The organism is Photobacterium sp. CCB-ST2H9 (genome assembly GCF_023151555.2).
In the GTDB taxonomy this organism is placed as follows: domain Bacteria; phylum Pseudomonadota; class Gammaproteobacteria; order Enterobacterales; family Vibrionaceae; genus Photobacterium.
In genome coordinates, this window is record NZ_CP100425.1 from 1,210,080 (window position 1) to 1,440,765 (window position 230,686).

187 protein-coding genes and 2 tRNA genes (2 of these 189 only partly in view) are annotated in these 230,686 nt (G+C 49.9%); 138 read left to right on the forward strand and 51 right to left on the reverse strand.

The features are described 5' to 3' along the window. A protein-coding gene (locus tag L4174_RS05875) for a type 1 glutamine amidotransferase domain-containing protein (RefSeq protein WP_248139491.1) crosses the window boundary here: on the reverse strand, positions 1-533 show its 5' portion. Its footprint begins 190 nt before the window's first position; the window shows 533 of its 723 coding nt (coding positions 1-533); its start codon is at positions 531-533; its stop codon lies off the left edge, out of view. A gap of 224 nt (positions 534-757) precedes the next feature. Between L4174_RS05875 and L4174_RS05880 the strand changes: the two genes are divergently transcribed. After that, positions 758-1,723, forward strand: a complete 966-nt coding sequence (locus L4174_RS05880) for an NAD-dependent epimerase/dehydratase family protein (RefSeq protein ID WP_248139493.1) — start codon at positions 758-760, stop codon at positions 1,721-1,723. Positions 1,724-1,848: 125 nt separating this feature from the next. Here L4174_RS05880 and L4174_RS05885 read toward each other — a convergent pair whose 3' ends face one another. Continuing rightward, positions 1,849-2,781 (reverse strand): LysR family transcriptional regulator, encoded by a 933-nt coding sequence (locus tag L4174_RS05885; protein WP_248139494.1) that lies wholly within the window; start codon positions 2,779-2,781, stop codon positions 1,849-1,851. A gap of 93 nt (positions 2,782-2,874) precedes the next feature. Between L4174_RS05885 and L4174_RS05890 the strand changes: the two genes are divergently transcribed. Next, on the forward strand, positions 2,875-3,795 hold the full coding sequence (locus L4174_RS05890; protein ID WP_248139496.1) for a DMT family transporter: 921 nt from the start codon (positions 2,875-2,877) through the stop codon (positions 3,793-3,795). 79 nt (positions 3,796-3,874) lie between these two features. On the opposite strand, the gene L4174_RS05895 is transcribed toward L4174_RS05890, so the two are convergent. Continuing rightward, positions 3,875-4,858, reverse strand: a complete 984-nt coding sequence (locus L4174_RS05895; RefSeq protein WP_248139498.1) for an LLM class flavin-dependent oxidoreductase — start codon at positions 4,856-4,858, stop codon at positions 3,875-3,877. A 402-nt stretch (positions 4,859-5,260) separates the two neighbouring features. On the opposite strand from L4174_RS05895, the gene L4174_RS05900 reads away from it, so the two are divergent. Continuing rightward, entirely contained in the window at positions 5,261-6,073 is an 813-nt protein-coding gene (locus L4174_RS05900) for an alpha/beta fold hydrolase (protein ID WP_248139500.1), read from the forward strand. Positions 6,074-6,165: 92 nt separating this feature from the next. On the opposite strand, the gene L4174_RS05905 is transcribed toward L4174_RS05900, so the two are convergent. Beyond that, on the reverse strand, positions 6,166-8,040 hold the full coding sequence (locus L4174_RS05905; RefSeq protein ID WP_248139502.1) for a monovalent cation:proton antiporter-2 (CPA2) family protein: 1,875 nt from the start codon (positions 8,038-8,040) through the stop codon (positions 6,166-6,168). A gap of 548 nt (positions 8,041-8,588) precedes the next feature. Between L4174_RS05905 and L4174_RS05910 the strand changes: the two genes are divergently transcribed. The 6 genes from L4174_RS05910 (at position 8,589) to L4174_RS05935 (ending at position 13,928) form a co-directional block, all read left to right on the forward strand. After that, positions 8,589-8,774, forward strand: a complete 186-nt coding sequence (locus L4174_RS05910) for a DUF2474 domain-containing protein (protein WP_248139503.1) — start codon at positions 8,589-8,591, stop codon at positions 8,772-8,774. A gap of 181 nt (positions 8,775-8,955) precedes the next feature. Then, complete coding sequence (gene moaA, locus L4174_RS05915) at positions 8,956-9,960, forward strand: GTP 3',8-cyclase MoaA (RefSeq protein WP_371929396.1); 1,005 nt, start codon at positions 8,956-8,958, stop codon at positions 9,958-9,960. 12 nt (positions 9,961-9,972) lie between these two features. Next, entirely contained in the window at positions 9,973-10,491 is a 519-nt protein-coding gene (moaB, locus tag L4174_RS05920; RefSeq protein WP_248139505.1) for a molybdenum cofactor biosynthesis protein B, read from the forward strand. Positions 10,492-10,535: 44 nt separating this feature from the next. Further along, positions 10,536-10,781 (forward strand): molybdopterin synthase sulfur carrier subunit, encoded by a 246-nt coding sequence (moaD, locus tag L4174_RS05925; protein ID WP_248141602.1) that lies wholly within the window; start codon positions 10,536-10,538, stop codon positions 10,779-10,781. A 1-nt stretch (position 10,782) separates the two neighbouring features. Further along, a complete protein-coding gene (gene moaE / locus L4174_RS05930) occupies positions 10,783-11,253 on the forward strand; it encodes a molybdopterin synthase catalytic subunit MoaE (protein ID WP_248139507.1) in 471 nt (156 codons plus the stop codon). Positions 11,254-11,612: 359 nt separating this feature from the next. Beyond that, on the forward strand, positions 11,613-13,928 hold the full coding sequence (locus L4174_RS05935) for an FdhF/YdeP family oxidoreductase (protein ID WP_248139509.1): 2,316 nt from the start codon (positions 11,613-11,615) through the stop codon (positions 13,926-13,928). Between the two features lie 27 nt (positions 13,929-13,955). Here L4174_RS05935 and L4174_RS05940 read toward each other — a convergent pair whose 3' ends face one another. Next, entirely contained in the window at positions 13,956-15,692 is a 1,737-nt protein-coding gene (locus tag L4174_RS05940; RefSeq protein ID WP_248139510.1) for a DUF4105 domain-containing protein, read from the reverse strand. 104 nt (positions 15,693-15,796) lie between these two features. Further along, the gene (locus L4174_RS05945) at positions 15,797-16,159 is read right to left on the reverse strand and encodes an adenosine deaminase (protein ID WP_248139512.1); all 363 of its coding nucleotides are present in this window, start codon (positions 16,157-16,159) and stop codon (positions 15,797-15,799) included. A 746-nt stretch (positions 16,160-16,905) separates the two neighbouring features. Between L4174_RS05945 and L4174_RS05950 the strand changes: the two genes are divergently transcribed. Together L4174_RS05950 and L4174_RS05955 are read left to right on the forward strand one after the other, a co-directional pair. Beyond that, the gene (locus L4174_RS05950) at positions 16,906-17,436 is read left to right on the forward strand and encodes a hypothetical protein (protein WP_248139513.1); all 531 of its coding nucleotides are present in this window, start codon (positions 16,906-16,908) and stop codon (positions 17,434-17,436) included. 65 nt (positions 17,437-17,501) lie between these two features. Next, the gene (locus tag L4174_RS05955; RefSeq protein ID WP_248139515.1) at positions 17,502-17,921 is read left to right on the forward strand and encodes a hypothetical protein; all 420 of its coding nucleotides are present in this window, start codon (positions 17,502-17,504) and stop codon (positions 17,919-17,921) included. A 20-nt stretch (positions 17,922-17,941) separates the two neighbouring features. Here L4174_RS05955 and fdhD read toward each other — a convergent pair whose 3' ends face one another. From fdhD to L4174_RS05975, 4 genes are all read right to left on the reverse strand, one after another. Further along, on the reverse strand, positions 17,942-18,784 hold the full coding sequence (gene fdhD, locus L4174_RS05960; protein ID WP_248139516.1) for a formate dehydrogenase accessory sulfurtransferase FdhD: 843 nt from the start codon (positions 18,782-18,784) through the stop codon (positions 17,942-17,944). Positions 18,785-18,892: 108 nt separating this feature from the next. Then, positions 18,893-19,789, reverse strand: a complete 897-nt coding sequence (locus L4174_RS05965; protein ID WP_248139518.1) for a LysR family transcriptional regulator — start codon at positions 19,787-19,789, stop codon at positions 18,893-18,895. A gap of 105 nt (positions 19,790-19,894) precedes the next feature. Beyond that, positions 19,895-20,500, reverse strand: coding sequence for a molybdenum cofactor guanylyltransferase MobA (gene mobA, locus L4174_RS05970; RefSeq protein ID WP_248139520.1), 606 nt, complete (start codon positions 20,498-20,500; stop codon positions 19,895-19,897). A 159-nt stretch (positions 20,501-20,659) separates the two neighbouring features. After that, on the reverse strand, positions 20,660-21,559 hold the full coding sequence (locus L4174_RS05975) for a bestrophin family protein (RefSeq protein WP_248139521.1): 900 nt from the start codon (positions 21,557-21,559) through the stop codon (positions 20,660-20,662). Between the two features lie 579 nt (positions 21,560-22,138). On the opposite strand from L4174_RS05975, the gene L4174_RS05980 reads away from it, so the two are divergent. From L4174_RS05980 to cydB (L4174_RS05990), 3 genes are all read left to right on the forward strand, one after another. Then, complete coding sequence (locus tag L4174_RS05980; RefSeq protein WP_248139523.1) at positions 22,139-24,463, forward strand: FdhF/YdeP family oxidoreductase; 2,325 nt, start codon at positions 22,139-22,141, stop codon at positions 24,461-24,463. An 86-nt stretch (positions 24,464-24,549) separates the two neighbouring features. Continuing rightward, positions 24,550-25,929, forward strand: a complete 1,380-nt coding sequence (locus L4174_RS05985; RefSeq protein WP_248139525.1) for a cytochrome ubiquinol oxidase subunit I — start codon at positions 24,550-24,552, stop codon at positions 25,927-25,929. A 12-nt stretch (positions 25,930-25,941) separates the two neighbouring features. Further along, positions 25,942-26,958 (forward strand): cytochrome d ubiquinol oxidase subunit II, encoded by a 1,017-nt coding sequence (gene cydB, locus L4174_RS05990; protein ID WP_248139526.1) that lies wholly within the window; start codon positions 25,942-25,944, stop codon positions 26,956-26,958. Positions 26,959-27,638: 680 nt separating this feature from the next. Here cydB (L4174_RS05990) and katG read toward each other — a convergent pair. Beyond that, positions 27,639-29,849 carry a catalase/peroxidase HPI gene (gene katG / locus L4174_RS05995; RefSeq protein ID WP_248139528.1) on the reverse strand — a complete coding sequence of 737 codons (2,211 nt, stop codon included), beginning with the start codon at positions 29,847-29,849 and terminating at the stop codon, positions 27,639-27,641. Between the two features lie 1,399 nt (positions 29,850-31,248). Here katG and L4174_RS06000 point away from each other — a divergent pair. Then, positions 31,249-31,839 (forward strand): hypothetical protein, encoded by a 591-nt coding sequence (locus L4174_RS06000; protein WP_248139529.1) that lies wholly within the window; start codon positions 31,249-31,251, stop codon positions 31,837-31,839. Positions 31,840-31,949: 110 nt separating this feature from the next. On the opposite strand, the gene L4174_RS06005 is transcribed toward L4174_RS06000, so the two are convergent. Beyond that, positions 31,950-33,368, reverse strand: coding sequence for a PLP-dependent aminotransferase family protein (locus L4174_RS06005; protein WP_248139531.1), 1,419 nt, complete (start codon positions 33,366-33,368; stop codon positions 31,950-31,952). Between the two features lie 149 nt (positions 33,369-33,517). Here L4174_RS06005 and L4174_RS06010 point away from each other — a divergent pair, with 149 nt between their 5' ends. The 3 genes from L4174_RS06010 (at position 33,518) to L4174_RS06020 (ending at position 36,185) form a co-directional block, all read left to right on the forward strand. Further along, positions 33,518-34,885 carry a cytochrome ubiquinol oxidase subunit I gene (locus L4174_RS06010; protein WP_248139533.1) on the forward strand — a complete coding sequence of 456 codons (1,368 nt, stop codon included), beginning with the start codon at positions 33,518-33,520 and terminating at the stop codon, positions 34,883-34,885. 44 nt (positions 34,886-34,929) lie between these two features. Continuing rightward, entirely contained in the window at positions 34,930-35,937 is a 1,008-nt protein-coding gene (gene cydB, locus L4174_RS06015) for a cytochrome d ubiquinol oxidase subunit II (protein WP_248139534.1), read from the forward strand. 122 nt (positions 35,938-36,059) lie between these two features. Beyond that, complete coding sequence (locus tag L4174_RS06020; protein WP_248139536.1) at positions 36,060-36,185, forward strand: DUF2474 domain-containing protein; 126 nt, start codon at positions 36,060-36,062, stop codon at positions 36,183-36,185. Between the two features lie 301 nt (positions 36,186-36,486). Here L4174_RS06020 and L4174_RS06025 read toward each other — a convergent pair whose 3' ends face one another. Then, the gene (locus tag L4174_RS06025) at positions 36,487-36,663 is read right to left on the reverse strand and encodes a hypothetical protein (RefSeq protein WP_248139537.1); all 177 of its coding nucleotides are present in this window, start codon (positions 36,661-36,663) and stop codon (positions 36,487-36,489) included. Positions 36,664-36,868: 205 nt separating this feature from the next. Between L4174_RS06025 and L4174_RS06030 the strand changes: the two genes are divergently transcribed. From L4174_RS06030 to L4174_RS06070, 9 genes are all read left to right on the forward strand, one after another. Next, positions 36,869-37,225: a hypothetical protein gene (locus tag L4174_RS06030; protein ID WP_248139539.1), complete on the forward strand. Its 357-nt coding sequence runs from the start codon at positions 36,869-36,871 to the stop codon at positions 37,223-37,225. Positions 37,226-37,313: 88 nt separating this feature from the next. Then, a complete protein-coding gene (locus L4174_RS06035) occupies positions 37,314-37,631 on the forward strand; it encodes a hypothetical protein (RefSeq protein ID WP_248139541.1) in 318 nt (105 codons plus the stop codon). A 225-nt stretch (positions 37,632-37,856) separates the two neighbouring features. Continuing rightward, entirely contained in the window at positions 37,857-38,387 is a 531-nt protein-coding gene (locus L4174_RS06040) for a cytochrome b (protein ID WP_248139542.1), read from the forward strand. Positions 38,388-38,663: 276 nt separating this feature from the next. Then, the gene (locus L4174_RS06045) at positions 38,664-38,996 is read left to right on the forward strand and encodes a hypothetical protein (RefSeq protein WP_248139544.1); all 333 of its coding nucleotides are present in this window, start codon (positions 38,664-38,666) and stop codon (positions 38,994-38,996) included. Between the two features lie 10 nt (positions 38,997-39,006). Beyond that, the gene (locus L4174_RS06050; RefSeq protein WP_248139546.1) at positions 39,007-39,219 is read left to right on the forward strand and encodes a hypothetical protein; all 213 of its coding nucleotides are present in this window, start codon (positions 39,007-39,009) and stop codon (positions 39,217-39,219) included. Positions 39,220-39,328: 109 nt separating this feature from the next. Further along, positions 39,329-40,090, forward strand: coding sequence for a metallophosphoesterase (locus L4174_RS06055; RefSeq protein ID WP_248139547.1), 762 nt, complete (start codon positions 39,329-39,331; stop codon positions 40,088-40,090). Between the two features lie 61 nt (positions 40,091-40,151). Beyond that, positions 40,152-40,316, forward strand: a complete 165-nt coding sequence (locus L4174_RS06060) for a DUF2256 domain-containing protein (protein WP_248139549.1) — start codon at positions 40,152-40,154, stop codon at positions 40,314-40,316. A gap of 198 nt (positions 40,317-40,514) precedes the next feature. Beyond that, complete coding sequence (locus L4174_RS06065; protein ID WP_248139551.1) at positions 40,515-42,062, forward strand: PAS domain-containing methyl-accepting chemotaxis protein; 1,548 nt, start codon at positions 40,515-40,517, stop codon at positions 42,060-42,062. 89 nt (positions 42,063-42,151) lie between these two features. Further along, positions 42,152-43,084: an isoaspartyl peptidase/L-asparaginase family protein gene (locus L4174_RS06070; protein WP_248139552.1), complete on the forward strand. Its 933-nt coding sequence runs from the start codon at positions 42,152-42,154 to the stop codon at positions 43,082-43,084. Here L4174_RS06070 and L4174_RS06075 read toward each other — a convergent pair. Both L4174_RS06075 and L4174_RS06080 read right to left on the reverse strand, forming a co-directional pair. Continuing rightward, positions 43,011-44,423 (reverse strand): DUF2252 family protein, encoded by a 1,413-nt coding sequence (locus L4174_RS06075; protein ID WP_248139554.1) that lies wholly within the window; start codon positions 44,421-44,423, stop codon positions 43,011-43,013. The two genes, L4174_RS06070 and L4174_RS06075, sit on opposite strands and share 74 nt — an antisense overlap. A gap of 120 nt (positions 44,424-44,543) precedes the next feature. After that, entirely contained in the window at positions 44,544-45,479 is a 936-nt protein-coding gene (locus L4174_RS06080) for a DMT family transporter (protein ID WP_248139556.1), read from the reverse strand. A 307-nt stretch (positions 45,480-45,786) separates the two neighbouring features. On the opposite strand from L4174_RS06080, the gene L4174_RS06085 reads away from it, so the two are divergent. Further along, entirely contained in the window at positions 45,787-47,997 is a 2,211-nt protein-coding gene (locus tag L4174_RS06085) for an esterase-like activity of phytase family protein (protein ID WP_248139557.1), read from the forward strand. A 199-nt stretch (positions 47,998-48,196) separates the two neighbouring features. Continuing rightward, positions 48,197-49,045, forward strand: a complete 849-nt coding sequence (locus L4174_RS06090; RefSeq protein ID WP_248139559.1) for a hypothetical protein — start codon at positions 48,197-48,199, stop codon at positions 49,043-49,045. 76 nt (positions 49,046-49,121) lie between these two features. On the opposite strand, the gene xapA is transcribed toward L4174_RS06090, so the two are convergent. Further along, positions 49,122-49,967: a xanthosine phosphorylase gene (gene xapA / locus L4174_RS06095; RefSeq protein ID WP_248139561.1), complete on the reverse strand. Its 846-nt coding sequence runs from the start codon at positions 49,965-49,967 to the stop codon at positions 49,122-49,124. Positions 49,968-50,104: 137 nt separating this feature from the next. Here xapA and L4174_RS06100 point away from each other — a divergent pair, with 137 nt between their 5' ends. From L4174_RS06100 to L4174_RS06150, 11 genes are all read left to right on the forward strand, one after another. Beyond that, complete coding sequence (locus tag L4174_RS06100; protein WP_248139562.1) at positions 50,105-51,025, forward strand: LysR family transcriptional regulator; 921 nt, start codon at positions 50,105-50,107, stop codon at positions 51,023-51,025. Positions 51,026-51,154: 129 nt separating this feature from the next. Continuing rightward, positions 51,155-52,009 carry a hypothetical protein gene (locus tag L4174_RS06105; RefSeq protein WP_248139564.1) on the forward strand — a complete coding sequence of 285 codons (855 nt, stop codon included), beginning with the start codon at positions 51,155-51,157 and terminating at the stop codon, positions 52,007-52,009. Positions 52,010-52,208: 199 nt separating this feature from the next. Then, positions 52,209-53,225 (forward strand): alcohol dehydrogenase AdhP, encoded by a 1,017-nt coding sequence (gene adhP, locus L4174_RS06110; RefSeq protein WP_248139565.1) that lies wholly within the window; start codon positions 52,209-52,211, stop codon positions 53,223-53,225. A gap of 340 nt (positions 53,226-53,565) precedes the next feature. Then, positions 53,566-55,755, forward strand: a complete 2,190-nt coding sequence (locus tag L4174_RS06115) for a VWA domain-containing protein (RefSeq protein WP_248139566.1) — start codon at positions 53,566-53,568, stop codon at positions 55,753-55,755. A 168-nt stretch (positions 55,756-55,923) separates the two neighbouring features. Then, the gene (gene yeiP / locus L4174_RS06120; RefSeq protein ID WP_248139568.1) at positions 55,924-56,496 is read left to right on the forward strand and encodes an elongation factor P-like protein YeiP; all 573 of its coding nucleotides are present in this window, start codon (positions 55,924-55,926) and stop codon (positions 56,494-56,496) included. Between the two features lie 151 nt (positions 56,497-56,647). Beyond that, positions 56,648-57,142: a hypothetical protein gene (locus tag L4174_RS06125; RefSeq protein ID WP_248139570.1), complete on the forward strand. Its 495-nt coding sequence runs from the start codon at positions 56,648-56,650 to the stop codon at positions 57,140-57,142. Between the two features lie 154 nt (positions 57,143-57,296). Further along, positions 57,297-58,037, forward strand: a complete 741-nt coding sequence (locus L4174_RS06130) for a 5-oxoprolinase subunit PxpA (RefSeq protein ID WP_248139572.1) — start codon at positions 57,297-57,299, stop codon at positions 58,035-58,037. Next, a complete protein-coding gene (gene pxpB, locus L4174_RS06135; RefSeq protein WP_248139574.1) occupies positions 58,034-58,732 on the forward strand; it encodes a 5-oxoprolinase subunit PxpB in 699 nt (232 codons plus the stop codon). The genes L4174_RS06130 and pxpB overlap by 4 nt, the downstream gene beginning before the upstream one ends. Further along, entirely contained in the window at positions 58,714-59,640 is a 927-nt protein-coding gene (locus tag L4174_RS06140) for a biotin-dependent carboxyltransferase family protein (RefSeq protein WP_248139575.1), read from the forward strand. The genes pxpB and L4174_RS06140 overlap by 19 nt, the downstream gene beginning before the upstream one ends. 28 nt (positions 59,641-59,668) lie before the next feature. After that, complete coding sequence (locus tag L4174_RS06145) at positions 59,669-60,229, forward strand: gamma-glutamylcyclotransferase family protein (protein WP_248139577.1); 561 nt, start codon at positions 59,669-59,671, stop codon at positions 60,227-60,229. Next, a complete protein-coding gene (locus L4174_RS06150) occupies positions 60,222-60,473 on the forward strand; it encodes a hypothetical protein (protein ID WP_248139579.1) in 252 nt (83 codons plus the stop codon). Before L4174_RS06145 ends, L4174_RS06150 begins: the two co-directional genes overlap by 8 nt. A 3-nt stretch (positions 60,474-60,476) precedes the next feature. Here the strand turns inward: L4174_RS06150 and L4174_RS06155 are convergent, their stop codons facing one another. After that, the gene (locus tag L4174_RS06155) at positions 60,477-61,259 is read right to left on the reverse strand and encodes a DUF3108 domain-containing protein (protein WP_248139581.1); all 783 of its coding nucleotides are present in this window, start codon (positions 61,257-61,259) and stop codon (positions 60,477-60,479) included. 453 nt (positions 61,260-61,712) lie between these two features. Here L4174_RS06155 and L4174_RS06160 point away from each other — a divergent pair, with 453 nt between their 5' ends. Together L4174_RS06160 and L4174_RS06165 are read left to right on the forward strand one after the other, a co-directional pair. Next, on the forward strand, positions 61,713-61,931 hold the full coding sequence (locus L4174_RS06160) for a hypothetical protein (protein ID WP_248139582.1): 219 nt from the start codon (positions 61,713-61,715) through the stop codon (positions 61,929-61,931). Positions 61,932-62,226: 295 nt separating this feature from the next. After that, positions 62,227-62,700 carry a DUF2947 domain-containing protein gene (locus tag L4174_RS06165; protein WP_248139583.1) on the forward strand — a complete coding sequence of 158 codons (474 nt, stop codon included), beginning with the start codon at positions 62,227-62,229 and terminating at the stop codon, positions 62,698-62,700. Between the two features lie 17 nt (positions 62,701-62,717). Here L4174_RS06165 and L4174_RS06170 read toward each other — a convergent pair whose 3' ends face one another. After that, entirely contained in the window at positions 62,718-63,560 is an 843-nt protein-coding gene (locus tag L4174_RS06170; RefSeq protein WP_248139585.1) for a pirin family protein, read from the reverse strand. A gap of 121 nt (positions 63,561-63,681) precedes the next feature. Beyond that, on the reverse strand, positions 63,682-65,346 hold the full coding sequence (locus tag L4174_RS06175; RefSeq protein WP_248139587.1) for a VRR-NUC domain-containing protein: 1,665 nt from the start codon (positions 65,344-65,346) through the stop codon (positions 63,682-63,684). Positions 65,347-65,531: 185 nt separating this feature from the next. Between L4174_RS06175 and L4174_RS06180 the strand changes: the two genes are divergently transcribed. Both L4174_RS06180 and L4174_RS06185 read left to right on the forward strand, forming a co-directional pair. Continuing rightward, on the forward strand, positions 65,532-67,058 hold the full coding sequence (locus tag L4174_RS06180) for a phosphatase PAP2 family protein (RefSeq protein WP_248139589.1): 1,527 nt from the start codon (positions 65,532-65,534) through the stop codon (positions 67,056-67,058). Positions 67,059-67,229: 171 nt separating this feature from the next. Beyond that, a complete protein-coding gene (locus L4174_RS06185; RefSeq protein WP_248139591.1) occupies positions 67,230-70,289 on the forward strand; it encodes an FAD-binding and (Fe-S)-binding domain-containing protein in 3,060 nt (1,019 codons plus the stop codon). A 56-nt stretch (positions 70,290-70,345) separates the two neighbouring features. Here the strand turns inward: L4174_RS06185 and L4174_RS06190 are convergent, their stop codons facing one another. Further along, on the reverse strand, positions 70,346-71,176 hold the full coding sequence (locus L4174_RS06190) for a UDP-2,3-diacylglucosamine diphosphatase (protein ID WP_248139593.1): 831 nt from the start codon (positions 71,174-71,176) through the stop codon (positions 70,346-70,348). A gap of 214 nt (positions 71,177-71,390) precedes the next feature. On the opposite strand from L4174_RS06190, the gene L4174_RS06195 reads away from it, so the two are divergent. From L4174_RS06195 to L4174_RS06220, 6 genes are all read left to right on the forward strand, one after another. Beyond that, positions 71,391-73,325, forward strand: a complete 1,935-nt coding sequence (locus L4174_RS06195; RefSeq protein WP_248139595.1) for a sensor domain-containing diguanylate cyclase — start codon at positions 71,391-71,393, stop codon at positions 73,323-73,325. 13 nt (positions 73,326-73,338) lie between these two features. After that, positions 73,339-73,494, forward strand: coding sequence for a hypothetical protein (locus L4174_RS06200; protein WP_248139597.1), 156 nt, complete (start codon positions 73,339-73,341; stop codon positions 73,492-73,494). Positions 73,495-73,846: 352 nt separating this feature from the next. Further along, entirely contained in the window at positions 73,847-74,383 is a 537-nt protein-coding gene (ectA, locus tag L4174_RS06205; RefSeq protein ID WP_248139598.1) for a diaminobutyrate acetyltransferase, read from the forward strand. A gap of 23 nt (positions 74,384-74,406) precedes the next feature. Beyond that, entirely contained in the window at positions 74,407-75,672 is a 1,266-nt protein-coding gene (ectB, locus tag L4174_RS06210; RefSeq protein WP_248139600.1) for a diaminobutyrate--2-oxoglutarate transaminase, read from the forward strand. Positions 75,673-75,683: 11 nt separating this feature from the next. Further along, the gene (locus L4174_RS06215) at positions 75,684-76,079 is read left to right on the forward strand and encodes an ectoine synthase (RefSeq protein ID WP_248139602.1); all 396 of its coding nucleotides are present in this window, start codon (positions 75,684-75,686) and stop codon (positions 76,077-76,079) included. 149 nt (positions 76,080-76,228) lie between these two features. Next, complete coding sequence (locus L4174_RS06220; protein ID WP_248139604.1) at positions 76,229-77,662, forward strand: aspartate kinase; 1,434 nt, start codon at positions 76,229-76,231, stop codon at positions 77,660-77,662. Positions 77,663-77,765: 103 nt separating this feature from the next. Here the strand turns inward: L4174_RS06220 and L4174_RS06225 are convergent, their stop codons facing one another. The 5 genes from L4174_RS06225 to queE all read right to left on the reverse strand — a co-directional run bounded on the left by L4174_RS06225 (position 77,766) and on the right by queE (position 87,735). Next, on the reverse strand, positions 77,766-80,087 hold the full coding sequence (locus tag L4174_RS06225; protein WP_248139606.1) for a YgiQ family radical SAM protein: 2,322 nt from the start codon (positions 80,085-80,087) through the stop codon (positions 77,766-77,768). A 312-nt stretch (positions 80,088-80,399) separates the two neighbouring features. Then, complete coding sequence (locus tag L4174_RS06230; protein WP_248139608.1) at positions 80,400-81,944, reverse strand: PAS domain-containing methyl-accepting chemotaxis protein; 1,545 nt, start codon at positions 81,942-81,944, stop codon at positions 80,400-80,402. Between the two features lie 458 nt (positions 81,945-82,402). Then, complete coding sequence (gene asnS, locus L4174_RS06235; RefSeq protein ID WP_248139609.1) at positions 82,403-83,803, reverse strand: asparagine--tRNA ligase; 1,401 nt, start codon at positions 83,801-83,803, stop codon at positions 82,403-82,405. 212 nt (positions 83,804-84,015) lie between these two features. After that, positions 84,016-86,877 (reverse strand): hypothetical protein, encoded by a 2,862-nt coding sequence (locus L4174_RS06240; RefSeq protein ID WP_248139611.1) that lies wholly within the window; start codon positions 86,875-86,877, stop codon positions 84,016-84,018. A 189-nt stretch (positions 86,878-87,066) separates the two neighbouring features. After that, complete coding sequence (queE, locus tag L4174_RS06245) at positions 87,067-87,735, reverse strand: 7-carboxy-7-deazaguanine synthase QueE (protein ID WP_248139613.1); 669 nt, start codon at positions 87,733-87,735, stop codon at positions 87,067-87,069. 275 nt (positions 87,736-88,010) lie between these two features. Between queE and L4174_RS06250 the strand changes: the two genes are divergently transcribed. Then, positions 88,011-89,228 carry an ROK family protein gene (locus L4174_RS06250; RefSeq protein ID WP_248139614.1) on the forward strand — a complete coding sequence of 406 codons (1,218 nt, stop codon included), beginning with the start codon at positions 88,011-88,013 and terminating at the stop codon, positions 89,226-89,228. Positions 89,229-89,344: 116 nt separating this feature from the next. Then, positions 89,345-89,704 (forward strand): thiol-disulfide oxidoreductase DCC family protein, encoded by a 360-nt coding sequence (locus L4174_RS06255; protein ID WP_248139616.1) that lies wholly within the window; start codon positions 89,345-89,347, stop codon positions 89,702-89,704. A 5-nt stretch (positions 89,705-89,709) separates the two neighbouring features. Here L4174_RS06255 and L4174_RS06260 read toward each other — a convergent pair whose 3' ends face one another. Both L4174_RS06260 and bioA read right to left on the reverse strand, forming a co-directional pair. Next, positions 89,710-90,279 (reverse strand): LON peptidase substrate-binding domain-containing protein, encoded by a 570-nt coding sequence (locus tag L4174_RS06260; protein WP_248139617.1) that lies wholly within the window; start codon positions 90,277-90,279, stop codon positions 89,710-89,712. 145 nt (positions 90,280-90,424) lie between these two features. Continuing rightward, positions 90,425-91,729 carry an adenosylmethionine--8-amino-7-oxononanoate transaminase gene (gene bioA / locus L4174_RS06265; protein WP_371929397.1) on the reverse strand — a complete coding sequence of 435 codons (1,305 nt, stop codon included), beginning with the start codon at positions 91,727-91,729 and terminating at the stop codon, positions 90,425-90,427. Between the two features lie 146 nt (positions 91,730-91,875). Here bioA and bioB point away from each other — a divergent pair, with 146 nt between their 5' ends. From bioB to bioD, 4 genes are read left to right on the forward strand one after another with little or no spacing between them, the layout of a single operon-like run. Beyond that, positions 91,876-92,925, forward strand: a complete 1,050-nt coding sequence (bioB, locus tag L4174_RS06270; RefSeq protein WP_248139620.1) for a biotin synthase BioB — start codon at positions 91,876-91,878, stop codon at positions 92,923-92,925. Continuing rightward, positions 92,915-94,111: an 8-amino-7-oxononanoate synthase gene (gene bioF / locus L4174_RS06275; protein WP_248139622.1), complete on the forward strand. Its 1,197-nt coding sequence runs from the start codon at positions 92,915-92,917 to the stop codon at positions 94,109-94,111. The genes bioB and bioF overlap by 11 nt, the downstream gene beginning before the upstream one ends. Continuing rightward, complete coding sequence (gene bioC / locus L4174_RS06280; RefSeq protein ID WP_248139624.1) at positions 94,080-94,907, forward strand: malonyl-ACP O-methyltransferase BioC; 828 nt, start codon at positions 94,080-94,082, stop codon at positions 94,905-94,907. The genes bioF and bioC overlap by 32 nt, the downstream gene beginning before the upstream one ends. Further along, positions 94,900-95,598, forward strand: a complete 699-nt coding sequence (gene bioD, locus L4174_RS06285; protein ID WP_248139626.1) for a dethiobiotin synthase — start codon at positions 94,900-94,902, stop codon at positions 95,596-95,598. Before bioC ends, bioD begins: the two co-directional genes overlap by 8 nt. 58 nt (positions 95,599-95,656) lie before the next feature. Here the strand turns inward: bioD and L4174_RS06290 are convergent, their stop codons facing one another. Both L4174_RS06290 and L4174_RS06295 read right to left on the reverse strand, forming a co-directional pair. Next, the gene (locus tag L4174_RS06290; protein WP_248139628.1) at positions 95,657-96,316 is read right to left on the reverse strand and encodes a hypothetical protein; all 660 of its coding nucleotides are present in this window, start codon (positions 96,314-96,316) and stop codon (positions 95,657-95,659) included. Between the two features lie 144 nt (positions 96,317-96,460). Beyond that, positions 96,461-96,616 carry a hypothetical protein gene (locus L4174_RS06295; protein ID WP_248139630.1) on the reverse strand — a complete coding sequence of 52 codons (156 nt, stop codon included), beginning with the start codon at positions 96,614-96,616 and terminating at the stop codon, positions 96,461-96,463. Between the two features lie 298 nt (positions 96,617-96,914). Here L4174_RS06295 and htpX point away from each other — a divergent pair, with 298 nt between their 5' ends. Then, positions 96,915-97,793, forward strand: a complete 879-nt coding sequence (gene htpX / locus L4174_RS06300; protein WP_248139632.1) for a protease HtpX — start codon at positions 96,915-96,917, stop codon at positions 97,791-97,793. A 36-nt stretch (positions 97,794-97,829) separates the two neighbouring features. Here htpX and L4174_RS06305 read toward each other — a convergent pair whose 3' ends face one another. Both L4174_RS06305 and L4174_RS06310 read right to left on the reverse strand, forming a co-directional pair. Beyond that, positions 97,830-98,966, reverse strand: a complete 1,137-nt coding sequence (locus tag L4174_RS06305) for a PQQ-dependent sugar dehydrogenase (RefSeq protein ID WP_248139633.1) — start codon at positions 98,964-98,966, stop codon at positions 97,830-97,832. After that, positions 98,963-100,438, reverse strand: coding sequence for a PLP-dependent aminotransferase family protein (locus tag L4174_RS06310; RefSeq protein ID WP_248139635.1), 1,476 nt, complete (start codon positions 100,436-100,438; stop codon positions 98,963-98,965). The genes L4174_RS06305 and L4174_RS06310 overlap by 4 nt, the downstream gene beginning before the upstream one ends. 105 nt (positions 100,439-100,543) lie before the next feature. Here L4174_RS06310 and L4174_RS06315 point away from each other — a divergent pair, with 105 nt between their 5' ends. Together L4174_RS06315 and L4174_RS06320 are read left to right on the forward strand one after the other, a co-directional pair. Beyond that, complete coding sequence (locus L4174_RS06315) at positions 100,544-101,443, forward strand: DMT family transporter (protein WP_248139637.1); 900 nt, start codon at positions 100,544-100,546, stop codon at positions 101,441-101,443. Positions 101,444-101,593: 150 nt separating this feature from the next. Continuing rightward, positions 101,594-101,684 (forward strand) — tRNA-Ser (locus tag L4174_RS06320). Between the two features lie 468 nt (positions 101,685-102,152). Here the strand turns inward: L4174_RS06320 and L4174_RS06325 are convergent. Continuing rightward, the gene (locus L4174_RS06325; protein WP_248139639.1) at positions 102,153-102,797 is read right to left on the reverse strand and encodes a hypothetical protein; all 645 of its coding nucleotides are present in this window, start codon (positions 102,795-102,797) and stop codon (positions 102,153-102,155) included. Next, the gene (locus tag L4174_RS06330; RefSeq protein ID WP_248139641.1) at positions 102,794-103,642 is read right to left on the reverse strand and encodes an iron-containing redox enzyme family protein; all 849 of its coding nucleotides are present in this window, start codon (positions 103,640-103,642) and stop codon (positions 102,794-102,796) included. Before L4174_RS06330 ends, L4174_RS06325 begins: the two co-directional genes overlap by 4 nt. 483 nt (positions 103,643-104,125) lie before the next feature. On the opposite strand from L4174_RS06330, the gene L4174_RS06335 reads away from it, so the two are divergent. The 37 genes from L4174_RS06335 (at position 104,126) to L4174_RS06515 (ending at position 154,159) form a co-directional block, all read left to right on the forward strand. Continuing rightward, positions 104,126-120,715 carry an interleukin-like EMT inducer domain-containing protein gene (locus L4174_RS06335; protein ID WP_248139643.1) on the forward strand — a complete coding sequence of 5,530 codons (16,590 nt, stop codon included), beginning with the start codon at positions 104,126-104,128 and terminating at the stop codon, positions 120,713-120,715. Beyond that, complete coding sequence (locus tag L4174_RS06340) at positions 120,688-121,176, forward strand: hypothetical protein (protein WP_248139645.1); 489 nt, start codon at positions 120,688-120,690, stop codon at positions 121,174-121,176. Before L4174_RS06335 ends, L4174_RS06340 begins: the two co-directional genes overlap by 28 nt. 225 nt (positions 121,177-121,401) lie before the next feature. Next, positions 121,402-122,532: an SPASM domain-containing protein gene (locus L4174_RS06345; protein WP_248139647.1), complete on the forward strand. Its 1,131-nt coding sequence runs from the start codon at positions 121,402-121,404 to the stop codon at positions 122,530-122,532. A gap of 502 nt (positions 122,533-123,034) precedes the next feature. After that, on the forward strand, positions 123,035-124,726 hold the full coding sequence (locus L4174_RS06350; RefSeq protein WP_254589126.1) for a radical SAM protein: 1,692 nt from the start codon (positions 123,035-123,037) through the stop codon (positions 124,724-124,726). A 214-nt stretch (positions 124,727-124,940) separates the two neighbouring features. Further along, entirely contained in the window at positions 124,941-125,471 is a 531-nt protein-coding gene (locus tag L4174_RS06355) for a lipopolysaccharide assembly protein LapB (protein ID WP_248139650.1), read from the forward strand. 48 nt (positions 125,472-125,519) lie between these two features. Beyond that, entirely contained in the window at positions 125,520-126,608 is a 1,089-nt protein-coding gene (locus tag L4174_RS06360) for a tetratricopeptide repeat protein (RefSeq protein ID WP_248139652.1), read from the forward strand. A gap of 1 nt (position 126,609) precedes the next feature. Further along, entirely contained in the window at positions 126,610-126,873 is a 264-nt protein-coding gene (gene fliQ / locus L4174_RS06365) for a flagellar biosynthesis protein FliQ (RefSeq protein WP_248139653.1), read from the forward strand. Beyond that, on the forward strand, positions 126,870-127,652 hold the full coding sequence (locus L4174_RS06370) for a flagellar biosynthetic protein FliR (protein ID WP_248139655.1): 783 nt from the start codon (positions 126,870-126,872) through the stop codon (positions 127,650-127,652). The genes fliQ and L4174_RS06370 overlap by 4 nt, the downstream gene beginning before the upstream one ends. A 10-nt stretch (positions 127,653-127,662) precedes the next feature. After that, positions 127,663-128,712, forward strand: coding sequence for a flagellar biosynthesis protein FlhB (gene flhB / locus L4174_RS06375; RefSeq protein WP_248139657.1), 1,050 nt, complete (start codon positions 127,663-127,665; stop codon positions 128,710-128,712). 23 nt (positions 128,713-128,735) lie between these two features. Next, complete coding sequence (locus L4174_RS06380; protein ID WP_248139659.1) at positions 128,736-130,769, forward strand: flagellar biosynthesis protein FlhA; 2,034 nt, start codon at positions 128,736-128,738, stop codon at positions 130,767-130,769. Then, positions 130,770-131,450: a flagellar hook-basal body protein gene (locus tag L4174_RS06385; RefSeq protein WP_248139661.1), complete on the forward strand. Its 681-nt coding sequence runs from the start codon at positions 130,770-130,772 to the stop codon at positions 131,448-131,450. Position 131,451: 1 nt separating this feature from the next. Continuing rightward, complete coding sequence (locus tag L4174_RS06390) at positions 131,452-132,216, forward strand: flagellar hook-basal body protein (protein ID WP_248139663.1); 765 nt, start codon at positions 131,452-131,454, stop codon at positions 132,214-132,216. Between the two features lie 11 nt (positions 132,217-132,227). After that, entirely contained in the window at positions 132,228-132,896 is a 669-nt protein-coding gene (flgA, locus tag L4174_RS06395; protein ID WP_248139665.1) for a flagellar basal body P-ring formation chaperone FlgA, read from the forward strand. After that, positions 132,893-133,471 (forward strand): flagellar basal body L-ring protein FlgH, encoded by a 579-nt coding sequence (locus L4174_RS06400; RefSeq protein ID WP_248139667.1) that lies wholly within the window; start codon positions 132,893-132,895, stop codon positions 133,469-133,471. Before flgA ends, L4174_RS06400 begins: the two co-directional genes overlap by 4 nt. Before the next feature lie 14 nt (positions 133,472-133,485). Next, a complete protein-coding gene (gene flgI / locus L4174_RS06405) occupies positions 133,486-134,604 on the forward strand; it encodes a flagellar basal body P-ring protein FlgI (protein WP_248139669.1) in 1,119 nt (372 codons plus the stop codon). A gap of 82 nt (positions 134,605-134,686) precedes the next feature. After that, a complete protein-coding gene (locus L4174_RS06410; RefSeq protein WP_248139671.1) occupies positions 134,687-135,019 on the forward strand; it encodes a hypothetical protein in 333 nt (110 codons plus the stop codon). Next, positions 135,019-135,432, forward strand: coding sequence for a flagellar basal body rod C-terminal domain-containing protein (locus L4174_RS06415; RefSeq protein WP_248139673.1), 414 nt, complete (start codon positions 135,019-135,021; stop codon positions 135,430-135,432). The genes L4174_RS06410 and L4174_RS06415 overlap by 1 nt, the downstream gene beginning before the upstream one ends. After that, positions 135,432-135,707 carry a flagellar hook-basal body complex protein FliE gene (locus tag L4174_RS06420; RefSeq protein WP_248139675.1) on the forward strand — a complete coding sequence of 92 codons (276 nt, stop codon included), beginning with the start codon at positions 135,432-135,434 and terminating at the stop codon, positions 135,705-135,707. The genes L4174_RS06415 and L4174_RS06420 overlap by 1 nt, the downstream gene beginning before the upstream one ends. Before the next feature lie 3 nt (positions 135,708-135,710). Next, positions 135,711-137,087, forward strand: a complete 1,377-nt coding sequence (locus tag L4174_RS06425) for a flagellar M-ring protein FliF C-terminal domain-containing protein (protein WP_248139676.1) — start codon at positions 135,711-135,713, stop codon at positions 137,085-137,087. Beyond that, a complete protein-coding gene (locus L4174_RS06430) occupies positions 137,065-137,478 on the forward strand; it encodes a hypothetical protein (RefSeq protein ID WP_248139678.1) in 414 nt (137 codons plus the stop codon). Before L4174_RS06425 ends, L4174_RS06430 begins: the two co-directional genes overlap by 23 nt. Further along, positions 137,471-138,133 (forward strand): hypothetical protein, encoded by a 663-nt coding sequence (locus L4174_RS06435; protein WP_248139680.1) that lies wholly within the window; start codon positions 137,471-137,473, stop codon positions 138,131-138,133. Before L4174_RS06430 ends, L4174_RS06435 begins: the two co-directional genes overlap by 8 nt. Continuing rightward, positions 138,120-139,439: a FliI/YscN family ATPase gene (locus L4174_RS06440; RefSeq protein WP_248139682.1), complete on the forward strand. Its 1,320-nt coding sequence runs from the start codon at positions 138,120-138,122 to the stop codon at positions 139,437-139,439. The genes L4174_RS06435 and L4174_RS06440 overlap by 14 nt, the downstream gene beginning before the upstream one ends. Further along, positions 139,432-139,863, forward strand: coding sequence for a hypothetical protein (locus L4174_RS06445; RefSeq protein WP_248139684.1), 432 nt, complete (start codon positions 139,432-139,434; stop codon positions 139,861-139,863). The genes L4174_RS06440 and L4174_RS06445 overlap by 8 nt, the downstream gene beginning before the upstream one ends. Beyond that, positions 139,844-140,797: a hypothetical protein gene (locus L4174_RS06450; RefSeq protein ID WP_248139686.1), complete on the forward strand. Its 954-nt coding sequence runs from the start codon at positions 139,844-139,846 to the stop codon at positions 140,795-140,797. Before L4174_RS06445 ends, L4174_RS06450 begins: the two co-directional genes overlap by 20 nt. Next, a complete protein-coding gene (locus L4174_RS06455; RefSeq protein ID WP_248139687.1) occupies positions 140,775-141,206 on the forward strand; it encodes a flagellar hook assembly protein FlgD in 432 nt (143 codons plus the stop codon). Before L4174_RS06450 ends, L4174_RS06455 begins: the two co-directional genes overlap by 23 nt. A 16-nt stretch (positions 141,207-141,222) precedes the next feature. Then, on the forward strand, positions 141,223-142,365 hold the full coding sequence (locus L4174_RS06460; protein ID WP_248139689.1) for a flagellar hook-basal body complex protein: 1,143 nt from the start codon (positions 141,223-141,225) through the stop codon (positions 142,363-142,365). Then, entirely contained in the window at positions 142,365-143,081 is a 717-nt protein-coding gene (locus L4174_RS06465) for a FliM/FliN family flagellar motor switch protein (protein ID WP_248139691.1), read from the forward strand. Before L4174_RS06460 ends, L4174_RS06465 begins: the two co-directional genes overlap by 1 nt. Then, complete coding sequence (locus tag L4174_RS06470; protein ID WP_248139693.1) at positions 143,071-143,346, forward strand: FliM/FliN family flagellar motor C-terminal domain-containing protein; 276 nt, start codon at positions 143,071-143,073, stop codon at positions 143,344-143,346. The genes L4174_RS06465 and L4174_RS06470 overlap by 11 nt, the downstream gene beginning before the upstream one ends. Before the next feature lie 289 nt (positions 143,347-143,635). Further along, entirely contained in the window at positions 143,636-144,268 is a 633-nt protein-coding gene (gene fliP / locus L4174_RS06475; protein WP_248139695.1) for a flagellar type III secretion system pore protein FliP, read from the forward strand. A 135-nt stretch (positions 144,269-144,403) separates the two neighbouring features. After that, positions 144,404-144,895 (forward strand): sigma-70 family RNA polymerase sigma factor, encoded by a 492-nt coding sequence (locus L4174_RS06480; RefSeq protein WP_248139697.1) that lies wholly within the window; start codon positions 144,404-144,406, stop codon positions 144,893-144,895. Between the two features lie 8 nt (positions 144,896-144,903). Further along, a complete protein-coding gene (locus L4174_RS06485; RefSeq protein ID WP_248139698.1) occupies positions 144,904-145,542 on the forward strand; it encodes a lipopolysaccharide assembly protein LapB in 639 nt (212 codons plus the stop codon). A 23-nt stretch (positions 145,543-145,565) separates the two neighbouring features. Beyond that, positions 145,566-146,900, forward strand: a complete 1,335-nt coding sequence (locus tag L4174_RS06490; RefSeq protein ID WP_248139700.1) for a hypothetical protein — start codon at positions 145,566-145,568, stop codon at positions 146,898-146,900. A gap of 62 nt (positions 146,901-146,962) precedes the next feature. Continuing rightward, positions 146,963-148,141 carry a glycosyltransferase family 2 protein gene (locus tag L4174_RS06495; protein WP_248139702.1) on the forward strand — a complete coding sequence of 393 codons (1,179 nt, stop codon included), beginning with the start codon at positions 146,963-146,965 and terminating at the stop codon, positions 148,139-148,141. Positions 148,142-148,616: 475 nt separating this feature from the next. Next, positions 148,617-149,384: a DUF1266 domain-containing protein gene (locus L4174_RS06500; protein WP_248139704.1), complete on the forward strand. Its 768-nt coding sequence runs from the start codon at positions 148,617-148,619 to the stop codon at positions 149,382-149,384. A 2-nt stretch (positions 149,385-149,386) separates the two neighbouring features. Continuing rightward, positions 149,387-152,245 carry a J domain-containing protein gene (locus tag L4174_RS06505; RefSeq protein WP_248139705.1) on the forward strand — a complete coding sequence of 953 codons (2,859 nt, stop codon included), beginning with the start codon at positions 149,387-149,389 and terminating at the stop codon, positions 152,243-152,245. A gap of 331 nt (positions 152,246-152,576) precedes the next feature. Continuing rightward, positions 152,577-153,275, forward strand: a complete 699-nt coding sequence (locus L4174_RS06510) for a hypothetical protein (RefSeq protein WP_248139707.1) — start codon at positions 152,577-152,579, stop codon at positions 153,273-153,275. A gap of 17 nt (positions 153,276-153,292) precedes the next feature. Beyond that, on the forward strand, positions 153,293-154,159 hold the full coding sequence (locus L4174_RS06515) for a hypothetical protein (RefSeq protein WP_248139708.1): 867 nt from the start codon (positions 153,293-153,295) through the stop codon (positions 154,157-154,159). Between the two features lie 56 nt (positions 154,160-154,215). Here L4174_RS06515 and L4174_RS06520 read toward each other — a convergent pair whose 3' ends face one another. Continuing rightward, positions 154,216-155,919: an Hsp70 family protein gene (locus L4174_RS06520; RefSeq protein ID WP_248139710.1), complete on the reverse strand. Its 1,704-nt coding sequence runs from the start codon at positions 155,917-155,919 to the stop codon at positions 154,216-154,218. A gap of 246 nt (positions 155,920-156,165) precedes the next feature. Here L4174_RS06520 and L4174_RS06525 point away from each other — a divergent pair, with 246 nt between their 5' ends. The 6 genes from L4174_RS06525 (at position 156,166) to L4174_RS06550 (ending at position 161,971) form a co-directional block, all read left to right on the forward strand. Then, positions 156,166-156,648 (forward strand): MarR family transcriptional regulator, encoded by a 483-nt coding sequence (locus tag L4174_RS06525; RefSeq protein WP_248141603.1) that lies wholly within the window; start codon positions 156,166-156,168, stop codon positions 156,646-156,648. A gap of 6 nt (positions 156,649-156,654) precedes the next feature. Further along, positions 156,655-157,713 (forward strand): HlyD family secretion protein, encoded by a 1,059-nt coding sequence (locus tag L4174_RS06530; RefSeq protein WP_248139711.1) that lies wholly within the window; start codon positions 156,655-156,657, stop codon positions 157,711-157,713. Between the two features lie 11 nt (positions 157,714-157,724). Further along, positions 157,725-158,762 carry a DUF2955 domain-containing protein gene (locus L4174_RS06535; protein WP_248139713.1) on the forward strand — a complete coding sequence of 346 codons (1,038 nt, stop codon included), beginning with the start codon at positions 157,725-157,727 and terminating at the stop codon, positions 158,760-158,762. A 142-nt stretch (positions 158,763-158,904) separates the two neighbouring features. Next, the gene (locus L4174_RS06540) at positions 158,905-159,600 is read left to right on the forward strand and encodes a DUF4336 domain-containing protein (protein ID WP_248139715.1); all 696 of its coding nucleotides are present in this window, start codon (positions 158,905-158,907) and stop codon (positions 159,598-159,600) included. Between the two features lie 25 nt (positions 159,601-159,625). Next, positions 159,626-160,195, forward strand: a complete 570-nt coding sequence (locus L4174_RS06545) for a pyridoxamine 5'-phosphate oxidase family protein (protein WP_248139717.1) — start codon at positions 159,626-159,628, stop codon at positions 160,193-160,195. A 159-nt stretch (positions 160,196-160,354) separates the two neighbouring features. Then, entirely contained in the window at positions 160,355-161,971 is a 1,617-nt protein-coding gene (locus L4174_RS06550) for a methyl-accepting chemotaxis protein (protein ID WP_248139719.1), read from the forward strand. A gap of 39 nt (positions 161,972-162,010) precedes the next feature. Here L4174_RS06550 and L4174_RS06555 read toward each other — a convergent pair whose 3' ends face one another. Continuing rightward, the gene (locus tag L4174_RS06555; RefSeq protein ID WP_248139721.1) at positions 162,011-163,414 is read right to left on the reverse strand and encodes an EAL domain-containing protein; all 1,404 of its coding nucleotides are present in this window, start codon (positions 163,412-163,414) and stop codon (positions 162,011-162,013) included. 447 nt (positions 163,415-163,861) lie between these two features. Here L4174_RS06555 and L4174_RS06560 point away from each other — a divergent pair, with 447 nt between their 5' ends. From L4174_RS06560 to L4174_RS06575, 4 genes are all read left to right on the forward strand, one after another. Further along, positions 163,862-165,892: an alpha-amylase family glycosyl hydrolase gene (locus L4174_RS06560; protein WP_371929381.1), complete on the forward strand. Its 2,031-nt coding sequence runs from the start codon at positions 163,862-163,864 to the stop codon at positions 165,890-165,892. Between the two features lie 241 nt (positions 165,893-166,133). Beyond that, complete coding sequence (locus L4174_RS06565) at positions 166,134-166,640, forward strand: GNAT family N-acetyltransferase (protein WP_248139723.1); 507 nt, start codon at positions 166,134-166,136, stop codon at positions 166,638-166,640. A gap of 55 nt (positions 166,641-166,695) precedes the next feature. After that, a complete protein-coding gene (locus tag L4174_RS06570) occupies positions 166,696-167,250 on the forward strand; it encodes a GNAT family N-acetyltransferase (protein WP_371929382.1) in 555 nt (184 codons plus the stop codon). Positions 167,251-167,349: 99 nt separating this feature from the next. Beyond that, positions 167,350-167,832, forward strand: coding sequence for an SRPBCC family protein (locus tag L4174_RS06575; protein WP_248139724.1), 483 nt, complete (start codon positions 167,350-167,352; stop codon positions 167,830-167,832). A gap of 75 nt (positions 167,833-167,907) precedes the next feature. Here L4174_RS06575 and L4174_RS06580 read toward each other — a convergent pair whose 3' ends face one another. After that, the gene (locus L4174_RS06580; RefSeq protein WP_248139726.1) at positions 167,908-168,924 is read right to left on the reverse strand and encodes an NADH:flavin oxidoreductase; all 1,017 of its coding nucleotides are present in this window, start codon (positions 168,922-168,924) and stop codon (positions 167,908-167,910) included. 117 nt (positions 168,925-169,041) lie between these two features. On the opposite strand from L4174_RS06580, the gene L4174_RS06585 reads away from it, so the two are divergent. The 3 genes from L4174_RS06585 to L4174_RS06595 all read left to right on the forward strand — a co-directional run bounded on the left by L4174_RS06585 (position 169,042) and on the right by L4174_RS06595 (position 172,920). Continuing rightward, positions 169,042-169,917 (forward strand): LysR family transcriptional regulator, encoded by an 876-nt coding sequence (locus L4174_RS06585; protein WP_248139728.1) that lies wholly within the window; start codon positions 169,042-169,044, stop codon positions 169,915-169,917. Positions 169,918-170,109: 192 nt separating this feature from the next. Continuing rightward, positions 170,110-172,446 carry a membrane-bound PQQ-dependent dehydrogenase, glucose/quinate/shikimate family gene (locus L4174_RS06590; RefSeq protein WP_248139730.1) on the forward strand — a complete coding sequence of 779 codons (2,337 nt, stop codon included), beginning with the start codon at positions 170,110-170,112 and terminating at the stop codon, positions 172,444-172,446. Between the two features lie 6 nt (positions 172,447-172,452). Next, positions 172,453-172,920 (forward strand): DUF1772 domain-containing protein, encoded by a 468-nt coding sequence (locus tag L4174_RS06595; protein ID WP_248139732.1) that lies wholly within the window; start codon positions 172,453-172,455, stop codon positions 172,918-172,920. Between the two features lie 55 nt (positions 172,921-172,975). Here L4174_RS06595 and L4174_RS06600 read toward each other — a convergent pair whose 3' ends face one another. Beyond that, on the reverse strand, positions 172,976-173,785 hold the full coding sequence (locus L4174_RS06600) for a hypothetical protein (RefSeq protein ID WP_248139735.1): 810 nt from the start codon (positions 173,783-173,785) through the stop codon (positions 172,976-172,978). Between the two features lie 385 nt (positions 173,786-174,170). Between L4174_RS06600 and L4174_RS06605 the strand changes: the two genes are divergently transcribed. The 5 genes from L4174_RS06605 (at position 174,171) to L4174_RS06625 (ending at position 179,802) form a co-directional block, all read left to right on the forward strand. After that, positions 174,171-175,271 carry a sensor domain-containing diguanylate cyclase gene (locus L4174_RS06605; protein WP_248139737.1) on the forward strand — a complete coding sequence of 367 codons (1,101 nt, stop codon included), beginning with the start codon at positions 174,171-174,173 and terminating at the stop codon, positions 175,269-175,271. A gap of 85 nt (positions 175,272-175,356) precedes the next feature. Then, the gene (locus tag L4174_RS06610) at positions 175,357-176,298 is read left to right on the forward strand and encodes an alpha/beta hydrolase (protein WP_248139738.1); all 942 of its coding nucleotides are present in this window, start codon (positions 175,357-175,359) and stop codon (positions 176,296-176,298) included. Between the two features lie 23 nt (positions 176,299-176,321). Further along, complete coding sequence (locus L4174_RS06615; RefSeq protein ID WP_248139740.1) at positions 176,322-176,756, forward strand: DUF2214 family protein; 435 nt, start codon at positions 176,322-176,324, stop codon at positions 176,754-176,756. Positions 176,757-176,843: 87 nt separating this feature from the next. Then, positions 176,844-178,277: an NAD-dependent succinate-semialdehyde dehydrogenase gene (locus tag L4174_RS06620; protein ID WP_248139742.1), complete on the forward strand. Its 1,434-nt coding sequence runs from the start codon at positions 176,844-176,846 to the stop codon at positions 178,275-178,277. Positions 178,278-178,431: 154 nt separating this feature from the next. After that, the gene (locus L4174_RS06625; RefSeq protein WP_248139744.1) at positions 178,432-179,802 is read left to right on the forward strand and encodes a glutamine synthetase family protein; all 1,371 of its coding nucleotides are present in this window, start codon (positions 178,432-178,434) and stop codon (positions 179,800-179,802) included. Positions 179,803-179,866: 64 nt separating this feature from the next. Here the strand turns inward: L4174_RS06625 and L4174_RS06630 are convergent, their stop codons facing one another. Next, positions 179,867-181,069: an MFS transporter gene (locus tag L4174_RS06630; RefSeq protein ID WP_248139745.1), complete on the reverse strand. Its 1,203-nt coding sequence runs from the start codon at positions 181,067-181,069 to the stop codon at positions 179,867-179,869. 137 nt (positions 181,070-181,206) lie between these two features. Between L4174_RS06630 and L4174_RS06635 the strand changes: the two genes are divergently transcribed. Next, positions 181,207-181,800: a TetR/AcrR family transcriptional regulator gene (locus tag L4174_RS06635; RefSeq protein ID WP_248139747.1), complete on the forward strand. Its 594-nt coding sequence runs from the start codon at positions 181,207-181,209 to the stop codon at positions 181,798-181,800. Positions 181,801-182,061: 261 nt separating this feature from the next. Continuing rightward, complete coding sequence (locus L4174_RS06640; protein WP_248139749.1) at positions 182,062-182,673, forward strand: TetR/AcrR family transcriptional regulator; 612 nt, start codon at positions 182,062-182,064, stop codon at positions 182,671-182,673. A gap of 112 nt (positions 182,674-182,785) precedes the next feature. Here L4174_RS06640 and L4174_RS06645 read toward each other — a convergent pair whose 3' ends face one another. From L4174_RS06645 to uraH, 4 genes are all read right to left on the reverse strand, one after another. Beyond that, positions 182,786-184,156, reverse strand: a complete 1,371-nt coding sequence (locus tag L4174_RS06645; protein ID WP_248139751.1) for an 8-oxoguanine deaminase — start codon at positions 184,154-184,156, stop codon at positions 182,786-182,788. 108 nt (positions 184,157-184,264) lie between these two features. Continuing rightward, positions 184,265-185,659, reverse strand: a complete 1,395-nt coding sequence (locus tag L4174_RS06650; RefSeq protein ID WP_248139753.1) for a nucleobase:cation symporter-2 family protein — start codon at positions 185,657-185,659, stop codon at positions 184,265-184,267. A 151-nt stretch (positions 185,660-185,810) separates the two neighbouring features. Beyond that, positions 185,811-187,157: an NCS2 family permease gene (locus L4174_RS06655; protein WP_248139756.1), complete on the reverse strand. Its 1,347-nt coding sequence runs from the start codon at positions 187,155-187,157 to the stop codon at positions 185,811-185,813. Positions 187,158-187,433: 276 nt separating this feature from the next. Beyond that, complete coding sequence (gene uraH / locus L4174_RS06660) at positions 187,434-187,787, reverse strand: hydroxyisourate hydrolase (protein ID WP_248139758.1); 354 nt, start codon at positions 187,785-187,787, stop codon at positions 187,434-187,436. 394 nt (positions 187,788-188,181) lie between these two features. Between uraH and puuE the strand changes: the two genes are divergently transcribed. The 5 genes from puuE (at position 188,182) to L4174_RS06685 (ending at position 192,927) form a co-directional block, all read left to right on the forward strand. After that, entirely contained in the window at positions 188,182-189,105 is a 924-nt protein-coding gene (puuE, locus tag L4174_RS06665) for an allantoinase PuuE (protein WP_248139760.1), read from the forward strand. Between the two features lie 2 nt (positions 189,106-189,107). Next, complete coding sequence (gene uraD / locus L4174_RS06670) at positions 189,108-189,623, forward strand: 2-oxo-4-hydroxy-4-carboxy-5-ureidoimidazoline decarboxylase (protein ID WP_248141611.1); 516 nt, start codon at positions 189,108-189,110, stop codon at positions 189,621-189,623. A gap of 20 nt (positions 189,624-189,643) precedes the next feature. Next, positions 189,644-190,189 (forward strand): ureidoglycolate lyase, encoded by a 546-nt coding sequence (locus tag L4174_RS06675; protein ID WP_248139762.1) that lies wholly within the window; start codon positions 189,644-189,646, stop codon positions 190,187-190,189. 46 nt (positions 190,190-190,235) lie between these two features. Next, positions 190,236-191,489, forward strand: coding sequence for a urate hydroxylase PuuD (locus tag L4174_RS06680; protein WP_248139764.1), 1,254 nt, complete (start codon positions 190,236-190,238; stop codon positions 191,487-191,489). A gap of 340 nt (positions 191,490-191,829) precedes the next feature. Beyond that, a complete protein-coding gene (locus L4174_RS06685) occupies positions 191,830-192,927 on the forward strand; it encodes a type I restriction endonuclease (protein ID WP_248139766.1) in 1,098 nt (365 codons plus the stop codon). Between the two features lie 46 nt (positions 192,928-192,973). On the opposite strand, the gene nsrR is transcribed toward L4174_RS06685, so the two are convergent. Beyond that, positions 192,974-193,405, reverse strand: coding sequence for a nitric oxide-sensing transcriptional repressor NsrR (gene nsrR / locus L4174_RS06690; RefSeq protein ID WP_248139768.1), 432 nt, complete (start codon positions 193,403-193,405; stop codon positions 192,974-192,976). A 114-nt stretch (positions 193,406-193,519) separates the two neighbouring features. On the opposite strand from nsrR, the gene hmpA reads away from it, so the two are divergent. Continuing rightward, positions 193,520-194,692 carry an NO-inducible flavohemoprotein gene (gene hmpA, locus L4174_RS06695; protein ID WP_248139769.1) on the forward strand — a complete coding sequence of 391 codons (1,173 nt, stop codon included), beginning with the start codon at positions 193,520-193,522 and terminating at the stop codon, positions 194,690-194,692. 98 nt (positions 194,693-194,790) lie between these two features. Here hmpA and guaD read toward each other — a convergent pair whose 3' ends face one another. From guaD to xdhA, 4 genes are read right to left on the reverse strand one after another with little or no spacing between them, the layout of a single operon-like run. Next, positions 194,791-196,140, reverse strand: coding sequence for a guanine deaminase (guaD, locus tag L4174_RS06700; protein WP_248139770.1), 1,350 nt, complete (start codon positions 196,138-196,140; stop codon positions 194,791-194,793). 24 nt (positions 196,141-196,164) lie between these two features. Next, a complete protein-coding gene (gene xdhC, locus L4174_RS06705) occupies positions 196,165-197,019 on the reverse strand; it encodes a xanthine dehydrogenase accessory protein XdhC (RefSeq protein WP_248141617.1) in 855 nt (284 codons plus the stop codon). Positions 197,020-197,076: 57 nt separating this feature from the next. Then, positions 197,077-199,497 (reverse strand): xanthine dehydrogenase molybdopterin binding subunit, encoded by a 2,421-nt coding sequence (xdhB, locus tag L4174_RS06710; RefSeq protein WP_248139771.1) that lies wholly within the window; start codon positions 199,495-199,497, stop codon positions 197,077-197,079. Continuing rightward, positions 199,490-200,938, reverse strand: coding sequence for a xanthine dehydrogenase small subunit (gene xdhA / locus L4174_RS06715; protein ID WP_256549374.1), 1,449 nt, complete (start codon positions 200,936-200,938; stop codon positions 199,490-199,492). Before xdhA ends, xdhB begins: the two co-directional genes overlap by 8 nt. Before the next feature lie 917 nt (positions 200,939-201,855). Here xdhA and uvrY point away from each other — a divergent pair. The 7 genes from uvrY (at position 201,856) to L4174_RS06750 (ending at position 211,216) form a co-directional block, all read left to right on the forward strand. Then, positions 201,856-202,500: a UvrY/SirA/GacA family response regulator transcription factor gene (gene uvrY / locus L4174_RS06720; RefSeq protein WP_036750689.1), complete on the forward strand. Its 645-nt coding sequence runs from the start codon at positions 201,856-201,858 to the stop codon at positions 202,498-202,500. After that, positions 202,500-204,335: an excinuclease ABC subunit UvrC gene (gene uvrC, locus L4174_RS06725; protein ID WP_248139772.1), complete on the forward strand. Its 1,836-nt coding sequence runs from the start codon at positions 202,500-202,502 to the stop codon at positions 204,333-204,335. The genes uvrY and uvrC overlap by 1 nt, the downstream gene beginning before the upstream one ends. Before the next feature lie 86 nt (positions 204,336-204,421). Continuing rightward, positions 204,422-204,979, forward strand: a complete 558-nt coding sequence (gene pgsA, locus L4174_RS06730; protein ID WP_248139773.1) for a CDP-diacylglycerol--glycerol-3-phosphate 3-phosphatidyltransferase — start codon at positions 204,422-204,424, stop codon at positions 204,977-204,979. Between the two features lie 550 nt (positions 204,980-205,529). Continuing rightward, the gene (locus tag L4174_RS06735; RefSeq protein ID WP_248139774.1) at positions 205,530-208,415 is read left to right on the forward strand and encodes a pyridoxal phosphate-dependent class III aminotransferase; all 2,886 of its coding nucleotides are present in this window, start codon (positions 205,530-205,532) and stop codon (positions 208,413-208,415) included. Positions 208,416-208,484: 69 nt separating this feature from the next. After that, positions 208,485-209,729, forward strand: coding sequence for a carboxynorspermidine synthase (locus L4174_RS06740; protein ID WP_248139775.1), 1,245 nt, complete (start codon positions 208,485-208,487; stop codon positions 209,727-209,729). Positions 209,730-209,809: 80 nt separating this feature from the next. Beyond that, on the forward strand, positions 209,810-210,943 hold the full coding sequence (gene nspC, locus L4174_RS06745) for a carboxynorspermidine decarboxylase (RefSeq protein ID WP_248139776.1): 1,134 nt from the start codon (positions 209,810-209,812) through the stop codon (positions 210,941-210,943). Positions 210,944-211,142: 199 nt separating this feature from the next. Further along, positions 211,143-211,216: transfer RNA gene (locus L4174_RS06750), tRNA-Cys, on the forward strand. An 85-nt stretch (positions 211,217-211,301) separates the two neighbouring features. On the opposite strand, the gene L4174_RS06755 is transcribed toward L4174_RS06750, so the two are convergent. Both L4174_RS06755 and L4174_RS06760 read right to left on the reverse strand, forming a co-directional pair. Then, complete coding sequence (locus tag L4174_RS06755; protein ID WP_248139777.1) at positions 211,302-211,919, reverse strand: DsbA family protein; 618 nt, start codon at positions 211,917-211,919, stop codon at positions 211,302-211,304. Between the two features lie 5 nt (positions 211,920-211,924). After that, on the reverse strand, positions 211,925-212,791 hold the full coding sequence (locus L4174_RS06760) for an MBL fold metallo-hydrolase (protein WP_248139778.1): 867 nt from the start codon (positions 212,789-212,791) through the stop codon (positions 211,925-211,927). A gap of 108 nt (positions 212,792-212,899) precedes the next feature. Here L4174_RS06760 and L4174_RS06765 point away from each other — a divergent pair, with 108 nt between their 5' ends. From L4174_RS06765 to L4174_RS06795, 7 genes are all read left to right on the forward strand, one after another. Then, the gene (locus L4174_RS06765) at positions 212,900-213,787 is read left to right on the forward strand and encodes a LysR family transcriptional regulator (RefSeq protein ID WP_248139779.1); all 888 of its coding nucleotides are present in this window, start codon (positions 212,900-212,902) and stop codon (positions 213,785-213,787) included. Between the two features lie 273 nt (positions 213,788-214,060). Continuing rightward, on the forward strand, positions 214,061-215,755 hold the full coding sequence (locus tag L4174_RS06770) for a GGDEF domain-containing phosphodiesterase (protein WP_248139780.1): 1,695 nt from the start codon (positions 214,061-214,063) through the stop codon (positions 215,753-215,755). A 425-nt stretch (positions 215,756-216,180) separates the two neighbouring features. Beyond that, a complete protein-coding gene (locus L4174_RS06775; protein WP_248139781.1) occupies positions 216,181-216,513 on the forward strand; it encodes a hypothetical protein in 333 nt (110 codons plus the stop codon). After that, positions 216,513-223,913, forward strand: a complete 7,401-nt coding sequence (locus L4174_RS06780) for an RHS repeat-associated core domain-containing protein (protein WP_248139782.1) — start codon at positions 216,513-216,515, stop codon at positions 223,911-223,913. Before L4174_RS06775 ends, L4174_RS06780 begins: the two co-directional genes overlap by 1 nt. 6 nt (positions 223,914-223,919) lie before the next feature. Further along, positions 223,920-224,174, forward strand: coding sequence for a hypothetical protein (locus L4174_RS06785; RefSeq protein ID WP_254589127.1), 255 nt, complete (start codon positions 223,920-223,922; stop codon positions 224,172-224,174). Between the two features lie 770 nt (positions 224,175-224,944). Then, positions 224,945-225,271, forward strand: a complete 327-nt coding sequence (locus L4174_RS06790) for a hypothetical protein (RefSeq protein WP_248139784.1) — start codon at positions 224,945-224,947, stop codon at positions 225,269-225,271. A gap of 382 nt (positions 225,272-225,653) precedes the next feature. Continuing rightward, positions 225,654-225,983: a hypothetical protein gene (locus L4174_RS06795; RefSeq protein WP_248139785.1), complete on the forward strand. Its 330-nt coding sequence runs from the start codon at positions 225,654-225,656 to the stop codon at positions 225,981-225,983. A gap of 46 nt (positions 225,984-226,029) precedes the next feature. On the opposite strand, the gene L4174_RS06800 is transcribed toward L4174_RS06795, so the two are convergent. After that, complete coding sequence (locus L4174_RS06800) at positions 226,030-226,470, reverse strand: heme-binding protein (protein ID WP_248139786.1); 441 nt, start codon at positions 226,468-226,470, stop codon at positions 226,030-226,032. Between the two features lie 188 nt (positions 226,471-226,658). Continuing rightward, the gene (gene aceB / locus L4174_RS06805) at positions 226,659-228,218 is read right to left on the reverse strand and encodes a malate synthase A (RefSeq protein ID WP_371929398.1); all 1,560 of its coding nucleotides are present in this window, start codon (positions 228,216-228,218) and stop codon (positions 226,659-226,661) included. 351 nt (positions 228,219-228,569) lie between these two features. Between aceB and gcl the strand changes: the two genes are divergently transcribed. Together gcl and hyi are read left to right on the forward strand one after the other, a co-directional pair. After that, positions 228,570-230,345 (forward strand): glyoxylate carboligase, encoded by a 1,776-nt coding sequence (gcl, locus tag L4174_RS06810; RefSeq protein WP_248139787.1) that lies wholly within the window; start codon positions 228,570-228,572, stop codon positions 230,343-230,345. A 29-nt stretch (positions 230,346-230,374) separates the two neighbouring features. Continuing rightward, positions 230,375-230,686, forward strand: the start of a protein-coding gene (gene hyi, locus L4174_RS06815) for a hydroxypyruvate isomerase (RefSeq protein ID WP_248139788.1). Its footprint extends 471 nt past the window's final position; only the first 312 of its 783 coding nucleotides appear in the window; its start codon is at positions 230,375-230,377; its stop codon lies beyond the right edge, outside the window.

Sequence of the window (230,686 nt, forward strand, 5' to 3'; positions counted from 1 at the left end):
TTGTAGGGCATTTTTTTCGCAACGCCCGCGAGAATCTCTTCCCGCCAGGAAAAGCCTGAGATGCGCCGTGCTTCGACCAGCAGCGTACCGTCTGACAGCTTTGTATTGAGCAGCCCGCAGTACCCATGACAGACGGAGGCAACAACACCGCCGTGGTCGTAAATGTCACGCGTGATCTTCTGCAATCCGTCGTGATCTGGAAAGTCCCACATGGCGCCATGGCCGCCCGTAAAGTAGATGGCATCAAAAAGCGCCGGATCGATGTCTTCGGGTGTGGCGGTGTTTTCAAGCAGTGCCATCCGATGATGATCGGCCAGCCAGGCTTTGGCTGTCGCGTCCAGATTCGGCCACTTGAGGGAACGAGGGTCCAGTGGTGCGTGCCCGCCCATGGGGCTCACAATGGCCTGTTCGAATCCATATTCTGCAAAAACCTGCCATGCGTGGGTGAGTTCTGACAGCCAGAGGCCGGTTGGCGTTGATGGGTCTGCATAGTGTGTGGTGTTGGTGACCACGTGAAGAATTCGCCGGGCCATCTCTGATGCTCCTGTTCTGGCGGGTTAACATTGATGAAAGGCATCATCACTTGCTGAGTATCGGGATATTTGCAGCTTAAGGTTAAAGCTCACTTGAAGGTCAAGTCTTTCATCCGGTTGTGTGCTGCGCCGAAAAGGGTTCAGCATAACCATTGACATTCAAGTGAACTTTAACCTTAGGATTCCTTCATTGCAGACATCGACAGTTGAAGGAGTACGAAGGTATGCAAACGATATTAGGGGCAAACGGCCAGATCGGCCGAGAACTGGCCGTGAGTCTGAAGCAGGATTTCACCCCGGATATCCGGCTGGTCAGCCGGAACCCGCAACCGGTGAATCAGACCGATCAGTTGCTGAGTGCCGACTTGCTTGATCCGAAAGCTGCACAACGGGCGGTTGAAGGTTCAGACATTGTGTATCTGACTGCCGGGTTGCCGATGGATACACAGCGCTGGATCACGCAATGGCCGGTTCTGATGCGGAACGTTATTGAGGCGTGTGCGCAGCAGGGAGCGAAACTGGTATTTTTTGATAATACCTATATGTACCCGCAGAGCAGTGCAACGCAAACAGAAGCGACCGAATTTCAGCCGGATGGTCAAAAAGGTCAGGTACGGGCATTAATAGCCACGGAACTGAATGACGCCATTGCGCAAGGCCGGGTGGAAGCCATGATTTGCAGGGCGCCTGAATTTTACGGTCCGGGTAAGACGCAGAGCATTACCAATTCGACAATCCTCAGTCCGCTGAAGCAGGGGCAAAAGGCTCGGGTGTTCCTGCGCGACGATACGCTGCGCAGCCTGATTTACACGCCAGATGCCAGTCGTGCAATGGCGCTGCTCGGCAATACGCCGGATGCTTTCCAGCAGACCTGGCACTTACCCTGTGACGACAACCGTCTGACTTACCGTCAGTTCATTGCGCTTGCTGCGGACATCATGGGTGTGGAAGGACGTTACAACGTGGTGAAACACTGGCAGCTCAGGCTGGCGGGATTGTTCAACCGTACCGTGCGGGATGCGGCCGAGCTTTTGCCCCGCTATGGCGAGGACAACATCTTTATTTCAGACAAATTCAAGGCTCGTTTTCCTGAGTTTCAGGTCACGACTTTCCGCGAAGGACTGACGACTATTCTGCAGGAAGGTACGCTTCAGAAAGACACGCAGCAGAAAGGCACGGGCCATGCGTGAACCGTGCGCGACTGGTGATTGCCTCCATAAAGGGGATACGGAGGAAAAATGCACGAAGCATCGTCTTGTGCTGAATCCGGAATGGGTGGAAGTTGCACAGGACAATGCATCCGAGCTGATTGGGTTCACTCGTGTATGGCCTGCTTATCCGGCTGATGCGCCTTGCCCGTTTGCCCGAACCGTGCCATCACGAAAGCGACAAATAACCGCACCCGCATCGGCAGATGATCCCGGTCTCGGTACAGCATAAATAAAGTCCGGGGTTTGCTGCGCCAGTCGGGCAGTACACGGCTGAGTTCGCCCTGTTCAATCATGGGCAGGGCGTAATAATCGGGAATGTAGCCAATCCCCAGACCCGCCTGAATGGCGTGGGTCAGCATCCGAATTTCATCAACTTCCATACGAATGGCTTTGGCAGGCTGGTGGTCAAACGTCTGCCCGTTTTTCAGGTGCGCCAGCTGCCAGATGTTCATCGGATGGCAGAGAATGGAAGGATGTTCGCCGAGCATGTCAGGGTGCGTGATGGTCTGTACCGGATAATTCGGGTGCGCACAGACAATAAAATGGATATCTTTCAGAGGCCGGGCAATCCAGTTTTCGACCACTGGGGTGCCAACCCGGAACACAACGTCCATGGCCTGCGCTTCAATGTCGATCAGGGTATTTGAAAACTGCAGATCAAGCTGGATCTCCGGATACTGCTGTAAAAATTCTAAAAAGATGTCGCGCAGAAACTGTGACCCGGCATTAATGGGAGCACTGATGCGAATTTTCCCTTTGGGTTCATGCTTATCCCGGTGCAGATCTTCCCCGATATCACTCAGCTCATCAAATAAGGTGCTTGAGCGTTCAAAATACTGCTGGCCGGTGTGGGTCAGTGAGACACGGTGGGCATCCCGGTTCAACAGCCGCAACTGAAGATCGGTCTCCAGCTGACGGATACGCCGGCTGAGGGTAGACAAGGGCATGCCGAGGTTTTCTGCGGCCAGTTTGAAACTGCCCAGTCTGGCAACTGAACAAAAACAGCGCAGATCGTCGAGAGAGTAGTTAGATTTCATTTTTGAGATTTACTGTCTTAATTTTGCCTGTTTATCCATATACTGAAACTAATAGACTATCGATTATCTTCTGACAAGTCATCTGGAGAAACGATGAACTCATCTTCAACAATGAAAGCGGTTGTCCTGCTCATTATCTGCAGCTTTTTTTGGGGCAGCTGCTTTCCGATTGGTAAACACGCTCTGAATGAAGTGCATGCGCTGACCCTGGTTTTCTGGCGATTCACCATCGCGGCGGCCTGTCTGGCGCTTTATATTCTGGTCATGGGTTCTGAACGGTTTAAATTAACCGCAAAACAATGGGTCTGGGTGATTGCCGTGAGTGCAGTCGGGGTGGGGGGCCTAAATCTCGGCCTGTTTACCGGTCTTGAACATACGGCGGCAACCAACGGTTCGCTGATTATGGCGCTGAGCCCGCTGATGACGGCACTCATTGCCTGTGTGGCGATGCGCACGTTGCCAACTCTTCTGCAATGTCTCAGCCTTGTGGTGAGTTTGTCCGGCGTCCTGGTGGTGATCACCAATGGTCATCTGGATGCGCTGTTCAATATGCAATTCAATCAGGGCGATAAGATGATTTTCTGCGGCATGTTTGCGTGGAGTTTTTACACCTACTGCAGTCAGGGAATCAGCCGCTGGATGCCTGTCATCCCCTACACATTCGTCGGGATGATCAGTGGTGCCACTGTGATTGGGCTGATGTGTCTGGCGACCCCGGAAGTCCGTCCGTTTGCAGAGTTTTTCAGCAGTACTTCTGTAGGTATGACGGAAGTCGTTTATATTGGTGTCTTCGGTACAGTGGCCGGATATTTGTTGTGGCTGAATGGTGTCCGGGTCCTGGGTTCCCCAACGGCAGCGCTGTTCTTCAACTTTGTGCCTGTCTTTGCGGTCTTTACAGCTTTTCTGATGGGGCAGCCGGTGACACCACTGCAACTGATCGGGATTGCCGTCGTGATTCTTGGCCTGCTGCTGCCAAGGCTGCTGACGTTCCGGAAAGCCGCTCGCGTGGCCTGAGTCCGATCGTTTCTGTCTTCATTTCTTTCAACAAGTGCTCCCGCGATTGCGGGAGCACTGGATCAGGTGGGGGGAAAATTCAAAGCTCCGCCAGCAACTCATACGATCGCAGCTTTTTCTCCTGATCAAAGATCAGGGCATTCGCCATAATCTCATCAGCTTGTGTGCGCTCGACCAGATCCATCAGACGACTGCGAACGGTTTCGGGATCACCGTGGATCGACTCCCGCAACTGGTTTTCAATCTGCAGTTTCTCATGGGGCAGCCACAGGGATTCCATGCTCCAGACCGGCGGCGGGATCTTGCCCTGAACGCCGCGGATCATATTGAGGAATTTTTGCTTCTCGGTGGTCCCCAGATACTGTGCTTCCTCATCGGTGTCTGCCACAATCACGTTCACTCCAATCATCACATAAGGTTGCGACAGCTGTTCGGAGGGCTGGAAATGATCGCGATAGATTTGGATCGCGCTCATCATTGCATCCGGCGCAAAGTGTGAGGCGAAAGCAAATGGCAGCCCTTTGATGCCGGCCAGACGGGCGCTGTAAGTGCTGGAGCCCAGCAGCCAGATCGGTACTTCGGCATTGGAGCCGGGACAAGCTTTTACCGGTTGGTTGGGCGAGACCGGACCCATGAAAAATTGCAGTTCTTCTAACAGTTCATCAAAGTTCGGATCCATGTGTTCCGGGTCACGTCTCAGAGCATGCATGGTGGGATAGTCAGTACCCGGCGCACGGCCCAGCCCCAGATCAATCCGGCCCGGATACAGGGCTTCCAGCGTACCGAATTGTTCGGCAATCACCAGTGGCGCATGGTTGGGCAACATGATCCCACCGGAACCCAGCCGAATTGACGAAGTTTTGGCACCAATATGGCTGATCAACACCGATGTTGCAGCACTGGCGATGTCTGGCATGTTGTGATGTTCAGCCAGCCAGAACCGTTTGTAGCCCCACTTTTCGGCATGCTGCGCTAAAGAGACGGAACGCGCATAAGTTGTTGAGAAATCGGCGCCTTCAACAACAGGCGCTAAATCCAGGATTGAGCGTGGCGGTAGTGTCATGGACCCTTCTTTCAGATTAATGATGCATGAATGTCAGACTATGCCCGTTTATTTGAACCGGGTAAACGGACAGAAAAATGCTTGGTTTGAAATAGGGGATGCACTTACAGGCGGAATGTTTTCCGTGCAACAAGAAATCTGTTATTGATATTTAACCTATTGTTTTTAAAAGGTTGATTGCGAGAAGGAATGTTTCTATAGTGCTGGCCAATTCAATCAGGTTATTCCATTCAGCGATGTAGCCGATAATTTTGAATCCAATGGAAATTCATGGCTTATCCATGTGTTTCATTTCAATCACCACTGTTGATTGGATGTGGTAAATCGCGTGAATGACTGAAATGAATGCTCATATTGAACCAGTGGAGACAGGCAAATGACAAAGTATGATCAGGAAGGTTCATGAAGAGAACAGTCAAGTTATCTCATTCAAGAGTTTCGTATACAGTCTATTTGCCTGAGGAAAAGAAAGAAGATGTGCTGACCCCGCTGGTTTTCTTGCATGGCACAAACAGCGACGGTGAGTCCAGCTTTGGCCAGATTCATCCCCGGTTCAGTCTGAACCGGAAAGTCATTATTCCGGATTATGCTGGCTGTGGTGACTCCACACTTCCTTGTGGCGGCATCACGGTAGAAACATTAGTCGATCAGGTCGTTGCGATTTTAGATGATTACGGCGTCAGTCAGGTTGATCTCGTTGGGCACTCTCTGGGTGCGGTGGTTGCAGCGGCACTCGCTGGCCGACACCCGGCATATGTGAACCGACTGATTCTCAGCTCACCATGGTGTGATTCAGATGATCCCCGGCATCAGCTGATTTTTGGTACGTGGAAGGCGTTAGAGGAATCCAACACCAGGCTGTCGATGTCTTTTGCGCTGAGCCATGTCCTGAGTCCGGCATTTCTTTCCCAACTGGGGAAAGAGATGATTGAGAAGATATGTCATCGTGAAAGTGCAATGAATACCAATCTCAGAATTGAACTGGGAATGAATATTGATATTCGTCATTATCTGGAAAATATTCATGCAAGAACGCTGGTGATGGGGATGTCTCACGATACGCTGATTCCTGCAAAGATGGTTCAGGATGTTGTGAGCCGAATTAAAGATTGTGAACACGGTGAAGTAGAGAGTGGTCATGCGGTTCAGCTTGAAAATCCATCAGCTTGGTCGCATGAAATTTCAAGTTTTTTAAATCGAAACATAGCCGACTGATTCAACATGAAAGGGTAACTTCTGCATATACTGGATATGCAGAAGTTTGGTTTTAAAATGGGTTATTCAGGCCAAAATAAGCATCAGTGTAATTAAGACTCATGATTTGATTCATGATTCGAACGCTCAAACGCCATCTCTTCTTTGATTCGATCTTCAAATTGCAGGAAGAGTTTGAGGTAGTTATTGTCGAACCGCTCACCGCCGCCCGATTCGCCCAGCCATGCTTCATACAGGCTGGCAGACAGCTCTTCCGTTACCCGTTTATAAGCCAGCTTCTGTTGTTGTGCCAGCCGGGGCGGATAACCCAGTTCCCTCAGGGCTGCACCGCCGATTTCCAGTGCGGAATGATACGTTTCGGCTTCAATCACATCGGCACCGGCCTGACGGAGACGATACATGTGTCCCCGGTCATAGGCCCGGGCCAGCACTTTGACTCTGGGGTAACTGTGTTTGATGTATTTCACCAGATTGATGCTGCTTTCCGGATTGTCCATCGCAATGACTACCATGGCGGCCTGCTCGATCCCAGCGGTGTGAAGCAGGTCGTGACGGGTGGCATCGCCGAAATAGGCTTTGGTATTGATTCTTCGCATGGTGTCGATAATGGATGACTGGTGATCCAGCACCACAGTTTTGACCCCATTGGCAATCAGCAGGCGGTTGATAATTTGGCCGAAACGGCCAATCCCTGCGATGATGACGGTGCCTTGTTCATCGATGTTGTCCGCTTCCCGTTCATTCGAGGACTGTTCAAAGCGGGGCAGAATCACTTTGTCGAACAGAATAAACAGTCCCGGTGTCAGCATCATTGACAGGGCGACTACCAGCGACAGAATCTGAGCCAGTCCGGGGGGCAGTACATGGTTCTGCACGGTAAAACTGATCAGCACAAAACCGAATTCACCGGCCTGCGCCAGACTCAGGGTAAACAGCCAGCGGTTGCTGTTCCGGATGCGGAAGATGAAAGCCAGCATATACAGCACAAAGGCTTTTAAAGCGATAACCCCCAGCGTCAGTCCAATGACTGTGAAGAATTTACTGAACAGGATGTCAAAGTTGATCCCGGCGCCGACTGTAATGAAAAACAAACCCAGCAGCAGACCTTTGAACGGGTCAATATTGGATTCGAGCTCATGCCGGAATTCACTGTTGGCCAGGACCACGCCCGCCAGAAAGGTGCCCAGTGCCGGAGAGAGTCCCACAAGACTCATCAAAATTGCGACACCTAAAACCAGCATCAGAGCTGTGGCCGTGAAAATCTCACGTAAGCCTGAACTTGCCACAAACCGGAACAAGGGTCTGCTGAGATAATGACCGCCGATCACCACAAAGGCGATAGAAGCGGTAATCACCAGACCATAAGCCCAGCCGGGCAAGCCCGCGACAAGACTCAGTTCTTCATGATGCTCTGCGGCGGCAGCGGTTGCAGCCTGCGCCTGTTCAATTAGTTCCGGCAATGCCAGTAAGGGCAGCAGCGCCAGTAGCGGGATGACGGCAATATCCTGGAACAGCAGGACAGAAAAGGCATTTTTACCGCCTTCCGTTTTACCGAGTCCTTTTTCATTGAAGGTTTGCAGGACGATAGCGGTGGATGACATCGCAAGGATTAGCCCGATCGCCAGCGCCAGTGTCCAGGGCAAGTGAATCAGGATACCAAAGCTGGTAAAGGCGAGGGCAGTCAGACCGATTTGCAATCCGCCGAGTCCGACTAATCGGTGGCGCATGGCCCAGAGCGATCTGGGCTCCAGCTCCAGACCGACCAGAAACAGCATGATCACGACCCCGAACTCGGCAAAATGCTGAATGGTTGTGGTTTCTTCGCCGACAAGACCAACCACGGGGCCAATCACGATACCGGCGATCAGGTAGCCGAGCACAGAACCTAACCCAAAACGCTGTGCAAGCGGCACAGCAATGACGGCAGCAATCAGATAAATAAAGGCATAGATAAGGTATTCCGTCATGTTTTTTCCTTGAACAGCAGCGGTGTCAGCAATTCAGTGTACGAGTCGAAAGCTATGCTTGCCCGATGATTCAGCGGCGTCACAGACAAGCACGTCTTTTGAGTGTAGAGCAGATAATTTAAGCCTTTTTTTCTCAAGGGGCTACGGGTTCCGGGGGCTTTTTCGCAACTGATTTCATCTGCCCGGTGTTGAGCGCAGAAAATCAATTTCAGGCAAAACTGGCGGCTTGGTTTGGGAAGTCGGGTTCGGGGAGTTGGGCTCGGAGTGTAGCGTTCGGGGTTTGAGCTTCGGTGAGGATTACCTGCAAGCGGGGAGGAGGCGCAAAATCATTTCTCTGGAAATAATTTTCTGGGCAATGGCTGCTGTTCACCGAAGAAACAGAAATGAATTCAGGGATATTCATTGCTTCATCAATGCGGTCTATGAACCCATTTATAACAGTGATTTGACGCGATAATCCGGGTCTCTAAAATGATAAATAAATCGATAATATCTGATCTTGTTTTCAATCAATATTTCATCAGTTTTTGATGAAAGGAGTAACTGAGATGAAACTATCAGTGGTTCATACCGAACATTCTGAAGAGATAAAAAATACCCCCCATTCAACAGAACATGGCTGGAAACGCTGGTTCTGGATGGCTTACCTGTGGGCGGGCAGTGTGCTGGCTCTGGCCTTAATTGCCAGTTTGATCCGGATATTCATGATGGCTGCCGGCATGAAAATGCATTGATGACTCTGTGCTGAATTCAGCCCTGATTTGCAACCCGCCGGAATCAGGATATCGATAGTGTTTTCGATGGAAAGGATATTATCCATATCTTGATTTCTTCCATTCCGCCTGTTCACTCTTTTCAGCATCACAGAAAAGGGAAAAGGAGGGGGCCGTGACTGCGCCTCATTTATTTCAGACACTGGATCAAATCGTGCCGGTGGCACAGTTTGAAGATACATGGCAGCGCCAATTTTATTATCTGCGCTTGTCCGTGACGGATGTGTGTAATTTTCGGTGCACTTATTGTTTGCCGGAGGGTTACCGGCCCGGTCACGTCAAGAATAAAAGCTTTCTGACACTGGATGAAATCCGCCGGGTGACCCGGGCGTTTGCCATGGCCGGGACAGATAAAGTTCGTCTGACCGGCGGCGAACCGTCGTTGCGCCGCGATTTTATCGACATTATCGCCGCGGTCCGTGAAAACGAATCTGTCCGGCAACTGGCGATGACGACCAATGGTTACCGGATGGCCCGGGATGTTGCGGCCTGGCGAAAAGCGGGTCTGACATCCGTCAACGTCAGCCTCGACAGTCTCGATGCCCGTCAGTTTTATGCGATCACCGGACAGGACAAATTTCATCAGGTCATGGCCGGAATTGATGCAGCCTTTGATGCCGGGTTTGAAAAGGTCAAAGTGAATACTGTGCTGATGCGGGATATCAATCACCATCAGCTAAAGACATTTTTAGAGTGGATTCGTCTCCGCCCGATTCAGTTACGCTTTATTGAGCTGATGGAAACCGGGGATGGCGGCGATCTGTTTCGCAGGCACCATATTTCCGGGGACGTCATTCGCCGCCAGCTCACCGAGATGGGATGGCAGTTGCAGCCGCGTGGCCGCAGCGATGGCCCGGCACAGGTTTTCTCACATCCGGATTATGCCGGAGAGATCGGCCTGATCATGCCTTATGACACTAATTTTTGCGCCAACTGCAACCGTCTTCGGGTTTCGGCCGTTGGTCAGCTGCACTTGTGTCTGTTTGGCGATCACGGCGTCCCGCTTCGCGATTTACTGGCGTCTGATGATCAGTTGCCTGAGTTACAGGCACGTATCGCCGATAGTCTCGGACAGAAAAAACAAACGCACTTTTTACATCAGGGGAATACAGGGATCACGCAGAACTTATCGTTTATCGGTGGCTGACAGGAGGCAACCATGGGCAAAACTGATTCTTCATTCATGCCGGTCAGTGTGGCTGTACTGACGGTGTCCGATCACCGGGATGCCCGCAATGACACGTCCGGCGATTATTTCCGGTTGGTCAGTCGTGAAGCCGGACATCAGGTGGTTGAATCGCACATCGTCCCGGATAACAAATATGCGATTCGTGAAATCGTGTCGCGTTGGATTGCAGGCAATTCGGTGCAAGTGGTGCTGGTGAATGGCGGCACAGGATTCAACGCAAAAAATTCGACGCCGGAAGCGCTGCAACCATTGTTTGACCGGGACATTGCGGGGTTCGGGGAAGCGTTTCGTCGCCTGTCCTGGGACGACATCGGTACCAGTACGTTACAGTCCCGCGCGCTGGCTGGCCTGGCGAACGGGACACTGATTTTTGCCGTGCCGGGCTCAACCGGTGCCTGTCGTCTGGCATGGGAACAGCTGATTGCCCCGCAATTGGATGCCCGGACGCGTCCCTGCCAGTTTGTCCCGCATCTGAAGCCGGTGGAATGATGAAACCGCGGATACTTCAGGCTATTGTGTGATTTGGAGAGATGATGATTCACGTTTTATTTTTTGCGCAGGTCCGGGAACTGACCGGATGTGATGCGCTGCAGTTGGATGCTCACTACGACAGCGTCGAACAACTGAGGGCTGCGCTGGCTGAACGGGGCGATCGCTGGGCGCTGGCGCTGGAGAAAGGCAAGCTGCTGGCGGCAGTAAACCAGACGATGGTACCGTTCGATCACCCGCTGAAATCCGGGGATGAAGTGGCTTTATTTCCGCCGGTGACCGGAGGCTGAGATGTTAAACCGAATTCGGGTCTGTCCAGAAGCTTTTGATATCCGGACAGAACATGACTGGCTGGCCGCTGATGATCAGGATGGTGCCGTTGTCACTTTCCTTGGCAAAGTCCGACATCTGAATCTGGGCGATTCAGTCAGTTCGCTGACGCTGGAACATTACCCCGGCATGACGGAAAAAGCATTGCAGCAGATTGCCGGGCAAGCCCGGCAGCGTTGGGCACTGAACCGTATCACTATCGCCCATCGCATTGGAAAGCTCGGCGCAGGCGAAAACATCGTCCTGGTTGGTGTAAGCAGTGCGCATCGCGGGAACGCCTTTGCCGCTGCAGAATTCATCATGGATTATCTGAAAACCCGGGCTCCTTTCTGGAAACGGGAATCGACGCCGGCTGGCGATCGCTGGGTTGATGCCCGCGACAGTGATCATCAGGCAGCCGCACGCTGGACAACGGCCAGCGAATCGCACTGAAAAAGAAACTGACTCAGTTACCTTCCGCTCTCTCACTTTTTGGAAAATACGCACATCATTTTCCCGGCGCCTTGTCTGAACTGACAGGCGCCGATTTTTTTCGTTCTCCTTTTTTCATTCGCCCTTATTTTATTCACCCTTTTTTATTTACCTATGCCGGACTCACCCATCTGGCCCAGCCGTGTATGCTTGATTTCTGCGTTAGAGTGTATGTCCGGCCGGGCGCACAGCCTTGACGTCAGACAGCACCGTACCTATACCCAATAAACATCTTCATCGTGAGGTTCGTCTTCTGGCGAGCCGGTTTCTTATTCACCCGTCGTTTTTTGAAGTATTCGCTGGCGGGTTAAGGAGAAGACATGGTCAAACAACGGAAAGTCCCGGGTGTGAAAAACTATAAAGCACCGGCTGGCGGATGGGGGGCACTGAAAGCCACGGCGATAGCTGTGAGACAGCAGATGGATACCGTGAAAGCGCCCATCACGCTGCTGCGCACGAATCAGCCGGATGGCTTTGACTGTCCGGGATGCGCATGGCCGGACAAGGAACACAAATCCACCTTTCAGTTTTGTGAAAACGGCGCCAAAGCCGTGACCTGGGAAGCCACCAACAAACGGGTCACCCCTGAGTATTTCGCCAGTCATACGGTGTCGACCTTACTGACCTACAGCGATTTTGAACTGGAAGATCTGGGACGGCTGACCCATCCGCTTGCTTATGATCCCTCGACGGATACGTATCAGCCGGTGGCATGGGAAACCGCTTTTGAACGCATCGGTGAGATTTTGCGCCAACTGTCGCCACAGCAAGTTGAGTTTTACACCTCTGGCCGGGCCTCGAATGAGGCAGCATATCTCTATCAGCTGTTTGCCCGGGAATACGGGACCAATAATTTCCCGGACTGTTCCAATATGTGCCATGAACCGACGAGTGTCGGTCTGCCGCGCTCTATCGGTATCGGGAAGGGCACGGTGTCACTGGCTGATTTCGATGATTGTGAGCTGATTATTGCCATCGGACATAATCCCGGGACCAATCACCCGAGAATGATGGGAACCCTGCATGAGGCTTCGCGCCGGGGGGTACCGATCATTGTTTTCAACCCGCTCAGAGAACGGGCGCTGGAGCGTTTTGCCGACCCCCAGAATATGGTGGAAATGGCAACGTACCGTTCAACGCGGATTGCATCGTCTTACTTTCAGGTGCGGGCCGGAGGCGATGCGGCTGCGCTGAAAGGTATCATGAAAGCCTTGCTGGAGATGGAAGCCGATTCTGGGGATGTGCTGGATAAAGACTTTATTCAGCAGCACACCAATGGGTTTGATGCGCTGGCTGAGGATCTGAAGACGACAGCATGGACAGAAATAGAAACGATCAGCGGACTTGCCCGTGACGATTTAGAAATGGTTGCAGCGACTTACGCCAAATCCAATGCGACCATTGTCAGTTACGGCATGGGAGTGACACAACATAATACGGGGACTGCCAATGTCCGGCTGATTTGTGATCTGCTGATGCTTCGGGGCAATTTTGGCAAACCGGGCGCTGGGATTTGCCCGCTGCGCGGACACTCCAATGTGCAGGGGAACCGGACGGTGGGGATTACGGAAAAGCCTTCTGCTGAATTCTTACAACGCCTTGAACACACCTTTGGATTTAAGCCGCCAACGGCACAGGGTCATGACGCAGTACAGGCCATGCAGGCTATCGTGGCGCAATCTTCGAAAGCTTTGATTTGTCTGGGAGGAAACCTGATCGTTGCCTTACCGGATCCGGCGCAATGTTTTCCCGCCATGGGCAACATGGAACTCTGTGTGTATATCGGGACCAAACTGAACCGGACCCACTTGCTGGTGGGGAAAGAAACTTTTCTGTTTCCCTGTCTGGGCCGGACTGAGCTGGATGAACAGGAAAGCGGCCCGCAGTCTGTCACGGTGGAAGATTCGATGTCGATGGTTCATGCATCTGCGGGCAAGCTGAAGCCAGCCTCGGAACAGCTTCGCTCTGAAATCGCGATTGTTGCGGGGATGGCTCAGGCAACGCTGCCGGACAGCAAAGTCCCGTGGCAGTCGCTGACTGCGGACTATAACCAGATCCGTGATCTCATTGAACAAACCGTGCCGGGGTTTGAGAACTTCAATGAACGAATCCGTCAACCGGGCGGTTTCAGGCTGCCATTGCCGCCGACCGAGCGCATCTGGAACACAGCGTCAGGCAAAGCAGAATTTTATGTCTTTGCGGGATTGCTGGAAGACAAACAGGTCAAAACAAGCGATGTCCTGCGGCTCATCACCATCCGAAGCCATGATCAGTACAACACTACAATTTACTCACTGGATGACCGGTACCGTGGGGTATTCGGCCGCCGCGATGTACTTTTCATGCACCCGGACGATCTGGCCAGTCGCGGGCTGTCACATGGCGATACCGTTGATCTTGAAACCATCACACAGGGTGAACCGATGGTTTATCAGGGGCTGACTGCCATCGAATATCAAATTGCTGTCGGATCGGTTGCTGCGTATTACCCGGAAGCCAACAGACTGGTGCCATTGGACTATATCGACGAAGAGTGCGGCACGCCGTCGTACAAGTCTGTGCCGGTCAGAGTGCGGAAAGCTGAGTCCTCATCATCGAGCACGTGCCAGCGGAGCGGAGGCAAAGCTGGCACGTGAATCCTTGTCATGGTCAGTATGCGATGGTCAGTAATACCGGCGGAACATGACATTGAACTGAGTTTCGTGCAGTTCCGCCATATCGGCATACTGGGCACCCAGATCGATAGCGGTGTCTTCAAGACCCAGATAAGTCAGGGTCGCCGAGGCCTTATGCTTAAAATTGCTGTCTGCGTACTGGTTCCAGACGGTATTGGCTGAAAGCGAGATTTTCACATCTTGCCTGAAATAGCTGAACAGACCGGTGTCTATGGCAAAGGCACCCCAGACTTTGTCTGAACTGGCCGAAAGCTCCGTATCAACCGTGGCATAGACCTGAACGGCGTTATTGACCGTATGGCTCAGGCCGAGACCGCCGGACACAAACAATCGCTTGTTATCCCGTTCGGCAAAGTCGGTTCCTCTGTCCCACTGTACGGAGAATTTGCCGGACCATCCGCCGAACAAGGGGTCATAAGGGATATAGCTGTTGATGGCGTATAAGGTGAAATTATCCAGACGGAGCGCATCCCGGCTGGCGCTGACGGAGATTTTCATCAGTTCCAGCGAGGATTCACTGAAAGCATTCCGGTTGTCATCTTTGAGCGTGTGTGATGCCGGTAACCAGATGGCCGTCAGTTCCGGATCATTCTGTTGATCCCAGCGGGTTCCGATTTGCCACTGAGCATCTTTTTGACGCTTGAGTGGGTTTTTAAAGTCACTCAGGTCAACGGCCAGGGATTCGAACTGGTCATCATAGCGGGCCAGCGCTCGGGCATTGTCGGTATAAGATGCCTCAGAAATTTCTTCGGTTTCCAGCAGATACTGATTCAGCGCGCTGGAGAATTCCCAGGTCAGAAATTGCTGCTCGACCGGGCTGTCTTCGTCGATGGCGTTTTTTTCCAGCGCACCGGCGCTTAATTGTTTCACGAGCGATTGCTTTACCGCATCGGTCTGAGAGGCACCATAGGCGCGCAGCCGCCAGTTCAGGGAAGGGGTAATGCTGGCTTGTTCGATCATCTGGCTCTGGTTCGCGAGCTGAATTAAATCCAGCGGGCTCAGCCAGTCCCGGCGATGTGCCATCAAATCAGGATTGCTGATAGCAATCAGATTCAGCGTGATCGACGCACAATTCTGGTCGTGGAAGTAGTAATCAATTTTGGTGTCTTTCAGTTCCCACAAGTGCAGCTTAATGAGTTGTTTGTCTTTTTCAGACAGATTGAGCTGGTACTCGTAGACATTCCTGCCTTCAATGCCTTTATAGTGCTCCAGACTTTCCCGGTAAGGGGAGACCATGAAATAACCTTCTTTTCCGACGACAAGGGAATCGAACATGATCTTGGGCAGATTAAATCCGGCAACTTCCGTAAAGAAAGAGACGGCATGGCCCGGGTCCTGCGTGTTCTCGCTAAGCTTGATAAAAGCGTGCCCCATAAAGCTGCTCGGACTCAGCAGGTTTTCTGAAGCGTAGACCAGGCTGATTGAATTTGCGGAAACGGCATCAAGATAGGTTTGTAATTCACCACATGGAGAAAAATCCGGCTGTGGGATATACGAGTAACTGTCGGCCAGCAACTGCGCCCGTGCCGGAAAACGGCAAATATAATCTTGTGCGTGTTCCGGCTGTGTCAGCTGAGCGATATTTGCATCGATCTCGGCCTCAATATCCGTCGGGTTGGATGAGAAATAAAACCCGGGATCCTGAATATTCAGTTGCTCGTCACTGACATGCAGGAGCGTGGCAAAAGTTGAGGAGGTGTTCTGAACCTCATGTGACTTTGACACATGTGACGGTGTTTTTGCCATCACAGGCAAACTCAGAGGAATACAAAAAAAAGAAGCCCAAAGGCTTCTTATCATTGAAGACTGAAACAACTGCATTGAACAGATTATTGGCAGTTGATTTGCAGCGTATCCTGGTAACGCCACATTTTTTCAGAAGCGAAGTCTGTGGTTGAACCGAATGCACCGCCAGACAGAATGTTTACGAAGAATGTTGGCTCAACTTCTTTGTTCAGTGCCACTTGCTGCTTACAACCTTCAGAAGTCACGAGCAGTGTTTTGTCTTTGTTTTCTTTCTTCACAGTGATGATGCCTGGTGCAGTTTGCTCAATGCCATCAACTTCAACAGTGAATTTCTTATCAGAAGAAGAAACAACGTTAATGCGCTGGTTTTCATCAGTCAGAATGGTAGAACAACCTACAGCAGAAATCGCTGCACCAGCAACAATCAGAGTTTTAATTACGTTCATGATACATCCAAATAGTATATAGCTAAGATAAGCGCGGTGATTATACTATCAAATTTATAATTGACAATATCCTGACAAATCCGATCTCATCCACGTTAAATGAATGTACCTGATTTTTTAATTGTATTAACTTTGTTTATCTGAAAAATACAATGTTCGAATGTAAAGTTCATTCTATATTGATTCAAAATTTTGCATGTATCTCATGGCTGAATACATCAAGCTGATCCGACAGGTTCATTATCGTTTCAGCGTATTTTCCCTAGTCAATGTTATCATCGCTTTAGGGATTCCTTATTCTCAGAGAGAATCGTGAAGCATCGTGCAAGGAACATATACAGCGGCAATGCATCGCTGCATGAGGCCTGACCAGGAGAAGGGACTGGATATGTCTGTTTTGATACCGGAGCAGACAATCCAGAGGTGGCCTGACGGCCAGAATGGTCTCAGTAACCTTCACAAGTTGCTGAGAAAAATCAGGGTTTTCATCATAAGCAGTTTCAGGAAGAGGCCTGGTGGCTTGGAAATCAAGTGTCTGAAATCCCGGTTCAGCCACGTATAAACTGGATTTCATCTATAGTTAATTTGGCACTGTATCTGGCGAGAAGATCAGGTCAGGACGGCTTGGGTTGAGTACGGTTTCATGTTCAATGGCGGCAGGTCGCACTCTATAGTGATAATGTATTGTTGGTTGGCGAAAAAAATGGCATTTTCGTCAGTGACTGTTTCAGGGAATAAAAAAGAAAATGAAAAAATTAGCGTTATTGATCATTCTAGGGTTTTCAGCAACCAGCGCTCATGCTGAAGTGAAAGAAACGATTACTGACATGACAAGAGGGATTGTCAAGTTCACGAAAGAAATCTCAAGTGGTTTGACTGAAGGTTTCAAAGAAGGCAGAAGTTCCACGGAAAGTGCGGATGGTTCGGTTGTCGCGACCAATGAGAAAGAAACCCTTGAATATATTGAAATCGATCTTGTGAGTGTAATGACGGAAAAAGATTCGAATTTGACTGTTGTGGAACTGAGCTTCAAAAATAAACACAACAAACCCGTCAAAATCACTGGACTCAGCGCAGAAGGTGCGCTGCTGACGATTGATAAAGATGGTTTCTCTCACGCGCTGGCAAGCTGGCAGCAGATTGAGTTCACGGTGCCAAACGAAGCTGCGAAAAAATATTCGTTCACCTTCTCCGGCGATCCTTCACAAGTCAAGCAAGTGAGAGTCTGGCATAAAACCTACGACGTGGGTTCAAAGCGGAAAGATATCGGCGCGTAACCTCAAAAGCTCCTCTCAGTTGTCAGCAAGCGGCGCACATTGGTGCGCGCTTGCCTGATTAGTATATGAACAGACAAACTTTGAGCGTCATCCTTGGTCAGCATCAGGGTAGCATTGAGTTTCAGTGCGAGCGTACTCTTGTCTGGGTTGATACATCAGTACTGGGAACAGAAAGAAGTCTTGAGATAGTGAATCAAGACTTGAATGACGTTTGGGAATCAATGTCGCTTGTTTTGTCTTTCGCAGAGGAAAAGATGCGTGAGCTGGATGCTAAGCTTTGGGCGAAACTGGATGATCTATCAATGAGCTCAGAAGCATTAGAAGTTTGGGGTGTTTGGTATTATCCGCACACCCGCGTAGCGCATTATGATGTCAATTACAGTCTCACGGCAGTTGATTTCGATTTACCTGAGGAGCGTGTGATTGTTCTTCGTAAAACAGACGGCACACTCAATTTCGCTGAAAATACGATATCACTAACTTAAAAGCGCAATGCCTTTACAACTTATGCTTTCTTCCCGCTATACAACCTCGGCGCACTCCGGTGCGGTAAATGGATGAGATTCAGGTTGTTGTGCCGCGCCCAGCGGACGGTCATTGCCGTAGGGGCGGAGAGGCTGACGAGTGTGCCGATTTTGGCACGGACGGCCTTCTGGATAAGCTCCAGGCTGCACCGGCTGGTGATCACGGCGAAGCCGGATTTCGGGTTGATGCGGGCAGCAGCCATCGCACCAATCAGTTTGTCCAGCGCGTTATGACGGCCGATGTCTTCCCGGCAGAGCTGAATGTTGCCTGTGGCATCGACATATAACGCGGCGTGCAGCGCGCCACTGCTGCGGGCGACTTCCTGCACTTCACTGATCCGCGACCGCAGATTGTGCAGCAGGCTGGCTTTGGGGGGCGGCACCGGTGTGAGCGGTGTTAAAGGCGGCAGTGCCTGTTCAATCGCTTCCACACCACATATCCCGCAACCACTGGTACCTGCCAGCTGACGACGGTGATTTTTCAGCGACCAGAAAGCCCGGTTGGAAATCTCAACTTCCGCATGATGCGAATCGCACCCGGCAGTCAGGGTAATGTCGTAAATTTCTCCGACTGAGCTGACAATGTCGTTGCTCAGGCTGAATCCTTTGACGAAATCTTCAATGTTTCCTGGGGTGACCATCATTACGGCCTGACTGATGCCGTTATAGCTGATCGACAACGCCGTTTCGCTGGCTAAGACGGCATGGTCTGTAATGGTTGCCTGATCATCATCGAGCAGCTCAATATAAGTAAATGTGTCAGGTGAAGGCGGGGCCGCATTCACATCTGAAATGTCATACGCTTTTTTTTCAGGGTCATTCATGATGCTGCCTGTTACCGGAAAATCATGGGCTGGAATCGGATACAGACAGGCTACGCAACTGCCTGTCTGTTGTCCAATGGCTTGTTTTGATGGCCTGATAAGGCGGGTCTATGGCGTTTTACTAGCTTGAAAAATCCCTTTCGCTTCAGCAAAACATTTGTCGGCTAGTGCGGACCGGGGCTCGCTGCGGCGCATGACCAGTCCGAGCGGCGAATGAATGACGGCATCGGTGATGGGCACGATGTTCAGGTGTTCATTCATCGCCTCAATCCCGCTTCTCAGGGGCATGATGGCACAGCAAATTCCCGCGTTCACCGCCTGAATCAGCTGAAAGGTCGAATCACTTTCCAGAATGGTGTGCGGGTCGATGTCGTGACTGCGGAAGCTGAGATCAATGGACTGGCGGTAGTGCATCCCTTTGGTCAGCAGCCCCAGCGGTTGCCGGCCAACGGCTTCCCAGCTGAGATCAGCATCGTCGAACTGAAAGTGACGGACGTCATGCAGCAGGCCCATGCTGGTAGCGGTAAGCCGGATGACATCGAAAAACTGGGTATCGACCTGATCGAGATAGCAAAAGCCCAGATCGAGCTGGTTGCGGTTGAGATGATCGATGATCTGTTCTGAGGTTAATGAACTGAGCTGGAAATGCAGCTCGGGATAACGTTTGGACAAGGGCTTCAGCAGTTGCATGGGATTGAGGCTTGCCAGCGGAACCATCCCAAGACGCAGACTGCCGACCAGCTGGCCGCGGCAACTGGCCGCTTCGGCCTGTAAGCCGTCATGCGCGGCTAACAGGGTTCGAGCCCAGGCCAGGATGCGTTCGCCTTCTTCGGTAAACCCTTCGAATCGCTGTCCGCGGGTGATCAGAACCAGATCCAGCTCGTCCTCCAGATTGCGGATCCGCATCGAGAGGGTGGGCTGAGTAATGTGGCAGAGGGCCGCCGCCTGACCGAAATGCCGGGTTTGATCCAGCGCGATCAGGTACTTCAGTTGTTTGATATCCATGTTTTACCCTGAGGGTCTGTTTTTATTTGGGAAAATGCATTGACCCCGGCATCTCTGAAGATGCAGCAGCATTGGCTGGAGCTTCAGAACGTTCGGGGATATGTACTAATCATGGTGCAAATTGAGTAATTGTTGCGGAGTATTGACGTTCTGAAGCCGTGGATCGTTCTCATCACAATCGATGGCAATCACATCATGCTGTTTCAGAATCGTCATCAGGCTGCGTTCACCTGACTGCCAGGCCGCTTTCAGCTCAGGCAGTAAAGCCTTTGGGATCAAGCTGAACATGGGCTGCCACTGCCGGCCCTGACGGACCATCGCCGGACGAGGCGTTTGTGCAGATGCTGCGGCCAGCATCTGATCAATCAGGGTTTGGTTCAGCAGGGGCGCATCGCAGGGAAACAACAGCAGCCAGTCATATCTGGCTTCCGTCAGCCCCTTCAGGATGCCGGCCAGCGGGCCGGGAAATCCGGCGACGTCGTCAGAAAGTGTCCGGTCGCAGTAAGCCGCGTAGGTTTGCGCGTTCCGGTTGCAGGAAATCAGCAGGTCATCTGTCAGCGGCCTGACAACGTCATGCAGACTGGCAATCAGCGGTCGGCCACGAAACGGAACCAGCCCTTTGTCTTGTCCTCCCATACGCGAGCCTTGCCCGCCAGCGAGCAGGAGTACAGAAAAGGAAACTGGATTCTGGTTCATTTTGTTTACAGCCATTTCAACTATCCTGCTCAAAAATATAACGTTTATGCTTCATAGTCCAATAAACGCAATTGATGAATTGATAGATAAGATTTATCACAGCAGTGGTCGTGTGCTGATTGATCTGGATCGTCTGTCGCTGCATATGCGGGCTGTAGGTCCATCTGCAGCGGCTCAGTTCAGCACATACTCCACGGGCTCTAAGGGCGCTGGCAAATCAGGGTGCCCCAGCGCATCCAGCAGGTCACGTTCAATGGTGCGGACAAGGGCATCGGTCGGCAGGTCATTTTCATCCCGGCCAAAGGGGTCTTCCAGCTCGTCACCGATGGCATCCAGTCCGAAGAAGGTATAACTGACGATTGTCGTGAATACCGGCGCCAACCAGCCCAGAGGCTCGGCCATCGCGAAGGGCAGCAGGAGACAGAAGATATAAATAGTCCGGTGCAGCAACAGGGTATAGGGAAACGGCAGGGGTGTGCCCTTGATCCGCTCGCAGGTTGCCTGTGCTTCCGACAGTCCGTGCAGGCATTTCTCCAGCGTGATGTAACGCCAGTCACTGATGGCATTGCATGCTGCCAGTTCAGAACATTGACGGCTGATGTTTCTCAAAATGCCGTCACTGATGTTCTGGCCGTAGGTCCCGGGGATGTTTGACACCCAAGGGCCTGCGGCATGCAGTTCATTTTCACCGCGCAGGCGGGCATTCAGGGCATGGGCAAATCCGCACAGTTCTCTGAGCATGGCTTCGCGTCTGGCCGGATCGGGGATGGCAATGCTGGCTCTGGCAAAAGAACGCATTTCAATCATCACTTTGCCCCAGGCCTGACGGCCTTCCCACCAGCGGCCATAACAGGCGTTATTCCGGAAACTCATAAAGATGGACAGGGAAATCCCGAGCAACGTAAAGGGCGTTGCATTCACGCGGGAAAATAGCGCCGGATAAAGCACCTCGATGAAGACAATCATTGATGCCAGCGCCGTGACCATCAGGCTGCGGAGCGCAATGCGTTTGGCAATGGATCCTTTTAATGAAAAAAGGATATCCGATAATTTCGGTTTGGGATGGACGATCATGGGATACCTGAACTCTTTTGGGAAAGCCTGTTTTGAATCAGTTTCTGTTTGCACAGAAATTATGTTTTATATTATTTATGGTTGATGGTTCGGCAGCGTTTTGTGATGAGTTATATTTCAGCTGGCTGTTGATTAAAGCGTATTCAGCCCGTTTTTAATGGTCAAATAGATTGTTTTGATTGGATGATAAATACGATTGATGAAGATGATTTATCGCAGGGGATATTCATTTGTTGCGGGGAATAAAAAATCAGGTGGATTTATTTTCTGCTTGCGTGATGTTTGCTTTTATATATCTTAATGGGCTGAGATGAAAGCACTTTCTGATATTTTACCGCCCTGATAGATACAATTTATTACCTCTTCAATAATATCAATTAGACGCCACGCTTAAACCGCCATAATCTTTGATTCAGATCATTTTAAATGCAGACCTTATTCCTGGTCCCGCATGAAATTCATCTGCAAAAAATGAAACGGATGTCAGTTTGAATCAGAGAACGCTGAATTTCTGATCATGCGCCGTGACTTTCATGAACGCATTCGCAACCGCTGACACCTAATCTGAGGCTTACTTTTATGAACCACAAAGAAAATATCAGAGATTACAACGGCCCGGCTGCAGGCTGGGGAGCGTTGAAAAGTGTCACCAAAAGCTGGCTGGGCAGTGAGAATGCGTTTCGAAATCTCAGGGCAATGCTGAAAACAAACCAGAATGGCGGCTTTGACTGTCCGGGATGCGCCTGGGGAGAATCGCCGGAAGACGGGTTAGTGAAGTTCTGTGAAAACGGCGCCAAAGCGGTGAACTGGGAAGCAAGCGGGCGTCTGGTTGATCCGAATTTCTTTGCGCAATACAGCGTCTCTGAGCTGCTGAAACAAAGTGACTACTGGCTGGAATATCAGGGGCGGCTGTCTCACCCGATGCGTTACAACGCGGAAAGCGATCATTATGAGCCCATCAGTTGGCAAGATGCTTTCGCACTGATTGCGAGACACCTGAACAACCTTGAATCGCCGGATCAGGCGGAGTTCTACACCTCAGGCCGTGCCAGCAACGAAGCCGCTTATCTGTATCAGCTGTTTGTCCGTGCCTTCGGCACCAATAACTTTCCGGATTGCTCGAACATGTGCCATGAGGCCAGCGGGATTGGGATGTCCGAGACCATTGGGGTCGGCAAAGGCACGGTGGTGTTTAAAGATCTGGAGCTGGCTGATGCCATCTTCGTGATCGGCCAGAACCCGGGCACTAATCACCCGCGGATGCTGGAGCCATTGCGGGAAGCGGTGAAACGCGGCGCGCAGGTGGTCTGTTTTAACCCGCTGAAAGAGCGTGGTCTGGAACGTTTTCAGCACCCGCAGCACCCGTTTGAAATGCTGAGCAATGGCTCGGAACCCACCAACACCGCTTATTTCCGCCCGGCACTCGGCGGCGACATGGCTGCGATGCGCGGCATGGCGAAGTTTTTACTGAATTGGGAGCGTGAGGCGCAGGAAAAAGGTGAACCGGCCGTGTTCGACCATGACTTCATTGAACGTCACACCACAGGACTGGATCAGTATCTGGCCGAAGTCGATGCCACCAGCTGGGATCACATTGTTGAGCAATCGGGTCTGACGCTAGCGGAAATTGAAATGGCAGCGCGCATGTACCGCCGTGCCGAAAGGGTCGTGATGTGCTGGGCGATGGGTCTGACGCAACACCGCCACTCGGTGCCGACCATTCAGGAGGTCGTCAATCTGCAACTGCTGCGCGGTAATGTCGGGAAACCGGGGGCAGGACTGTCACCGGTGCGCGGGCACAGTAATGTGCAGGGTGACCGTACGATGGGGATTGATGAACAGCCGCCGGAATCCCTGCTGAATGCACTGGAAGACCGGTTCAGATTCCGGGCACCCCGGATGCACGGTCATAACGCGGTTCTGGCCATTCAGGCGATGGAAGAAAAGCGTGCCAAAGTCTTTGTCGGTCTGGGCGGTAACTTTGCACAGGCAACTCCGGATACGCCGCGCACCCATGCAGCGCTGCGCAACTGTGACCTGACCGTGCAAATCTCAACCAAGCTCAACCGGGGTCATCTGGTGACCGGGCGGGAAGCGCTGATCCTGCCGTGTCTGGGCCGGACTGAAGTGGATCTGCAGGCAGAAGGCCCGCAGGGGGTTACCGTGGAAGACACGTTCAGTATGGTTCATATCTCCTATGGTCAGCTGAAACCCCGTTCACCTCAGCTGCGTTCTGAGCCGGCCATTATTGCAGGGATGGCGAAAGCGACGTTGGGCGATCATCCGGTGAACTGGGACTGGGTCGTGGCGGATTACAGCCGGATTCGGGACCTGATTGCCGATACGATTCCGGGTTTTGAGAACTTCAACGAAAAGCTGAAACATCCGGGCGGTTTTCATCTGGGGAATGCGGCCGCACAGCGGCAATGGCATACCCCGAGCGGAAAGGCGCAGTTCACACCTTGTGAACTGCCCGGACAGCTGGTGAATGAAACGGTGCTGGCGCGTGGCGAAAAGCCGGATCTGATCCTGCAAACCATGCGCTCGCATGACCAGTACAACACTACCCTCTATGGTCTGGATGACCGTTACCGTGGCGTCTTCGGCATCCGGGAGGTGGTGTTTGCCAATGAAGCGGATATCCGTCGCCTCGGGTTCGAACCGGGCGAAAAAGTGGATCTGGTCTCTTTGTGGGAAGACGGAAAAGAGCGTCGGGTCTCCGGATTTATGCTGGTCGCCTACGACATTCCGTCCGGTCAGGCAGCCTCTTATTACCCGGAAACCAACCCGCTGGTGCCGCTGGAAAGCTACGGTGACCGGACCTACACCCCGACATCGAAATTTGTGGCGATCCGACTGGAAAAAGCACAGGCAGACAACCGGATTCCGTCGTCTGCGGTATGAATCAATTGTGATTCGCTGAACGTTTCAAACGGCAGCCGGCAGCGGCTGACCTGATCAGATAAGTTGTTATCGAAAAGGATAGTTGTATGTTTCATCTGGAAGCATTAGATCTCGCGCGGATTCAGTTCGCGTTTACGGTCTCTTTTCATATTATCTTTCCTGCCATCACCATCGGCTTAGCCAGCTACCTGGCTGTGCTGGAATGGCGCTGGCTGAAAACCGGAAATCAGGTTTACAAAAATCTGTATTACTTCTGGTCGAAAATCTTTGCCGTCAATTTTGGCATGGGCGTGGTATCCGGGCTCGTGATGTCTTACGAGTTTGGCACCAACTGGGCGCGTTTTTCCGATTTCGCGGGCAGCGTGACCGGACCGTTATTAACCTATGAGGTACTGACGGCTTTCTTCCTTGAGGCTGGTTTCCTGGGCGTGATGCTGTTTGGCTGGGAACGTGTCAGCCGCAGGATGCACTTTTTCGCAACCGTGATGGTGGCGATCGGGACGCTGATCTCGACCTTCTGGATTCTGTCTTCGAACAGCTGGATGCAGACGCCGCAGGGTATTGAAATTGTGGACGGCCGCATTGTGCCGCTCGACTGGTTCAAAATCGTGTTTAACCCGTCTTTCCCGTACCGTCTGGTGCACATGGCGCTGGCTGCTTTCCTGTCGACTGCCTTTTTCGTGGCGGCATCCGCAGCATGGCACTTACTGCGCGGACGCAATACCGCTGAAATCCGGAAAATGCTGTCGATGGCGATGTGGATGATTCTGCTGGTTGCGCCGATTCAGGCTTTTGTCGGCGATGCCCATGGGCTGAATACGCTGGAACACCAGCCCGCTAAAATCGCTGCCATTGAAGGTCACTGGGACAACAAACCGGGTGAGGCCACCCCGCTGATTCTGTTTGGGATTCCGGATATGGATGCGGAGAAGACCCGCTACAGCCTGGAAATTCCTTATTTAGGCAGCCTGATTCTGACCCACAGTCTGGACAAGCAGATTCCGGCACTGAAAAGCTTTCCGAAAGAAGACCGTCCGAATTCAACCCTTGTGTTCTGGAGCTTTCGCATCATGGCGGGTCTGGGCATGCTGATGCTGCTTTCCAGCCTGGTGGCCCTGGTGCTGCGTCGCAAAGGAACACTGTATCAGAATAAAACCTTCCTGCGTTTCATGCTGATGATGGGCCCGTCGGGGCTGATTGCGCTGCTGGCTGGGTGGTTCACAACCGAAGTCGGCCGTCAGCCCTGGGTCGTTTACGGCATGATGCGGACGCATGACGCGGTCTCGAATCATGACGTGGTCCAGATGACCATCTCGCTGGCTGTGTTTGTGGTGGTGTACTTTTCAGTGTTCACCGTCGGGATTGGCTACATGATGCGGCTCGTCAACAAAGGCCCGAAAGGCTTATACGGACTTCAGCCACAAGAAGGGCTGCCATCGCTGAAACCTCAGTCGGTCACGGAATAAGGAAGTGGAATCATGAATATACAAGGTATCGATCTGTCGATTATCTGGAGCGTTCTCATTGCCTTCGGCATCATGATGTACGTGATTCTGGATGGTTTCGATTTAGGACTGGGCATCCTGTTTCCGTTTATTTCCGATTCGGAAGAGCGGGATGTCATGATGAATACCGTCGCACCGGTTTGGGACGGGAATGAAACCTGGATTGTTTTTGGTGCGGCGGCAATGTTCGGGGCATTTCCGCTCGCGTATTCACTCATTTTTGAGGCGCTCTATCTGCCGCTGATTTTTGTGCTGGCCGGGCTGATCCTCCGCGGCGTTGCCTTTGAATTTCGCTTTAAAGCGGAACCAGAGAAGCGTCATATCTGGGATAAAGCTTTTATTGCCGGGTCTGTGCTGGCGACCTTTTTCCAGGGCGTGGCACTGGGCACGTATGTCTCAGGGATTCCGGTGGTGGACCGCCAGTTCGCGGGTGGCGCATTTGACTGGTTCGCACCGTTCCCGCTCTTCTGTGGTGTGGGGCTGGTCCTGACCTACGCGTTGCTGGGCAGCACCTGGCTGCTGATTAAAACGGAAGGGATGCTGGAAGCGCGGATGCGTCATTACAGTCGTCCGCTGGCTTATCTGCTGGCATGGGTGATCGTACTCACTTGCGGATGGACGGCATTCATTCATAAAGATATCGCACACCGCTGGTTCCATGGTTCACACTGGCTGCTGACCGGCGCCATCGCCGTGCTGGCCGTGATCGCCTTGTATGCACTGCAAAAGAGCCTGCGAGAACGTCACTCTCATAAGCCGTTTATCTCGACACTGGGATTGGTCTTTCTGGGGTATGCGGGTCTGGTGCTGAGTGTTTGGCCTAATATTGTGCCGCCGTCGATTGATTTCTGGGAAGCGGCATCGCCAACGACCAGTCAGTTGTTTGCATTAATAGGCACCTTACTGATTTTACCGGTGATCCTGATGTACACCTTGTGGGGATATCATGTCTTTCGGGGTAAGGTGAAACCGGGGGATGCATATCACTGATTCCAGCTCATCACAGTCGGAATAACGAGAAACGGGCACCGCAGATTGCGTGCCCGTTTTGCATTCGGAAAGCTATCAATCTATGCAATTTATGGGTAAATGCCCGCAGATAATTAATCAGATAAATATTGCTGTTTGTATTTCGACACTTTGGCAAAAAATGGCAGGGTGCATCCGATGAAAAGAATGACCACTGCAAACTCAATCATTTCATATTCAACCAACATAAACGCAGAAAATAAAAATAATAAAACAAGAAATATAATAATAGAGATATGCACGTATGGATGTTTTTTTGAGAATTTAGCATATTTCACGATCATCATATCCCTCTTTAATATTCATTAAACTGATGATTGGATAGAGCCAAGAGACGCAAATATAAATATGATGCTTTGATAAAGCATTTCTTTTATTTTCTGTTGACTGAAGTATACGACAGAATTCACAGTTTTACTGAGTTTAGATGAGTTTACAAAAAGAGAAATGTTAAATATTCGTTGAATAACAGTTATTTAGGTTGATTTCCGAACTGGTGTGATCGTGAGAGACCACCCAGTTTGTGCTGGGACAATTCTGTCTGTGAGCACTGTTCACATGTTAAAAGGCACTTCTCAGAGAAGTGCCTTGTTGTGGTTGCGAATGAGACCGTTTATTTCAGAACATCGACTTCAGATCTTTTATTTCAGATCAAAGCGGTCGGCATTCATGACTTTGGTCCAGGCATGCACGAAGTCATGCACGAACTTCTCTTTGGCATCGGCACCCCCATACACCTCAGAAATGGCACGGAGTTGCGAATTGGCACCAAAGGCCAGATCGACGCGGGTGGCGGTCCATTTCACCTGACCGGTCTGACGGTCACGGCCTTCAAACTCGTCGGCTTCTGCGGTGGTTGGTGACCACTCGATATTCATATCAAGCAGATTCACGAAGAAGTCGTTGGTCAGTACGCCGGGTTTGCTGGTGAAGACCCCCTGTTTTGAACCGCCGTAATTGGCGTCCAGCGCACGCATCCCCCCGATGAGGACGGTCATTTCCGGTGCTGTCAGAGTCAATAACTGCGCCCGGTCAAGTAGCATTTCTTCTGCAGGGACGGTGAATTTGGTCTTCAGGTAATTCCGGAAACCATCGGCAACAGGCTCCAGCACATCGAACGAATCAGCATCGGTCTGATCGTCTGTTGCATCCGTCCGTCCCGGTGAGAACGGAACCGTGACGCTGAACCCTGCGGCTTTCGCTGATTTTTCGATGGCAGCCACGCCGCCGAGGACAATCAGGTCAGCCAGAGAGACCGCTTTATTTCCCGCCTGAGCCGAATTGAAGTCTTTCTGAATCCCTTCATAGGTGCTCAGGACTTTCTTCAGCTGAGTGGGCTGATTCACTTCCCAGCCATTTTGCGGTGCCAGACGAATCCGGGCACCGTTGGCGCCGCCCCGGCAGTCAGAGCCGCGGAAGGTGGATGCGGAAGACCAGGCGGTATACACCAGCTCCTGCACGCTCAGGCCGGAGTCCAGAATCGTCTGTTTCAGGCCGGCAATGTCGCTGTCTGAGATTAGTTCATGATCCACCGCAGGCACTGGATCCTGCCAGATCAGATCTTCTGCCGGGACTTCAGAACCAAGATAACGGGCTTTCGGCCCCATATCACGGTGCGTCAGTTTGAACCAGGCCCGGGCAAAAGCATCAGCAAACTCATCCGGATTGGCACGGAAATGTTCGGATATTTTGCGATATTCCGGGTCTTCGCGCATCGACATGTCTGCCGTGGTCATCATGATGTTCACGCGTTTGGACGCGTCTTCCGGATCCGGTGCCTGATTTTTGTCCGTGACATTTTGCACCTTCCACTGATTGGCACCCGCCGGACTCTTGGTCAGTTCCCACTCGTTGCCCAGCAGCATTTCAAAGTAAGTGTTATCCCATTGGGTTGGCGTTGGGGTCCAGGCGCCTTCCAGGCCACTGGTAATGGAATCCCGGCCTTTACCGCTGCCGTGTGCGTTCTTCCAGCCCAAACCCATCTGTTCCATGGGAGCGGCTTCCGGATCCGGCCCCACAAGAGCAGCATCACCGGCACCATGACATTTCCCGAAGGTGTGACCACCGGCGGTCAGCGCGACGGTTTCATAGTCGTTCATCGCCATCCGGGCGAAGGTTTCACGCACGTCACGACCGGATGCGACCGGATCCGGATTGCCGTCCGGGCCTTCAGGGTTGACGTAAATCAGGCCCATCTGAACGGCTGCCAGCGGGTTTTCCAGATCACGGTCACCACTGTAACGTTTGTTACCCAGCCACTCGTCTTCAGCACCCCAGTAGATATCCACTTCTGGTTCCCAGATATCTTCCCGGCCGCCGCCAAAACCAAAGGTTTTGAAGCCCATGGATTCCAGTGCAACGTTCCCGGTGAGAATAAAGAGGTCGGCCCAGGAGAGTTTCTTGCCGTATTTCTGTTTGACAGGCCACAGCAGACGGCGGGCTTTATCCAGGTTGCCGTTGTCCGGCCAGCTGTTTAACGGGGCGAAACGCTGGTTACCGGTCGATGCGCCACCCCGGCCATCGCCGGTCCGGTAAGTGCCTGCGGCATGCCAGGCCATACGAATCATCAGCGGGCCGTAGTGACCGTAGTCTGCGGGCCACCAGTCCTGGGAGGTTTTCAGGACGTTCTCAATGTCTTGTTTGACCGTTTTGAGGTTAAGTGTTTTAAATTCTTCCGCGTAGTTGAAGCCTTCACCCATTGGGTTTGACTTTCTGTCGTTCTGATGAAGGATTTTGAGATTCAGTTGATTGGGCCACCAGTCTTCATTGCGTGTACCTGAGCCGCGAAGATTGGTGTTACTGCCGTGCATTACCGGGCAGCCACCTGATGCGGCACCTTTACCATTACTCATACAAGACTCCTTGCTTACCTTGGCATTAAGGTTGGTTTTGACAGTTACCTTTTGGTTTACACACTTGAATATAGTCCGAGTATCAATCGAATAAAGACGTTTTTATCAATAATAGTCATCGGTTTTTTCAATCGCAGATATCTGGATACAGCCAAAGTATTGGAGTTTGTTTGTGGTGAAGATGAGTGAATAATTTTTATGGAACAATTGTCATAACTATCCTCTCTGTCAGCGCTTATGGAAATGAGGAAATTCGATTAATATGTGAAAAAATTCTGACATTCTACGGATATGTTTAAAAAATCTTTATCTGATATCGGTTTTTTTTATGATCACTTGCGTGATCTTGTACGCATTTATTTTTCTGTTTAACATCATTGCCATTCCTTTTTTATCTCTGTTATTTGGCAGTGTGCTGAATTTTTTTGCTTTTTATTTTTCTTTCATTAATTTACTTGCCTCAATTGGGTCGTTTCTGAGTTACTTGAAATCAATCCTCTTCAGGAAAGAGGAGAGGGGTTTAATTTATAAATCTATACATGGCTTGATTGTATTTTTGTTGTTTTCCGGATCTGGGGTAGGGGCGTTTTATTTGCTGTCTGGGAATTTTATGCGCAAGGATAGCTATATCATTGGGGTCGGTGTGCTTTCTGAATCCAGTAAAGAATTGTTATTTTCCATCTTATTTTCTGGCGGGATTATTTTGGCGTTTTATCATTCGTTTGGTCTTATCTTCAAAATTTTAAGGTTGATAAAGTAATCTTATTTTTGCCTATCAGATGGAATCTTTTGGCTCATTATTGTTGACGTTATTGCTGGTCGCGCTGCTTTGATTGGGTTTAGTATCCAGGGTGAAGTTGTGAACCTTTGCTGGCTATCAAAAAAGACTTATTTGTTCCACTCTGCGCAGTTAGAGGCGGTGCTCAAGGTTAGTTTGAGATACGGGAATCATTCTCACATGAATTGAAGGCAAAGTTGGCGTGAACGATGACCAAATATGACGTGGTTCTTATCGCTGAGATGATCGCTCAAGCGTTATCCATAGAATGAATGTCTATGCTGCATTTAATAAAAGAGTGCACAGACAATTGAAAACAGAACAAGAAGGAAACGAAATTGCAGCGATTCCCCAACGGATAAGCATGTTGCGAGGTTGCCTCGTACGATTCATGCAGCTACACGAGGATGTGATCGCTTTTTATTCGATTGATGAATGGTGTCAAGCAAATGATGGCTGCTATTGGTTGAGTACCTCGACAAGCGAGGTGATATTTCATGAGCTCTGTATGACGAAATATACGATGTTTTTTATGCGGTACATTATTCATGGGAAATAGGTTTAAAATTTTAAACTTTTTGTCGCCTAGAAAACGAGAATTTTACAAGTCTCGGAATCAAGATGGAAACGATTGCAAAATTTTTTTTAGTCTCACTATTGATAGTTATCGCTGGATTTATATTCACAAACCCTTTTGTATTAATGTGCCTTGGGGCGATTGTTAACCTATTTTTCTTTCTTGGTGTCGCCAATCTGTATTACGAACCCATTAAAGACTTATTTGATCAGACACCCAAGCAGCCGAGTCGACATAAAGATTCATTTTTTGTTCATGTTTTTTCTTTGATCCCGGGGCTTGCGCTCTTACTTGTTGGGTTTGCAATTTATTATCTGTTTTCATACCTGTATTTGCACACCCCTCAGTACCATAGCGAGCGGGTCTGGTCCGGCACTGCTCAGGTTGTCAGAGCCACTTCCAAGGAAGTTGCTGATTCTAATAAGATGTTCTGGTTTGTTTTCTTTTATGTTATTGGTGGAATTCTTGCGCTTAAAATTGTCACAGGAGGGAAATCAGAAGATCAAAATTTCGCTCCCGGTAAAAACCATCATCGTTATCAGCCGCCCACACAAGAAGAGATTGAAGCCAAAAGAGAAAAGAAACGCCGGAATCTTGAGAACCGGAGGAAGCGGAGTAAAAAGAAGAAAAAGTAAAATTTGTGCCCGTTATTACTGCAGCTTCGAGAGAAACTCAGTTTATGATTCGAATCAGAAATCTTGTCAAACAGAAAAAGCGCAGCATACAGAAGCGCAAATGAGGCGCTTCAGTGTGGATGACCGATGTGAAGCTGAATGATTCGAGACAGTTGGTGGATTGCTTGGGTATGCCGCTCATCCAGTTCAAATGACGTATTCAACCTGAGGCAATGATTAAACTGGCTGCCGGGTGAAAACATGTTGCCGGGAGCAATGGTGATGTTTTCCGCCAGCGCCTGCGCGTAGATTGCCATGGCATCCGACTGCGGTGGCAAAATCAACCAGACAAAATAACCGCCTTCGGAGTGAATTATCTGGACGGAAGCGGGGAGTGAACGGGCAAGAAGCTGGCACATTCCTTGTTTTCTTTTGTCCAGCGTGCGTCTGAGTTGCTTCAGATGATGCTCATAATTACGCGTATTCAGATAATCGACCAGTGCGAGCTGGATCGGCACGCTGGTTGTCAGGGTGCTCATTAACTGAAGCTTTTGAATCTCCAAAGCCCTTTTGCCAGCAGCAACCCAGCCGATGCGGTAGCCCGCAACCAGTGATTTTGAGAATGACGAACACAGCATCACATTTCCGGTGGTATCGAAGGTTTTAGCCGGTATGGGTTGCTCTGTGCCTGAATAGAGTTCGTTGTACACATCATCTTCTATCAGCGCGACCTGATATTTCTGCAGCAACGCAATCAGGCGCCGCTTTTTCGCTTCAGTCAGGGTAAAACCCAGCGGGTTCTGATGGCTGGTCATCAGCCAGCAGGCTTTGACCGGGTGAGACTGAAAGGCACGCTCCAGCGAATCCAGATCAATCCCGGTGTGCGGGTCAGTCCGGACAGACAATGCCTTGAGTCCGAATCGTTCTATTGACTGCAGCGCGCCATAAAATGTCGGCGATTCAACAACCACCCAGTCGCCGGGCCGGGTCACGGCCTGAAGGCTCAGGTTCAGGGCCTCGAGCGCGCCGGCTGTAATCACGATTTCATCCGGTGAAATATTGACGCCCTTTGCTGCATAGCGCTGGGCGATCATCGTCCGTAATGTGTCATTGCCCGGTGGCAGATTATCAAGGGCATTCGAAACGGGCAGGCTGCGGGCGGCATGCATCAGCGATTTATTGACCTGATGCCGGGGGTAGAGGCTGGGGTCCGGATAAGCAAAACCGAAGTTCACCATATAGGGTTTCCGGCTGGCCTGCAGGACATCAAAAATGAAGCTGTTGATATCGACGGATTCTGCGGTCTCGACGGCTGCTTTTTCTGATTCGGCAACGTTCTGGATGTTGTCGGCCACCGTGTAACCGGAGCGGGGATGGGCTATCAGCCATCCCTGGGATTCGAGCAACTGATAAGCATGCATTACGGTCATCAGGCTCATGCCTGAGTGTTCCGTCTGTTTCCGCAGTGATGGCATGCGTTCTCCGGCACGCCAGATACCAGATTCAATCTGCTGGCGGATCTGTGCCGCCAGTTGTTCGTATTTCGCCAATGTAGGGTCCGGAAAGAAGACAGAACAAGTCGGAAATATAACAATTTTTTAATAAATCTGTTATAGGTTTTGAGCGCTTTTCTGTATCTTTTTTTATTACAGGGTTCTTTCAATATATGCGTACTATATAACGACTCAATAGGAAGCTTATGTTTGGGCTTGATGCTTTCATGCTTGCGCGAATCCAGTTCGCTTTTACGGTTTCTTTTCACATCATTTTCCCCGCAATTACCATTGGTCTGGCGAGTTATTTAGCGGTCCTGGAAGGACTATGGCTGAAAACCCGTCAGGAAGACTACAAAACCCTGTACCACTTCTGGTCGAAAATCTTTGCCGTGAATTTTGGCATGGGCGTGGTGTCCGGACTGGTGATGGCATATCAGTTTGGTACTAACTGGAGTGGTTTCTCTGAGTTTGCCGGCAGTATTACCGGACCGCTGCTCACTTATGAGGTGCTGACGGCATTCTTTCTGGAGGCCGGTTTTCTTGGCGTGATGTTGTTTGGCTGGAAACGCGTCGGCGATCAGCTTCATTTTTTTGCGACCTGTATGGTTGCTCTGGGAACCCTCATTTCGACCTTCTGGATTCTGGCCTCCAACAGCTGGATGCATACCCCGCAGGGGTACGAAATCATGGATGGTCAGGTCGTGCCGGTCGACTGGTTTGCCGTCATTTTTAATCCGTCATTTCCGTATCGCTTGCTGCACATGACGGTCGCGGCTTTTTTGAGTTCCGCGCTGTTTGTCGGCGCTTCTGCAGCCTGGCATCTGCTGAGAGGGAATCAAAGCAATGCCATCCGGAAGATGCTGTCGATGTCGATGTGGATGCTCCTGCTGGTCGCACCGATTCAGGCTTTCATCGGAGATTTACACGGACTCAATACCCTGAAGTATCAGCCGGCCAAAATCGCTGCGATTGAAGGGCACTGGGATAATTCGAACGGGGAGCCGACACCGTTGATCTTGTTTGGTCTGCCGAATATGGCTGAGGAGCGGACAGATTATGCGATTGAGATTCCGGCTCTGGCGAGTGTGATTCTGAAGCACAGCCTGACGGAGCCGATTCCGGCACTGAAAGACTTTCCTGCTGAAGAACGGCCTTATTCTCCGGTTGTATTCTGGTCATTCCGGATCATGGTTGGACTGGGGCTTTTGATGCTGCTGCAGGGCGTGATTGGTCTGTGGATGCGGCGGAAGAACAGGCTTTACCACAATCCCTGGTTCCTGAAATTTACCTTATGGATGGGGCCGTCGGGTCTGATCGCTATTCTGGCTGGCTGGATCACGACGGAAGTTGGCCGTCAGCCCTGGGTGGTGCATGGCCTGCTGAAAACCCAGTCTGCGGTGTCTGCCCATGGTGATCTCCATATGAGCCTCAGTCTGCTCACTTTCTTTGTGGTGTACAGCTTCGTGTTTGGTGTGGGCTATTACTACATGGTGCATCAGATCCGACTGGGACCTGACGGCAATCATGAGGCTGAAGAGCATGATCTGCCAACGGTTTCCGGCCGTATTTAATTGGTTCCGTTATTTGAATGAGTCATTAAGAAAAGGACGCTGTTATGGGTGTGGACTTATCTGTTTTATGGTTTGGCATCATCGTATTCGCCACGCTGATGTACATCACCATGGATGGTTTTGATCTGGGCATTGGCATTCTGATGCCGATGGTGAAAGACAGTCAGCAGAAAGATCTGATGGTGAATACGGTCGCTCCGGTGTGGGATGGCAATGAAACCTGGCTGGTGCTGGGCGGTGCCAGTTTGTTTGGCGCCTTTCCGCTCGCTTATGCCGTGATCATTGACGCACTGACGATTCCGCTGACGATCATGCTGATTGCGCTGATTTTCAGAGGAGTGGCTTTCGAGTTTCGCTTTAAAGCGCTGCCAGCCCATCTTGGATTTTGGGATAAGGCGTTTATGGTGGGTTCCATCGTGGCGACTTTCAGCCAGGGTGTGGTTGTGGGGGCTGTGATTGAGGGCTTTCCGGTCACTGGACGGCAATTTGCCGGTGGTGCTTTTGACTGGATGACGCCGTTCGCGATGTTCTGCGGGCTGGGTTTGGTCGTCGCCTACGCGCTGCTGGGCAGCAGCTGGCTGATTATGAAAACAGAAGGAGAGATTCAGTTCTTGATGTACCGGGTGACGCCCAAAATTTTGGGGGTGCTGCTGCTCATCATTGCCGTTGTCAGTGTCTGGACGGCACTGGCACAGGAAGCGATTTCAGCACGTTGGTTCAGCCTGCCGAATCTGATTTATTTTGCGCCGGTGCCTTTGCTGACGGTGTTTCTGGCAAAAGCGGTTCTGCTCTCGGTACAAAAGCGAAAAGAGCGGCTGCCGTTTGTGATGTCTCTGGGGATCGTTTTTCTCGGGTTCAGCGGGCTCGGGATTAGTCTGTGGCCCAATATTATTCCGCCGGATATTTCCATCTGGGAAGCCGCTGCACCGCCACAGAGTCAGGGCTTTATGCTGGTGGGCGCTCTCTTTATTATCCCGTTCATTCTCGGGTACACCTTCTGGAGCTATTCGGTGTTCAGCGGCAAGGTGACTGCGGAAGAAAGTTATCATTAATGAACAATCACTAATGAAAAATCACTAAATAGCAATCACTCAAAAGTGAGCACGAATAAACGAGCACGCAACAATGATTTTGCACTATGAGACAGGGAATTTATCCGGATAAGGAGAGACAGATGTTCAGAGAATCGTTTCGGCAGTGGTTGTGGCTGGCAGGCATCTGGGGTGCCAGTGTGGCGGGACTGGCTTGTATATCCTGGTTGTTTCGTTTGCTGATGAGCAGCGCAGGCTTAACGACTTAACGGTAAGGACAGGGAAAACCAATAATCCGATGGCTCGCAGCCATCGGATTGATTTCACTGAAAAATCAGGCTTTTTTCAGTTTTTTCTTCAGCTTTTTCAGCTTGTCGGCGTGCTTCGCCACTTTCGCTTTTCGGACTTTGATTTCTTTCTTCAGTTTTTTCGCTTTCTTAGACACATTTGCCATTTTTCTTTTCTCCTGTTCATACAACGATTGATTAGAAAATGGCTGACAGGAAAGGAACTGCTTTTCGCCTTACATATCAACCGGGTCATTCAGACCATATGCACGAGATGAGGAGGTCACTCTGTTTGTGCATTTTCTTTCACAAACTGGCGGATAAATCGACGCACTTCACGTGCTGCACTGGTATCCAGTGTTTCACACAGCGCAACAAATGCATCCCGCTCTTCACTGTTGATTCTGATGATGAGCTGGCTGTCTTTCTTGCCTGTTTTCGATTTTTTGGATTGGACCATTCAGGTTCACTCGTCATCGTGCATATACAACGTATATACATTCGCTATCTGTCTGGCAAATCAGCCCGTCGAATTTTGCGATCTCAGACAAGTGTTGCCTGCATATGCTAAATGTGCTGTTTCCCTTTGTCGCCTAGCTTAAGCGAACACATGAAGGGCAGATGCCTGATTGATCTGATCGTTTGAGACGTTTTTTGAGGGTGGCGTGAATACATATTTTGTGATGAAGAAGGGGTTACAGTACAGTGCGCGGGAAAAAGTCAGTCCGGATGAGCTGAAGGGGCAGTATGAAGCCTGTCGTGAAGCAGGTATGTTTTTAGCCGCAGATTCCGTACTGGCGGCTTCGGAAGAAGATGCCATCAGACATGTGAAGACCCTGACCAATCAAACTCTGGTTGCGGCTTCAATCGGTTGTCTGAATGCATTCTCTATGCTGGTGGTGGATTCACCGGTAAATCTGGCGCTGATGCTGATTGTGTTCGGTTATCTGTTTGTTGCCTCTAAAAAGACCAAAGCGTTTGAAAGTGAAGATTTAAAAGCACTGCGTAAAATTGCACGCTAGGTATCCGTTTCTCTGAGGGTGAAAAGGCACTCAGAGAACGGTTTGAGAGCGACATTTTCGATTCACTCAGCCACTGAGGTTCACTATCGTGTTAGCGCTGATTGCAATGGGACTCATTGCTCTGTATTTATTTTTCAGTGAAGACGGCGTGCTTTATGCCGATGCCATCCTTGCCGCAATCGTGACCATGATTTACGCGGGCGTACATTATTATTTTGCAGAAGATGCGCTGCAGATCATTGGCCGGGCCGGTTTCATTTTTACCCTGATACCAATCGTGTCTCTGGGCGCCATCTTATTTCCGAACCTGAATGACAAGTATTCCGAATCCTCGAATATCATTCTGGGATGGATCGGTTTAATTACTTCATTTGTAATGCTGATTTTATTCATGTTGCTGATTTAATTCAGATGAGTAACGTGAACGCTCATCATTGATGGAACACTTTGCGGAGGTTTCAGGCTGGCTGCTTGACGGACGTCACTGACCCGTTTGTTTTTGCTGCATCATGCCACGTAAAATTTCTGTCAGTCCCGGATTTATTGCGCTGAGTGTGTGTCTATACCTTCATCTGGGTATATTCTGCTGGGGATTACAGACCCTCGCACTGGAAGCAAAAAGGATCATGGTATGTCGGTTTTGGATAACAATGAGCGTTATGGCAAGGTCAGTCGATTTTTTCATTGGGGTATGACAGCCCTGTTAGCGGCACAATTTCTGACGGCAATCGTCAGATTTCTGTTTGAGGATTCCTTACTCGATAAACTGATGTGGGGAGTGCACAAACCTTTAGGGGTTTTACTGTTTCTGATGATTATCCTGCGTCTCGGCTGGGCGTTTTTAAATCTGTCACGGCGTCCGGCGTCTGTCAGCAAAGCTGCGCTTGTGGGACACAAGGCGCTTTATCTGCTGATGCTGGTGATTCCGGTGCTGGCTTTGATTCGGCAGTACGGCTCCGGAAAAGCATTTTCTCCCCTCGGGTTACCATTGATGGACGGCTTTGATACCGGAAAGATTGACTGGATGGTCGGCCTGGGGAATTTCCTGCATGGTGAATTGGGCTGGTTGCTGCTGGCTTTGGTCATCGGACATATTGTGATGGCGGTCTGGCACCGGATTCGTAAGAGTCATGAGGATGTCATCGCACGGATGTGGCGATAATCACCTGAATCCAAATGCTTTGCTGTCTGCGGCCGATTGGTGCGCAGGCAGCAAGTAACTCAGCAGATAAGCCACTAAGCCCCTAAGTAGTTCAGAAGCTCAGCAACATAATTTGCTCTGCTTCGTTTCCGCTTTTCAAACCACATCCTCCTCATCGCCTGATTGATCTATTTCATGAAAGCCGGGTTCCCTTCATCTCACTGACCCAAATCTCACTGTGAAACTGAGTGCACTATTTGTAAGATAAGCCTTCCTCAACCCACCACAGAGAAAAGTATGTCTAACGCGATTTTGGAAAATACGGAACAACTGGGATCGATTAATCGGAAGGTCGTCGCCGAAGGTGAGAATCTGCCGGCTGTGAAACTGAAAGATGGCAGTACTGTGCAAACCGGCACGGTGGCAACCATGCTTCACAATATTGAGCTTTACAACGCAGGTCAGCGGGGGGCGGTAGAGCAGGAACTGGCACTGGCGATTCCGACCTTGGTCAAAGTCGGATTGTTTGATTTATTCGGACCGGACGAATGGATAGCCGGCAATAATCCGGGACGTCGGTTTGTCGGCCAGCAAGCGAAGCAATATTTAACGGCTCAGCCAGCCAAGTAAGGGAATCGTCATGTTCAACACTCTGTTCGAATATAAGATGTGGGCAAATCGCGATATGTTTGAGGCAGTCAGTCGCATGCATGGCGGTTATCACCGCGGAGCCGTCGGCCGCATTCTCGCGGATTCAGATATTCAGCCGCCTGCAGACACGCTGGCTGGGTTCTGGCATCAAACCCAGCCGGAAAGGCGGGAACCAAGACAGGAAACAAGACGAGAACAATAAAGAGAACAGGGTCGGGCTGAACGGAGGGGATTCAGCGCCAATCTTGTTGGCTGGAATTTTCTGTTGCTAAACTTAATTCAGGCAATGGAATGACACGGCTGGCAAAGCGATGCATGAATACCTTCAGCTCGACACGCACGATGATATTTATTTCCTCTCTGACCCCCATGGCCAGTTCGGGTTAATGCAGGACGTACTGGATAAAGTGGGATTTCGTTTGCCGGAAAACGGTAAAGTCAGGGACCGGCTGTTTATTCTGGGAGATCTGATTGACCGCGGGCCGGATTCATTACGTCTTCTTCAGACCGTTCAGCAGAACCCGGCTTTTTATGCGATTCAGGGTAATCATGAACAAATGGCGATGCAGGCCATCCATGAAGGCAGTGACAAAGCCTTGTGGCTGATGAATGGCGGTCGCTGGCATGAAGACTGTGATCAGGAAACGCTGTCGGAGATGCTCACCTTCGCTGCCAGTCTGCCTCTTTGTTACACCCTTCAGATTAACGGCCATCAGATAGGGCTGGTACACGCCGGTGTTCCCGAGCCTTATGACTGGCAGGCGTTTACCCGGCAATGTGATGCGGGATGCCTGACCCACGAAGACCTGACCTATGCGCTGTGGGACAGAAAAGCATTTTCGCATGACCCGGATACCAACATTGCTCATATTGATGCCGTGTTGATGGGGCATAACATTGTGTCCGGTCTGAAACCCAAAGTCTGTGGCAACCGGGTTTATATTGACGGTGCGATGTCGATGGGTGATCGCGGCATGTTGCTGAGGTATCGCCGGGGCGGAGAAGTACTGGAGCTCTTTCAGGAATTTGCATTTTTGCGGGAAAAAGACTCCGAGCATCTGGTATGGATTTAAGTCTCGTTTCTGCGTTTTTCACTCGTCAATCCAATACATACCCACCATACCTGACGGCATCATGATGGCTGTCTGTCCGTTACCGACCAAAATTTGTCCGGTCTGCCAAAGGCCATTTACCTGGCGTAAAAAGTGGCGGCATTGCTGGGAACATGTGAAGTATTGCTCTGAACGCTGCCGAAGACACAAGTCTCAAAGCCAGCAGGAAGATCAGTTTGACGGATAGTACTTCGGCCGGTTTCAGTCAGTCAGATCACAATTGTGATACATCTTTGTAAAGAATGCTGAAAAGTTCTGACCTGAATCAAATGTGATTCTCCTTCCAATTTTATGATGTGCATCGGTATTCATTTACTCACATCAACTTTGGCCTGCATGCAGGATGGCATGAGGGACAGGGACAAATAAGAGAATCATCATCACAATGACAACTTATTCAGAAGAACAAAAGACCTACAGTGATCACCTGAACCTGATTTCGACGACGGACCCGGAGAGTCATATAACGTACACCAATGACGATTTTTGCGCCGTGTCTGGCTTCACGCCGGAAGAACTGCTCGGTCATCCCCATAATATGGTCAGGCATGAAGATATGCCCAAAGCGGCGTTTGCTCAGATGTGGCAGTACCTGAAGTCGGGCAAAAGCTGGATGGGACTGGTGAAGAACCGCTGTAAGGATGGCCGGTATTACTGGGTCACGGCATTTGTCACCCCGATCCGGAATCAGGACGGTGAAGTGACGGAATATCAGTCGGTCCGCACTGCGCCTTCAAAAGATCAGGTGAAACGGGCGGTGTTGTTCTACCACTCGCTGAAACAGGGCAAGGTCCGGGCGGTGCCCCGGCTGAGTCAGCAGAAAATGATGACTGTGTTTTGGGGAATACAACTCCTGCTTACCGCAGGGGGAGTGGTGTTTGATGTGCCTGCGTGCTTCGTTGCGAGTATGTTGCTGGGCGCGGGCGGCCTGTGGCTTTCATATCGTCAGGGACGACGTCTGGCCGCAGTCACACAGCTTGCAAAAGCGGCGTATGATAATCCGCTGATGGAAAAGCTGTACACCGGCCATGAAGATGACTTTTCCCCCTTTGAGCTGGCATTGATCAAAAAAGGGGCGGAGCTTCGGGCGCTGGCTGCCAGAGCAGAAGGCACCTCAGCCGGTATTTTATCCGCAGCAGAGGAAGAACTGGCGACCGTTCAGCATGTGGGCACCACACTGGAGCTGCAAAGTCAGGAAACGGATGCCATCGCGACGGTGATCAGTGAACTGACTCAGTCGATTAACGACATCGCTGTTGCGGCTTCTGCAGCGCAGTCGCTGACGGATGCATCCAGAGAAGCCACCCAGGAAGGACTGGGCAGTATTCAGCAGACGATTGCGGCGGTGAATGCACTGGATCAGGAGCTGGAAGATGCGCAATCGGTGATTTTCGCCGTGTCAGAAAGCAGCCAGAAAATCGACAGTATTCTGGAGGTGATCACATCCATTGCAGAGCAGACTAATCTGCTGGCGCTCAATGCAGCGATTGAAGCTGCCCGGGCCGGGGATGCCGGAAGAGGATTTGCCGTGGTGGCCGACGAAGTCAGGCATCTTGCAGAGAAAACCCAGTCCTCAGCCGGGGAAGTGCACACCATGATTGATCAGCTTCAGTTGCTGGTGAAACGCTCGGTCAGCGCAATAGAGCAGGGTAATCAGCTTTCCGGAGAATGCAAACAGCGGGCGGATGAAACCGGTGAAGTCCTGCGGTTGATTTTTGACTCGCTTGGTCAGGTGACCGGAACCAGCCAGGAAATTGCCTCTGCGGTTGAACAACAGGCTCTGGTGAGTCAGGACATCAACCGGAAGATCGTCAACATCTCTGAGCTGTCCAGAGAAACAGCAGCGATCTCAGAAACGTCTGTGCAGCGTACCCGGCGTCAGGTTGATGGCATTGATGCGTTGAATCGTCTGATTGCTCGTTTTATGCATTAATGCCAGGGTGCGTATATTCATTGGTTGATGTGCGTGAGGGGAAAGAATCGTGTTGAGCTGCATGAAAGAGGGTTCAGGGAGAATCTGTCATGAATGAAACGTATGCCATTGCCATTCACGGCGGTGCCGGGGCGCTGTCCAAAGGCAAACTGACACCGGAACAGGAAACCGAAATTCTGTCGGTGCTGTCAACAATGGTGGAAGCAGCCCGGCAACATCTGGCTGCGGGCGAGTCTGCGCTGAATGTGGTTCAGCAGGCCGTCCGCAGTCTGGAAGACTGCCCCTGGTTCAATGCCGGACATGGGGCCGTGCTGAACAGCGACGGCGGTCATGAACTGGACGCAGCTATCATGTGCGGGCACACACTGGCGGCCGGGGCGGTCAGCGGAATCCGTTTCAGCCCGAACCCGGTGGATGTCGCCCGTGCGGTCATGGAGAATTCTGAACATGTATATCTGGGCGGGGCAGGGGCTGAAGCGTTTGCGAGGGCACAAGGCCTGCCTCAGGTCGACAATCACTGGTTCACCACCCCGCTGCGTCGCCAGCAGCTTGACACCGCCAAAGCGGTTGAAGCCGTCATACTGGAGCCGACGGCCAGTGACTACAAATACGGCACCGTGGGCGCCGTTGCACTGGACCGGAAAGGGCATCTGGCCGCTGCGACTTCAACCGGCGGGATTACCAATAAGAAGTTTGGCCGTATCGGTGATTCTCCGGTGATTGGTGCCGGGACTTATGCCAACGACCTGACGTGTGCCGTTTCGGCAACCGGTCATGGTGAGCATTTTCTGCGTCATGTGGCCGCACACAATATCGCTGCCCGAATGCAGTTTGGCGGACAGACACTGCATGCTGCGGCCACTGCCGTTGTTTTTGAAGACTTGCCGTCAACTGGCGGAGAAGGCGGGGTGATTGCCGTCGATGCCAGGGGAAATCTGGTGTTATGTTTCAATACGGAAGGCATGTACCGCGGGTGGGGCAATTATGAACAGTCGGCTCAGTCGCGGATTTATGAGGACTGATGTGGCCTGAGAGTCGGATGATGTCGCACAGTAAAGCGTGGTCCTGGATGACCTGCTCACTGTATTCCAGACAGGCATCGGTTAATGCTTTGTCGTGTTCTGGCAGCAGCTCAACCATGAAGTGTTCGAAGCGCACTGAACGACGGTCACCGCGTGAATGTGCCAGGGCCAGAGCGATACCGCAAGCATTCGCGTATTGGCAGAATGCCTCACCGGGATGTTTTTTCTGAAGGATTAATGACTCAGGTTTCACCGACAGGCGGGCATGGTGGCGTGAGCGAACCAGCCATTGTTTTTTCCTCCAGACAACTTCATCGAGCAGTAAATCCGGGCGTCGCTGCAGCTGACGCTGGCAGTTCGCGGCAAGATGAGCCGGGTTCAGGGTATTCACCGGGCTGACATCCGGAAAAGCAAGCGTGGGGGACGCCGGGCATTGCTGTTTCACCTCAACAATGTGGCAGAGTGACAAATCATGAATATCGTGTAACTCAGCCGGGCCGACCAGAAAATAATATCGCTTGGCATGGTTTGCGCCGATTCCTGCGCCCAACCGCGCCACAATATCGAGGATCTCATCATCCAGATAAGGACGGAAAGTGGTTTCCAGTGCCAGATAGTCCTTTTCATGGAGCCGTTTATATTTGAATGGGTTCTCGGTAAATCGTAATTTTCCGTCTTCAAATACCGTCGACTTCGCCAGTTGGCTTTTTGTATAAAAATCGTCTCCTCCTGCGGCACGCTTAGCTGCTTTTCGGCAGCAGGCATTGAGGACATGGTCATGATCAAACTTTTTCAGGACCTGATATCTCACGTCTTCATCTTTGAGAATGCGCTTGAGGGCATCACGGTAAGCAGACAGAAATGTTTTGCAGGCGGCTTTCACATCATCTTCCTGAATGCTCTTCAAATCGTCAGTGATTTCAATTTCATCGGTCAGGTATTGGCCGGTCAGTAACCCCCGGCCCAAATCCCCCGCGAGTGACAGGCTGATCAGGAAGCGGGCCAGGTCCCAGATGCCATAGCCAACGCAGGCATCGTCAAAGTCGTTGGGGGAAAAGATCACCTGATCTCCATGAGACCCTTCTTCGGTCAGAAAGCCAAAGTTCGCCAGATGGCAGTCGCCCATGATGATGGTTTTGCCGGGGCCGGCGAGCAACATGTCGGGTAAAGTCAAGATGCCGGTTGCCAGATCGGCATAGAACAATTGTGCCGACCCCCTATAGAACTGGTACGGGTTCAGGGTCATTTTGATGTGTTTGTCGAGCGTTTTGACCGGAGATGGGGCGACACCGTCTGTTAGACTCAGTTGAGTGCTCAGAATCGATTGTCTGGATATCATGAGAACCGCCTGTTGCTGTAGCCGCAGTGGTTAGAGTATTGATGAAGCAGAGGCAGGAAAGTGACTCAGGAACAAGGATGGGATACAAAAAAGCCGGGGAATTCCCCGGCCAGATATGAATTATTCGGCGATCGCCTGCTGTTCCTGCCGGTCAAGAACGGCTGGTTTAGCTGTTGAGCCCTGACGGATCATCACGGTCATCGACAGGAGCACTGTAACGACGCCGTAGCTGATTTCTTCCCAGGGTACCAGCTGACCGGTAAAACGGTTCACAAGCAGAACCAGAACCGGGATCAGGTAGGTGTAGGCCGACACTTGCTCCGGTGCCAGTGCCACGCTGCCCTGCTGGAACAGGAAGAAGCTGATTGCGGTGGCGAACACGGCCAGATAGCCGATACCCAGCCAGACATCTCCCGGAATTTGCGTCCACTCGGTCTGAATCAGCTGGGGTGCAGTTGCCACCGTCAGCAGACCAGTGGCGCAAATCAGGGTCCAGCAGGTCAGATGCACAAACGATTCACCTTTGTAGCACTTCTTCACAATGATGGGGTTCAGCGCCATGCCCAGACAGCCCAGCAGATAAATCTTGTTGGAGGTGGTCATGGCAATAGAACCGGCAGCCGACAAGTCGCCGCGAAAAATGATCAGACCGGCGCCCAGCATCCCGCCCAGCAGAGAAAGTGTCACGGCCAGTGAAGTCCGACGCTTAAAGATGACGGCCGCCAGTACAGCACTCATCAATGGGACGGTTGTATACAAAGCACTTGCATCTAACGGGCTGGTGTCGCGCAGGGCGATAAACATGGCAACGAAGTAACTCAGCGCCGGAAGGCTGATGAGCGTATAACGACCCAAATCTTTCGCGGAAGGAATGCGGAACTGTCCCTTCACAGCAAGTAGTCCGACAAACAGTAAGCTGGCCAGCAGATAGCGCACCCAGGTGACGATAAGCGGATCCATGGTGGCTGTAATGTGGCTGCCGATCGGGAAAGACAGGCTAATCAGTACAGTGAAGAAAAATAACTTCAGGTGTGAAATCTGGTTCTGGGACAACATTCAGTTTCTCTATGACTAAGAATAATGCCAAACGGAGTGTATTTAACCAAAAGCTGACCTTTAAGACAAGAAAATTTGACCCGTAAGTTAAGTGAAAACTGGCAAGCAAAGCTGCCACTTTGTGATCTTAGGAAGGGTGTTTGTAGTAAATTTACAAAAAATTCGGGTTTATCTCTTTGAACAAGGGATACACAGGCCGGCAGCCGAAAATGTGCATTGTATGTCTTATCCCTGACATGTATTCGTCACCCCAGTGTCATATGCCTGATGAAAAATTATTGTCTTTTGAATCAGTTAAGGAATGACGATGAAAAGTAACATAAATGGGCTGGCACTGGCTGTGACGGTTGGTCTGGCGCTGATGTCTGCAATGTCTGACGCAGCTTCAGCAAAGGCGGACAACTCCTGGCGTTTTCAGCGCATCAGTGCGTTCCCGACTTATCTCAATCTTCCGGCGACTCTGTCCGGGCGGCATGAGACATCGGCAGAAATTATTGCAGCCACGGATGACCAGCGATTTGTGTTGTATACCGACAGTCCTTCAGAAGGTGTCGGGATTGTGGATCTGGGCGATCCGCGTCAGCCAAAGCCAGCAGGTTTCTTCGTACTGGATGGTGAACCAACGTCGCTGGATGTAACGCTGGATTCGGCATTGATTGCTGTGAATACCTCTGAGAGCTACGCACGACCGGGCGGTTATCTCGCGCATTGGCGGATTTCATCACAGCAGGAAGTGTCCCGTTGTGATTTGGGCGGGCAGCCGGACTCGGTCGCCATTTCGCCGGATAAGTCGTTTGTGGCCGTGGCGATTGAAAATGAGCGGGATGAAGATCTGAATGACGGTAAACTGCCGCAGTTCCCTGCGGGTGGTCTGGTGTTGATTCCACTCAAATCCGGTGTGCCTGTGTGCGATGAAAAGCGTTGGGTCAGCCTGACCGGGCTGGCGAAAATTGCTCCCGCGGATCCAGAACCGGAATTTGTTGCCATTAATGCACAGAATCAGATTGTGGTGACATTGCAGGAAAATAATCATCTGGTCATTGTCGATGGCCGCAGCGGTCAAGTGGTCAATCATTTCTCTGCGGGGGAAGTGAATCTGGATCATGTCGATATCAAACAGGAAAAAGCCCTGCATTTTGATGGTTCGCTGCATCAGGTCCGTCGGGAACCGGATGCGGTGAAATGGCTGGATGATCATCGCTTTGTCACCGCCAATGAAGGAGATTACAAGGGCGGCTCCCGCGGGTTTACGATCTTCGATACAACCGGAAAAGTGCTTTATGAATCGGGAATGGATTTAGAACATCGTGCCGCGCTGGCCGGGCATTACCCGGAGAAACGTTCTGAAAATAAAGGTATTGAGCCGGAAGGGCTGGCGGTTGGCACCTTCGGTGGTCAGCAGTATATCTTTGTGTTGTCTGAACGTGGTTCGGTTGTCGGAGTATATCGGGACACCGGTGCTGCACCGGAGTTTGTTCAGTTGCTGCCGTCCGGGATATCGCCGGAGTCAGCGGTTGCACTGGCTGGCCGGGGATTGTTCGTGACGGCCAATGAAACGGATTTGGGCGAGGAAGGCGGAGCGCGTGCCCATGTCATGGTGTATGAGTGGCGTCAGGGCGTAGCGGCGTATCCGCAGATTCAGTCGGTGATGCACCGTGGTCAGCCAGTTGGCTGGGGGGCTCTGTCCGGGCTGGCTGCCGATGAACAGCATCCGGGACGTTTGTATGCCGTAAATGATAGTTTCTACAAGAAACAGCCTGCAATTTTCCGGATTGATGCCCGCCGGCGTCCGGCTCTGATTGAGGAGATGATTCCGGTAACCCGTGACGGGAAGACTGCAAAGGGGCTTGATCTGGAAGGGATCACACCGGATGGAAACGGCGGTTTCTGGCTGGCCTCTGAAGGCAACCGTCAGAAAGCGGTGCCACATGCTTTGTATCATGTGAATGCTCAGGGTGAAATTCTGGCGCAGGTCGATTTCCCCGCCCGGTTGCTGGAAACTGAAACCCGGTTCGGTGCTGAGGGGCTGACCAAAATTGGTGATGTGCTGTGGGTTGCGATACAGCGTCCCTGGAAAGATGATCCCAAAAATACCACCAAACTGCTGGCGTATCATTTGAAGGAGAATCGTTGGCAGGCCGTCCGTTATCCGCTGGAAGCCGTGGAGAACGGTTGGGTCGGGTTGTCTGAAATTGCTGCTTATGGTGATTCTCTGTATTTGATCGAGCGGGACAACCAGATTGGTGAACAGGCGGTGATTAAACAGATCACCCGAGTCCGGCTGAAGGATCTCAATCCTGCTGATCTCGGTACTGAATTACCGCTGGTTCGCAAAGAAGTGGTTCGTGACCTTTTACCTGACCTGAAATTAAGCGGCGGGTATGTGGTGGATAAAGTTGAAGGCCTGACTTTTGACATTACCGGACAGGCATTTGTGGTCACTGACAACGATGGGGTAGATGACAGTTCAGGAGAAACGCTGTTTTTCTCACTGGGAAATTTCAGTACCGCGCAATAAATCTGACTTCGGATATTCCCGCGGATGAACAGAACAACTGGCAGCAGGGGCTGCCAGTTTTGAGTCAGGCTCAAAAGATAACGAATAAACGCCACTGGTTGAATATCATTTATTCTGGATAACAAAGTGACCGCATAATTCATTGCATATCAAAGTATAAGCATACTTGATGAAATTTTTCTTCAATGAGTTGTAATCAATGAATATAAAAAAAACAGCACTTCTGTTTTGTGTCCAGTTGGCGGCGTTTCCTGCTTTTGCTCAAGATTCAGTCACGGTTGATTTAAGTTTTCTGCCCAATCAAACATTCACTTTAGAAGAAAACCTCAATGTAGAAATGGATATGGATTATCAGGGCCGGAAAACACCGGAATTGATGATTTTTCTCAGTACGATACCCAATGATCTGAAAATGAGATCTGAAAAAGTAGTGAAGCTTTCTACTGCAGATGTTGCCGCAGACGGCTCTGTTCCAATTGAAATGAATATTCAGAAGTTTCGCAATTTCTCTTCTGAAAATGGGTCTGCCATGACACTGATGAATCAACAGCCGTCTCCATTCGAGGGAGTCAGCTTATTAGCAAAGCATGCTGAAAATGGCGAGATTCATTATGAAAAAACACTGAGCGATTCCAGCGTGAAATTTGATGATGATGGCGTGATTGAATTGCTGCCTCAGGCAATGATGTACGCCGACCTGAATCAGAAGACATTTGAAGTTGGTGAAACACTTCCTGTCAAAATGCCAATTGATGAGCTGGCCGATCATCAAATCAGTGAGTCTGTGAATGTGCTTTTTACACTGAAGAAAGTTGAGGATCAGAAAGCTTATTTCGATCTGAAGGTAGAGCCGGAGACAGCGCTGGATATTCGCAGCGGGACGAATGCCGAGCTTTCGGGTGGCGGAATGATGATTTATGACATCAAGCATCACTATATTCCGGAACAAAATACGCGGTATGTTCTGAATACTTCCACCCGTGTTGAAATTGGACGTTTGGTCTTGAAAGCATCGACAGAAATCTCAACCCAAGTCACACTGAACTGATCCCGCGGCTGAATAAAAGCGGACCACAAGTGATGCACAGGCGATTGCGCCTGTGCACTCAGATCGGACCGATGAGTTATGCATTGACCCTGGCATTGCCGAAATGCTGTCTGATGAAGGCTTTGATTAAGTGGATAAAGTCTTTTTCAGCCAGTTTGGCACAACGCAGGGTTTGCTCATGAGAAAGCTGAACATCACTCAGGCCCTCAGCCATATTGGTAATGGCGCAAACCGCCAGGACCGGCAGGCCACAGTGTGCGGCTGATATCACTTCTGGCACCACAGACATACCCACCACATCACCACCGATGATTTGCATCATGCGGATTTCAGCCGCGGTTTCAAAGTTGGGTCCGGTATAGGACACAAACACGCCGTCATTGACAGGGATGCCTTCACTCACGGCAACGGCTTTGGCTTCTTCGCGCAAGTTTTTATCGTACGCATTGGCGAGACTGAAAAATCTCGGGCCGTACTGATCATCATTCGGGCCAGTCATGGGTGATTCCGGCATTGTGTTGATGTGATCATTAAAAATGACCAACGAGCCCACATCAATGCGCTCCGGACGGAGCGAACCTGCCGCATTGGTGACTAAAAGGAATTCACAGCCCAGTCGTTTAAAGGTACGAACCGGGTTGGTCATGACTTTCATCGACTGATGTTCGTAATAGTGGCCACGTCCTTTCATGCAGACGACCTCGTTACCGAACATTTTCCCCAGCACCAGTTCGCCGGAGTGGCCTTCCACGGTACTGACGGGAAATCCGTCGAGAGACTCATAGGGGATCACGACACGCTCTTCCAGCTCATCTGCAAGAACGCCCAGACCTGAACCCAGAATAAAGGCAGCTTTGGGCTGAAAGCCGGGTTTTCGGGCATAAATGGTTTCTAATGCATGGTTAACCGGATCGATCGACATATCAGGATTCCTTGAAGGTTTTTGATGGGACAGAATGACTGTAGCTGAATATTTGTTCCGTAAAAATCGCTAAAAATAGTTTGATTGTTCTGATATTCAGCACAGAATGGTGGTGAAACCAGATCAGGGCACTGAGCATGAAAACAGGCATCAAACGGAGTCAGCACGTCACACTGAAAATGCTGCGCTATTTCCGGGAAGTAGCACAGAGCGGGCATTTCACTCAGGCAGCCAAACGGCTCAATATCACCAAGTCACCATTGAGTGCTCAAATCAAGGCGCTGGAATCATTGCTGGGCGTTGCGTTGTTTGAACGGGACACCCGTAACGTCACGCTGACGGCGGAAGGCAAACAACTCTGGCAGGAATGTGTGCGGATTTTTGACACAATCGACGTGTCTCTGAACCGGGTACAGCAGGTTGGCAGAGCGCAGGCATCCACGCTGAATATCGGTTTGATGAGTTCTGTATTCTGGGCGGGATTTGGTGAGGCCATCCGGGCGTTTCAGCAACAATATCCGGAAATCAGGATCCAGTTGCTGGAAATGGCGCCGAAAAAACAGAAGCAAGCTTTAGCTAACCACAGTATTGATATTGGCCTGGTTCGCTACGCAGATACTTTGCATTGTGACCCTCTGGGTGTGAAGTCTGTGTTCCGGGAAGAGATGCTGGTGGTGGTTTCGGATCAGCACTCGCTCAAGTCCCGAAAGGCGATCTCTGTCCGCGAATTATCAGAGGAAGCCTTTGTGTTGCTTCATCAGGAAAACTCGGCTTCTTCTCAATATATGATGGATTTATGTAACGCGCAGGGGGTGTCGCTGTCAATTCATCAGCAGGTAGTGGAGCCGAATACGCTGATGGCAATTGTTTCAGCCAGTCCGTATATCTCGATCGTTCCTGCCAGTTACCGCAATCATCCATGGCCGCACGTTTGTTTTATCCCGCTGAAAGAGAGCATTTCCGCAGATATTTGTGCTCTGTTACCGGATGCCGGTCCGTCTCCTTCGGCGATGTTATTTCTGGATACAGTCTCGGCGTTTTTAACTGAAACACAGTAAAGACAAATGAAATGACTGTATTTACTTTTATAAATCAAACGGATGAACGCATCAGAATGTATTGGTGCATCACTTGCTGATATACTCCCGGGTTGTGCATTTTTGTTCATATATAAATGAGTGGTGACAATGAATATCAGAGCAGTCTGTTTCTTGCTGATGACGGGGTGGATGGCTTTTCCTGCGAATGCGCAGCAAGAGATTACCCTGGAGTTTTCTTACATGGAGAACACTGTATTTACGATACAGGATGAACTGAAATCACAGATGTATATGAACTATCAGGGAAATAATGGGCAGATGCCGCCGCAGCTGGTCGGAAAAATGCCGAGCATTGCGGATAGCAGAGTGGAGAAGCTTCAGAAATTCACGACCGGAAAAGTCGCCGAAGATGGTTCATATCCGGTGGAAATGGCGATCCTGAAAAACCGGCAGTTCGTTTCGATGAATCAGGCTGAGATGAAGGAAGTGCCGCAAAATGAAAACTCCATGGAAGGCGTGATCTTCTCTGGTCGCCGGACCAAAGATGGCAAATTCATCTATGAAGGTACACGAGGGAAGCCAATCAGTGCAGAGCAGAAGGAAATCATCAAAACTGTATTTTCTCAGCTCGGTTCATTGAATGAACTGAACGGGAAGAAAATGAAAGTGGGTGATACGGTTTCAATGGACGTACCCACCGCTTTACCCTTCGGTCAGGGGCGCAATGCAACCATGAATACTAAAACGTTGTTTACTTTAAACAGAATCGAAGAAGATCTGGCCTTTTTTGATGTCCGTTACCAGATAGAGGTCAGCACCGATGCGGGCAAAGGACTATCGGCGAGTGGCGGTGGCGATGGGTCCATCATTTATCACACCAAATTACATTACATGTCGAAAATGGATACCCGGATGGTGATGGAGATGTTTATTTCGATGGGTGAAGGAAGGATGGCAATCAAGTCGACAACGGAAAACCATACGGTCACCACACTGAACTAACCCTCAGCTTCCGATGATCACGGTCGTGGCTCATCAAAACTGATATTGGTGAACGCTGGTGCATGTGCCAGTGTTCACAAATCCTCAATTCAGACGACGACCGATCATACTCAATCTGGTGAATATTGATCCAGATCTAGGCCCGCCCGAAGTCTTTCCTCAACAATGGCTTTTCAATAACGTATAAGGAGCCGGATAGATGAAAGCTGCTGTTGTGAATGAATACAAAGGGAAACTGGTCATTAAGGACATCCCTGTCCCCGCTGTGAAACCCCGCGACGTGCTGGTGAAAATTCATGCTTGTGGTGTGTGCCATACCGATCTGCATGCCTGTCACGGTGACTGGCCGGTGAAACCGAAAATGCCGCTGGTTCCGGGACATGAAGGGGTGGGCGAAATTGTTCAGGTGGGCAGTGAGATCCATCATCTCAAGATTGGCGATCGTGTCGGTGTGCCCTGGTTGTATTCGGCTTGCGGCCATTGTGAATACTGTTTGTCCGGACGGGAAACCCTGTGTCTGGATCAGCATAATGCCGGTTACTCCGTGGATGGCGGTTACGCAGAATACTGTCTGGCGCACGGTGAGTATGTGGTGAAGATCCCCGAAGGTCTGTCTTATGTCGATGCGGCACCCTTGTTCTGCGCTGGTGTCACTACCTATAAAGCACTGAAAGTGGCCGAGGTAAAACCGGGTCAGTGGGTGGCTGTGATTGGTGTAGGCGGGCTGGGGCACCTGGCCGTGCAATATGCCAAAGCCATGGGAATGAACGTGATTGCAGTAGATACCGGTGCGGAGAAAATGGCGCTGGCAAAAGAGCTGGGTGCAGAACATTGCATCGATTTCATGAAAGAAAAACCATCGGAAGCGATTCATCGTCTGGTGGGCGGCGTGCATGGTGTGGTCTGTACCGCGGTTTCCAAACCAGCGTTCGAAGAGGCGTACCGTTCTGTCCGTCGTGGCGGCAGCTGCGTACTGGTTGGCTTGCCGCCGGATGAAATGCCGATTCCGATTTTTGATACCGTGCTGAACGGCATTAAAGTGATTGGTTCGATTGTCGGTACCCGGCAAGATTTGCAGGAATGCCTGCAATTTGCCGCTGAAGGCAAAGTGAGAGCCATTACGGAAGTCAAAGCGCTGGAAGATATCAACGATATTTTCGATGACATGATGAAAGGTGAAATCACAGGCCGGATTGTGATGAATCTGGAATCCTGAATCCGTCGTTTCTGATTGCGTATATCCCCCTCAGGTGAAAGCCGAGGGGGATTTTTTTTTGCCCGCAGCTAAAAATGTCCTGCCAATATCGTGTCAATAATACCGATTACATCAAATTAAATTGGTGAAATTATGAATTTCACCGTCTGAAAATCCGTTCTATGTTCCATTTCTTACATGGATTGACCACACTCCGTTGCATAGTTGCACTTATGAGCTTTGTGCAGCTGATAACTCATTCCGAATCGATGTACGTCTGACGTGCTCCTGAATGATCAGGAGCAGACGGTGATTTGTTCAGAAAAAATAACCGTTCAATGTCAAAGTGTTAGGTGAAGAAATGAAAAGGAAAATTCAAGTCGCAATGCTGGCTGTGATGGCCGGCACGTTAACGGCCTGCTGGGATGATGACAACGATGATCCGTCCGGCACCGCAAAAACAGCACTGATCCGAACAGAGGTGCTGGCTGTGAATAACGAACATTGCGCATCAGGCGGATTACGTATTATCGCGGGGTATGATGACAATCAAAATGCTCAGCTGGATGAAGCAGAATATGTGTCTTCCAAATATATTTGCAATAACGGTCAGCAGCGTTCGGATGGTGAAGGCAGCGCTATTTTTGATCAGGCGCTGGTGGGGGTTGCCTTTATTGCCAAAGACGATGTGAACTGTCCGGCAGGCGGGCAGAAAATATTCATGGGTGTCGACACAAATGCCAACAGTGTGCTGGACAGCGATGAAGTGACTGACACCCAGATCCTCTGCAGTGATGGTTCGCTCAATGCACCAGAATCTGTCATCAACGCTCTGACAGCCTCCCCTTCGACGATTCTGGCTAACGGCAGTTCAGTCCTGGAAGCCACGATCACCAATCCGTCAGAGATCGATGCGATTGTCTGGAAAGATGAAGCGGGCAAAGTATTGCAGCCAAGAAGCCAGAACGAGCAGAATATTCTCGACCTGCAGGCCGGGAGTGAGCTGGGGCAATATACCTATCGCGTGTCCATCGAGAAAAAGGACACTTCCGGCAAACTGGTGCTGCAGACAAAATCGGTGACGATTACGGTCAGTCAGGCACCTTCCGCAACACAGACGGTGTCACTGGATACCCGTCAGGTATTCCTGCCGGATGACTTTACGATGTCTTCTGTGACCGGGGATATCACGGGGACTGTGATTTACGGCAATCCGCAACCGGCCCCGGCGAATGCATTGCTGAGGCTGGCTGCAATTCCGACGCCGGAGAATACTGAGCTGGTAGGCTTTGTGGCTGAACGTGGCGCGCTGAATCAGGGAACAACGGCCGAGCAGATTCTGCAATCAATGGTGAATGCGGTCAGTAATAATCTGCCGTCAGCCGGGGATCATATCGATCAGTATTCTCAGACCATTCTGGATGGCGGGGATGTCTCGGCGAGCTACAATATCACGCTGACCAGCAGTATGCTGCCCACGAACCTGCTGCAAATTATGCTTCAGCAAATGGCAGTGAATCAGATTGGCGGTTCGACTGACGCGTTAACTCCCGCTTCCACCGAAGTGGCAGTCACTGATTTTCAGTTTGATATTGTCGTGAGTTACTCGCAGGCTGCGGACAGTCTGATCATCACGGCGACACTGGTTGGTAAAAATAATGCTGGCCGTTACGCCGATGTCATCAGTGCCACGACCTCCGAAAATATCAGTGCCGCGCTGGGCAGTACGCTGGAGTTACAGGCGGACTGGTTCCGGGCTGTGGAGCAGACAACCTCAAAAGCTGATTTTCTGTTCGTGATTGATAACTCAGGCAGTATGTCGGATGAACAGAATAAGCTGAGCAGCATGACGCAGAGTTTTATCAATACGATTGGCGCTTCAGGGATTGATTTCAAAGTGGGTACCATTACTACAGACTCAGATGTGCTCAGAGGAACCGGATTTACCAGCGATGTGAACCAGATTGAGACGGATTTCATTCCGGGTATTTATGGCAGCGGAAATGAGCGGGGTATTTACTTCTCTGAGAAGGCATTGGATCCGGTTCAGGGGACAGTCACGCTGGCGGGTTATCCGCGCGTCGGGGCGTCGTTGTCGGTGGTGATTGTCAGTGATGAACCCAGTCACTACGGGAGTACACCACAACCGTTTGATCCCAGCCAGAACCTGTTTGTGGATAACGGCTACCGTGTGTATGCCATTGTTAAACCCGGAGATGCAAGTCTCAGTCAGTATGATGATTTAGCGGTTTCCACTTTGGGGAAAGTGCTGAATATCGATCAGATCTCTGAATATGACAGCTTTATGAGCACAGTCGCCAACAATGCCGGGGCAACCAGTGCGGGCTACAAATTGTCACTGGCTGCGACCCATCAGATCCTGTCGTCATCTCTGGCGGTGAAAGTAGACGGTGTTGATGTCCCGAGAAGTACATCTGACGGTTGGCAGTATTATCCGTTATCAGAATCGGTTGTGTTTACTGGGACCGCGATTCCGCCGGTCGGCGCTCAAATTTATATCGCTTATCAGTACATAAAAACAACACCCTGACTGTCGTATTTTCAGCTGGTTTCACCTGCTGAAGCCAGCTGAAATGTGATGGGTTTGCATCAGGCCGCATGAAGTGACCGGAAAGGTCACTTTTTTCCTGTTGCCTACTTGTCTTCATGCCGTTTCGTGCTATTTTCTCGCGACCAACGACTAATTGGAGTTATGACAATGCCAAAGGCGAGTGAGATTAAAAAGTCTGCAGCCATTGAACACGAAGGTAAGGTTTACTTTGTTAAGGAAATTAGCAAGTTAACCCCAAGCGGCCGCGCCGGAAGCAGCCTGTACCGTATGCGTATGTATGATGTTGCGACGAACGCGAAAGCGGATGTGAGCTTCAAGGCCGATGACATCATCACGCTGGCAGATTTCAGCCGCCATCCGGCGTCTTTCTCTTACATTGACGGCGAAGAGTACATCTTCATGGACAATGAAGATTACACGCCGTATCACTTCAATAAAGAGATGATTGAAGAAGAATGTCTGTTTATCACGGAAGATATTCAGGGTCTGCACGTACTGGTTGTGAATGGTGCACCTGTTGCGCTGGAACTGCCTTCTACTGTTGATCTGGATATCGTGGAAACTGATCCGTCTATCAAAGGTGCTTCTGCAAGTGCGCGTACCAAGCCTGCCGTGCTGAGCACAGGTCTGACAGTTCAGGTGCCTGAGTACATTGCCAATGGCGATCGAATCCGTGTGAACACACTGGAACACAAATACATGAACCGTGTAGAGAAGTAATGTTTTTTGCATGAACAGCTTTCTGCATGTTTGATTCGACGGCTGCTCACTGAGCGGCCGTTTTTTTACCCGGGGGTTCATCAGGAAGGCAATGTTAAGCGACCTAACTTTGCTTACACTGTGAATACCTGCTCAACAGTAAGGTCGGCTCATGAAAAGGATGCTACCAGGCCTGATCACACTCTTTTTGCTTCAGGGATGTGCAGGATATGTGGGAGGTGATCTCGAAGACGTTGTTGTGGATCGCTATGTGGACTACTGCGGTGATACACCGTCCGTTTACCAGATGAAAGTATCTACCGATGCCGGTAATGATTACGGCGATGATAATATTGCCGGGACGATTTCTATGTATACCCTGGGTTTACTCCCGACGTACTGGCTTTCTCATGTCGAGAGCAAAGTAACGATCGAGCATCAGGGAAAAACGCTCTACAGCCGGGAAGATACCAGCCGGATTCATAAATTCTACGGCATTTTGTGGATGCTCTTCCTGCCTGAAAGTATCAATTCCCTTCGCGCTGATGAAGGTGCCGGTATACGGGTCATCGAAGGGATCCGGGAAAGAGCTGTGGCCAAAACCCTTCAGGAACTCCCCGACACAGTGGACGCCGGTCAGCTTTGCGTGACGTACCTCAATGATTAGACTCAAATATCTCATTCCAGCGGCAAGGAAGATCCGGATAAGCTGACGGTATTGTCATTGCGAAACGGCATTGCTTGTGACTTCGGGTGAATGTTTGGCAAACTCGTTATAATTGAATCAGGTAGGATGATTTCAGCGAGCGCTAAGGATTTGCATGAAACTGAATTGTGATATGGGTGAAAGCTTCGGTTGCTGGCAAATGGGGAATGACGCAGCGGTCATGCCCTGGATTGATATGGCCAACATTGCCTGCGGCTTTCATGCCTCAGACCCTGACATTATGTCGGAAACGGTCGCCTGTGCCGTCGCGCATCAGGTGATGATCGGTGCGCATCCGGGTTATGACGATAAACCCGGTTTTGGACGGCGCAGCATTCCTCACAGCCCTGTCGAAATTCGCCATCTGGTGGCGTATCAGACCGGTGCGCTGGAGGCAATCTGTCAGCTGCACGGCGGACATGTGGCTTATGTGAAGCCACATGGTGCGCTTTACCATGACATGATGGGGAATCCGGCAGTGCTGGAAGCGATTCTGACAGCCACGGCTGCAATGAACCGCCAGCGAGCAACTCCCCTGAGCCTGATGGTGCTGGCACAGCGTGATAACCGTGCGATTGAGGCGATCGCACAGCAATATCAGGTCAGTTTGCTGTTCGAAGCCTTTGCTGATCGTGCCTACGATGAACAGGGGAAACTGGTCGCCAGAAGCCAGCCCGGTGCGGTACATCATGATAACAACAGAATCAGGCAGCAGGCACTGGAGCTGGCGTCCGGACACGTCACAACGCTGAATGGCCGGATATTATCATTACGGGCGGATACCTTATGTGTGCATGGTGACAATCCTGAATCGATTGCCACGATCGCCGATATCAGAAAGGCGATGACGGTATGATTCGATTCGATTCTGTTTCTGAAACCTGCCTGATGGTCATGCTGGCCGATGAGATTGATCTCGACCTGACACCTTTAATCGCCCGGCTTGCCAGTCAGATAGATGCTGACTTTACGAATCAGCTGATTGACATCGTGCCTGCTTATACTTCCATTCTGATTCATTTTCATCCGGATAAAGTCACGGAGCGCCTGCTCAGAGAGCGGGTTCAGCTGTGTTATGAGCGCTGGCAGGGGAAGTCCCGGCACACGGGCGGCAAACTCATCGAATTACCCGTTTATTATCATCCTGAAGTCGGCCCGGACCTGGTTTCACTGGCGGAGGTCAAAGGCTTGAGTATCGACGAGGTGATTGCGCTGCACAGCGGGCAGATTTATACCGTCTGTGCCATTGGTTTTGCGCCGGGTTTTGCATTTTTAGCCAGCGTGGATGAAGCCATTGCGATGCCGCGTCACGCAGAGCCCCGGCTCAGTGTCGCGCCCGGCAGTGTCGGGATCGCGAATCAGCAAACAGCCGTGTATCCGTCGCAGTCTCCCGGCGGCTGGCAAATTATCGGGAATTGTCCGAAATCCCTGTTTAACCCGCAACAGGAGCCAATGACACCATTTCAGGTCGGGGATCAGGTGCGTTTTCAACCCGTTGACCGAACTGCTTTTCAGTCTCTCGGAGGGGAAATATGGCCACACTGGAAGTAATGCGTTCCGGGGCACACACTCTGGTACAGGATACCGGCAGGCTGGGTGTTGCCCGGCAGGGCTTAAGCCAGGGCGGCGCAGCAGATCTGCATGCTTATTGCTGGGCCAATTATCTGCTGGGGAACCCGATGGACTGTGCTCAGCTGGAAATTACGGTAGGGCAGGCCAGTTTCAAGGCGCATGCGGATATTGAATGTGCCCTGACCGGTGCAGAAATGCAGGCCAGCCTGGATGGTGAATCGGTCGGCACTTGGGCGACTTTCGTCATGCGTAAGGGGCAAACCCTCCAGCTGGGCTATGCCCGTAGCGGTTTGCGTGCCTACCTGGCGATTCAGGGCGGCATTGATGTTCCCCGTGTCCTCGGCAGCCGCGCCACTGTGGTTCGCAATGAAATCGGGGGTGTTGAAGGCAGAGCGTTGAGACAGGGAGATCACCTGCCTATTCGTCCAAGTCAGATTCGCCATCATCCCCGATATGTGCCGCCCCGTTTTATTCCTGACTATGACAGTCCGGCTGAACTGCATTTGATGGTTTCGTCGCAGTGGGATTTATTTCCGCCCGATGCCCGCAATCAGTTCTTTGATAATCACTACCATGTCCTGCCGGAAAGTGACCGCATGGGCTGCCGGCTGGAAGGCAACGCGATTCTGGGAGGGCCTGCGGGAATTGTGTCTGAAGGCATCGCACTGGGCGCAGTACAGATTCCGCCGAACGGGCAGCCAATTGTTCTGCTGAATGACCGGCAGACTTTAGGCGGGTACCCCAAACTGGGATGCGTGGCCCGTATTGATTTGCCCAGACTGGCACAGGCCCGGCCGGGAAAAGACATCCGATTTATTCGCGGCGATTTGGTATCATTGCGCAAAGCATGGCAACGTTTCTCACATTTTTTCGGGTTGCCATATTAGGGGTTGTGTACCTTTCCTGGAGGATTCGATGTACATCTTTGGCTACGGCAGTTTAATTAATCGCGCATCCCGCCAGCGGACTGGCCAGACGGGTCAGGCTGTTCCCGCTGTTGTGGAAGGTTTAGAACGCCATTGGGGCAAAGTTGACAGGACCTACAGCATTTCGCCGCTGGTGGCGATGCCCGGGGAAGGACGCTGTAACGGCGTGCTGGTGAAAGTCGAAGAAGATGCTCTGATGCATTTTGACCACAGGGAAAGGGGATACACTCGTATGGAGGTTGATCCGGCCCATATCACACAGCACGAGATTCTGAAATTTGATGCGTCGGTCTGGGTCTATGTGAAAACAAATCCGGCTCCGCCGTGTCAGCTCAACCCGATCATGCAAACATATGTCGATACGGTTCTGGCAGGGTGTTTGTCTATTTCTGATGCTTTTGCCCGAACCTTCATTGATACCACTTCCGGCTGGCATCACCCGTTGGAAAACGATCGCAATGCGCCGAAGTACGGCAATCTGGCCGGAGTTGAAGCGGCGCATCTTCCGGTGATTGACCGTCTGATCCACCCGGTGCGGACACATGGCTAAACCCAATAAAAAGGGGCCGGAGAAAACAGTCGAAATCTTTTGCAGCCAGTGCAGGACTTTACTGTTGAAGTACCGCAAAGGCGGAAAGGGGGCCCTGGTTAAGTGTTTCAAGGAACGCATCGTCAAAGATTATACGCGCGTCCCTTGTCATTGCCCGGGCTGTGAGCAGCCTTTTGCCAGAGATACCCTGATTCGGGGGACTCCGGCATTGAAAGTCATTGGCGGAAAAGCGTTTCAGAAATAAACATCAGGGCTCCATGGCACCTGATTGCGCAGTTATCTCACTGAGATTGCTTGTGAAATAGGTTTGAGGACAGTGCTCACGCTTGTTTCTCAGGACGGCTTTCAGATCCAGGATTTTGCGTTTATATGTTCCCCGGACCAGCTGGTAATCCAGTTCAGGTGAGAACCAGAGATTAACGACTCGGTCGGGCTTTTTGATTTGTTCGACCCGAATCGCCTTCACTTTACCGTAGTTCGTATTCAGTGTTTCCTCTCCGGCGACTCGGAAGTAGTAATGGCTGACGTCATCCGATTCCTGCATTTTGAAGTCAAAGGTTTTCTTTCCCTGAATCAGGTTCAGCCGCATCTGGCTGGCAACCGCTTCCACATCCAGCAACGGCAGATCACTGCTGTTGAAACTCATTTTCTCACCATCATTGACGATGTCTGAACGAGTCCCGTCCTGATTAAACTGACCGCGTGTGGTGCCATCCAGCAGACCCGTAATGGTGCGATTGAAAGACTGCGTAATGAAGGAATTTTTTAAGTCGGACCAGACTAATCGCGTTTGCTGTTCAAAATTTGTTTTCATCACCAAAGCCGACAATTTACTGCGGGAGCGGATTTCGACCTGCTGATTGTTTTCCCAGCTGAGCTTACGCTCAAAAAAGCCGATTTTATGGCTGCCGTAATAAAGATCGTAGGTGAGCGTTTTGACACATTGGTGCCATTCCACGGGTGGAGATGCCATGGCAGCGGATGACGCCATGCTGAACGTCAGGAAAGCAGACAAAATCAAACGACTCACAAAACCTCCCCAGAGTCTGGTTGCAACCATACAACAGGCCACCTAATTAACTTAGCAGATCGAACGATTGTTGTTATCCATTGCTGAGACAATCTGCACGCCGGTTGAGTTCCGGCTGAGTACAATGTCAGTCAGGAAAAAGCCCAGATACCTGCTCTCTATTGTCTGACAATACATGGCGACAGCATATCCATTGTATGAAGTTTTTATGTCAGTACGAGGTCATGAAATTCAGTCACTTAAATGAAGTCCCACGCGATAGGCTGCCACCTTCAGAGCAGCAGAAAACGCTAATTGACTGAAAAGTGGTTTGTTCTGTTTTTCGGCCTTAGCAAATCAATGTGACAATGAGATGTCGAAAATTTGACGCTTTTGAGGTCCGAACCTATGTTTTATGAGCCCTTGCGGCATGTACCTGAAGCAAAGTGAACGAAAAGAGCGTGGGAGGACAGGATGAAGAAGGCAAACGGTGCCTATCGGCTGCAAATTATTAAGGAGGTTGCGACCAGAAAACGGCTTGAAGGCAGCGATGATCCTATGGCAAATCATATTTATCAGTTATTGGAATCCAGAGCACATGTGACTGACAATGGTGATAACCACTTATTCAGTGGCAATCATTTTGATGAGCAGGCGGGTGGCTGGGTCAGCAATTTCTGGAATGCGAAGTAAGACCAAAACTCCAAAGCAGATCAGTTTTACAAAGCATCCGGTGATGGTGCTAGGAAAAATTAAATCTTATGCCGCCCCGGTGTGCTGTGAATACATTGATCCCAGACTGAATCCGGTCGGTCGCATCAAATAAGTGAGAATGACGTGTCGGGGTCAGTCCTGCCGGGGCTGCCCCTTGTCGTGCAGTGAAACGCAGTCCTTTACATGGATTTCCCCTGACAAAATTCGCCCCTTTCTGGTAACACGTCGTTATCTGCGGTACATTTCCCGGTCTCATTGTTTTCCGAATTTGATCATGCACTATATCGATATCAACGCTTATTCCCGCAAGTGGATTTTCACGCACGCATCTATGCCTGTCCCGGCTGATGATCTGGCTCAAATCAAACCGTTGACTCAGGCGCGTTCAGCGACGTTGTGGCGAGAGCATATCAGTGCGCAAAGCCCGGATGCCGATCATTTCGGAAGCGGTGACTGGCCGAATCAGGATAAAAACTGGATTGAAAAGACAGACTGGCAAACGGCATGGGACGGCGATGATCCAGCCCTGCCGGAAGCGCTGGCCGAGTTCCTGACCTGGGAAGACAATACGCCTGTATATTTCTGTTATGAGAAATATAATCTGATTGAAACGACCTGGGCTGTATTTCAGCGACACTGGAAGAACTTTCTGTTCTTTGATGATGGCCCGTTGCTGATCGCCAAAAAGAAAACACAGGCCGTCTGGTTTCAGTCCGACGGAACCTGCCGGTTTGGCCACCGCGAGTAAATCATCAGAGCGCCGGGTCAGGTCGGCTGATGCACGGCCTGACTTTCCATCAATGCGCTGATGGTGTCATTTCCCTGGTGCAGGTTCTCTTCATTGGAATGGACTGAACCGCCGGAGCAAAGCAGCGGCTGATCGAGCGGCTGGCCCAGCACCAGAAACAGCCTTGCCCCTTTCCGGCTGGTTTTGATGTGGATGGGCAGGGCAGAAGGATTCAGGATGCCCATCTGTTGCGGATACAGCTGATTGGCACCGATATAGACAGAACCTGAGCGCAGATACACAAACCCGGATACCTGCTGTTCATCGGGTTCCCAGTACCAGCCGCCATACGGGGCAATCATAATATCCAGATAGGTGACGGGAATGCTGGATGTCAGCGGACTGGTGGCGTCTTTATATTGTCCGATTAAGACTTTCGTCGTTGCGTCCATCTCTTCAACCAGCGGCAGGCTGTCAGTACTGGTGTACTGACTGGCGGCTTCCGCCATTTCCTGCTCCCCTGCCGGGAGTGCCGTCCAGAGCGCAAAGGATTCGGCACGTCCGCCCAGCGGCTGCATGGTGTCTTTGTGGATCACGCCCCGCCCAGTGGTCATTACCTGGATATCACCGGTTCGCATGGTTACGGAGCAACCACAGGAGTCTGTATGGTGTAGGGTGCCAGTGACAGGGTAACTGAAGGCTTCTATACCGGAATGACCGTGGAAATCGAGCCCGGTTTCTTCTTTGATGCCGTTGGCATCAAAATGATCCCAGAGGACAAATGGATTCAGTTCAGTCAGATTATCGTGATAAATGTAGGCTGTCATGGGGCCGGATTTCCGACCGTAGCGGATTTTATTGATCGTTCTTGTCGCTTTCATGATCGCACCACTGAAATCTGTACTGCTGGTGAATAGAGCTTAGTTCATACAAGCTTTAAACGACTATTCGAACACCATTGTTTTCTAAAATTGACGGCAATTTTACCTTCCTTGAGTCAGTTCACATTTGCCAGAGAACATGGTTAATCCTGGCGTCCAGATCCAGTTGCTGAAAAAGGCGCAACCAGCGTTTCTGATTTGGCTGGAGTGTGTCTCCCGGACCTTTCACTTCCACCCACTTGATGTGTCCGTTTTTGAACATCACCAGATCCGGTTGGCCACTGCGATTGTGCCGCGGGTCGAACAGCAGACGGGACAAAATTGCGTGAAGCTGCGCTCCGTTTAAACAATCCACCGTCTGAGTGATCAGGTCCGGGGACAGCAGCGACCAGTTAACCCAGTCATTACTGATGCCGGTTTTCTGTTCAAAGACGTTCAGCCAGTCGTGCCAGCGGTCTGAGCGGATAGCTTCCAGCCGGGTTGCAAGTTGTGACTGGCGGCGCTCACTGAATTCACTGTGGTACATATCCCGGGGAGCGCGCTGAAAAGGATTCAGAAAAGCACCCGGAACCGGCGCGAAGATAATGTCCCAGAAAGCCAGGCCAAACAGACCGCAGAGCAGGGCATTCTCTGTGTAATACACTTGCCATCCCTGTTGCCGGTAATCCTCTGCAACGGCCAGCTCAACGCGCTGGCTGGTGGCGGGCAGGGTCAGCGTTTCCTGAGAGAAGTTATCTTTGCTGATATTTTCGTATGGCAGAGCCAATGCCCGGCGCAGTTTGATGCTCAGTCGTTGTCCGACTTCCAGCTCTTCTTCATTGTGAGGCAAGCGTTCCATGGTTTCACTGATAGCCAGAGCGGTGTGGTGACGATTCAGTTTATCCAGAATGCGCACCTGTCGTTCACGGCTGGGCGGCAGAGTGCTTTGCCGGTAAAGGTACAGCGCCAGATCATCACGGCCCTGACGCTCCAGATCACGGCCAATCCGGTTGAGCAGTCGTTGCCGGCGCCTTTCCAGCGGCTGCCAGTACAGGGGGCCGGGCAGTTTCCGGGTCAATTGAACCAGTGTGTCAGTGTCTTTGTTCTCTTTCCTGTCGCAGATCTCGTCATACTGCCGGGCGATCGTTTCCAGCGACAGCCATTGCAGAATGTGATGGCGTTGCTGAAACAGCCGGGTCGTTGTGTCTGTTTTGTATTGCTCAAACTGGTGCAGCCCCAGATCAGCCAGGACAAACTGGCTCATATCCTGATGCTGATTTCCGAAAAACAGCAGCAGAAATGTGGTCAGGTGTGCCTGATGTTCAATATGAACGATGGTTTCCTGCAAAGCGGATAATGCCAGATCGGCAGACAGCAGTGCTTCGATCAGTTCGGGCTTACGAGTTTGTTTCAGCGTCTTATTTTTGTCCCATAATTCAGGGCAGGTAGCGGCATGAAAGCGGTTGAGCAGCTCGGGTTTGGTAAATAATGACAGTAATGCGGCCATTGGCCAGTCAGACCGGTTTACGGTGATGAAACCACATGCTTCCAGTGACTCAACAGCATGATGCATTGGGCTGATTTCCGGATACCGGAGTTTGCTGATACGGAAGAAGAGACCTTTCCGGGACAACAGCCGGATGTAGAGCAGCTTCGCGTTAACGGGCAAAGCAAAGTAAGTACTGACCCAGTTCCGTTCCGACTGGCTGAGTAAGTCCTGATATTGCCGGTGCACGGTATTTAACAGAATCTCAAAATTATCGCGGTAATAGTCGGTTGCAAGAACCGTCGGGGCGCTTTGGGCCATTGTGGTTTCACCGGTCATCTGGGACTGGGTATTGTCGAAATTTCATACGCGGTTGTAAAACGCCAGTACGGGATGCATTCACATGAAATTACCATAGCTTCACACACTAAGGCTTTTTTCATGGTGGCAAATATCACACATTGTTAAAATCTTTTACGGTAATTGTTATATAGCAAAGGTTTCCTGTGATCAGACAGCGTGATCCTTATCAGTATGTCCTTGTCCTCTTTGTGCTGACTTTATTTGTGTTCGGAGGATTACTGATGCCTCGTGTTGCGGGTGCGACAGAGGCAGAGGCAATGACTGAGAATATCAGCCTTCAGCCGTCCTCACTGCCCGAACAGCCGACGGATCTGGTTGGTGCCGCCTGTGTCATCCGGCACGGCAAAAAGATGATTATGGTCTCTGAGGTAATCTCGCAGAAACTGTCGATCCCCGGCGGTTATATTGATAACCGCGATCCTGCCAGCGTGACAGCCCAGCGGGAGGCCAAAGAAGAAACCGGATTAGATGTCGATGTGGTCCAATTGCTGCAGTATCGCGAAAGAGCGGCGATTTTCGCCTGTGTCACGAAACAGCCGATCCTGGTGGCTGAACGGCCTGATAATTTTCAGCGTCATGATGTGGCATCCTGGCATGCACAGCACTTCGGCTCCGAAATCAAGAAAGTTTACCTGATGTCGCCGCTGGTGCTGGCGGACGGGGAATACCGTTATTCCGGAGACCTGGAATATCTCTATCAGTGGATGCAGGCAACACCGGAAAGTGACGTCGTTTTTTTCACTGACCTCAGCGCACATGCGAACCGGTTACATCAGGCCGAACTGCCTGTGATTCAGGCATTTCAGGCGTGGGGAAAGGCGTTACCTGAGGCCGCCCGAACTATCTTGGAAAGCCTGATGTGGTTGATGAATCTGCCGGGAGAGTATTGGTTTGTCTTCTTGCTGATTGTGGCTGTCGCTTCACTTCAGGGGCCGGTTGCCATGCTGCAGCTGGTTGCGGCTGCGGTGATGGCGATCCTGCTTTCGACCTGGCTGAAAGATGTATTGCATTCGCCGAGACCTTTTTACCTGATCCCGGATCTGCAAAACGGGGAAGCTTATGGCTACGGCTTTCCGAGTGGTCACACCCTGCTGGCGACTGTCATTTGGGGAATGCTCTGGCTGAGGTTTTGCGCAACCAGGTCCTGGCATCGAGCTAAAGCCGGCCTGCTCTTTTTGGTTGTTCTGGTGCTGGGACAGGCGATGGCGCGGGTCTGGTATGGCGTTCATTTTATCAGTGATACTCTGGCAGCCATTTTGATCGGCATTTTGCTGCTCGTTGCCTGTTCCCGTCTGATCACGCCGGAGACGATTCGGGGTAAGGCCATCTGGCTGGGGATTACGGTCTTGACCGGGATTGCCGCAGGCATGACGCAACTGCCGCAGCATACCTATCTGTTTGCCGTTTCTCTTGGAGTTTTTCTCGGTCTCGACGCGCTGCCGAAACGGGCGCTGAATCTCTCGGTCACCCGTCATTTCCTTGTGGCTACCTGTCTGTTGCTGGGGGCCGGAGGGATTGCCTATGGTTCAATGAAGCTGGCGAATGCCAGCTCGGTGAGCCCGATTATTTTAAGCCTGCGTGCTGTGGGCGCTTTCCTGCTCGCGCTCTGGCTGGTTGCCGGATCATCAGTCCTGCTGAGATTGCTGGCAGAACCTGAACCGAAGCAGTAAATGGCGTCGTGTCGTGGGTCTTGGATCTGAGAGGTCCGCCGTCCCAATGCTTTGTTTCATGACCTGAGTGCGGTAAAGTGAAGGCAAACGATTATATCAATAAGGCCTGTCAGGCTAACAGATTATGGAGCCAGTGGAATTAGGCGAGCCCTAGACTGGACAAGGAGAGCAATGTTACCCGCACTGACGTACGAGAACAGCATCAACGCCGTTGTGCTGTCATATCTTGATGCGCTGGAAACCGCAGGTTTTTCCGGCGATATTGAACGCGCTTATGCCAGCCGCCTGGCGGTGGCCACCGATAACAGTATTTATCAGCAACTGCCTCAGGCGGTTGTGTTTCCGAAAAGCGTTGAGGATCTGATCCTCGTTGGTCAGGTTGGCCAGCGGACAGAATTCCGGCAGGTGAGCTTTTCTCCCCGCGGTGGCGGTACCGGAACCAACGGGCAGTCTCTGACACCGGGGATTGTGGTTGATTTGTCCCGGCACATGAACCAGATTCTGGAGATTAATCCGGAAGAAGGCTGGGTTCGGGTACAGACCGGGGTCGTGAAAGATCAGCTCAATGATGCGCTTCGCCCGCATGGTTTCTTCTTCTCGCCGGATTTGTCGACCAGTAATCGTGCGACCATTGGTGGCATGGTGAATACGGATGCTTCGGGTCAGGGATCGCTCCAGTACGGTAAAACGTCAGACCATGTGCTGGCACTGAAAGCGGTGCTGGTGGATGGTTCAGTTCTGGATACGGAACCACTGACAGAAGAGGGCGTTGCTGCGCTGTCAGAAAGGGGAGATCAGGTCGCGGAAGCCGTTGCTGTCGCCGCGCGTGTCTGTCGGGAAAAACGGCAGGAAATTCTTGATAAATTCCCGCCTCTGAACCGTTTTCTGACCGGATATGATCTGAAGCATGTATACGATGATGCACTGACCCGTTTTGACCCGGCCCGCCTGCTTTGCGGTGCGGAAGGTTCTCTCGCCTTTATTGCTGAAGCCAAACTCAATATCACCCCGATTCCGAAAGCCCGGAAGCTGGTAAACATCAAGTACGACAGCTTTGATGCAGCGTTACGCAATGCACCTGTCATGGTTGAAGCCAAAGCCCTGTCCGTTGAAACGGTGGATTCGAAGGTCCTGAATCTGGCCCGGCAGGATATCGTCTGGCATACCGTCAGTGATTTAATCACGGATGTGCCCGGCAAGGACATGCAGGGCATCAATATTGTTGAGTTCGCCGGAAATGAGCCAGAACTGATTGCAGCGCAGGTTCAGCAGTTGAGCGAGCGGCTGGACAATCTGATTGGCCAGCAGGGGATTATCGGATATCAGGTATGCGACGATCTCGACAGCATCAATAAGATTTACAACATGCGGAAAAAAGCGGTGGGGTTACTGGGAGCTGCGAAAGGCTGGCAGAAACCGATTCCGTTTGCAGAAGATACCTGTGTCCCGCCGGAAAATCTGGCTGATTTTATTGTTGAGTTCCGCCAGTTGCTGGATGAAAAGCAATTGCACTATGGGATGTTCGGTCATGTGGATGCCGGGGTGTTACATGTGCGTCCGGCCCTGGATATGTGCGACCCGCAACAAGAAAAACTGATGAAAGAGATTTCCGATCAGGTCGTTGCGCTGGTTGCAAAATATGGCGGCCTGATGTGGGGCGAGCACGGAAAAGGCTATCGCTCTGAATATGGCCCCGAGTTTTTTGGCGAAGCGCTCTTTACCGAACTGCGTCGGATTAAAGCGGCTTTTGACCCGGAAAATCGATTGAACCCGGGCAAAATCTGTACCCCGCTGGCAAGTGATGCTGAGCTGGTTAAAGTTGATGGGCCGAAACGTGGCTATTTTGACCGTCAGATCCCGGTTCAGGTGCGTGACAGCTTCAATCTGGCGATGGAATGTAACGGTAACGGTCTGTGTTTTAACTACGACACCAGCTCACCGATGTGTCCGTCGATGAAAGTGAGTGCCGATCGCCGCCACTCTCCGAAAGGCCGCGCCGGACTGGTTCGTGAGTGGCTGCGGCTGCTGGCAGCGCAAGGAGTGGATCCGGTCCGGATTGAGCAGGACCTGATGGAAAAATCACCGACGGTGAAACAAATCATCGACCGGTTCCGGAATACTTTCGGCCGTCAGCGTCACCAGTATGATTATTCCCATGAGGTGATGGAGGCCATGAATGGCTGTCTGGCCTGTAAAGCCTGCGCCAGTCAGTGCCCGATCAAGGTGGATGTTCCCAGCTTCCGGTCCCGTTTCCTCAACATTTATTACAGCCGATACCAGCGTCCGGCCAAGGATTATCTGGTGGCGTATGTAGAAAATTATCTGCCGCTGATGGCAAAAGCACCGACACTGGTGAATGCCGCGATGCGTCCGGGCTGGTCGAAGTCCCTGACGGAAAAAGTGCTGGGCTACGTGGATATGCCCGCGCTGTCGGTACCGACGCTGATGCAGGGGCTCTCTGGTCATCATGCCACCCGGTTTGATCTGCAGTGGCTGCAGGCACTGTCAGCGGAAGAGCGTCAGCAGTATGTGCTGGTGGTGCAGGATCCGTTTACCAGTTATTACGATGCCGAGGTTGTCCGTGATTTTGTCCTGCTGATTGAGAAGCTCGGTAAAAAGCCGATGCTGGTGCCTTTCAAGCCGAACGGCAAGGCACAGCATGTGAAAGGCTTCCTGCGTCAGTTTGCGAAAACGGCGCGGAATACCGCAGATTTTCTGAATCAGCTGGATGCCTTGGGGATGCCAATGGTTGGGGTTGACCCGGCGCTGGTCCTTTGTTACCGCGATGAGTACAACGAAATGCTGGGCGATCACCGCGGTGATTTCAAAGTGATGACGGCTCATGAATGGCTGACGCCGTTATTGAGTGAGCTGGAGGCGTTTGAAACGCGTGACGATCAGCCTTGGTATCTTTTTGCGCACTGTACCGAGAAAACCAAGCTGCCGAATGCCGAGAAAGAATGGGGGGTAATCTTCCGTCACTTCGGGGCTCAGATGAATACGGTGTCGGTGGGTTGTTGTGGCATGGCCGGTACCTTCGGTCATGAGAAAGACAAACTGGAGACTTCGAAAGGAGTGTTCGGGTTGAGCTGGCAACCGAATCTGGCTCAGTTGGACGGTGAACGCTGCATGGCGACCGGTTATTCGTGCCGCAGTCAGGTCAAACGATTTGAGCAGATTAAAATGAAGCACCCGGTTCAGGTGCTGCTCAAGCTGGTCAGTGCAGCTTAAGCAATTGTGAAACCGGTGAACAGACGGCGGACAGCTTGGGCTTCCGCCGTTTTCTTTTAAGCGACTTTGTCTTCCTGTTTTTCTTCCATCATGATCAGCGGTTTATTGCGTCTGACTCTGAATTTATCGGAACTGTCCAGCAGTTCGGCATGCTCTGTCCAGCGAATCAGTTCGATGACCCCATCATAGTGCTCGGCCAGAAAGGTACAGTTTTCAATCCAGTCTCCGTCGTTGAGGTACAGGATGTCATTTTCATCTTTCATTTCAGGATGATGGATATGGCCGCAGACAATGGCATCGACCCCTTTATGCCGGGCCATCGTCACCGCGGCATGCCGGAAACGGGCAATTGCTATATTGGCTTTTTCGACTCGGGCCTTGATGTAGCTGGCCAGTGACCAGTAAGGCTGTTTGGTGATCCGGCGGTAGGCATTGATCCAGCGGTTCAGGAAAAGCAGCAGATCGTAGCCGACGTCGCCCAGTAATGAAGTGAGTTTGTTGTGGCAAACCATGCTGTCGAATTCATCGCCATGCAGGGCCAGAATCTGTTTTCCGTTGGCGCTGGTGTGCAGGTAGCGGTGGGCCAGCTCTACGTTTCCCAGATTAAATTGAATAAATTTCCGGATGGCTTCGTCATGATTGCCGGGGATGTAGATAATCCGGCAACCCTGCTCAGCCTGTTCCAGCAGCAGCCGGACAACCCGGGTGTGGCTTTCCGGCCAGTGATAGCGGGATTTGAGTGACCAAAGGTCTACGATGTCGCCAACCAGAATCAAGGTGTCGGCCCGGTGTTGTGTCAGAAAGTCCAGCAGATAGTCGACCTTACAATCCCGGTTTCCTAAATGAATGTCTGACAGCCAAAGTGTACGATAGGTGTGTTTTCCCATAGTCGGCAGACCTGTTTATCAGAATCCGGTTCAGCGTAATTTTTTACTGTGACGAAGCGGTGTCGTTCCGGTGACGGGTTCATTGCAATCAATTCGTTGGAATTAGCGACGGAGCGGTCATATCTGCGATATAGCTTGCGACACGGGCTTACCGGTTCCTATATAATCGACCGGATTCATATGGCGACTACTCTTTTTTCGAAAGATATTTTAAATGGATTTTAAACCTAAATATCTGATTAATCTGGTTCTTCCCTTGTTTATGCTGCTGATTGCCACACTGGTTTATATTGGTTATTCCGATTACAAAACCATCCGTGACAGTGCATATTCCCAGGCAAGGGCCAACATCAGCGTGGCTCAGGAATATCTGAACCAGCACTACACAGCGGCTAATAACCAGCTCTACTTACTGTCGGAAATTCTGCAGGATGAAGAAGATATTCCCACGTTTCTGACAGCGGCTCAGTATGTGGTTGATCATCAGAATAAGTTTCAGGAAGTCGGGCTGCTGATTGATTCGACGTATTACGGGACGAATCAGCTGAAGCTGGAAGAGATTGCTGACAAAGTCCGGCGACGTCCCTGGTATGACAAGGCACAGCAGTCTGGTGTGACGTTTTTATCCCCTTTTTACCGCAGTAACAGCACAAAGAAGTGGTGTGTTGCTCTGACCCGGACGCTTGAAATACCGGGGAAGGAGGATGTCAGAATCGTCATTGAACTGGATGCCAGTGCAATGTCGCAAGACTTATCCGGCCTGAAAACCATGAAAGACGGGTATGTGTTTGCCGTTGAATCGGAAAGCGGTCATGTTGTGATTCATCCTGACCCGTCACGGCTGGGGACGGCATCAGTCAGCCTGACGCCAACCATACTGGATGAGATTCTGAAGGGTGAACAAGCCGGAGAAATCCCTTCCTATGCCTATCAGGACCAGTACAAATTCAGTGTGTATGAGACGAATCAGCGTTTTGGCTGGGTATTGCTTTCCGGGACCCGAAATCAGGAAATTACCGCAAATGCGCTCAAACTGGGAGTTGTCGGGGGAACATTACTGGCGCTGCTGTTTTTTATTCTGCTGGTGGGTTATCTGCACAGCCGGATTCATCAGCTGGGTGGCCGGTTGCTGGATGCTCTGGAGTTTGAGGATCTGCACCGTCAGCTGTCGAAGCTGCTCAGCGATACCATTGGCTGCAGCCGAGTTTATCTCTTCGTGATGAACGAAAAAGAAGGGGTCCTGGAAGAGCCGCATCATCAATTGCGGGCAGAGGTGCCAACAGATTTGTTTTGCCGTTTGTCCGGATGCCAGCAGCTTGGCCGGGATTGCCAGCCGGAACAGGACGGTATTGTCAGTCAGATTGCTTCCAGCGCGCCTTGTATCCGGCTGCCTTTGGTCAATACCGCTCGTTCAGGCCACTTTCCCTCCAATCAGCTTGTTGGCATTTTGTATATCTGCAAACCCGGATTGGCATACCGGTTTTTTGTCAAAATGATTGTGAATTACACGCTGAATGCGCTGAATCAGCTGCTTCTGACCCAGCATATACGCAGTGAAGATCAAATGACCGGGCTGAAGAATAAAAACTATCTCAGAAAGCAGATGGAACAACGGCTGGCGGAGACTCAAGATCAATATTATCTGGCGATGATTGATATTGATGACTTCAAATCGATCAATGATACCTACGGGCACCTGTTTGGCGATAAGGTGATTTTGATGATTGCGGCTTTGATGAAGCGAAGTTTCCGGGCCAATTCGGTCTTGTGCCGTTACGGCGGGGAAGAGTTTGCCGTACTGATGTCTGCCTCGGATTGTGAAGTGGCGCGGGAACGGCTGGAAGCCTTTCGTACCAGTGTAGAAGGCCAGAAAATCCGCGTGGCAGACAAGTCCTGCTCCATTACGGTCAGTATCGGTTTTGCTTTGCTTGAAGAAGGCATGGAGTCCACGATCTCTCAGGCAGACAAAGCACTGTATCGTGTGAAATCACAGGGGAAAAACCAAGTGTTTTATGCTGAACACCAGTCAACGGAGTCTTCATCAGGAATGTGCGGCAAGACCCATTCGGTAAATCGTGCTAAGTTGAAGCACAAACAGCCATTTTCTGAGATACGTCAATCGAAGACATTGACCAGGATTGACGACTGAGCAGGGGAAAAACATGCTTAAATTTGTTGTGATTGTGTTGCTCATCGTGGTTGCCGTATTTCTGGCGCGTTACCTGGATGAACAGAAACAGAAAACCTTATTTATTGGTATGTTGATCTGCGCCGTGATTGCGACCGCTGTGTTTATGGCTGTGGAACTGGCCAGATAAGTTCCGCTTCTTCTATCTCCGCAATATCCCTTCTTCCTTTTTCGTGCCACTGACTGTCAGTGGCCTCTGAGCGTCTCCGCAGATTGTGATTGTTCAGGGTGAATCTGCCGTCTGCCGGGAGATTCATTGTTGTGCGTCATTTCATAGATGATCCGGATGTCGGTAAGATGACAAAAATATAATTAGTTCTATAATTATTTGTTTTGTAATTATTTTTCCTGTTTAATTCTTTTTAAATCAATATCTTGTACTTTTTTTGTGTCATTGATTCAGACTTATGGGGTTGATATTCCAAGTTTGGACCCTATAATTGTTTCTGAATTCATTAGAGCACTAAACAATGTGGCGATCAATGATTACATCAGCACCATGGGCATTAGCCCAAGAAACATCGAGCAAGACTCAGGAAGAGTTTGTTTTTCGAAAACCGGAACGTTCAGATGGTTATCGAGTGCATTCACTGATCGAATCTTGTCCCCCGCTAGACACGAACTCTTCATACTGCAATTTCCTGCAGACCACTCATTTCAAAGACACATGTATTGTTGCTGAACTTGATGAGGAGTTAGCAGGTTTTATCTCGGCATACCGGGTTCCGGAAAAAGATCAGACCCTCTTTATCTGGCAGGTTGCCGTGAGTGAGATAGCACGTGGTCAAGGGCTCGCTTTTAAGATGATTCAACAACTGCTGGCGCGTGAAGAACTGAGCGATATCCGGAATATCGAAACGACGATCACCCGCCTCAATAAAGCCTCTTGGGCGTTGTTTAAGAAAGTGGATCAGGCGAACGGGAACCTGGGCGAAGTGTCGCTGTTCCTTGATGAAGAGAAACATTTCGACGGGAAACATGACTCGGAATATCTCTATCGCATTCCACTGAAACAATAACTCACGATAAAACAGGATAAGTCATGAATATCTTTAATGCGCAGGAATCAAATGTTCAATGTTATGCCAACAATTTCCCGGTGGTGTTTTCTTCCGCGAAGGGCTGCTGGCTGAACACCCGTGAGGGTGATCGCTACCTGGACTTCCTGGCAGGCGCCGGTGCGCTGAACTACGGCCATAATAACCCGGTGCTGAAAAAAGCACTGATGGATTACATCGATCAGGATGGCCTTACGCACGGTTTGGATATGCATTCAGAAGCCAAAGCGGCTTTCTTGGAAAACCTGAAAAATTTCATCCTGACCCCGCGTGGTCTGGATTACAAAGTACAGTTCACGGGCCCGACCGGCACAAATGCCGTTGAGGCAGCACTGAAACTGGCTCGTAAAGTCAAAGGCCGTCAGAACATTGTGGCCTTCACCAACGGCTTCCACGGTGTGTCTTACGGTGCACTGGCCGCAACCGGTAACCAGCACCACCGGGGCGGTGCGGGTATGGCTCTGAGTGGCGTCACGCGTCTGCCTTATGAAGGTTACGCAGATCTGGATGGTCTGGCGCTGTTCGAAACCATGCTGACCGACAACTCCAGCGGCCTGGATAAACCTGCTGCCGTGATTCTGGAAACCGTTCAGGGTGAGGGCGGTCTGAACGTTGCGTCAAACGCGTGGCTGCAACGGTTGAGCGGCATCTGTCAGCGTCACGATATTCTGCTGATTGTCGATGACATTCAGGCGGGTTGTGGCCGGACCGGTACCTTCTTCAGCTTTGAACCTGCGGGCATCAAACCCGACATGGTAACGCTGTCAAAATCCATCGGTGGTTACGGTTCTCCGATGGCTGTGGTTCTGCTGAAGCCAGAACTGGATAAATGGTTGCCGGGTGAGCACAACGGTACTTTCCGCGGAAACAATCATGCATTCATTACCGCAGCGGCTGCGATTGAAGCCTACTGGCAGAATAACGATTTTGAGCAGCACATCCATGCCCGTGCAGAGCAGCTGAATGTGACCCTGCAAAAATTACTGAAACAGTATCCGGCAGTCTTTGAGAAGATCAAAGGCCGTGGTCTGATGCAGGGCATTGCCTGTCATCAAGGTGAGTTTGCCGGTGCCATCGGGAAGCTGTGTTTCGAAAACGGCATGATTATCGAAACGGCCGGTCCGGACGATGAAGTGCTGAAGTTCTTCTGTCCGCTGACCATCAGCGAGGCCGAACTGGAGAAAGGGCTGCATATTTTTGAACAAGCAGTGGTCGAATTTGCGAAGTCTGAACTGAAGAAAGCGTCTTAAGGAGAACAAGAATGATTGTACGCACCCTGGATGAGTGCCGTGACAGCGAGCGTCGCGTTGTCGCAGAAAACGGGAACTGGGAAAGTGTTCGCATGTTGCTGCGTGATGACAACATGGGTTTCTCGTTCCATATCACGACAATTTATGCGAACACCGACACCCATATTCACTACAAGAACCACCTGGAATCTGTTTACTGTGTCTCCGGTGAAGGCGAAATTCAGACAACCGCCGACGGTAAAACCTATGAAATCAAACCCGGCACCCTCTACGTTCTCGACAAGCACGATGAACATCAGCTGCGTGCGAACAAAGGGGTGGATATGGTGATGGCCTGTGTATTCAATCCGCCGCTGACGGGGATGGAAGTACACGATGCAGACGGTGTCTATCCCGCTGCTGAGTAACAGAAACCGGGGCAGCCTGATTTCCGCAAGTACATGACCCTCCTTGCGTCATCAACCCGAGGGTCAAACGAAAGGTGGTGTAAGCCGCCTTTCAATCCCATCAAGTCAGAGGTGTGCTTCTCTGCTGATGAAAAGAAAAAGGAGTTCCCATGACTCATACCGTTGAAAAAATCGGCGGTACTTCCATGTCTGCGTTTGATGCGGTGATGGATAATATCCTGCTCTATCCGGACAACCCTTATCAGCGTATTTTTGTGGTTTCAGCTTACGGCGGTATCACAGACGCTTTGCTGGAATGCAAGCGTACCGGTGAGCCCGGTATCTTCCGCTATATTGCCGAACGTAATGATATCTGGCGTGAAAAACTGAAAGCGCTGGAGCAGCGGATGCTGCTGATTAATGACACCATGTTCCCTGACTTGTTTTGCCGAAACCGGGCTGACAATTTCGTGCAAGAGCGGATTGCGAATGCGATCTCCTGTATTGAGAATATTCTGGAAACCTGTCAGTACGGTCAGTTTTCACTGGCAAGTTATCTGCCGCAGATCCGTGAGTTTCTGTCTTCGATTGGTGAAGCGCATTCTGCATTCAATACAACGCTGATGCTGAACAACCTCGGGATTAATTCGCGCTTTGTCGATTTGTCCGGCTGGGGGGCAGAGAACAATGTTCAGGGCGATCTGGATGCCGTCATTCTGGATGCCATTAAAGATATTGATCTGAGCCAAGAACTGCCGATTGTCACCGGTTATGTTCACTGTGAAGAAGGCCTGATGAAAACCTACGATCGGGGATACAGTGAGATGACCTTCAGTCGTCTGGCGGTATTGAGCCAGGCCAGCAGGGCGGTGATTCACAAAGAGTATCATTTAAGCAGTGCTGACCCGCGTATCGTCGGTCCGGAGCATGTGCGCCCGATTGGCAAGAGTAACTATGATGTGGCGGATCAACTGGCGAATCTGGGGATGGAAGCGATTCACCCGAATGCTGCATCCGGTCTGCGTCGCGCTGGAATTGAGCTTGCGGTAAAAAATACGTTCGAGCCTGAACATCCGGGAACGGTCATTTCTCAGGACTATCATCCGGAGACAGACAGGGCTGAAATCATTGCCGGTCGAGACAAGGTGTTTGCGCTGCATGTGTTTGATCAGGCGATGGTCGGGCAGGTCGAGGATGTCAGCTATGAACTGATGGAAATCATCCGTGAAGAGAATGTTCAGCTGATCAGTAAAGAGATGAACGCGAACTCTGTGACTTACTATCTGGATGGCAGTACCTCGAGTCAGAACAAGGTGTTGTCAAAAGCCGAGAAGCGCTATCCGAAAGCCAAAATCACCGGAAAAATGGTCGCGCTGATTTCCGTGATTGGCTCTGCGATTGATACCAATAAAACCATGAGTCAGGGGGTGCTGGCACTGCTGGACCAGGCGATCAGTCCAAAAGCGGCACATGCGTCCCTGCGGAACGTGGATGTCCAGTTCGTGGTGAAAGACAGCGATTATCAGGGCGCGATTTGTGCCTTGCATCAGAGCTTTATGAGTGAAGATGTCTCAAGGGTTTCGGTTGAAAAAGTGGTTGCTTAACCCGAACTCGGCTGAAGTTTCCCTTCTTCAGATAAGTGAAAGGCAAGCGCGATGCGCTTGCCTTTTTTGATCATGGTTGCAGGTCAGCAGATCCGGGTGGCCGTCAGGCGCGTGCTCCGCGTTTGGCTGCCGGCTTGCCCCGCGATTGTGGCTTTGCGTTCGGTGCCGGACGCTGGCCGTTGCCCTGCGGCTTGCCTTGACTGCTCGGGTTGCGTCCTTTTCCGTGAGCATTCGTCCCCTGAGCTTTTGTGCCTTGGGCTTTTGGCTTGCCTGAGCCTTGACGGTTCGTGGTGCCGTCTTTCCGGATATCCGGCTGATTCGGGTGCTTGGTCGCAAAGCGTTTGGCACCATGACGGCTGGAACCTCGGCGTTTCGCCGGGGTGAGCGCGGCTTCACTGCCTTCTGCCGGGATCAGGCAGTCCGGGCGGTCACCGATCAGATGTTTCTTACCCATGCTGACCAGGGCTTCACGCAGCAGCGGCCAGTTGGCCGGATCGTGATAACGCAGCAGTGCCTTGTGCAGACGGCGCTGACGATCGCCTTTTGCGACAAAGAGATCATCGCGCTGCTTGTATTTCACACGCTTGAGCGGGTTGGTCTCTGAGTGATACATCGCCGTGGCGTTACACATCGGCGACGGATAGAAGTTCTGGACCTGATCGCACTGGTAATCATGTTTCTTGAGCCACAGCGCCAGATTCAGCATGTCTTCATCCGTGGAACCCGGATGCGCTGAAATAAAGTACGGGATCAGATACTGCTTCTTGCCCGCTTCGGCACTGTATTTTTCAAACAGTTCTTTGAAGCGATCGTAAGTACCCATTCCCGGTTTCATCATCAGATCCAGGGTACCTTTCTCGGTATGTTCCGGGGCAATTTTCAGATAACCGCCAACGTGGTGCGTCACCAGCTCTTTGATGTATTCCGGAGACTCGATTGCCAGATCGTAGCGGACCCCGGAAGCGATCATTACTTTATTGATGCCTTCAACCTCACGCGCTTTGCGGTACAGGTCGATGGTGTGCTTGTGGTCGGTATCCAGCTTCTCGCAGATTTTCGGGAAGATGCACGATGGACGGCGACAGTTTTTCTCCGCACGCGGATCAGAACAGCCCAGACGATACATGTTTGCCGTCGGGCCACCCAGATCGGAAATCGTGCCGGTAAAGCCCGGGACTTTATCGCGGATGTCTTCCAGTTCCTGAAGAATCGATTCTTGCGAGCGGTTCTGAATAATCCGGCCTTCGTGTTCTGTGATTGAACAGAATGAACAACCGCCGAAACAGCCCCGCATGATGTTCACACTGGTTTTGATCATGTCGTACGCCGGGATCTTGGCTTTCCCGTATGCAGGGTGAGGCACCCGCGCGTAAGGCAGGCCAAAGACAAAATCCATCTCTTCTGTGGTCAGCGGAATTGGCGGCTTATTCACCCACAGCTCACGGTCGCCGTGCAACTGAATCAGGGCACGGGCGGAGTAAGGGTTCGCTTCCAGGTGCATCACACGGCTGGCGTGGGCGTACAGAATTCGGTCGTTGCGCAGCTTTTCGTAAGACGGCAAACGCACGGCGCTGGTGAAGGCATCATGACGTGACGGCTGAATCTGAACCGTCTGAGCTTTGACGGGTTCTTCTTCAGCTTTACTTTTGTTGGTCTCGCAGACTTCTTCGGTCGCGTACGGATTTGGCATCACCATTGCTTTGCCCGGTTTGTCAATCCGGGTGGAGTCGATGATTTTGTAATGCGCCGGGGCTTCTTTCAGGATGACCGCAGTGCCTGCGATGTCAGTCATGGTGGCGACGTCTTCACCTGCGGCAATGCGGTGTGACACTTCGACCAATGCACGCTCGGCGTTCCCGAACAGCAGAATGTCTGCTTTGGCATCGAACAGCACTGAACGACGCACTTTATCCGACCAGTAGTCGTAATGGGCTAAACGACGCAGGCTGGCCTCAATGCCACCCAAGACAATCGGGGTGTCTTTATAGGCTTCACGGCAGCGCTGAGAATACACCAGCACCGCGCGGTCCGGACGTTTTCCGCCTTCATTATTCGGGGTGTAGGCATCGTCATGGCGCAGTTTACGATCCGCCGTATAACGGTTGATCATCGAGTCCATATTGCCTGCAGTGATCCCGAAGTACAGATTCGGCTTGCCCAGCGCCATGAAGGCATCTTTATTGTCCCATTTGGGCTGGGCAATAATGCCCACCCGGAACCCCTGTGCTTCCAGCACACGGCCGATCACTGCCATTCCAAAACTTGGGTGATCGACATAGGCATCACCGGTCACAATAATAATGTCGCAGCTATCCCAGCCCAGCGCGTCCATCTCCTCACGGGTGGTCGGCAGGAATGGCGCTGTGCCGTAGCATTCAGCCCAGTACTTTGAATAGCGGTTAATTGGCGTGACGTCAGTGTGCATATATTGGCCTCAGGTTCAGGAGGCGGGGATTATAACGACTCCCCACCGCACTTGCCAGCCTTGCAAATGAGGCAGCAGAATAGTTTGTCGGGTCGAAAAACCGCACACCAAAGCATAGCAAAATGAAAGTCGATTGCATGACTGACGGGCAGATTCCCGGAAATTGCCGATCGAATCGATTTCAGTCTGGGATTTGCCTAATTTATGTTGGCGAGGAAAAAGCTTTCCAGAGACTAAAGGCCGCGTGTGCGGCCTTTAGATTCGTTGCAGTGGCAAGAAACTCACTGCGGTTTCAGGGGGAACTGAAAGGATCTAGCCGAAAGATTTGCCCAAACCTTCCAATAATGCAACTTTTTCACGCATTTGCGCCGAAGCTTCTTCCATTCGCGCCATCATGGTCAGATTGTTGGAAGAGGAAATAGAAATTTGGTGAACGTTGTTACTGATTTCCTGGGCTACAGTACCTTGTTCTTCAGCGGCTGTGGCGATTTGCGTTGAGATTTCGGCAATTTCGTCCACCATGCTCACGACCTCCATAATGCTGGCGGCGGTGTCATTGGTGTGCGCGACGCACTGTTGTGTTTTATCAATGCTCTCGGTTGAAGTTGACTGCCATTGGTTCAGCGTGGCATTGATGTTCACAATGCTGGCCTGAATATTTTCGGTCGCGCCGTGAGTCCGTTGCGACAAGGCGCGCACTTCATCTGCCACAACCGCAAAGCCACGACCCTGCTCCCCGGCGCGGGCAGCCTCTATTGCAGCATTCAGCGCCAGCAGGTTGGTCTGCTCAGCAATGCCCTGGATTTCCATCATCATGGTCTCAATCTGTTCTGAGACCTTGACCAGGGATTGTGCGGTTTCGGCGGCTTTCTCCGAATCCCGTGCCAGATCGTTAATATTGTCCTGAGTTAATTGAAGAACTTTTGTGGTCTCAGCACATTTTTGCTGAGCGATCAGAACTTTGTCAGTCGTGAGCTGCGTATTCTGGGCGATCTCTGTGGCAACGGATGACATCTGGTTGATCGATGTGGCTATATGCTGGGTATCTTTATCCTGATTGGAGATGGAGTCCCGGGTATGAATGGTCACGTCGGTCAGTTCATCGGTGACATTCCTGATGGTGGTGGCGGCATCGTCGACGCGCCCCAATACAGTTTTCAGCCGGGCATCATTGAGTTTCAGGTGAAAATCAGCCACAGATGTCGGGCCGTTACCGCTGTAGACGATGCGGGTCAGGGCATCATAGTCTTCGGATAGCTGCTTAAAAAATCGGGGTACTGCGAAAAATTCACCCCGGCAAAGGATCGCAATGAAGATAAATGGGATGACAGCGGAAAAGTAATCATAGTCAGGAATGAAAGTGTGGGTCAGACCGACAGTCAGGGCGGTAAAAAAGGCAGTGATACCGAGTTTTGCCCAACTGGATAGCCGGATCCCATAAGGATTTTTCTTGAGATTGAGTTGCTGGTAAATCTCTGTCGCGGTGTGGATCATTTCAGGGGTTGGTTTACGGCGCACAGACTGATAACCGCAAACCTGGTTATTTTCATAAAGCGGGGTGACATAGGCATCAACCCAGTAGTAGCTGCCGTCTTTACAGCGGTTTTTCACAATGCCGCGCCAGGGTTTTTCCGCTTTGAGGTGACTCCATAAATCGCCGAAAGCTGCTCTGGGCATATCCGGGTGCCGGATAATATTGTGGTGCTGGCCAACCAACTCGTCACTGCTGAAGCCGCTGATCGCGACAAATTCTTCATTGGCGTAGGTAATTACACCTTGCAGATCCGTTGTTGTGACTAACTGAGCATTAGGGTCAAGCACGACCTCACGATCAGTAATCTGGCGATTTTTACGCATGAATCATCCCTCTTCGAAACGCATGTAGCATGTGTATTGGGTAAGACGTCTTTGGTCAGACGTTCTGGAGCAGTGAGCTGCTTTTTTTTTTGTGACACGTCTGACTCAACTCTAGATGACAGGTGTTGAGTGACATACTGCAATTGACGGGGATTTGAATCGCTTCAAAAAATAGACATTTAGCGTGTCAAAAAGTAAGCAAAGCTAAATTGAGCGATTATTATCGATAGTTACAGGCAGTATTCCATTCTGAAGCGCAACACTTTTCCAAAGCGTCAGCGTGTCCAAGCTGTAAAGCTAATGCGTCAATTTTGACTGATTGTTTAGGAAGGAAGTATAAAACCTTGAAGTTTGTGGGTGATTGTTCATTTCTTGTACCATCCGCAAGAGCAGGGATAGTAAAAAGCCCTGCGACAGCAGGGCTTTGAAGAACAGCTGAGCGCTGGAAGGAAAACGGCTCAGAAGTTGGCAGAACGTGGTGTACGCGGGAATGGGATCACGTCACGAACGTTCGCCATACCCGTCACGTAAGACACCAGACGCTCGAATCCCAGACCGAAGCCCGCGTGTGGGACTGTGCCGTAACGGCGCAGATCGCGGTACCAGTTCATGTCTTCCGGATCGATGTTCATTGCACGCATGCGCTCATCCAGAACATCCAGACGTTCTTCACGCTGTGCACCACCGATGATTTCACCAATGCCAGGTGCCAGAACATCCATCGCTGCCACAGTGCGGCCGTCTTCGTTCAGGCGCATGTAGAAGGCTTTGATGTCTTTTGGATAATTTTTCACAATCACCGGTGCATTGAAGTGTTCTTCCGCCAGATAGCGCTCGTGCTCAGAAGACAGGTCGATACCCCACTCAACGTCAAATTCGAACTCACGGCCGGACGCTTTCAGGATATTGATGGCATCAGTGTAATCTACCTGTGCAAAGTCAGAATCAACAAATTGCTCCAGACGGGTGATGGCTTCTTTGTTGATGCGCTGTGCGAAGAATTCCAGATCGTCGCGACGCTCTGCCAGTACGGCTTTGAAGACATACTTCAGCATGTCTTCCGCCAGTTTGGCGACGTCATTCAGATCTGCAAATGCAACTTCCGGTTCAACCATCCAGAACTCGGCCAGGTGACGGCTGGTGTTGGAGTTTTCAGCACGGAACGTCGGACCGAAGGTGTAAACCTTGCTCAGCGCACAGGCATAAGCTTCGGCGTTCAGCTGTCCGGAGACGGTCAGGAAGGTTTCTTTACCGAAGAAATCTTCGTTGAAATCAACTTTGCCTTGCTCGGTGCGAGGCAGGTTTTCCAGATCCAGCGTCGATACGCGGAACATCTCGCCGGCACCTTCTGCGTCAGCAGCAGTGATCAGGGGCGCTGAAGTCCAGAAGAAACCCTGCTCGTGGTAGAAACGGTGAATCGCCTGAGACAGACAGTTACGCACACGGGCAACCGCACCAATCACGTTGGTACGCGGACGCAGGTGTGCCACTTCACGTAAGTATTCGATGGAATGGCGTGTTTTTGCCATTGGGTAAGTATCCGGGTCATCAACCCAGCCCACCACTTTCACAGCCGTTGCTGCCAGTTCGAAATCCTGGCCCTGTGCCGGAGATTCAACCACCTTACCGGTGACTTCTACTGAACAACCCGTCGTCAGTTTCAGAACTTCTTCCTGGTAATTATTCAGTTCATTCGGGACCACGGCCTGAATCGGGTCGAAACAAGAGCCGTCATAGATGGCAAGGAAAGAGATTCCGGCTTTGGAATCCCGACGTGAACGAATCCAACCGCGAACAGTGATTTCACTGTCAACCGCGATTTTACCGCTCAGTACGTCTGAAACAGGCGCGTAAGTCATGATGTAATTATTCTCCGTTGAGGCACGACTGAGTGCTGTGCTTTATTTACAGTCCAAAACAGCAATATTACCTGTCTCGTCTCAGGCATCAAGCCTTGATGCATGTGATGATGGGAAATAATCACATTGTGCCGGTTTTTGTGTTGATTTAGTAATCACTGAGTGCCCCAAAATAAGTCCGGCAGCCATTGCATGACTGCCGGAGCCGGGGGTTATGGTGTCGCCGGCGGTGGTGTGAGATTACACGTTTGTCCGTCGCGGAGCACAGTGCCCGGGAAGGGGCTGCCGGGTTGCGGCGGGTCTGTCGGTTCCTGCACTGTGACGGCAGGGGCATCCCCGGCGGGGATGAGGGTGACGACATCGCTCCACATTTCCCCCTGTTCGGCGCTCAGGGCCGGGCTGGCACTTTCCCAGCGCATGAAGTGATTGAACCCTTTGATGGTCAGAGTTCGACCGTCGGTGTCAGAGACTTTCAGCCATTCCCGGAAATCACCGGTCGGGAATTTTTTCGCGCCGTTGCTGAATGTGGCATCAATATCAGCCTGTGCCATGGCATTTTCGTAATACAGGGTGCCATCGGCTTCCAGTTTCCACCGAACCGGAATGCTGAAACCACAGCCGTCACTGTCTCTATAGCTGCCCGTATTGAATCCGGCCTGACTGTCCGCCTGGTTGTTCAGAATCAGATGACGGGACGTGTCGCTGTTGAAGACCAGTGCTTTTCCGGCCAGCATATTTTGCGTGAAGCGGGGTGTCCGGCTTTCCCAACTGACGACACAGCTGGCCGACTGGCTCTCGTACTCTGTTTTGGTTTTTGCGGATGACGGCATCTGGGTACTGGTGTTCCAGCCGGAGTCACTGGCCGTACAGGCAGCCAGTGTATTTGGCGCATACTGCTTGGTCATCAGATGGCTGATTTCTGTTTCATTTGCGCCGCCCATGTCTTTCTGGCTGAAGGTTTTCACGGCCAGGATCGGACGAGTCTCATTCTTTTTGTGTGTCATTGCCCAGAGCTGGTAGTCGCTGAAGCTGTCCGTGCTGTCTTCAGTCAGGCGCAGGAAGCCATTTTCATTGAGCTGCCACTGCCGGTTGGCCGTGCCGGGCTGAAGTACTGTATTGAGGTAATATTCCCAGGTGTTGTCGCTTTTAAGGATGACTGCTTCCAGTTCACCCAGGCTGTCTGCTTCGGTTGAGATTTGCACCAGATGCTGATTGACCATGGCGTTGACACCATCTGTGGTGAAGCGGTCATCCCCGCCACATTCCGTGACCGCATTGAGGAACTGGTCTTCGGTTGCCGGTGCAGTATCGCCGAATGTACAGTCGCCGAAAGGCGGTAAGTTCGCGCGTGAGGTAACCGCGTAGATCTGTTCTTTGGCGGCATGGTTGAAACCGGCAAAATGGAAATCATCATCTTTCAGAATGGCCTCTCCCTGATGGACTGCACCATTGTCGACTACCAGGAATAAGTATGGTGTGTCGAAGGGATAGCGGTTTGCCAGCTGCTGAATGACATCTGGGACGGCAAACTGGAACATTTGTTTTTCCAGGACGGTGACAGGCGACCATATCCCGGTTTCAACCACCATCCAGCCATCGCCGCCGACATTGACCCAGTAATTGACGCGATGGGTATTGTTAAAGACAAATTCGAGCACCACATTGTCGGTCAGATGGTAGCCATTCACCTGCTCAAAACTGCCGGCATCTTCAACGGCAACCATGTCTTCCAGCGTGGTGTAAGGCACAGTCGGGTTCCCTTTGGGCGCTACGGTACAATGGTCTCCGCTGACGTTGGTTTTGCAGAGCAGCATCCGGGTGGTGTCCGGGCTCCAGGTGAAGTAATACCCCATCGCACCGTCTGAAAAGGCTGCGGTACCCGGCACATAGCGGGTCATGAAGTGATTTTCTTTTGTGGTCAGAAAATCATGCATGTTTTGCCCGGACAGGGGATAAGAATTGACCCGGATCGTCACGTTGCGGTCATCGCTTTCTTCAAGACCGGCATCGGTGACAATTGCGGTGTTGCTGGAAGAAATCAGTACTTTGAAATATTCGTAAAGGTCTTTCCAGCCGGAGCCAGTCAGAATCTGACCCTGGATGGCGTCTTCTTTTTGATCGAACTGGACCAGCGGTTGTTCACTGAAATACGTAAAGGCTTCCGTCAGGCTGACATCGCTGTCACTATTTTTTTGCCACTGCCAGTCGACCTGACGCGTTTCATTGGTTGCTGTGTCCGGGCTGTTGAAGTCCATCATATCGGCTTCAAGTTTACTGCCATTGAGGGAACTCTGACTGTGCAGACGCCAGAAACCAGCATTGAAAATTGTCTGGATGGTGTCTTTCTGTGCGGTCATTTCTGTGTACTTACGGGTCATGACCCCTTCCAGAATGTCATTGACCACAGTCAGCGACATCAGCGTGCTCAGGTTGACACCGTTCAGACCGAGTTTGGGGATCAGCGTGACACTCAGTTCATCGGCCAGCTCATTGATAAAATCACCCGCATTCCGGACGTCGAGGTTCCCCGGATTGCTGACCGTTTGGCTGAATATTCCCCAGTTACCGTCTTTCACCACCCGTTTCACCAGTGCCTGATAGGCGAGGGTCGTTTTCAGAGACAGCGCGATTTCAGTATCGGTCAGCGGGGTCAGGAACAAATCTGTTGGCAGGCGATCACCGATGGCAAACTGAGGCGGGCCATCCAGATCAAGCACCAGAACGCCCTGCAGCAGGAGCGGGCTCTGGACAGTGATGGTGTAATTGCTGTCATCCTGCTGGAAATCCGTAATCTCAGTCTGTCCCATGACTTTGCCCTGGCTGTTCAGGATCAGCACTGCGAAGTTGTCCTGTAACAATGTGGGCGTCGCCGCATAGGCCTTGCTGATCAGATCCCAGTGGTTTCCTTGCTGAGCGGTATTCAGGCCGGCGGGAAGATCAACCGTGACGGTGAAACTGGTTTTGACGGGTGGTAATTCGGCAGGCTTGATGCCAGCCTCGCCGCTGCCACCACCACACGCAGAAAGCAGGCCAGCCAATAGCAAGCTCAGGCCAATCATCAGATAGGCGCGCATAATCCTTCCCCTGAACGATAAATGCTGTATTTTTTGACCAAACATGGTGTGCGTTTGGTTTCGTGTTTGGGGTGAGTATAGGTAAGGCGGAAGTGGGTGGTTGTTAAACCAGACAGGCTGTCTCAGCCCTTGAGACAGCGTCTGAGAATTGAGACAGCGATTCGGGGGAACCGGGTGATGCCTGAAAAATCAGGCAATCGACAGATATTTGTGTGTCTGAATCGACAGGCGCCAGTTTCGTGCAATACAGGTCTGAATGCACAACTCAGTGGCTCGGGGTTTCTGGCTGATCGGTTGCAGCGCAATCGTGACATCTTCTTTCAGACTGACGCCTGCCAGTAGCGCATCAAGCTGGTCTATATCTTTTTGGGTACCGACCGGATGTTTGATTTCATTGGCACGTTCGAGTGCTGACACAAGGACCGGCAGTTTCCCTTTCATATTGATCTTCGGTGAAACGGTGACCCAGGTTGCCTCAGTGGCGAGAACATCATAGGTGCCGCTGGTTTCAATCTGACAGCGGAATCCATGGTCTTCCAGGGCTTCAGTTAATGGGCGCAGGTCGTACAGGCAAGGTTCTCCGCCGGTGATCACCACATGCCGGGCGGTGTAGCCCTGATCTTTGAGGACCTGCACAATGCCGCCGGCATCCAGTGCGGTCCAGGTCGGCGCGTCTTCTTTTTTAGCGATCATGGTCTGCACGTTCACTTCGTCCTGAGGCTCGGCACTCCAGGTCTGCTTGGTATCACACCAGGCACAGCCAACCGGGCAGACCTGTAAACGGACAAAAATGGCCGGCACACCAGTGAAAACACCTTCTCCCTGAATGGTTTCAAAGATTTCATTGATTTTGTACACGACGACCTCAAAACATCTGACTAATTAACGTGAAAACGGGCAGTTTCAGGTACCCTGAACGCTGAAGGGCGCGTATTATGTCAGAACCTGAACGGATTGTCTCCATTCCCATTGTATTTGAAGCAGCACAGTGACAACGGCAGAGATGGGCTGAAAAGGTATACGTTTGTCGTGACTGGGCTCACGCCCTTGGCATAAGTCGCTTCACAATTAGTTCGCACTGTAAAAAAATTCCATACTCTTCATACCTATATATTGTCAGAGGAAGTCCGCGCATGTATGTCGCTCAGCCCGGTCACATCGATCACATCAAAAGAAATAATGCCGGCAGCGTCTACAAACTCATCGATCAGTACGGCCCGATTTCCCGGATAGAACTGTCGAAGAAAAGTCAGTTGGCGCCCGCCAGTATCACCAAAATTACCCGTGAGCTGTTTGATGGCCACCTGATCAAAGAAGCTGAAATTCTGGAATCCGGCAGCAGGGGGCGCCCGGCAATCGGTCTGGTGCCGGATAATGATGGCTGGCAGTTTCTGGGCATCCGGTTGGGGCGCGGTTATCTGACGATAGCTCTGCATGAGCAGGGCGGCGATATCCTGTTCGAAGAGAGACAGGACATCGCGGAGCTGAAGCAGGATGATGTCCTGAATAAGCTGCTGTCTGAGATTGATTCATTCTTTGCCCGGCATGCCAAGTTACTGGATCGGATCACCGCCATTGCTGTTTCTCTGCCGGGGCTGGTGAATTCGGAAAAAGGACTGGTGTTGCAGATGCCTCATTACGAGGTAAAAGACCTGCCGCTGGGACCTGCCATTCATGAAGCCACGGGACTGCCGGTCTTCATCGGTAATGACACCCGTTCCTGGGCATTGGCGGAGCAGTTATTTGGCAATGCGAATGATGTGGCAAACTCGATTCTGATTTCAGTACATCACGGCGTCGGGGCAGGCATTATCCTTGATAATCAGGTGCTTCAGGGCCGGATCGGTAATATTGGTGAGCTTGGTCATATCCAGATTAAACCGGATGGATTGCCTTGCCATTGCGGGAATAAAGGATGTCTGGAAACCGTCGCCAGTTTGCAGGCGGTGAGAGATCAGGTTAAAACCGGGTTAACGCTGGGTGAAGCTTCTGTGCTCTATGGGCAGGCGCTGACCATCGAAAATATCTGTGAGGCGGCAGTGCAGGGGGATCCGCTGGCGTTCCGGGTCATCACCGAACTGGGTTTCAACCTTGGCCGGGCAATTGCCATTATGGTGAACTTGTTTAATCCGGAGAAGATCCTGATTGGCGGAGAGTTCAATCAGGCGAAAAGTGTTCTGTATCCGGCGATTATGGAATGTGTGAAGAGTCAGTCCCTGCCGGTTTATAACCAGGATCTGCGGATTGAAGAAACCAGTTTTTACACCCAGGCCACCATGCCGGCTGCGGCTCTGGTGAAGCAGGCAATGTATGACGGACATCTGTTACTGAAACTGATCGAGGAAGGATAAACTTTTCCTGACGCGAATCATGCAGCGCAGCCACTGCTTATTTCGATAGCGATGGCTGCGTTTTTTATTGGGTTCAGCCAGACTTAGAGAAGGAACATGGCTTGGAGGTCAAAGACATGAAACGGATTCGGGTTTTTTATGACGGTTCCTGCCCAAGCTGTGTGCGGGATCGGGCATGGTATGAATCCTGGCTCAGCCGTCATCCGGAACTGGTGGAGTGGTATGATATCACCGGCCAGGATGAAGCGCTGAAAGCGCTGGGCATATCTCCGGAAAAAGCGTTACGGGAATTGCATGTACAGGATCAGCAGGGGATTGTTCACCGGGAAATGGATGCCTACATGCTGTTACTGAATCAGGTATGGTGGCTCCGGCCGGTTGCATTTCTGATGGGACTGCCGGGGATCCGTCATCTGTTATCGGCTTTCTATCGTCGTATGGTCGATCAGCGACTGGCCCGTGAGGGCCGTGGCTGAAATCGTCAGAGATCTTCGTGTCTGAGTTCTTCGTCGATGACATTATGCAGGAATGACAAAGCCGCACGGTGATCATTCCGGCTCATAAACCATTGCTTTTGGTTGGTTTCCAGGGGCAGAATTTCCAGCCAGCGCTGGCAGACCCAGGCCATGTTGGCGAAATCCGGATCCGGGTAGTTCTCCGCATAGTCCGGATATTCCTCAAACAGGGCTTCCAGGCTGTTGGCGATGTGGCGATCAATAAAACGTGCGCTGCTGGGGGCCCAGTTTTTGATCAAGCTGACTTCGCCAAATCTCAGGCCGTCTTTTTCCTGCCAGTGATTGTTAATCACGAATTTCTCTACCCCTTTTATGGTGATGCCGAGCAACCCGTCAGGTAATTGTTCGAAATCGGTGATTTCGACCCGCGTTCCGAAATGGCAAAGTGAATCACCATCTTTCATGCACAGGCCGAAACCATTTCCTGAGGACATCGCAAGCGTCACTAACCGGGTGTAGCGAGGTTCGAAAATCCGCAGCTTACTGACACCTCCCGGTAATACATAAAGCCGGAGCGGGAAAAGGGGTAACTGCATAATACTTAGCCTTTATGACGTCAACTTTGATAGGGCTGTCTGTCTTTCTGGACGAGATGTCTTCAGAATTACGGGTTTCAGCCCTGATTTGGCTCTTTTTATGAGTATATCTGTTCAAAGGTGATGCCTTGTCTGTTTTTCGATATTACTGCAGCGATTGCAAAATAGCGAAAACCAGTTTCTCAAGCTGCTGATTATCAATTACAAAAGGCGGCATGATGTAGATAAGTCTGCCAAACGGGCGAATCCAGACACCATTGTCTACAAAACTTTTCTGAATCCGGACCATATCCACCGGCTCATATAATTCAACGACACCGATGGCGCCCAGCCAGCGGACGGCTTTGACTTTCTCAGACTGGCCGACCCGGGGCAGTAATTGCGACAGCTGTTGTTCAATTCCGCTGACCTGATGCTGCCAGTCACCCGTTTCGAGCAAAGACAGGCTGGCGTTGGCAACGGCGCAGGCCAGCGGATTGCCCATGAAGGTCGGGCCATGCATAAAGCAACCGGCTTCACCGCTGCACACCGTATCTGCAACCTGCTTGGTGGTTAGTGTTGCCGCCAGTGTCATGTAACCGCCGGTCAGAGCCTTCCCGACACACATAATGTCCGGGCTGATCCCGGCATGTTCGCAAGCAAAGAGCTTTCCGGTACGGCCAAAGCCAGTCGCGATTTCGTCGACAATCAGTAAGACACCGAAGTCATCACACAACTCGCGGACACGGCGCAGATAAGTCGGGTGATAAATACGCATCCCTCCGGCGCCCTGAACGACAGGTTCCAGAATGATTGCGGCAATATCCTGATGATGTGCTTCGAGTTTAGCGGTTAAGTCGGAGATATCGTTTTCGTTCCATGCCTCATGGAAACCCGTTTCGGGTGATTCGGCAAAAATGTGCTCCGGCAGGAAACCTTTATAAAGGCTGTGCATTGAATTATCCGGATCGGTCACCGACATCGCCGCGAAGGTATCTCCGTGATAGCCGTGTTTCAGGGTGAGGAATTTTGCCCGGCGCTCACCTTTGGCGTGCCAGTACTGCAGGGCCATTTTCAGGGCGACTTCCACAGAAACAGAACCGGAATCGGCCAGAAAGACCTGCTGCAACGGCGCCGGTGACAGTTCGACCAGTTTCCGGCACAGCTCAACCGCAGGCTGATGCGTGATGCCGCCGAACATGACATGCGACATCTTGTCGAGCTGATCTTTGGCGGCCTGATTCAGGACCGGGTGATTGTAACCGTGAATTGCTGCCCACCAGGAAGACATACCGTCAATGAGCTGGCGGCCGTCTTCCAGATACAAATGGACGCCTTCCGCGTGGCTGACCGGATAGCAGGGCAAAGGGTTCAGGGTGGAGGTGTAGGGATGCCAGACATGCTGGCGATCGTACTCAAGATCCGTCTCCGAAGCTGAAAACTGGTTGGAGGTGTTTTGTTTTGTGTTGATATTTTGCACAGATGTAAACCTTGTGTTTTCTTTATGGTTGACAGTGTACTTGCTCAAAGTAGACTTGCAAACATTGAAACCCGTTGAATCCGTGCGGTTATCACTGCAATTCTCCGGGCCATAAGAACAACGAAAGAGGTTTACACGTGGAAGTGAGACACGATTGGAGCATTGCGGAAGTTCAGGCGCTGTTTGAAAAGCCATTCATGGATCTGGTGTTTGAAGCACAGCAGGTTCACCGTCAGTACCATGAACCCAACAAAGTGCAGGTCAGTACCCTGCTGTCGATTAAAACCGGTGCCTGCCCTGAAGACTGCAAGTACTGTCCGCAAAGCGCGCACTATCGTACTGATGTCGATCGTGAACGCCTGATGGAAGTTGAGCAGGTACTGGATGCTGCGCAGAAAGCGAAAAGCTCCGGCGCCACGCGTTTTTGTATGGGAGCGGCCTGGAAAAACCCGAAAGAGCGCGATATGCCTTATCTGCTGGATATGGTGCGTGGCGTGAAGGCCATGGGACTGGAAACCTGCATGACGCTGGGCATGATCACCGGCGACCAGGCCAACACACTGGCTGAAGCCGGGCTCGACTACTACAACCACAACCTGGATACTTCGGCGGAGTATTACGGCAACATCATCACCACCCGTACTTATCAGGACCGTCTCGACACGCTGTCTCATGTCCGTGATGCGGGCATGAAGATTTGTTCCGGCGGTATTATCGGGATGGGCGAAAGTGCCCGTGACCGCGCTGGTCTGCTGGCTGAACTGGCCAATCTGCCGGTTCACCCGGAAAGTGTGCCAATCAACATGCTGGTGAAAGTGAAAGGCACACCGCTGGAGAATGTGGACGATGTGGATCCGCTCGATTTTGTCCGCATTATTGCTGTCGCGCGGATCATGATGCCAAAGTCTGCCGTGCGTCTTTCGGCTGGCCGTGAAGGTATGAGCGAAGAAACTCAGGCCCTTTGCTTTATGGCGGGAGCTAACTCTGTTTTCTACGGTTGTAAGCTGCTGACCACGCCGAACCCGGAAGAAGACAAAGACATGCAGCTGTTCAGAAAACTGGGGATTAACCGCCAGGAAAAAGCAGCGAAGCCGGATGAAGTACAGGCACAGGAACTGTTAGGTCAGGTCGCTCAGCGCGTTGCTTCGCGTCCGGCTGCCGGTGATCTCTTCTACGATGCCTCTTAAGTCCCGTATCACTCAGGCCCTGAACCTGCGACAGGCGCAGGGCTTGTATCGCCAGCGGAAGACCCTGACAAGACAGTCGTCCTCAGTCCGGTGGACGGACTGCACACAACCCAGCGTGAACTTTTCCAGTAATGATTACCTCGGTCTGGCACAAGACCCGGCATTGATCGCAGCCTGGCAACAGGGACTGTCCAAGTATGGTGCCGGCAGTGGCGCTTCACCGCTGGTGACCGGACATCATGCACCGCATCAGGCGCTGGAAACCCGGCTGGCAGAATGGCTGGGTTTTGAAAGGTCCTTGCTGTTCAGCACAGGTTTCAGTGCCAATCAGGCTGTACTGTTTGCATTGCTCGAGAAAGGAGATTTCCTGATTCAGGATAAGCTGAATCATGCTTCTTTGATGGAAGCCGGCATGCTGTCTCCGGCGAACATGCGCCGATTTGCCCACAATGATGTGACTGCTCTGCATAAAATGCTGACTGTAAACACGAATGAAGTATCTGCCCGGTTGGTGGTGACTGAAGGTGTGTTCAGTATGGATGGTGATCAGGCACCGCTGGCCGAGATTTCAGTGCTTTGCCAAGCCAGCCAGAGCTGGTTCATGGTCGATGATGCGCACGGGTGCGGCATTCTCGGTGAGGAAGGCCGCGGCAGCTGTCAGCAAGCCGGTATTCAGCCGGACATCTTGATCGTGACCTTTGGGAAAGCCTTCGGGATGCAGGGGGCAGCCGTGCTTTGCAGCCAGGAGGTTGCCGAATACCTGATTCAGTTTGCCCGTCACTATATTTACTCGACAGCGATGCCACCTGCGCAGGCGCATGCACTGTGTACGGCTTGCGATTTGGTACAGGCTGGCGACTGGCGCCGGGAAAAATTGCTGGATCTGAGCGCCATTCTGGAAGAAACCCTGCTGCCGGAAGTCGGGCTGGTCTCGACTGCAACGCCAATCAAACCGGTCCTGCTGGGCAGTAGTGAGCGGGCGCTCACTTTATCCGCTTCACTGGCAGAAAAAGGTTTTTGGGTGTCGGCGATACGCCCGCCAACAGTACCGGTCAATCAGGCCCGGCTGAGAATTACACTGACAGCCAGCCATGATGAAGATCAGGTCAGAGAATTCGCGACACAATTGAATGCGTCTTTTGAAGAGGTACAGGATGCAGCAAATCCGTCAGAACAGCCGGGTTGAACCTTTGAATCCGGTGAACCCGTCTGCGGAAAAACAGGCGATTGCAGCCAGTTTCGGCAAGGCGGCCAGACAATATGATCAGTCTGCGGCATTTCAGCGACTGGTCGGTCATCGGTTGCTGGAACAACTGCCGGTCTTTGCTCACGCCAGTCACTGGCTGGATGTCGGATGCGGAACCGGTTATTTCACCCGGCAGTTACAGGCATTGCAGTACCAGACGACGGCGGTTGATCTGTCTTCTCAAATGCTGGAACAGGCTCAGGCACGTTGCCAGGGGCTGGGGGAGTTCCGGCATGCCGATGCGGAAGCATTACCCTTTGCGGACAATACGTTTGACGCAGCTTTCTCCAGCCTGGCGTTACAGTGGTGCCGTGATCTCACTGTGCCTTTGCAAGAACTGAAGCGCGTGGTGAAACCCGGTGGCGTGATTGGTTTCACAACCCTGGCGGAAGGTTCTCTGTCAGAGCTGCAGCATTCCTGGCAGGCAGTTGATCAGGGGCTGCATGTCAATCAGTACGAAAGTGAATCTGTGCTGATTCAGGCGGTTGAACGGGCCGGATTTACGGATTTTCAGCTGGCTGTGGCGCCTGTGGTGATGCATTACGACAGCGCAATGGCACTGATGAAAGATTTGAAAGGCATCGGAGCGACGCATCTATCACAGCATCGCCGTCAAGGCTTGTTCGGGCGCACGACGCTGAATTTAATTGAGCAGGCATATGCCAAATTTCGTGACCATACAGGTCAATTACCAGCCACATATCAGGTTTGTTTTGGAGTCTTGAACAATGACTAGTGCTTTCTTTGTGACAGGAACAGATACCGACGCCGGAAAAACGGTGGTGACGCGAACATTGATCGCCGCCGGGGTGAAGTCTGGTTACCGGACGGCTGGTTTTAAGCCTGTTGCATCAGGCAGTACATTAACCGTGTACGGCATGAGAAACAGTGATGCGCTGTACTTACAGGCTGCTTCCAAACCGGAATTAGCGTATGAAGAGGTGAATCCTTTTACCTTTGAACCGCCGATCGCACCACACATTGCAGCGAAACAGGCTGGTGTGGCGATTTCTCCGGACAATTTATCTGACGGTTTGCACCGTCTGAAAGAGAAATCGGATCTGGTGTTTGTCGAAGGCGCGGGCGGCTGGCGGGTTCCGTTGTCTGAGACAACAAAATTCTCGGATTGGGTGAAGCAGGAAAATCTGCCGGTGATTCTGGTGGTCGGCGTCAAGCTGGGATGTCTGAATCATGCGATGCTGACAGCGGAAGCCATTGAACGAGATGGATTGACGCTGGCGGGCTGGGTCGCGAATCTGGTTGATCCGGAGACCAGCTGTTATGACGAGAATCTGAAGTATCTGGAAGCAATGCTGCCTGCCCCCAAGTTGGGTGAGATCCCGCATCTGCACGATATTGCAAAAAGAGATTTAACCGAATATCTGAATCTGGACCTATTGGGTTTCCCTGCATCTGCAACGTTGTGAAATAAAGCCGCCCGTCAGGCGGCTTTATTATTCAGGCACAATATATGCCCTGTATTTGTCAGCCTTGTTTTTTGCGGACCAGTTTCGGCAGGCAGTACCAGGCCGAGGCAGCAAGAATCAGGCTGTAACCCAGAAGTTCAACTCCTTCTTCAGCCAGATTTTTCACTTCCCGGACGTAGTTATCCTGCATGGCGGTTTGCCAGAGTTCGCTCATTCCGAACAAACGTGAGAAAACCATGAGGGTGGCCATACCGCCAATCATCAGTCCAAAACTGGCATGCTTGCTGTATTTAGACAGAGGTGTTTGCGTACTTTGTGGATGCTGATAGGCGTAGGCAATGCCTGCAACTGCAACCAACACCGCCGGTACCTTCCAGAAACCATGCCGAATCAGGTCAAAGACGCCATCCAGTTCCCGAATCAGCAGAACCATGAAAAATGCAGCAACCAGGAGTGCAAATCCACGGATGTCACTTTTTTTGACGGCAACTGCTGCAAAGAGACCGCTGCTGAGTGCGAGATAAAGTTCCTGAGCGTATTCAACAAGGGAGTCTTCACCGAGGTTGCCGCTAAATTGCAAAATCTCAATCTGAATGATGAAAGCTGCCACGGCCGTGATTACTGCCACCGCCATAAAAAGCGCGATTGTGATCAGGAGCGGACGTGTGTTGACCTGTGTTTGTGCACTATCCAGAGTGTGCGAATAGAGCTTTTTCATAGTTTACCTGTACAGTGTTCAAAATAATTTTTGGGATAAGTATCACATAATCACGCTGAATGGAAACTGTATTTACATCATTATGGCGTAAAAATGACAAAGCCTCCGGAAAGGAGGCTTTGGATCTAGCACTTAATACAGGAATTAGTTTGCGTTCAGTCCCGAGAGCGGGGCAATGGCTTCGGCAGGTTGCGAAGCAGCAGGATCGATACCGAGTTCAGCACAAGCTTCTTCTGCAGTCATGCCAAGATGACAACGCAGGATATCAATTGCAACTTGGTAATTTTCATGGTCAGCCATCTTGCCTCCTTTCAGATACTGAGCGAAATCATATACCTCATGACAATAGTGAATGGCACCCTTTTAAACAATACGACCAAAGTCTAAGACGTTCGCGGGTCAGGATGAAAAACCAGGGTCCGCAGCGACTTACGAAAAGTAACAATTTCCCGCTTTCGCTTGTTTTCAGATTAAACGACCATACTATAAATAACGTTATACCCAAGTCTCTGAGGTCACTTGGGTATATCACTGATACGTGAATGTCTTAAAGCGTATAAGTAACTGACATTTTGACCTTTGTTGGAGATAAAAAGGTATGAAACGAATTGCCTTGTTCCTGGCGACGAACCTGGCCGTCATGTTTGTGTTCAGTATTGTGCTCAATATTGTGTACGCAGTCACAGACTTGCAACCGGGCAGCCTGAATGGCTTGCTGGTGATGGCTGTGTTGTTTGGTTTTGGTGGTTCCCTGATTTCCCTTTTCATGTCGAAATCGATGGCTCTGCGTTCGGTTGGCGGCATGGTGATTGAACATCCGCGCAATGAATCGGAATACTGGCTGGTAGAAACCGTTGCACGGCAGGCCAAACAGGCTGGCATCGGCATGCCGACCGTGGCGATTTATGATTCACCCGACATCAATGCTTTCGCTACGGGTGCTAAACGTGATGATTCGCTGGTCGCAGTATCAACAGGTTTACTGCACAGCATGTCGCCTGATGAAGCAGAAGCGGTGCTGGCACATGAAGTCAGCCATATTGCCAATGGCGACATGGTAACCATGACGTTGCTTCAGGGGGTGGTGAACACCTTCGTTATTTTCATTTCTCGGATTATTGCGGGTGCCGTCAGCGGTATGAACAATAACAACGAAGAGGGTGAAGGCGGCAGCTTCATGACTTATTTCATTGTCTCCACCATCATGGAAGTGCTGTTTGGTTTCCTCGCGAGCATTATTACTATGTGGTATAGCCGCCATCGTGAATTCAAGGCGGATGCAGGTTCAGCCCGTATGGTTGGCAAAGAGAAAATGATTGCAGCGCTGGAGCGACTGAAAGTCAGTCAGGAGTCACATCTGGAAGGCTCAATGATGGCCTTTGGGATTAACGGCCGCAAATCACTGTCCGAACTGTTTATGACCCACCCGCCGCTGGAAAAGCGCATTGACGCGCTGCGTCGTGGTGAACATCTGTAACGGATGGAATGAAGCCCCGGTTAACCGGGGCTTTTTTTATTTGGGCAGAACACGATAAAGATTGCCGCTGTCAGTCGCAAAATACAGATAGCCTTCTTTGCTCTGAACCAGAGAGCGGATCCTTTCTCCCATCTCTTCAAACAATCTTTCCTCTTTCACTGGCTTGCCATTTGAATCCAGAACGATCCGGTTCAGATGCTGTAACACCAGCGCCCCTGCAAACAGATTTCCCTTCCAGCCGGGAAACGCGTCGCCCTGATAGAGCAGGAGACTGCCGGGGGCGATGGACGGAATGTACACTTTGACCGGCGATTCAATCCCGGGCTTTTCTCTGGCTTCACCGACAGCCAGCGGACCCCAGTATTCTTTTCCATGGGAGGTAATGGGCCAGCCGTAATTACGGCCCGGCAGGATCAGGTTGATTTCGTCACCGCCGCGCGGACCATGTTCAATTTCCCACAAACGCTGATTGGCTGTGTCGTATGCCAGCCCTTGCGGATTGCGATGGCCGTAACTCCAGATTTCAGCAGACGCATCCTTTCTGCCTGTAAACGGGTTATCTTTCGGCACACTGCCGTCCAGATTCAGCCGGATGACAGTGGCTGCGTGGTTGGTCAGGTCCTGCCCGTTGGGGCGGTGACCCCGGTCGCCGACAGAGAAGAAAACGTGGCCCCGGCCGTCAAAAGCGATCCGGCTGCCAAAGTGCCGGTTGGTGTCACTGAGTGAGCGGGTGACTTTCAAATCCTGCCACTGAGTGAGCCTTTGCCCGGACAGTCTGGCACGGGCCAGCGTCGTGACACCACCTCCCTGAACGGGCTTGGTGTAGGTGAAATAGAGCCACTCTTTTGCTGCCGGATCCGGCGACAGCTGTACATCCAGCAGGCCACCCTGACCGCGGGCGTACACTTCCGGAAGACCACTGACAGCTTTTCTCTGGCCGGAACGGACATCCAGCAGCACGGCTTTGCCTTCCCTGAGCGTGACCAGCAGCGTGTGGTCATCAATGAAAGTCATTCCCCAGGGGATCGGCAGGCCATCGGCGATTTGTTCGACCTGATATGCCATGCCTTCACTGCTTCCCTTGGCTTTCAGCCCGAAAGCCAGAGCCGGCAGGCTGAACAGGGCCCAGAGGAGGATTGTGGTGACGGCGAAGGTGAAGGGATACGATTTCATTGCATCATCCTTTTCTGTGTTGCATCCATTTTGCTGCCCGGTTTTAAGTGAGCTGCGATGATCTCAGCCAGCTGCCCGATACCTGTATGCCAGCGTTTGTTGTCTTCAAAAGCGGCATAACTCAGCCTGAGGCAATGGCGATAGTTTTCCAGCGTACTGAACATCGTGCCGGGCAAAATGCTGATACCGGCCTGATGCGCCTGCTGATAAAGCATATCGCTGTCTGCCTGCTCAGGGAGTGTCAGCCAGCACAGAAATCCGCCATCGGCCAGATTGAGATGATAGCGACCGATCAGCCATGGATAGCTATCGAGTGTAGTACAAAGTAACTGGCTGAACCGGCGTTGATTCTGATGATAAAAGCGCCGGATTTTACCCAGATGGGTTCGGTACTTACCGGTTTTCAGAAATTCAGCCACCGCCGACTGCATCAGGTTCAGGCTTCCCATATTGTCTGCCAGCAGGCGTTTTTCGATCTGTGGCTGGTACCGTCCGGCAAGCAGCCAGCCGATGCGCAGGCGGGAATCCAGCGTCTTCGATAAAGAATTACAGTAAATCACCCGATGGCTGTCATCCATGCTGTACAAAGTCGGTGGCCGACCGGTGTAGGCCAGATCGCCAAACACATCATCTTCAATAATCGGAATCCCTTGGGTCATGGCGAGTAATTGTTGCCGGGCAGCGAGCGGCATAACAGAGCCGGTCGGGTTATTAAAACTCGGGTTGAGCAGTATGGCTGCAATCGGCCATTGTTGTAATGCCTGTGACAGCCGGTGCAAATCCATACCGGATTGCAGGCTGGAGGGGATTTCCACCACTTTCAGACCCAGTGATTCCAGCAACAGTAAGTTACCGAAATAACAGGGCGATTCGATGACGACTGTATCCCCCGGGGATGTCAGGGCCTGCAGCGCCATACTGATCCCTTGCTGTGCACCGTGAGTGATTAATATTTCACTGGCGGAGGCTGTGATGCCATGCCATTGATTCACGGTCACCAGTTGTTTTCTCAACTGCTCGTCTCCCGGGGGTAACAAATAATGGCTTGGGACGTGAGTCTGATAGCGGCTGTGACGACCAATTTCAGCATACAGCGAGGTGATGGCCGGAAAGTGGGTGTTCGGATGCGCACTCCCGGTTGGAAGCAACGCGGGGGACAGGGAGTCTTGTAACACCGTCCGGCTCAGGGATAACAAATCGACAAAACCCGGCGTTTGAATCGGCTGGGTTTCCAGGCGCGGGCACTCGGTCACGATATATCCCGAACGCGGATGCGCTTCGATTTTCAGGCTCGCTTCAAGTTCCTGATAGGCCCGGATGACCGTATTTTTACTGACGCCTAACTGTCCGCTTAATTGCCGGATGGAGGGGAGCTTATCTCCGGCCTGATAAACGCCCTGCTCAAGACGTAATTCAAGCTCTGCAATGACCTGCTGATATTTGGTGTCTGATCGCTGATGACTGGTTTCCACGCGCTTATCTGTACCCTGATAAATTTATAAAACTGTCACTACTAACTGTGTCTGTACCCAAATAGAGTAGTGAAATATGATGGATTCCGCCAGACAGAGGTGCGCGTGGCCCGATTGATTCCTTTTATTTTTGTATTGCTGTGGAGTACCGGCTTTATCGGTGCCCGTTTTGGTTTGCCCTATGCGGAACCTGCAACCTTCCTGTTCGTCCGGATGCTGGCAAATATCGCCATTTTCGCTGTGCTGGCCTTGTTGCTGAAGTCTTCACTGCCGACAGGCAAAGCCCGGTTCCATTGCTTCATGACAGGGATGCTGATTCACGGACTGTACCTGGGCGGGACTTACTACGGGATTTACCTCGGGATGCCTGCGGGTTTGTGTGCGTTGCTGGTCGGGTTACAACCGGTGTTAACGGCAATCATACTGATGCTTCTGGGGCAGGAACGTCTGGTGCTGTCGCAATGGCTGGGGTTGTGTCTGGGAATTCTGGGTATTTCCCTGGTTTTACAGGGCAATATGAGCTGGCAGCAGGACTCGCATCAACTGGCGGCTTATGCCTGTGCCGGATTGGCCTTGCTGGGGATCACGCTGGGCACACTGTACCAGAAGCGCTATTGCAGTCAGGTCGATTTAGTCGGCGGTTCGCTTTATCAGTACATGATGGCGGCTATGGTGTTTGCACCAGTAATGCTCACTGCCGAAACCATGCAGATAGAATGGAACCTCACGTTTTCTCTGACACTGGCCTGGCTGGTGTTGGGTGTTTCGGTCACCGCTGTCTGGCTGCTGCTTTATATGGTGAAGCACGGGGAAGCTTCAAAAGTCGCGTCGACGTTTTATCTGGTGCCGCCGGTCACTGCGCTGGAAGCCTGGCTGGTGTTCAATGAAACCTTTGATGCATTCAGCGCACTGGGTTTTGTACTGGCAGCCATGGCGGTTTATCTGGTGATGCGAAAACCTAAAAGCAAATTCACACCGGAAAAAGCCCTGACATCTGCCCGGTGAGGGGCTGGGAGAGGTGCAAGAAGAAGATCGTTTCTGATGAAAACCACAGCAAATTGGTATGGGTTGTATCAGATTGGCGATCATCTGCGCAGTCAGTTCAGTGGGGTATTTACAACATCGAATCGGCTGGGTATTATGCGCACCACTTACGGAGAGATGGCTGAGTGGTTGAAAGCACCGGTCTTGAAAACCGGCATACGTTAATAGCGTATCTAGGGTTCAAATCCCTATCTCTCCGCCACATTTAAAAAAACCGCTGAACTCTCAGCGGTTTTTTTTCATCTGAATATTCGTAAGAACAGCGGCACGATAGAGATAGGGTGAAGAACCCTAGATGGGGCAGACGGCGAGTCTTCAGCCGAGCGAAGCGAGACCACGTTGCCTTTCAGGCAGCGCCCGAAGGAGCGCGGATCGACGAGCACTGATTTCTTACATCAGTCAGGTCAATGTGTAACAACTTAAGCCACCGTTTTGGGTGGCTTATCGTTAAGAATTAATCGTTTAATTCTTTATTTTTTCTCTCATTCTGAGCTGAATTAACTTCTCAAAGTTTGCTCCAAAAACCAGTCCTAAAGCAAAGGTCATAAGAGATACTTCTAATCTGGAGTTAAGAAATAGTATGACCAATAAATAAACTAAAGCTGTGATCGTAATGAGGAAAAGGCACTGTTTTTTTGAAGTCCTTTGCCAGTCGTTTAATATTTTATCATCATGCCACTTTAATAATCTTCTGAAAATCATTTGATTTCCTTGTTTGATCAACCCAAGTACAGCCTCGTCGGTTAAGAAAGGCGATAGATTGTAAACTAGATTTCATCGTTTGCGGATCAGTGTTATCAATAGAGTATAATTTAGGTGTTTGATTGTTTCTCCAGTAGCTATCATTCGGTTGAGCGGCAGTAATTGGTATTGCTTCATCAACCTGATGAAATGGATAATTTAATTTGACTTTTAATCTAGACAATAAACTTATCCGTTGTATGGTGTAATATTTAGAAATGTTGTGAACAATACCAAAAGTATTTACTGCTGAAATCAAACCTAAGAGGATATCATTTCTTACTTGTTTTGGCGTTTCAACTGCAATAGCAAGACTGCAAAGTTCAGCAACAAGTACATCTTTTTCTATCTCATTTTGGAAATGAAAATAATTTTCGCATGGTAATTTTTGGTTTCTAAGGTGAATGCATAAATTTCCCACAACCTCGCTGTTTAACATCGCTATAACTGATGCTGAATGATCATCTGATAGCGATTTTGTCCCCCAGGCCCTTTGATAGACACGTTTTGCTAATCTATGACCAATTTGGTATTCTTCTTGATCATAATTTGAGGTGATAAATTTTAATTTCATGATTGAAACGATTTTTCGGTAAGTCTGTAATACATTGTGTGAATAAAGTTCATATTGTCGATAATTTCATTAAAATCTTTTTCTGTGTGTACAATACGATCAAATAGTTCAATATTGTCAATGGCATGGCCTTGATCTACAAGATAGTGGTAGTAAATGAATTTATGATCTTTGGGTGTGGTGTTTAAGCACTTATTCAATACATTTAATAAACCATATGATTCAGTCGCAATGAGGAGCTCCAAATAAAATGAGTACCCCAAAAATCCAATAGCGGGTAAGCGAGTTAGGCGATCATGTTGTGACCAGACGATTGCTTTTGTTTCAGGAAAAACATCATAAAGTGGGTCGATATCATTTTTTACACCAAGAGATATAATATCCTGTAGTGCCCATAATTCATGTCCCTCCTCTTCATCAATACCATGCTCGATTAATTTTGTGAATTTATTCCCATGGCTGTTTGTGTCTTGGAGCTTTTCTTCGTTGAGTAAAGCTGTGAACATGTGTTCAAAACGGGTTGTGTAACTTGTGTGATACCATCCTTGAATAAAGTAATTTGATAAGGATTCCGTGTTAACTTTTCCAGATAACGAGAGCTGATTTACTAGACTTACATATTCTTGATGCAAAGATGTTGCATGTTCAATGATTCTTTTGGTGAAACCTGAAGAGTTATGCATTTTTTGTTTAAGTTTTAGTGTTTCTTCCTCAATTTGTTTTTCGGAAAGATTATCTAATATTGATGTTAGCTTATTTAATTTTCCTACCGTTTCCTCTTCGTGATGAAGGACAGATAAAATGTCAAATTTTGATTGGATTTCGTCATAAGATTGAATAGACATGATTAGTGCTCCTTGTGAATTTAAGAACATCTTATGTTTGCCGGCACGCCAAAGAACTTTCCTGTCATATTTTCTGGAATTCTGTCGGAACCCAATTGAAAATGTAATGCACTTTTTTGCTTCAAAGAGAACTTCGCCGCAGAAAATTGAGTCTTTCATCATTTAAAGAGGGGATTTTCAAAATGAAGAAAATGTCCACTTGCCCTATCTTATGACTGGTGATGATTCAATAACTGAATCAATACAAACCCTCTATGCATGTGTAGTTCCCACTGCATCGAACGTTTTCAGTCCTTATGTCCTTTCTCAACGATAACCTCTTTTATCAAGGTTCCTCGGCACAAAATGCAAATGACTTTGTTGCTATTACACGAATAGGGTGACAAAGGACGTAAAAATTAATTTTCCTCGAAAAATAATTAACTTTTCTTTGCAGAACCGTCCATTAGAGAGCGTCGATAATGTAATCAAAAGGGATTAGCTATGGCTGTTGTCATCGGTGGTGCAGGTTTAGGTCATTATGATGTTCTTGGGCAAGCGGGGATTAAGCTGTCCAGCACCAAAGGGTTGAGTATCAATGCATCCACGGGGAATCTGGTTGTTCAAAGTAACGATCAGACACTGGTCAGTCGGGGACTGGATTTATCGCTTGCCCGCACCTATAACAGCCAGGGCGCGAAAAACGATTTTGATGCCGATAACTGGCGTTTTTCTTTTGAGCGTCAGATTCGGATGGTTGGTTCAGATCTGCACCGGATTACCGGTGATGGTCATGTCGCGATTTTCAAAAAACAGGAAGATGGTTCATATCTTTCTGCGGCGGGTGGCGGTGCTCATGACACCATTGTCAAAGTCGGCAGCAACTGGGTTTATACGGAAGGCACCAGCGGGATTCGGGAAACTTATCAAAGTGCTGATGGCAAGCTGATCCACTCCGAAGATAAACACGGCAACCGGGTGAGTTACCGTTACAGCGGCAACCGCCTGAGTGCGGTTTCAAACGCCAGCGGCGAAGAACTGCGTTTTGTCTACAACAGTAAAGGGCAGTTAACCCGCCTGGACAGCTATACCCAAGTTGAAGGCAAGCTGACACACTCCCACAGTAAAGTTCACTACAGCTACGATTCAAAAGGCCGCTTAAGTCAGGTCAAAGTTGACTTGTCCCCTGAAGATAAGTCGATTACGGACGGGAAAGTTTTCACCACGACTTATACCTATCAGGATGCGAACAGTTATCTCCTGAAGTCAATTCAAAAGAGCGATGGCAGTCAGGTCAGTTTCAGTTATCAGACCGTCGGCGGAAAAAGCCGCCTGAGTAAAATTGATGACAACGGTGTTGTGACCTTACTGAATTATCAGACCAACCGCGGGAATGGTCATCAGCTGCAAATCACCGATAACAATGGTGAAGTCTGGTTTTACCAGCATGATGACAAAGGCCGTCTGGTGTCTGTGTTGTCTCCGGCGGTTGATTATCAGGGAGATGTGAATAATCTGCCGCGTGAAAACGGGCAGGTACAGGGACAGGTCACCTATCAGTATGACGATCAGGATAACCTGATTCTGGTCCGGGACAGTGCCGGGAAAACAATTCAGAACAAGTACGATGCACAGGGCAATTTAACGGAATCGACCCGCAACGGTGTGCTGTACCTGAAACATGAGTACCAAAATAATCTGCTGGTCGCCAGCCATCAGTATGCCGGTGGTAAGGTGGCGTCGAGTGCTTACTTTGTGTATGACAAGCAAAACCTGCGCTTTGAAGTCTCTTCAGCCGGTACCGTGACTGAATACCAGTACAATGGCTTCGGTCAGCGGACCTCAATGCGGCGCTATCTGGACACTGCTTTGCAGGCGACTAAACTGCCTGAGCTGGCGGCTTTGACGACTTGGGCAAGCAAGCAAAATAAACAATCGACGGAGCTGACAGAATACACCTATCAGCGGGGTGAATTGCACACGCAAACCACTTATCACCGGCTGGATACCGCGGGCCGCGGCGATACGATTCATGATCTGCAAATCACGTCATCCGGCTATGACTTTGCCGGATTCAGAACAACGAACCGCGGCGTGACCATTGATGGCAAACATGTGGGCGGCAACGGACGGGGTCTGACGGTCACGGTTGTCGATGCCAGTAACAAGCTGATCTCGACCAAAACTTTCGATACCTATGGCAAGGATGATGCCTCGGCACAGCTTGTGGCACATCTGAAAACGCTGAAAGCGACCACTGCCGGTCTTCAGATCATTGTCACTTCTTCTGATGAATGGACAAACCGTCTGAATCAGGACGCAAAAAATGCGCTGAGTGGTCTGGGGATCAATGCGCAGACCCTGAAGCATGCAGAAACCCGCAGTGCTTTCATGGCGATTGCTGAAGCGAAAGACGGCAAGTGGGTGACGACCCATCAGGATTACCGCCCGCGTTTCCCTGAATCCACTGTGAATTATACCTTGTCCAATGCCGAGCATGTGCGGACGACCTATGATGCCTTCGGCAATCTGATTGGCACCCAAACGCTGACCGGTGATATCAAATCGGGCCGACTGGATGTGAAGTCAACCACCACTCAGGTTTTTGACGGATTAAATCGCATTACCAGCACCACTGATGCCGCCGGGAACACTGTGGTGACTCAGTATCTGGATGCGAACCGGCAAGTGCTGGTGACCACCGAGAATGGGGTCACGACAAGAAGAACTTTCAGCCAGCGTGGCGAACTGATCTCTGAAACCGTGAGCGCTGCCGGAGAGACGAGCCGTGAGCGTCATTACATCTACAACAAAAGTGGCCAGCTTGTGGCGACACAGGAAGCCAACGGCAGTCTCAGCGCTGTGTTTTATGATGATGCGGGACGTCAGTGGATCACAGTGTCTGCTTCAGGGCAAATCACGGAATATCAGAGGGACAGTGAAGGCCGGATTATCCGTGAAATTCAGTACGACAGCAGTGTGAATACACAAAGCTGGCTGTCGGGCGGCCAGCTGACCGTGAGTGGGAAAGAAGTTCTTGGCCTGATTGATGCCACGCGGGCGCACCGGGTGATCCGCAGCGAGTTTGATGCACTGGGGCGCCTTTCCCGCACAATTGATGCTGAGCAGCAGGTGACAGAATACATCTACGATGATCTGGACCGGCAAATTCAGGTGCGTCATTACACCGAAGGTTATGCAAGCGCTGCCCGGGTGCTGAGCAGCCAGTATGACAATGCAGGACGACTGACGGAGCAGAAAGACGCCGACGGTTTCGTGAAACGCTTCAGTTACGATGCCTCCGGCAAGCTGATTGAAACCCGTCTTTACAAACCCCGCGGCGAGACGGTTTATCAGAACGGTCATGAAGTCGATTTAGGCAAATGGCAGGTGTACGCCAACTCTCCGGCGGGTGCGACCATGACCCCGAGATACGACGCTGCCTACGGCGGCGAAGTGATCGATCTCCGTGGTTCAGGGATGTCAAACGGCTATCGCTTGGCAAATAACAATGCGAACGAAAGCTGGAAAAATACCGATATGGGTCTGTTGAGCTGGGATATGAATTACTCCCAGGACATGACGGTTTACATCAGCCTGCAAACGGAGAAAGGACATCGTTACATCCAGTACCATACGGGGACGGGTAGCAGCAGTATCAAGAACGGCTACGCGCACCATTACATCGGCAGCATTAACAACGGGCAGTGGAATACCGTCACCCGTGATCTGGAAGCCGATCTGGCTGCGGTTGAACCGGGCAATAAAATTCTGCATGTAAACGCGTTTTTAATCCGCGGCACGGGCAGTATTGGTAAGGTTGCGCTTTCAGAAAAGGCGGCAGAAACGAGCGGTTTGGACAGTTATGACAGTTCGAATGTTTTCTATGACAGCCGCGGCCGTCAGCAGTACCTTCTGGATGAACAGGGCTTTCTGACCGAAACGCGCTATCTGGACGGCGGCAAGGAGAAGGTCACCTACCGTTACACGAATGCAGTGACCAATCGGCAGGGCGGGATCGAAAGTATTCTGCAGCAGGCCGGCAGTGCGCAGCAAATTTCCCGGGACAAGTTTGATGCAGCCGGCAGACTCATTGCCAGCGTCAATCAGCATGGCATTGAGACACGCTATCAGTACGATGACGTGACGGGTCTGCTTCGCCAGCAAATCAGCGGCGCGAATACCAAAGATAGCCGCTCTGTCTATATGGACTATAACAAGTTCGGTGAGCTGACCGGACGTGTTGCTGTCGCGGGCAGTCAGGACTGGAAAACAGCCAATGTTTCCGCGCTGATTACGGCCCGGGGCAGTCAGTCGGTTTATAACACCATGGGCTGGAAAGTCAGCGACTATCATCCATCCACCGGTAAAACGAGCTATGCATATGACAAGTCCGGGCGGCTGATTCAGCAAACCGATGCGCTGGGCAATACAAAGAGCACGGTTTACACCGCATTCGGGCAAGTGAAACAACAGCTGGTGGCTGGCATTGTCAAATCTGAATTTGCCTATGATAAAGCGGGCCGGGTGCTGCGAACTGTGGATGGCGAGAAAGCCGTCACCAGTTACCTGTATAACAAGCAGGGCAAGCTGGGTTATCTGGTGAAGCAACACGTCAGTGATGCTTATTCCTCGTTTTTGTCCGGCTCGGGCAATCATATTTCCCGTGAAATCACGCAATACCGGTACGATGCGCGCGGGAATGTGGTCGAGCAGCGCGTCGCCAAAGATTATCGTGCAGGCAGCCGGATTTCCGGCGGGGATGAACTGTCGGATGTTCGTCAGCCGACAGTGCGTTATCAGGCGCAGTGGTCCCGGAAATATGATCACATGGGCCGTGTGGTGAGCGAACTGGATGGCGCAGGTCGCGAGAAAATTGTGGATTACCTCCACGGTGGCCGCGTGAAAACGGTCAAGCTTTCCGGTGCATTGCAGGAGCGCATTGAACTGGATGCGCTGGGCCGGACGTTGTCACTGGCCAATGGCAAGGGCGAGACGACGCGCTATGAGTATGACGATACCAGAAATCAGGTGACGGTAGTCTCGCCGGGCGGCATTCGTACCGTGACTGAAAAGAATGCCCATGGTGAAACAACATCGATCACCGATGCTCTGGGTCATCGCCGTCTGTTCCATTACGACCATCAGGGTCAACTGCTCCGTTCAGAGTTTATTGCCGCCGGCAGTACCACGCCTGAAATCCTCTCCCGCAAAGAATACGATGCCACCACTGGGTTGCTGAAATTCGACATCAATGCCGAAGGCACACGCACCGAGTACCGCTATAACGCGATTGGTCAGCAGTGGAAAGTGATCCGAGACGCGGACGGTGAAAAACTGTCAACTGAATACGGTTACGACAAGCAGGGTCAGCGGGTCTGGGAAAATACCGAAGATCAGCGGACCTATATCCGCTATGACAACAACGGCAGAAAAGTCCGGGTCGAGCAGGGGGGTGTGGCAACCCTCTTTACCTATGACGCCAATGGTCAGGTGCTGAAAACGGTTGAAGGGGCAGTCTCAGCCAGTGACCGGGTGCTTGAAGAGCGGGTCACTGAGTTCAGCTACGATGCAAACGGCAATCTGACCGGGAAACGAATCAAATCAGGGGCCGACTGGTCGGGTTTGGCAAGCAGCCAGACGACGTTGTATCGTTACGACGGCTCCGGGAAAGTGCTGGAAAAGGCGACCGGTATCGGTGCCACGACGCGGTATGTCTATGATGCGCTGGGCCGGGTCAGATATGAAATCAACGCGCTGAACTATGTCACCCAGTTTGACTACGACGCTGCGAACCGGGTGGTGAAAACAACGCGGTTCAGCAAAGCGGTTGCACCTCAGTCGTCCTGGACGGAAGCGAGCCTGAAAGCAGCTATTGCTGCCGATCCGACAAAAGACAGAAGCACCGAAACCCGTTATGACAATGAAGGCCGGGTTGCCTTCGAGATCGATGAAAAAGGGTATGCGACGGGCTATTTGTATAATGCGAACGGCCAGGTAATTACGACCACTCAGTACCAGAAGACGGTGAAAGAGGCGAACTGGAACACGGCTGCTTCAGGCAACCGGATCAGTCAGTCGGTTTACGACGCCCATGGTCGTCTTCTGTATGCGATCGATGCGCAGGGGCGTATCAGTGAACGCGGTTACGATAAAGAAGGCCGTATTACCCATACCATCCGCTACAACACGGATTTCCAGCTGGCGGACCGTTCAGCCACGTCCGTAAATGCGCTGAAAACGCATTTGTCTCAGGAAGTTGAGGCGGGCCGGGTCAGCGCTGAGCTCAGTGTATATGACCAGTTGGGACGCCTCCGGTTCGCGATGGATGGCGATGGCTTCCTGGTGGAATATCAGTACAACCGCCAGTCTCAGAAGAGCCGGAAGAAAGAATATGTCGACAACTCGGCTGTCCGGAACGCATTGAATGACATTCGTAAAGGCAGTGCGACGGCCTCCGAATATGCCGTATTCCTGCAACTTACAGAGAGCCTGCAAAGCCTGGACAACGCTTCTGCGGAACTGAAAGCGAAGTTATCGGAGCTGAATCATCAGCAGGGACGGATCAGCGGCCTGATTCAGGAACTGAATACGCTTGAAGGCCAGATTGCGGCCACGAATAACGCCAACCATGACCTGGGGATCAGCATCGAGGATGCGAACCATCGGTTATCCGGCTTGCAGAACGAAGTGAAAACTGAGCTGGTACGTCATGCGAAACTGCAGGAAAAGATCGATGCGTTAGAAAGTGAAATAGCAACACATGAAGCCCGTTTAAAAGGCCAGAATGCGGCGGAAGTTGAAGCCGCGAAGAAAGCGGTCACGGATGCAGACAAGACATTCACTGAGGCCGGCAGCCACAAAGCGCAAACTGCAGCAGCCGTACAGGCACTTGTGAAAGCCAGTGTGCTCACCACGCTTCATCCGGAATGGAAAGCCGATTACACAACCACGGGCGGCAAAATTCATGCGTCGGTTCAGAGTGATGCTGCTGGAAATTCCGCGCTGTCTCTGATTTCAGGTCACCGAAATACCCTGGACAGTGAAAAGACCTCGCTGCAGAAGCAGTATCAGGCAGCGTTAAACAGCCAGGATGCAGCAAAAGCTACACAGACGAAAGATAAGCTGAATCAGGTCATTTCTGCGATTGAATTTCTGGATAAGCTATCGGCAGATATTCAGGCAGATCTGACCGCCCGTTCAGGGGTACAGCATGCAGAACTTGCAGTGAAGGCAGCGAAGCAAACCCTGTCCGAAGCGATCAAGAAACAAAACGAGACCAATGCTGCGATAAATAGCAATCCGAAGGTACCGGCCGACAACACCGGGACGGCACCTTCTCTGCCGCAAACGCCGACCGATGATGTTGTACTCCCGCCAGCGGGCAACAGTACCACTGAAACACTCGATAAAATTGATGCGCTGAAGTCGAAGCTCCAGATCTTAACGGCGGAGATTGATGCACAGAAATCAAAAGTTGAGCTGGCGGCAGTGTCTCTGGCACAACGTGAGAAAGAATACGCTGTTGCCCGGGAGGCCTATAACAAAGCTCAGGCTGAACGTCAGGCGGCGATTAACGCAGCGAAAAAAGCAGTTGGAGGCGCTCAGAAAGTCCGGGATACCGCATGGGCAGAATATCAGGCTGCCATCAAGCACCGGGATGCGAGCCTCGCCAGCCAGAATCAGAAACAACTCGCCTTTAACACGGCGAAAGCGAACTATGACAAAGCGCTTGCTGCGAAAAACTCAGCGCAATCTGCCGCGAACAGTGCCAATAGTGCGCTAACTTCTGCGAACACAAATCTTTCAGGAAAGCAGTCTGCATTGAATAAAGCGCAGTCTGATTTTAACTATCACCATGGTGAATGGTCGAAAGCAGATACGCATTATCAAAATACGGTGAAAAACCGTGATGCAGCCTCGCGTGAGCGGGAAGCTGCCCGGAAAGATTATGAACGCGCGGCTGCGGATTACACCGCCTACAGTAAGCGCAGCTGGTATACCGAAGAAAACCCGAGCGGTAAAACCAGCGCCGGACTGAACAGTCGCCGGGCGACACGCGATGCAAAATTGCGAACCTATCAGAGCAAAATCAACTCACATAATTCCTGGGTTGATCAAGCCAACAAAGCCTACAGTGCCCGTCAAGCGAAGTGGGATACCCGGGCCGGGTATCTGAACACGCTGAATGCAGCGAAGAATAACTTCAGTACTGCGACCACACAGAAAAATACTGCACAGGCCAATGCAGACAAAGCGAATGCGGCACTGGCCAATGCGTCAAAAGCACTTGATGCAGCAAAAACGCCGTTTGATAACGCCACAACGGCCCTGAATACGGCTAAAAGTACGCTTTCTGCAGCCAATACACGTTACAGCAAGGCAACTCAGACATGGAAAGCTGCTGAGGCCACGTTAACCGCGAGAAAGAAAACGCTTGAGGAAAAGATTGCAACGCCACAAGAGCAGGTCGACCTCGCGCAGGCTGCCTATGATTCAGCGATCGCAGAAAAAGCCGCTGCGACTCAGGCGCTGAAAACTGCCACAGCGTTACGTGAACAGCTTGCCGCACAGCGGACGAAGCTTGTCAGTGAGCAGGCGAAGGCGCAAGCCGGGTTTGATTCGATTCTGAGCAGTTATCAGAAGGGGCTCAGCGAACAGACGGCTGCGGAGAAAAAGCTCAATGAGGCTGAGGCGAATAAACGAAACAGAGTCTCTGAGTTAACCGTAGCTCAGAACAATCTGGCGAGTATCAACCAGGATCTGAAAGCGGCCGAAGGCCGGTATAACAAAGCCGTTCCGGAAGTCAATGCCGCGAAATCACGACTGGACAGTGCACGTCAGCATTTAAGCAATACTGATGCGGCCTACAAAAAAGCGGTTGCCGGACGTCATACCAATGAAGAAGGTCACTCATGGGGAACCTCTCTCTCGGAAATTAACAGCAAACGAGCGGCACGGGACAGTGCAGCCACTGCGGTCAAAGCCAGAGAAAATGAGTATAACGCCTGGGTCTCTCAGCGAAATGCGGCGTCGAATGACATCAGTCAGCTAAAAGTGGCAAAAGCGACAGCAGCCACTGCGATTGATACCGCGACTAAGAATTATAATGCTGTACTCGTGACTGTGAGCACTGCGCGCGATGCGCTGAACAAAGTCTCAAGTCAGTTTGAAGGGATTTCGGCGCAATATCATGCCGCGAAATCGAAACTCGATAGTGCGACTCAGTCTTACCAGCAGGCCGAAGCACAGTTTGCTCAGGCTGGCGTGCAAATTGAGGAAGCGCAGACGCGGCTGGCTGGGGCAGAAAATGCGATTGCCTCTGCCAAGCAAACGCTTGAGTTACTGTCATCCAATGCCGCCGGCGATGCGACGGTCGTTCAGTATGAAAAAGAAACGCGTTTAGCGCTGCACGCTGCGCAGAAAGAACATACAGATGCAGTCAGCAAGCTGAATCAATTACAGACGGAAAGGGACAAAGCACTTGAGGAACAATCAGCGTTGCTGAAAACCCTCTCTGATGGCGGGAAGAACAGTGATTCGCTGATTCATGCAACGGTCGACAGCCTGGACAGTGCGAATGCAGTGAAAGCGCAGGCTGAACGGGACATGCTGGTGAACCAGCAGAAAGTGACTGATCTCAAAGGTCAGCTTGCGGCGCTGGGGGATCGGATCGAGCAGCAACGCAACGCATTAGAAAAGCAAAAACGTAACTATGATGAGAAACTGTCTGCCCATCAGCAAAGTCGCGATAAGGCCGAGCAGATTGCCAGTGATCTGAATGCAAAAAACAACCAGCGGTTCACCACAGAGCTGGAGATTATTTCCTGGGAAGAAGCGAAACGGACCGGGGCTGAAACGATCCGCGCTTCAGAGCTGAACCTGAATAGCAAAACGCAGGCTCAGTCCGGTGCATCACACGCCTATCACAGTGCGAACAGCGTCCTGAGCAGCAATCAGGCCGTGTTCAAACAGCGTCAGGCGGATCGGGATGCAACCCGGAAAGCACTGGCGAATGCGGAAGCTGAACTGAAAAAAGCGCAGACCCATAAATCGAATACAGCGACGGCAGTGAAAACGTTCCGTTCCTGGGGCGATGCGGTTTGGGTGGTAGAAGAAAACTTCCGCGATATGGATGCGATTTATCAGCATCGCTTAAACAACAAATACAGAAAGCTCTCCGAAGAACAGGGCGGTGGCAGCGTCGGTTATACGCAGGCTCAGATTGACGCTGCGTTCAGAGACCGCAAGGCCGCAGCTGACCTGATGAACGGCTTTAAGCAGCAGTTTACGTCAAATTCAGGGGCGATTTACAAAGGACCGGACAGTAAAGCGCTCTCTGATACCGCGGTGAAGCAGCAGAGCTATTACCAGAGTCAGGTGAAGTCTCTGGCAGATAAGTTCTACGCCCAGTACAAGCACTCTCTGACGGCAAAAAACACCAATGAAGAAGGGGTTTCTTCCAACGCCTATACACAGGCGCAAATCAATGCATTTAAAGCCGAATCTGATCGCGCTGCACGCGGGCTGAAGTATGTCTCTGACGTTCGTACCAAACTGAATGATGATATTGCTGCCCGGACCCGAGTGGAAAAAGCGCAGAGTGAAGTCAACCGGCTGAAAGGAAACCTGACGACCACAGAAAGTGCGCTGGCCGCAGCAACCACCAAAGTTGATCAGGCACAAGCCGATGTGAATGCCGCATCCAGCGCGTTGAATTCAGCAAATCAAGCGTTGACGGCAGCGAAGCAGAAAGTGGCCGATGCCCATCAGACAATGGATCAGGCCGAAATCCATCTCGCAAAAGCCCGGGAAAAAATGGATGGGGTTGAGAACGCCATCGTCACGATTCGCCAGCTGCTGGATGTTGCCAAATCTGATGAAGCGAAAGCGCTGGCTGCTGTCGTTGCTGCCCGAAAAGAACTAAACGTTGCACAAGGTGATCTGAACACAGCCAAAGGTGAGCTGAATACCACCGTCAGTTATCTGAACAAGGTGTATACCGACCTGGATGCTGCAACGACGCTGCATCGTAAAGTGAGTGCTTACCTGGAGCGCGCGACAACCTATAAAGACCGGGCCGGAGCGACACTTTCCGAAGCCCAGCAACTGGTTTATCTGTCGAAACAGGCTGTGGCCCGGGAGATCAATGCGGGAACGGTCAGCCATGATACGGACTACCGGTACGACGCGCGCGGGCAGCTGATTTCTGAACTGTCTGCAACTGTCAGTTATGCCGATGTGACGGCTGACGGCAAAGTGATTCAGCATATCGGGCGGCTTGAAACCCAGTATCAGTATGACAGTCTGGGCAATGTGATTGCCAGCACCACGGCTGCCGGAACCAGCATGGCCAATAGTAAGCGTTTTGTATTCAACGTCATGGGGAATCAGACGCAGGCGAAAGGTCTGGCGGGCAATGCGGTGATTTACAACGAACAGAACCTGGCATCAGTCAACATCAATGCTGAAAACGGTCGCCGGGATAAAGTCTACGACCAGTTAGGTCAGTTGCGTTTTGATGTCGATGAGCTGGGCTTTGTGACGGAATACCGCTACGACAGCTACGGCCAGAAAACAGCCCAGATCCGATACAGTAACGCATTCAGTGCGAAACGTCCTGAGGGCTCGGCCATTGCATTGTCTGAGCTGGAGAAGTTTGTTGCCGGTGGCGGCACCAGCCGTGCCATCAGCTGGAACTACGATCAGCGCGGACAGGAAATTTCAGCGACACAAAGCAGCAGCGTGAACAGCGATACTATTCGGGATGACGTGGTTTATAACGCATTCGGCGAAAAAGTTTCCACCACGCGCAGTGCGAAAAACGTATCAGTCACAACCGGACAGCACCTGTACTCGTTAACGGGTCAGCTGCAGGCGACCCGGAATGCTGAAGGGTATGTCACTGCTTATGGCTATAACGGCCTGGGGCAACTGGTTGAACAACGTGAATTCACCAACCGCTATACCGGTGAGTGGAGCCTGAAGGCGCTTGAAGCTTGGCAGAAACAGCAGGGAAATGCACAACGGTTTGAGAGCTACGGCTATGATCACCGCGGGAACCGGACGCAGACCACGCGGCATCATGTGGTTTACCACGCCCATAACGGTAATACAGTTACTGAGAAAACCGGCAATCTGATCACAACGACGTACCACGATTATGCCGGCCGGATGTATATGACGGTGCAGGAGGCAAATTCGGTTGATGCGGCTAATCATGCGACTGCGGCCAACCGTGTGCTGCATGAGTTTGATGCATTGGGCCGTCTGGTCACGACCTGGGGCAAGAAACGGGACTACGTGGTTTCAAGTGTGGCGCTTGCCGTAGCCGGCGGCAGTCAGCCTGAACGTCTGTCAGCGCATCAGCGGACCGATTATCTCTACGACGCCCAGGGAAATCAGGTCAGCACGATGACCGAGGGTCGCTCGACGTTCCAGTATTTCAATCAGCAAGGCCAGCTCACCGGCCGGAAAGATGCGGAGGGGAACTACACCCAGATCCAGACCGATGCGATGAACCGTGTCGTTCAGGAAACGGTGAAGGTCTCCTCGACGGGAGGGCTCAGTTACAGTTTCGATAAAGTGACCCGTTTCAGTTATGACAAAACCGGACGTCAGACGGCGACAACCGTGAACGCCTCATCCGGCAATATTACTGAAACGGCACGGTATAACGCCTTTGGTGAAGTGACTGAAAAACGCCTCAATAACGAGGTGCAGGAAAGTTATCAATATGATGGCTTCGGTCAGGTCACCGCGGCAGAGCGCAAAGGTATCAAGACCAATTATCAATATAACTGGCTGGGGAAAGTCACTCGTGAAACGACCGGCGGCAGCCGGGTGGTAGTTCGCGATTACGACAAAATGGGCAACCTGACCAGTGAGAAAGGCGTGAGCTTTGACGGCAAGTCTCCGGTCACAACGCAGGTGCTGGATCGCTTCGGAAACGTGCTGACCCGCAATGTGAATGGCAGTGTTTATCAGTTCAAATACAACCAGAACAATCAGGTGATTGAACAGACGGGACCTGAAACTGATGTTCTGGATACCAAGGGAACGCTCACGAAGCGCAAGCCTGTTTCCAAGATTTACTACGACCTGAACGGAAACCGGATTGCCGTTCAGGATGCGAACGGAAAATGGCAGAAGAGCACCTATGATCTGGCTGGGCAGAAGCTCTCAGACATCAATGGTGCCGGCGGGGTGACGCACTATTATCACGATGCCCGTGGTGACATGGTTGGCCGGATCAACACGCTGGGCCAGGGTGAAATGTTTACCTACAACAATAATGGCCAGTTGCTGACCCGTGCCAAACTCCGGCTGGATGATAAGTTTGCTGAAGTATATGCCAGATATTCCTATGACCAGCTCGGGCAGCGGTACAGCGAAGAATGGGTGGGCGAAACCGGGTATACCCAGTGGACACGTTTCGATCAGGCCGGTCGTGTGCTGGAAACCAAAGGCGGCGGCCAGCATCAGAAATTTACCTATGATGCATTCGGTAACAAGACCAGCGAAGCTTGGCTGGCAGGCGGTAGTGAAAAAGCCAGAAAGAGTGCGACGTTCTCGAAAACCGGACGCTTGCTCACCGAGACTTTGCTCGACGGCAGTGTGATCAGTTACAGCTACGATGCTCTCGGTCAGGTGACACGCAAGACCGGCGGCGGTATGGATATCCGCTTTGAGTATTTCACCAACGGTTTGCTGAAAAAGCAGGTTTCCGGCACGAAGAGTGAAACCTATGTCTACGACGTAAATGGTAAAGAAACACAGCGAACCCTGACGGACGGCGATCAGCAGCTCGTGACGGTCAGTCAGTGGGACAGTCATGGCAGACTGGCGTCGATTGGGACAACGACAGCCAAAGGTTTTGGGAAGACACTTGAAAACTCAAGTGTGACTTATCAGTACGATGCTGTGGGTAACCGCCGGAAAGTGGTCAGCAAGCGGGGCACTGTGTCCGAAACCCGCTGGTATCAATACGACGGTGATAACCGCATGGTGGCGTCGCATCAGAATGCTGCCGAGACCCAGAGTTTTGCAGGGAAAGCCGGAAGCCGTCAGATTCAATACAATGCCGCAGGCCAGAAAGAAAAAGAGATTGTCTGGACGTCGGTCACGCGTGATGGCAAGAAAGCTGTCGTCAAGCAGGAAACCCTGTTTGGTTATGATGTGAATGGCCATATACAGAATATTCAGTCTTATGAATACAACGGTACGGCACGTTATCAGACCCGGTTCCTGACACAGACCAATTCGCGGACCGGACATGCGCTGGAGCAAAATGAGCTGTCGACCCGTTATGAACATACGAATGGTTTGATTCGCGCTGGTTCGGGTAAAACGGACCAGACCAAAACCACCTATGTGTACAGCGATGGACAGCTCAAGCAGCAGGATGTGGTGACGAACGGAACCGCAACACAAAGCTTGGCGTTCACGTACCATTTCTCGGGCCAGCTCGCGAAGCAACAGACCAATATGATTCGGGAAGGATTTACTGAAACGCACGTCTATGACTATCGCGGAAAAGAGAGCTTCCAGAAGATAAAAATGACTGCGAGCCGGGATCAGAAAGGCTACAAAACTGGGGTCACCGATTTCCGCTACAACTCGGCGGGTCATCTGACTCAGATCAGCAGTACCAAGGATGCAAGCGAAAGGAAGATGCTGACTGGTTTTAATGGCCAGATCGCATTACAGCTGGAAGGCGGCAAACTCAGTGCTGAACTGGCGGTGGCCGGGAATGCACTGGCACGACTGACCGACAGCAAACTGGATGCGGATTTACTGAGCGACAGTGCGGCCGCCACCGGTGCCCAGCCCGGCGCATACATCGTCAGAGGCAGTGATACCCTACAGCGCATTTCGCAGGCTGTTTATGGCGACAGCCGATACTGGTACCTGATTGCGGATGCTAATGGTCTGTCACCAAGCGACAAGCTGGTGGAAGGGAAATCCCTGGTGATTCCGAATCAGCATACGCAGACGTTTAACGGGGCAGAAAGCTTCAAACCATACAACGAAAGTGAAGTGCTGGGGAACGTCAATCCGGATCCGATTGCACCGCCGCCACCGAAGAAAAGCTGTAACCCGATTGCGATGATCGTGATGGTGGTGATTGCAGTTGTGGTGACGATTTATACCGCGGGTGCAGCAGCCGGTGTAATTGGTTCGATGATGAGTGCGGCGGGTACTGGTGTAGCTGGTGCGGCCACGGTCGGGGCTGCAGGGTTAGGTGTTCTGGGCGGCGCGACCGTTGCCGGCTCTGTCACCGCTGGTTTGGCTGCAGCTGCAATTGGCGGGGCTGTTGGGTCTGCCGCTTCTCAGCTGGTTGGTAAAGCCATGGGGGTTGTCGATGACTTCTCCTGGAGCCAGGTTGCGTTAGGCGGACTGGCTGCTGCTGCGACAGCGGGGGTTGGACAGTATCTTTCTGGTGGTACAAATGCAGCCAATGGTGCGGCGAATGCAGGGACTGCCAGCTCGACTACAAATGCTTCGCAAGCTGCATCGGTGCCGCTTTCAACGAGAATCTCACATGGCTTAGTCCAGAGTACGGCGTCCTACGCGACCAACTATGTTGGCAGTAAAGCGCTCGGCATGGATGCATCCTTCAGCTGGAAAAGCTTTGCGGCTTCAGCCGTCGGTTCTGTCGCCAGTGTGGGGAGTGCTCAGTTCACGTCAGATCTCGGTATTCTGGGAGATACCCTGAATGGCTTTGCAGGCGCGGCTGCTTCAAATGCTATCCGGGGTAAATCATTCAGAGATAACGCTGGGCGGATGATGACGGATGCCTTTGGCAATGCGCTGACCAATGTGGCGAGAAGCGAAATAGGTACTGCGTCTAAGCCGAAGCTAACAGCTCGTGAGATAGCAGACAAAACAGGGATTCAGTTTGGTGAAACAGCTGCGCTGGAAGGATTACTAGAAGCGGGCGCAACTGATAAGCAATTAATTGAGTATATTGCCAGCGTTAGAGCTAATGTTGATCCAGCAAGTGTAAGTCAAGGGTTGATTTTGGATCCGAGCAAAGTAGCAAATGCTCGTGATGGCTCGAACCGACATGCTCAGTACTGGCCAGGTGATGGCGTTCCTATTGTTGATGATGAGTCTTTAGTTTATAGCCTGCGTCATCGAGAAACAGGACGATATTCACAAGAAACCAGCTTCCTTTATAAGGTTACAGGTTCGGATAGTACAGCTGATGCAATGGCTGCGTTTGTGTTAAACATGGGCACGTATGATGATGCAAGTATTGTCACTGGACTTAGAGAAATTCTCGGTGGCAGTGAATATATTGATATCTCTGGCATAGTGAAAACAAGTGTTGAGTCAGTTGCACGAAATTATACCGAATATACCGGGGTGAATTTCCACGAGGCTGTTGAGAATATGGGCGCTGGTTTTTCTCTGACGAAGGGCCTGTATAATATCTCCAATAGTGTCACAAGTACGGCATTTTCTGCTTTTGACGCAAATCTACCCTCGTTTATGCAAGGGGAAGCATTAGCTTCAGTTGCTGAGGCTGTAGCTGGTCTTAGTAGTTCAGCGCTATCTTTTGTAAAACCTACAGTTAGTGTTGGTCCTTCAACAATCCATTCTAGAGGATACAAACCACTCGTCGGCGAAAGGGCGCTTACGAAAGAACAATACAAGTCATTAATGTCTAATTATCGATCGCGTGGTGCTGAATTGCAGGCAGAATTAGATACAATCATTTCAAAGCAAGATTATGTCTATCGGGCAACCAATATGCGTGCAGTTGAGATTTATCGTAAGAATGGATTTATCAGTGGTCGTGATGGAGGAACATACATGACAACTGATTTTGTTGGATTAGACCCTAAGGTTCTGATGGATAGAGGCCAAGTTTTTCAGGAATGGGGTGAACCTGAAGTTCTTTTGAGAATACCAACGTTAGCTTTGAAAAGTGCTGAAGTTCCTAGACCTCTGGGAGAAAGTCTTACAGTTGGGTGGGAACCGTTTACAGAGTTTTACCCTGCGGCAGGATCTGGTGGTATAAGACAATTTATGGGAACGACAGGCTCTTGGAATGATGCTTGGATGGTTCCATTAAAACAGGATTAAGAGGGTTATTTAAAGTGAATGTATTACAGAATTTACCCGAAAAGATAAAAAGCTTACGAGCTGGGCTGATCAGTGTTGAGGAGTTTCAAACTTGGATTAATAGCGCTAGCGCTGATGAGTTAAAACTTGTACCTCAAGGGATACTCCTGAGGCTAAAACGAGGTGGAATGGATAAAGTGATGTTAGCATCTGTTAACATTTTGCCAGACTGTGTCAACTGTCATGGCATATATCGTCAAGGTGTATTTGAGAGTAGAAATGAACATGCGAGCTGTTCTAAGTATGTTGATCAGGCAGTACAGGGGAATGTGTTGGTGAGTATACAGAAGCCAAAGTGGTATAAGCCTAAGGCTGGTCAGCTTGGCCCCGAGTCCTACTATAGTTGTACATCATGTGGTTCTATTTGGAATTTAGTGGAACCTGAGAGGCAATGTAATGGGTTATGGGAGCGAATCGCTTAAATAACTGAGACATGAAACCACTCGCCGAAGGCGAGTGGTTTTTTGTTATAGATGATCATCGTTGACAATTAAACATTCTCCCACGAATAACCCTGCATGATGACTTGAATCAATTCAGTAAGAATTTGCCTTAAATCACTGGTTGTTTTGATTGTGTTACACAAACTCAAGTTATAGCTGAACAACACCGAATCTATGTCTGCATCACTTATCGCGAGACAGAACATGCACCCATTCGAAAATGAAATCGAAATAGTCGATATCACGCCAAGTGAACCATTGTTGTGTAAAACGCCTTTTCATCAGGTACTCGTCGACCCGAAGGGCGATCTGTACATCTGTTGTGGGTCGCACATTCAAAACATGACGCCGGTTGCCGGGAACCTGCTTCAGCAGGATGCACTGGACATATGGAATAATGATATCTACAAGACTTTCAGAATGTCCTTTGTGGATGGCAGTTTGAGATACTGCAATGAAAAAACCTGTTCTGCGGCAGCCAACAAAGACAATCCGGCACTTCGGAATTTGGTTCATTCTGTGGATGAAATCGAAAAAGATCCCGGCTTATTCAACAGTAATTTTTCCGACTATCTGAATGCTCCGGAAAACTTTGACGGCGCCCTGGTCAGTCCGCCGACCCGACTTTATTTAGGTATGGATCCTTCCTGCAACTTGCAGTGTCCTTCATGTCGCAATGAGTTGTATATGGAAGAGAAGGGCAGTCAGCGTTTAGATACCATTTATGGCAATTTGCGAAGTATCACGCCTGGTATCGAATTTCTGGAATTCGATGGTGCCGGTGATGTGTTCGCCAGTCGCTGGTATCAAAAATTTCTCCATCAATTTCCGGTCGATGATTTTCCGAACCTGCAAATGGTGACTTTGCGCTCGAATGGGCTCCTTTGGACAGACAAGAACTGGTATCGCATTCATCCCTATCTTCGCTCCATGGCCATTTATGCCTGCATTTCAGTGGATGCGGCCACTGCTGAAACCTATGCGACAGTACGGGGTGGCTGTTTTGAGAGGCTGATGAAGAACCTGAAATTTGTTCAGCGCCTGCATCAAATTGGGGAAATTAACGAAATCACACTGGTGATGGTCTACCGAAAGAGCAATTATCAGGAAATACCGGCTTTTATTGAGTTGGGAAAATCACTCGGGGCAAGCTATCTGGTGATTCATCCTTTGCAAGCCTGGTCAGAGTCAGCCTATGTCATTGAGGGGAGCTATGACCACGAGGCAATTCATCTCCGGTCACATCCGCTACACGGCGAGTTTCAGGATTTCATCCAGAAACATGGCATCGTCAGTGGTTACAGTGAGTCTGTGTTTATTGATTTTTCCTGGTAGCGCTCATCTCTCACGATTGACGGCTTCAGCCATCTCAGCTGTATCATTTCAATTTGTCCTGAAATTTCCCCTCTGTCTGTTTTGCAACAAGATGGTGAATTGCAATCACTGAAATTTTCTTCACGCCTGGAGATTTATTTATATTTCTGAATGAAAATAAATCAAATATACCTTTTAAATAATCATCGAGCTTTTTTTTGTCATTAATTTGCTGATAGAGAATCTTTTTGGCGTTTTTTGTATGAATTTATTTCAGCTTTAGTTTGAGTGAGCGAATTAAAAATCAACCCTGTGAAAAACCATCACATGAATTTAACTCATATTTAACTTTTGTCTGTCGTTAAATGTTTCACAGGAATATTGTATTTCTTTTGAAATTGCCTAGACAAATAACAATTTGTGATAGCAGTCTCTGTAAAATGAGAAAGTCTACTTTTTATTGCCATAAATGGAACCGAACATGAAAACTTTTGCAAATGCGTTGCAATGAATAATGTGAACGGTGCGTATAAATCTAATTATTAATATTGTGGTGTCAAAATGCTGTCGGTATGATGCAGGCAAAGGATGTAAAGAGGTTACCTGTTGCTTAGACGCTAAGCACGGTCATAGGTGTATGGAAAGAATAGAAGTACTGGATATCACAGACAACGAAGAAAATAATCTTCGTGTCTGGTTGAATTCGCAACTCAGACAATTATGGGATGCGAATGAAACTTCTGTTTCTGCGCTGATCCGCAAGTACTTTGAGAGTGAACACCATGCGAAGCTGTATACGTTTGAACCTGAAGAAAGTTTCAGGAAACAGGAGTTCTTGGTATTTTCTGAGCATGACACCATTATTAGTGCCTGGAAGAAAACAAGTGCCCGTCCTTTTATTGAATGGGCCAGAGGCAATGGCCTGGATAAATTTCCCTATGTCATGAATGGCAGGGTTTTTACCGATAACACTGCGGATGTCATTCACCATCGGCTACCCTCAGATTTTATTACTTTGCGTTTGCTTCGGAATTATCCGGCGTCATTAAAAGCAATTTTGCAATGGAATGATGTGCAAAGTCTGGACGCTTTCAGTGCGCTGGAAGAAATTCAACTGTATCTGAGAAATGAGCCTGTCCTTCGTGATTGGGACTGGGTTGAAGGGGTTCAGAATCAAAATGGTGAAAACCTTTACTGTATTTCACCATTTCGTGAGCTGATTCTGGTGAATGATGGCGCTTATTTTTGTTGTAGTGCCTGGCATGGGTATCCGAGTGTCGGAGATCCAAGAGACGCAGCACTCGACACCTTATGGAATAATGAAGATGCAGCTGAATTTCGAAAATCGATTCTGGACGGGTCGTATCGATATTGTCGTCATGATGTGTGCCCAAAGCTGGTCAATCCGGAATCACAGCTGAAAACCTTTACAGAGTTACCCTCTGTGGTTCAACACGGCATCTTGCAAGAGAGTGGTTACTTAGAAAGTGGATTTGAGTTTATCAACTATGGTTTTGACCCTTCCTGCAATCTGTCTTGCCCGTCGTGTCGGCATGATGTGATTCTTGCAGAAGGGAAAGCAGCAGAAGATATCAAATTCATTGAGCGTCAGATTGAGGCAAACAGTACCGATTTGCAGGAGCTGTATATCTCCGGCGCCGGTGATGCCTTTGGATCACCGTTCTCGCGGGATTTTCTCGCGCGGATGAAAGAGGAGAATTTTCCGAGTCTGCATTCAATCTTGCTGCATTGTAATGGCCAGCTGTTTAACTCGTTTATCTGGCATAAATTGCCAGATTTTGTCCGTGACAGAATCAACTATGTTGAGATTTCGATTGATGCGAGTTGTCAGGAAACTTATGAAATCAACCGGCGTGGGGGCAGTTACTCAAAACTTCTGGAGAACTTATCATTTATTCGTGAGTTAAAGCAGCGGGGTGAACTTGGTTATATTAAATTCAGCTTTGTCGTGCAGCAGAACAACTATGATGAAATGCCTGCTTTTGTTGAATTTGCCAAGAGATACCATGCAGATTGCGCATTTTTTTCACGATTGATGAACTGGGGAACGTTCTCTACAGATGAATATTTATCCCGTGATGTGGCAAATCGGTCTCATGATCATTTTCCTGATTTATTACGGGTTATCAGTGATCCGATATTTAACGATGAGATCGTAGATTTAACAAATTTGAATCATTTATTGAAAGCATAAATGAATATTGGTGTTGATTTAACGTTGTGAATACGCAAGATATTTTTCTTGGCTTGTATATTTATTGTTAAATTTATTTTCCATGAAATTGATTGTAATAATTACATCCTGTTTTGTGATAGAAGAATTCGAGGGACGTTCATCTTTTCTATAGGATCATCTTTGAAATAGTCTGAGGAAAAGACTGATTTATCTATTCGTGCGTGAGGATAATATGCTGCACTTTGAAATGTTCTCTACAGAAGAGCTTTTGGCTTTTGCTGCGCTTGATCTTGAAAATGACAACCTTTTTCAAGGCATGGAAAAGCTGAAGCATTTAAAAAATAATCAGGTTGAATCAGACGAGTTGGATTCAATGTTAGGCAGCGTTTATGCAAAGCTTCAGTTATTTCATCAAGCGGTTGAGCATTATTCTGCATTGCTGGAAAGAACACCTTCCCGCCTGCATGAAAGATTTCAGCTGGGAATGGTATACCGGGAAATGAATGAGCTGGGTAAAGCCGCAGAATGTTGGGACGGTGTGCTGGACGTTGAAGAAAACTATCCGCCTGTTCTTTTTCATAAAGCATTGTTACTCATCCTGACCGGCGAAGAGGTCCAGGCCAAATCACTGCTGCAACAATTAGTCGCGACAGCAGAAAGCGATAATTATTACGTGGAACGAGCGCTCGGTGTTTTAGAGGAAATTTCGGCTGCGTCGCAAGAGCCGACACCGGTGACCCAAAAACTTGACCAGGTTCATTGATAGTAAGTGATGACGATGTCCCTTCAGCGATTAAAAGAATTTCTTGAAATGGATCCATCCAATGCGTTGCTGGCCCTTGATTTGATTGGGGGCTTAGCGAAGCAGGGAGACTTCCGGGCAGCGATGCAAATTGTTGATCAGTCACTGGGACTGAATGATGATCATGCAGATTTTCTGAGTTGGAAGGGGCACTTATGTCTGGCTTTAAATCAGTATGATGACGCCGTTCAGGCCTATCATGACCTGTTCCGTCGCGGTTACGCTCAGCCGGGTCTGAAAATTAATTGTGCACTGGCCTGTTTTCAGACCGGAAAGTATGAAGCGGCTTATGAGTTGCTGGCGCAGATTCCTGAACTTGATGTGGCAAATACGCTGCTGAAAGCACGTTGCCTGGCGCATTTAGAAAATAACTCGCAGGCGATTGCAGAAACGTATCGTTTACTCACAACGTGTACGCCGGAACAACACGCTGAAGTTCACGGACTGCTGTCCTTATTGTATCTGGATGATGCGCAGTATGAACTGGCTGAAAAGCATTGCCGCACATCGTTGCAGCTGGACAACAGCCAGTGTGATGCTTTGATCACCAGCGCTAGTTTATCTCTGTACCGACTGGAGACGGAAATGGCGTTAATCATCCTGGAACCATTACTGGCACAGCATCCGGAAATGGGACGCCTGTTGGCGATGAAGGCGCTGTCATACATGTATGCCCACCAATTCGATGCTGCGATTCAATGGTATGAAAAGGCGTGCCAAAAAATGCCAGGACATGTTGGCAGTCGGGTGAACTTAGGCTGGTGTTATTTTTCGGTGAAGGATTATGACCGTGCCGAATCCTGCTTCAAAGAAGGTCTGAAAACAGACCGGAATTTTGCTGAATGTCATGGCGGTCTGGCAATCGTGAATGCTGTCCGGGAAAAATGGTCAGTTTCACAGGAACAACTGAAGCGGGCCCTGAAGTTAGATGCCAATTGCCCGTCTGCATTGTTTGCAAGGGCGCTATATTTACAGGTGAAAGGGAAAACCAAAGAGGCAGACTCGATTATGTCAGGACTGATGGCATTCAAATCGGACCTCAGCGTTGAAAATCTGTCGGAAGCGATGAAAAAAATAATCCTGAGTCGTCAGCCATAAAATGGACAAAGATGCTGCCAGCTACTTATTAAGTGAATTAATGCATGTGGCTTTTATTATTTGTGGTCCAATTTTGCTGGTTGCATTGGTCGTTGGATTAATTATCAGTATCTTGCAAGTGGTAACACAGATACAGGAAATGACATTAACTTTTGTGCCGAAAATGATTGCAGTCGCACTTGTGATTATGCTGATGTCGAATTGGATGCTTGGGGTATTAACGGAGTTTGCAATCAACATATTTGATTATGCGGCGAGTTTGTGACACTGAATGCTATTTTAAGTGACTGGCAATCTTATACGATTGTATTTTTTCTGATTCTTTTAAGAATTACGCCTGCTTTAGTGTTCAGGAGTATTAACCCATTGTCGATGTTACCGCCATTTATAAAAATGGTGGTCACCGTTGTGATTGGTGTGATTATTTTTACTCATACCATCGATCAAAATTTAATAATACGCGCTGTGCATTTAGAGGGTACGGCATTGGCGGTAGCGTGCCTGAACGAGTTCTTTATTGGTCTGGTTTTCTGGTTCGCCTTGGTTGTCACCTACGGTGCAATATTTACGTTTCTGAAATTGCTCGATATGCAGGTAGGTTTTAATCCGATGGGGATTTTTAACCCGGCGATGCAGGAATCGGAACCAATTCTGACCCGGGCAATTATCATCTTTATCTCATTGATGTTTTTTGTCACCAACGCGCATTACACTGTGATTGAGTTACTTGCAGCATCCATCCGGTCTTTTCCGATCCTGTCAGGTCCCGGCGAACCGCAGCTGGACATGATGATCGCGTTATTTTCATCACAGATGGTTCTGGCATTTCTCCTGGCACTGCCCGTGATGATTGCTATTTTTTGGGTTGATCTGCTTTTAGGGCTTTGTAATAAAATGATGCCTCAAATCAACATTTACTTTGTTGGTTTACCCGCAAAAACTGCTGTCGCCTTCCTGATTCTCGGAATTTCTTCCAGACATGTCAGTGAAATTACAGACAGGCTGTTTGATGGTGTCTTTTCATACTGGCTTTCGCTTTATTGAGGGCAACGGGATGGCATCAGAAGAAAAAACAGAAGAAGCAACACAGTATAAATTGCAGCAAGCGAAGCAAAAAGGGCAGGTCTCCAAGAGCATGGATGTCAATGCTTTCGCTGGCTTGCTGATTACATTGGTCACAGTTCTGTTTATTGCCAAAGAAATTGGCGTGCAGCTGATGGCGGTGATGCAAAACGTTTTCCTGATGGCGCCAGACATATCGGTACAAAGTGACAGCTGGCTGATCGGGCAGATTTTTGAATCTTATATCTATGCCACGATGCCTGTTTTGCTGTTGGCGATTTTAATTGGCGTCATTGTTAATTTCATACAAACGGGTGGGATTTTCAGCTTTCATCCGATAAAGCCGGATATCAAGAAAATCAATCCGATTCAAGGGTTTAAGAAGTTATTTTCTTTAAAGTCTTTGTTTGAGCTGGTGAAAAATCTGCTCAGGCTGTCATTGGTTTCGGTACTGGCGTATATGATTTTCTATGATGAGATATTTACATTACCGGATTCAATCAGCTATTCGTTGTCAGGCACACTGGATAAGGTCAATGCCCTGCTGATTCAAACCATTGTCTTTTTTATTCTGGCGATGGTTCCTTTTACCCTGTTCGATCTGATATTTCAGCGCTGGTCTTTTCGCAAAGAAATGCGGATGTCGAAAAAAGAGGTGAAAGATGAATATAAAAATCAGGAAGGTGATCCGGAAATCAGGTCGAAAAGGAAACAAATTCAGAAAGAATTGCGAGGAAAGCTGGGCGCACTTTCAAACGTTCCTTCAGCGGATATGGTGATCACCAACCCGACCTTTGTTGCGGTTGCACTGAAATACGATCCGAAAACAATGACCGCGCCCAAAGTCGTCTCCAAAGGGAAAGGGCAGCTTGCATATCAGATCAGGAAAACAGCCCGTCATCATCAGGTTGTGATGAAAACCAATATTCCGCTTGCTCGCGTGCTGTATCAAAAAGTGAAGATCAACGCTGAAATACCGCCAGAGTTATATGATCAGGTTGCCGAGATTTACCGCTGGTATTTCAATACTCAACATCAATAAAGTGATAAACCAAGGAACTCATCTTGTTTAAGCAATATATGCTGAAGGACTGGCATAGTAATTTATTTATCATCGGTGTTGTGTTGATTCTGATGGTGATATTTTTGCCGGTTCCGCCTGGAGTGCTGGATTTCCTTCAGATTATCAACTTCAGCGTTGCACTCTTAATTCTGTTACTGACGTTTTGTACAGATAAGCCACTCAGCTTTTCAACGTTTCCATCCATTATTCTGATTGCAACGTTGTTCCGTCTCTCACTGAACATATCTGCAACGCGTTTAATTCTGAGTGAAGGTGAAGCGGGGCACGTGATTGGCGCCATCGGTGAATTCGTGGTTGCTGGAAACTATGTGATTGGTTTTATAGTTTTCATCATTCTTGTTGTGGTTCAGTACGTTGTTGTAACCAATGGTGCGCAGCGTGTGGCGGAAGTCGCGGCCAGATTTACCCTGGACAGTATGCCCGGTAAACAGATGGCGATTGATGCCGACATGAATATGGGCCTGATTGATGAACATGAAGCCCGGGAAAGGCGCTCGAATATCGAACGGGAAGCAAACTTTTATGGGGCGATGGACGGCGCCACAAAGTTTGTCAAAGGTGATGCGATTGCCGGCATTATTATCATTCTGATCGATATTATCGGGGGAGTGTCTGTCGGGGTCGCGCAGCACGGGATGAAGTGGGGAGAAGCCCTGACGAAATATTCTCTCCTGACGGTCGGTGACGGGATTGTCACGCAAATCCCTTCTCTGATTATTGCGGTGGCCACCGGCATCATTATTACCCGGGCAGCCACAGACTATGAACTCAGCCGCGAGATTGGCCGACAGGTTTCATCACACCCCCGAACACTCATTCTGGTGACGCTGGCGCTGGTGCTGGCACTGTTTCTTGATGGCTTACCGACGATGCCGATTTTGCTTGCGATCGGGTTGTTTGGCGGTTGTGTCTGGTGGGCAATCAAGTCTAATCACGTGATTGAGGTCCACGATGCGGAATCGGAAAGCAAAGATGATCTCGTGGATTACATCAAGATTCATCCCATTGAAGTGCGTCTCGGGAAGGATCTGAAAAAGAATATTGAATCCGGCAACTGGGCACTGGATAAGCGCCTGGAAGCCCTCAAGAAACTGGTGGCGAAAGACTTCGGCTATATTCTGCCGGATATTCAGTTCAAGGCGGACAGTGAGCTGGATGCGGATCGCTATGAAATCCATATTCACGGCTCCCGCATCGGAAAAGGTCAGATTCAAAGCAATCGAATTATGGTGATCAGCGCCCCTGAGATCCTGGCGGAAATGACCGGGGAAGCTACCAAAGAGCCGGCTTATGGTTTACCGGCGCTCTGGATTGACGACACCATGCGGTCATTTGCGAAGAGCCGCTCCTGTACAGTCGTTGAGCCCGAGATGATTATTTTCACGCATATTTCAGAAGCGATTAAAAATAATCTGCAGGATGTGCTGTCCCGAAAAGACGTCGAACAAGTGTTAAACCGGTTAAAGCAGGACAATGCGTCTCTGGTCGAAGAAATTGTGCCTCAGCTCCTGAGCATTTCTGACCTGCACCGTCTGCTCAGACTCTTACTGAGCGAGAAGGTCAGCATCCGTCATATTGAACTGATTCTCGAAGCGGCGTCTGAGCATGCGAGTGCTGAAGATAAAAATATTGAAAAACTGGTTGAGAAAGTCCGGGAACGATTAGCACTTCGGCTCTGTGACCGTTATCTGGACCCCGAAGAGCATTTGAACGTAATCACCATGACGCCGCAACTGGAGTCCATGCTCAAGCGTGCAATCGGCGGCGACAGCCATGATGGTCAGATTGCTCCGGGCGAAGTTGAGTCTGTGCTTCAGCAACTGGTCCGTCAGTGTGAAAACGTGATGGAAAAAGGTCTGGAACCTGTGTTGCTGTGCTCCGGTACCCTGCGAGCGCCGCTTCGGAAAATCACCGAGCGAGTGGTGCCAAGGCTGGCGGTGATATCTGCGCAGGAAGTGAAGGGCATCAAGCTGATCCGGACCGTTGGTCAGCTCACGCATGGGGAAAGCCGTTAAATGGACAAAATTTCAGGTATCGTGATGTATTCCCTCAGCCGCGATATGAACACGGTCAATCAGATCAGTACCAATACCCAACATGTGACGACTACCGGGTTTAAAGCATTACTGGCCTCTGATGACGCGGGGAAGAACCAGACGAAAACAGCGGGGCAGATTATTAACCTGTCGCAGGGAGAGCTGAAACAGACGGGGCGTAATCTGGATTTTGCCATTCAGGGGACGGGATGGTTTGTCCTGAAGTCAGGCAAAACCGTGGCGTTGACCCGCAATGGCCAGTTTCAGCTCGACGGTGCGGGTTATGTCGTGGATAGCCGTGGGTTTCGGTTACAAAGTCAGAATGGTGATATTCAGTTCGACAGCACCAGTATTCATGTGAATTCTGAAGGGAAAATTTCGGATCCCAGCGGGAATACTGAAGAATTAATTCTGGTACAGGTCGGCGAAATAAATCCGGAACAATATCATCAGGGACATATTATTTACGAGAAAATGCCAAGGCTTGATATTGACAGTCAAAGTCAGATTTTACAGGGATATCTGGAGCAATCCAACGTTGATTCCGCTTCAGAAGTAGTCGAGTTGATGACGGCAAAACGCCACATTCAAACCATGCAAAAAACATTAGCGGCATACGATCAGGTATTAAAGAAAACCATCAGCGAATTAGGAAAATAAGATGATTGAAGCGCTGTCCAATGCAGAAATGGCACTCAGAACTCAACAAAAATATATCGACATGATTTCCAACAACGTCTCCAACATTAATACGCCAGGGTATAAAGCGAGTACGCCGGTTTTCAATAGTCTGCTGTCCAGCACTACATCTGTTGAAGGTGCTGAGCGTAATCTTTCGGTTGGTGGCGGTGTTGAAATAAAAGATGCGATCTTTCGATTTGTTGATGGCGAGTATAAGTACACGGCGTCGCCGCTTGATCTGGCGATTCAGGGGAATGGCTTGCTTGAGGTCGAACTGGATAATGGTGAAACCGCCTACACGCGTGTTCTGTCCTTGCGCAAGCTGGAAGATGGCGCACTGGCAACCGTACAAGGACACCGCCTGGCAGCCAATATCATTGTTCCGCCTGATGTTGAAGAACTGAAAGTTTCCGGCGATGGCACGGTGTTCGGAAAGATCCAGGGGGAAAGTGACATGCTTGAACTGGGCCAGCTTGAACTCACTGTTTTCGATTCATTTGAAGCATTAAAACCGGGCTCCGGCGGTGTGTGGTATCAGACGGAGGCAGCCGGAAAAAGACAGTATTTAGTCCCGGGAGAAGACGGTGCGGGCACAATTTTGCAGGGATATACCGAAATGTCGAACGTCAATATGATCGATGAAATGGTGTCTTTGATGGCTGCCCAGAGAGCGTACCAGTTAAATTCAAGAGTTATTCAGGCCAGTGATCAAATCTTAGAAACGATTAATAACTTAACCCGTTAATTGTTCCGGTTATGATTCAACAAATATTTTCTGTAAGTCTGGTTTTCATTTTATTTTCTCCCGGTGCATTTGCCGGTTTAAAAGAACCGCTGAGTTATCTTTCTGATTATTTATTTACGCAAGGCTACGATAATTTCGTCATCAATAAAGCGGGCGCGCATCCGGACATTGATGATGGATATCAGTTTCAGAAGATTGAATGTCGTTTTGAAATTCATCGCTGCCGGGTCGTTGTTGAACATCCATCGGCTGAGGGGCACGTGAAAACACAGTCACTGTGGTACATCATCAGCAGTCAGCAGTTAGGCTGGGAAGCAAAACGCAATATCAGGCAGGGAGAGGCCATCAGCGATGATGATTTCATCTGGCGTATGACAGATGCATTTTCCTGTAAGAATCAATTAGCCAAAACAGATGATATGACCCGGAAACCCGTTGCGGTGAGAAAAATAAAATCGGGTCAGGCCTTATGTGAATATGACCTGGAAAAAGGAATGGATGTTCAGAAAGGTGATTTTATCACTCTGGTCAGCCGTTCAGATTCATTCGAGATCACGTTGAAAGTCAAGGCATTATCCAAGGGAAACAGAGGGGAAACGGTGAAAGTCAGAATTCCCGGTTCGGGAACAATGCTTGATGCAGCGGTCGTCTCTTCAGGAAAAGTGGAGTTAGTCAGGTGACAAAAAATCGAGACATCCGGATGCTGGTGGTCGTGCTCAGTATGGTGAGTGCTTTCCCGGTCCGGGCCATTGAATTCGACATTGATCATTACAGGGCGAGCTGGGCTGACCAACGCGCTTATAAAGTCGGGGATATTGTCACTATTTTAATTGCGGAAAATGCGAAAGCGTCATCGTCTGCCGGCATTGATGCGGATAACAGGCATAAGATTGGGGTCAGTAATGACTTCAGAGGTGAGCAATTCAATTTAGATGCCGGGCTGCGGAGTGAAATGGCAAATGACGCCAGCACTTCACGGCGGGGGAGTATCAGCGCCACGATCACGGCCAGAATCATAGGAATTGATCCCTATGGCTTGCTCAAAGTTCAGGGTTCTCAGTATGTGACGGTTAACGGAGAAGAGCAACAAATCACACTCAGTGGTTTTATTCGTCCGGATGATCTCAGCCCACAGAATGCAATCATTTCTTCCCGGATTGAATCGGCCCAAATCGAATTGAGCGGTATTGGTGAAGTCAATGATAACCGGAAACCAAGCATATTCCGTTCTTTGTTCAGATGGCTGGGTTTTTAACGATGAACGTTTTGATGCAAGCCGCGCTTATCGCCGCAACCTGCTTTTTTACAGTGAATGCCTTTGCGGCAGAAACCTATGTTCGTCTGAAAGACATTGCCCGCATTGAAGGTGATCGGGACAACGCTCTGATTGGCTACGGCCTGGTTGTTGGTCTGGCCGGCAGCGGCGATTCAAGGCGGAGTAAGTCGACTATCCGCAGTATTTCAAACACGCTGCGCGAGTTTGGTCTGATCGTAGCAGATGATGACATCAACAGCAGAAACGTTGCTGCGGTGATGGTAACCAGTGAGGTCGGGAGTTTTTCAGAACGCGGGGACAGGATTGATGTTGCGGTGTCTGCGATTGGGGATGCGAGAAGTCTGATCGGCGGCACACTCTTACTCACCCCTTTAGAAGCCATTGACGGGAAAACCTATGCCGTTGCTCAGGGGCAGATTTCTGTCGGGGGCTATAAGTTTGAACAGTTCGGGAATACGGAGCAAAAGAACCATCCGACCGTGGGGATCGTCCCTAAAGGCGGGACGATAGAGCGAGAGAATACGGGTTATCTGGTGAACAAAAACGGCAAAGTGGGCATTGTGCTGCGTGAAGCCGACTTTGGCACTGCAATTAACATCGCTGATGCGATCTCAACGCTCGGATATCAGGCGGAAGCCATCCATTCCGGCAAAGTAGAGGTGAGTTTACCTGCGACGAACCGTAACGCGGTTGTTCGTGCCATCGCCAGCATGGAGTCGCTGAATGTGCTGGCGTCCCAGAAAGCTCTGATTATCGTGAATGAACGAACCGGTACCATCGTTTCCGGTGGTGATGTGCAGGTGAATTCACTGACGATAGCGCACGGCAATCTGGAGCTGAGTATTCGTACGCAATACAGTGTCAGCCAGCCGCAGGATGTCATTATCGGGCGCCATATTGAAGGAAATAACAGCAAGACGGTTGTCGTACCGGATACCAATATCAGTGTGAAGGATGATAACGCCAAAGTTGCTCACTTCAGCCAGACAACCACCATATTTACCCTGGTCAGTGAACTGAGAAGACTGGGTTTATCGACGCGGGACATCATTGTGATTTTGCAGGCAGCCGATAAAGCGGGTGCGATTAATGGCAAATTAATTCTCCAATAAATATCAGTTGATATTTTACGAATGCCATAAAGAAAATAGGCCCTAGGTTAAATTCCGATGGGCATGATAAAAGGATGTTTCAATGAACTTGGATATTCTGCTTGAGGAAATATCTTCCTCGCTGAGTCGATTATCAGTCGAATCCAGAGTGAATAATTATAACCTGGTTGCTGCACGTCTAGGTGAGCAACAATATAAAGTCACTTTTTCTGAAACTTTGAATTCGGAAACAACATCGCATCGTGTTTCTAATTTTCATGGTCAAAATACAGAAATTCAGGTTGAACCGCAGGAACAATCGATTGATGACATATTGCTGAAAGCCATTGAGTTATCCAGTCAGAATAACCGGCTGGTGACTCTGATGAATGCCCGGCTCGATCTGGAACGCATGATCATCAAAGGTGGCCGTTGATGGAAAAACTGAGTGCGATTGATTTGATGTCTCTATCGATGCAAATTGAAAAGCAGAAAATGGAGACAGCAACTTATAATCTTTCCATTATCAATCAATCTTTTGGCGACCGACTTTCTGTGCAGCGTGCCCAGAAAGTGGATGTCGCAAATTTACCTTCTATTGATGAAGTGATCTCAGGCGTACGCTCGAAAGAAATTCAGGTGAACAGTCAGGATGACGGTAACGTCGTGGGTCGGGTTGTGTCTTATGAAGGCGGAAAGCCTGTCATTCAGTATCGGTCAGACATCAAAATTGAAGCGCAAATGATTCATCTGAACGACGCCACACGGGCCTATGAGGCGAGTCTCAGGCTGTTCAATATGAATAAAGAGATGTCATCGAAAATCCTTCAGATTGGGAGTAAGCGATAATGAAAGTTGAAGCAATTTCGGGGGATTTACTGAAATCGCTCCAGAGTGAAGCCTTATCCGGCACTCAGCAGAATATTCAGGTGAATCAAGCAAATTTTACCGACCAGCTTGCCAGTATTGATGAGCGTATTCTTGCTGTATCAAAAGGTGAAAAAATTGAGTTGCATGAGTTGATGATTGATATCGAGCGCGCAAAGCTCAGCTTGGAATATTCAGTTGCATTGAGAGATAAACTGATCGATGCATATAAAGAAGTCACCAGAATGCAAGTGTAGAAAATGGAATTTAATCAAAGAGGAAAAGTCCTACTGGCTGTAGGCGTGGCAGTGATTTCTCTGGCTGCAATATTTGTTTATTTTCTGGTTTTGAATAAAGACTATGAACTTGTTTTTGCCGAACAGCCTCCTGAACAGCTGGCCAAAGTTGCGACAAGTCTTGAGAATGCCGGAATGAAATTTCAGTATCCGGAATCGGGACAGGGCATTTTGATCGAGAAGAGTAAACTTGCCGAAGCAAGAGTACAACTCTCGAAAGACCAGGTGTTTCAGAGTGATATTACCGGGCTGGAAATTTTTGGTGAAGCGCAGCATGCCATGTCTGACTTTTACCAGAAAATTAATTATCAGCGCGCCATTCAGGGGGAACTGGAAAAATCACTGCTGACGATTCAGGGCGTTTCTTCGGCTCGGGTCCACCTGGCGATTCCGCGAGAGCGAACTTTTTCACAAAATAAAACTCCGGTGAAAGCTGCAGTCACGTTAACGCTTTCGGCATCTGAACCGGTGAATCAAAGAGCGCTGGTTGCGACAGTGAAACAGCTGGTGTCGAATTCTGTGATTAATCTGGAACCGGAAAATGTCTCGGTACTGAACAGCAATGGTCTGATTCTGTCTGGCGGTGTGCCGTCACTGGATGAAAACGCTAGCTTTGGTATCAAGAAAGAGATTGAACAGGACATTGAAGCAAAAGTGATCCAGTTGCTCTCCGCTTATTTTGAGGCTTCGCAGATCGGTGTGTCTGCGTGGGCAACGGTGAACAATGACAAAATCAAAGAGTCGTCTGAGGGGCTTGAATCTGCTGAAGCACCGGTGGTGACCAAACGGGTCACTGAAACAACTCAGGGCAGTAAAAATAAGCCGAAGTCGACCGTGCTGAATGAGGAATTCAGTTATAAATCTGTGAAGCGGGATATTGATTATCAGCGCGGAAAACTTGAGCGTCTGACGGTCAGCGTGATGATTCCGGAGTCTGAATATTTCACGAAAGACGTGTTGCAGAACCTGCTTCGTACCGCGATTGGCATCAATGAAACTCGTGGCGATCAATTGTCGGTGGCATTGATCCCGGTTGAGGCGCTTCAGCCGGAAGCCGCAGTGCAGGAGATTCGTCCTGCGCTTGAGGCATCGTCTTCGCTGAATGCTGAAACGGATGCACATAGCCAAACTCAATCTCAATCCCAGCTGGGTGCTTTACCGGATACGGAACAACCCTGGCTCTGGGGTTCTGTCGGTGCTTTCGTACTGCTGTTGATTGCATTCCAGCATGGACTGTATCGGCGTAAGTTGTCGTTAAAGCGGGATGAAGAAGCGATGATTTTGAAAGATGTTTCACTATGGCTGGAGGGGCGTGAACTTGAGCAAAACACTCAACTATAGTCTGTTACTTTTAAAATCATCTCCCGGATTGCAGGCGAAAATTTTGTCCCGGCTGGATTCAGGACAGCAGCTTCTTTTGAAAGAAAAACTGCAAAGCGTGCCTTTGGTCGGACTGGAGAAGCTTCGCCAGATGAAAGACCAGCTGTGTGAAGAGATGGCGCCGCAATCTGCAGTCATGCAGCTTCAGCCAGCTGCAGGGTTGATCAGCCATGATGACCGTCAGGATGGTGCAGATGCGCGAATGATCGACTTGATGATCAGCTCGGAAGTATTTGAGGTTCAGACCCGACAAGAAGCATCAGCCTATCTTGAGTGTCTCGATGACACTGCGATTCAGCTGCTGCAATCCTATCTTGATTCTGCAAATTCAAAAGAGTGTTGCGATGAGTGATTTGAATCTGTCATCCCTGCCTTTGAGTGATCGTTCAATGAAAGGCTTTATCGAAAAGAACTTTCAGTCTGAACTTGAGCAGGCCTTTCTTGCGGAAAAGCAACGCGGCTATCAGGAAGGGATTCATGAGGGGCAACGGCGTCTTGCAGACCGGGAACGTGAAATCACGGAAAAGGAAGCCGAACTCCGTCAGCAAATGGAGCAGTTTGCGCTGAGAGAGCAGGCGCTATCAAAAAAAGAGGCCATGCTGGCCCGGAACGCCAGTCAACTGACTGAAATGATGCGCAGTCTGGAAGCCGAGTTTCAGCGTCAGCGGGAGGACAACAGGGCGGATATCATTTATGTCCTTTCCAGCGTCTTTCAAAAGGTTTATCACACTGAGCAGATGCAGCACTTACTCATGGAATTAATCTCGGCTGAAATGGCGAAGCTGCCGAAACCTGTGGTGCATCTTGAAATTTCAACTGAGATCGATGCCTTGATCCGGAAACAGGAGACGGACATTCCTGGAGGGTGCCAGTGGATTGTGGATCCTGCGCTTTCGGCTTTTGAGGCAAGAATTGTGACCGAAGCAATGTCAGTCAAAGTGTCTCCCAACCGAATCCGGCAAGTGTTCAAAAGTAATTTGATGGACCTGATTGATGAAATCGAATAAGTGGCTGCTGACTTTGCTGGATGGGACCACAGAAGCTTCGGTGGCAACTGAATATGGTCGTGTTGAATCCGTATCGGGCTGCTTTATCGAAGCGTCGCACCAGGGCTGTGTGGTGGGTGAGGAAGTCACCATCTACGCCCGGTCCCGTGTTGTCGAAGCGGAAGTCGTTTCGATTCAGGGAAATCGATGCCTGCTTGCCCCTTTAACCAGTCTGGAGGGAATTGGGGTCGGCAATGATGTTGAATACAAGAAGCAGCTGCCGTCGATTGAGCTGATGAACAACCCGTTCGGTAAAGTCTTGAATGGCTTTGGCCAAGTAATCTCAGCGCAGGAACAGGAAACGGTCAGGGAGACGACGGCTTCAAATCAGCTGATGCTTTCCACCGAACCGGCACCCGTGAGCGCAAAGGAGGCGGTGACCGCGAAAATGGAAACCGGCGCAAGAATTATTGACGATATCTTTCCGCTCGGGATGGGGCAGAAAGTCGGGATCTTTGCCGGTTCCGGCGTGGGGAAATCAACTCTGCTCAACAAGCTCTATCAGGGGATGCAGGCTGACGTTAAGATTATTGCGATGGTTGGTGAACGAAGCCGGGAGGTGGTTGATTTTTATCAGGAACAGATGTCTGCTGGTCACTGCGACGATACCATCTTAATTGCTTCGACATCGGAAGATTCTCCGAGTCTGAAAAGGCGCGCCGTGTATGTTTCGCTTGCGTACGCCAGACATTTTTGCGCGCAGGGAAAAAACGTCCTCTTTGTGCTGGATTCCATCACCAGACTTGCTCACGCACTTCGTGAAATAGGGATATCCAGAGGAGAGCTGCCCGTGGCGAGGGGCTATCCGCCCTCTGTTTTTGCTGAATTGCCAAAAATTGTCGAATTATGCGGAAACTTTAAAAATCAGGGCAGTATTACGAGCATTATGTCCGTACTCGTTGATGGTGATGATGAAAATGAGCCAGTGACAGATTTCATGCGCGGGGTCCTTGACGGGCACTTTATCCTTGACCGCAAACTGTCAAACCATGGTTTATACCCATCAATCAATATCTTAAAAAGTCGTTCACGGGTGATGGAGAACCTGTTTTCACCGGATGAGCTGACGTTTGAAAAGAAAGTCAGATCGATCTACAGCGATTATTCAGAGGTGGATGATGTGGTCCGGACCGGGCTTTATCAGGCCGGAACAAATGATGAAATCGATAAAGTCATCGCGATGAAACGGCGATTAGATCGGGAACTCTATTGCTGGAAACATCGGATTGATGAGGAGGTAAAGCACGATGTCCTCAGATATGAATAGTGTGATTAAATTAAAAAGCATCGAGCAAAAAATAGAGGTCATGAAAGGCTGGAAAAAGATTTCAAAAATTGAAAAACGGCAAGACACACTGAAAAGAATGATGCATGAAATTGATTCGGAATATAACGATCTGAATCATCACTTTGATGTTTGTACAAATGCTGAATTAAACAATCTTGCCATTCATCATGCCTCTTATCTCTCAGCCATGCGAAAAAACCTGCAAGATGAATTTTCTCACCTGTCAGAAAAGCATCAGCATGTGACGAAAGAAGTGACGCTGGCAAACGCGCGCGTAGAAATATTTGAAGATCTGGATAAGGAAACGCGCACGCAACAGGTAGCCAGGAAAAACAGAGCACAGCTTGAATCTGAACTCATGGAAGCGACGGGCAGGAAGAAGCATGACGCAGATTCACAGTGAGAAATGCTTCAGCCAGCAGCCTTTCCGGCAATCACCAACACTCAGTCAGCAGAAGCTAGGGCATCAGTCCCGATCTTTTGGTGAGTGTTTGAACCGTCAGGCTGAGCCAGGCACGCAAAAGGAAGAAGCTCAGAACAACTCGCAGCGGGCAGCAGATGTATCGTTGAAACAACAGGTCGGGGGTCTGCCCTTTCATGAAAGTGAGTCGGCTGCAGCGCATGTGGCGCTGAACCACCTTCGTGAAACCGCATTGCAGGGAAAAGGGCAGAGCACGCGGGTTGAAAATCTTTATCAAACCGAGCAGACAGAAAGCGAGATTGAAGAAGCTCTGGCGTCTGAAGATTTCAATGCGGCTTCAATTGGCCGGGATATCGATGTTCTGAGTACTTTATTTCATCGTGGCGACGAAGAAATGAATACCGGGAACTTCATTCATCAACTCGTTGCAACCGGACAATTTGACACAATTCAGGTCAGTGAGAAAAACAGCGATTCTCTGTTTCCATCGATGAATGGTGAAACAGACCTGAATCGTTCAGACCATCGGGTGTCTGGGCTCAGCACCGGGTTTCAGTCTCACGCGACTGGCGGCTATTTTGAGCGGTTATCCGGAGAAACGACTGCTTCCGCTGAAAGGGTTTTCTGGCGTGGAAAAATCCAGCATTCGGCGAGACCCGCTGTTCAGAATGAATCGGTGATGGATGCGTATCAGGCCCGGAAACCCGCTTTCTCAGAAGACTTTACCAAAACCCTGTTAAAAACATTTATTGAGCCGGACAAAATCAGAGTCTGTTTTCGGGATTACGCGGGGCAGACCAATAAAGAAGCGTTGATGAAGCTCATCCAGGCATTGCATGTGCAGTCGGATGGGCCAGTCTTCCTCACCTATAACGGCGTGACTGAGGTGCATTATGGCGATACCACCCGTGGGTAGCGTAACGCAATCCCAATCTGCGACACAGCTGAATGCTGCGCTCGGACAAGACGATTTTATTAAATTGTTCATGTCTCAGTTGAAGGCACAGGATCCGTTGGAGCCGGTCAATAATCAGGACTTTCTGGCACAGATGGCCCAGTTTTCATTGCTTGAATCCAGCCGGATGGCCAATGAAGAATTAAGCCAAATCAGGCAACTGGTTGAATCGACGCAAGGCGTCGGTCTGATGGGAAAGTTTGCTGAAACACAATCAGCCAACGGCAGTATTTTAGGTGAAGTTGTTTCCGTCGGATTTACACAAAATGGCACTGTCGTCAGCCTGAAGATTAAAGATGAAAATGGTCAGGATTATTATGTCAATGACCTGCCTGTTACGAAATTAAGCCGGATTTATTCTGGCGAATAACCTCAAAGGATAGAGAATGTTTCAGTCTTTTTATAATGGCTTGTCCGGAATGCAGACAAGCTCAAAGGCGCTGGATATTGTCAGTGATAACGTCGCGAATATGCAGACGCCGGGTTTTAAAGCCAAAGATGTATTTATGACGAGCGTGAATGGTGGCGGCAAAGGATTAGGTTCTCAGGTTGCGGAGTCCGGTCACCGATACACCAATGGCGAAGTCGCACAAACCGGAAATAATACGGATGTGTTTCTTGATGGCCGGGCATTATTTGCGCTCAAAGATGGCGGTAATTATTACTACACCCGGGCGGGAATGTTCACGCTCAATGACCAGGGGGTTCTGGTTGACCGGCTCTCCGGATTTGAAGTTGTCGGCATTGATGATGCCGGACGCCTGAGTCCGATTCAGGTCGGTTCAAATGATGTGATTCCTGCGGTTCCCAGTACGTCGGTCTCGATTAAAGGCGAGATTTCGACCAAAGATACCAGCGTCGAGTTAGAAAAGGTCCACTACGTCGCCAGTGATGGCAGCCATCAGCAGCTCAGCGTGTCTCTTGAATATGATGAAGCTTCAGAGAGCTGGGCGGTCAGTGTGAAAGATTCAGACGGTAATGAAGTGGGGACAGGCAGCCTGGAGTTCGACCTTGGCGGGACACTGAAGGTCGGAAAAAATGAAGTGGCTGCGACGCTCGAGGATGGGCAGGCGCTCAAGATTAAATTTGGGGAAGCGGGATCATTAGCCGGCGTGACGCTCCGAAATGAAAATGAAGAGTCCAGCCTCAGCCTTGATGCGGTGGATGGTTCTGGCGAGTCACCTTTTTCAGACATCAGTCTGACCAATGATGGCCGGGTGGTTCTGCAATACGGCAACGGCGAACAAAGAGAGATTGGCACCATTGGTGTCGCGAAAGTGGAAAACTATAGCCATTTTCGTGTGAAAGAGGGCCATCTTCTGGAAACGCAGGAAAAACCGGAAATCTTGCAGATTGGCCGCGGACTGGATGCAAATCTGATTGCCGGGGCCATCGAATTATCGAACGTAGATTTGGCGCAGGAGTTTGGCGATATGATGGTGATTCAGCGATCCTACCAGGCCAGCTCCCGCGTTATGAGTGTGTCGAATCAACTGATTGAACAACTTTATAACAGCACGGGAAGTTAATGAACAGTCCGCAAATTCAGCTCAATCATGATGTCATTTCAGATTATCTGCTTGCTTCGTTTCAACGGGCATTTCAAGCGTTAGGCAGTCATGCCTGTTTATCCGTAGAAAGAAGAAATCCCGCTCAAGTGAAGACGGCGGATATGTACACGTCGGGATTTCATGATCTTCCGGGTGTGGAGCTGTTCTATAACGCTGATTTTGCGTCTTTGCTGATGCGCAGAAGATTTGGCGACAAGGTGAATCCCTCAGCTCATGAAGACCCGTTTGCACGACATGTGATTCAACACTGGCTCCTCGACTGGTTTAAAAAAGAGGAACTGCTGTGGGATGCTTCAGAGCAAGATGATCAATCGGCCTGTTTTCGGTTTTGTGCTGGCGAAGCTGAAATCCTGTTGAGTTTATCTCAGTCTGTTCAGAAGCGGATTCTGACACAGAAGCTGTCACTGGATTTAAAGAAACGGCCGGATCAGCGCCAGGTTTTGTCGGCTCTTGCTGATTCTCCTGTGAAATTATCCATTGAATTACCGATAATTACGACAACGGTTGAAAAGGTTCGCCTGTTAAAGCAGGGAGATGTTCTAAAAACGAATCGAAAAATTAATGATGGTCTGATTCTGAAGTTGGATCATCAGGTCATATCAAATCATGTTTTTGTTTCTTTCGAAAATGGTGAAGCAAGCTTAATTGTTGGGAGTGTTGCAGATGAGCGTTGAACTGAAGAAAAATATTGAATCATTTTCTGAGAAAGTGTCTTTAGATACCTTTTCCAATATAGAGGTCAGCCTTGATGTTTTAATCGGTGAAATTAAAACTGATATCGGCTCTCTGATGAATCTTTCTGCCGGAGATATTCTGAAATCGGATGTGAAAATCTCAAACAAGATCGATCTGAACCTGAACGGAAATAAAATCGCTGAAGGGATTCTGGTGGAAGAAGACGGCTACTTTGCATTACAAATTGTGAGTGTCAGCGGATGATTTTCAAAGAGGTGGACTCAGTGCTCACCCCCGGATATTTCCTGCTGATTATTTTTCTGATTCTGACTCTGATTCTTGTGACCTGGTATAAAAGGAATAATGCTCATAATGAGGGGAAATTAAATAGCAAAGTCAGGGTGTTGGAAAAGGCGTTTTTAGATAATAAGACTAAAATATTTGTGATTGAGTATGAAGGAAGTAAACATTTTATTGTTTCAAACTCAACATCTGTTTCAGTATCTCAAAAAATAGAAAGTTAATTTTTATGTTCAACGGGAACATCATTTAGATGGATATCGATCTTACGCATCCAATTGTTCAGTCATTTTTCTTATTAACTGCTTCGGCTTTTATACCTGTGCTCTTGGTATCCGCAACCTGTTTTACCAGATATGTCATCGTTATTTCTCTGTTACGAACAGCTTTGGGACTACAACAAACACCACCCAATATTGTTGTGATTTCAATTGCGCTGTTCATGAGTATTTTTACCATGGCGCCAGTGTATCAGGATGTAAAATCCGTCTCTTACGATAAGTATCTGTCTGGTGATATCACTCAGCAGGAAGCGATTGAAAAAGGGATTGACACATTTTCTGAGTTTTTGATTTCAAAGACTTCAGAGAAGGATTACTACTTTGTAAAAAGTCTGAACAGTCAGCAGACAGAGAATGAGACATTACTGGAACTGACCACTCTGATTCCAGCTTTTATGCTGAGTGAGCTGAAGGCCGCGTTTCAATTTGCATTTGTGATTTTCTTACCTTTTCTCCTGATCGACCTCATCGTTGCAAGTGTCCTGATGGCCTTGGGTATGATCATGTTGCCGCCCATTTCCATATCACTTCCGATTAAGTTGCTCATTTTCGTTTTGATTGATGGTTGGACTTTACTGGTTGGAAGCCTGATCAGAGGCTTTTGATTTTTCATGAATGAAGTCATTGAGCTCAATACGGCACCCGAATCTGATGATGAGAAGACGAAAGATAAGCTTGTCAGCTGGGAAAGTGTCACGTCTTTACTGCCCTGGTGTGACATTATCGCGAAGCAATTTGTGATGAAACATAAATATAATCACGAGATTGATTTTGATGATTACAGGAATATCGCCGTCATCGCACTTTATGATGCCTTGAGCCATTTTGATGCCAGAAAAGGTTCATTGAAATCCTACTGTTTTACGTATATGTATCATGAAATCAACCGGTGTCTGATGAAGTCAAACAGTTATCTCTTTAAGAAAGTCAGTATTCATGCTGAAGATGTTTCCGGCACAGATATGATTGAGGAATCTCCTGGTTTTTATACTTTGTCTGCCAGGTTGAATGGTAACAGAGATGAGGAGGAACATGATGAGGCGGCAGCATTCATTTATATTGACAGATACTTCTCAGAACTCAGTCATGATAAGCAGAAAGTTATCGTAGAACATTATTTTAACGCAGTTTCACTGAAAGAATTAGCGGCCCGGATGAGACGCACGCCTTCAAGAATCTCTCAAATTCATCAGAGTGCGCTGAAAGAACTCAGCAAAAAGTTAAATTCATAGGATCAACGATGGATAGTCAATTAAATTATCAAGAAATATTAGGATTAGCCGTACATGCAGTACACAATCAAGATCTCGTGACTGCACTTGAGCTTTGTAAACGAGTTAATAAAGACAATACGCCTGATCAGGCTCTGAACTTAATTCATGCCGCCATTCTGAATCAAATTGGCATGTTTTCAGCGTCTGTCGATATTTATCAAACTGTGATCTTCAATGAACCAGAAAATCAGCTGGCAAAATTTCAATTAGGAATTGCTTACTTTTGGCGAGGAGACTTCTCTGAGGCTGAAAGTCTCTGGGGCGACTTGCCTTATTTTGTGAATTTTACGGCTGCCTTGCTGGAAGCGAAGCGGAAAAACTATACCGAAGCGGTTCGATGCCTTCAGGCCTTTATGGCAGAAAATACAACGTATCCAGATTTAAACACGGATGCTTTCAATTTAGTGGAACAATTCCAGAAAATGATTTCAGATGCGCAAGCTGAGCAGTCGGCTTCTGCGGAAAGGACTTCCCGACCAGCCGATCAGACATCCACACAGAATGAAGCCGCGTCACCTCTCAGCCATCAGGAACATTCAAAAGACGTTCCTGCCACTTCACTGAAAGATGTCAATGCACTCTTATCGATTTATAAAGATGACTAAACCAGGCGTGAGAGGGTAATTGGATGGAAACAGTACCGGTTCAGCTCAGAAAAAAATCATGTATTCATTTATGGTCAGCACCATCGGTTGATGCTGAAGCATTTCATTATCATGTCAGCGGAGAGGGTGAGTTTCTGGAAGGGAGAGCGGATCGCTACGGCATGCTGGGGTCTGGTCGCTGTGCGATTGTGAATGGCGGGCTAGTGAAAGGCGTCGGACCGACCCCTTTGGTCAATCAGGAACGACATTTCTATTCGACTGGCGGATTGATCATTACAGATGCCGTGATCGAAGTGATTTACCTTGAAGCCATTTCGCGATTGATTCCAGATGCCATTAAACCCTTATCCGTTTCTTTTACCGATCAGATGGAAGAAATCAATCTCGAGTCCGCACTGGAAGCCGGGTACGATTTAGATGAGGTGCCGCTGGAAAGGAAAATTGATCACGGTTGTCTGCTTACCAGAGAAATCCCTGTTCGGGTTGCCCATCTTTATCCGATGAATTTAACGCGTGAAGAGATACTGAACTTTTTGGTCACGCATAATCCTGAAATTGCAGATGCCAAACCGTGTTTCATCATTCAGAAATTTATCCGGAAGGTTTCAGATAATCTGGCGATTTTATTTATGAATCGTTTTTCTGTCGGGACAACGGCCATCAGTAATTTCAGTATTCATGGTGTGCCTTTTGACGTCGCTTCAAGTTCATTTTTACGTGATTTCCGAAACTGCTGGATTGCAAGCGGGAAAATTCCGGTCTGGGAAGAAAACAGGTTCATCCTGAATGAGCTGGTTGCGTATATTGTCGATTTTCTGGGCATTTTTGATATCAATCATATTGATGAAGCGGTCGAGATGATTGATGAAACTTACGATAAGCTCGACTGGATCTGGGAATCTTCTCTGAAACGTGCTTCGTTACTGATGTTTGGTTTAACGCTGGAAGAGATCGACCAGCTGGATGAGGCGTCTGCAATGCCGCTTCAGAACGCGATTCTTGCTTATCTTCAGAAAGATACGCTGGAATACGATTTATATGATGGTGATATAGCGGACTGGCGCGCGCCCAAATGGGTGGGGCTGAATTTTGAGGACGAGTTTCCTCGGTTACTGAAGGAGGGTATCCCTACTTCATTTGAGCCGCTGAATCAGGCGTTCAAAGCCTTTGATTTCGGTTTCACGGATGAACACATTCGGCGGTGTCAAAAAATCTGTGCTTCCCGTTTGCCGCTGACCAATGTGCCCACACTGGAATTGAAACTTCGTAACCTCCGAAACGTCAGTGGTGATATCAATCTGGACGGTTACCGTGAAGTGCTGGATGAAGCACTGGCCTATCTGGATGTCATGATTTGATTTGTCAGCATCCCGCCTGATGACAATCAACAATAGATGCTGGCTGGCTTACCGAGTGAAATATGCGCGACTTTATCGAAATTCTTATCATCACCTCATCAGCGATCACCTGCCTGATGGCAATCATCCTGCTGTTAACTTATCTCATCCGGAAACCGGAGGAACTGCCATCTGAATGCTTGCCTGCTGTGACTGTGTTTGTTCCTTTTTTTAATGAGGAGCAGTCTGTGCTGATTAAAACATTAGACAAGCTGGAGCAGCAGGATTACCCGAGTCGCATTCAGGTGTTACTGATTGATGATGGTTCAACGAATGATGCCTCTGCGGCGGTGCTGTCCTGGTTAAAAACAACCCGGAAGCATCGCTACGCGTATTTGCGGCGGGAGAAAAACGGAGGGCGCAAGGGATATGCGCTGGATTATGCCCTTGAATCGGGGTTAGCCGAAGGGGAGATCTATGTGGTGGTCGACAGTGACACTTACATTGAACCTGACGGTATTCTGGAGTTAGCCCGAAAGATCTGGAGTGATGAACGCTATGCTGCTGTTTGCGGCTACATTGCCCCGGAAAATCACCAAAGTTCGCTGCTCGCGAAATTACAGCATTATGAACATATTGGTTATTACGGCGCGATTCGCTGTGCACAGGATAAGCTTGGCATGGTGCCAGTACTGGCGGGAGCCTTTGTCGCGCACCGTGCTGAAGTCGTCAAAAAAATCGGTGGCTGGAGTGAATGGCTTGTTGAAGACATTGCCTGGTGCTGGCGGGCCATCGCACATCAATACCGAACTGGTTATGCGCCACGGGCCGTGGCGAAAACGCAGTGTCCAGTGACGCACTCCGGATTATTTAATCAGCGCAGACGCTGGGCCCGGGGTCGAGTGGAAGCATTTTCAGCAGCCTGGCATGTATCCCCGTGGTCTGGTGTTGCCTCGACCCCCTGGTTTTTAATCACCACACTTCAGTATATTTTTCCGCCGGGTTTACTGTTAATTCCTGTACTGATTTATCTGAATATTCTGTTACCACTGGTCCTGGGCTGCTTTACTTTGCTCATTTATTTGCTGCTTTATCAATGTTATGCACGGCATTACCGAAATCAGGTCACTCAGACCCATCGGGGATTGCTGTCTATCGCTTTTGCAACCATGTTGCTGGAGCTGATTGTGTGGTTTCCCAATGTTCTGGGTTATCTGGATGAACTGATGGGGAAAAAGAAAATGTGGTTAACCCGGTCGTAAACAGAAATTGAATTCACACTGAATGACGGCGTATGTTCTTTGGCGTGAGGTAAAATACTCTGTCATGTTTAATGAACGTATCATTCAGGATTTACGGGTCACAAAGAATGAATTTCAAAATGATTTTTATCAAAGATGAGGATGTCCGTTCCTGAATACGACAAAGATGATTAATTGAAGTATTTTTTGATTTGGCTGCATCGATGATGCGGCCTTTTTTATTTCTGAATCACATGATCTTTCTGGGTAACCGACGTCGCGAATAGCTCGCTGCCTGTCTTTGAGTTCGGAACGACAGATTGGTTTTCGGTTGAGCATGATGAAATTTCAGGGACACGGAGGACAGAACCTTAAACTGAATCCTTCTTTTTCTAACCAGCCTCACTTTAATTAGACCTGACCTGAAACCTTCATTGGCGCTGAATACGAATCAAGCTATTCTACTGTTCTCATTGAATATTGTCAGGGAACGGGAATGCCTTCACCCCAGTATACTTTTGATGCCAATTTGCCACATTGTCAGTGGTGGTTAGCAATTACTTCGCCACAAATCAGTTATAACCGGGAAATGTACGATTACGATATTCCCGGAATGAAGAAGACTCAGGATGGTCTTGAAGAATGGGCTCAAAGTTTTTCGAACTCCTGGAATATTGAAAGTCGTCGCGAATGGCATCAAATGATTCATCAACTGGCCATGGCTGATGTTCATGGCAGTATCTGGAGTCATGAATTCAGCCGACGCGCATGTATGACGAATGCACAATGGCTGCGCCGGATTGACGGGGTGGAGAGCGAGGTTGCGAAGGCAGAAATGCGTTATGTGGATGTTGTCTATCGTCATGTAGGCGAAGCGGGCTTCAGGGCGTGGGATTATTGCCGGGGATCTTTTCTGACCCGGGCCGGTTATGCCGTCGGGCAGGTGACTCAGGAAGAGTTTGCTTTTCTGCTGAATTATTTGTGTCGTCAGATCCAACATCATTTTTCCAGCTGGGAACAGTACCTTCAAAGTTTTATTTTCGGGCGAAATTACTGGGAATATATGAATGATAATGATGATGATCTGGACAATATTCCTTACCTGCTGAATAACGGTTTCAATATTGGGGTCAGTAATTTCTTTGAGACGATTGAATCGGACCCGGATATTCCCATTCCGGCATTAGCATGGCAAACGGCCTTACCAGAAATTCGGGTGCCTGAATCATTGGCGACATTATTGAACGAAGAAAAAGAGGACTGAGCGTGAGTGTGTGGGACATCCTCGAGATAGAAGAAACGAACGATGCGCAGGCAATTAAAAAAGCCTATCGAGTAAAGCTGCGACAGCACCATCCTGAAGATGATCCGGAAGGATTTCAGCGGGTCCGTGAAGCGTATGAGAAAGCGCTGGTGTCTTTAAATCAGGTCAGAGAAAACGTTCAGGAAACGGTCCCGGAGACAGTATTGGAACTGTCGATTGAAGATGCCGCTGACACTCAGGCGGTACAGGAAGTCGGTGTGTCTGAGAGACAACCGGATCCACATCAACCGTTTGAGGAAGCGCTCCACAGACTTCTGTCAGATCCGGAACGTCGTTTTCAGCCTGAACAGTGGCTGAGCTGGATTGAACAGATTCAGATGTTGTCGATTTCTCAGCAACAGCATATCTCAGATGCAGCTGTCGACATTGTTCTGGCAAACCGCTGGTTGCCCGGCGCAGTCATTGAGTGGTTGTGGCAAGGGTTAAGCTGGCAGTTGCTGCTTACCGGCACGCAGCAGCAAAGCGAAGTCGGAGAATTTCTGAACAGCTGGCGAAAACAGGAAATGTCCGTTGACCTGTCACATCTGAGTGTTTTGTCCGGCGCTGAACAGCGTGCAGCGCTGAGTTTTCTGCGTCCTTTCCATATTGCATTGGGGTACGGGGATACGGAAGCTCTGCGGCAAGTGGTGCATCAGCCGATGCCGGCTTTGGTGCTGCCGTCAGTTCAGTATCAGGTCAGTTTACTGCAAGCTTTCCTGGCCACAAATACTTACCCTGAAACAATCACAGGCCAGATGATTGAGCGCTTGATTGCATCACCTGCTGAGAGTCTGGCAATCGAGCAATGGGAAGTCATTGGGGAAATTAGTGTCCGGCTGGGCCATGCAGAAGCAGTTGATCAGGTGACTGACCGCTTACTGACCCTGAATGCCTTTGCAGAAGTGGCAGAAATACAGTATCAGCGCACATTGGGTAATCAGAACATGCTGGCCTTATGTTATGCCTTCCTGCGGCAACAGTGGCAGCCGCTACCGCCGGTTTACTGGCGTGCGGAACGCAGGTTATTTCCTGCGCCTGAGTCAGATGTTGATCGCCGGCTTTTTGACTGGTTGTTTGGGCAACTGACTGAATATGATCATCCGGCGTTTAATCACCGGCTTGATTTTGCCGGGCTGGACGGCTTGCCTGCACTGGTGGTGAAAGTCTTCTGGGCGGGCCGATCAGGTAGTTGGGCCTGGATCGAAAGTCTCAGGAAGCAGCTCTCCACAGCGGAAACTGACGCAGATTCAACGCGGTTGGTAACGCTGACACTGCACTGGATTGAGCAAAAACTGGCCTTGCAAACGGGCTGCCTGTCGCTGCGGCAGAAACTTTCGTCTTACGAAACAGATGCATTCTTTGATGTGGAGCCTCTGACGGGTGATGAAGTCAACTCCCAGACAAAGGCAGAATGGCTGCAATGTGTCATCCGTCATCCTGTTATTCCGGACAGTTGGTTTTACCGGTTAATGGATGAGGAAATTCTGGTCCGGGAAGAGCTCTGGGAAGTGTCGTCTTATCCCATGTATGCGGACTCACTCAGCTTTTTCAGATGTGCAAATCCGGACTTCCGTTTGTCCAGTTGCTGGCAGGATAGACCTTTTGAAGGCATGTTTGACTGGACACTGTTCTGTTTCACACACATGTCACCAGTGGGTCTGGCCAGACAGGCAATTATTGATGCATTACCAGCATTGCCTGAGTCACAACGGGACGGACCCTTTGCCAAATTACTTCCGTTTGCCGCACAACCGCAGACCTATCTGCCTGATGCGCTCCGGGCACTGGATGAACATCCGGAACAGTTTGTGTTCCGCTCCATTGTTGATGCTCAAATCACTTTGCTGACGCGGACCTGTGATCAGCCACAATTAACTGAACTGGCCAAAGCCGGAGAGGTCGCAGCCTGTTGCGCCCTGTCTCGTCTACTGGAGCGTGAGCATTTCGATGAGGCGATTGTTTACTGGAATCTTACCGCTGCGGCGCTGGACCGACACCCGCATTTTGAGGATGTGGTTGCCTGGCAGCAGCAGTCGTTGCTGCGGCTGAGAGCTGAGAAAGGGCTGGAACAAGAAAGCTATCTGGTTACTGAACCAGGCTTTATGCATGCTCTGTTGACGAAAGATAAAGCGTGGTTTATCCCTCCGGCAGAGATGGCGGATTACTCTCCGGTTGATGAGGCAAAGAATTTTCATTATCCGATGTATCATTTGCTGACTCAGCTTCATCTGGGGCTGGGCGAAAAAGGGTACGATCTTTCATCGTTGAAGATGTTCTCGCATCGGCGTGAGTTACAAACGGATCTGCAACGCGAGACTACGGATGTCGCTATTGCGCATTTAGAAGCGATGTATCAGCGTCGGCTTGAACAGGATATTCAGGTGAAAGGTAAAAAAGCTGTGGCATTCAGCAAAATAAACTTGCTGTGTTTGCTGGTCGTCTTTTGTACCGCCTGGCTGTTCTCATTTCCTTCCACATTTGGTGAGCTAGGGAAGCAAGACATTTTTCACCTCAGCCATTCAGGCCGCTCCTTTGCGAAACTCTTTTTTACCCCGCTTTTTGTTTATCTGTTATGGCAGATATCATCTGCAATGATTGAAAAGCGGAATAAATATAAGTTTGTCCTTTATTCCGGGGCCGTGCTGTGGGTTGCTCAGAGCTCTCAATCTTTGTTTTGCGCGATTGTGACGATAGTGACGCTTTTTTCAACCACCTATGGATTAACCGATCTGCTGGCAAATGGGGGGTGGGAAAAAAGAGTTGTGAAATCCCGGATAGTAAACTTACGTAAGGTGCTTGGGTTAAAAGAGAAAAAAAGATAAACCACAGGAAAGAGGCCAAATGGCCTCTTTTTTATTTGGCGGCGGCAAATTGTAAAATAAATGTTGCATAGAACATGCGTTTGAAAAGATTGCATAGATTTTCATCAGAAACTGTCTTGATAAATAATTTCCAGATAATTCAATTGATTAGGCTGAGCTAATCAAGTAAATTCTGTCAGGATTTTGACGGGTGTTTCTAATGTTCCACTGCTGGGTAAGGTGTTTTTTATCAGTGGTGAGTTCAATTTTTCAACCTGACAAATGGTTCATGTGGTGAAGATAAAAGATGTGCATAAGTGATGTACATTATTGATCAAATAGTGGGGAAATAATGAAAACAACAGTGAAATATTTGAAAGGGATTGTCATTTTTTGTTTTGCTCTTTTTCTGTCTGCGTGTGCGGTTACGCCTCAGCCAGCTGTCCAATTGGATAAAAATCTGCTTTCAAAAGATATGAAAATTGGTGTTGTTTATATTCAGCCAGCGGACAAGCCGACAACACATATTTTTGGAGCAAGTTGTTTGCTTTGCTACGGTGTTGCTTCGGCATTAACAAGTGATCTCGATACGCATCTGGAAAGCACATTAACGAATGAAGAACTGGATAAAATCAAAGATCTGGTCCTATCTGAGTATGCATCAAATTCCAATCAGGTAAAACTGGTTGATTTGGGTATGAATATTGAGGATCTGAAAGATTCAGATAAGGGGCTGGGTTATGCACAGAAAGACTTTACGAATCTTAAACAAACGATGAACCTGGATGTACTGGTTGTATTGCAGATTTCTCAGCATGGCGCATATCGTAGCTTTAGCAATTATTTCCCGAATACTGACCCTCAAGGCTATGTACGCGGTTTATTATATGCCGTTGATCTGAACACAAATGCTTATGTTCAGTATTTAGAGATTAATGAAAAAGTACAGCCGAAGGGTAATTGGGATGAACCGATGAGTTTTCCAAGTGTAACAATGTCCTATTATCAGGCTGTTGAAAATGTGAAACATAATATCCAACAAGCGATTTAAGCAAGCAAGGTTAACAAATGAGATTATATCAATTCTTCTTGACGTTAACCGCGGTTTCACTGGTGGGGTGCGGCAGTACCCCTTACCGGGATGACTATGCGAGATATACCAATCAGCTGTCGAATAGCACCATTTCAGAGTCTGAATTTCAGTTCAGTTTTGTGGATGCCACATTCGTTGATATGCGGGGCGTATACCTGCCTGATGATTCAGTGGATTCGACGCCGATGATGTACCAGGGAGGTGCTGGAGTTGTCGGGTTGCTGGCACAAGTCGGTACTCATTCCGCTATCATTCAGTCCCAAAGAACTGAAAAACTGGCTCAGGAACAGGAAAAAGCCAACCAGAAAATCTTACCGCTCATTGATGTAACCAAAGATATTCCTTTAGCAGAACTGGTTGGGGAGTATGGGACGTCTTTATTTCAAGTCGCACCGGAAATGACTCAGACGTTCAGAGTCAAGCCTATATTTTTCAGTAATACTGACATGAATAAGCTGTCTTTGAAGTCGATTGTATGGTTGCCAAATGAAGATAATACTGATGTCACGTACAAGAATCTGATTCAGGTCTATGGACCTCATTTAGATGAATCGCAACGAAATGCTATTTTAAATGGCGATCGTAAACAGTTAGCACAATTATTATCTTCTATGCTAAAGGGGACAATATACATCATTAAAAATGAGCTCAGTGGAAAGTATACTTCAGCGAAATCGAAGCAGCAGACCTTCCTGATAGAAAATGATGCTGGGGTAGAAGCCATTCGGGGTACAGTCATTGAGGAGAAATGCGGATATCAAATCATCAAGGATATTCGCTCGTGGTACATCGCGTATCCTAAGCCAGAAACGACACTTCAAAACTTTACAACGCAATGCTGAAAAAAGGGGGAATATGCCATCATATTCCCCTTTTTTGTTGGCACGTTTTCAGTGTGTTAGTGAAATCCCCACATCTTCAATTGTTGCTCGATGTTTTTTCTCACATCGTTGATGGTTGACTCATGCTGGCTTTCCAGAGCCTGTGTGAAGTGCAGAATAAGCTGTTCGACCATTTGTCTTTCATGGGCCAGTTTTTCTTCATACAGCCTGTTGAGCCTTTCTGTCAGGGCAATATTCGGCAGTTTATCCCGCGGATGTGATTTGAGTTTGGCAAGCCGCTCATGGCTGGCGCGTTTGTCGGCATCGCTCATGCCGACAGGTGTCCGATCAATCACTTTCTGGATCGTGGTGTGGGTAGACAAAATGGTGACGTCGACTTCCAGCAAGCCATTGATGTCGTAACTGAAGCGCACATCAATAGATTCGGCTCCGGCCCGGTTGGCCGGTACTTCAATCTCAAAATCACTGATGAAGATGTTTTCACGCGCCCAGAAACGTTCGCCCTGATACAGGGCAATGCGAACTTTGGTTTGCTGATCGTAGGCTGTACTGAAGCGTTCTACCCGGGATGTCGGGATGACTGTATTCCGTTCAATGATAGGGCTGAACACATCTGTCTGGCCATCCCGGTTGGCAGCAATCCCCAGACTGAAAGGGCAGACATCAGTCAGGACGATTTCTTCAACTGCTGCGTCACGCAAACGACAGGCTGCCTGGGTAGCCGCACCCATGGCGACAACCAGATCGGGATCGAGTGTATTCTGCCCGAAGCGCCCAATCAGGCGTGTCGCCAGTTGTTGCACCTGACGAAGCCGGGTTGCTCCGCCAACGAAAATCAGCTCATCAATGTCTTCTGTACTGATACGGGCATCACTCATTGCGCGACGCAATGGCTGAGATAATCTCAACAGGGTGCTTTTCCAAATCTCTTCCAGCTGAAAGGGAGTGAGGGAAATGTCCCGGTTAAATGGCTCCGCAAGACGAATGATGAAGTCCGGATCGTTTTGCTTTTTCGCTGTTTCACACGCACTGACGATTTTAGCCATGTCGTACAGACTGAGATCGCTCGTGTTTGCTTTCAGCTGATCGATTACATATTCAGCGAGCTGACGGGTAAAATCTTCTCCGCCGAGCTGGTTATCACCAGCGGAGGCACGCACATCGACAAAACCATCCTGATGTTCCACAACCGTCACATCAAAGGTCCCGCCACCAAGATCGAACACCAGAAAACGACGCTCATGGGTTTCGTGCAGGCTGTATGCAAGACAGGCGGCTGTGGGTTCATTGATGAGTCTGACGGCGATCAATCCGGCCAGCTCAGCGGCCTGATGTACCTGCTTCCGTTGCTGGTCACTGAAGTAAGCCGGAACAGAAATCACCACTTCTCTGACACTTTCACCGAGGAAGGTTTCAGCATCATCTTTCAGGGATCGCAGAATTAATGAACACAGTTCAGTCGGAGTGTAACGTGCTTTGCCGAGCTGATAGGTTTTCTCTGTGCCCAGGAAGCGTTTAAAGGCTGAGGCAGTTTCCTGCGGACGTGTGATCAGGCGGGAGCGTGCCGCATCACCAATGAGGACTTGCCCTTTTTCATCAATACTGACTACAGATGGGGTCAGATAACTTCCCAGTGCATTGGGAATGAGCTCAGGCTTTCCGTGACGCCAGACAGCAATGGCACTGTTTGTTGTGCCTAAATCAATGCCGATGGCCAGTTCATTGTTCTTAATCACACTTTCATCCACTGCTTGCCACATGAAACATGCAGAATAGCAAGAGTTCAGTTTATCGCCAATGCATTGATTTCAAAGATGTGATGCTTTGAGAAAACCGGATTTGCTTCTGAATTTCTCATCGCAGCAATGTCCTTTGCGCCACCATGAAGACGGCGGTTGCCTCAGAATGCTTGTACAAGAAATGTGTGATTGAACGCACAAATAATTTACTTAGCCTGCTAACTATATTATATTGCTTAGCATGCTAAGTAATTAAGGCGGTGAATGATGGTTCAGGATGTCAATATTCTTCGGGATTTGCCCGTGGCAGAGCAGTTAGGCCGGGTATCCCGGTTATGGAAAACAGTGGCGGATCGTGAGCTGGCCCCTCTGGGACTGACGTATCCTCGCTGGACAGCTTTATGGAAGCTGCAGCGGCTCGGAGACAATGTGAGCCAGAAGACGCTGGCAGAGGCACTGGAAATTGAGCTGGCTTCACTGATGCGCACCCTGAAACATCTTGAAGATCAATCACTGGTGACCCGCCGTTGCTGCGAGACGGATAAACGGGCCCGCATTGTCAGTCTGACCGATGAAGGGCGTCTTTTGATCAGTCAGATGGAAACCCGGATTCTTCAGGTTCGGAGCAGGTTGCTCAACCATATCAATGATCAGGAGTCTCAGATGCTGAGCTTGATTCTGGAGCAGATTGCCCATAACGCGCTCGATTTTCTTAGTCAGGATACTGACCAATCATCACCGGAGAAGTAAAAGCCTATGACCCCTGATCAGAAATTTGCGCGCTGGATAAAATATGCCTGCTTTGCGTTTGTATTTGTCTTCGGCTATTTCCTGATGGCCGATCTGGCCATGCCGCTGACCCCTCAGGCGATGGCAACACGTGTTGTCACGAAAGTTGCTCCGCGTGTCAGCGGTCAGATTACCGATATTTACGTCACCAATAATCAGGCTGTACACAAAGGGGACATCCTCTTTGATATTGATCCGGCCCCATACAAACTGGCTGTTGAGCAGGCACGGCTGAAACTGGAGAAGGTAACTCAGAATAATGCTCAGCTGGATGCCTCGATTCAGGCTGCCCAGGCGAATGTGAAAGCCAACGAAGCTGTGCTGCAGCAGAAAGAGCGCGAAGCAAACCGCCTCAATACCCTTTTTCTCCGCAACGGTACGTCACGTCAGTTACGCGATGATGCGCAAAGTGCATCGTTAGCAGCAAAAGCGAATTTGGTTGCATCCGAAGCGCGTTTGCAAGAGCTGAAAGTCAGCCGTGGCGATACGGGGGCAGGTAACCTGAACATACGCGTCGCGAAGAACCAGCTTGAACAGGCTGAACTGAACTTGTCTTACACCCGGGTTGTGGCGAGACACGATGGTGTGATCACCAACCTGCAACTGGAAAAAGGTGCTTATGCGGTATCCGGAAATCCGCTGGTCGCGCTGGTTTCTGATGACGTGGATATCATCGCGGATTTCCGTGAGAAAAGTCTCCGCCATTTCTCGCACAACAGTCAGGCATTGATTGCGTTTGACAGCCAGCCCGGCCAGGTTTTTGATGCCCGTATCAGCAGCCTGGATGCAGGGGTCAGTTCGGGGCAGTTTGATGCCAATGGCCGTCTTGCCGCGCCAACACAGTCCAACCGGTGGGTACGGGATGCACAACGCATGCGCCTTCACCTCAGTGTAGACGGTGATTTCCCGGCGCAATTACCTGCAGGTGCAAGAGCGACAGTCCAGCTGGTGCCTGAAAACGGCATATTTGCCTGGTTTGCCCGGGCGCAGATTAAGTTTCTGAGTACGCTGCATTACATTTACTAACCGGAGGCGCCATGAAGTTATGGGATCACCCCATGTCGGAAAATGATTTCCGGCAATGTCTGAGAATCGCAACTGGCGCCACGGTTGGCTTCACCATCAGTAAGTTATTTGGCTGGAATTACGGCGTGTTTTTTACCGTCGTACCCATGCTGCTTCTGGGGATGGTGCCGGTGATGAGTGCGCATGCTGCCCGTCAGTTGTTCGCAGCAGCAATCGTCTGCGGGCTGGAAGTGGGTATTCTGGGCGGCCTTTTCGGCGGCCATCCCGGCATGATGACCCTGATCGCCTTTGTGCTTTTTCTTTATAAATTTGCGTGTATGTCGAAAGGTCCGCTGTTTCTTTTCGGAGCAAACAGTGTTCTGAGCCTCAGTATCATGCTGCATTTCGCCAGTTATCCGGGCGTAGATTTGAATGAACTGATCTTCGGCAACCTGCTGGCCAGCGTCCTGTCGGTCATTATTGCTTATCTGGTGACCTTTCTGATTCCGGATGCTGAACCTCGTCAGCCGCCGCCACGTCCGTCAGAACCCAAAGGGTCTCACCGGATGCGGCATGAAGCCCTGATGGGGGCCAGTATCGCAACATTATCGTTTCTGGTGTTTCAGGTTTTCGATCTCAATGATTCCATGTCTGCCCAGGCAACGACTTTGTTATTACTTTTTCCGATGCACTGGAACGGGGCTCTGGGGTATGCAAGAAAGCGGGCGATGGGCACCTTGCTCGGGGTCAGCTTTGGGGTCGCCGGTCAGCTGTTTCTTTATGACTGGGCAGATATGCTGGTGCTGATTATTCCGCTGCTATGGATTGGGGCGATGATTTTCAGCTATATGCACGTCAAAGAGTCCAGCGGCTCAGGTGCAGGCTTCGGCGGACTGACAACACTGGGTATTTTGTTTGGTCAGTATCTGACGCCCGGGAATGATTTAATATTCAGCGCCCTTTATCGTGTCAGCAGTATCTTTTTCGCGATCATCGCAACCTTACTGGTGACCTATCTGGTCCACCGCATCCTGAACAGTTTTGAAGCCACGCGATTCGAACCGGTTTAATTATTGCTCCCCATGGAGGCGATGAGTCAGTCGCCTCCAGGCTAACTATCTGTTTTTATAATCTCTTTTCAGATTTTCTGGCGATATTTATCCTGATAGTGCTATGATTCTGGGTTCATATAAATGTCGCTCAGGTGAAACCATGTACGCGCTCAACGAGTCAGTCTGGATTGCTGATGGTAAGGCTGTTCCTTTTTTCACGTTGCCTTATACGACACGAATGACTGTGGTTGTGCTGCCGGACGGTAAGCTCTGGATACACAGTCCGATTGAGCTGACGCCACAATTGATTCAGCGAGTCAGTGAATTGGGTGAGGTGGCATATCTGATTGCCCCGAATCACCTGCATCACTTGTTCATTGAACAATGGCAGCAGGCTTTTCCCGGTGCACTGACTTACGGCACTGATGAGGTGATAAAGAAACGTCAGGATCTGGTGTTTCATGCTTCGCTGAAAACAGAGCAGATGTATCCCTGGCAGCCTGAGATTCAGCACTTGTTGTTTACCGGTTCGAAAGCGATGCAGGAATGTGTGTTTTTTCACCAGGCCAGCCGCACCTTGATTCTGACGGACTTGATCGAAAACTTCCCCTCAGATGCATTCAAGCCCTGGCAACGACTGATTGCAAAAGGAGCCGGTGTGATGGCACCTCATGGCAAAACACCCCTGGATTGGCGTTTGAGTTTCGCGTTCAGTAAAGCTGAAGCCAGGCAACATCTTGAGCAGATGCTGCGTTGGGAACCTGAAGTGATTGTGTTGTCACATGGTGAAATGATTACCAGTGAAGCGACTGATTTTTTACGGCGCTCTTTTTCATGGCTGAAGCCTGTGCAGTAGTGATTGAAAACAAAAGGAAAATGGAATGGGTAAATTTTTTGAAGCGCTGACTGATAAGCACATCGATTTTATTGAGCAGCAGAAGATTTACTTTGTTGGCACGGCGGCTGAGACCGGGAGTGTTAATATTTCACCGAAGGGGTGTGACAGCCTTCGTGTGCTTGGCCCCAATCAAATTGCCTGGTTGAATTTAACCGGGAGCGGAAATGAATCTGCGGCGCATATCTTAAAGATCAGACGAATGACGATTATGTTTTGTGCCTTCGAAGGTGCGCCGCTGATTTTGCGGACCTATGGTGAGGCCAGAATGTTGCACCCGGGAGACGCAGAGTGGCCGGAATATATTGCTCTGTTTCCGGAGTATGTTGGTGCCCGGCAGATCTTTATTCAGGATATTGAGCGTGTCCAGACATCGTGTGGCATGTCTGTCCCTTATTATGATTTTGTCAGTGATCGCCACCAGCTTGACGATTGGGCTGATAAGCATGGTCCGGATGGTATCAAAAGGTACTGGCGTAAAAAAAACCAGTCGAGCATTGATGGTTTCCCCACTGAGATTGTGCAGCGGGCAGCACTCGTTGAGGATGAAGATTAGTTACATAGTTACAACATTGTATGACCGTATTCGCATATACTTATTTTGCGAGATTGCTTAAGGGTATGCTTTTCTTTTTTCTTTGATTTCAGATAACAAATCTGGCGATTTTCTGAGTCACAATAGTCACTTTGTTGCTTATTACGGCAAGGTGACAGCGTGAAATTAGGGAACATCTCAATAAAAATAAAGCTACAGCTGCTTGTGGCGATTGCAGCAGGCATTATCGTCTCTGTCTGTATCTACAATCTGACATTACAACGCTCAGCGTCGTTTCAGGAGCGGCAGGATAAATTGCGGGCTCAGGTCGAAACGGCGCAGAGTATTGTTCAGTATTTTGCGGGACAAGAGAGTGTGCTGGGGAAAGAACAGGCACAGACGATGGCGAAGCAAGCCATTGAGCAGCTGCGTTATGATGGTGACAACTACTTCTGGATCACCAATCCTCGTCAGAGAGTGATCCTGCATCCTTTGAAACCTGAGCTGAACGGCGCTGATGCGTCGACCATTCGTGACGGTTCAGGAAAATTCCACTGGCAGGAAATGGCTCAGATTGCGGCCTCGGACGGACAGGGCTTCCTGGATTATACCTGGCGGTCTCCGGACGGTCGCCTGCACGATAAAATCTCTTATGTCATGTATTTCTCTGAGTGGGAGTGGATTCTGGGCTCCGGAATTCTGGTTTCAGATATTCAGGATGCGTTCTATCTCAGTCTGGCGAAAGAGGCTGGTTTTGCTGTCATTGCGATTCTCATGCTGGGTTTAGTGGGATATGTGCTGGCTCGTGATATTGTGGCCCCGCTGAATGCGCTGGTGGAGAAAGTGCACGATATTGCGGATGGCAATCTGAAAGTCAGGCTCAGGAAAAACCGTAAAGATGAGCTGGGTGTGATGGGCAATGAAGTCGACCGCATGCTGGATAAATTGCAGTCGGCGATCAAAGTGGCCAGTGAATCGGCGGCCCATTCCCGTGATATGGCCAGCCGGATTGCCGGGGCCAGCGAGGAAACGGCATCCAGTGTTGAATCCCAGCATCTTCAGCTGGAGCAGTTGTCTGCGGCAATGAATGAAATGTCTGCGACAATCAATGATGTCGCACAAAACGCAGAAAGTACTTCGGAAGCGACAAAAGGCGTGTCGTCGCAGGCACATGACAGCAGCATTCAGATGAAAGCGACCAGTGACAACATTCAGTCGGTGGCTGAAAACATTACGGAAGCGGACAGCCTGGTGAATCAATTGCTGAATGGCGTGAAAGAAATTCATGCGGTTGTGAACGTGATTCAGGACGTGTCTGAACAGACCAATCTGCTCGCACTGAACGCGGCCATTGAAGCGGCAAGAGCGGGTGAAATGGGTCGAGGCTTTGCGGTGGTAGCAGATGAAGTCCGAAATCTTGCCAGCCGTACCCAGCAGTCTACCTCAGAAGTGAAAGCCAGTATTGACCGCCTGACGCAGATTGCTGAGCAGTCCAGCCAGACCATGCAGTCCAGTCATCATCAGGCGGCTTCCTGTGTGGATGTTGCGCTGGAAACCCGGGCGACTTTTGACACCATGGTTGCCGATCTGAACGAAACGACAGACCGGGTTGTATTGATTGCGGCGGCAGCAGAACAGCAGGGCATTGTCGCAAATGAGATGAATGAAAACGTCAGCAGTATTCATCTGTCTGCCAATGCCATGAAAGAAGCGTCTATGAATCTGGCGCAAGAAAGTCAGGCCATGGCAGAAGCCTCAGAAGTTCTGAACCAGCATCTGGCTTACTTTAAAGTTTGATGTGACTCTCCGGCAGACAGGGGATTTTCCCCTGTCTGTTTATTCTTCAGCCAGGCAGTGCTGCTGCTTGGACTGTCGCTGTAATCTCTCGATGAAAATTTCCGGTGCCAGGGGTTTGTCGTACAGATATCCCTGAAAATACTGAATGTGACGTTTTTTCAGATACGTTTCCTGAATCCGGTTTTCAACGCCTTCGGCCACAACTTCAATGTTCAGCCGTTCTGCCAGATCAAGCACGTTGTCCACGATATGGCTTGGCACGTCGACCGAGCCAATCTGGCGTATAAAGCTTTTATCAATCTTGATGATATCGATATCGAACTGATTGATATAGCTGAGTGAAGAGTGGCCGGTACCAAAGTCATCCAGCGCTATTTGTGCGCCCAGTGCATGCAATTTTTCGAACAGCAGGGCGGCCTGCTGGATGTCCTGAACCCATTGGCGCTCGGTCAGTTCGATAATGAGTCTGACTTTGCCATTCGGGAAAGCGGATAGAAAGTGCCGGCAGTCCTCATAAAACGCCAGGCCTTTGCATTGTCCCGGGCTGATATTAATGGCCAGATGAAACCCGTCCGGCAGAAGCTGTTGATTCTGAGCAAGGTGATTCTGGATTTTGCTGAGTGCCTGTGACGTCATTTCATGAATCAACCCGGTCGTTTCAGCCAGCGGAATAAACTGGTCTGGCATGATGAAACCCTGATTCGGGTGATACCAGCGCAGCAGGACTTCCGCACCACAGATTTCGCCCTGCGGGTTAACAATCGGTTGCAGCAGTGGCTTGAAATCATCACTGGAGACCGCCCGATGTAATTCTTCCCGAAGAGAAAGTGGGCGGTTCAGGTGCTGATAAAAGAAGCTTCCGGCGGAGGCTGCGACAATCAGACTGAGTATTAACGGCAGCGAAAATGTATCTGCCAAATGGCTCAGATACATGTTTTCAGTGAGGACGGAACTAATACTGAGTCGCCCGTTGTCGGAGTTCAGCGTTATCTGTGTGCCGCTGGTCTCAGGGGAAAAAACGGTGCTGTAGGTGACGTTCTGATGATTATTCAGCGTGATCGTCAGAGGAATATGGTTGCCGATGGTGTTGAGCAGCTTTTTAATATTTTGAATATCAATACTGGCTATCGCAAAACGTTCGTCTTGCTGATGGCTGATGAAGAGAATTTTTTCATTGGGACTGAAATAATTGTGTGTTTTGAGGAATACTCTGTCTTCAACTTGAAAATAAGTTTTTTCGCTTTTTTGCAATTCCCGGTCGAACAGAGATGAACAGTAAATGTAATTATCCCGGATCAGATTCACTGAGCGAATGTTCGGTGCGAGCGTGGCTATGCGTTTTAACTGATCTGTTGTCTGGCTGTTGCAAGGTGCTTTGAGTAAAAGCGAAGCCTGATAGGTTGTGTTCACGGCTTCATCAATGATGTTCTGAAGCAGAGACATGATAATGGCTTCTTTTTCCGCAACGATGCTTTGCAGACTGTTTCTTGCATGCAAATAAATGCCGCTAAAACTGACAGCCAAAATGAAGCATGCGAGCAATGAAGCGATCAGCGAGTACTTTACAGATGTTTTCGGCGGACTTTCATCATTTTCTTTACATGTTGTGTTCATAGGATTCAGACAAATAGAGGCTGTTGTTTTGATTTATTTTATTATTGATTGTTATCTTTATAATTCTTGATGTAAATGTTTTGCCAAGTTAAATTTAGGTAAAAATATTCTCATTGATATTCCGGTAATTAATTGATCTCTGTCAACATCCGGTGTGCTCTATTTTTTCTCCATCCCCCCGTCTACGCCGTTGAAAAATCATTCAGGGCTGATTTATTCCGCATCCGTTTTCTCAATAATGACGTTGAATAAGAGTCACCTCACAGGGAGAGAAAAGTGAAAAGCAGAAATTTAATTCTGGGTGCACTGGCAGTGGCGTTACCCGGATTGCTGCTCGGTTGTGGCGGTTCCGGACCGGTTGATGGGGCGGGCGCTTTGCCGGGCATTCCTTATGCCTGTCAATCCGGGACGGCATCAGAAGCCAGTCAATTGCGGATTTATCAGGTTATGGTCGAGAGTTTTGTCGATGGTGACAGTGCAGTTGGTCACGGGACAGGGTACGGTACCAGTCATCATCAGGGGGATCTGAAAGGTATTCTTGATTCTCTGGATTATATTCAGTCGCTGGGCATGAACGCCATTTGGCTGACGCCTGTGTTTGATTCCAAGCCACTCGAAGGACAGGACCATTGGGCCGACCGGCTGGATGCAACTGGCTATTATGCGACAGATTACTTCGCCATTGATCCGCGTTTTGGTTCGATGGCTCAGGCAAAGGAACTGGTCGATCAGGCGCATGCCCGGGGAATGTATGTGTTCTTTGACGGTGTTTTTGGTCATCACAAAGACAATGTCATGCCTTCTCCGACAGGAAAGAAACCTGTGGGCGGCAGTAACCCGGTGCGTTATCCGGAAAGTCTGCCGTTTTATCAGGAGGTGGCTGAGTACTGGATCAAAACCTTGAAAATTGACGGCTGGCGATTGGATCAGGCTTATCAGGTCCCGCCTGAAGCCTGGCAGCAAATCAGACAAACCGTTGATGAGACTTCGCGGTCGGTGACTTATCGCAATGCGGAAGGAGAAGCCGTCCATCCGCTGGGCTATCTTGTCGCGGAAATCTGGAATAACGAGAACTACATCAATCAGACCGGTTATGGCCCTGAAGGCATGCCTGCGTTGTGTTCTGCATTCGATTTTCCGGTGCGATACCGGCTGGTGGAAACCTTTGCTGTGAATGAAAACAGTCAGGGTGGCAAAGGGGGCAACTGGCTGGCGCAGGGCATGGCATTGCACAGTCTGTATCCCAGCCATGCACAACCAAATCTGATGCTTGGCAATCACGATCTGGTACGGTTTGGTGATTTGTTACAGCGCGGCAAAATTGCAGAGCCGGAAGATGAGGCCTACTGGCAGCGTCATAAAGCCGTGATGTCTTTCCTTGCTGCGTACAGCGGCCCGATCATGCTGTATTACGGGGATGAAATCGGAGATGAAGTGCCGGATTTCGCCGACAAAGCACCGGACAGTACCTGTGCGGTGATGGGTTTGTGTGATGACCATGTTGCCCGCTCCAGCGCGAAAATAGAGGGAGTGACGGCTGTCCTGAATGCCAGACAATCTGACCTGAAAGCTTATGTGACCCGCCTGATGGCACTCCGGGCATCACATCCGGCGCTGTATGAAGGTGACAGGATCAGTGTGCTGGCGAATGAGCAGGTCTATGTTGACCGGAAAGAAAAGGGAACCGATACCCTGATTTATATGGTCAGCACGACCGAAGAGACAGCGCACTGGCCACTGACAACGGGTGAACTGGGGTCGGCAGGCGAATTAACGGATCTGATGACGGGCGAGCGTTTTACACCGTCAGCGGGAAAATATGAGATCCCGCTGAACGGTTTTGAGGCACGTTTCCTGGCCTTAGAATTACCGGTTTCTCCTGTTCTGGCAAAAGCGGAAGCAGGAACAGCGCTGAAAGGAAGCGGCCGCATGGCCCGGTGTGATCTGCCGGATGCAGCCGAAACCGGGCCGGTGAATGAAACGTTGTTCGTTGTCGGGGATTTCACGGATTCGGGCTGGAAACATGTGGCCCGGCGTCAGCTGAGCTACAAAGGGCTGAATCTGTATCAGGTGATCACCAGCGAACAGGCGGGCAGTTTCCGGATGCAGTACGCCAGCAAAGACTGGTCGCCGCAATATACCGCAGAGGGACTGGAACTGACGCCGGGGCAGGCAGCAGTCCTGACAACAGGCAGTTACGGGAAAGATACCTCTGCGCTGTTGCCTGCAGCCGGCCGGTATGTCTGGAGCCTTCAGTTTGATGCTCAGGGCCAGCCCGAGCAAGTCATGGTCTCTCAGTGTGACTGATTCAAAGTGACTAACTTAAAGTGACTAGTCCTGCAGCCCTGCAGTGAGTGCTGCGGGGCTGATTCCTATTTTTTCTGGCTTATCTTTCAGCCACAAATGATACACGCCGACTTCCACACCATTACCTGCGCTGAAGCAATTTCATCCCGAGTGACTGATTTTACACTTGTTTTTATGCCTTCTGTTTAATATTGTGGCCGTTTGGTTCCGAAAATGAAAATTATCAGCAGTCAGGGAAAGTATGAATATCAGACCGGTTTCCACGTCAGATGCCGAGGCATTGGTTGCGCTGTTTTATACACTGGATGAAGAAACAGCCTTTATGTTATTCGAGCCGGGTGAGCGTCAGCTGACTGTCGCGCAGCAGTCGGATCACATCAAGGCGTTTACCGGAAGCCGCCAGCAGGTGATGTTTGTGGCAGAAGCTGAGGACAATCAGATAGCTGGGTTTGTGGTGGGGATTGGTGGTCATGCAAACCGGAACCGGCATGCGATGTACTGTGTGATTGGTGTGCGTCAGACATACCAAGGGAAGGGGCTCGGGCGAAAATTACTCTGTGCACTGGAAACCTGGGCTGAAAGCCATGCATTTCATCGTCTCGAACTGACGGTGATGGCACATAACACAGTGGCACGGCAACTGTATGTGTCAGCAGGGTTTCAGGAAGAAGGCGTGAAGCGGGATTCGATGCGGGTAGATGGTGCGTTATTCGATGAAATCTATATGGCCAAACTCCTGAAAGCGTAATGGTAATTTTGTCAGGACGAAACAATAACAATCAGGGAATTCAATGGAGTCAACAATGATTGAGTTACAAACCCCCCGGCTGATTATCCGGCCATGGAAAGATGAAGATCTGGTTCCTTTTGCTGCAATGTCGGCAGATCCGGCTGTGATGCGTTATTTCCCGTCGACTTTGTCGGAGGAAGAAAGTCAGCAGGCCGCCCATCGTGCGCGAGCACTGATTGAAGAAAAAGGCTGGGGGTTCTGGGCTGTCGAGCTGAAAGAAACCGGGACCTTTATTGGGTTTGTCGGACTGCATTATCAGGACTCGGAGATTCCCAATGCGCCTTTTGTTGAGATTGGCTGGCGGCTTGCGTCTGAATACTGGGGCCAGGGCCTGGCTCCTGAAGCGGCGGAACGGGCTCTGCAGTTTGCCTTTGATGATTTAAATGCCCCGGATGTCTATGCGTTTACGGCGCTTTCGAATCTGCCTTCTCAGCGTGTTATGAAAAAACTGGGGATGACGGATTGCCTGCAGAACTTTCTGCACCCGAAGTTGCCTGCTGATCATCAATTGGCGGAGCATTGTCTTTACCGGATTTCGCGCTCTGAATGGCTGGTCAGAAGCCAGTAAGCCCAGTCATGAAGTCAGGCGTGTCTGAAATATCTGTGGCACTGGTCATCGAAAATTGGACTATGGTTCATCAGCTGAATCAATCAAAAGGATATTGCCATGACGCTCGATGATATTTCGACCACTAGTACAGCAAAGGAACTTGGACTGAGTTGTGTGATTCCGGCCACACCGGAGAAAGTGTTCCGGGCCTGGACAGATCCGGAACTGGTGAAAGTCTGGTACGTCCCGGCGCCTTGGTCGGTGGCATCTGCAACGCTGGATGTCAGGCCCGGAGGACGCAGCTTGATTGTCATGCGCAGTCCGGACGGGCAGGAATTTCCGGCACAAGGCGTTTATCTGGAGGTGGTGCCGGGGAAACGTTTAGTCTTTACCGATGCCTTTGTGTCAGGTTGGGAAGTTTCTGAAAAGCCTTTTATGACGGTAACGCTGACCTTTGAACCCTGTGAGGGCGGAACCCGTTATACCGCGAGGGTTCAGCACTGGAGTGAACAAAGCCGGGCAGAACACGAAGAAATGGGGTTCCATGAAGGCTGGTCGCAATGTGCGCTGCAACTGGCTGAGCTGGTCAAAACCCTGTAAGGCCAGTCATCAGGAAGCAATCAACCGGATGCCATCTCTCTCACCGAAGAAAGCCCTCCGAGGAGGGCTTTTCGTTTAGGCGGTCTGAACTGTTGGTTCGCTCAGCAGCGTGGTCCGGAAATGATCCGGATCAGCCAGAAGAAAGCGTCCGACGGCTGCCAGATCGAGCCACTGGTTTGCCAGTGCTTGTTCAATATACTCCGGCGTTTCGATGCCGCCGACACCAATCACAGGGACGGTTAACTGCTGTTTCAGGTACGCGGCGTCATCAACGAGATACCCTTCGCCCCTTTTGTCTTTCGGGCGTTTCCAGCCTCCGATGCCTGAAGAAACATTGATCAAGGCGACACCGGCTTCAACCAGCCATTCGCACACCTGAGCCATATCCTCCCGGGACAGACCATCCGGGTAGCCGTCCTGTCCCGGGACGCGGACCATTAAGGTCAGATCCGGGCTGAACAGCCGGATACTGGCAACGATCTCGAGCAGCATCCGGGCACGGTTACGCAGTGAGCCGCCATATTCATCATGCCGCTGGTTCGTCAGCGGTGATAACCATTGATTCAGACCATAACCATGGGCGCAGTGCAGCTCGACCAGATCAAAACCGGCGGTTTCTGCGCGTATGGCTGCTTCAATGAATGCGCGCTGCCAGTGGTCAATGTCTGCTTTCTCCATGGCGCGCGGTGCCGTGAGCTCTCTGTCGTAAGCCGGAACGGTGATGCTGGAAGGACCCATCATATCCAGGGTGACGTCCGGTGTGGTTTTACCGCCGCAATGTGTGAGTTGTAAACCGGCGACAGCACCGGTTTCTTTCAGCAGGGAAGCGAGCTGTGTTAGGCCATGAAGACAATTGTCATCGTGCGCACCCAACTGATGCGGTTCACTTCGGCCATCTTCAGTAACAAAGCTGTATTCGACCATCAGCAGTCCGGCGCCAGAGCGGGACAAACGTGCATAGTGGGCCAGCGTCTGTTCGGTGACTTTGCCATCCGTATTCGCTGTCTGGGAAGCCATCGGCGGTAAAACCAGTCTGTTTTTGAGGGTCAGGTTCCGGGAAACGGATAACGGCTGAAAACGTTTGAATGCCATGGCAACTCCTGTCGCGGCCAAAGTGTTGAAGAAACAGCGTCCAGTGTATGGAATGCTCATGTAGAATAAAGAAACATGATTTCAACAAGTGTTTCCGTCTGGGAAACGGTAGCAAGCATGAAAATCGACGATCTGAAAATATTTGTGGCGGTCGCCAGCCAGACCAGCCTTCGGGAAGCGGCGCATGTCCTGTCGATGCAGCCGGGCACAGTGTCTAAAGTCATCCGGCGGATTGAAGGCTATTACAAACAGGAGCTGTTCCACCGGACAGGCAGCCAGTGGGGGTTAACGTCGGCAGGCAGACAGCTCCACCAGCGTGCGGTGGAACTGCTGGCTGTCAACGACACCATAGAAACCGAAATGGGACAACCTCAGCGGCTGCACCTGAGGTGCAGTGGCTCAGAAGTGTTGCAATCCCGCTTTCTGGGCATGATCACGCAGCCTTTGCTCTCCCGGTTTGGAGACGTGACGGTCGAAGCGTTCATGGATGAAGGTTGTGAGCGTTTACGCCGTCATCAGGTGGATGTGGCGCTGGTGAGTACCTCGGATGAACAGCCGATGGTGGCGGGGATCCAGGCGATTCATCTGGCTGACAGTCAGTTTGTGATTGCTGCGGGAACAGCACATCCGCTGGCCGAAAAAGCAGGTCAGGCAATCCCTATCACTGAAGTGATTGCGTATCCCTTTGTGATTCCGACGCGCAAAATTTATGGGGAAACCGGCAGTCAGCTGAGTACGGATGGCTGGCACGAAGAAGCCTTTGCCCGGCGGACCGGCGCCAGAGTGGATTCCGTTTCGGCCTTGCTGGCATTAATGAAGACTCAGGCATTTCTGGCTTACATGCCAGATTACGTTGCCGAGCAGAACGGGTTTCAGACGATCAGGACGACAGGATGTCCGTATCAGTGTCTTCAGCGGATCTGGCTCTGTTTTCATGAGCCGGTCAGGGCGGGCTGGATTAATACGCTGGCAGGCACCTTGTCACAGCCGTAAGACGATGTATCGTTCTGTCGTCACATCTGGTTGAATTTCAGTGCATCTTTGGGGATAGACTACGCTTTAAAAGGTTGTTGTCCTCTCAGAATCTGAGAGCAAAGCAGCCAGAGGGGCCGTTGTGCTGACGCCGCGGAGCGCTCAGTGCATCCGCCCCGTTTTTGCTGAATCACCCGAAGAAGGAATTGGCGCATGGGGCTCGTTGCAATCCTTTATTCACTGATAGGGCTTGTGCTGCTGGGAGGCGGATTATGGTTAATCTCGCTGGGCGGCAGCTGGTATTTTGCCCTCGCAGGTGTTGTTCTGCTGCTTGTGGCGGCAAAGATCAGAACGAAACGGGCAAATGCCCAGATACTGTATGGCCTCTTTTTGCTGGGCTCGCTCATCTGGGCGTTATGGGAGTCCGGGTACGACTGGTGGCCCCTTGCCAGCCGGTTGGGTCTGCTCCTGATTCTGGGGATCCCGTTGCTGTTTTCTTTCAGGCTGATGGGGCGCTCCCGGATCAGCCGGCTGACCGGATACTGGTGGCTGGTTGCACTGGTCACCCTGGGCAGTCTTTTCAATGATGCGCATCAGCTGGAAGGAAAGCTGAATACGGCGCCGCTGGTACAAAACCCGGCACTCGGGACTTCCCCTGAAGCGGACTGGTTCAGTTATGGCCGCAGTAACTTTGGTCAGCGTTATTCACCGCTGGACCAGATCACCCCGAAAAATGTGAACCGGCTGGAGCTGGCCTGGCAGTATGAGACCGGAGATACCAAGGGGAAAGGCGATATCGGCGAGTTCACCTATGAAGCCACACCATTGAAGATTGGCAATGCCTTGTATTTCTGTACGCCCCATAACTGGCTGGTGGCACTGGATGCAGATACCGGCGAAAGACGCTGGGTGTATAACGCTAAAGTCGGTACCGAGAGCCAGAGACAGCATCAGACTTGCCGGGGTGTTTCCTATCTGCCGCCGGCACAGGGAGAGCCGGCTATCATCACGGCGTCAGGCTCGAAAAAGGCAGAGACGCTGGCCAGTATGGATTGTGATGCGCAGCTGTTTCTGCCGACATCCGATGCCAAATTAATTGCGCTGGATCCGGCAACCGGCGCTCGCTGCAAAGGTTTTGCGGAAGATGGTGTGCTTGACCTCCTTCACAATATGCCGTTTCCGAAATCTGGCTATTACTACGCGACGTCTCCGCCGGTGGTTGCGAAAGGGGTTGTGGTGGTCGCAGGTGCAGTAAATGATAACTATGACATCAATTCACCGTCAGGGGTGATCCGGGCCTATGACGTTAAATCCGGAGCGCTGAAGTGGAACTGGGACGCGGCAAATCCGGCCGACACCAAACCGATCGCCAAAGACAAGCTGTATGCCACCAGTTCTCCGAACAGCTGGTCGATTGCCAGTGCTGATGAAAGCCTGGGGCTGATTTACCTTCCGATGGGGAACCGTACCCCGGATCAATTGGGGATGTACCGGACTCCGGATGAAGAAAAATACGCGACTTCTGTGGTTGCGCTGAACCTGGAGACAGGTAAGCCGGTGTGGGTTCAGCAGTTCGTCCATCATGATTTGTGGGACATGGATACACCGGCACAACCCAGCCTGGTGGATATTCAGACCAGTCAGGGATTGCTCCCGGGGTTGGTTGTCCCAACAAAGCAAGGGGATGTTTATGTGCTGAACCGGGCGACGGGCGAGCCAATCTATCCAATTACTGAAGTCCCTGCGCCCCAGGGAACCATTGCGGGTGACTTTGCCTCGCCGACACAGCCTGCATCAGCGCTGACGTTCAGTCCGCCGCCGCTGGAAGAAAAAGAGATGTGGGGGGCGACTGTACTCGATCAGCTGTATTGCCGGATTCAGTTCCGAAGCTTGCGCTATGAAGGCCGTTATACACCGCCGTCGGAACAGGGCACCATAGTTTTTCCCGGTAATTTTGGCGTATTCAACTGGGGGGGAATTGCCGTGGATCCGGAACGGCAGGTGATGTTCGGTATGCCATTGTATCTGGCATTTACTTCGACGCTCATTCCGAAAAGTACCGGGAACCTGGGAGAAGTGAATGTCGGGGAACATGGGGTGAATGCGAATGAAGGTGCGGAATATGCGGTTGAACTGAAGCCGTTCCTGTCGCCGTTGGGTGTCCCCTGCCAGCAACCGCCCTGGGGCTATGTCGCCGGTGCGGATTTAACTCAGGGGAAAGTGATTTATCAGCATAAGAACGGAACGATTCAGGATCTGACCCCTTTGCCGTTGCCTGTGAAAATGGGGGTACCGGGTATCGGCGGCCCGGTGATTACCAAAGGCGGGGTTGTCTTTATGGCGGCCGCGGTCGATAACTACCTGCGGGCATACGACCTCAGTGACGGAGAGGAACTCTGGAAAGCACGTCTTCCTGCCGGCGGACAGGCGACACCGATGACTTATCTGAATAGTCAGGGGGAACAAATGGTGCTGATTGTCGCTGGTGGCCATGGTTCGATTGGCACCAAGCTTGGCGATTTTGTTCTGGCATTTCAGCTGAAGGACTGAACACTGATGTCGGCAGAAGTGGGAATGACATTGGCTGAACTGTCGGGCGCCTTAGCAGCGTTCAGCGGCAGTCTGTTTTGTGGCGCGGCTTGCTATATCAGCCTTGTGGAACATCCGGCCCGAATGGAATGCGGTACGGCACTGGCTGCGACGGAATTTCCGTCCAGTTACCGGCGTGCGGCGAAGATGCAGGTCAGTCTTGCATTGTGTTCAACGCTGGCGGCCGTCACGGCCGCAGCAGCAGGAGCTTCATTGTTGTGGCTGTTGGGTGGTGCATTCATTTTTGCGGTCATTCCATTTACCTTTCTGATGATGATGCCCATCAACAGGCAACTCCGTTCTTCAGCGCTGAACAAAGACGCCGCGTCAACCTATGTCTTGCTGGACCATTGGGGAAAACTGCATGGCATGCGGGCAGCTATGAGTGTGCTGGCTTGTCTGGTGTATTTTGTGCTGCTGATATTACAGGCGTAAACCTGCCATGATGATTCAGGCTCCGGAAACCTCCGGAGCCATCTGCTTGAGGTTCTTAACCTGTGGTGACAATTTCCCAGTTCCCATTTTGAAGTCTGCAAGCCGTCCCCATGGCCTGCATGGTTTTATTTTGCATGGTTTCATTTTGCATGGTTTTGTTCTGCTTCGTTCTGTCCTGGGCGGGAGTGTTGTAGATGGTACGGGCTTGTCCGGTAGCGGCAGGTCCGGCCCCGTGACTTACCGTGACTTCCTGTACAAACTCCCGGCAATAACGACCGCTGGTGCTGGTGCCTTCCCGGGTCACCGTCACGGCGCCGGAAGCGTTGCCATCCTGCCACTGAACTGAGTTGCCAACAGATACGGTCGTGGCCTGAATCTGTGCCTGTTCGAGCCGTCTCTGCTGCGTTTCACTGAGCTGATCCAGCAGCGCAAAATGAATGGCAGTGAAGGCGAGCCATTTCGTGGCTTCCTGGTCGGTTCTGTACTGACCGTAGCCCGGGTACCAGTTGCCGTACGGGCGGGTGACCCGAATGTTGCTGACCACCCGGTAGCGATTGGCAGGAATCACAATCTGTTTCTGATTCTTACGGGCAAGATACGCATCCACATTCATTGTGCGACGGCTGTCCATGATTCCTGAGCGCAGTTCTTCCCGGTCAATACGGCCGGTCTTTTTCTCAACGGGGACCTGCGGATTGTAAATGGGCTGTTGTGTACTCAGAAGTGCCAGTTTGCTGCTGGACACAGGGAGAACGCTGTTCGCCTGGCTGTCTGCTGCAATGGTGAGCAGCAAAACAGGCCATAGGACGGCAGGCCTTAGTACGGATAGCGAGCCCGGGCGCCTGCAAAATAAGAGTTGAGACATGGTCGGGTACTCCATATCAAAAAGCGTTGAATCGATTTGTCCTTTTCAATCAATGTGCTCCATGCTGTCCTCAGTATAGGCAGCAGGCTGATTCGGCAGGGTCAATCCTGCGTTCTGGTCTGACATTCGAGACAAAGTTCAGTCCGTGAGTCAAAGGTAAAGCCGTCAAAAACGTGAAGCGCTCAGACGGGACGCCTGTTTTTTATATCCGGCCTCAGGAGCGTGATCGCTTTAGATATTCCGGGAAATCATAGGTTATTTCTTTTTGTGCAAGGGGTTACATAGGCTATCTTTTAAAATTGACAAGCGGGAGTTGCACTGAATTAAGTCAATTCCTTTTCAGGGCCGATGAGCCATTTGCGCTGGAATACAGACAAGGGAATGTATGCATACTGATTATTCTGAAAGTGAAAATGTCATTCGTCGCTTGCATGAAATCACTCAGGCATACGACAAAGGCTTCGATTATCAGATTGAAATGTTACTCAGGCTGGGTCTGGAGCGTTTTAACCTGGATATCGGCATCCTGGCAAGAATTGAAGGAGATACGTATTACATCGAAAACTGTGTCTGCCCTGATCATATGCCGCTCAAGCGGGGAGACACCTTTGAATTCGGAATGACTTACTGTGCGGTCACCTGCGAAGCGGAAGGGGTGGTTGCCATCGAGCATGTGGGTCAGAGCGACATTCTGGGCAGCCACCCGGCATATCGTCAGTTTGGTCTTGAATCCTACATCGCGATTCCAATTCATATGGGAAAAATGACCTGGGGAACACTGAATTTTTCCAGTCCCGGACCTTACCCGCGGCAGTTTCAGGACAAAGATATTGATGCGCTGCAGCTGATGGCAAGCTGGATAGAAGTCGAGCTGGTTCGTCTGAAGCAGGAAAAGCAGCTGCGGGAGCTCAATCTCAAGCTGAAAGAAATGGCTTCTGTGGATCCTCAGACGCAGCTCATGAACCGTGCAGTGTTTATGGATCTGGTTTCCCGCTCAATGAGTCAGTTAAGACGGTATCAGACCGAAACGGAATCGGCCATGTTACTGATCGATATCGATAATTTTCGTTCCCTGAATGACAGTTATGGTCACCAGCTTGGGGATCAGGTACTGGCCGCATTTGCCGAAGTACTGAGCCGCGGGCTGAGGAGTTATGATGCTGTGGCTCGGTATGGCGGCGATGAATTTATCATCTGGCTTGGCGAAACGGACCGGGAAGGGATCCGGGTGGTGTGCGATCGGCTGATGTCAGGGATGGCACAGTTAAAGCTGATCGACGAAAAAATCTCAATCAGTATCGGGGTTTGTCATCTGAAAACCCGTCCATTTGGTATGGGCGATATGGCAGAGTTTATTGAGCCGGAGCAAATTATCGATGTGATGATTTCGCAGGCGGATCAGGCGCTGTGTCGTGCCAAGGCAAACGGAAGAGCCAGGTATGAGTTTTATTCGGATGAACCGGTTTATCAGGACACACTCAGCTGACATGAGTTTCAGAAAGAAATTCAAAATAGGTTGAGAAAGGGACTCAGAATGAGTTTGAGTCAGGGAACAGGACGCAGAAGTGAAGATGGATTTGAATCAGACATTGCGGCTGTGGCTAAACACCTACCACCAGGCGTTGACACAGTTGACGGAATCGGGCTTTGTACCCTCTGCTGAGGCTGTCAGAGAAGGGTTGGCGACACTGACATCAACGTTTGTCACGCAAGCACCAGATGTTGCTGAAGTGCTGAATACAAGTGTTGATGGGGAGGCCGGGGATATTCCGGTCAGAATTTATCATCCGGCCCCTGAATCTGCGTTGCCGGTGATTCTTTTTCTGCATGGCGGCGGTCATATGGCCGGCAGTGTCGCCGTGTATGACCGGATATGCCGGAAACTGGCAGCCGTGACGCAGCATCTTGTGATTGCCGTGGATTACCGGCTGGCTCCCGAACATCCTTACCCTGCCGGACTGACTGATGCCCGGAAAGTGCTCACTCAGGTGTGGCGATTGCTGGATAAACATCATCAGCAATATTTCCCGATGTTGTCATTGGTCGGGGATTCCGCCGGAGGCGCTATGGCCGCGACGCTCAGCGCCGACTTTCAAAACAGCGATATTGTTGTCACGAATCAGGTGCTGATTTATCCCAGTCTGGATTACACCATGAGCCTGCCGTCTGTGGCTGAAAATGGTCAGGGACTGTTTTTGCAGCAGGAGAAAATGCACTGGTACTTTGACCATTATTTCCAGCATCAGGAAAACAGACAGGCGGCTTCTCCGTTATGGATGCGGGTAACCCCGGGCATGCCCCGGACACTGGTCATTACGGCGCAGTATTGCCCGTTGCGTGATGAAGGCATTGCTTATGTGCAAAAACTGTCATCCGCTGGTGTTGAGACGCAACACTTTCATTTAGATGACATGATTCACGCTTATCTTAATCTGGAAAATATGGTGCCTGAACAATGTGCTGCAACCTATCGTCAGATTGCAGCTTTCCTCAATAGCCGGGACGATCAGTAATTCAGGCGAATGAAGGACAGACTATGCTCGAAATTGTAATCCGCTATTGTCACTTTCTTGGCATTTTTGTGTTGTTTGCCGTGCTGGTGGCTGAGCACCTGCTGATCAAACGCCGGATGACAGCCGAAGAGATGCATCGGCTCGCCAGATTGGATGCGCTTTATGGCGTGTCTGCCGTGGTGGTGCTGCTGGCTGGTCTGGGACTGTGGTTTCTGGTAGGTAAGCCCGCATCGTTCTACAGTGCCAATCCGGTCTTTCATGCCAAGCTGACGTTGTTTGTGATTGTGGCTGGGCTGTCTGTTTTCCCGACCGTCTTTTTTCTGAAACACCGCCGGACCACCCGCGAAAGTGTGCCTGTGCCTCCCATCATTCTGATCGCGATTCGGCTGGAGATACTTCTGCTGCTGGTTATCCCGTTCCTTGCTGTGCTGATGGCGCGCGGGGTGGGGCTGGGATAACGGGGTGACCCGTTGTCCTCGTACGCTGCGACATTGCCGCTATCGTCTAAGCTGAAAAGCAATCACAGGCGATTTTCGGGGGCAATGATGGAATCGATCAAAAACAAACAGCTCATCACTGTGCTTTGTGAACCGGGTGAAGGCACTTTAGCGGTTCATAATCCGGCGACAGGGCAGTTACTGGGCCATATTCCCACGCAAAGTGAAGCTGAGATCCAACAGGCGATCGCAAAGAGTCACCTCGCACAACAGCAATGGCGACAGAAAACGGCGAAAGAACGGGCCGTTCTGCTGCATCGCTGGTTCACGCTGATCATGGATAACCAGGATGATCTGGCGACACTGATGACTCTGGAACAGGGGAAACCCCGCAAAGAAGCGGCAGGGGAGGTGGCTTATGGTGCGTCCTTCATCGAATGGTTCGCGGAAGAAGCCAAACGAACTTATGGAGAAACCGTTCCGTCTCCTTTTGCGGACCGGCGCATTCTCACGATTCGTCAGCCCGTCGGCGTGGCCTGTGTGATCACACCCTGGAATTTCCCCATCGCTATGCTGACCCGAAAAGCGGGTCCGGCATTGGCAGCCGGATGCACAGTGGTTGCCAAACCTGCCAGTCAGACCCCTCTGTGTGCCTACGCAGTGGCGGAGCTGGCTTATGAAGCGGGGATCCCTCGTGACGTCTTACAACTGGTGACGCATTCATCAGCACGGACGGTAGGGGATTTATTCTGTGCCAGCCCGTTGGTGCGCAAAATTTCATTCACGGGTTCGACTCAGGTGGGACGCCAACTGATGGCGCAATGCGCTGATTCGGTCAAACGTCTTTCACTCGAACTTGGTGGCAACGCGCCTTTCATAGTTTTTGATGATGCAGATATCGATAAAGCGGTTCAGGGGGCTGTTGCATCAAAATACCGCAATGCCGGACAAACCTGTGTCTGCGCCAACCGGCTCTTTGCACAGCGCGGTATTTATGAGGAATTTGTCACCAAGCTGGCAAAAGCGGTGCAAAAGTTGAACGTCGGAAACGGGCTGGATGACGACGTTGCAATTGGCCCCGTGATTGACGCCAGCGCCAAAGCCAAAATCAATCGTCTGATGCACGATGCAATCAGTCATGGCGCGAGATTGGTGACCGGCGGTGAGGACAGAAAAGGATTGTTTGTTTCCCCTGCGGTGCTGGCCGATGTTCGTCCGGAGATGGCGATTGCGCAGGAAGAGGTATTTGGACCGATTGCCCCCGTGATTGCTTTTGATGATGAAGCAGCCTTGCTCACTCAGGCCAATGACACGATTTTCGGGCTGGCGGCGTATTTTTACAGCCGTGACATCGGCCGGATCTGGCGTGTGGCCGAGGCATTGGAATATGGCATGGTGGGGATCAACGAAGGGATTATTTCCACTGAAGTGGCCCCTTTTGGCGGTGTGAAACAGTCAGGTTTTGGCCGCGAAGGAGGTCGTCAGGGGATTGAGGAGTATATGGATATTAAGTATCTCTGCATGGGCGGCTTGGATTCCTGAGCGCCCGATATACTTCTGATTTAGAGGGCTGCTGAAAATCACATCAATCTCAGTACGTTGCAAATTGACATCTAAGCTTAATAACAGCAGGGGATGAGTTTGGGGCGGTTCAAAGCCTTTGTTGCCCTCAGGATGGGCCCGGTGAGTGAGGTTGATGATGGAAGCACGAGCAGTAAAGACTGTGGCAGATGCCATGGCGATTGTCGAAGAGCGCGGTTTGAGTCACGTGAAAGTCGGACTGTTTGATATCGATGGCATCATGCGTGGCAAGTACATGTCCAAAGCCAAATTTTTCTCGTCCCTTGAAAGAGGGTTTTCATTCTGCGACGTAGTATTGGGCTGGGATGTTAAAGATCAGCTTTACGACAACACCCGTTTTACCGGATGGCATACGGGATACCCGGATGCCCCGGTCCGCATTTTGCCTCATACCTGCCGCGATGTGGTGGATGAAGCCGGCATGCTGTTATTTATTGCTGAGTTTGCCGACAAGGCAGAAGCCGTCTGCCCGCGAGGGGTGTTACGCAAGGTGCTGACCAAAGCCGATGCGCTTGGTTATGACGTGCAGGCTGCCCTGGAGTATGAGTTTTTTCTGTTTCGTGAAACGCCCCATTCGGCCCGGGAAAAAGGCTTCCGCAATTTACAAACCGTCACACCGGACTGGTTCGGGTACTCGATGATCCGCAATTCAGTTTACAGCGAGCTGTACCACGACATTCTGGGCATGGGACAGACCATGGATTTCCCCATCGAAGGTATTCATTCCGAAACCGGCCCCGGTGTGATTGAGGCGGCCATCGCTTTGGACCAGGCAGAAGCCGCGGCGGATAAGGCAGCACTGTTCAAAACCTATATGAAGGTACTGGCTCAGCGGCGGGATTTGCTGGCGACCTTTATGGCCAAATGGTCGATGGACTATCCCGGTCAGAGCGGGCACATGCATATTTCTCTTCATCATAAAGGCGGGAATTCTGCGTTTTACGACACCAAAGCCAGGCATGGAATGAGTAAAATTCAGCGCCAGTTTCTGGCCGGTCAGCAGCGGCTGATGCCGGAATTTCTCTGCATGATTGCGCCAACCATCAACAGTTATACCCGAATGGTGCCCGGCTTCTGGGCGCCGACCCATGCCACCTGGGGAATTGAGAACAGGACCACGGCTTTACGGGTGATTCCGGGATCGGAAAAGACACAACGGATCGAGTATCGTTTGGGCGCAGCAGATGCGAATCCCTATCTGGCCCTGGCAGCCGCGATTGGTTCCGGTCTGTGCGGCATTATCAATGAATGGGAACCGCTCGAAGCGGTCACGGGGAATGCTTACGACCAAGCTCAACCTGCTGAACTGGCATTACCCGCGACGCTTTGGGAAGCGGCGCAGCGATTCAAAGCTTCAGATGCCGCACGTACGCTGTTTGGGGATGCCTTTGTGGAGCACTTTGCTGCCAGCCGTGAGTGGGAAGAACGTGAGTTCAGAAAGCAGGTCACCGACTGGGAACTGAGCCGGTACTTTGAAATTATCTGAGCATGGACTGAACATAGACCGGGCATGAACAGACAGAGGCTCTCTGCCAGAGAGCCTCAGGAAATTATGCCGTAACGGACTGTGATTTGACTTCAGGGCGAAGGAAGCGGGAACACAACAGGGCAATCAGAAAGACGGCCAGTCCGGCACTGATGGTGACTGCAAATCCGGCATGAATGCCGTATGCATCGATCATCCAGCCAACCACGGCAGCGCCGGCAGCAATGCCAATTCCCAGTCCGGTAATCATCCAGGTAAATCCTTCTGTCAGCTGATTTTCAGGGACAATTCTCTCCACGAGCCCCATGGTGATGATCATGGTAGGCGCAAAGAAAACACCAGCAATAAAGACAGACATCGCCAGGGTGGTGGTGCCGGTCACCAGCATCAGCGGAAGGGTCGTCAGTGCAGTGGCCAGAGCGGCAAGCAGCAGTTGCTTCCTTAATTCGAGCTGGAGTTTCAGGGTGCCAAAGAGCAGACCGGAAAGGCACGAACCAGCAGCATAGGCTGACAGGACGTAGCTGGCGGCGACAGGTTCACCCTGTTGTTCGGCAAATGCGACACTGATGACGTCAACCGTACCGACAATGGTTCCCAGGGCCAGCAGTGTCAGCATCAGCATTTTCATGGGGAGCGGTTTCAGCGCGGAATCCCGACGGTCATCTGTCATGACCTGAACGGGCGGCTCTGTCTGGGTTTGTCGTACGAAGAGTGTCACTCCGATCCCCAACAATACTGCGGCAGTGAATGGTCCGGCTTCGGGAGCCACGGAAACGCACAGTCCGACGGCGAGAGGCGGGCCGATGATAAAACAGACTTCATCCATGACAGATTCAAATGAGTACGCCGTATGAAGTCTTTCGTCCCCTTTGTAAATTGCTGTCCAGCGTGCACGAATCATGGCAGGCATGCTGGGCATAAATCCCGCCAGTGCCGAAAACAGGAAATAGCTCCAGATTGGTCCCTCATACCGAATGCAGACAAGCAGCAGGATCATGGCGATCACACTCAGTCCTGCCGCATAGGGCAGTATTTTACGTTGTCCGTATCGGTCTACGGCCCGGGAGATCTGAGGCGCGACAATGGCCATTGTGAGCGTAAATGTGGCAGCAACCGCGCCCGCCAGCCAGTAAGAGCCGGAAAGTTGAGACAGCATCGTGATGATGCCAATCCCGGCCATAGAGGTCGGCATCCGGGCGATCAGCCCGGGCAATGTAAACGCCAGTGTGCCGGGCGTACTGAATAATGATTGATAGGGGTTCGCCATGAAGATCTCCATCGAAAGAAATTACGATTGCTGAAACGAATATGCCATCTCTGCATACGGGGCGTATGTGAATCTAATTGACATACATGATGTATGTCAATTATAAAATGCAATCAGTTTGATATTTGAGGTAAGCCATGGCACGGCAATCGAGAAATGAAATGATGGAACAAACCCGGCTCAGCCTGATTGAGGTGGCCCGGAAGCAGTTTGGCAGTGCGGGATTTGCCGATACGGTGATGGATGAACTGACAGGGGAAGCCGGACTGACACGGGGAGCGCTCTATCATCATTTTGGCAGCAAGAAAGGGCTGTTTCTGGCTGTCTATCAGCAGGTTGATCGGGATATGGATGAACGGCTGAGAGCCGTTGTATTGAGTGCACCGGATGACTGGTCGGCACTGACAGGTCGCTGTCAGGCTTATCTGAAAATGGCCACTGAACCGGACATTCAGCGGATCATCCTGCGTGATGCGACGTCTGTGCTCGACAGCGAAGTCATTCAGGCTGTCCAGCTGAACTGTGTGACTGCACTGGCGACTTTACTGAAAAAGCTGATGGAAGCACAAATGGTGTCGGAAACCTCACCGGTAATGCTTGCCCGGATGCTCAATGGCGCACTGACGGATGCAGCTTTATCGATCGCAAGAAGCAAAGATACGGCCAGTGCTCTGGCAGAGGCATCAGAGACACTGGATGTGCTGCTCACCGGCTTACGGGTTCACCCCTGATGCAGCAGGCTGGTAGTGGGTCATGATGTTTCCGTTGATTCCGTTGAGATGATGCTTTCGTTGAAAAACAATGCAAGGTAAATATTCAGTTTGAGGACAACCTCTCATTGTGACGCTGTCACTAATCGGTGTGGGAAATTCTGTCTTTTTCTGCATCTGAAACATGGATGAAATCAGGTAAATACCAAAGGCAGACTTTGATTCGCGGGTCAGTTCGACTAGTATGAGGCGGTGCATCGGTCGGAGGGACGAAACAAGGTTATGTCACGTATTCGAGAAAAAAATCAGGAAGTTATTATCAAGTTTGCCGGACGCCTGTTCGCTGAGCAGGGCTTTGCGGCAACCAAGGTTGCGGATATCGCCAAACTGGCTGAAGTACCGAAGCCCAATGTGTATTACTACTTCAAGACCAAAGAAAACTTATATCGCGCGGTCCTGGAAAGTGTGACCCAACCTTTACTGGAAGCCTCGAAGCCGATCGAGGACCTGGATGATCCGGCGCAGGCGCTGACATCTTACATTCATACCAAACTCCGGATTTCCCGTGACCATCCTTTTGCATCGAAAGTGTTTGCCAACGAAGTGATGTCGGGCGCGCCGTTTTTGCCTGAGGATATCCGTGATGAGCTGCTGGCGCAGTCCAGAATGATTATTGCCAAACTGGAACGCTGGATTGAAAAGGGTGTGATGGCCCGGGTTTCTCCACAGCACCTGATGTTCACCATCTGGGCTTCCACGCAGACCTATGCGGATTTCAGCTGGCAGATTTGTAATGTGCTTGAGAAGGAAGCGCTGGACGATCAGGATTTTGCAGACGCTGCAGCGTTTCTGACTCAGTTGGTGATTCAGGGCTGTCAGATCAAATCCGCCTGAGGAAGGTTGAGCTGATTCAATAAAAAAGCGCTTCCGCCCAACGAGGTAAGAGCGAAAGCGCTTGGGTTTTAATCCTGAACAGAATGTTGTGTTTCAGTTGCTCATTAATTCATTAATGATGTTGCTGGAATCGAGCCACCAGTCGTTTGGCTGCTGCCTGATGCCGGTTCAGCAGTGCAGGTAAATCGACGCCGATAACCATGCCGTCATGGACTCGCCATTGACCTGCAACCATGACTCTGTCGGCCTGATGTGCACCACATAAGACCAGCGCGGCCAGCGGGTCATGGGCACCCGAGAAACGGATCTCGTCCAGACGGAACATCGCAATATCCGCCTGCTTGCCGACAGCCAGAGTTCCGAAATCCTCCCGTCCCATTGCACGAGCCGAGCCCGAGGTTGCCCAGCGTAACGCATCAAAATGGGTGACATCGGCTGAACCGTAGCGCAGCCGCTGAATGTAAAGTCCCATCCGGATTTCGTTCACCAGATTCGAACCATCGTTTGATGCTGAACCGTCGACACCCAGACCGACTTTCACACCGGCTGCTTCCAGTTCTTTGTTCCGGCAAATCCCGGAGGCCAGCATCATGTTTGACGACGGGCAATGGCAGATCCCGACTTTGGCCTGACCCAGACGACGGATTTCTTCTTCATTGAAATGAATACCGTGCGCCAGCCAGGTCCGTTGATTCAGCCAGCCGGTCTCTTCGAGATAATCGACCGGGCGAAGGCCAAAACGCTCCAGACAGAAGTTTTCTTCATCAATGGTTTCACACAGATGGGTGTGCACCATGACATTTTCCTGTTCAGCCAGCCGGGCCGTTTCCTTCATCAGATCTGTGGTGACAGAGAACGGCGAACACGGGGCCAGCGCAATCTGCGTCATGGCACCGTCACCACGCTGGTGGTACTGACGAATCAGACGCAGACTGTCGTCCAGAATGGTCTCTTCGGTCTGAATGGTATGACGTGGCGGCAGGCCGCCCTCATCTTCGCCCAGGCTCATGGAACCCCGGGTGAAAATCGAGCGGATACCCAGTTTCCGTGCTGTTTCGACCTGAATATCAATGGCGTGTTCGAGTCCGTGCGGGATCAGATAGTGATGATCGGATGCAGTGGTGCAGCCGGACATCATGAGCTCAACCAGTGCCAGCTCTGTGGCAACCTGCATCATTTCTTCATCTAATCCTGCCCAGACCGGATACAGGGTTTTGAGCCAGTGGAACAGCTCTTTGTTCAGTGCATCCGGATAGGCCCGGGTCAGGGTCTGGTAGAAATGATGGTGCGCATTGACCAGACCCGGTGTGATCACATGCTCGCTGGCATCAATGACCTGATCCGGAGTCTGGCTGGGTTGTGCACCGAGGGGAACCAGCTCAATGACCTGACTGCCCCGAATGACCACGCCACCGCGGGCATCCGTTTCAGTCTCTGAGCCTGTGTAAATGGCTAAAGGGTTTTTCAGCCAAATGGTTTCCATTTTGATTTCCTTAGCCTTCTCTGCCGTTTCCGAGGAGAAGGTCTGATGGGGTGGACCTGGTGTCAGCCAGGTCCGGGGTTGATGAAAGTATTGGGATTTACTCTCTGTTCAGGATTGTTTGACGGTTTCTATGGCCTGCTTCTTTTCAGCGGACTCTGCATGCTGAATATGTGAATCGGCCAGGGCGTCTTCTTCTGTCTCTTCCTCGATTTTATCGCTCAGTGCAGATTCAGGCAGGATTTGGTTCAGCAGTACGGTAATGATGGTGCCTGTGGTGATACCGGAGTGGAACAGGCTCTGCAAATCATGCGGAAGATGCTGGATCAGACGAGGCTCAATGGTGACAGCAAGGCCAGATGCCAGACCGACACAAATCACCAGGGCATTGCGTTTGGTATCTGCAGCTTTGATCAGCATACGGATACCGGCATAGGCAATCATGCCGAACATGATGAAGCCAACACCGCCCAGGACAGGTTTAGGAATGGTCACCGCCACAGCAGCCAGTTTCGGGAACAGACCGCCGAGAATCAGTAAAGCGCCTGTCGCTGCGACAACATAACGACTGGCAACCCCTGTGATGCCGACAATACCGACGTTCTGGCTGAAAGATGCCAGTGGCATGGCCGTCAGGAATGACGCCAGTGTACTGCCCAGACCATCGCCCAGCAGGCCGCGTTTCAGGTCGGTACCCGACAGTTTGACTTTACAGTTGTTCGCCAGTGCCATGAAGTCGCCGGTCGCTTCTGCAATCACCACGATATAAACCAGACTCATACTGACAATCGCAGACAGGCTGAAGCTCATGCCGTATTCCATGATAGCCGGGCGGCCAATCCACTCTGCGCGCGCAATCTGGTTCAGATCAACCATGCCCATTGATAGTGCAACCAGATAACCGCCTGCCAGACCGATGACAATGGCAGAAGCAGCGACGGCGCCACGGCAATAAATGGAGACAACAATAACGATGGCTAATGAAATGAAGGCCAGAAACAGTTTTGGCATGGTGGCGAACTGTTCGCTGGAGGTTGGGGCATCACCGACCCAGTTCATGGCAACCGGCAGAATGGTCAGGCCAATCAGGGTCACGACGACGCCACTGACCACATTCGGGAACAGCTTGCGAATTTTATCCATGAAGAAGCTGGCGGCGACGACGACGAATGAGCCAACCAGTGCGGCACCCATGATCGCGCCCACGCCGCCGTTATTCCCGATGTTGATGGCGACGCCCAGGAAACCGAAGCTGGAGCCCATCACGACAGGGAGACGGATGCCGACCGGGCCGACCCCGAGACATTGCACAATGGTCACAACGCCGGATGCCAGCAAGGCTGCGTTGATCAGGGTAACGATTTCATCAATGGGCAGGCCGATGGAACTGCCGACAATCAGGGGAACAGCAACAATCCCGCCGATGGAGGCAAGCATGTGCTGAATCGCGAGGAGCAGGGTAATGCTGTGTGGTGGTCTCTGGTTGAGCGTATAGAGAAGTTTCATCGTTATTTCTCCACAATTCATCCGATGAATTGGCTGCGTAGGGTTAATGTCGTGTTTACGTCTTTTGGTTTTTAAAGGGTGCAGGGACCTGCTCCTGTAGCGTTACAGAAGTGGTGTGCACCAAAATCATTGTTTATTTATGTTTTTAGAATCAGAGATACACCAGCTTGGCCACAAAGATTGCAGTCAGGATGTACATGCTGATGGAGACATCTTTGGTTCTGCCGGTCGCAACTTTCAGCACAGTGAAAGTGATAAAGCCCAGCGCGATACCATTTGCGATAGAAAATGTCAGCGGCATCATCAGTGCGGTGATTGCTGCGGGTGCTGCATCGGTGAAGTCATTCCATTTCACATGCTGCATACTTCCCATCATGACAAAGGCCACGTAAATCAGCGCACCGGCGGTGGCATAAGAAGGGATCATACCCGCCAGAGGTGAGAAGAAAATTGCGGCAACAAACAGCAGTCCGATCACTATAGCGGACAGGCCCGTTCGGCCGCCAGCAGCAACACCTGCGGCACTCTCGACGTAACTGGTGACCGGCGGACAACCGACACAGGCACCGGCCACACTGGCGATACTGTCAGCTTTCAGCGCCTTGCTCAGACCTTCGATTCTGCCGGTTTCCTTGTTTCTCAGATGAGCGCGTTCAGCCACACCCATCAGGGTTCCCGCAGTATCAAACATGTTGACAAACAGGAAGGCCAGGATCACGCTGATCATTGAAATGTTCAGGGCACCGGTGATGTCCATTGCAAACAGGGTTGGTGCAAGACTTGGCGGCATAGCAATCACACCGTTGTACTGAACCAGTCCCAGCATGAAACCAACCAGAGTGACACTGAACATCCCGATGAGCACGGCACCAAAGATATTGCGTTCACTCAGAACCGCGATAATCAGAAAGCAGATCGCAGCCAGTAATGCCTGTGGCTGGGTAAAGTCTCCCAGGCTGACCAGTGTGGCCGGATTGTCGACGATTATCCCTGCGGTTTTCAGACCAATCAGGCCCAGAAACAGACCGACACCGGCCGTCATGGCGAAACGAAGGCTTTCGGGAATACTGTCGATGATCCATTCGCGGACTTTATAGAAACTCATCGCGACGAAGAGTACACCGGAAATAAACACGGCCCCCAGGGCGACCTGCCAGCTGTAGCCCATTTCTCCCACCACGGTGAAAGAGAAAAAAGCGTTCAGACCCATACCCGGTGCCAGACCAACAGGCCAGTTGGCGAACAGGCCCATCAGCAGTGTACCGATGGCAGCACCAATACAGGTGGCGACGAAGACAGCTTCAGCATCCATGCCTGAGGCCGACATGATTTGTGGGTTAACGAAAATGATGTAAGCCATGGTGGCAAAGGTTGTAATCCCACCGACGATCTCATTTCTCACGCTGGTGCCGTGAGCGCTGAGTTTAAACAGACGCTCTAACAATGAAGCTGAACCGGCTTCAGAACGGCTGAGCGTTTCTGTTTTCGAATTGTTCATGACGACGCTTCCTTTTTGTGCCTGGACGTCTGTGTGCTGGCTATTATTGGTGTATCCAACTTCGCAGACGAATCAGGGCTTTCCCTCTATCTCCAGGCCGTCACTTGCTGAAATCCTTCCGGCCTGCTCGCTGCCGGAGACTGCATGGTTTCTGAAGTGATTAATACTTAGCCTGCACTTTTGTATACAATCTTCAAACTCTCTTGCGTCACTCCCGAACCTGCATCTGACCTCAGGCCCGAGAGTAATTGGTTGCTACTTTTGCACGGTTTTGGATCAGCTGCCCCGGTATGTGGAGAAGCTGTAAGGGGATACCAGTAACGGGACGTGATAGTGGCTGCTGGTATCGGCAATCCCGAAACGGATCACGACATCATCCAGGAAAGGGACCGAAGCCAGTTCAATACCTTGCTGTCTGAAGTAGTGTGCCGTCTCGAAAATCAGCTGATATTTGCCGGCGGTGAAGTCTTCGCCTTCCAGCAAAGGCTGATCGGTTCGACCATCCGAGTTGGTATGCGTGGTTTTTACCAAAACAAAATCTGTGCCTTCCTGACGGAACAGAGACACTTTGATTTCTGCTCCGGGTAAGCCTGAGGCTGTATCAAGCACGTGAGTAGTCAGTTTTCCCATGGATAACCTCGCGCGTTGCGCTCCTTTAGTTGTACGAATATGGATGCTTTGTTGCATAGCATATTCTATGCCTTTCTGTGTGATCCGATATCAGTTCGCTACATTGTATTTAACTATGTACACAACTTTATCGATTAGTAAAGGGCTGTGTAACTGAAATGTTAACCCGGATGATAGGCGCGCTAAGCCCTTGTTGGCTATGGGAACTCGATAAGATATTGATATTTAAGAAACCAATGATTGGATCACAACTGCTTAACTTTTTTTGATTGTTCACAAAAAATGTTAGGTACATTTTATTTACAAAAAATCTGGATATTGTATACAATCGCTGTTATAAATTGATTATCAGATGGTCATAGCGTTGACCAATTAGGATCAAAAGGAGTCATGTGTGAGTAATGAGTATCCACGCAATCTGATCGGCTATGGTGCAGTACCGCCGCACCCTCGTTGGCCAAATGACGCTCGCGTCGCTGTCTCTTTTGTTCTCAACTATGAAGAAGGTGGAGAACGTTGCATTCTTCATGGCGATAGTGAGTCGGAAGCATTTTTATCTGAAATCCCAGCGGCGCAGCCTTTTCTGGGTCAACGTCATATCAGCATGGAATCCATTTATGAATACGGCAGCCGTGCAGGTGTCTGGCGTATCCTGCGTCTGTTTAAGCAATACGATATCCCGCTGACCATTTTTGGTGTCGCGATGGCACTGGAGCGTCACCCGGATGTGGCGAAAGCTTTTGTTGAGGCAGGCCATGAAATCTGCAGTCACGGATACCGCTGGATTGACTATCAGAACGTGGATGAGTCTGAAGAACGTGATCATATGATGAAAGCCATCGAGATCATCCAAAACCTGACAGGCGAGCGTCCGTATGGCTGGTACACAGGCCGTACCGGTCCGAATACGCGTCGTCTGGTCGCGGAAGAAGGCGGATTCCTGTATGACTCGGACGCCTACGATGATGATCTGCCTTACTGGCATGAAGAAGGCCCGAAACCTCAGCTGGTTATTCCTTACACGCTGGATGTCAATGACATGCGCTTTGCGACCGTGCAGGGCTTCAATGCCGGTGATCAGTTCTTCAACTATTTAAAAGATACCTTTGACACCCTGTATGAAGAGGGCGCGGCTGCACCCAAGATGATGTCTGTGGGTCTGCATTGCCGGTTGATTGGCCGTCCGGGACGGATCGCAGCGTTGCGCCGTTTTCTGGAATATGTGAACCAGCATGACAAAGTCTGGCTGTGCCGCCGCGTTGATATTGCCAAGCACTGGCACGAGCATCACCCGCACCCAAGTATGAAGGAGTTTTAATGATGGCACGTTTTACGTCTTGCCAACCGAGCCAAATGACCAGGGATGAGTTTGTCGCTCAATTTGCTGATGTTTATGAGCACAGCCCATGGGTGGCGGAAAAAGTTTATGACAATGGCATCAGCGAGGCAGATGATGAAATCGCCACGCTCCATGCCCGGATGGCTGATACTTTGTTATCGGCCAGTCATGCAGAACAACTGGCACTGATCAACACGCACCCGGATTTAGCCGGACGTGCTGCGGTGAATGGCGAGCTGACGGCGGCATCAACCGCGGAACAGGCAGGCGCAGGGATAGATCAGTGTTCACCTGAAGAATTCGAAAAATTCAATCGTTACAACGACAGCTACAAAGCACGATTTCAATTTCCCTTCATCATGGCAGTGAAAGGGGCCAATCGTTATCAAATCCTTGAATCCTTTGAGGAGCGATTAGGTCATGATATTGAGGCTGAGTTCAATAAGGCGCTCGAAGAGATCAATAAGATCGCTTTGTTCCGTCTGCAGACCATGTAACCAGGACAGGAATAAAAAGGATGAGTACACCAGTAAGAACACTGACGATTGAGCCGCTAACGCGCGAAGCATTTGCCCCTTTCGGAGATGTAATTGATAAAGAAGTCAGCGACTACTTTATGATCAACAATGGTTCGACCCGACGGTACCATGCCATGGCGAATGTGGATGTCGCGACTGAAGGCGGTTCAGCAATCATCAGTATCTTTGAAGCCCAGCCTCTGAGCTATCCGCTGCGGATCGCCATGATGGAGCGGCACCCGCTGGGTTCTCAGGCTTTCATTCCTTTACTGGGTCATCCGTACCTGATCGTGGTGGCCCCGAAAGGGGATACACCAGACCCCGCTCAGCTTAAGGCGTTTTACAGTAATGGACGTCAGGGCGTGAATTATGGAAAAGGGGTCTGGCACCACCCGGTGCTGGCGCTGCACGAAAACGACCAGTTTCTGGTGGTTGACCGTGCCGGACCCGGCAATAACTGCGATGAAGTGCACTTCTCTGACGATGTCCGAATCGAATTATCACTGAGCAGTTTGGAGCAGGAAGCATCAACCGTCGTACTTTGATAAGCCAGAGGCAATCAAAGAACGCATAACATAACAGGAGTTCGTTATGGATCCACATATGACGGAATGGCTGAATCTGGTAATTCGCTGGGTTCACATGATTGTAGGTATCGCATGGATTGGTGCCTCATTCTACTTTATCTGGCTGGAAAACAACCTGAACCGGGTGAACCCGAAAACCGGCTTATCCGGTGATCTCTGGGCCATTCATGGCGGCGGGATTTACCACCTGGAAAAATACAAACTGGCGCCACCCAGCATGCCGGAAAATCTGCACTGGTTTAAGTGGGAAGCTTATTTCACCTGGATCACCGGTATTTTGCTGCTGTGTGTCGTGTATTACCTCAATGCCGATATCTATCTGGTCGCACCGGGTTCCGGTCTGGGCTCAACGGCTTCCGTTGCGCTGGGCGTGGGCGCACTGGCTGCAGGCTGGATCATCTATAACCTGCTGTGTGATTCACCGCTGGGTAAAACACCGGTCCTGCTGGCAATCCTTCTGTTCTTTGGACTGGTTGGGGCTGCGTATGGTCTGAGCCAGGTCTTCAGTGGCCGGGGTGCTTATATTCACGTTGGCGCCATCATCGGGACCATCATGGTCGGGAACGTATTCTTCGTCATCATGCCGGCTCAGCGCGGTCTGGTGAAAGCTATTGAAGAAAACCGCGAACCTGATCCGGTGCTGCCTGCGAAAGGTTTGCTGCGCTCGCGTCACAACAACTACCTGACGCTGCCTGTATTGTTCATCATGATCAGTAACCATTTCCCGAGCACCTATGGCTCTGAATATAACTGGTTGATTCTGGCAGGTCTGGCGGTATTCAGTATTCTGGTTCGCCATTACTTCAACACCCGTCATGGTGGTCAGAAGTTTGCCTGGACATTGCCGCTGGCGGCACTGGGCATGGTTGCACTGGCATTTGTGACATCTCCATACGCCAGCAGAATGGGTGAGACATCTGCTCCTGCGGCGCACGTTGAGTCTACAGCGGTGCAGGGTGAAGCGGGTCAAACCGCAGCAGCACAACCACAAAACAGTGGTGTGTCTTTTGCCCAGGTGAACAATGTGATTCAGGAGCGCTGTGCAGTCTGCCATTCTGCGCACCCGACTCATGCAGCGTTTAAAACCGCGCCTGCAGGTGTGATTCTGGATACACCGGAAGAAATTAAAGTCAATGCACCACGTATTGTTGCTCAGGCGGTTCAGACGAAAGTCATGCCGCTGGGTAACCTGACTCAGATGACTGATGACGAACGTAAGCTTATCGGTGCCTGGGTCAAACAGGGCGCGCAACTCTAGCGCCCTGTGGGGTGAAAATCCCTGCGTTATAGTCCGTTAGGCCTGAAATATCCGGTGCTGCTGTCGACCAATCTGCAGTGCCGGGTAAGTAAGGTAATAATCTCCTTTACATATCAATCCATAATATGTGACCAGCCCCATACGTCTTGTATCGGGGCTTTTTTTTGTTTCTGATAAATGTCTGAGAAAGATGGTTATTTTTAATTGACTGACGGATAAGCAAGAGGCATTGATTTACGGGAATTTTTTGATAACAGGATCACTATTCGAACCTCTTTTCTATGTGTATTGGGATGAGTGCACCTATGTTTCGAACGAAGCATTAAAAAAGGAGTTGGTCATGGATTTTATCGAAAGATTGCAGACGCTAGCGAAAAAGGTTGAGCAGTTTGCCGGGACACTTGCAACAGAAGAGGCGACGAAAACAGCGCTGGTCATGCCTTTTTTACATTCAGTTTTAGGCTACGATGTTTTTAATCCGCAAGAAGTGATTCCCGAATTTACGGCAGATACGGCAACGAAAAAAGGCGAGAAAGTTGATTATGCACTGATGAAAGATGGTGAGGTGCAGATATTGATTGAGTGTAAAAAGTTCGGTGATGAATTATCGACGAAACATGCGGGGCAGCTTTTTCGTTATTTTTCAGTGACAAATGCCAGAATTGCCATTTTAACCAATGGTGTGAAATATCAGTTTTTTACTGATTTGGATGCACCCAACAAGATGGATGAAAAGCCTTTCCTGACTTTAGATCTTGAAAATCTGGATGAGCATTTAGTGCCAGAGGTTAAGAAGCTCACGAAAACTTCTTTTGACGTTGATTCTGTGGTGGATGCCGCAGGGGAACTGAAATATACAAGTCAGATTAAGAAAGTTTTGGGTGATCAGTTTAACCATCCAGAGGAAGATTTCGTTAAATTCTTCACTTCTAAAGTTTATGACGGGGTTCAGACACCGAAAGTAAAAGCCCAGTTTATGGAATTAACGCAAAAAGCGTTGAAGCAGTTTTTAAATGACAGCATTAATGCGCGTTTACAATCTGCGATGGGTTCTGAATCAAAATTGTCTCAGATTGAATCAGTTTCTTTATTAAATGATGATGAAGCTGAAAAAGAAGGAGATTCAAAAATTATCACGACAGAAGAAGAAATTGAAGGATTCAATGTCGTGAAAGCGATTCTTCGCCAAAAACTGGATGTCTCCCGTATACACTCGCGTGATACACAAAGTTATTTTGGCGTGCTTCTTGATGACAATAATCGTAAGCCACTCTGTCGGTTACACTTTAATGCAAAGCAGAAGTATTTGGGTGTGATTGGCGAGGATAAGAAAGAGACTCGCTATCCGATAGATTGTGTCGATGATCTCTTCAACCATACGGAACTTCTGCTTTCAGTTGCCGAACGTTACATGCAACCCGAACCATCCGCCTCATAGCGCAGTGTCCATTAACATGCCCCATCTGTTTTGAAAATGGGGCAGTTTAATCCTGTGGTCTCATCAGCAATATCAGCAGTTCATTGTTTTCTGTCAGCATATCCGCAATCGTGCATTTGTCGAGCTGTGCCAGAAAGGCCTCTTTTGCTTTGACCAGATAGTTTTTCAGACGGCAGGCCGGGGTAATGTGACAAAACTCCGGCGCGCAGTTTACCACCTGCAGCGGTTCCAGGTCCCGTACCACTTGTCCAATCACAATCTGATCCGCCGGTTTCGCCAGACAGATCCCGCCATTTTTGCCGCGGACGGTTTTCACATAACCGAGCTGGCCCAGTTTATTGATGATTTTCACCATATGATTTTTCGACACGGCAAAAGTTTCACTGACATGGTTGATGCTAGTGAGTTCCCCGTCTGGCAAGGCGCCAAGCAGGATCAAGGCACGGAGGCCGTAGTCAGTAAAGTTAGTCAGTTGCACGGATTTTCCTCTTGTGGAGCAGTGTTCAGTGTAATTCCTTTATTGACTGAAAGATATATTTCAGATACAACTTTAAAACATGCATTACAGATACATGTTTTAAAGGAAGTCATTATGCTCAGTCAGAACACCATTGATATCGTGAAATCCACTGCACCATTACTGGCCGAAACGGGTCCGAAACTCACTGCTCATTTTTATGAGCGGATGTTCCGCCATCATCCTCAGCTGAAAGATATTTTTAACCTGACCCATCAGGACAGCGGCCGCCAACGCGAAGCTCTGTTCAACGCGGTTTATGGTTATGCCGCGAATATCGACAATCTGGAAGTACTGCTGCCTGTGGTTGAAAAAATTGCGCAGAAACATGCCAGCTTCAATATTACAGCCGAACAATACGCGATTGTTGGTGAACACTTACTGGGCACGATTGACGAAATGTTCTCGCCGGGCCAGGCTGTACTGGATGCCTGGGCTGAAGCATACGGTTTGTTGTCTACTGTGTTTATTGACCGTGAAGAGGCGATTTACCAGGAAAATGAGGCAAAAACCGGTGGCTGGCGCGGCACCCGGGAATTCGAACTGGTGGCAAAAACACCAGAGAGTGATGTGATTACCAGCTTCGTCTTCATGCCGACCGATGACCAGCCGGTCGCGGCATATCAACCCGGTCAGTATATTGGCATCTACTTAAAGCCTGAGAGCTTTGAGTATCAGGAAATCCGTCAGTACAGCCTCTCATCAGCCCCGAATGCGCAAACCTATCGAATTTCCGTTAAGCGGGAAGCGCAGGGCACCGTGTCTAACTATTTGCACCAGCACTTAAAAGTGGGCGATAAAGTTCGGCTGGCGGCACCGTCGGGTGATTTTTACTTCCGTTCTGACGCTTCTCAGCCGGTCGCACTGATTTCGGCCGGTGTTGGCTTGACGCCAATGCTGGCGATGTTGGAGAGTATTCAGGAGAGTCATCAGGCGCCTGTGCACTGGTTACATGCAGCGGAAAACCATCACCAGCACGCGTTGGGTGCGCACGTTAAGAGCATCGCAGACAAGTCGGAACAGGTTACCAGCCATGTGTGGTATCGCGAACCACAAGGGAAAGATGCAGATTTTGAAGGACTGATGGATCTCAGCCAGTTAGCAGACACAATTGACTGGCAGAATACGGTGTTCTACTTCTGCGGTCCGGTGCCATTCATGCAGCATATTGCAAAGCAGCTGCAGGAAAAGGGCGTGCCTGAGTCGCAGATTCACTATGAATGTTTCGGGCCGCATAAGGTGCTGTAAGGTTAAGTCAGACTGATAAAAAACGCCCGTCCTCGGCGGTATAACAAACGTGAATACCGAGGGCGGGCAAGGATAGACGCATTGTGGAGACGCGAGTTTTAACTCGCTTTTTTCTTGGTTACCATTTCTGGTTCGGTTGTCCCTTCTGAATCATAGGCTTTCTCGCCATAGACGAAGGTTTTGCTGACAGTCCGGTCATCGCCCAGACTCATCAGGACAAAGAGTTGCTCTTCCAGGGTTTTGGCCTGTTGCATCCGGAAAGACATTAACGGGGTTGCGTGCAAATCCAGCACCACGAAATCGGCTTCTTTCCCCGGTTGCAGGTTGCCGATTTTTTCGTCCAGATACAGCGCTTTCGCACCGCCCAGTGTTGCCAGATACAGTGATTTGAACGGATGCAGTTTCTGCTGCTGTAATTGCAGCACTTTGTAGCCCTCGCTCATCGTCTGAAGCAGAGAGAAACTGGTGCCGGCACCGACATCGGTTCCCATCCCGACACGCACGCCATGCTGTTCCATTTTCGGCAGGTTAAATAAACCGGAGCCCAGGAACAGGTTTGAAGTCGGACAGAACGAAATGGCTGAACCGGTTTCGGCCAGACGCTGACATTCACAGTCGGTCAGGTGAATCCCGTGCGCAAAAACGGCACGTTCTTTCAGCAGCTTGTAATGGTCGTAAACATCGAGGTAGGTGTCACGATCCGGGAACAGCTCCAGTACCCATTCAATCTCTTTCTTGTTCTCAGACAGATGCGTGTGCATGTACACATCCGGATATTCTTCCAGCAGTTTGCCTACGGTCGCCAGCTGTTCATCGGTACTGGTTGGCGCAAAACGGGGGGTGACCGCATACAGAAGACGATCTTTCTTGTGCCATTTTTCGATCAGGGCTTTGGAATCCTGATAACCTGACTCCGGGGTGTCGGTCAGGTAATCCGGCGCGTTTCTGTCCATCAGCACTTTACCGGCGATCATCCGCAGTTTGCGTTTTTCAGCTTCTTCAAAAAACACATCCACAGATTCTTTATGCACGGTGCCGAACACCAGCGCCGTTGTGGTCCCGTTGCTTGCCAGTTCATCAAAGAAGATATTGGCAACCTGACGGGCATAAACCGGATTCTTGAACTTGAGTTCTTCCGGGAACGTGTAGTTTTCCAGCCAGTCCAGCAACTGCTCTCCATAAGAGGCAATCATGCCGGTTTGCGGATAGTGAATGTGTGTATCAATGAAACCGGCGGTGATCAGTTTGTGTTCGTACTGCGTCACTTGCAGGGGGGACGGTTGGCGTGCCAGCACTTCTTCGGCCGGGCCGATATCCAGAATATGGCCGTTTTCCACGACCAGAACACCGTCTTCAAAAAATTCAAAACTGTTTTCAAGCCCGACGTCATGGGGATCGGCAATGCTGTGTAAAATCGCTGAGCGATAAGCTGTGCGTTGTGTTGTCATTTAAATTTCCTTCATTTACCGCTTTCAGGCGACTTGATGATCGACACTGTCGTCAGACGCTGTGGCAGCAGCGTCGTGCTCACTGGCTTCTCGCTTGTCGGCGATTGGCATGCCCTGATAGTGGGCGATCAGCTCTCCGGCAACCGACACCGCAATTTCAGCAGGGTGTTTGCCTTTGACGGCATCAATCCCAATGGGGCAGACCATACGACGAATGGTTTCATCGTCGTAGCCGCGCTGAGACAGGCGATAATCAAACTTCTTCCTTTTGGTCAGTGACCCTATCATGCCAAAGTAAGTGATATCATTTCTGTTGAGGATTTCCCTCGCCAGCTCAAAATCGAGCTGATGGTTGTGGGTCATCACCAGGTAATAGCTGTTGTTCGGCATATCGCGGATCTCACCGACCGGATCATCCGAGACCAGTTTGGTCACGCCAAGTGGCAGCTCAGCAGGGAACTCACTGTCTCGCTGATCAATCCAGGTCACGCGGAAAGGCAATGTACTGACAATATGGATTAAGGCTTTGGCGACATGGCCTGCACCAAAAAGCACCAGATGATGCTGTTGCTGACCAATCGGCTCTAAGCTGAGTGTCGCCATGCCGCCGCAGCACTGGCCCAGCCGCGCACCCAGATTGAAATGCTCGACCCTGGGATGTCTGTCTCCGGTGAGCAGCATTTCCCGTGCCAGCTTGATGGCTTTGTGCTCCAGATGACCACCGCCAATGGTGGCGATGATTTCATTCCGGGTGACCAGCATTTTTGTGCCGGCATCACGGGGAACGGAACCCCGGTCGGCCAGCACTGTGACCATCACACAAGGCTCACCACGCTGATCCAGTTCAGCCAGAGCATGAATCCAGTTGTCTTTAAACATCGCGCTTTCCTCATCTGGCGGGCCGACCCGACCCGCCATTTACTACTTCCCTGCGGATTACTGGGCTTGTTCAGGGGCCGTCGTTTCTTCTTCCTGTTTCCTGCGGCTCAGGAAAGGCTGAGACTGCGATGGCTGCACTTCATTAATGGCCCAGAGAACGCGCTCTGGTGTTGCCGGGGTGTCCAGCTTCACTAAGGCACCAGGCTCAGCAACTGAGCGGATGGCATCTTTGATGGCACTCCAGACAGACATGCCCAGCATGAATGGCGGTTCACCCACAGCTTTCGAATTGAAAACGGTATCTTCCGGATTGCTGCGGTTTTCCAGCAGTTGAGTGCGGAAATCAATTGGCATATCCGCAATCGCCGGGATTTTGTAGCTCGCCGGACCGTTGGTCACCAACCGTCCCTGATCGTTCCAGATCAGTTCCTCTGTGGTCAGCCAGCCCACACCCTGAATGAAGCCGCCTTCAACCTGACCGATATCAATGGCCGGGTTCAGCGAAGCACCCACATCGTGCAGGATGTCCGCACGCAGGATTTTGTACTCACCGGTCAGCGTATCCAGCACTACTTCGGCACAGGCAGCGCCATATGCGTAGTAATAGAATGGACGGCCGCGGGCTTTCTCGTGATCGTAGTAAATCTTCGGCGTACGGTAGAAACCGGTGCTCGACAGAGAAACCTGATTGAAGTAAGCCTGCTGGATCAGATCCTCGAAGCTCAGTAATGCTTCTCGGATCTGGACCAGACCGTTTTTAAAAACCACGTCTTCCGGTGTGACTTTAAAGTGACTGCATGCGAAGTCGATCAAACGCTGTTTGATGGTCAATGCCGCATTCTGAGCCGCTTTGCCGTTCAGGTCTGCACCAGACGATGCAGCGGTTGGTGACGTATTCGGTACCTTATCGGTGTTGGTCGCCGTAATCTGAATCCGGTCGATATCCACCTGAAAGACTTCCGCAACCACCTGAGCCACTTTGGTATTCAGGCCCTGACCCATTTCAGTACCACCGTGGTTCAGGTGAATACTGCCGTCGGTGTAGATGTGGATCAGTGCACCGGCCTGGTTCAGGAAGGTCGCAGTAAACGAAATCCCGAATTTCACCGGTGTCAGCGCCAGACCTTTTTTCAGAATCGGACTGGTTTTGTTGAACTCGGCGATGGCTTTCCGGCGAGCCTGATAGTCACTGCTGGCTTCCAGTTGATCCGTAATTTCGTGGATGAAGTTATCTTCCACAGTCTGATAGTAGTGAGTGACATTCCGGTCTTCATGGCCGTAGTAGTTCTCTTTACGGACATCCAGCGGATCTTTGCCCAGATACTGGGCGATTTCATCCATGATGTGTTCAATGGTCATCATGCCCTGAGGACCACCGAAGCCACGGTACGCGGTGTTCGATGCAATATTGGTTTTGCAGCGGTGACCGGTGACGGTGGCATCGCCCAGATAGTAGGCGTTGTCGGAGTGGAACATGGCGCGGTCGACAATCGAATTCGACAGGTCAGGGGAGTAGCCGCAGTTCCCTGACACGCTGATATCAATGCCGTGAATACGACCGTTGTCGTCAAAACCGACTTTGTACTGGTTGTAGAACGGGTGGCGTTTCCCCGTCATGGTCATGTCTTCCATGCGTGGCAGACGCATTTTGGTTGGACGACCGGTCAGGTGTGCGATCACTGCGGCCAGACACGCAGGACTTGCCGCCTGTGTTTCTTTCCCGCCGAAGCCGCCCCCCATGCGACGCATGTCAATCACGACTTTATGCATCGGCACGCCCAGCACTTCCGCGACCAGTTTTTGAACTTCGGTCGGGTTCTGGGTCGAGGTATAGACGATCATGCCGCCATCTTCCGTGGGCATGACGGAGCTGACCTGAGTTTCCAGGTAGAAGTGTTCCTGACCCCCGATGTGCAGGTCGCCTTCCAGGATGTGTTTGGCTGACGCCAGCGCACTTTCGGAATCACCCCGTTTGTGTTGATGGCTGTCTGAGACAAAGTGTTTTTTCGCCAGCGCTTCTTCGACATCCAGTACAGCTTCCAGCGGTTCGTATTCGATGATGGCAGCTTGTGCCGCTTTACGGGCGGTTTCCATGTCATCTGCAGCCACCGCAATCACGGGCTGGCCATAGAACTCAACGACACCGTCAGCCAGCAGCGGATCGCCCGGCAGTACGGCACCGATGTCCAGTTGCCCCGGAACATCTTTACTGGTGATGGCAATGGCGACGCCTTCAAAGGCATAGCACGGACTGACATCCAGTTTCGTGATTTTCGCGTGGGCGTAAGTACTGGTGCGCGCGTAGACGTGCAGCTGATTCGGAAATTCCAGCCGGTCATCAATGTAAACGGCTTCACCGGTGACCTGTTTGGTGGCGCTGTCATGTTTCACGCTTCTCCCAACGCCTGTCGTGAGATCCTGCGCGAATTTCGCCACCATTTCATCGTGACTCAATGGGTTATGGTGATGATTAGACATAAGCAGTTACCCTTGTTTCAATTTGGCCGTTGGACTGTTGTTCGAGGTAGAAACGGTGCAGCATATTGGCTGCCGTTAATGCACGATATTCCTTACTGGCCCGGAAATCTGACAGTGGTTCGAAGTCATGATGCAGCGCAGCCATCGCGGCTTTAACCGTGTCGAGACTCCATGGCTGGCCGATTAATGCTGTTTCACAGTTCGATGCACGTTTTGGCACCGCGGCCATCCCGCCGAAGGCGATATGTGCGTCCGCAACTTTACCGTCGTCACTCAGAGAGAGCGTGAAGGCACCACAGACCGCTGAAATATCATCATCCAGACGTTTCGACAGTTTGTAAGCACGGAACTCGCTGCCAATCACTGGCTTAGGAACGATAATCTTCTCAATAAACTCGGACGGCTGCTGAGCTGTGATTTTATAGCTGATGAAGTAATCTTCCAGGGGCAGTGTGCGGCGCTCATTGCCGCGACGCAGGACGATTTGCGCATTCAGTGCGATCAACAGCGGCGGGCTGTCACCAATCGGTGACGCGTTAGCAATATTGCCGCCCAGCGTGCCCTGGTTCCGGACCTGCAACGAAGCAAAACGATGCAGCAGTTCCCCAAAATCCGGATAGTACTTTTTCAGTGTGGCATAGCAGTCGGAAATCGGCAGATTGGCACCGATTTCAATGCTGCTTTCAGTTTCAGCCAGCACTTTCATGTCACTGACCTGGCCCACATTGATCAGTTTGCTGATCGGGCGATGGAACTGAGTGACTTCCAGTGCCAGATCCGTGCCTCCGGCGACCATACGCGCGTCCGGATGCGTCAGCAGCAGGTTTGCCAGCTCATCGCTCGATGTGGGTGAAAAGCCATACTGGCCTTCATGTTTCAGTGTGGCATTTGACAGGCTGATTTTTGACAGTTTCTCGATGGTTTGTTTTTCCAGCTCGGCGAACTGGTCCATCAGCTGTGCTTCCTGGCTGAGTGACAACGCAGCATCCACAATCGGACGATAGCCGGTACAGCGGCACAGGTTGCCGGCCAGCGCTTCCATCACATCTTCTTTGTCGGCCGCCGGTTTGTTTTTGCTCAGCGCAAACATCGACATAATAAAGCCCGGCGTACAGTAACCACACTGAGAGCCGTGATATTCCACCATCGCCTGCTGCACAGGGTGGAGCTGCTTATCTGCGGATTGCAGATCTTCGACGGTAATTAACTGTTTACCGTGCAGAGATGAGACAAAAGTCAGGCAGGAATTGACGGAACGGTATTGCAGCTTACCGTCAACAAGTTCGCCAAGCACCACGGTGCAGGCGCCGCAATCTCCAGAGCCGCAACCTTCCTTGGTGCCTGTTTTCTGAACATGGGTACGCAGGTAATTCAGTACCGTCATGTTCGGGGAGAGATGCTCTTCTTCCCGAACGTCCTGGTTTAACAAAAACGTAATCAAGTGACCTCCTCACAGGCTCATGATCTGACCTATAAGTCAATTCTGGATATACTTGACTCCTTAGTCAACTTTTGATGTTAACACCTTGTGACGTTTTGTTTTTCTTGAAATCAGGTCTTAATCTATATAAATCAATTGATTGTGTGTTTCTTAAACGATTGTTTTGATTCTTGTGCGCAAAATTTGTTTCTAAATATTGTCTTTCTGGTTACATCATGATGTTTTGATATTGTTGTTATCAATAAAACAGTCAGAATCTCTATAAATATTAGCCTCAGTTGGTGGAAAATGTTGCTGTGAATGTTTGAGATGTAGTTGGTGTTTTGGTTTTAATTGATTGATTTTCAAGGGCTTGTTTCGGATCATGACAGAATCCTAAATAAAGTGGATACTCTGTGATCTGAAAAGCTTTTTTGCGGGTGCTGGCCATTGCTGTCAAAGTGGCTGAGCTAAACTGAAGTTTAGAAGTACAGGTCTGAAATAATGCCCTTTAGACATCAGTTGTAAGCGTTTTATGCTTGTTGTGTCATATGGTGGGTCAGTCGCTCTCGTGGGTTTCTTTGGCTTTTGCTAAGACCACAGTGTCAGAATGGATAATTTATCAAGCAATGATAAACATGATGAATGAATATGGGAGTGGCATTTTTTTATTTTGTAGATTATAACAGCTTGGTAATACTGAATAATATTCTGCACTGCTTCATATGTAACTGTCCCGGTAAATTTTTGACTTAACAGGTTAAAAGCGGAAGTTTTCTGATGTAATTGTGGCCGATGGCATTGAGTGAAACTTGTACTCAAACACATAAACACTTTGTCGGGAGATTCCAAGTTCAGGCAAAATTGGGTACTATCAGCAAAAGTTATCCCGCCAATTCCGGCAGGGTGCAGAGCCAAATCATAATTGGAGATACAGCTTGATTAATGTATTCCTTGTAGATGATCACGAACTGGTTCGCACAGGGATCCGACGTCTTCTGGAAGATGTCCGTGGTATTAAAGTGGTAGGGGAAGCCATCAGTGGTGAAGACGCCGTAAAATGGTGTCGAAATGAACATGCCGACATTATCCTCATGGATATGAACATGCCTGGCATTGGTGGACTGGAAGCGACACGCAAAATTCTTCGATTCAATCCTGATGTGAAGATTATTGTTCTGACTGTCCATACCGAAAACCCGTTCCCGACTAAAGTGATGCAGGCCGGAGCTTGTGGTTATCTGACCAAAGGTGCAGGTGCCGATGAGATGGTGAATGCCATCCGTACGGTGAACAGCGGCCAGCGTTATATTTCGCCGGAAATTGCGCAGCAAATGGCTTTGAGTCAATTTGCTTCAAACTCGGAGAATCCGTTTAAGGATCTGTCTGAGCGCGAGTTACAAATCATGATGATGATCACCAAGGGTCAGAAGGTGACTGAAATTTCAGAGCAATTAAATCTGAGCCCGAAAACAGTGAACAGTTACCGCTACCGCTTATTTAATAAGCTGGATATCAGTGGTGATGTTGAACTGACTCATCTCGCAATTCGTCATGGAATGCTAGACACAGAGACGTTGTAGTGTCCGACACTTTTGATGCAAAAAGCTTTCTGAAAACAGTAACAAACCAACCTGGCGTATATCGGATGTACGACCAGGCTGGGGAAGTGATATATGTGGGGAAAGCGAAAGACCTGAAAAAACGGTTGTCGAGTTACTTTCGTGTTCAGGTTTCCAGCGAAAAAACACGCGCGCTGGTCCGTAATATCTGCAAGATTGACGTCACGGTGACGCACACCGAAACCGAAGCACTGATCCTTGAGCACAATTACATCAAGCAGTATTTGCCTAAATACAATGTATTGCTGCGAGATGACAAATCTTACCCTTATATTTTCCTGAGCGGTCAACATCATCCCAGATTGTCTGTTCATCGCGGAGCGAAAAAGCGCAAAGGGGAATATTTCGGACCTTACCCGGATTCTGGCGCTGTCCGACAAAGCCTTCATCTTCTTCAGAAAGTTTTCCCGATTCGTCAGTGTGAAGACTCGGTTTATGCCAACCGCAGCCGACCTTGCCTGATGTACCAGATTGGTCGTTGTCTGGGGCCTTGTGTGAAAGGTCTGGTCAGCGATGAAGATTACGCAGAGCAGGTCAACTTTGTACGCTTGTTTCTGCAAGGGAAAGATCGCCAGGTGATTAATGCACTGGTCGAGAAAATGGAAGTGGCAAGTTCACAATTGGCGTTTGAGAAGGCTGCGCGGTACCGGGATCAGATTCAGGCATTGCGTCGTGTGCAGGAACAGCAGTTTGTCAGCCAGGACAGCGAAGACGATCTTGATGTCATTGGTATTGCCCAGGATAAAGGCATCGCCTGTATTCATGCGCTGTTCATCCGGCAGGGTAAAGTACTGGGCAGCAGAAGCTATTTTCCCCGGATGCCGGCGGATACGGATATCACAGAGGTGATCACCAGTTTTATCAGTCAGTACTATTTCAATCAGGCAGAGGGAAGAGTGATTCCTTCTGTGATTTTACTGGGTGAATCTCTGGGCGATGAGCAGGCCAGTATGTCTGCTGCGCTTTCAGAAGTGGCTGGACGTAAGGTTGAACTGCGTTCACAGGCCCGGAGTTATCGTGCCCGTTACCTGAAACTGGCACAGACAAACGCGCTGACCGCGTTAACCAGTCAGCTCAATCATAAAATGACAGTGCATCAGCGTGTCACAGAACTGCGTGAAACCTTGGGACTGGATTCACTTTCCCGGATGGAATGTTTTGACATTAGCCATACCATGGGAGAAAAAACAGTGGCTTCCTGCGTGGTGTTCAATCAGGAAGGTCCGGTCAGACAAGAATACCGGCGATTCAATATTACCGGCATCACGGGCGGGGATGATTATGCGGCCATGGGGCAGGCACTGAATCGTCGTTATGGCAAGCAGCTGGATCCGGATAAAATCCCAGATATTATTTTTATCGACGGTGGTAAAGGGCAGCTGTCCCGGGCGCATGATGTTGTCAGTCCTTTGACCGGCGACTGGCCGAAACGTCCTTTGCTGGTCGGGGTTGCTAAGGGAACAACACGCAAACCGGGACTGGAAACGCTGTTACTGGTGACGGGAGAAGAGTTTTCTTTACCCAGTGATTCACCTGCACTGCATCTGATTCAGCACATCCGCGATGAAAGCCATGACCATGCTATCAGTGGTCACCGAGCGCAGCGGGGCAAAGTGCGTAAACGCAGTACACTTGAAGATATCGAGGGTATCGGACCGAAGCGCCGTCAGTCGTTGCTGAAATACATGGGGGGACTGCAGGAGCTGAAACGCGCAAGCAGGGAAGAAATAGAAAAAGTGCCGGGAATCAGCCGATCTCTGGCGGAAAAAATTTATGACGCATTGCAACACAGCTAGCTTTGCGGCACCCTTAGAGTCTGTTTACCAGAGAGAAGGCTGTCGATGGTAAACAGGCTTATTCCGATAACATAAGAACGAACAGTATGCGCTTAACAATTCCAAATATCCTGAGCTTTGTCAGGCTGGTGCTCATCCCATTTTTCGTGATTACCTTTTACCTGCCTTACGAATGGTCACCCTTTGCAACGGCTCTTATTTTTACAATCGCCGGGATTACCGACTGGTTTGACGGTTATCTGGCCCGTAAACTGAACCAGACTTCCCGTTTCGGCGCATTTATTGATCCGGTTGCAGACAAGGTGATGGTTGCAACTGCTTTGGTGCTGGTGACAGAAAATTATCATTCCGTCTGGGTGTCGATTCCGGCAATGACGATGATTGGCCGGGAGATCATCATTTCAGCACTGCGGGAATGGATGGCTGAACTGGGTAAACGCTCCAGCATCTCTGTGTCCTGGGTGGGCAAGGTGAAGACGGCCGCGCAGATGTTCGCTTTGGTTATGCTGTTATGGCACCCCAACTCATTCCTTGAAACAATCGGCTTTGTTGCCCTCTACATTGCAACGATTTTGACTTACTGGTCGATGTACTTGTACTTGAAAGCAGCAAAAGGTGATTTGCTCCATCCTGACAATATGTGACAGAACAATCACCTGGATTTGACACAAAAGCGGCCCCGGCCGCTTTTGTTTTGTTTGAAAATGTAAGATGAGAATGAATTTTTTTAATCAATCATAAATTCTGCTTGGCAATGAAAAGCCCAGTATGTTATTTTTCGCGCAATCTCAGGGGGAAACATATCTGAGACACATCCGTCACCATGAATTCAGGCTGATTGCATGTTGACGATCCGTAGGTACTGCCGGCGATTGGCGCTGTCAGTAGAAGGGCATTAATCATGCTGTCTTGCGCAGTTGAGCAAGCGCATCAATTAAGGAACCCAACTGTGAATATTTTAACGTCTCTGACCCGAATCAGCTTTGTCTTACCCAATTGCAGTATTATTACTGAACCTTGATCGTCCGATCACCTTGTCTCAGCTGCCTGCTATTAATGAACAGCAATCTTCATTGCTGTGCTGATTAGTTGCGCGCTGTGTTACGCGTTCCCGGTAAGTCTTTGACTTATCAATGTCTTTTATACTCAAAAGTACCACCTTAGGTGGACTTCACTATTTTGGATTAAATACCAATGAGTAATGTGTTTGATTTAGACGATGTCAAGCATGCGTCCAATGTTCCTGTTGTTCATGACATTTATGACCTGACCCCGGATGAGCTGCTGCTCAGTCAGGAGCATTATGAGTCTGAAGTGCGTTCGTACCCACGTCGCCTGCCACTTGCAATTAAAAAGGCAACAGGTCTATTGGTTGAAGACAGCCGAGGTCAGGTCTATCTGGACTGCCTGGCCGGTGCAGGTACGCTGGTTCTGGGTTATAACCACCCTGAGATTAACCAGGCAATTATTGATCAGTTGAATGCGGGGATTCCGTATCAGACGCTGGATATCACAACACCAGTGAAAGACAAGTTCATCAAAGAAGTGATGAACTTCCTGCCGGATGAGTTCGCAGCCAATGCGCGGATTCAGTTCTGTGGCCCTTCTGGTGCTGATGCCGTTGAAGCCGCGATTAAGCTGGCTAAACAAACCACAGGCCGTAACGTGATGATGGCTTTCCATGGTGCATACCACGGAATGACCAACGGCACGATGGCGATGATGGGTAACCTGAACACCAAAGCTCGCCGTCAGGGTCTGATGGCAGACGTTCACTTTGCACCATTCCCTTACAGCCTGCGCTGTCCGTTTGGTATGGGTGGCGATGAAGGTGCCAAACAAACTCTGCGCTATCTGGAGCGTATGCTGCATGACGACGAAAGCGGCGTGCAGAAACCAGCGGCCATTATTGTTGAGCCGGTCCAGGGCGAAGGTGGTGTGATTCCTGCGCCAGCATTCTGGCTGCGCGAACTGCGCCGAATCACTAAAGAACATGGCATTTTACTGATTTTCGATGAAATTCAGTGTGGTATCGGTAAAACCGGTTACAATTTTGCCTTTGAAGAGTCTGGTATTACACCGGATATCCTGTGCTTGTCTAAAGCAGTCGGTGGCGGTCTGCCAATGTCTCTGCTGATTTTCGATAAGTCTGTAGATACCTGGCGTCCGGGTGAGCATACCGGTACTTTCCGTGGTAACCAGCTGGCGATGGCGACAGGTGCCAAAGCTCTGGAAATTATTCAGCGTGACAACCTGGTTGAGCACGCACGCGTTGCCGGTCAGTACCTGCGTGAAGGTCTTGAGCGCATTGCGTCTTACGTTGATTGCATCGGCGAAGTTCGTGGTAAAGGTTTGATGCTGGGTCTTGAGATTGTCAAGGCAGGCAAGAAAAACAAATTCGGCGAGCCGGAAGCAGATCCGCAACTGACGCTGCAAATTCAGCGTGCTGCGCTGGAGCGCGGTCTGATCATTGAGAAAGGCGGCCGTCAGGGTTCTGTACTGCGTTTCCTGCCACCATTGATCATTACTTTTGAGCAAATTGACTTCGCACTGGATGCACTGAGCAAAGCGATCATCGCGACTGCAGGTCCTGCGAAAGTGGTTGAAACCTCTGCAGCCAGCGACGCTGACAAGTGGCGTTCATTCTTTATCCACACCGGCGAAGGTGGTGCGGATCAGTTTGAAGCGGCTCTGAACCAGACAACGAAAGTGCTGAAGCAAGTCTTCGAAAGCACAACAGCACCATACTCAGGTATGGAGCCACAGGTTCTGAAAAGCCTGATTAACAATATTGAACTGACAGATCAGCAACTGCCTCTTGAAGCGGTGATTGATCAGGCGGGTGAGCTGATTGCCAAGAACTCAATCATGGTTCAGCACCCGAACTGCATTGCGCACCTGCACACGCCACCACTGGTTCCTGCGGTTGCAGCAGAAGCCTTTATCGCGGCGCTGAATCAGTCGATGGATTCATGGGATCAGTCGACGGCGGCAACTTTCGTTGAACAGAAAGTCGTCGACTGGCTGTGCGGCGTATACGGTTACAGCAAAGATGCGGATGGTGTTTTCACCAGCGGCGGGACACAAAGTAACCTGATGGGCCTGTTGCTGGCACGTGACTGGTTTGCAGATAATCAGTCGGGTCACAACATCCAGAAGCAAGGTCTGCCTGAGTATGCCGGTAAGATGCGTATTCTGTGCTCGAAGAAATCTCACTTCACCGTACAGAAGTCAGCGTCTCTGATGGGACTGGGTGAGCATGCGGTGGAAACCGTAGACACGCATCCGGACGGCACCATCAAACTGGCTTCACTGGTGACACGTATTGATGAACTGAAACGTGACGGCCTGATGCCATTCGCGGTTGTGGGTACTGCTGGTACCACAGACCACGGTGCGATTGATGATCTGGACGGTCTGGCAGATATCGCGGCGCAGCACAGCATGTGGCTGCATGTTGACGGAGCTTACGGCGGTGCGCTGATTCTGAGCCGTCACAAAACGCGCCTGCACGGCATTGAGCGTGCGGATTCGATCAGTGTGGACTTCCACAAACTGTTCTATCAGCCAATCAGCTGTGGCGCAGTGATCATCAAAGACAAGAGTAACTTCAAGTATCTGCTGCACCATGCGGATTACCTGAACCGCGAAGACGATGTAGTACCAAACCTGGTCGACAAGTCGATTGCAACCACGAAGCGTTTTGATGCTTTGAAAGTGCTGATGACTATGCAAGCTGTGGGTACACAGGCACTGGGTGCAATGTATGATCACCTGCTGGGACAGACGCAACAGGTTGCCGATCTGGTGAACCAGTCTGAAGAGTTCGAGCTGCTGGCTGATCCTGCGCTGTCGACGGTTCTGTTCCGCTATGCTGGCGCGAAAGATGCGGATCTGGACCAGTTGAACAAAAAACTGCGTTTTGAGGCACTGGTGAAAGGTGTTGCAGTCTTGGGTGAAACGGTTGTTGATGGCAAAATCGCACTCAAATTAACGATTCTCAATCCATGCCTGACCATGGCGGACTTTGAGAATCTGCTGAATGACGTTAACCAGCTTGCTTGTTCACTGGTTGACTGATCTACGTGGCTTGCCTCAGTGGGGCTGGGGCAAGCCAATGATTTATCTGAAGAAGACGGAATTATTGAAATGGCAATTTTACAAATCGGTGCTGGGGGTGTTGGCTGGGTTATTGCCCATAAAGCTGCTCAAAACAATGATGTGTTAGGTGATATTACTATCGCTTCGCGTACTGTGAACAAGTGCGAACAGATCATTGAATCCATCAAGGGTCGCAACAACATGAAAGATTCAAGCAAGAAGCTTGAAGCGCGTGCTGTGGATGCGGACGATGTCGATGCCCTTGTGGCACTGATCAAAGAGGTTCAGCCCGATCTGGTGATTAACGCTGGTCCTCCTTGGGTGAACGTTGCAATCATGGAAGCCTGTTATCAGGCCAAAGTGTCATATCTTGATACCTCAGTTGCGGTAGACCTGTGCAGCGAAGGCCAGCAGGTGCCGGAAGCCTATGACCCTCAGTGGGCTTTCCGCGAGAAATTCAAAGAAGCAGGTATCACAGGTATTCTGGGCGCCGGTTTTGATCCGGGTGTTGTCAGCGTTTTTGCTGCGTATGCAGTGAAGCATCTGTTCGATGAGATTGATTCTATCGATGTCATGGATGTCAATGCGGGTGACCACGGTAAGAAATTTGCGACCAACTTCGATCCTGAAACCAATATGCTGGAAATTCAGGGCGACTCCTTTTACTGGGAAGAAGGTGAGTGGAAACAAGTGCCATGCCACACCCGGATGATGGAATTCGATTTCCCGCTGGTGGGCAGCCACAAAGTTTACTCCATGGCACACGATGAAGTGCGTTCCATGAAAGAGTTTATCCCGGCGAAACGCATTGAATTCTGGATGGGCTTTGGTGACCGTTACCTGAACTACTTTAACTGTATGCGCGACATCGGTCTGCTGAGTCCGGATCCGGTGACGCTGGGTGACGGTACTGTCGTTGAGCCATTGAAAGTGCTGAAAGCACTGCTGCCGGATCCAACGACGCTGGCACCGGGCTACACAGGTAAAACCTGTATCGGTACCTGGGTTCAGGGCACGAAATCCGGTGAACCACGCAGCGTGTTCATCTATAACAACGCTGATCACGAAGTGGCTTACAAAGATGTTGAGCATCAGGCAATTGCTTACACCACGGGTGTACCTGCAATTACAGCTGCGCTGCAGTATTTCCGCGGACAGTGGGCGGATGCGGGCGTCTTCAACATGGAGCAGCTGAATCCGGACCCATTCCTGGAAACGATGCCTGAAATCGGTCTGGACTGGCATGTTCAGGAACTTGATCCTCGTCAGCCACAAATCAACATCCTGAAATAATCACGGTTGTGAATTTCATTTGATGAGTATTAAGCCGGTGTCGGAAACGACATCGGCTTCTTTAAATAGAAGTGAAGATTATGCAGCATCCGGAATTGAAAACACCGTATTTCATGATTGATGAGACCAAACTGATCCGCAATCTTGAAATCGCAAAAAAACTGAAAGAACTGTCTGGCGCTAAGCTGGTGCTGGCTCTGAAATGTTTCTCCACCTGGGGCGTGTTTGACATCATCAAGCCGTACCTGGACGGCACGACCAGCAGCGGTCCGTTTGAAGTGAGGCTGGGTTACGACACCTTCGGTGGTGAAACGCATGCGTACAGCGTGGGTTACAGCGAAGATGACGTGAAAGAAGTGGCGGATATCTGCGACAAAATGATCTTTAACTCGCAGAATCAACTGGCTGCCTACCGCCATCTGGTGGAAGGTAAAGCTGAGCTGGGTCTGCGTCTGAACCCGGGTGTGAGCTATGCAGGCCAGGATCTGGCGGATCCGGCTCGTCAGTTCTCACGTCTTGGTGTTCAGTTTGATCACATTAACCCTGACGTATTCAGTAACCTTGATGGCGTGATGTTCCACATGAACTGTGAGAACAAAGATGTTGACGCCTTCATCCGTCTGCTGGATGCAATTTCTGAGCAGTTTGGTCCTTACCTGGATCAACTGAAATGGGTGAGTCTGGGCGGTGGCGTATTCTTCACCTGGCCGGGCTACGATGTCGAGAAACTGGCGGCTGCCCTGAAAGCGTTTTCTGAGAAACATGACGTTCAGCTGTATCTGGAGCCGGGCGAAGCCATCATCACACAAACCACCGATCTGGTCGTGACTGTGGTCGATATCGTTGAAAATGAGCTGAAAACTGCGATTGTCGACAGTGCGACTGAAGCACACCGTCTGGATACGCTGATTTATAATGAGCCGGCAACTATCCGCGGCGCCAGCGAGCAGGGTGATCACCGTTATGTGATTGGCAGCTGTTCATGCCTGGCCGGTGATCAGTTCTGTGTGACTCAGTTTGATCAGCCGCTGGAAATTGGCCAGCGTCTGCACATCATGGACAGCGCCGGGTACACCATGGTGAAACTGAACTGGTTCAATGGCCTGAAAATGCCGTCGATTTATTGCCAGCGTGCCAATGGCGAGGTTCAGAAGCTGAATGAATTCGGTTACGAAGACTTCAAACGTTCACTGTCTCAGTGGTCAGTCGCGTAATTTCCGACAGATATAAATTTTGGGCTGGTCGATGACCGGCCCTTATTTTATCTACTTCAAATCAAGTTTGGTGCACATTTTGACTGGTTGAATGAAAATTTAATCAACTGAAATAAAAATGACAATTTTTGTTTGACTCAAATCTGAAAATCAGTAAATTAGCACCCGTACCGCAGCACATGAAGCGGTCTCACAGAATGGCGCGTTGGCAGAGTGGCTATGCAGCGGATTGCAAATCCGTGGACCTCGGTTCGACTCCGGGACGCGCCTCCATATTTCACCAGAGTGATGCGTTCGCTTTGGTTCTGCGAGTCAGACAAAAAGCCAGCTTTTAAAGCTGGCTTTTTTTGATCCTGACTTACCGTGAAAGCTGATTCCAAAACGTCTCCCAGGCTTTCAGATTGCCAAAGTAAGACTGTACCGGAACACTGATCCATTGGCCGTCAATTTCAACCGTCATCGACGGATAGCCGCGCAAATGCTGTTTCATCATCAGGCTGGTGGTGCTGGCAATTTCTGGTTGTACATCTGTCTGAGCAAATATCTCGTTCCAGGTGTCCGCAGGGATCCCCATGTCAGCAGCCAGAGAATTTAATGCTTCAACGCTGTGTACAGTTTTTCCCTGCTGGTAATGGGCCAGCTGAATACGTTTGAGCATCTCTGTGGCGGAGTATCCGCTCTGTGCAGCCGCAAGAATGGCACGAATAGGCAGCATGGAATCAAGCACGACGCTGTCAGCATCACGCATCTTCGCCTGATAGGCTGCGCCAAATTCAACTCCGCTCATCGAATGAATTTTCTGATCACTTTCCAGAAAATGCTGGCGGGTTTCCGGACTCAGCTCCCGGCTGTCGAAGAGGCCGCCGGGGTGCAGGTTCAGCTGAATGTCATCACGCTGTACCAGATGGTCAATCAGGGGGCTGGCGCCGAAGCACCAACCGCAGAGAGGATCGAAAAAGTAATGAACTTTGGTCATTGCGCTTACCATTTCATTTCTCCCATGTGAACCTGAGCACCGATACTCAGCGCCATCGGCAGACCGGCATCCGGATAACGTTTTTCCATTTTGCTGATCACCTGCTGACTGTTGTCACTGGCTTTCACAGTTTGCTGGAATGCCTTGAGGTAATTCAGGGAAAACTGGATGTTTTCAGCGGTCATCGGCGTACCGGCTTTCATATGACCCGGAATGACCGTCTGAGGCTTCAGAGCCTTCATGGATTCCAGCTGTTGTGTCCAGGCGGATTGCTCAGCCTGAGATTGAGCGTCTGCCATCCACAGGTGAACATTGCCATATACCGCAACATTTCCGAGTACTGTTTTACTGGACGGGATCCACAGATAAGGACGGTGTGCCAGTGCACCGGATGTGTCATGAATTTCAACGGTTTCCCCATCAACAGTCAGCGTGGTTTTCTCATAAGCCTCAGGCAGCAGGGTTTTAACCGGTGCGTTCTCACCCATTTTTGGTGTCCAGAATGCCAGTTTGCCTGCCATTTTCTCTTTGATGACTTCACGGACTGCAGGTGTGGTGATCAGACGCGCTTCAGGAAACTGAGCTTTCAGAACCTGAGCACCAAAGTAGTAATCCGGGTCAGCCTGGCTGATGAAAATGGTTTTCAGCGTTTTACCGCTGTCCAGTACCATCGCAGCAATTCGCATGGCATCGGCACGGGTAAAACCCGTATCAACCAGCAGGGCATCATGCTCACCGTAAACCAGCGTGGCATTCACATGGAAGCTGTTGCCGTCGGCATTGTAAACCTGAGTCGATAGTGGTGCGGCTTCAGCCAGAGTTGCAGTTGAAAGGGCTACGAGAGATGCTGCCATTAAAAAAGTCTTTTTCATTGTTTGCTCCAGATAATGTCATTGGGAATGGCAAGCATCATAGCGATCTCATTCGATTGGATATAGAATCAATCTTCAACAACATTGTTTCTTAAATCGGACAAATAAATGGACAGACTGACCGCAGCAAAAGTGTTTATTGATGTCGCGACCACAGAAAGCTTTACTGCAACGGCAGAACGGCTGGAGATGTCCCGTTCGATGGTGACCCGTTATATCGCCACGATGGAGGCATGGATGAAAACCCGGTTGTTGCAGCGCACGACACGTAAAGTGGCGCTGACCACAGCCGGACAGCTTTGTCTGAAAGAAATGAAGCACTGGGTTGAGCAGGCCGAGCAGATCGCCGTGACGCTTCAGCCCACTGACAGTCTTTCGGGGCATATCCGGCTGACAACCAGTATGTCCTTTGGCCATGCGCAAATGGCAACAGCGCTACAGGCATTTTTGGTGAAACATCCTGAGGTTTCTGTCGAAGTCGATGTCCGGGATCAGACAACAGACTTAATTGCAGAACGCTTTGATCTGGCAATCCGGATTGCGATGGCACCGGATCCTTCTTTAATTGGTAAACCCATTGCACGGTGTGACTCCGTGCTGGTCGCTTCGCCGGAATATCTGGCCAGTGCTCCGGCAATCCTTTCGCCCGGTGATCTGTCACAGCAGCAATGTCTTGGCAATCGTAGTTTCGAGCAGCATGTCTGGCATTTAACAAAAGACGGGATGACTGAGTCTGTTGAGGTACAGTGCCGGTTTGTGTCAAACGAAGCGACGGTGCTGAAATCAGCCGCGCTTGCAGGTGCTGGAGTAAGTATGCAGCCAGCCTACCTGGTCGTCGATGAGCTCGCAGAGGGGCGTCTGAACGTGGTGCTGAGTGATTGGGCGCCTAAGTCCATGTCGATTTATGCTTTGTATCCATCGAGAGAATATTTGCTCCCTGCAGTCAGGGGACTGATTGACCATCTGGCGCAGTTTTTTGAAGGGATCAAGTGGTGAACAGAGGCTCTTTCCTGAAGGTGATGTAAATAAAATTGAACAAAATCAGAGACACAGACGCTGAGTTCTGATGATTGATGAGAAAGTATAAGTCATATGTTCCATAAAATTTTGTGTCAATAGCTTCATACGTTAGCTTATGAGGAAAAACCAATTTTTATCACTGTTTTGATTGCTAAAGCACATATTCGCTTTGTTGATATGTTTATTGGATATCGCCATGTGGTATATTATGCGCTCACTTTTTCATCGGGTCAGTGAGCTGGGTACGGCGTGAAAACAGGTATTGTCGACATCAATTTATTAGCTGTAAATCAGGATCTATTATTAGAAATTTTTGATGCGGGCAGTGAAGGCCTGTGGGAAATGACCCCGGGAAACGTTGTGAAATTCTATAACACGCGTTTCTACGAAAAATTTGACGTGACTTTAAATGGCTCCCCGCTTCATGAGTGGCTGGCGATTATTCACCCTGATGATGTTGAACAATTCAAAAAGAATGTGAATCAGCAGGTGACGGAGAAAATCAGTCATGTGTCTTCTCAATATCGCATCCGGAATCGGCAGAATGAGTATCGATGGATTGAAGCCATCGGCGTACTCAAGACGAACGAACACGGTGAGCTGCAATATCTGGTTGGTTCACACAAAGATATCACTGAGAAAAAACTGCACGATGAAAAACTCTATCAACTGGCTTACCATGATTCGCTGACCGGCTTAGGGAATCGGCGTCAATTGGTTGAACAGTTGAAAACAATGCAGACGAAGGAAGTCTCGTGCGCCATTGTTACTTTCGGACTGACGAAGTTTTGTCAGTTTGTCGAAGTTTTTGGCTTTCAGGCCGCCAATCGTTTAATACAGTTGTGTGCCGAGACAATTGCTGAAGTCTTTACAGAGACGAATCTGATCTATCGGACGTATTCTGATGAATTTGTAGTCATGCTGAAGGGCAACCTTGAGAAAGATTTCCTGTGCAAGACAATTAATAAAGTCATCACCTTGTTTGATCAGCGCTTCCGCACTGTACATCATATGGCAATTCAAAAATTAAATGCCGGTGTTTATCAATTGCCGGATGACCCCTTTGTTGCCGAAGATGAAGAATCGGTTTTATACAAATCCATGTTGATTATGCGATATGGCCAGGAGCGTGACTCACGGATTGCATTTTATGCGGATGATGAACAGCGGGCCATTGAGCGACACCTTTTTCTGGAAACCGGTATCGAGAAATCAATTCAGGACAACGAGTTCTATTTGATGTTCCAGCCTATTGTTTGCGCATCGACTGGGAAAATCATGAGTGTCGAGTCCTTACTACGCTGGAATAGTGCTTCACACGGCGAAATTAATCCGGGTGAATTTATCGGGATTGCTGAAGCAAATCAGGAAATCATTCCGCTTGGCTATCATGTACTGCATCTGGCCTGTTCTTATATTGCTCAGTATCGTAAAGAGCATCAGCATGACATCAAGGTGTCGGTGAATATTTCTGTGATTCAATTAATGCAGGCCGACTTTGTTCAGCAGTTTTTGTCGATTGTGGATCAATATCAGTTGTCCCCGGGAGCTCTGAGTGTTGAAGTGACTGAATCGGCAGTTTTGGAAACCAACATGTTTGCTGTCGAGCAGCTGCTGACACTCAATAAACTGGGCTTTTCAATTTCATTAGATGATTTTGGCTCAGGTTATTCTTCTTTAAATACCTTCTTTTCTATTCCTTTTACTCAACTCAAGCTGGACCGGTGCATTGTGAATAAAATGGCGGAAGATTCGTCTGTCTATTCCTATGTCAAATTCCTGGTCGCTATGTGTCGTGAGAAGGGGATCACAGTCGTTGCTGAAGGCATCGAAGAGCATGCCCAGGCAGAATTAGTCAGAGAAGCTGGTGTTGATTTCATGCAAGGCTATCATTTCTATCGTCCCATGGTCGGGGAAAAGCTGCTTGATTTGAGAAGAAACTGATACTGTTTTTTCCGTCCACTACTTATTTTGTTTTACTCCTCTCATTGACTTTATGCGACATCTGTTTAGCTTCACCTCAGCAAGCTAAACAAATGTTGTTGTGATGTCAAATTTTCGAGCAGTAAAATTTCCCTGTCTGTTATTTTCAGCGATACCAGGTGCGTTTAGCTGCGCCAATCCAGAATTTATCTTCTATAACATCAATGTGATTGTATTTTGCATGGATACTGGGACTTATATTTTTTATTAAAATATGAGTCATATATCAGTTTCTAAAATGGAATAAATAATTTCATATTCTGAATTTTAGAGTGATCTGGTTTAATCTTTTCTAAATTAATTTCCTATAAAATCCTCAGTCTCAAATATTTTGACAAGTATCGTGTCGATCTATTTTACTAGTATATTTATTAAGTCACATTTTCATGAAAAACATCATTTGTTTTACATTTTCTGCCATTCTTGCTTTGAGCATTGGGAACTATTATCTCTGGCATATGGAAAAGAAAACAGAGGTCCCACCTGAGCAAAGTGTCGAAGAAAATTATCCTGGTAGAGGCTTTGTTGAAGATGGGTATACGGTGGATAAACTCAATTCACAGATCAGTGTGAAACAGTTAAGAAAGCTCGTTCTCCAGGATGAACAAGCAATGTTGCAAGAGCAGGCATCAACCCCACAAGAAAACGATAATTACGATCTCAATCAACTGAATGAAGAAATTTCCTCATTACAACAATATTTGAATAAGGAAGAATAATGCGTCAGTTCATGTTGGCTTTCCTCACGCTATTTACCTCTGTTTCATACGCCACGACGATCGGAACTTTACCCGGTGAGCTTTTGGTGGATTCAGGTGCGGCGATGTATCAAATTCCGTTGCAATTGCCCGAAGGGCGTGGTGGAAACACGCCCCAGCTGACGATTTCTTATAGCAGCCAAGGAGCAGGATACAGTTCGTTAGGCCCTGGCTTCTCCTTATCTGGATTAAGTGTGATTACGCGATGCGGTTCAACCTTTGGCACGGATGGTTTCGCGCGTTCCCCGAATTATACATATGAGGATAATTTCTGTCTGGACGGCTCACGCCTGATATCCGTGTCTGGTCAGCGGGGCCGGAGTGGATCGCGTTATCAAACGGAAATTGATCAGTACAGTCAGATCACACTTATTGGAGATACATTAGGTAGCAGCAGTAAATTTGTCGTCAAAACTAAGTCTGGTGATGTATTAACCTATACAAATGACGCTGAAAAATCTGCCTGGTTACTGACTGAATCCACCGACACGGCTAACAAAAATATCATTCAGTACAGATATACTGCGAACAATCTGATTCACAAAATTACTTATGATGTCTTCAGTATTGATTTTGCTTATCAGAATCTCACAAGTTCTGTCCAAAATGGTGTGCTTGCGAAAGTTAATGGCAAAGTTAAGAGTCAATATGAAAAACTGAATAAAGTCACTGTTTCAGTTAATGGGAAGCTGAAAAACTATTATCAATTGACATACACTGGCGATGATTTTAAAACAAACACACCTGCACGCCTCACGGCAGTTCAATACTGTAATCGTAATGGTGAGTGTTTGCCGAAAACGAGTTTTCATTGGAAAAACAATACTGCATTCCGCTTAAATGAATCAATAGCAATCACAATGCAGAGATGGTCATCTAATGGATTATCAGAAGGTGCCTGGGTCGATGTGGATGCAGATAAAAAGCTCGATTATTGTCAGAAGTTTTACCGAAGTACAACTGATGACCCATTTGGTTTTCATGCCAAGCAGCTTATATGTAATCTGGGTAACGGCAAAACATTGGCTCATCCGTTTAAGTATAAAGATGCGAGTGAAAGCTGGTGGCTTGATGTCAATAATGATGGAAAAACTGAATACTGCCTTCTCTCGGGTAGTAATTTATATTGTTCAAATTTTTCAACGAGTGGTGTAACGAGTTTCTCAATCCATATTGGCGCATGGGGGACGGATAAAGATCGGCGTTGGTGGCTGGATTTTAATGGTGATGGCAGAATTGATTTTTGCCGCAGTGATGGCAGCTTACTTCGTTGTAGTATCAATAAAGATGGTCGATCCTTCTATGAGAAGAAATTCAATATTTCAAACTGGGGGGATATTAAAAGAACATGGTGGGCCGATATCGATGGGAATGGCTTTCAGGATTATTGCCGTGCTGTAAGTGATGCTGGCCACGGCGGTACGCTGAGATGTGATCTCTTTAATGGTGACAGAATTTTCGCCACAAAAGATCTTCATATTGATGACTGGGGTTATGATGATCGCCGTTGGTGGACGGATGTAAATGGTGATGGTGCCAGTGATTATTGCCGTGCTGTAGGTGATAAATCAGGCGCAAATAGTAGAATGCGTTGCTCGCTGGGTTCAGTTGGTAAAGTGAGTGAGCTAAAGACTGGTTTTGAAGTCTCAGGGATTGACTGGGGTTACAGTGATAAACGCTGGTGGGTTGACTTCAATAAAGATGGCAAACCAGAGTATTGCCGAGCTGTCGGTGAAAAGCATAATACTTATATGCGTTGCTCAACAATGAGCGGTAAAAATAGCTGGGTAGATTATACATTTGGCGTGAATGATTGGGGATATAGAGATCATCATTGGTTACAGGATACGAATAGTAATGGCAACGTTGAATACTGTCGCCATGTGGGTGATAAAAATAATGGTTATATTCGGTGTAGCGAAAACACAACGATTAAACCATCGCCAAACTTATTGACAGGTGTAACGAATGGGTTGGGACATCACTCATCTGTTACTTTTACGACGTTATTTGACAGTCATACATATCATAAAGATGCGTTATATCCTGGCGATACTCGTAAACTGAATTACAAGTTTCCGAAGCTGAATGCATTCGGTCCAATGTATATTGTGAAACAGCTCAAATCAGAAAATGGAGCTGGCACCAATATATTTAATACCTATGATTTCACCTATGGCTCTGCAAGTTATGATTTACTCGGTCATGGCTTCTCCGGATTTAAGTGGATACAACAGAAAGAGAAAAATAATGATCAACTCACTCGTGTTCGTGAAACCTATTACAACACTGATTTTCCACTCAATGGCACAGTCAAAGAAAGCAGTGAATATTATGGAAATAAATCTGTATTATTGAATCAAAGTCAAACTGAGTTTGAGAGTTCGGTTGCTTTGACTGCATCACATTACGATCAGCAGATTGCCGAGACCGTTAGCCTCAGCCCGTTATTTGGCAAAGTTGAAATTTTGTCGGCTGCTGAAACGAATCGATATGAATTGCATCAGGTGAACGGAAAAAGTTACCTGAAAGCACCGGATAAATTTATTCCAATTCATGGTGATGCTTTCATTCCGATCGTCATTCCGTCAAATGAGTACTATGAATTTAATAAAACCGGCGCCTATTCATATGATCAAAATGGTAATCCAAATCATTTTGCAACTGTTCGAAGTTTATCCTCGGCAGAAATTAATTCAATAAAGCCTCATATTCAAAGGCGTTCAAATTCAACCTATGAGATTTCTAAGACGGGCACTGTATCAAATGGTAATCAGTACCAAATCTTAACGAGAACAGCGAACAGAGTGACGACGGCTCGTGTCTACCAAGTTGAACAGAAAAAAACGACGGAACAGAGTTATGATCTGAGCGGCCAGCTCGTTTCCACTGTGGTCACTGAGAATAGTGACGTCGATGAATTTGGAAATGTAGGCACTGTGACGGTGTCGACCACAGCAAAGAACCCGGTGACGCTGGCACAGGAAACGTTTACAAAACAAACGAATAGTGTTTATCAAAACGATACAACCAAATGGCATCTGGGCCGTTTGATGGCATCGACTGTGACACATACGGATCCGAACGGCAGGACTGAAACCAGAGAGGCCTCGTTTGATTATGATCCTGCGACTGGCTTGCTGACGCAAGAAGTGTCTGCCGTAGGGAGTCGTTTAGCATTGACGACAATGTATACCCGCAATGACGAAGGTGTTGTTGAGTCAACACAGGTCAGTGGTTATGCAGGTAATGGCGTAATTGCGCAAAGAAAATCGACGGTTGAGAAAACTTACAGCGGTAATTTGGTCACGGTTGTGACAACAAATGCAATGGGTCAATCGTCAACGCAAACAATCAACCGATATGAAAACACGGCAATCGTGAAAGATAGTAATGGGCTGGTCGCAGCATCCTATTACGATGATTTTGGCCGGGAAACGAAGAAAGAAGTACTCAAAGGGACTGCTTCTCAGCTGAATACCTCAATTCAGTATTTGCCGGCAAATCATTCACTTTGCGATTCTCTGAAGCCTAATGATCAGATTGTTTATTGTGTGGTCTCAAAATCAGATGGGAATGGTGAAACCAGACAGTTCTTCGACAAGTTTAAACGTGAATGGCGGTCCGCTACGCTGTCTGTGGGTGGAAAACGCTGGATCCTGAAAGATACCTTTTACAATGGTAAAAATCAGATTGTGAAAGTCAGCCGTCCTTATTATCAGGGCGATACACCACAATATTCGAATACGACTTATGATGCATTGGGTCGTCTTCAGTCTGTCTCAGAGCCGGGTCCTGCCGGGAAAGGGGATGTGTATGCCTCCTATGCCTATGCGCCGATGACGGTGACTGAAACGGATGCACTTGGCCGGAAAAAAACAACCTTTACCAATGCGATGGGATGGGTGATCCGCGTCGATCAACCGCTCTCGGCCAGCGTTATCAATGAATACACGCCGACAGGTCAATTAGCCAAAGCAACGGGTGCCGGTGGTGATGCTATCACCAATACCTATGATGACCTCGGGAATAAAAAATCCACCCAGGATCCTGATTTAGGCTTTTGGCGCTATGAATACGATGCGTTCGGAAATCTGCTGAAACAAACGGATGCCAAAGGGCAAAGCGTTGTCATGCAATATGACGCGCTGAACCGGATGGTGAAACGGATCGACGAAAAGCGGATCGTTGAAAATCAGCAACCGAAAAGTGTGTTGACTGAAAGTCAGTGGTTTTACGACAGTCATGGCGGGGAAACCTGGCAGGGGGCATTGATTCGCTCTGAGGCTCCGGGTTACATAAAGAAACTGAGTTATACGAGCCTTGGCCAACTGCACAAAGAGGAAATCCTTACGGCTGACCATACGTTCACGCGTGAGTTTGTGTATGATAAGCTTGGCCGGGTTGTGAAAGATGTCCGCCCGAATAACTTTACACTTGAACATGAATATGACGCTATCACTGGTGTGATGACTGGTGTTTCTGGTGCGCCAAGTCAGTTCAAGCTGGACTTTAGTCCAACAGAATACAAACAGGTGATTCAACCGCTGCTGGCAGAGGCACTGGCGAAAGCATCTGACTATGTTCATAAGTCGAAAGAGCTGCAACATCAGGCGGTGACATACAGCCAACGCCGTGAGGAATATGAGTGGCTGTTGGAGCAAGTGAAGAATATCAGTGGTGGCAATTCGGATATCGATAGTCACGTCAGCCATAAAACGCTGACAGTATATCGAGATGCGCAAGGTGATCTGTATCTGGAAGTGCCGGATACCTTTGTGCTGATTCACAATGACGTCAGCATTCCGGTGATCACACCACCGGCGTATCACTTGAAACTGGTTGGTGATCAATTAAGCAAAGTCAGCCTGTCTGAGTGGGCGAGTAAAGTTTCGGGTCTGACAGCAACCGGAGAAACCGCATTCTTCGGTGATTATAACAATGATGGTGTTTACGATCTGACCCGTCTGGGGATCAGTAAATCCATGCCTCAGATATACGACAGTCTGGTCAGCAAATACTTCCAGCGTCTGAATCAGCTGGCGGCAGAGATCCAGCGTCTGGAGTATGTGGAAGAACATACCCGCATGCAGGCAACAACCTATGCGGCAGCAGCGGCGCAGCTGGTGACACTAACCAAACAGACCATGCTGGTGGCATCCCGCTATGAGGACCTGGGCGAGCAGAACCAGATTCAGTATGCCCAGCTCACAGAGCTGACCGAGAAGCAAATCGATCAGAACCGGATTTATTACTGGAAACTGAACAGTCTGGATGCTGAAGGGCGGATTACCGCTGAAACCTATGGTAACGGTTTGCTGAATCAGTACGACTATAACGAGGGTAATGGTCAGTTACAGAATATTTCTACCCATCAGGGGAAAAAAGCAAAACGTCTATTGCATTATCGTTACGATGCAATGGATAACGTTCACTTACGTGAAGATGTCATTACGGGAATTTCAGAGTCCTATACCTATGATGGCCTCGACCGATTAAAGACAAATAAAATTGTCGATACACTGGGCTTGAATCGTGATAACCCGTTGTTCAACAAGACCTATCGTGTGGACTACGACGTCAATGGCAACATCACGTACAAATCGGATGTGGGTCAGTACGCTTATCAGGATAAGCAGCATGTTCATGCGGTGACTCAAGCTGGCGAGCGAACTTATACCTATGATCTGAACGGCAATATGCTGGAAGGTGATGGTCGTGTTTTTGAATGGAGCAGTTTTAATAAGCCGACCAAAATTACCCGCGGTGACAGCTGGGCAGCATTTAGTTATGGTCCGGACAGGGCGCGTTTCCTGAAAACAAATCATCAAGGAGACAAAACCTGGTATCTGGGTAAAGCCTACGAGCGGATTGACTACAGCAACGGTGATGTTGAACACAAGCAGTTCATTAGTGCTGGCGGCAAACTGGTCGCGCTCAATATCGACAAGAAAATCACCAAAAACGGTACAGAAGCATCTGTCGACAGGCAGTTGCGTTACTTCCATAGCGACGCACTCGGCAGTGCTGATCTGATTACCGACATCTGGGGCAATGTGGTTGATCGCCGCAACTTTGATGCCTGGGGTAAAGAGCGTGATTTTGTCTGGGAAACCAACCAGACATTTGTTCAGCAGGCATTGCTGACCAACCGGGGTTATACCGGTCATGAGCAGGTTGATGAAGTGGATCTGATCCACATGAACGGCCGGATGTATGATGCGACGCTGGGCCGTTTTGTCAGCGCAGACACCTTTATTCAGGCACCGAACAATAGCCAGTCGTTCAACCGCTATAATTATGTGCTGAATAACCCGATGAAGTATACCGATCCGAGTGGTCATTTCTTTAAGAAGTTGTTTAAAGAAATTGGTCGATTTATGGATAAGTATGCGGTTGCGATTGTACAAATTGCTTTGATAACAATGGCCTCCTTAGTTCCCGGTGCCGGTCCATGGTTAGCCATGGGTATGGCTGCGATGTTTGGTTATGCCCAAGGGGGGGTAAAAGGTGCATTAACATCTGTCGCCACAAGTTTGATGTTTATGGGAATCGGTAATGCTTTTTCAAATGCAAAAATTGCATTTGGGAATGCAGCGTGGGCAACAAAAACACTGGCTCACGGTATTGCTGGTGGCGTTTCTTCGGTGATGAATGGCGGTAAATTTGGAGACGGCTTCTGGTCAGCGGCCGTTACACAGGCATTTGCACCTGAAATCGACGCAAGGATAACCGGAGATGGTGGGGTAGCCGTGATGGGACGTGTGGCTGCTGCAGCCGTGTTAGGCGGGACTGGGTCTGCGCTTAGCGGTGGAAAATTTGAGAACGGCGCTGTGACAGGTGCGTTTTCGAGGTTGTTTAATGATGAGATGCATAGAGAGAGTACAATCTATGATAATTTACCAACTGCGGATGTAGATTTCATTGGGCTTAGTGTAACTATACCATCTAACGTAATTGAGTTTTTTGGTGGAGATACCGGCGGTTATGATATTGGTCTTGAAATTGGATTTTTATTTGGAGGACGGTCTGATGTTGGTCTTTACTACACTCAATCTGCCTCAGATGGATTTTCTATACCTGGTACTCGTAAACAGTTACCTGTAAGTAAAGTAGGTGCTTTTGTTACCTTTGGTAAGGCAGAAGGTAACTTTTATGACTTTGCAGGAACGGGCACGAATATTAGTGCTGGCGCTGGTTTGGTATTATTCAATGGTTCAAAAAGTGACTCGGGCAAGTATGGAGTCAGTGTTAATTTAGGTGGAGGGTACTCTGCTGCTGTTAGTAGAACAAAGACTTCAGTATTGAGCATCCGAGAAGGATTTATTAAGCCAGTGGGTTGTAATGCTTTTGCTTGTTAAGGTGCTATGATGGATAATTCAATTGGGGTGTTACTTATTTTATTTACAATGCTGGTTGTTTTTTATGCATTGAATAGGTTTTGTGTTTTTATGAAAGAAGCGTGGGTAAATAAAATTTTCAATTGGGCATTGATTTTACAATGCTTCTTAGCATTTGCTATTTCGATTATGCTATTCTTATTTATTTCAAACAATACGGAAATGCTGAATATTAAAGTTAGTCCTGCTAATCCACCAGTTAAACGAGGTATTGGGTGGTGATTGTTTAGCGTCATAAATTGGTGTTTTTGACTCACTCAAATCAGTAATTTTGTTGTGCTGAAAATAAACCTAAATAGCACATATAAGATATAGATCATAAAGAATGTTCTCAATATGAAAAAATCGCACTTTTCCATATCGCTGTAGCATGCTCATCATTGAGTGCGCATGCGGATTACAATGCAAATATGACAGGGGTTGTCACTGATGTGTTAACTTACACAGAGAGTAACAATACTTTATTTCGGTTAAATAATCAGCCTTCGTCGCATCCAACTTGTAAAACGGGGTATTTTTCGATAGATGCAAGTGTGCTTGCTGGAACACGTCAACAGGTTTTATTCAGGCTTTTTACGGCTTATGCCAGTGGTAAGTTACTGAATATTTGTTATGATAAAGATGGCAATTGTTCCGGAACATGGATAAGAGCTTACCGGGTAGGATAATTTCACGCGAATAAATCAAAGGGCCGTCACTGATGGCCCATTTGTGTGTGGATTTTATAGAAATTGTTGGGGCGTTATTGAGAGTAGTGTACTTGCCGTGACATTAAAAAAGTCATTGAGGTGTGTGATTTTTACTTTAACAACTTTTCGGTGTGATATATCGCTGAATTTATAAAAAGATAACGTTCCAGGAAGGATTTGATAGGTTTGTAAAAATCTAATCCATAGGATATGGACTGCTGAACACGTTATGTCACCTCTGTCAGTAAAATGATTTCAATGTTCAATCTTTGGTGTGATAAATTTTTTGTAAGGACAAAGGAAATGAAAACAATCTTTAAAATTGCTCTTGGCGTTGTTGGCTTGCTGATGATTCCGAATGCTTTTGCAGGAGTCACTTGTGAAGGGAAAATTCAAAATGTATATAAATGGTTTGATAGACAAACGTTGTCAATCCAGGTAGCAACCCTTGAAGGCTTGACTAATTGGATTCGGATGCCAACTCAGTCGGATGAGTCTATGGCATTAACTGCATTTGCGAGTGGAAAGGCGGTCCAGGTTCGTTGGGAAGGCAACTTAAATATCACTAAATGTATTGATGGGTGGCCGAATAACACAGAATTTGAAGGCTGGTGGCTGATTAAAGGTTAATTTTCTGTATTTCAGTTTTGAATTGTTACAAAAGAAAGAGGGCTATTGTTAATGGTCCTTTTTCGTGCGTTACATGTAAAAAATAATATCCGAAAAGCTTGAATTGTATTCAATATGTAAGTTGTTATTAGTGGGTTGTTGTGGTAAACCCTCAACAATTTCTCGATGGTTTCGAGGTCTCATTTGAAAACAGAGCTTTGGATGTGGGTTTGGTGTGTGTATGATATCCTGATAAACAGTCAAAAAATAAAATTTACCACTAATTATTTGTTGGTTTGATAAATAGTGTGATCGTCTTTTCTCAAGTTTTTAAAGATATATCCGATGTGACAGGGCAGAGGTGGGTTTTTCATTTTTATTGAGGGGATTGAGATCGTGAATTGTGGCGAAAATACAAGCAAAAGAAGTAATGTTCATGGATATGTTGTTGATTCTACCGTCAATGATGCTGATTTTGGGGCAACTGGCACTGACATTTCTGGTGATTGGTGTGGTGATGCTGTTTGTCAGTTATTATCCTTGGTTTCAAAAGTTTTTTCGTTTAGATGGTGCGAAACCTTATTTGCATCTGATCTTATGGGGGAGCTTGTTTCTGGCTGCAATATCCCATATGTTTCCCGATTTTAAAGTTTATTTCATCACGATTTGGGCTGCCATGTATGTCTTGATGAGTGCCAGATATTCTGAGAGATGGAAGAAGGGCCATCATTGATGGCCCTGGTTTTGGATGACTCTAATTTTTTATCGTTATGATGACATTACTCTACGACTTCTACTTCGTCAGGAACCAGGTTGGCGGCTTTAACTCCGGCGATGGCGCAGAACTCATCGAGTTCTGATAAATCGCCGCTGATACCGACAGCACCGAGCAGGCACTTGTCGCTTCCGCGAATGAGGACTCCGCCGGGGACGGGCAGCAGGTTGCCTTCCGCAAGGACATTCACAGCCGACATGAATGCCGGACGTTGCTGGGCATCAATCGCCAGCTTGCGCGAAGAACAACCGAGTGCCAGGGCGCCCCAGGCTTTGGCTATCGCAATTTCAGGACGTAACATGCTGGAGCCGTCCTGGCGTTGCAGGGAAATCAGTTTACCGCCACTGTCGAGTACCGCGACGGTCAGGGGTGCAGCACCTTTGGTCAGGGCAGTGCTGAACGCGCCCTTGGTAATTACCAGTGCATCTTCCAATGTTAAGCTCATAGTGATCCCTCCGATCAAGAATTAACTGACAAAACAATTCTTTTTGATTCAAACGGCAGTCCGCAGGAACTGCCGGGTATTCTGTTCTCTGTGCCACCAATCCATGCTCGGTGAGCGGTTTGACTCCGGAACTTTCTGGTTCCGGTGTCATCTGCTTACCGCCTCGGGATGTTTCCCTGAGCAGATCCTTAACCCACCAGCAGCGGATAGCTCGGCAGGGTCAGGAAAGGTGCAAATTCGTCTGATGTCGACAGCACATCAAACAGTTGTGCCGCATCATCAAAACGTCGGTTCTGACTATTGTTGTCCAGCTCAAACTTCAGGCTGTCGACTTCCTGTTGCAGCCATTGGCGGAATAATTCCGAGGTGAACAGCTGACCGTCATCCAGCGTGACGCCATGGTGAATCCACTGCCAGATATTGGCGCGAGAGATTTCCGCTGTGGCTGCATCTTCCATCAGGCCGTGAATCGGCACACATCCCAGACCCCGGATCCAGGCTTCGATATACAGCAGCGCAATCCGGATGTTTTTCCGCACTCCGGCTTCATTGCGGTGACCTTCACAAGGGGCCAGCAGATCGTCGGCGGTGATGTCATTGGCGGCAGGCGGCAGATAATCCAGCTGATTTGGTTTTCCGCCAAGGCGCTGGTTGAAAACCGTCATGGCGGTATCGACCAGACCGGGGTGGGCGACCCAGGTACCGTCATGGCCGTTTGAGGATTCACGTTCTTTATCCTCAATCACTTTCTCGAGAACCTGTTTCATTTCTTCCGGATCTTTGCTCGGAATAAAGGCAGACATGCCGCCCATGGCCAGTGCACCGCGCTGGTGACAGGTGGCGATCAGCAGCTGGCTGTAAGCTGTCAGGAATGGCTGGGCCATGGTCACATCGTGGCGGTCCGGCAGGATACGGTCTTTGTGTTGCTTCAGCGTTTTGATGTAGCTGAAGATGTAATCCCAGCGGCCACAGTTCATCGCAACAATGTAGTCGCGCATGGCATAAAGAATTTCGTCCATTTCGAAAACGGCCGGCAGGGTTTCAATCAGTACCGTCGCTTTAATCGTGCCGGTTTCTGCACCGAAATAGTTTTCGGTGAAACGGAATACATCGGCCCACCAGGCACCTTCTTCCATGGATTCCAGTTTTGGCAGGTAATAGTAAACACCCAGCCCTTTTGCTGCGCGGGACTGGTAGTTATGAAAGAAGTACAGGCCGAAGTCCATCAGGCAGCCCGAAATGGCTTTTCCCTGAAACTGAATATGCTGTTCCGGCAAGTGTAGTCCGCGAGGGCGGGCAATCAGCAGAGACGGATGGTCATTCAGGACATATTCTTTCTGACGGCTGTCGTCGAAATAACGCATTTCGCCGAGGTTCGCATCACGCAGGTTGATCTGGCCTTGCACCATGTTGTCCCAGCTTGGGGCAGTGGCATCCTCGAAACAACACATAAAGACTTTTGCACCGGAATTCAGCGCATTGATCACCATTTTACGATCTACCGGGCCGGTAATTTCTACCCGACGATCCTGAAGAGGCTCAGGAATGCCAGCAATTTTCCAGCTTTTATCATTTCGGATATCAGCCGTGTCTGCACGAAACCCCGGCAGCTTGCCCTGGTCGAATTCTTGCTGCCGGACTTCACGGCGCGCCAGCAGCGAATCCAGACGGCCAGAGAACTGGCTGACCAGTGCTGTCAGGAAAGCCATGGCATCATCGCTCAGAATCGCCTGATATTCGGGTGACAGTGAATCAACGGCGAGCTGTAGGGATTCGGCTTGTGCCTCTTGATGTTGTTGGGTATCCAATTGCGTCTCCTTAGAACAAACGGTCTATCGTTTTGTATACATCTTATAATTTTCCTATTATCTATACCCCATGAGCCCTCACGAGGTAAAGTGGTTTTTATCACTATGTAAACCTGATGTTGTTTTTCTGTGTCTTTGTTTTTGTTGATAACCTGATGTTTTCAAAAGAATAACTGACCTTGTTGTCTGTTAACTTTGTTTTAAATCGTGAAAGTCCCCTTGCGAAGATCATTTTTGTATGTCTAGAATACAATCATACACAACATTGTATACAATTATGCAGGAGGCACTATGGCGAAGATGAAGGCAATTGAAGCCGCCGTTGAAGTATTGAAAAAAGAAGGGGTTATTCAGGCATTTGGTGTACCGGGTGCAGCAATTAACCCAATGTATGCTGCACTGAAAAAGCTGGGTGGCATTGATCATGTTCTGGCTCGCCATGTAGAAGGTGCTTCTCATATGGCGGAAGGTTACACCCGAACCAATACAGGAAATATTGGTGTTTGTATCGGTACTTCCGGTCCTGCGGGAACCGATATGATCACAGGATTGTATTCGGCTTCGGCAGATTCCATTCCAATCTTATGTATCACAGGTCAGGCACCACGTGCCCGTCTGCACAAAGAAGACTTCCAGGCCGTTGATATCGAAAGTATTGCGAAGCCAGTGACCAAATGGGCGACGACAGTTCTGGAACCTGCTCAGGTGCCACGTGCCTTCCAGCATGCTTTCCACCTGATGCGCTCAGGTCGTCCGGGGCCGGTTCTGATCGATCTGCCGCTGGATGTTCAGCTGGCTGAGATTGAATTCGATATCGACAGTTATGAACCGCTGGAACCTTACAAGCCAACGGCAAGCCGTGCCCAGGTTGAAAAAGCACTGTCGATGCTGAATGAAGCCGAGAAGCCACTGATTGTTTCCGGTGGCGGCGTGATTAACGCGGGTGCAGCCGATCTGTTACAACAGTTCGCTGAAATTACAGGTGTTCCAGTCATTCCGACCCTGATGGGCTGGGGTTCCATTCCGGATAACCATGAGCTGATGGCAGGTATGGTTGGTCTGCAGACTGCGCATCGCTACGGTAATGCGAGTATGCTGGCTTCTGATTTTGTCTTCGGGATTGGTAACCGCTGGGCGAACCGTCATACCGGTTCGGTGGATGTTTATACGCAGGGCCGCAAGTTCGTTCACATCGATATCGAACCGACTCAGATTGGTCGTGTTTTTTGTCCGGATCTGGGGATTGTTTCTGATGCCAAAGAAGCACTGGAACTCCTGGTTGACGTTGCCCGAGATATGAAGGCGCAGGGCAAGCTGGTTGACCGCAGTGCCTGGGTTGCTGAGTGCCAGGAACGCAAAGCAACGATGCTGCGTAAAACGCATTACACCGAAACACCGGTGAAGCCAATGCGTGTTTATGAAGAAATGAACAAAGTATTCGGCGAAGACACTTGCTATGTGAGCACCATCGGTTTGTCTCAGATTGCGGCAGCACAGTTCCTGCACGTTTACAAGCCGAATCACTGGATCAACTGTGGTCAGGCTGGCCCGCTGGGCTGGACCATTCCGGCTGCACTGGGTGTACGCGTGGCGGATCCGAACCGTCCGGTGGTTGCCCTGTCTGGTGACTACGACTTCCAGTTCATGATTGAAGAACTGGCGGCCGGTGCGCAGTTCAACCTGCCTTACATTCATGTTCTGGTGAACAACTCTTATCTGGGACTCATTCGTCAGGCACAGCGTCAGTTCGACATCGATTACTGTGTGCAGCTGGCGTTTGAAAACCAGAATGCCCCTGAACTGAATGGTTATGGTGTCGACCATGTTGCTGTGGTTGAAGGTCTGGGCTGTAAAGCGATTCGTGTCACGGATCCAGAGAACATTGCAGACGCCCTGCGTGAAGCTCAGGTGCTGATGAACAAGCACCAGGTTCCGGTTGTGGTTGAAGTGATTCTGGAACGTGTAACTAACATCGCCATGGGTGTCGAAATTGACGGCATCAATGAATTTGAAGCGCTGGCTGAAAGTCAGGACGATGCGCCAACAGCCATCACCTTCAATCAATAATCAGCCACGAACAGCAAAAGGAATGTGACATGCCGAAATTAGCAGCAAACCTGTCCATGCTTTTTACGGAAGTACCTTTCATGGACCGTTTTGAAGCCGCCGCGCAGGCGGGCTTCCGTGGGGTGGAATATCTGTTTCCGTACGCCTTCGAAGCCGATGCGATCAAAGCCAAACTGGATGCGTTTGGTCTGACTCAGGTGCTGTTCAATCTGCCTGCGGGTGATTGGGACGCCGGCGACCGTGGTATCGCGGTCGATCCCAAGCGCGTAGAAGAATTCCGTGCCGGTGTGCCGGAAGCCATTCGCTATGCGAAAGCGCTGAATTGTACTCAGGTGAACTGT

What these genes read in the sequence shown, in the direction of transcription:
- L4174_RS05880 (WP_248139493.1), top strand. Translation starts at nt 758, where the DNA reads ATGCAAACGATATTAGGGGCAAACGGCCAGATCGGCCGAGAACTGGCC.
- L4174_RS05885 (WP_248139494.1), bottom strand. Translation starts at nt 2,781, where the DNA reads ATGAAATCTAACTACTCTCTCGACGATCTGCGCTGTTTTTGTTCAGTT.
- L4174_RS05890 (WP_248139496.1), top strand. Translation starts at nt 2,875, where the DNA reads ATGAACTCATCTTCAACAATGAAAGCGGTTGTCCTGCTCATTATCTGC.
- L4174_RS05895 (WP_248139498.1), bottom strand. Translation starts at nt 4,858, where the DNA reads ATGACACTACCGCCACGCTCAATCCTGGATTTAGCGCCTGTTGTTGAA.
- L4174_RS05900 (WP_248139500.1), top strand. Translation starts at nt 5,261, where the DNA reads ATGAAGAGAACAGTCAAGTTATCTCATTCAAGAGTTTCGTATACAGTC.
- L4174_RS05905 (WP_248139502.1), bottom strand. Translation starts at nt 8,040, where the DNA reads ATGACGGAATACCTTATCTATGCCTTTATTTATCTGATTGCTGCCGTC.
- L4174_RS05910 (WP_248139503.1), top strand. Translation starts at nt 8,589, where the DNA reads ATGAAACTATCAGTGGTTCATACCGAACATTCTGAAGAGATAAAAAAT.
- moaB (WP_248139505.1), top strand. Translation starts at nt 9,973, where the DNA reads ATGGGCAAAACTGATTCTTCATTCATGCCGGTCAGTGTGGCTGTACTG.
- moaD (WP_248141602.1), top strand. Translation starts at nt 10,536, where the DNA reads ATGATTCACGTTTTATTTTTTGCGCAGGTCCGGGAACTGACCGGATGT.
- moaE (WP_248139507.1), top strand. Translation starts at nt 10,783, where the DNA reads ATGTTAAACCGAATTCGGGTCTGTCCAGAAGCTTTTGATATCCGGACA.
- L4174_RS05935 (WP_248139509.1), top strand. Translation starts at nt 11,613, where the DNA reads ATGGTCAAACAACGGAAAGTCCCGGGTGTGAAAAACTATAAAGCACCG.
- L4174_RS05945 (WP_248139512.1), bottom strand. Translation starts at nt 16,159, where the DNA reads ATGAACGTAATTAAAACTCTGATTGTTGCTGGTGCAGCGATTTCTGCT.
- L4174_RS05950 (WP_248139513.1), top strand. Translation starts at nt 16,906, where the DNA reads ATGAAAAAATTAGCGTTATTGATCATTCTAGGGTTTTCAGCAACCAGC.
- L4174_RS05955 (WP_248139515.1), top strand. Translation starts at nt 17,502, where the DNA reads ATGAACAGACAAACTTTGAGCGTCATCCTTGGTCAGCATCAGGGTAGC.
- fdhD (WP_248139516.1), bottom strand. Translation starts at nt 18,784, where the DNA reads ATGAATGACCCTGAAAAAAAAGCGTATGACATTTCAGATGTGAATGCG.
- L4174_RS05965 (WP_248139518.1), bottom strand. Translation starts at nt 19,789, where the DNA reads ATGGATATCAAACAACTGAAGTACCTGATCGCGCTGGATCAAACCCGG.
- mobA (WP_248139520.1), bottom strand. Translation starts at nt 20,500, where the DNA reads ATGGCTGTAAACAAAATGAACCAGAATCCAGTTTCCTTTTCTGTACTC.
- L4174_RS05975 (WP_248139521.1), bottom strand. Translation starts at nt 21,559, where the DNA reads ATGATCGTCCATCCCAAACCGAAATTATCGGATATCCTTTTTTCATTA.
- L4174_RS05980 (WP_248139523.1), top strand. Translation starts at nt 22,139, where the DNA reads ATGAACCACAAAGAAAATATCAGAGATTACAACGGCCCGGCTGCAGGC.
- L4174_RS05985 (WP_248139525.1), top strand. Translation starts at nt 24,550, where the DNA reads ATGTTTCATCTGGAAGCATTAGATCTCGCGCGGATTCAGTTCGCGTTT.
- cydB (WP_248139526.1), top strand. Translation starts at nt 25,942, where the DNA reads ATGAATATACAAGGTATCGATCTGTCGATTATCTGGAGCGTTCTCATT.
- katG (WP_248139528.1), bottom strand. Translation starts at nt 29,849, where the DNA reads ATGAGTAATGGTAAAGGTGCCGCATCAGGTGGCTGCCCGGTAATGCAC.
- L4174_RS06000 (WP_248139529.1), top strand. Translation starts at nt 31,249, where the DNA reads ATGGAAACGATTGCAAAATTTTTTTTAGTCTCACTATTGATAGTTATC.
- L4174_RS06010 (WP_248139533.1), top strand. Translation starts at nt 33,518, where the DNA reads ATGTTTGGGCTTGATGCTTTCATGCTTGCGCGAATCCAGTTCGCTTTT.
- cydB (WP_248139534.1), top strand. Translation starts at nt 34,930, where the DNA reads ATGGGTGTGGACTTATCTGTTTTATGGTTTGGCATCATCGTATTCGCC.
- L4174_RS06020 (WP_248139536.1), top strand. Translation starts at nt 36,060, where the DNA reads ATGTTCAGAGAATCGTTTCGGCAGTGGTTGTGGCTGGCAGGCATCTGG.
- L4174_RS06025 (WP_248139537.1), bottom strand. Translation starts at nt 36,663, where the DNA reads ATGGTCCAATCCAAAAAATCGAAAACAGGCAAGAAAGACAGCCAGCTC.
- L4174_RS06040 (WP_248139542.1), top strand. Translation starts at nt 37,857, where the DNA reads ATGTCGGTTTTGGATAACAATGAGCGTTATGGCAAGGTCAGTCGATTT.
- L4174_RS06045 (WP_248139544.1), top strand. Translation starts at nt 38,664, where the DNA reads ATGTCTAACGCGATTTTGGAAAATACGGAACAACTGGGATCGATTAAT.
- L4174_RS06050 (WP_248139546.1), top strand. Translation starts at nt 39,007, where the DNA reads ATGTTCAACACTCTGTTCGAATATAAGATGTGGGCAAATCGCGATATG.
- L4174_RS06055 (WP_248139547.1), top strand. Translation starts at nt 39,329, where the DNA reads ATGCATGAATACCTTCAGCTCGACACGCACGATGATATTTATTTCCTC.
- L4174_RS06060 (WP_248139549.1), top strand. Translation starts at nt 40,152, where the DNA reads ATGATGGCTGTCTGTCCGTTACCGACCAAAATTTGTCCGGTCTGCCAA.
- L4174_RS06065 (WP_248139551.1), top strand. Translation starts at nt 40,515, where the DNA reads ATGACAACTTATTCAGAAGAACAAAAGACCTACAGTGATCACCTGAAC.
- L4174_RS06070 (WP_248139552.1), top strand. Translation starts at nt 42,152, where the DNA reads ATGAATGAAACGTATGCCATTGCCATTCACGGCGGTGCCGGGGCGCTG.
- L4174_RS06075 (WP_248139554.1), bottom strand. Translation starts at nt 44,423, where the DNA reads ATGATATCCAGACAATCGATTCTGAGCACTCAACTGAGTCTAACAGAC.
- L4174_RS06080 (WP_248139556.1), bottom strand. Translation starts at nt 45,479, where the DNA reads ATGTTGTCCCAGAACCAGATTTCACACCTGAAGTTATTTTTCTTCACT.
- L4174_RS06085 (WP_248139557.1), top strand. Translation starts at nt 45,787, where the DNA reads ATGAAAAGTAACATAAATGGGCTGGCACTGGCTGTGACGGTTGGTCTG.
- L4174_RS06090 (WP_248139559.1), top strand. Translation starts at nt 48,197, where the DNA reads ATGAATATAAAAAAAACAGCACTTCTGTTTTGTGTCCAGTTGGCGGCG.
- xapA (WP_248139561.1), bottom strand. Translation starts at nt 49,967, where the DNA reads ATGTCGATCGATCCGGTTAACCATGCATTAGAAACCATTTATGCCCGA.
- L4174_RS06100 (WP_248139562.1), top strand. Translation starts at nt 50,105, where the DNA reads ATGAAAACAGGCATCAAACGGAGTCAGCACGTCACACTGAAAATGCTG.
- L4174_RS06105 (WP_248139564.1), top strand. Translation starts at nt 51,155, where the DNA reads ATGAATATCAGAGCAGTCTGTTTCTTGCTGATGACGGGGTGGATGGCT.
- adhP (WP_248139565.1), top strand. Translation starts at nt 52,209, where the DNA reads ATGAAAGCTGCTGTTGTGAATGAATACAAAGGGAAACTGGTCATTAAG.
- L4174_RS06115 (WP_248139566.1), top strand. Translation starts at nt 53,566, where the DNA reads ATGAAAAGGAAAATTCAAGTCGCAATGCTGGCTGTGATGGCCGGCACG.
- yeiP (WP_248139568.1), top strand. Translation starts at nt 55,924, where the DNA reads ATGCCAAAGGCGAGTGAGATTAAAAAGTCTGCAGCCATTGAACACGAA.
- L4174_RS06125 (WP_248139570.1), top strand. Translation starts at nt 56,648, where the DNA reads ATGAAAAGGATGCTACCAGGCCTGATCACACTCTTTTTGCTTCAGGGA.
- L4174_RS06130 (WP_248139572.1), top strand. Translation starts at nt 57,297, where the DNA reads ATGAAACTGAATTGTGATATGGGTGAAAGCTTCGGTTGCTGGCAAATG.
- pxpB (WP_248139574.1), top strand. Translation starts at nt 58,034, where the DNA reads ATGATTCGATTCGATTCTGTTTCTGAAACCTGCCTGATGGTCATGCTG.
- L4174_RS06140 (WP_248139575.1), top strand. Translation starts at nt 58,714, where the DNA reads ATGGCCACACTGGAAGTAATGCGTTCCGGGGCACACACTCTGGTACAG.
- L4174_RS06145 (WP_248139577.1), top strand. Translation starts at nt 59,669, where the DNA reads ATGTACATCTTTGGCTACGGCAGTTTAATTAATCGCGCATCCCGCCAG.
- L4174_RS06150 (WP_248139579.1), top strand. Translation starts at nt 60,222, where the DNA reads ATGGCTAAACCCAATAAAAAGGGGCCGGAGAAAACAGTCGAAATCTTT.
- L4174_RS06160 (WP_248139582.1), top strand. Translation starts at nt 61,713, where the DNA reads ATGAAGAAGGCAAACGGTGCCTATCGGCTGCAAATTATTAAGGAGGTT.
- L4174_RS06165 (WP_248139583.1), top strand. Translation starts at nt 62,227, where the DNA reads ATGCACTATATCGATATCAACGCTTATTCCCGCAAGTGGATTTTCACG.
- L4174_RS06170 (WP_248139585.1), bottom strand. Translation starts at nt 63,560, where the DNA reads ATGAAAGCGACAAGAACGATCAATAAAATCCGCTACGGTCGGAAATCC.
- L4174_RS06175 (WP_248139587.1), bottom strand. Translation starts at nt 65,346, where the DNA reads ATGGCCCAAAGCGCCCCGACGGTTCTTGCAACCGACTATTACCGCGAT.
- L4174_RS06185 (WP_248139591.1), top strand. Translation starts at nt 67,230, where the DNA reads ATGTTACCCGCACTGACGTACGAGAACAGCATCAACGCCGTTGTGCTG.
- L4174_RS06190 (WP_248139593.1), bottom strand. Translation starts at nt 71,176, where the DNA reads ATGGGAAAACACACCTATCGTACACTTTGGCTGTCAGACATTCATTTA.
- L4174_RS06195 (WP_248139595.1), top strand. Translation starts at nt 71,391, where the DNA reads ATGGATTTTAAACCTAAATATCTGATTAATCTGGTTCTTCCCTTGTTT.
- L4174_RS06200 (WP_248139597.1), top strand. Translation starts at nt 73,339, where the DNA reads ATGCTTAAATTTGTTGTGATTGTGTTGCTCATCGTGGTTGCCGTATTT.
- ectA (WP_248139598.1), top strand. Translation starts at nt 73,847, where the DNA reads ATGATTACATCAGCACCATGGGCATTAGCCCAAGAAACATCGAGCAAG.
- ectB (WP_248139600.1), top strand. Translation starts at nt 74,407, where the DNA reads ATGAATATCTTTAATGCGCAGGAATCAAATGTTCAATGTTATGCCAAC.
- L4174_RS06215 (WP_248139602.1), top strand. Translation starts at nt 75,684, where the DNA reads ATGATTGTACGCACCCTGGATGAGTGCCGTGACAGCGAGCGTCGCGTT.
- L4174_RS06220 (WP_248139604.1), top strand. Translation starts at nt 76,229, where the DNA reads ATGACTCATACCGTTGAAAAAATCGGCGGTACTTCCATGTCTGCGTTT.
- L4174_RS06225 (WP_248139606.1), bottom strand. Translation starts at nt 80,087, where the DNA reads ATGCACACTGACGTCACGCCAATTAACCGCTATTCAAAGTACTGGGCT.
- L4174_RS06230 (WP_248139608.1), bottom strand. Translation starts at nt 81,944, where the DNA reads ATGCGTAAAAATCGCCAGATTACTGATCGTGAGGTCGTGCTTGACCCT.
- asnS (WP_248139609.1), bottom strand. Translation starts at nt 83,803, where the DNA reads ATGACTTACGCGCCTGTTTCAGACGTACTGAGCGGTAAAATCGCGGTT.
- L4174_RS06240 (WP_248139611.1), bottom strand. Translation starts at nt 86,877, where the DNA reads ATGCGCGCCTATCTGATGATTGGCCTGAGCTTGCTATTGGCTGGCCTG.
- L4174_RS06250 (WP_248139614.1), top strand. Translation starts at nt 88,011, where the DNA reads ATGTATGTCGCTCAGCCCGGTCACATCGATCACATCAAAAGAAATAAT.
- L4174_RS06255 (WP_248139616.1), top strand. Translation starts at nt 89,345, where the DNA reads ATGAAACGGATTCGGGTTTTTTATGACGGTTCCTGCCCAAGCTGTGTG.
- L4174_RS06260 (WP_248139617.1), bottom strand. Translation starts at nt 90,279, where the DNA reads ATGCAGTTACCCCTTTTCCCGCTCCGGCTTTATGTATTACCGGGAGGT.
- bioF (WP_248139622.1), top strand. Translation starts at nt 92,915, where the DNA reads ATGCCTCTTAAGTCCCGTATCACTCAGGCCCTGAACCTGCGACAGGCG.
- bioC (WP_248139624.1), top strand. Translation starts at nt 94,080, where the DNA reads ATGCAGCAAATCCGTCAGAACAGCCGGGTTGAACCTTTGAATCCGGTG.
- bioD (WP_248139626.1), top strand. Translation starts at nt 94,900, where the DNA reads ATGACTAGTGCTTTCTTTGTGACAGGAACAGATACCGACGCCGGAAAA.
- L4174_RS06290 (WP_248139628.1), bottom strand. Translation starts at nt 96,316, where the DNA reads ATGAAAAAGCTCTATTCGCACACTCTGGATAGTGCACAAACACAGGTC.
- L4174_RS06295 (WP_248139630.1), bottom strand. Translation starts at nt 96,616, where the DNA reads ATGGCTGACCATGAAAATTACCAAGTTGCAATTGATATCCTGCGTTGT.
- htpX (WP_248139632.1), top strand. Translation starts at nt 96,915, where the DNA reads ATGAAACGAATTGCCTTGTTCCTGGCGACGAACCTGGCCGTCATGTTT.
- L4174_RS06305 (WP_248139633.1), bottom strand. Translation starts at nt 98,966, where the DNA reads ATGAAATCGTATCCCTTCACCTTCGCCGTCACCACAATCCTCCTCTGG.
- L4174_RS06325 (WP_248139639.1), bottom strand. Translation starts at nt 102,797, where the DNA reads ATGAAATTAAAATTTATCACCTCAAATTATGATCAAGAAGAATACCAA.
- L4174_RS06330 (WP_248139641.1), bottom strand. Translation starts at nt 103,642, where the DNA reads ATGTCTATTCAATCTTATGACGAAATCCAATCAAAATTTGACATTTTA.
- L4174_RS06335 (WP_248139643.1), top strand. Translation starts at nt 104,126, where the DNA reads ATGGCTGTTGTCATCGGTGGTGCAGGTTTAGGTCATTATGATGTTCTT.
- L4174_RS06345 (WP_248139647.1), top strand. Translation starts at nt 121,402, where the DNA reads ATGCACCCATTCGAAAATGAAATCGAAATAGTCGATATCACGCCAAGT.
- L4174_RS06355 (WP_248139650.1), top strand. Translation starts at nt 124,941, where the DNA reads ATGCTGCACTTTGAAATGTTCTCTACAGAAGAGCTTTTGGCTTTTGCT.
- L4174_RS06360 (WP_248139652.1), top strand. Translation starts at nt 125,520, where the DNA reads ATGGATCCATCCAATGCGTTGCTGGCCCTTGATTTGATTGGGGGCTTA.
- fliQ (WP_248139653.1), top strand. Translation starts at nt 126,610, where the DNA reads ATGGACAAAGATGCTGCCAGCTACTTATTAAGTGAATTAATGCATGTG.
- flhB (WP_248139657.1), top strand. Translation starts at nt 127,663, where the DNA reads ATGGCATCAGAAGAAAAAACAGAAGAAGCAACACAGTATAAATTGCAG.
- L4174_RS06385 (WP_248139661.1), top strand. Translation starts at nt 130,770, where the DNA reads ATGGACAAAATTTCAGGTATCGTGATGTATTCCCTCAGCCGCGATATG.
- L4174_RS06390 (WP_248139663.1), top strand. Translation starts at nt 131,452, where the DNA reads ATGATTGAAGCGCTGTCCAATGCAGAAATGGCACTCAGAACTCAACAA.
- flgA (WP_248139665.1), top strand. Translation starts at nt 132,228, where the DNA reads ATGATTCAACAAATATTTTCTGTAAGTCTGGTTTTCATTTTATTTTCT.
- flgI (WP_248139669.1), top strand. Translation starts at nt 133,486, where the DNA reads ATGCAAGCCGCGCTTATCGCCGCAACCTGCTTTTTTACAGTGAATGCC.
- L4174_RS06410 (WP_248139671.1), top strand. Translation starts at nt 134,687, where the DNA reads ATGAACTTGGATATTCTGCTTGAGGAAATATCTTCCTCGCTGAGTCGA.
- L4174_RS06415 (WP_248139673.1), top strand. Translation starts at nt 135,019, where the DNA reads ATGGAAAAACTGAGTGCGATTGATTTGATGTCTCTATCGATGCAAATT.
- L4174_RS06420 (WP_248139675.1), top strand. Translation starts at nt 135,432, where the DNA reads ATGAAAGTTGAAGCAATTTCGGGGGATTTACTGAAATCGCTCCAGAGT.
- L4174_RS06425 (WP_248139676.1), top strand. Translation starts at nt 135,711, where the DNA reads ATGGAATTTAATCAAAGAGGAAAAGTCCTACTGGCTGTAGGCGTGGCA.
- L4174_RS06435 (WP_248139680.1), top strand. Translation starts at nt 137,471, where the DNA reads ATGAGTGATTTGAATCTGTCATCCCTGCCTTTGAGTGATCGTTCAATG.
- L4174_RS06440 (WP_248139682.1), top strand. Translation starts at nt 138,120, where the DNA reads ATGAAATCGAATAAGTGGCTGCTGACTTTGCTGGATGGGACCACAGAA.
- L4174_RS06445 (WP_248139684.1), top strand. Translation starts at nt 139,432, where the DNA reads ATGAATAGTGTGATTAAATTAAAAAGCATCGAGCAAAAAATAGAGGTC.
- L4174_RS06450 (WP_248139686.1), top strand. Translation starts at nt 139,844, where the DNA reads ATGACGCAGATTCACAGTGAGAAATGCTTCAGCCAGCAGCCTTTCCGG.
- L4174_RS06455 (WP_248139687.1), top strand. Translation starts at nt 140,775, where the DNA reads ATGGCGATACCACCCGTGGGTAGCGTAACGCAATCCCAATCTGCGACA.
- L4174_RS06460 (WP_248139689.1), top strand. Translation starts at nt 141,223, where the DNA reads ATGTTTCAGTCTTTTTATAATGGCTTGTCCGGAATGCAGACAAGCTCA.
- L4174_RS06465 (WP_248139691.1), top strand. Translation starts at nt 142,365, where the DNA reads ATGAACAGTCCGCAAATTCAGCTCAATCATGATGTCATTTCAGATTAT.
- L4174_RS06470 (WP_248139693.1), top strand. Translation starts at nt 143,071, where the DNA reads ATGAGCGTTGAACTGAAGAAAAATATTGAATCATTTTCTGAGAAAGTG.
- fliP (WP_248139695.1), top strand. Translation starts at nt 143,636, where the DNA reads ATGGATATCGATCTTACGCATCCAATTGTTCAGTCATTTTTCTTATTA.
- L4174_RS06480 (WP_248139697.1), top strand. Translation starts at nt 144,404, where the DNA reads ATGAAACATAAATATAATCACGAGATTGATTTTGATGATTACAGGAAT.
- L4174_RS06485 (WP_248139698.1), top strand. Translation starts at nt 144,904, where the DNA reads ATGGATAGTCAATTAAATTATCAAGAAATATTAGGATTAGCCGTACAT.
- L4174_RS06490 (WP_248139700.1), top strand. Translation starts at nt 145,566, where the DNA reads ATGGAAACAGTACCGGTTCAGCTCAGAAAAAAATCATGTATTCATTTA.
- L4174_RS06495 (WP_248139702.1), top strand. Translation starts at nt 146,963, where the DNA reads ATGCGCGACTTTATCGAAATTCTTATCATCACCTCATCAGCGATCACC.
- L4174_RS06500 (WP_248139704.1), top strand. Translation starts at nt 148,617, where the DNA reads ATGCCTTCACCCCAGTATACTTTTGATGCCAATTTGCCACATTGTCAG.
- L4174_RS06510 (WP_248139707.1), top strand. Translation starts at nt 152,577, where the DNA reads ATGAAAACAACAGTGAAATATTTGAAAGGGATTGTCATTTTTTGTTTT.
- L4174_RS06515 (WP_248139708.1), top strand. Translation starts at nt 153,293, where the DNA reads ATGAGATTATATCAATTCTTCTTGACGTTAACCGCGGTTTCACTGGTG.
- L4174_RS06520 (WP_248139710.1), bottom strand. Translation starts at nt 155,919, where the DNA reads ATGTGGCAAGCAGTGGATGAAAGTGTGATTAAGAACAATGAACTGGCC.
- L4174_RS06525 (WP_248141603.1), top strand. Translation starts at nt 156,166, where the DNA reads ATGGTTCAGGATGTCAATATTCTTCGGGATTTGCCCGTGGCAGAGCAG.
- L4174_RS06530 (WP_248139711.1), top strand. Translation starts at nt 156,655, where the DNA reads ATGACCCCTGATCAGAAATTTGCGCGCTGGATAAAATATGCCTGCTTT.
- L4174_RS06535 (WP_248139713.1), top strand. Translation starts at nt 157,725, where the DNA reads ATGAAGTTATGGGATCACCCCATGTCGGAAAATGATTTCCGGCAATGT.
- L4174_RS06540 (WP_248139715.1), top strand. Translation starts at nt 158,905, where the DNA reads ATGTACGCGCTCAACGAGTCAGTCTGGATTGCTGATGGTAAGGCTGTT.
- L4174_RS06545 (WP_248139717.1), top strand. Translation starts at nt 159,626, where the DNA reads ATGGGTAAATTTTTTGAAGCGCTGACTGATAAGCACATCGATTTTATT.
- L4174_RS06555 (WP_248139721.1), bottom strand. Translation starts at nt 163,414, where the DNA reads ATGTCTCTGCTTCAGAACATCATTGATGAAGCCGTGAACACAACCTAT.
- L4174_RS06565 (WP_248139723.1), top strand. Translation starts at nt 166,134, where the DNA reads ATGAATATCAGACCGGTTTCCACGTCAGATGCCGAGGCATTGGTTGCG.
- L4174_RS06570 (WP_371929382.1), top strand. Translation starts at nt 166,696, where the DNA reads ATGATTGAGTTACAAACCCCCCGGCTGATTATCCGGCCATGGAAAGAT.
- L4174_RS06575 (WP_248139724.1), top strand. Translation starts at nt 167,350, where the DNA reads ATGACGCTCGATGATATTTCGACCACTAGTACAGCAAAGGAACTTGGA.
- L4174_RS06580 (WP_248139726.1), bottom strand. Translation starts at nt 168,924, where the DNA reads ATGGCATTCAAACGTTTTCAGCCGTTATCCGTTTCCCGGAACCTGACC.
- L4174_RS06585 (WP_248139728.1), top strand. Translation starts at nt 169,042, where the DNA reads ATGAAAATCGACGATCTGAAAATATTTGTGGCGGTCGCCAGCCAGACC.
- L4174_RS06590 (WP_248139730.1), top strand. Translation starts at nt 170,110, where the DNA reads ATGGGGCTCGTTGCAATCCTTTATTCACTGATAGGGCTTGTGCTGCTG.
- L4174_RS06595 (WP_248139732.1), top strand. Translation starts at nt 172,453, where the DNA reads ATGTCGGCAGAAGTGGGAATGACATTGGCTGAACTGTCGGGCGCCTTA.
- L4174_RS06600 (WP_248139735.1), bottom strand. Translation starts at nt 173,785, where the DNA reads ATGTCTCAACTCTTATTTTGCAGGCGCCCGGGCTCGCTATCCGTACTA.
- L4174_RS06605 (WP_248139737.1), top strand. Translation starts at nt 174,171, where the DNA reads ATGCATACTGATTATTCTGAAAGTGAAAATGTCATTCGTCGCTTGCAT.
- L4174_RS06610 (WP_248139738.1), top strand. Translation starts at nt 175,357, where the DNA reads ATGGATTTGAATCAGACATTGCGGCTGTGGCTAAACACCTACCACCAG.
- L4174_RS06615 (WP_248139740.1), top strand. Translation starts at nt 176,322, where the DNA reads ATGCTCGAAATTGTAATCCGCTATTGTCACTTTCTTGGCATTTTTGTG.
- L4174_RS06620 (WP_248139742.1), top strand. Translation starts at nt 176,844, where the DNA reads ATGGAATCGATCAAAAACAAACAGCTCATCACTGTGCTTTGTGAACCG.
- L4174_RS06625 (WP_248139744.1), top strand. Translation starts at nt 178,432, where the DNA reads ATGATGGAAGCACGAGCAGTAAAGACTGTGGCAGATGCCATGGCGATT.
- L4174_RS06630 (WP_248139745.1), bottom strand. Translation starts at nt 181,069, where the DNA reads ATGGCGAACCCCTATCAATCATTATTCAGTACGCCCGGCACACTGGCG.
- L4174_RS06635 (WP_248139747.1), top strand. Translation starts at nt 181,207, where the DNA reads ATGGCACGGCAATCGAGAAATGAAATGATGGAACAAACCCGGCTCAGC.
- L4174_RS06640 (WP_248139749.1), top strand. Translation starts at nt 182,062, where the DNA reads ATGTCACGTATTCGAGAAAAAAATCAGGAAGTTATTATCAAGTTTGCC.
- L4174_RS06645 (WP_248139751.1), bottom strand. Translation starts at nt 184,156, where the DNA reads ATGGAAACCATTTGGCTGAAAAACCCTTTAGCCATTTACACAGGCTCA.
- L4174_RS06650 (WP_248139753.1), bottom strand. Translation starts at nt 185,659, where the DNA reads ATGAAACTTCTCTATACGCTCAACCAGAGACCACCACACAGCATTACC.
- L4174_RS06655 (WP_248139756.1), bottom strand. Translation starts at nt 187,157, where the DNA reads ATGAACAATTCGAAAACAGAAACGCTCAGCCGTTCTGAAGCCGGTTCA.
- uraH (WP_248139758.1), bottom strand. Translation starts at nt 187,787, where the DNA reads ATGGGAAAACTGACTACTCACGTGCTTGATACAGCCTCAGGCTTACCC.
- uraD (WP_248141611.1), top strand. Translation starts at nt 189,108, where the DNA reads ATGGCACGTTTTACGTCTTGCCAACCGAGCCAAATGACCAGGGATGAG.
- L4174_RS06675 (WP_248139762.1), top strand. Translation starts at nt 189,644, where the DNA reads ATGAGTACACCAGTAAGAACACTGACGATTGAGCCGCTAACGCGCGAA.
- L4174_RS06680 (WP_248139764.1), top strand. Translation starts at nt 190,236, where the DNA reads ATGGATCCACATATGACGGAATGGCTGAATCTGGTAATTCGCTGGGTT.
- L4174_RS06685 (WP_248139766.1), top strand. Translation starts at nt 191,830, where the DNA reads ATGGATTTTATCGAAAGATTGCAGACGCTAGCGAAAAAGGTTGAGCAG.
- hmpA (WP_248139769.1), top strand. Translation starts at nt 193,520, where the DNA reads ATGCTCAGTCAGAACACCATTGATATCGTGAAATCCACTGCACCATTA.
- guaD (WP_248139770.1), bottom strand. Translation starts at nt 196,140, where the DNA reads ATGACAACACAACGCACAGCTTATCGCTCAGCGATTTTACACAGCATT.
- xdhC (WP_248141617.1), bottom strand. Translation starts at nt 197,019, where the DNA reads ATGTTTAAAGACAACTGGATTCATGCTCTGGCTGAACTGGATCAGCGT.
- xdhB (WP_248139771.1), bottom strand. Translation starts at nt 199,497, where the DNA reads ATGTCTAATCATCACCATAACCCATTGAGTCACGATGAAATGGTGGCG.
- pgsA (WP_248139773.1), top strand. Translation starts at nt 204,422, where the DNA reads ATGCGCTTAACAATTCCAAATATCCTGAGCTTTGTCAGGCTGGTGCTC.
- L4174_RS06735 (WP_248139774.1), top strand. Translation starts at nt 205,530, where the DNA reads ATGAGTAATGTGTTTGATTTAGACGATGTCAAGCATGCGTCCAATGTT.
- L4174_RS06740 (WP_248139775.1), top strand. Translation starts at nt 208,485, where the DNA reads ATGGCAATTTTACAAATCGGTGCTGGGGGTGTTGGCTGGGTTATTGCC.
- nspC (WP_248139776.1), top strand. Translation starts at nt 209,810, where the DNA reads ATGCAGCATCCGGAATTGAAAACACCGTATTTCATGATTGATGAGACC.
- L4174_RS06755 (WP_248139777.1), bottom strand. Translation starts at nt 211,919, where the DNA reads ATGACCAAAGTTCATTACTTTTTCGATCCTCTCTGCGGTTGGTGCTTC.
- L4174_RS06760 (WP_248139778.1), bottom strand. Translation starts at nt 212,791, where the DNA reads ATGAAAAAGACTTTTTTAATGGCAGCATCTCTCGTAGCCCTTTCAACT.
- L4174_RS06765 (WP_248139779.1), top strand. Translation starts at nt 212,900, where the DNA reads ATGGACAGACTGACCGCAGCAAAAGTGTTTATTGATGTCGCGACCACA.
- L4174_RS06775 (WP_248139781.1), top strand. Translation starts at nt 216,181, where the DNA reads ATGAAAAACATCATTTGTTTTACATTTTCTGCCATTCTTGCTTTGAGC.
- L4174_RS06780 (WP_248139782.1), top strand. Translation starts at nt 216,513, where the DNA reads ATGCGTCAGTTCATGTTGGCTTTCCTCACGCTATTTACCTCTGTTTCA.
- L4174_RS06785 (WP_254589127.1), top strand. Translation starts at nt 223,920, where the DNA reads ATGATGGATAATTCAATTGGGGTGTTACTTATTTTATTTACAATGCTG.
- L4174_RS06790 (WP_248139784.1), top strand. Translation starts at nt 224,945, where the DNA reads ATGAAAACAATCTTTAAAATTGCTCTTGGCGTTGTTGGCTTGCTGATG.
- L4174_RS06800 (WP_248139786.1), bottom strand. Translation starts at nt 226,470, where the DNA reads ATGAGCTTAACATTGGAAGATGCACTGGTAATTACCAAGGGCGCGTTC.
- gcl (WP_248139787.1), top strand. Translation starts at nt 228,570, where the DNA reads ATGGCGAAGATGAAGGCAATTGAAGCCGCCGTTGAAGTATTGAAAAAA.